Origin of the sequence: Hafnia alvei (genome assembly GCF_034424155.1) — a bacterium.
Taxonomy (GTDB): domain Bacteria; phylum Pseudomonadota; class Gammaproteobacteria; order Enterobacterales; family Enterobacteriaceae; genus Hafnia; species Hafnia alvei.
Map to the genome: position 1 here is coordinate 114,784 of NZ_CP139992.1, position 230,686 is coordinate 345,469.

Below are 230,686 nucleotides of genomic sequence, written 5' to 3' on the forward strand. Positions count from 1 at the left end.
CAGCAGATTGTCTGGGCGCGTCGCGCGTTCGCCTTTGATTTTCGCGGCCAGATAAACCTGAGTTTCAGTTAGCTGCGTGCGCAGTTTTTTCATCAGCTCACGGTATGGCTCTTGAACCTCATCCCCCCCAGCCAGAGCGCGCAGTTCTGGCGTGCATTCTGTCATCGACAGTTCAGAAACCAGCACGGCGATATCACGCAGGAACAGGTCTGTGGCTTTCCAACGGCTTAACAGTAAAGCGTGGCGCGTGATGTCTGCGGTCACGTTCGGATTACCGTCACGGTCGCCGCCCATCCATGCGGTGAAACGCACGGGCACAGCTTCAACCGGTAGTTGGTAACCCAATGAGTTTTCTAGCTGTTCGTTAAACTCGCGTAAGAATGCAGGAACCCCTTCCCACAGGCTGTTTTCCACCACGGCATATCCCCATTTAGCTTCATCAATTGGGGATGGGCGATTTTTACGAATTTCATCGGTATGCCATGATTGAGCAACCAGCTGGCGCAGACGACGCATGATTTGATTGCGTTCGTAGTCGGCTAAATCGCTGTGATCGAGCTGGCTAAGGCAGTTGTTAACCTCAACCAGTTTATGAATCAGGGTACGGCGGGTGATTTCAGTAGGATGAGCGGTGAGGACTAACTCAATGGAGAGATCGTCTACGGCTTTTTTGATCTGCTCATCGCTGAGATTGTTGTTTTTCAAACGGGTGAAAAGTTGAGCCATCACTTCAGGGTTACTTGCCGCTTCGCCATGAGGGGAAATGCTGTGATATTGCTCGGCGGTATTTGTCAGACTCAGGAATTGGCTAAAGGCGCGGGCAACCGGCAACAGCTCATCATTCGACAAGTTTTGTAGCGTCGTTAACAGTTCCTGACGGCTTGCATCGTTACCCGCACGTGAGGATTTTGATAATTTACGGATAGTCTCAACGCGGTCTAGGATATTCTCGCCCAGCGCTTCTTTGATGGTGTCGCCGAGCAGCTTCCCTAGCATACTGACGTTACTTCGCATTGCCGAATATTGTTCGTTCATAAGACCCCTGACCCCTCCAATATGTAAATTTCTTTCACCCGAAAGGCGTAGACCGCCTCTTTTATAAAGCCACGTTCCATTGTCTACGTCAATTGTCACAATTTATTGCTAAACGACATGAATTTGGTGATTTAACTGAAATTTAATTACACGGTGACGGGAATTAACGTTTCTAATAACAGTTACGTTGCAAACGGCGGCGATAGGGTGATATCACCGCCGTTTTCACTGCGAATAATTCATTAAAGCGCGGATCGATAATTCATCGATTATCTACAAAAATGTCTAACCACTTGGCCGATCAAATCACGCGTGGGCTGGATGAACGACGTTGCTAAGTACTCATCGGGCTGGTGGGCTTGATCGATTGAGCCGGGCCCTAAGACTAGTGTAGGACAAACTTCCTGAATAAATGGCGCTTCGGTGCAATAGTTCACCACTTCCGCACGCTCGCCTAATAATCCCTCGATAACCTGCACCAGCGGGGCATGGACAGGGCATTCGTATCCTGGGATCGGCACATGCAGGTGTTCAATGGTTAAACGGCCCGGCCATTTTTCACTGACTGGAGCAAGTGCCTGATTGAGTAACTCGTCAATATCGTTAAGCGTCATGCCTGGTAACGGACGAATATCCATATGCAATTCGCAGCAGGCGCAGATTCGGTTAGGGGCATCGCCGCCGTGAATATGACCAAGGTTCATGGTTGGATATGGAATGGTAAAAGCATCGTGGTGGAAGCGATCTTTTAGCGTGTTACGCAGCGTCAGCAGATGGCCGATGGAATCATGCATCAGTTCGATTGCGTTTACGCCGCGCGAGGGATCGCTGGAGTGGCCGGATTGTCCTGTGATGCGGATCGCTTCTGATAAGTGTCCTTTGTGCGCACGCACGGGTTTGAGTGAGGTTGGCTCACCGATGATGGCGCAATCGGGGCGAAGGTGCGTCGTTGCGGCGAAATAACGCGCGCCAGCCATGGTGGTTTCTTCATCGGCGGTAGCCAAAATATAAAGTGGCTTGCTGAGCTGGCTCAAATCCACATCGCGCAGCGTATCCAGAATAAAAGCGAAAAAGCCTTTCATGTCTGCGGTGCCGAGTCCGTAAAGCTTATTGTCGTGCTCGGTAAGCGTGAAAGGATCGCGCGTCCAGCGCCCATCATCAAACGGCACGGTATCCGTATGGCCCGCCAGCATCAGCCCGCCACTTCCCTCACCATAACTGGCGAGGAGATTAAATTTGTTACGCGTATGTGGCACGGCCTGCACTTCAACCCGAAAACCAAGATCGCTAAACCAGCCTGCGAGTAAGTTGATTAATGTTTCATTGCTTTGATCGAGCGCGCTGTCCGTTGCACTAATGGATGGAGTGGCGATCAGGGCACGGTACAGCTCAATAAATGGCGGTAATTTCATATTCACTGTTGACAGCCTTTCGTTAGGATAGTATCAATATTCATGCATTATTTATGAATAAAAATACAATAAGCGCTCGCCGAATGAAACCGTAAAAGTTATGATGAGCAGCGCCAAATGTAATTTTTCCGATCAACAATCTTTCATAAAAACTAAGAAGGTGGAATCGATACATGTCTACGTTAAATGGGTTAATTGTAGGAGCCAGCGGTTATACCGGCGCGGAACTCGCCGCTTATCTGCAGCGCCATCCTCATATGAACATAACCGGTTTAACGGTTTCAGCGCAAAGTGCAGATGCGGGAAAATTGCTTTCTGATTTGCATCCTCAGTTGAAAGGCATTGTTGATTTACCGTTATTGCCGATGAGCGATGTGGCGGCAATGGCAAAAGATGTTGATGTGGTTTTTCTTGCTACGGCGCATGAAGTTAGTCATGACCTAGCCCCTCAGTTTTTGCAGATGGGCTGCGTGGTGTTTGATCTTTCCGGTGCTTATCGGGTGAATCAGGCCAGTTTTTACCAAGATTATTATGGATTTACTCACCAGCATGCCGACTGGCTCGACAAAGCGGTTTACGGATTGGCGGAGTGGCGTGCTGAAGATATTAAACAGGCTCAACTGGTGGCCGTTCCCGGCTGCTATCCCACCGCATCACAGCTGGCATTAAAGCCGCTGATTGATGCGGGTCTGCTCGATTTAAACCAATGGCCGGTTATCAACGCCGTTAGCGGTGTCAGTGGTGCAGGGCGTAAAGCCAGTATGACGACCAGTTTTTGCGAAGTGAGTTTGCAGCCTTATGGCATTTTTACACATCGCCATCAGCCTGAAATTGCGACCCATGTAGGAACGCCGGTGATTTTCACTCCGCACTTAGGCAATTTCCCTCGCGGTATTTTGGCCACGATTACCTGCAAATTAACCGCGGGTGTAACGGCTGAGCAGGTCGGCGCTACTTATCAGCAGGCCTATGCAGAAAAACCGTTGGTTCGCGTCTATGACAAAGGTGTTCCGGCGATAAAAAACGTGGCGGGAACGCCGTTCTGCGACATCGGTTTTGCGCTGCAGGGTGAGCATCTGATTATTGTGTCTGCCGAAGATAACTTACTGAAAGGCGCGGCGGCGCAGGCGGTGCAATGCATGAATATTCGCTTTGGATTTAATGAAACCCAATCATTGCTGTAACGACCAAACGTTAACTTTAAAAAGAGACTGCTATGAATAATCCATTAATCATCAAGTTAGGTGGCGTACTACTCGATAGTGAAGAGGCGATGCAACGTTTGTTTCAGGCTTTAGTTGCTTACCGCCAAAGCCATCAGCGACCACTGGTGATTGTTCATGGCGGTGGCTGTTTAGTGGATGATTTGATGAAACAGCTCAATTTGCCGGTAGTGAAGAAGAACGGACTGCGCGTCACGCCAGCCGATCAGATCGGCATTATCGCCGGTGCGCTCGCCGGTACGGCAAACAAAACGCTGCTGGCCTGTGCCAAGAAACACAAAATTGCAGCGGTAGGTTTGTCATTGGGCGATGGCGATATGGTTGAAGTGAGCCAGTTGTCAGAAGAACTCGGTCATGTGGGCAAAGCGAAAGCGGGTTCACCTGCGCTGGTCACGACGCTGTTAGCAACGGGCTATCTGCCGATTATCAGTTCGGTTGGGATCACCGCGGAAGGCGAATTGATGAATGTGAATGCCGATCAGGCTGCTACCGCATTGGCGGCAACCTTAGGCGCGGATTTGATTTTGCTGTCAGACGTTAGCGGTATTCTGGATGGCAAAGGGCAGCGTATAGAAGAAATGACGGCTGCCAAAGCAGAGCAACTGATCGTTCAAGGCATTATTACCGATGGAATGATTGTAAAAGTAAACGCTGCGCTTGATGCCGCTCGGTCTCTGGGAAGGCCGGTTGATATTGCAAGCTGGCGCCATGCCGAGAAACTTCCGGCATTGTTTAATGGTGTGCCGGTAGGCACCAGAATTCTCGCAAATTAATTACCCGTCAATTTAGGGTAATAACGACCTAATCTAACTAAATAATTTTAAGTTATTGAGATAAAGGAAAAGACTATGGCAACGCAAGGCATCAGCAAAATCGTTCTGGCTTACTCTGGCGGCTTGGATACGTCGGCAATCATTCCTTGGCTGAAAGAAAACTACGGCGACTGTGAGGTTATTGCATTCGTGGCAGATATTGGCCAAGAGCGTGAAGACTTGGTTGGCGTGGAAGAAAAAGCGCTGCGCTCTGGTGCTTCAGCCTGTTATATCGCCGATCTGCGTGAAGAATTCATTAAAGATTATGTTTACCCTGTGCTGAAAACCGGTGCGCTGTACGAAGGAACCTATTTGCTGGGAACCTCAATGGCGCGTCCACTGATTGCCAAAGCGCAGGTTGAACTCGCCCTGAAACTCGGTGCGGATGCGCTATGCCACGGTGCAACCGGTAAAGGTAACGATCAGGTTCGTTTCGAAACCACCTATACCGCGTTGGCTCCACAACTGAAAGTTGTTGCTCCTTGGCGTGAGTGGGATTTACGTTCGCGTGAGGCGCTGCTGGACTATCTGAAAGTGCGCGATATCCCAACCACGGCATCGTTGGAAAAAATCTACAGCCGTGATGCCAATGCTTGGCATATTTCCACCGAGGGCGGCGTGCTTGAAAGCCCATGGAATGCCTCGAACCAAGATTGCTGGGTCTGGACCAATTCCCCGGAAGATGCACCAAATGAGTCTGAATTAGTGACCGTTGGTGTTGAAAACGGCGAAGTAGTGGCGGTTAACGGCAAAAAAATGAGCCCGTTTGCCTGCTTAGAAGCGCTGAACGTGTTGGGTGCAAAACACGGTGTGGGCCGTATTGATATCGTGGAAAACCGTCTGGTAGGGATCAAATCCCGTGGCTGCTACGAAACCCCAGGGGGCACCATTATGATGGCGGCTCTGCGCGGCGTAGAGCAGTTGGTTCTGGATCGTGATTGCTTTAAATGGCGTGAGCAGCTTGGTCAGGAAATGTCCTATGTTGTATACGATGGCCGCTGGTTTGCGCCGCTGCGTGAGTCCATTCAGGCAGCCGCTGATTCCATCGCCAAAGATGTTAATGGCGAAGTCGTGATTAAGTTGTATAAAGGACAGGCAACGGCGATCCAGAAAAAATCTGGCAACAGCCTGTATAACGAAGAGTTTGCTACCTTCGGCGAAGATGACGTTTACGATCACAGCCATGCGGGCGGCTTTATTCGCTTGTTCTCGTTGTCATCACGTATTCGTGCGCTGAACGAGAAGAAATAATAGCAGGCCTTCCCCCTCCCAACCTCCCCCTTCACAGGGGGAGGAGCCGATCGAGCAACGATTGCGGACAGCTTCCTCCCCTGTGAAGGGGAGGGTTGGGGTGGGGTAATAATGAGTAGAACACTAAAATTTAACGGAGCATCACATGGCACTATGGGGCGGGCGGTTCAGTCAGGCGGCAGACCAGCGGTTTAAGCAATTTAATGACTCACTGCGGTTTGATTACCGATTGGCTGAGCAGGATATTACCGGCTCGGTGGCATGGTCGAAGGCGCTGGTTACCGTGAATGTTTTAACGGTTGAAGAACAGCAGAAGCTGGAAAACGCGTTGGGTGTTTTGCTGGAAGAGGTTCAGGCAAACCCTGAGGCGATTTTGGCCAGCGATGCAGAAGATATTCACAGCTGGGTTGAGACGCAGCTGATTAATAAAGTCGGTGATTTAGGTAAAAAACTACACACGGGGCGTAGCCGTAACGATCAGGTTGCTACGGATCTGAAACTCTGGTGCAAGAATGAGATCGGTGAGTTGTTACTGGCTGTTCAGCAGTTGCAGCAGGCGCTGGTGGTAACGGCTGAAGCTAATCAGGACGCGGTGATGCCGGGTTATACCCATCTTCAACGCGCTCAACCGGTGACTTTTGCACACTGGTGCTTGGCGTATGCTGAAATGTTGGCGCGTGATGAAAGCCGTTTGCACGATACGTTGAAGCGTTTGGATGTCAGTCCGCTTGGGTGTGGGGCTTTGGCGGGCACGGCTTATCCAATCGATCGTGAACAGCTGGCGGAATGGCTAGGTTTTGCCAGCGCAACGCGCAACAGTTTGGATAGCGTTTCTGACCGCGACCACGTGCTGGAACTGCTTTCTAATGCGTCCATTGGTATGGTGCATTTGTCGCGCTTTGCGGAAGATCTGATCTTCTTCAACAGCGGTGAAGCGAACTTTGTAGAGTTATCCGATCGTGTGACTTCTGGCTCATCGTTGATGCCACAGAAGAAAAATCCCGATGCATTAGAACTGATTCGCGGTAAATGTGGTCGTGTGCAGGGCGCGTTGACCGGCATGATGATGACGTTGAAAGGCCTACCGTTGGCCTACAACAAAGATATGCAAGAAGATAAAGAAGGCCTATTCGACGCACTGGATACGTGGATGGACTGCCTGCATATGGCGGCGCTGGTGCTGGATGGTATTCAGGTGAAGCGCCCTCGTTGCCAAGAGGCGGCAGAACAGGGATATGCTAACGCAACAGAATTGGCCGATTACCTCGTCGCGAAAGGTGTTCCGTTCCGTGAAGCCCACCATATTGTGGGTGAAGCTGTGGTGGGAGCGATTAAGCAGGGTAAAGCGTTGGAAGCATTGAGCCTCAGCGAACTGCAAAAATTCAGCAGCGTGATTGGCGATGACGTTTATCCTATTTTGTCACTGCAATCTTGCCTAGATAAACGTAGCGCCAAAGGTGGCGTTTCTCCGCATCAGGTCGCTCAGGCGATTGCCGAGGCAAAACAGCGCCTGCTTTAGTTGAGTTGTTGTATCAATGAAAAACCGGGCAATGCCCGGTTTTTTAGCGAAATTTGCGACGTTATTCACCCGGACAGCGCATACAGCGCTCGGTCTCGCTGCCGCCGATGCGCAGCTTACTTTGTAAATCACGCAATGCGGTTCGCAGGCCTTCTTCTATTACAGGATGATAGAACGGCATATCCAGCATTTGATCGACGGTCATACCTTGTTGATGCGCCCATGCGAGCAGATGTGCAATGTGTTCAACTTCCGGCCCCATCATTTCAGCACCAAGGAATTTGCCCGTTCCTTGTTCGCCATAAACATGCAGTAAGCCTTTGTTACGCAGCATGACGCGAGAACGTCCTTGGTTTTCGAAAGAGACTTCGCCAACCTCAAAGCAGCCACAGGCACCATATTTTTGGCTGAGTTCACGATAGGTTGAACCGACCATGGCGATTTGTGGATCGGAGAACACCACCGAAATTGAACTGCGGCGTAAGCCCTGCTTCACTTCTGGGAAGCTACCCGCATTATCACCGGCAATTCGAGCCTGATCGCTGGCTTCGTGTAACAGCGGAAGCTGATTACTTGCATCACCGGCGATAAAGATATGCGGCACGCTAGTTTGCATGGTCAGTCGATCGGCGACCGGAACGCCGCGTGCATCAAGCTCAAGCGACGTATTTTCGATGGCGAGATTATCAACGTTTGGACGACGACCTGTGGCCGCCAGCACGTAGTCCACCATGATTTCCTGTGGCTTACCGTCTAAATCCTGATAGCGAATAAATACGCGATCGCCTTCGCGTTGCATGATCTCGACTTTCACATCGGGATCGAGATAAAACTCTTCGCCTAAAGCGCGGCGAGCATAATCGCGTACATCGCTGTCCGTGAGAGGGCCTACGGCACCACCGACGCCAAAGACTTTCACTTTCACGCCGAGACGATGAAGTGCTTGGCCGATCTCTAAACCGATAACGCCGGGGCCAAATACCGCCACAGATTCAGGCAGATCGTCCCAGTTAAATACATCATCATTGATAATCAAGCGATCGCCGAGATCGTTCCACGGTGCCGGCCATGTTGGGCGAGAACCGGTGGCGATAACGATGCGTTTTGCCACGATGCGGGTGTGATCGTCAACTTGTAGGGTATTGTCATCGATAAAACGGGCGTAACCGAGAATTTTGTCGTTGTCAGGAATACTGATGACGCCTTCCATCACAAAACCCACGAAGCGGTCGCGTTCGCGTTTAACGCGAGCCATGACTTCGCGGCCATCAATTTTTATTTCACCATGAGGGTGAATGCCAAAACCGGGAGCGCGCTCGATTTGATGCACGGCTTCTGCCGCGGCAATGAGTAATTTGGAAGGCATACAGCCAACGCGAGCACAGGTTGTGCCAAATGGGCCACCCTCGATCATGACAACGCTTGGCGTAGAGAGTTTTGCTGCGCGATAGGCACCTAGACCTGCTGTACCGCCGCCGATAACGGCCACGTCAACATTGAGTTCTTTCATGAAGCTATCTCCTGAAATCGGAAAAAAAAGGCGGGATGAACCCGCCAAAATGTTGGCTTACTTTTTTATAATAACGACTACTTGCAGGTGATTATGCCTGTTGCAGGTAAACTTCTAAGTCATCGCTGCCACCGATATGTTGTCCACCAATGTAAACTTGTGGAACAGTCGCTCGGCCAGTTACAGCGCGCAGGCTCACGGTGGTTGCGTCTTTACCCAGCACGATCTCTTCATACTGGATGCCGCGGTCTTGCAGCATTTGTTTGGCTTTAGCGCAGTATGGGCAACCTGGTTTGGTAAACAGGGAAACCGAAGCCTGCACTTTGAAATCGGGTGCTAAATATTTCAGCATGGTATCTGCATCAGATACTTCAAACGGGTCGCCTGGCTTGTTAGGTTCAACAAACATCTTTTCAACCACGCCGTTACGAACCAGCATGGAATAGCGCCATGAGCGTGGGCCAAAGCCGAGATCGGCTTTTTCGACCAGCATGTTCATGCCTTTGGTAAATTCACCGTTGCCGTCTGGAACGAAAGTGATGTGCTCTGCTTTCTGGTCAGCTTTCCATGCATTCATTACGAAGGTGTCGTTAACGGAAACGCACAGAATGCTGTCGACGCCTTTTTCATGGAACACTGGAGCCAGCTCGTTATAACGCGGCAGATGGCTTGATGAACAGGTTGGGGTGAATGCACCCGGCAGAGAAAACACGATAACGGTTTTGTCTTTGAACAGGTCATCGGTAGTCACGTCAATCCACTGGTCGCCCTGACGGGTGTGGAAAGTTACCTGTGGAATTTTCTTACCTTCTTGGCTAGTAAACATGGATTAACCCTTTAATTATTAGATTAAAAATTACTGGTGTTGGCGTGTCGCCGTTCGTTGATGGACATTATTCACACTTAGGCTTGATAGTTCTAATCGTTCATTGCTATCTTATTTATCGCCATGAGCTATCATGGCTCGGAGGATAAATATGAATATTCGAGATTTAGAATACCTAGTGGCGCTGTCTGAACATCGCCATTTTCGTCGCGCTGCCGACTCATGCCACGTCAGCCAACCAACGCTGAGTGGTCAAATCCGTAAGCTGGAAGATGAGTTGGGTGTGATGCTTCTGGAGCGTACCAGCCGTAAGGTACTGTTCACCCAAGCAGGATTATTACTTGTCGATCAGGCACGTACGGTTCTGCGTGAGGTTAAAGTACTTAAAGAGATGGCTAGCCAGCAGGGTGAGGCGATGTCCGGCCCACTGCACATCGGCTTAATCCCAACGGTTGCGCCTTATTTACTGCCACAGATTATTCCAACGCTGCACAAGACTTTCCCTAAGCTGGAAATGTATTTGCATGAAGCACAGACCCACCAACTGTTAGCGCAGCTTGATAGCGGCAAATTGGATTGTGCGATTCTGGCATTGGTCAAAGAAACCGAGGCATTTATTGAAGTGCCATTGTTTGATGAGCCTATGAAGCTGGCGGTGTATAACGGCCATCCTCTGGCAGACAAAGATAAAATTGCGATGTCTGAGCTGGCCGGCGAGCATTTGTTAATGCTGGAAGACGGGCATTGTCTGCGCGATCAGGCGATGGGATTCTGTTTCCAAGCAGGGGCAGATGAAGATACGCATTTCCGTGCAACCAGCTTAGAAACGCTGCGCAACATGGTTGCTGCGGGAAGCGGTATTACTTTGCTGCCAGCATTAGCGGTTCCACCTGAACGTGAACGCGATGGCATTTGCTATCTGCAATGCTATAAGCCTGAACCGAAGCGAACTATCGCATTAGTTTATCGCCCAGGTTCTCCGCTGCGCGCGCGCTATGAACAGCTCGCGGAAGCAATCCGCGAGCATATGCAGGGCGTCATGGCGCAACAGTGCAACGCTTTAAAACAGGCGGTTTAGCCCGTTTAACGCAGCCACACGATAGGCCTCAGCCATGGTTGGATAGTTGAAGGTGGTATTAACGAAATACTCGATGGTATTACCTTCTCCTTTCTGTTCCATGATTGCTTGGCCGATATGAATGATCTCCGCCGCACGTTCGCCAAAGCAGTGGATCCCTAGGATCTGTTTGGTTTCGCGATGGAATAAGATCTTCAAACTTCCCACGCTCATGCCTGCGATTTGTGCGCGCGCCAGATGTTTAAACTGTGCACGGCCCACCTCATACGGCACCTTCATTGCTGTCAGTTCCTGCTCGGTTTTACCTACGGAGCTGATTTCAGGAATGGTGTAAATACCGGTAGGAATGTCTTCGACCAGATGTACGTTAGCTTCGCCTTGCATAATGGCCTGAGCAGCAATACGTCCTTGATCGTAAGCCGCGGAGGCTAAACTTGGATAGCCAATGACGTCACCCACGGCGTAGATATGTGAAATGGCCGTTTGGTACATGCTATTGACCTTCAGAAGGCCACGTCCATCGGCTTCAAGCCCGACATTTTCCAGTTTCAGCGCATCGGTATTCCCTGTACGGCCATTGGCGTACAGCAGACAATCGGCTTTCACTTTTTTACCGGATTTGAGATGCATGATGACGCCATCTTCAACGCCTTCAATCTGCTCGAACTCTTCGTTGTGGCGGATAACAACGCCGTTATTCCAGAAGTGGTAAGAGAGCGCATCTGACATTTCTTGATCGAGAAATGCGAGCAAGCGATCGCGGGTATTCACTAAGTCCACTTTTACGCTCAATCCACGGAAAATCGACGCATATTCGCAGCCGATAACGCCAGCACCATAAATGATGATGTGCTGCGGTTCGTGGTTAAGTTGCAGAATGGAGTCGCTGTCGTAAATGCGCGGATGCTTGAAATCGACGCCAGACGGATGATACGGGCGTGAACCACAGGCGATAATGATGTTATCGGCGGTTAAGGTATCGCGTGTGCCGTCTGGGTAGCTAACGCTGAGGGTGTTAGCATCGATAAACTCGGCGTCACCGGAGAATAATTGGCAATGGTTACGCTCGTAGAATCCCTGACGCATGCGGGTTTGCTGATTAATAACGCTATCGGCATGGCGCAAAATATCAGGGAATGTCGATTTAAGAATTCGGGAGTTGTCGCTGTAGAGAGGATTTTGGTTAAATTCAATTATGCGGCTAACGGCGTGGCGAAGTGCTTTCGAAGGGATGGTGCCCCAATGGGTACATCCGCCACCAACGCTAAAATGCCGTTCTATAACGGCAACCCGCGCGCCCTGTTTTACCAGACCCATGGCGGCGCCTTCACCACCGGGACCTGAGCCAATCACTATGGCATCAAAAGAATAGTGCTGTTGCATGTAGGGTAGGCCTTTCTTATACAAAAATACAACGTTACCTTAACATAATAACCGTGCATCCCCAATCATCCCTACGCTTTTCGTGGCAATTCGCACCCTGTTTTTGTCATCCTAGCTATACATGTCACAGGTCATAGAAGCGTGGTTGGGGTAAAGTTTGATATAGTGGCGCTGAACTACCGCGCCAGAATCAAAAAAAGCCGACGGTGGAATAAAGAAACTTACATTTAACCGGATATTAATATGGGTGTCAGAGCGCAACAAAAAGAACGAACTCGTCGTTCACTGATCGAGGCGGCGTTCAATCAGCTAAGCGCTGAGCGGAGCTTTGCGAGTTTGAGCCTGCGTGAAGTATCCCGTGAAGCTGGTATTGCCCCAACCTCTTTCTATCGCCATTTTCGTGATGTAGATGAGCTAGGGTTAACGATGGTGGATGAAAGTGGGCTGATGCTGCGTCAGTTAATGCGTCAGGCTCGTCAACGTATTGCCAAAGGTGGCAGCGTTATCCGCACATCTGTAGCAACTTTTATGGAATTTATCGGCAATAATCCGAATGCTTTTCGCCTGCTTTTACGGGAACGTTCCGGTACTTCCGCCGCGTTCCGTGCGGCGGTGCAGCGTGAGGTTCAGCACTTTATTGCGGAACTTGCCGATTACCTTGAAATTGAAAATCACATGCCGCGCAGTTTTACTGAAGCACAGGCTGAGGCGATGGTGACTATCGTATTTAGCGCGGGTGCCGAAGCGTTAGATATTGATATGGAACACCGTCGTTTGTTGGAAGAACGTCTTGTTTTGCAGTTGCGGATGATTTCCAAGGGCGCTTATTATTGGTACCGTCGTGAGCAGGAGAAGGCACACATCGCGCATATGCATGAAAATGCAGAGCAGCAGGCTCAGGAATAAATTTAAAGCATAGGGTTGGTCATGATTAAAAGTCGTTTGGATGTGGGAACATTGGTTCTGTCATTGGTTGCGGGGCTTTCTATCAGCGGATCTTTTGCCGCACTGTTTAGCTCAGCCGTATCATTTTCGGTATTTCCCCTGCTGGCTCTGATTTTATCAGTGTATTGCCTGCATCAGCGCTATCTGAACTGTTCTATGCCTGAAGGTATGCCGGTGCTTTCCTCTTCGTGTTTTCTGCTTGGTTTGCTGATGTATAGCGCCATTGTTCGCGTTGAGTATCCAGAAATTGGTTCTAACTTTATGCCAACCCTCCTGTGTATTGTGTTGGTTTTCTGGATTGCCTACCGTATCAAGGCGTTTAAGAAGAACGCTGAGGTTGATAGCGGAAAAGACTTCCACGATCCTGAGTGATTGAGCCGAGCTGATAGACAATACAAATAGAAAAGGCAGCCATTGGCTGCCTTTTTGCGTTTTAATCTGAATCGTTTTTAATCGCGTTTTTCCAGCAACACGCCGCATTCCATATGATGGGTATACGGGAACTGGTCGAACAGCGCCAAACGTGTGACCCGATGTGTTTCGTTCAGCGTCTCCAAGTTTGCGCAGAGCGTTTCAGGGTTGCATGAGATATAGAGGATCCGCGGATACGCCTGAACCATGCGCAACGTGTCGTCATCTAAGCCGCTACGCGGCGGATCGACGAAAATGGTTTCGCACTGATAACCTTTGAGATCGATACCTTCCAAACGTTTGAACTCGCGTACGCCGTTCATCGCCTGAGTAAAATCTTCTGCCGCCATGCGAATGATTTGCACATTCTCGATGTGGTTGGCCGCAATATTAAACTGCGCCGCGGCAACGGAAGGTTTAGCAATTTCTGTCGCGAGCACGCGGTTAAAGTTACGCGCAAGTGCCAAGGAGAAGTTGCCGTTGCCGCAGTACAACTCTAGCAGATCGCCTGTGGAATCCTGTGTAACGTCAAGCGCCCACTCAAGCATCTTAATGTTTACGGCCGCGTTAGGCTGAGTAAAGCTGTTTTCAACCTGACGATAGATCATGTCACGGCCAGCAACAGGTAGGCATTCATCAACATAGTCGTGATCGAAACAGATTTTTGTTTTGGTTGCTCGGCCAATAAGCTGCAGGTCAAAACCTTGTGCACGCAGGCGATCGCGAAGTGCTTCAGCCTCCACTTTCCATTCATCATCCAGCTTGCGGTGATAAAGAAGAGAAACCACCACTTTATTGTTCATGGTCGACAGATAGTCAATTTGGAACAATTTAAAGCGCAGAGCGTGGTTTGGCTTGAGCTCATCCATCATGACGCTCATCAACCGGTTAATCAGCTCGCTCGCGGCAGGAAACTGATCGACGCGGATGCGTTGTTTGGTCTGCTGATCGAACATGATGTGGTAGAGATCGTCTTCATCATGCCAGACGCGGAATTCAGCGCGCATGCGGTAGTGGCTAGCTGGCGAGCGAAATGCCTCAATTTCCGGTGCTGCAAACGGGGTCATCATGTTGGCCAGTCGGGTAACTTTTTCCGTGAGTTGGGCATCATAGTGATCGGTTGGCAGCGTGTTCGGTGTCATGGCAATTCTCGTTAGCATAATAATAGAGGGGCGATTGTAGGCGATGGAATGATGATGTCCAGCTTTGTGACTTATTCTACATCCGAATCATAGAAGTCTAGACTTCTGAATACGTTTTCACTTAGCATGGCGGCCCGGTCTCCAGTGGAGAGTGAAAAGGGAATCCGGTGTGAATCCGGAGCTGACGCGCAGCGGTATGGGGAAGTCACGGCGATATATTGACACTGTCATTGTAGATGGGAAGTCATCGCCCGGTGTGCATACAACAATGAATGTTGGTGCACAAATCCTAAGCCCGAAGACCTGCCGGTACACGTCGCTTTACGTGGTTTTCGCGAATTAACGCCACGGCTCGCGGCATCCTGCCAATTCAGTTTGGATGCTCTTATTATGACTATAAAAAAAAATGCGCTGATGGCGGCTTTGTCTGTCACGGCTTTCTCTGGCTGGGCGCAAGACTCTAACGAAACACCTTCATCATCATCCGCAAATACTAACGACGATGTCATCGTCACCGCCTCGCGTTTTCCTCAACCGGTCTCCACCGTGCTCGCGCCTACGGATATTGTTACTCGAGATGATATCGATCGCTGGCAGGCCAAAACGCTCAATGACGTAATGCGGCGTTTACCCGGCGTCGATATCGCCCAAAATGGTGGCATGGGGCAGAGTGCATCGATGTATATCCGCGGGACCAGCGCAAGCCAAGTTCTCGTGCTGGTGGATGGCATTCCTGTTGCTCGTCCTGGGATCTCGAATACGGCCGATTTCAATCAAATTCCAATTTCACTGGTTCAACGCGTTGAATATATTCGAGGCCCACGTTCTGCCGTGTATGGCTCGGGGGCGATGGGGGGCGTTATCAACGTGATTACGCAAACCGATAAGGAAGGCGCGCAGATCACTGCAGGCGTCGGCTCCAAAGGATTCCAGCAGTACGATGGAAGCGTGCGTCAGAAAATTAGTGATAACACTAAAGTGACGTTGGCGGGGTCGTATGAGAGCACTAAAGGATTTAACGTGCAGCCGGGTTCAACGTACGAACCCGATCATGATGATGATGGCTATCGCAACAAGACTTTCTGGGGCGGGATAGATCACCAGTTTAACAACGAGTTTTCTGGCTTTGCTCGTGGCTATGGGTATACCAACAACAGTGACTATGATGCTAATGGCCCAGGCTATACCGATGAAGCTCAAACATATAATCATACTTATGATGCTGGGCTACGTTATTTGTCAGGTGCTTATTCCTCTCAGCTGATGGGCAGCTATCAGAAAGTCAAAAACTACAACTACAGTAGTGAATATGGTCGCTATGGTAATGCCACCACGCTAGATGATATGGAACAGCGCAATATCCAATGGGGAAATACCTACAGTTTGGATAATGGTCAAATTAGCGCAGGTGTTGATTGGCAGCAACAGCGTCTGACGTCCTCAGACATCAGAAAATCTGATAGCTATAAACGTGATAATTCAGGCCTGTACCTTACAGGACAGCAAAAACTGGGTGATGTCACGCTGGAAGCCTCTGGCCGTGAAGATAAAGACGAACAGTTCGGTTGGCACGGTACTTGGCAAACGGCAGCGGGTTGGGAGTTTACGCCGGGCTATCGAGCCACGTTATCTTATGGCACCGGATTCTTGGCTCCGTCATTGGGACAGCAATTTGGCTCAACACGTTTCAATATTGTTTCTAACCCAAATCTAAAACCTGAAGAATCTAAGCAGTGGGAAGCAGGTTTAGAGGGATTGACTGGACCACTTGATTGGCGTCTGTCTGCGTATCATTACAAAATTGAAAACCTGATTACGTACACTTCTGAGCCAACACCACCTTACAATGGCAGTTACGACAATATCGATTCTGCCACTATTAAAGGCGTCGAGTGGACGGGCAGCATTGATACAGGGATCTTCACGCATCAGGTCACCTTGCAGTATTTAGATCCGCGTAATGATAAAAATGATGAAGTACTAGCGCGTCGTGCCAAACGGCAGGCTAAATATCAGCTCGACTGGACCATGTTTAATGTCGATATGGATGTCTCGTATCAATATTATGGCCGTCGTTACGATAACAACACGTCTAAATACAACAATACGCAGCAGGTATTGCCAAGCTACAGCACCGTCGATATTTCAGCCTCTTATCCGGTTACATCTCATCTAACAGTTCGTGGTAGAATCGCCAACCTGTTAGATAAAGATTATGAAACAGCTTATGGCTACCAAACCGCAGGGAGAGAATATTATCTCTCCGGTAGCTACACCTTCTAATGATGTAGCGACTTCTAAACCCACTGCGCTGGTTTTTGACTCCGGCGTGGGTGGGTTATCTGTATATCAAGAGATCCGTGATTTGCTTCCGGATCTCCACTATATATATGCATTCGACAATCAGGGATTCCCCTATGGGGAAAAAGACGAAGCGTTTATTATCGACCGCGTTGTTAAAACCGTTGCCGAAGTGCAAAAGCGTCATCCTCTCTCTATTGTTATCATCGCCTGTAATACCGCAAGCACCATCACGCTCCCTGCATTACGCGAACGCTTCAATTGCCCTATCGTTGGGGTTGTGCCCGCGATAAAACCAGCGGCAAAGCTGACGCGCAACGGCATTGTTGGTTTGCTAGCGACTAGGGCAACTGTGCAGCGTTCATATACTCACGACCTGATTGCTCGTTTTGCGAAAGACTGCAGCATCAAAATGCTGGGCTCTGCTGAGCTGGTGGAATTGGCTGAAGCTAAACTGCATGGCGAAGAGATTGATCATACGGTGCTAAAGAAGATACTACGCCCGTGGCTGTCGATGGCAGAACCGCCAGATACGGTGGTTCTGGGATGTACGCATTTTCCTTTGCTGCGCGAAGAGCTGGCAGCGGTATTACCCGCTGGGACTCGTTTAGTTGATTCGGGTGCCGCAATAGCCCGTCGTGTCGCTTGGCTGATTGCTAATCAGGAAAACGTGCTGAGCGCTGAAAATGATTTGGCTTATGCAACAGAAACAAATAGCGATACCGACGCACTTTTACCTGTATTGCATCGTTTAGGCTTCTCAGAACTACGCGAATTGAGCATTTAATCCTCAAATATGTGGTTTTTGGTGAAAACTTGCGCGGTTGAAAAGTTTTTTTAAATTAGGGGTTGTCAGCCGTTCAGAAGTCCCTATAATGCGCCACCACTGACCGGGAACAACGACGCAAACGTCGCTCGGTGAGGAAGAGAAAAGCATCGCAGTAATGCGAATTTCTGAAAAGAAAAAAGCTTGACTCTTCAGGAGGAAAGCGTAATATGCACCTCCCGAGTTGCTGGAACGAATGTTCGCAATTCGCTGCTCTTTAACAATTTATCAGACAATCTGTGTGGGCACTCACAAGACAATATCTAACGTCCTCGGACGATAAAATATTAAAGTCTTGAAGAGTGACCAAGCAGTAATTCATTTAGTGAATTATTACGAAAGTTAATTTTCGAGCATCGCTTAACTTGTTTAAGCAAATCAAGCTTTTAATTGAAGAGTTTGATCATGGCTCAGATTGAACGCTGGCGGCAGGCCTAACACATGCAAGTCGAGCGGTAGCACAAGAGAGCTTGCTCTCTGGGTGACGAGCGGCGGACGGGTGAGTAATGTCTGGGAAACTGCCTGATGGAGGGGGATAACTACTGGAAACGGTAGCTAATACCGCATGACGTCTTCGGACCAAAGTGGGGGACCTTCGGGCCTCACGCCATCAGATGTGCCCAGATGGGATTAGCTAGTAGGTGGGGTAATGGCTCACCTAGGCGACGATCTCTAGCTGGTCTGAGAGGATGACCAGCCACACTGGAACTGAGACACGGTCCAGACTCCTACGGGAGGCAGCAGTGGGGAATATTGCACAATGGGCGCAAGCCTGATGCAGCCATGCCGCGTGTATGAAGAAGGCCTTCGGGTTGTAAAGTACTTTCAGCGAGGAGGAAGGCATTGTGGTTAATAACCACAGTGATTGACGTTACTCGCAGAAGAAGCACCGGCTAACTCCGTGCCAGCAGCCGCGGTAATACGGAGGGTGCAAGCGTTAATCGGAATTACTGGGCGTAAAGCGCACGCAGGCGGTTGATTAAGTCAGATGTGAAATCCCCGAGCTTAACTTGGGAACTGCATTTGAAACTGGTCAGCTAGAGTCTTGTAGAGGGGGGTAGAATTCCAGGTGTAGCGGTGAAATGCGTAGAGATCTGGAGGAATACCGGTGGCGAAGGCGGCCCCCTGGACAAAGACTGACGCTCAGGTGCGAAAGCGTGGGGAGCAAACAGGATTAGATACCCTGGTAGTCCACGCTGTAAACGATGTCGACTTGGAGGTTGTGCCCTTGAGGCGTGGCTTCCGGAGCTAACGCGTTAAGTCGACCGCCTGGGGAGTACGGCCGCAAGGTTAAAACTCAAATGAATTGACGGGGGCCCGCACAAGCGGTGGAGCATGTGGTTTAATTCGATGCAACGCGAAGAACCTTACCTACTCTTGACATCCAGAGAATTTAGCAGAGATGCTTTAGTGCCTTCGGGAACTCTGAGACAGGTGCTGCATGGCTGTCGTCAGCTCGTGTTGTGAAATGTTGGGTTAAGTCCCGCAACGAGCGCAACCCTTATCCTTTGTTGCCAGCACGTAATGGTGGGAACTCAAAGGAGACTGCCGGTGATAAACCGGAGGAAGGTGGGGATGACGTCAAGTCATCATGGCCCTTACGAGTAGGGCTACACACGTGCTACAATGGCATATACAAAGAGAAGCGAACTCGCGAGAGCAAGCGGACCTCATAAAGTATGTCGTAGTCCGGATTGGAGTCTGCAACTCGACTCCATGAAGTCGGAATCGCTAGTAATCGTAGATCAGAATGCTACGGTGAATACGTTCCCGGGCCTTGTACACACCGCCCGTCACACCATGGGAGTGGGTTGCAAAAGAAGTAGGTAGCTTAACCTTCGGGAGGGCGCTTACCACTTTGTGATTCATGACTGGGGTGAAGTCGTAACAAGGTAACCGTAGGGGAACCTGCGGTTGGATCACCTCCTTACCTAAAGATAGCGTTAAGTGCAGTGTCCACACAGATTGTCTGATGAAGAATAACGAGCAGAATACCTTTATATAGGCTTGTAGCTCAGGTGGTTAGAGCGCACCCCTGATAAGGGTGAGGTCGGTGGTTCAAGTCCACTCAGGCCTACCAAATTCTTACTCATACTGCGTTGTCGTCACGCATCGTTTGCAATAGCAAACTTCGCATGACTCCGCCTTGTCTGAGAAAGAATTAAACTCTTCTATGAGTGGTAATGTATAAAGGTAAACTGTTGACTGTATGGGGTTATAGCTCAGCTGGGAGAGCGCCTGCCTTGCACGCAGGAGGTCTGCGGTTCGATCCCGCATAGCTCCACCATTACTTTTGTTTGCGATAAATAATAGTATTCAGTCTCAAAAACATACTTCAGAGTGTATTGGAAACAGTATGCTGCGAAGTATTTTGCTCTTTAACAATCTGGAACAAGCTGAAATTTGAAAGCTTAAGCAACTGTGAGACACACTGACACAGTTTGCATTAAGCAGTCTCTCAATTTTTTGCAATCTTGAATGCTGTCTTGAACCGGTTCGTAACCGCGTTCACTAAAAAGACACCTTCGGGTTGTGAGGTTAAGTGACTAAGCGTACACGGTGGATGCCTAGGCAGTCAGAGGCGATGAAGGACGTGCTAATCTGCGATAAGCGTCGGTAAGCTGATATGAAGCGTTATAACCGACGATTTCCGAATGGGGAAACCCAGTGTGATTCGTCACACTATCGTTAAGTGAATACATAGCTTAACGAAGCGAACCAGGGGAACTGAAACATCTAAGTACCCTGAGGAAAAGAAATCAACCGAGATTCCCCTAGTAGCGGCGAGCGAACGGGGAGCAGCCCAGAACCTTAATCAGCGTATGTGTCAGAGGAACGGTCTGGAAAGTCCGGCGATACAGGGTGATAGCCCCGTACTTGAAAATGCATACGTTGTGAGTTCGATGAGTAGGGCGGGACACGTGACATCCTGTCTGAATATGGGGGGACCATCCTCCAAGGCTAAATACTCCTGACTGACCGATAGTGAACCAGTACCGTGAGGGAAAGGCGAAAAGAACCCCGGCGAGGGGAGTGAAATAGAACCTGAAACCGTGTACGTACAAGCAGTGGGAGCCTCTTTTATGGGGTGACTGCGTACCTTTTGTATAATGGGTCAGCGACTTATATTTTGTAGCAAGGTTAACCGAATAGGGGAGCCGTAGGGAAACCGAGTCTTAACTGGGCGTCAAGTTGCAAGGTATAGACCCGAAACCCGGTGATCTAGCCATGGGCAGGTTGAAGGTTGGGTAACACTAACTGGAGGACCGAACCGACTAATGTTGAAAAATTAGCGGATGACTTGTGGCTGGGGGTGAAAGGCCAATCAAACCGGGAGATAGCTGGTTCTCCCCGAAAGCTATTTAGGTAGCGCCTCGTGAACTCATCTTCGGGGGTAGAGCACTGTTTCGACTAGGGGGTCATCCCGACTTACCAACTCGATGCAAACTACGAATACCGAAGAATGTTATCACGGGAGACACACGGCGGGTGCTAACGTCCGTCGTGAAGAGGGAAACAACCCAGACCGCCAGCTAAGGTCCCAAAGTCATAGTTAAGTGGGAAACGATGTGGGAAGGCATAGACAGCCAGGATGTTGGCTTAGAAGCAGCCATCATTTAAAGAAAGCGTAATAGCTCACTGGTCGAGTCGGCCTGCGCGGAAGATGTAACGGGGCTAAACTATGCACCGAAGCTGCGGCAGCGACACTTAGGTGTTGTTGGGTAGGGGAGCGTTCTGTAAGCCGTTGAAGGTGGCTCGTGAGGGTTGCTGGAGGTATCAGAAGTGCGAATGCTGACATAAGTAACGATAAAGCGGGTGAAAAACCCGCTCGCCGGAAGACCAAGGGTTCCTGTCCAACGTTAATCGGGGCAGGGTGAGTCGACCCCTAAGGCGAGGCCGAAAGGCGTAGTCGATGGGAAACAGGTTAATATTCCTGTACTCGGTGTTACTGCGAAGGGGGGACGGAGAAGGCTAGGCTATCCGGGCGACGGTTGTCCCGGTTTAAGCGTGTAGGGGGAAAGCGTTGGTAAATCCGCGCTTTTATTAACCCTGAGGCGTGATGACGAGTCACTACGGTGATGAAGTAGTTGATGCCAAGCTTCCAGGAAAAGCCTCTAAGCTCTAGGTAACATTGAATCGTACCCCAAACCGACACAGGTGGTCAGGTAGAGAATACCAAGGCGCTTGAGAGAACTCGGGTGAAGGAACTAGGCAAAATGGTGCCGTAACTTCGGGAGAAGGCACGCTGGCGCGTAGGTGAAGTCCCTTGCGGATGGAGCTGAAGCCAGTCGAAGATACCAGCTGGCTGCAACTGTTTAATAAAAACACAGCACTGTGCAAACACGAAAGTGGACGTATACGGTGTGACGCCTGCCCGGTGCTGGAAGGTTAATTGATGGGGTCAGCCGCAAGGCGAAGCTCTTGATCGAAGCCCCAGTAAACGGCGGCCGTAACTATAACGGTCCTAAGGTAGCGAAATTCCTTGTCGGGTAAGTTCCGACCTGCACGAATGGCGTAATGATGGCCAGGCTGTCTCCACCCGAGACTCAGTGAAATTGAACTCGCTGTGAAGATGCAGTGTACCCGCGGCAAGACGGAAAGACCCCGTGAACCTTTACTATAGCTTGACACTGAACATTGAGCCTTGATGTGTAGGATAGGTGGGAGGCTTTGAAGCGTGGACGCCAGTCTGCGTGGAGCCAACCTTGAAATACCACCCTTTAATGTTTGATGTTCTAACTCCGGTCCCTAATCGGGATTGAGGACAGTGTCTGGTGGGTAGTTTGACTGGGGCGGTCTCCTCCTAAAGAGTAACGGAGGAGCACGAAGGTTAGCTAATCACGGTCGGACATCGTGAGGTTAGTGCAATGGCATAAGCTAGCTTGACTGCGAGAGTGACGGCTCGAGCAGGTACGAAAGTAGGTCATAGTGATCCGGTGGTTCTGAATGGAAGGGCCATCGCTCAACGGATAAAAGGTACTCCGGGGATAACAGGCTGATACCGCCCAAGAGTTCATATCGACGGCGGTGTTTGGCACCTCGATGTCGGCTCATCACATCCTGGGGCTGAAGTAGGTCCCAAGGGTATGGCTGTTCGCCATTTAAAGTGGTACGCGAGCTGGGTTTAGAACGTCGTGAGACAGTTCGGTCCCTATCTGCCGTGGGCGTTGGAAGATTGAGAGGGGCTGCTCCTAGTACGAGAGGACCGGAGTGGACGCATCACTGGTGTTCGGGTTGTCATGCCAATGGCATTGCCCGGTAGCTAAATGCGGAAAAGATAAGCGCTGAAAGCATCTAAGCGCGAAACTTGCCTCGAGATGAGTCTTCCCTGAGACCTTGAGTCTCCTAAAGGAACGTTTAAGACTAAGACGTTGATAGGCTGGGTGTGTAAGCGTAGCGATACGTTGAGCTAACCAGTACTAATGATCCGTGAGGCTTAACCTTACAACACCGAAGGTGTTTTAAGACGCAGAGACGCGAAAACACAAAGAGTAAGCTTGTTGAACAGATTGGATTGACTGGTGAGCTGTAGAGATACGGAGCACGGGTTAATTAACAGAATATGCCTGGCGGCGATAGCGCGGTGGTCCCACCTGACCCCATGCCGAACTCAGAAGTGAAACGCCGTAGCGCCGATGGTAGTGTGGGGTCTCCCCATGCGAGAGTAGGGAACTGCCAGGCTTTAAATTCGTTCCTTTTCCTTTGACACGGAAAATAGCAGGAACAAACTGACATCAGACGAATGCTGATGTGAGAGAAAGAATCGGTGGAGCGGTAGTTCAGTTGGTTAGAATACCTGCCTGTCACGCAGGGGGTCGCGGGTTCGAGCCCCGTCCGTTCCGCCACTTATTTATGTTATGCCTGCTTGAACGCAGGGGTAATAGTAAGCGTTCTTTAGGGGCGTAGCTCAGTTGGTAGAGCACCGGTCTCCAAAACCGGGTGTCGCGAGTTCGAGTCTCTCCGCCCCTGCCATACAAATAGCCTTCCGCTTGCGGAGGGCTTTTTTGCGTTTTAGCGCAGAAAAAACTTAAAATTAAGACTTACCCTTCAGCGGTTTTCCAAAATACCTACCTAAATGTTCTAAGTTGTTGGGGCAATTTCATACTATCACCCCCAACATTGACGCTCTACAATGCCAAAAATGACTTTGGCTGCTCTAGATGATAATTTATCAACGACTGCGTTAAATACTTAATCTCCTCTTTCCTGTCACTGTTGTGGAGCCATACGGCGTAAATTGGCCGCGTTAGGGCTTCCTGAGAGCTATCAACTTGGAAGTGATTCGGATGCCAATGTGCTGGGAAAAATGCTCTTCCTCCTGCTTGGATCATGACCTGTTCGGCAAGCGCGATTGAGCTGGTCGTTAACATTGGGGGATTATTGTTGCTAGTAAGCTGTTCATCAAAACGGGCAAAATCCGCCCCCCACTCTAAGCGAATATAGGGAAGGTCATCGGTTGCTCCTTCTCCTGCGGATGTAAGAAGTTGCAGTGTGAACTCGCCGACTTTTTCTGTTGATAGCTCCTCCATCTTTGGGACCTCTGTTGTTATCAGTAGGTCCAGATGGCGTTCATGCAGCTGTCTAACATGGGTATGTCTTTGTCCAATACGAGCTTCAAGCAAGAGTTCAGGTTTATGCTTATAGACGCCTGCTAGCCATGAGATAAGCAGCGATTCCCACATCATTGCTGGAGCACCAATCGATAATTCTTTGTGCTGTCGGCTCTTAAGAACTTCTTTTTTAGCCAATAGCCATGTTTCCATCAGTTTTTCTGCGTACGGAACCAGACGTTCTCCTGCCTCGGTTAGCTGGATATTATTGCGGTGGCGAGTGAAAAGATCGGCACCAACTTGTGTTTCAAGCTGACGAATACGGAAGCTAACCGCTGATTGTGTTAGATAAAGCGTTTCAGCGGCTTTGCCAAAGTGTCTTGTTCTGCTCACTTCTAAGAAGGTTTTTAGTAATTCGCTATCCACTGTCTCTCCAATAAAAATATTAATCATGATGATTTAAATGTTTTGTTTTACACGTTGTCAAGCCTAACTAATACTCCGCGCCATAAGTGGTACAGCAATAAGAAAATTTAGGAGTGTGTCAGATGGCGGAAAGCTTCAGTACCAATCATCGTTTTTTTGACAATAAACATTATCCTCGTGGTTTTTCACGTCACGGCGATTTCACAATTAAAGAAGCTCAGGTTCTTGAGCGTTTTGGTTATGCGTTTAACGAGCTCGATTTAGGGACTCGTGAGCCACAAACTGAAGAAGAACAACTCTTTGTTGCTGTATGCCGTGGCGAACGTCAGCCTGCGACAGAAGCAGAGAAGATTTGGTCGAAGTATATTGCACGCATTCGTCGTCCTAAGCGTTTCCACACCTTGTCCGGCGGTAAACCGCAGATGGATACGGTGGAAGAATACACTGACAGTGATGACTAAAAACTCGGGGCCTTTGGCCCCGTTTTTTATTGCAGTGCCTGATGGAGATGTTGGATTAAACGATCCATTGAGCGATAGCTGAGTGCCTCTGCAATATGAATTCGGCTGATGTTGTCACTTTGTGCAAGATCTGCAATAGAACGAGCAACTTTTAGTATTCGATGCCAAGCCCTAACCGATAATCCCATCTTCTCTAGCGCTTGTTCCAGAAATGCCGCATCTTCTTGAGATAGTGAGCATACCCTATCCATCTCTTTGCCTGCCAAGTGTGCGTTGAGCTTTCCCGATCGTTGATACTGTTTTTCTCGTGCTAAACAGACTCGTTGGCGAATAACCTCGCTGCTTTCTCCAACGCGTTTTTGAATGCTAAGAACGCCTGCGGGTAACAATGGCACTTCAATAGAGAGGTCAAAACGATCTAAAAATGGGCCTGATAAGCGGGATAGATATTTGAGTATCTGCTGTGGTGGTGTACGAGCATGAATGCCTTTGTAATGTCCTGTCGGACTTGGATTCATAGCAGCAACTAATTGTACCCTTGCAGGGAAAGTGACTTTTGCCAGTGCCCTAGAAATACATGCTTCGCCAGACTCAAGCGGTTCGCGCAGAGCATCCAACACTCGCCGTTCAAACTCGGGCAGTTCATCCAAAAATAATACCCCGTTATGTGCCAGAGAAATCTCTCCGGGTCTTGGCAAAGACCCACCTCCAATGAGTGCTGCCATTGAAGCACTGTGATGTGGGGTTCTAAATGGCCGCTGGTAACAAGATTGCCCCGTGGTTGATTGATGTACCAAACTAGCGACCGCCGCACTCTCTAAAGCCTCTTCGGTGGTTAACGGTGGCAATATGCTATTAAGGCGGCTGGCTAACATAGTTTTCCCTGTGCCGGGTGGCCCCAATAACAATAAGTTGTGGCCGCCTGTGGCGGCGATTTCTAAAGCTCTTCGTGCCTGTTCTTGGCCAATAATATCCCGCATATCCTTTGTGTTGGGAGATTGGGAGGATAGCTGAGAGACCTTCGGTGGTAGAAGCGGTGATTCACCGCTGAGATAATCACAAACCTGAAGAAGATGATTGGCAATGAGATGGGGCTGTTGTTCTCCAAGCAGGCCAAGCTCTTCCTCATTTTCCTCTGGTGCGATTAATTTACGCTGATGATGCTGTGCGGCCATAGCTGCTGGTATAGCGCCCTGAATGCGCCGTAGTGCGCCTGAAAGGCCCAATTCACCGAGTAACTCTAATCCTTCCACAGAAGTCGCGCTAAGCTGCTCAGAAGCAATCAAAATGGCGATTGCAATGGGAAGATCGTAGCGACCGCCCTCTTTGGGAAGATCTGCGGGAGCCAAATTCACCGTGATACGTTTTGCCGGGAAAGTAAAACCGCAATTTATGATGGCGCTTCTTACGCGGTCTTTAGCCTCTTTCACGGTCGCCTCAGGCAAACCTACTAATGTAAAACCGGGAAGTCCGGTACTGATGTGTGCTTCAACGCTCACGGCGGGTGCCTGCACGCCGATTGCTGCACGGGTATTAATCATCGCCACTGACATAGTCACCTCCATGTTGAAGAGCATCATGTGGCGAATAGCGGAGTGGCGTCAGAACGAGATACTGACTTTGTGTTATTGATTCCAGCATTTCAGTGTCTTGCATAATGTAGTCGACTTGAAACTGCGAGCCAGGTTTGGTGTTGGCAACAAAAATTAACATTTCACATACAATATTTAACAAAGATAGCATGCTAATTATTTTGGCCCTGCCGCCGAGAGGGTTATATTTAACATTAGTAATACAAAATGACATTCTGCATAACAAATAACAGGCTGTGCAGTCGTCACTAATAAAAATGCTAATAAAAACGCCTCATACTCTACGGTAGGGAATTCATTATGTTTGGTTGGTCAAGCCAGCAGCGTAACGTTGCTATTGCGAGCTTTCTTAGTTGGACGCTCGATGCTTTTGATTTTTTCATCCTCGTATTTTTACTCAGTGATATCGCCAAGGCGTTTAACGTTGGTATGGAAGAGGTCACGTTGGCGATCTTGCTCACGCTAGCCGTGCGGCCTATCGGTGCATTGCTGTTTGGGCGAGCGGCCGAGAAGTACGGCCGTCGGCCAATCTTGATGGTCAATATCCTCTTCTTTTCGATCTTCGAGTTGCTCTCCGCTGCAGCGCCATCTCTGACCATGTTCTTAGTGCTCAGAGTGCTGTATGGCGTGGCGATGGGGGGGATCTGGGGCGTTGCATCATCTTTGGCAATGGAGACCATACCAGACCGCTCACGTGGATTAATGTCAGGGATATTTCAGGCAGGTTACCCCTTCGGCTATCTCCTAGCTGCGGTGGTATACGGCTCGCTGTTTGAAATTGTCGGCTGGCGTGGCCTGTTTGTGATTGGCGCTATCCCGATTATTTTATTGCCATTTATTTACTTTAAAGTACCCGAATCACCGGTTTGGCTGGCTGCTCGTGAGCGCAAAGAAAGCACTGCGCTTCTCCCCGTTTTGAAGAGCCACTGGAAGCTTTGTATTTACCTCGTTTTGTTGATGGCTGCGTTCAATTTCTTCAGCCACGGTACTCAGGATATGTATCCGGCGTTTTTGAAAATTCAGCATGGTTTCGATCCTAAAACCGTCAGTATCATCGCTATTAGCTACAATATCGCATCAATTATCGGTGGTGTGTTCTTTGGCGTGTTGTCGGAAAAAATTGGCCGTAAAAAGGCGATTATTATTGCGGCGGCGCTGGCCTTACCTGTTATCCCGCTGTGGGCGTTCTCTGGGGGCTCGCTCATGCTAGGCATTGGCGCATTCCTAATGCAGTTCATGGTGCAAGGGGCTTGGGGCGTTATTCCTACTTACCTTAATGAGCTGGTTCCCGCTAATACACGCGCGGTGTTACCGGGGTTTGTATATCAACTGGGTAACCTGATTGCTTCGGTGAACGCGACGCTTCAGGCGACGATTGCTGAAAGCCATGGGCAGAACTATGGTTTGGCGATGGCGATTATTGCGGGCAGTGTTGCAGTGGCAATCATTGTGCTGATTTCTTTTGGTCGAGATACTCGAGGCGCCTCTTTAGGGAGAAAAATTTCGGCCGAAGAAACCTCAATAAAATGATGTTAAATCATGATATTGGACGCGATTTGAGCCGTTTTTGCTTATTGGTTACGCAAAAAAATTATTGTCAGACGGCAAAGAACTGTGATAACTCTTTAAGCATTAGCTCAGAAGGCAACAGAAAAAACTATTTATGAAAACTCTCGTCCAAGTACTCAGCCTCGTCGTGATTAGTGTGGTGGTGATTATTATCCCACCGTGCGGGGCAGCACTTGGACGAAGAAAGGCTTAAAAATCAGGCCTGAATCAAACGAGAACCCCCGCACCGAAAGGTCCGGGGGTTTTTTTTCGCAATGAAAAAGTGATGGGGAACAGCAAATGGCTAACAGAATAAAATCCTGTTGTCCCAGTAAAAGGGCGGGGAATTAAGCTATGAATGGAGCACAGTGGGTAGTACAAGCGTTGCGTGCACAGGGTGTTGATAAAGTTTTCGGCTACCCTGGCGGTGCAATCATGCCGGTATACGATGCGTTGTATGACGGTGGTGTGGAACACCTACTGTGTCGCCATGAGCAAGGCGCGGTGATCGCTGCCATTGGTTATGCCCGCGCTACGGGCAAACCAGGAGTGTGTATTGCAACTTCAGGCCCGGGTGCAACCAACCTGATTACGGGTTTAGCGGATGCCATGCTGGATTCTGTTCCCGTTGTCGCCATCACAGGCCAAGTCGGTTCTGCTCTGATTGGTACCGATGCTTTTCAAGAAATTGATGTTTTAGGGCTGTCATTGGCATGTACCAAGCACAGCTTTTTAGTTGAGTCGCTGGATGCTTTGCCCGGTATCATGGCTGAAGCTTTTGCCGTTGCGATGGGGGGGCGTCCGGGCCCGGTCTTAATTGATATCCCTAAAGATATTCAACTGGCCGAAGGTGAGTTGGCTGCGCATTTGTCTGCCGTTACCGAAGTCATGCCCGCCTGTGAAACCGGCTTAATGCAGGCGCGTGAATTGTTAGCTCAGGCTAAAAAACCGATGTTGTATGCCGGCGGTGGCGTGGGGATGGCGCAGGCTGTTCCTGCATTGCGCGAATTCGTTAATGCAACCGGCATCCCTACTGTAGCCACGTTAAAGGGCCTGGGAGCACCGGATGCCACTCATCCATGCTATTTAGGGATGTTAGGCATGCACGGCACCAAGGCTGCTAATCTGGCGGTGCAGCAATGCGATTTGCTGATTGCCGTGGGGGCACGTTTTGACGATCGGGTGACCGGCAAGCTGAACGCTTTTGCACCTCATGCCAAAGTTATTCATATGGATATCGACCCTGCTGAGATGAGCAAGCTGCGTCAGGCCCACATAGAGCTGTGCGGTGATTTAAATCATATGCTGCCAGCGCTGAGTCAGCCGTTGAGCATTGGAGAATGGCAGTATGACGTTATAGGTCTGAAGGCCGAGCATCCGTGGCGCTACGATCACCCCGGTCAGGCTATTTATGCCCCGTTGTTTCTGAAACAGTTATCTGATCGTAAACCCGCCAGCGCGGTTGTAACAACTGATGTAGGCCAGCACCAAATGTGGACTGCACAGCATATGCAGTTTACTCGCCCAGAAAATTTCATCACCTCGAGCGGTTTAGGCACCATGGGATTTGGCGTCCCGGCGGCCGTCGGTGCGCAAATGGCGCGCCCAGACGATATGGTCATCTGTGTCTCAGGCGATGGCTCTTTCATGATGAACGTGCAGGAATTAGGCACCATCAAACGTAAAAAACTGCCGGTAAAAATAGTCCTGCTGGATAACCAGCGCTTAGGCATGGTGCGTCAATGGCAGCAGCTGTTTTTTGACGGGCGCTATAGCGAAACCAACTTATCCGATAATCCTGATTTCTTAATGCTGGCCAGCGCTTTTGGTATCGCAGGCCAGCGTATTACCCGTAAAGATCAAGTCGACGCCGCACTGGATGCGCTGTTAAACAGCGAAGGTCCGTACCTGCTCCATGTCTCCATCGACGAATTAGAGAATGTCTGGCCTTTAGTTCCGCCGGGCGCAGGCAATGAATCTATGATGGAGAAAATATCATGATGCAGTTAACATCCTTGCAACATCAATTGGCGATTCAGGCACGTTTCCGCCCAGAGGTTTTAGAGCGGGTACTCCGCGTTATCCGTCACCGTGGCTTCCAAGTTTGTGCTATGAATATGGCTCAGATGTTGGATTCAGACAGTGTGAACATTGAACTAACGGTGTCTAGCCAGCGTCCAATCAACCTGCTTTCATCGCAGTTGAGTAAATTGATGGATGTTGCTTGCGTTGAAGTGCAGCCGCATGCGGCTCACCAACAAGCGGCCGGTTAGCGGCCTACGCTGGCACTAGAAACGAATAATATTAATTAAATATCGCGCATCAGACGCAACAAGGAAAAAAGAATGACCACGAAGAAAGCGGATTACATTTGGTTCAATGGCGAGATGGTTCCATGGGCAGAGGCTAAAGTGCACGTTATGTCTCATGCGCTGCATTACGGGACTTCCGTGTTCGAAGGCGTGCGCTGCTATGACACCAATAACGGCCCTGCAGTTTTCCGCCACCGCGAACATATGCAGCGTCTGCGCGACTCCGCCAAAATTTACCGTATGCCTGTCTCCTACAGCGTCGATGAGCTGATGGAGGCCTGCCGCGAAACTCTGCGCAAAAACAATCTGACCAGCGCCTATATTCGTCCATTGGTCTTCGTGGGTGATGTGGGTATGGGCGTAAATCCACCTGAAGGCTACAACACCGATGTGATTATCGCCGCATTCCCATGGGGCGCTTATCTGGGTGCTGATGCGCTGGATCAGGGCATCGATGCACAGGTTTCTTCATGGAATCGCGCCGCGCCGAATACGATCCCAACGGCGGCAAAAGCCGGTGGTAACTATCTTTCTTCTCTGCTGGTGGGTTCTGAAGCACGTCGCCATGGCTATCAGGAAGGTATTGCTCTGGATGTTCATGGTTATGTGTCTGAAGGTGCAGGTGAAAACTTATTTATGGTGAAAGACGGTGTGATTTTCACTCCGCCATTTACGTCGGCGGCACTGCCGGGTATTACGCGTGATGCGATCATCAAGCTGGCGAAAAACGCCGGTTTTGAAATTCGTGAGCAGGTGATGTCACGTGAATCTCTGTATCTGGCAGACGAAGTCTTTATGTCTGGTACCGCAGCGGAAATTACGCCGGTACGTAGCGTTGACGGCATTCAGGTGGGTATTGGCCGCTGTGGCCCAATCACCAAACAGATTCAAGAAGCGTTCTTCGGCCTGTTCACTGGCAAAACTGAAGATCAGTGGGGCTGGTTGGATTTAGTCAACGCGAAGTAATTGAAGCGACAGACAGGGTATTTACCAAAAAATAACCTCGGAATACGTCGAGTTGCAGACAATCATCACACATGCAGCTTGAAGTAGGACGAGGACAAGTCGGGCGGTTCGTTCCCGCCCGCATAAATAGATAAAAGCCTGAACACAGGCTTACGCTGGAGTGAATTAAGCATGCCAAAGTATCGTTCCTCAACAACCACACATGGCCGTAATATGGCGGGCGCTCGCGCATTATGGCGAGCAACGGGAATGACAGACGCGGATTTCGGTAAGCCGATTATTGCCGTGGTTAACTCGTTTACCCAGTTCGTGCCGGGCCATGTTCATCTGCGCGATCTGGGCAAACTGGTTGCAGAGCAGATCGAGGCTTCTGGCGGCGTAGCCAAAGAATTCAATACCATTGCGGTGGATGACGGTATTGCCATGGGGCACGGCGGGATGCTGTATTCCCTGCCTTCCCGTGAGCTCATTGCGGACTCCGTAGAATATATGGTCAATGCGCACTGTGCTGATGCCATGGTGTGTATTTCCAACTGCGACAAAATCACCCCCGGGATGCTGATGGCATCTCTGCGTTTGAATATTCCGGTGATCTTTGTTTCCGGTGGCCCGATGGAAGCGGGTAAAACCAAATTATCTGATCAGATCATTAAACTGGATCTGGTGGATGCCATGATTCAGGGTGCTAACCCGAACGTGTCGGATGCAGACAGCGAGCAAATTGAGCGCTCTGCGTGCCCAACCTGCGGCTCCTGCTCTGGGATGTTTACCGCTAACTCCATGAACTGTTTAACCGAAGCGTTAGGGCTATCCCAACCGGGCAATGGTTCTCTGCTGGCGACCCATGCAGACCGCAAAGATCTGTTCCTGAATGCAGGCAAACGCATTGTGGACCTGACCAAGCGCTACTATGAGCAAGATGACGACCGCGTGCTGCCGCGCAATATCGCTAACAAAGCGGCATTTGAGAATGCGATGACGTTAGACATTGCTATGGGCGGCTCCACCAATACCGTTCTGCACCTGTTGGCTTCGGCTCAGGAAGGTGAAGTTGATTTCACCATGACGGACATTGACCGCCTGTCGCGTAAAGTTCCTCATCTGTGCAAAGTGGCGCCAAGTACGCAGAAATACCATATGGAGGATGTGCATCGCGCAGGCGGTGTGATCGGTATTTTGGGTGAGTTGGATCGTGCGGGGCTGTTAAATCGCGAAGTGAACAACGTTCTGGGGATGACACTGCCTGAAACGCTGGCTGCCTATGACGTCATGGTCACAGAAGATGAAAGCGTCAAAAAGATGTATACCGCAGGGCCTGCGGGTGTCCGTACCACCAAAGCGTTCTCGCAGGAATGCCGCTGGGATTCTCTGGATACTGACCGCCAAGAGGGCTGTATCCGAACCCGTGAATTTGCCTATAGCCAAGACGGTGGATTAGCCGTGCTATATGGCAATATCGCGGAAGATGGCTGCATCGTAAAAACCGCCGGTGTGGAAAAAGAGAGCCTGATTTTCCGTGGCCCAGCAAAAGTATATGAAAGCCAAGATGCGGCGGTAGACGCTATTCTGGGCGGTAAAGTGGTGGCGGGTGACGTGGTAGTTATTCGCTACGAAGGCCCAAAAGGCGGCCCTGGGATGCAAGAAATGTTGTATCCAACCACCTATCTAAAATCGATGGGATTGGGTAAAAGCTGCGCGCTGATCACCGATGGTCGTTTCTCTGGCGGCACATCGGGTTTGTCGATTGGGCACGTTTCGCCAGAGGCGGCGAGCGGTGGCATCATCGCGTTGGTGCAAGACGGTGACATGATTGATATCAACATCCCACAGCGCGGCATTCAATTAGACGTTGCCGAAAGCGAACTGGCGAGTCGTCGTGAACAAGAGTTGGCGCGTGGTGATGCCGCATGGACACCGAAAGCGCGTGAGCGTCAGGTATCCTTTGCGCTACGAGCCTATGCGATGTTGGCCACCAGCGCAGACCGTGGCGCTGTGCGCGATAAATCTAAGCTGGGGGGCTAATCATGACTTCCTCAGCCAATATGCAAAAAGAAGTGCTTCCCAGCCAGCCCTGCGGGGCTGAATACCTACGCGCGGTACTTCGTGCGCCGGTTTATGAGGTTGCACAGGTCACACCGTTGCAGACTATGACGAAACTGTCTGAACGCGTCGGCAATACCATTTTAGTGAAACGCGAAGATCGCCAGCCCGTACACAGTTTTAAACTACGCGGTGCCTACGCGATGATCGCAGGCCTTGATGAAGAGCAAAAATCTCACGGCGTTGTGACGGCATCAGCGGGAAATCATGCACAAGGTGTGGCGCTTTCTGCTTCGCGTTTAGGTATCAAATCTACCATCGTCATGCCGGTTTCAACCGCTGATATTAAAGTAGACGCGGTGCGAGGTTTTGGTGGTGAAGCCGTGCTGTATGGTGCGAACTTTGACGAAGCCAAAGCCTATGCCATTGAATTAGCCAAAACCAGAAACCTCACTTTTGTTCCTCCTTTTGACCATCCTGCGGTTATTGCTGGCCAAGGCACTTTGGCCATGGAGTTATTGCAGCAGGATGCCCATCTGGATCGCGTATTTGTTCCCGTCGGCGGCGGTGGCTTAGCCGCTGGCGTGGCTGTGCTGATCAAGCAACTGATGCCACAGATCAAAGTGATCGGCGTTGAGGCGGAAGATTCTGCCTGTCTACGTGCCGCGCTGGATGCCGGTCATCCAGTGGATTTAGCTCGCGTCGGGCTATTTGCCGAAGGCGTGGCGGTTAAGCGCATCGGCGATGAGACTTTCCGCCTGTGCCGTGAATATCTAGATGATGTGATCACCGTGGATAGTGATGCGATCTGCGCTGCGGTAAAAGATCTTTTCGAAGATGTGCGTGCGGTTGCAGAACCCTCTGGTGCTTTGGCGCTGGCAGGGCTGAAAAAGTATGTTCAACAGCATCAGATTCAGGGCGAACGCTTGGCCCATGTGCTGTCTGGGGCGAATCTTAATTTCCACGGTTTACGTTATGTCTCTGAGCGCTGTGAATTAGGTGAACAGCGGGAAGCACTGTTGGCCGTTACCATTCCTGAGCAGCAGGGGAGTTTCCTCAAATTCTGTCAGCTGTTGGGTGGACGTGCGGTAACGGAGTTTAACTACCGCTACGCCGATGCGGATAACGCCTGCATTTTTGTTGGCGTACGCTTAACGCGTGGTTTGGCAGAGCGCCAGGAAATTTTGACGCTGCTGCAAGACGGTGGGTATCAGGTTGTAGACCTTTCCGACGATGAAATGGCGAAGCTGCACGTGCGCTATATGGTCGGAGGCCGTCCGTCTAAGCCGCTACAAGAGCGTCTTTATAGCTTTGAATTTCCTGAATCGCCGGGCGCACTGCTGAAGTTTTTAAGCACCTTAGGTACCCATTGGAATATTTCTCTTTTCCACTACCGTAGCCATGGTACGGATTTTGGGCGTGTTCTTGCTGCGTTTGAACGTGCAGACAGCGATCCGAATTTCGAATCGCGCCTACATGAACTGGGCTATGAATGCCACGATGAAACCGATAATTCGGCGTTTCGTTTCTTCTTAAAAGGCTAATTGGCGATTGCGTTCTGGTGGCTATAACAGCTGCCAGAACGCATGAATGAGCGGTTCCTCTAGGCGTTTTTTCTGCACACAAACGCCGAGTTCAAAAGGTGCCACCATCGCCACATGATCGAGTTCGGTAATACGTGCGCGAATAGATTCGGGACTGTTATCTAAAACTACGTCGGGTAACAGGGCGATACCACAGCCAAGAGCGACCATGGATACAATCGCTTCATGACCAGAAACGGTAGCGTAAATCTGCGGATTGCTGATTTTCTGTCTGCGAAACCAGAGATCTATTCGCTGACGCGACGGGCCATGTTCCGGCAAGATGAATGGAATTTGCGACCAGTCTGGCTGCTCGACTAGCGCTAGCGTGCGGACATGACAGGGAAGCGCGGGTGCAATCAAGCGCAGCGGTATTTCACCAATTTTGATGAACTCAATGCTGGTGGGCAGCGTTTCTGGTCGGCCAGCGATGCCGAGATCGGCTTCGTCTGACTGTATTTTGCTAACGGCGTCGGCGGCATCGCCGGTTGTGAGCTTGATTTCAACCAGCGGATGCAACGCTCGGAAGCGATCGAGTACAGAAGGTAAATGGCTATAGGCCGCGGTCACCGAGCAGAACAGACGCAGTTCACCGGTTAATGCAGGGCCCGTTTGACCGAGAGCGTTACGCAACTGCTGATATTGCAACAGCGTTTGCTGAGCAAAAGTTTTGAGCTGTTCGCCTGCGCTGGTAAGGCGTACATCGCGGTTATCGCGTAGAAAGAGCGGTTGCCCGAGTTCATCTTCCAGCCGTTGTATCTGGCGAGAAAGCGTTGAGGGACTCACATGCACCGCCTGTGCGGTGCGGCCAAAATGGCGCGAGTCAGCCAGATGAAGAAATAATTTTAAGTCTCGAAGATCCATGGGTGATTTCCGCTCATTACGTTGCAAAAAATGCAATGACATCTTCGTAATATATCAATTTAAGCAATACAAATCCTATCATATGATGGATTCATTCTCCTCGATGAGAACCTCCCCAATAGACAGGTGGGGAAGTAAAAAATAATGAACTTGCAGACGTCGCCTTTGAGCGAAAACACAACGTCAAACAACCAAACAATGGAGCAAACCATGGCTAATTATTTCAACACATTGAACCTGCGTCAGCAGTTGGCGCAACTGGGTAAGTGTCGCTTTATGGGACGCGAAGAATTTGCCGATGAAGCGGGATACCTGAAAGGTAAAAAAGTGGTGATCGTTGGCTGTGGTGCGCAGGGTTTGAACCAAGGTTTGAACATGCGTGACTCTGGTCTGGATGTGGCCTACGCATTGCGTGCTGAGGCGATTGCTGAGAAGCGCGCGTCATGGCGTAAGGCAACTGAAAATGGCTTTAAAGTAGGCACCTACGAAGAGTTGATCCCACAGGCCGATCTGGTGGTTAACCTGACGCCAGACAAACAGCATTCTGCGGTAGTGAAAGCGGTTCAGCCTTTGATGAAAGACGGTGCGGCGTTGGGCTATTCGCATGGTTTCAACATTGTTGAAGTTGGCGAGCAAATTCGTAAGGACATCACCGTTGTGATGGTGGCACCGAAGTGTCCGGGCACTGAAGTACGTGAAGAATATAAGCGTGGCTTTGGTGTGCCGACTCTGATTGCGGTTCACCCAGAAAACGATCCGAAAGGCGAAGGCATGGCGATAGCCAAAGCGTGGGCGGCGGCAACGGGTGGTCATCGTGCCGGTGTTCTGGAGTCTTCTTTCGTGGCAGAAGTAAAATCTGACCTGATGGGTGAGCAAACTATTCTGTGTGGCATGTTACAAGCGGGTTCACTGCTGTGCTTTGATAAGCTGGTGTCTGAGGGTACTGAACCTGCTTATGCCGAAAAACTGGTTCAGTTCGGCTGGGAAACCATTACCGAAGCGCTGAAACAGGGTGGTATCACGCTGATGATGGATCGTTTATCTAACCCTGCGAAGCTGCGCGCATACGCACTGTCAGAGCAACTGAAAGAAATTATGGCTCCGCTGTTCCAAAAACATATGGATGACATCATTTCTGGCGCGTTTTCGGGTGGCATGATGGCTGACTGGGCTGAAGACGATATCAAACTGCTGACCTGGCGCGAAGAAACCGGCAAAACTGCGTTTGAAACTGCGCCGCAGTTTGAAGGCAAAATTGCCGAGCAGGATTACTTCGACCAAGGTGTTCTGATGATTGCGATGGTAAAAGCAGGCGTTGAGCTGGCGTTTGAAACCATGGTGGCTTCCGGCATCATTGAAGAGTCTGCTTATTACGAATCGCTGCACGAGCTGCCGCTGATCGCGAATACCATTGCGCGTAAACGTCTGTATGAAATGAACGTGGTTATCTCTGATACTGCGGAATACGGTAACTATCTGTTTGCTAACGCGGCAGTGCCTTTGCTGAAAGAGAAATTCATGGCTTCTCTGCAAACCGGCGACTTAGGCAAAGCAGCTGGCACAACAACGGCGGTGGATAATGCCCAACTGCGCGATGTGAACGAAGCGATTCGCAATCATCCAATTGAAGCTGTGGGCCATAAACTGCGTGGCTACATGAAAGATATGAAGCGCATTGCCGTTGCGGGTTAATTTTGCGATATAGCAAAAAAATAGCAAAAAAGGCGCCTAGGCGCCTTTTTTATTGCTTACATCTAAACTAGCTACGATAAAGCACTTTGATGATGTGGTAGCCAAACTGGGTATGCAGCGGGCCATAAGGCTCTAGCAGCGGGCAGGAGAACACCACTTTATCGAACGCAGGAACCATCTGGCCCTGACGGAATTCACCCAAATGACCGCCTTTTTTGCCCGACGGGCAGATTGAATGCTTCTTGGCCAGCTTCTCGAAATCGCCGCCGTTTTTGAGCTGCTCAAGAAGATCCAGAGCCTGTTTTTCTTCCTTTACAAGGATATGCAATGCTGCCGCGTTTTTAGCCATCGGGGATACTCCAGATGAAGGCATTAGAGAAATTTTCCCTAGTGTACTCAGCCTAGGGCTATTTCCGCAATGGCGCTCATCTCCAGCAGTGCTCCATAATGCAGCGCAGAACATGGCACGACGGTACGAGCAGGGCGGTGATCACCTATCCACTGTGCATAAAGTCGATTAAATTCTGACCACAATGCGACATCACTGAGATAGACCTGCACATTCACCAGATGCTGTTTATTAATTCCGGTCGTCTCTAACAGGATGTCGATATTGTTAAAAACGGTCTGCGCCTGTTCAGCTAATTCACCCTGTGGCTGTGGGCTTGTGAGCGAGATGGGTAACTGCCCAGAGATGTACAGGCTGTTGCCTGAAATTATCGCGGGTGAATAATGTCCACCGGGTGTGGGTAACCGATCTGAATGGACAATTTTCATAGTATGTTTTTCCCGCGCTTAAGGAAGTCAGCATAGGACTCAGCATCCACGTTGCCTCCGCTGACAATAATCCCCACGCGTGCACCGCGAATATCAATGGCGCCACTCATTGCGGCGGCAGCGGCCAAGCATCCTGTTGGTTCTACGACAATTTTCATTCTTTCCATGAAGAAACGCATTTGATCGCATAGCTGTTGATCGCTCACGGTAAGAATATCCTCAACGAAATTACGGATGATTGGGAAGGTGAGTTCACCGACGCATTGGGTTTGCGCACCATCGGCGATGGTGTTAGGAACCGCAATACTCACGCGTTCGCCCGTACGCAGCGATTGCTGCACGTCATTGCCGGCTTCAGGCTCAACGCCAAAGATACGGCAGTTCGGTGCCATATGCTTCGCGGCGATTGCACATCCAGAAAGCAGCCCGCCGCCGCCGGTACAGACGAACAAGAAATCGAGTTCGCCAACCTCTTCGAATAATTCCAGCGCGGAGGTACCTTGGCCAGCAATAACATGAGGATGGTTGTAGGGAGGGATAATACTTAAACCACGCTTGGCTGCCAGATCGGCGGCGATCGCTTCACGATCTTCGGTTTGGCGATTGTAAATAATGACTTCGGCACCGTATCCGCGTGTGGCGGCGAGTTTAGCCGCGGGGGCATCGTGTGGCATTACGATAGTCACGGGAACGTTGAGCTCACGAGCTGCTAACGCCATCGCCTGAGCATGGTTCCCTGAAGAGAATGCGACAACGCCGTTTTTCTTCTGCTCCGGCGTCAAATGGCTTATTGCGTTATAAGCGCCGCGAAATTTAAATGCGCCAATACGCTGGTAGTTTTCACACTTAAAAAACAGGCTTGCGCCGGTTAAAGCGTTGGCTTGAGTAGAGGTCAGAACCGGCGTGCGGTGCGCTGCTGCTTTAATGATATTTGCAGCCTCACGCACATCATCTGCGCTGACTGTCATGGGTAACAGGGGCATTATTTTCTCCTCGGGGTGCAATTTGCTTTGTCATTTTGTATAATTTTATACGATCAGTAAAATAAAAAGGAAAGCGCTATATGAAAAATAATGAAGAGATCCCGATAGAAACCTTAAGCGAGAACCAGTTATTGCTGCGTGAAGGGGCCAAAATTGCTAAGGCATTAGGTGAAATGTTTGCCCCGACCTGCGAAGTCGTTTTGCACGATCTTTGTAATCCTCTACATTCCATTGTGGCGATAGAACAGCCCCTTTCAGGGCGTAAAATCGGCGATCCATCAACGGAAATGGGGCTGGCACGTATACGCGATCCTCAGTATCCAGACGTGGTGCAAAACTACGGTAATCGATTCCCAGATGGTCGGCCGGCAAAAAGTACGTCGATAGGTTTGCGTAACAGCCAGGGCGAATACGTGGCTGCGTTATGCCTGAATATGGATGTTTCGCTGCTTGATTCCGTTCAGCGCGTGTTGTCGCAATTGACGTCAGTAGATAGCGAACAGGCACCGACGCAGGAAAGTTTGCGCAGTAGTTTTGGTTCGAAAGATGTGAAGCGTGCCATCGAAGATTATGCGGCAGCGATGTCGAGCCAACCGCGGGCACTTTCAGCTCCACAGCGTAAGGTATTGATTCGTCATCTGGCGACATCTGGTCTTTTACAACTGCGAGGCGCGGCGAAAATCGTGGCCGATGAGCTGGGGATTTCTCGTGCTTCGGTGTATAACGCATTGAAGGTGGAACCAACGCGCGGAGTGTAATTTCACCGCTGGGTTTCTGCTACAATTCGCCCCGTACTCGTTGTTATCTTGTCGCCATCATATTCAGGTTAAGTCATCCATGCGTTTAAATCCCGGTCAGCAGCAGGCTGTCGAATTTGTTACAGGTCCTTGTTTAGTTCTGGCTGGTGCCGGTTCGGGTAAGACCCGTGTTATTACCAACAAAATTGCGCATCTGATCCGAGAATGTGGCTATCAAGCACGCCATATTGCCGCCGTGACGTTTACCAATAAAGCCGCTCGCGAAATGAAAGAGCGCGTGGCGCAAACGCTCGGGCGTAAAGAAGCGCGCGGTCTGATGATTTCTACTTTCCATACATTGGGATTGGAGATTATCAAACGTGAATACAAAGCCTTGGGAATGAAGGCTAATTTTTCATTGTTCGACGATCAGGATCAGCTGGCTTTGCTGACGGATTTGACTGAACAATGGATCGAGAAAGATAAAGATCTGCTCAAGCAGCTGATTTCGACGATCTCAAATTGGAAAAACGATCTGATCGATCCCAAACAGGCAGCGGCTCATGCATTTTCTGAGCGTGATAAGCTGTTTGTGCACTGCTATCAGCTGTATGACGCGCAGCTAAAAGCCTGTAACGTGCTGGATTTTGATGACCTAATCCTGTTGCCAACGCTGCTGCTGCGCAGCAACGAAGAGGTGCGCGAGCGCTGGCAGCAACGCATTCGTTATCTGCTGGTGGATGAGTATCAAGATACCAACACCAGCCAGTATGAGCTGGTCAAACTGCTAGTGGGAAACCGTGCGCGTTTTACCGTGGTGGGTGATGACGATCAGTCGATTTACTCGTGGCGTGGTGCTCGACCACAAAACTTGGTGCTGCTTAAAGAAGACTTTCCGGCTTTGCAGGTGATAAAGCTGGAGCAGAACTATCGTTCATCTCAGCGTATTTTGAAGTCTGCCAATATTTTGATCGCCAATAATCCGCATGTTTTTGAAAAGCGGCTTTTTTCTGAGCTAGGCTACGGCGAAGAGCTGAAAATTATTACGGCAAATAATGAAGATCACGAGGCTGAACGCGTGGTGGGTGAGTTAATCGCTCATCACTTTATTAATAAAACCTCCTACAGCGACTATGCGATCTTGTATCGCGGTAACCATCAGTCACGTGTGTTTGAAAAGATGCTGATGCAAAACCGTATTCCATATCGTATCTCTGGCGGCACGTCGTTCTTCTCGCGTCCAGAAATTAAAGATTTGCTGGCTTATCTCCGCGTGTTGACCAATCCAGACGACGACAGCGCATTTTTGCGCATTGTGAATACCCCACGGCGTGAGATTGGCCCTGCAACGCTGCAAAAGCTCGGTGAATGGGCTAACCATCGTGGTATCAGTTTGTTCCGCGCCAGCTTTGATTTTGGCCTAAGCCAAACGTTGACCGGGCGAGGCTTAGAGTCGCTACAGCGCTTTACCCACTGGATGCAGGAAATCTCCACACTGTCTGAACGTGAGCCTATCGCGGCGGTGCGCGATCTTATTCACGGCGTTGACTATGAAAGCTGGTTGTTTGAGACATCACCCAGCCCGAAAGCCGCTGAAATGCGGATGAAAAACGTTAATCAGCTGTTTAGCTGGATGACAGAAATGCTGGATGGTAGCGATATTGATGAACCCATGACGCTGACTCAGGTTGTCACTCGCTTTACTCTGCGCGATATGATGGAGCGTGGCGAAAGCGAAGATGAGGCCGATCAGGTACAGCTAATGACGCTGCATGCCTCTAAAGGGCTTGAGTTTCCATACGTTTATCTAGTGGGGATGGAAGAAGGATTATTGCCACACCAGAGCAGCATCGATGAGGACAACGTCGATGAGGAGCGCCGCTTAGCCTATGTGGGCATTACGCGTGCGCAAAAGGAGCTGGTGTTCACGCTGTGCCGCGAACGTCGCCAATATGGCGAATTAGTGCGTCCAGAACCGAGCCGCTTCTTGCTTGAACTGCCGCAAGACGATCTGAAGTGGGAGAGCGAGCGCAAAGTTGTTAGTCCACAAGAAAGAATGCAAAAAGGGCAGGCCAGCATCGCGAATATCCGGGCGATGATGGAGAAGGCTAAAAACGGCGGCTGAGCGTCGCTGCAAACCATTAGTAGGCCGCGCGACCTAGTGTGCGGTCTATAATCTCCATGCATAAAACCTTCTGTGTATCATCTCTTCCCTCTTGATGAGGGCCTCGTGTTTATAATAAAAAAGAAAAAATAAAATACAAAGCATTGCTTTCTATTTGTCGTGAGAGTAGGATTTTTTACGTGGTAAAAAACATGAAAATAAACTTAATCATTTTATGAATAAAATCCTACGAGATAAATATGAAAATTCTATTGAAGAATGCCAATATTTTTGACGGAAAAAACAATGAAATAAAATCAGGAGATATCATTATTGATGGAGGATTTATACAGAGCATAACCAAAGACGTAGAAGTGATAGATAAAAATACACAGGTTATTGACCTACAGGGAAAGTACGTCATGCCTGGGCTTATTGATGCTCACGTTCATATTACCGCTAGCCGAATTGACCTAAATCAGGATTATGAATACCCAGGTTATATGTATGCGCGTAGTTTTCATTTTCTTAAGGACATGATCAATCGCGGATTCACTTCAGTGCGCGATGCTGGCGGTGCTGATGTTGGTATTAAAACAGCCGTAGAAGAGGGCGTAGTATTATCTCCCCGCTTATTTATTAGCGGTAGAGCCCTGTCACAGACAGGAGGGCACGGCGACTATCGACATAATTCAAGCGAGATGGTGACTTGCGCATGCAGCCTTTGCACTGGTTCTTCTATTTCGGTGATATGTGATGGTGTTCCTGCCGTACGCCAAGCTGCTCGAGAACAATTCAGGATTGGTGCGTCACAGATTAAAATGATGGCCGGTGGTGGGATTTCATCACCCACGGATAAGATAGATAACTTGCAATACTCTGATGATGAAATTATCGCTATTGTTGACGAAGCGACGCGCTTCCATAGCTACGTTATGGCTCACGCCTACACGCCGCAGGCCATTATCCGTTGTGTTAATCTTGGTGTGAAAACGATTGAACATGGCAATTTGTTAGATGCTGAATCCGCGCAGGCGATGTTTAACAATAAAGCATATCTTGTACCTACCCTGTCTATTTACAATGCCTTTATGATGAATAAAGACGATAGTGATTCAGGAATACCTGCTTCTGTTATTGAAAAATTAGAAGAAGTGCAAAGCCAGGCAATTAACTCTATTAATTTAGCAAGAAAATATAATGTTAAAATTGGGTTGGGGACAGATTTATTAGGGGATTATCAAAACTTTCAATATGATGAGTTTAAACTGCGTAGCCAAGTTGAAAGCGCATTTGATACGCTGCATTCTGCAACCTATGTCAATGCGGAGATCCTTAACATGAAAGGAAAACTAGGCATTGTAGATACACATGCTTTTGCAGACCTTATTGTTCTAGAAAATAACCCACTAGAAGATATTTCTGTTTTCTCTGACAAGAGAGATCAGGTTCTAATGGTGATTAAAAATGGTGACATTGTTAAAAATTTAATTAATTAAATTTAGCATAAGATATTTTACTTTTTATTTTAAATAACCACAATTCATAAATAATGCTCAGTATGTTATGTGCTGACGTTGGATTTATTTTATTTCAATGTACATATAACATACTATCATATTTTATGAAAAGGTAAGTATAATGCTTTCTCCTTATTTTCATAGTTTATCTTCGCTACTTGTTATAATTAATCCATTAACCATGTTTGCTCTTTTTATTTCTTACACTGGGCACATGACGAACAGTGAAATTTTAGCTATTGGTAAAAAAACAACATTGGCTGTCGCGATTACCTTATTAGTATTCGTTTGGTTTGGAATCCATATTTTTAGTATTTTTGGCATTAACATGGCCGCACTACAGTTAGCGGGTGGTCTATCTCTCCTTATAGGCTCTTTGAATGGGCTAAATAGTCGTGCTGATTCTGATAATACATTAAAAAATATAGCGATTGTTCCACTCTGCTTTCCGATTATTGCCGGGCCTGCGGCTATTTCTATTGTTATCAGCATGACAACAGAAACAGGAAATAGAGCGGCGGTAAGTTTCGCATCGCTAACAATTGCATTCATTTTAGGTGTTATGTTTCATTTCGCTGAGCCTATCTGCCAATGGCTTGGGGAAACAACTATGAATATAATTAAGAAAGTTTCATACTTGGTTCTTGCCTGTATTGGTGCCAAGCTGATGATGACCGGCTTTGTTTTCTACTTTCTGAGAGCATAGGAGATAATGTGAGGAAAGACTATGGCATATTGACCGACCTACTGCGTGAGAACCATACGCAATGGCAACAGCTGCTTGAGCCAACGTTAAATGAGCTCGGAGTGACTTTTGTGGATCGCATTATTCTTGATCAGCTAGCAAAGAGTGGCAGTATTTCAAAAAATGAGCTGGCAAAGTTGTTAGGAACAATGCACCAAAATTTAACTCGTTCGATTGGGCGATTAGAGCTACAGGGATTGTTGGTGAGCCAAAAATCAGCGTCTGATATGCGACAAGTTTATCTTGATATTACGCCGAAGGGTGAAAACATAAACAACATCATTAATACAAAAATTAATGAATGCTGGAATAGAATTTTTAGTGATGTTTCCAACGAAAATATTGAGCAACTAACCTCAATGCTGACTCTCATTAAGAATAAGCTTGTTGAGATTGAATAGGCTTGTGTGTGAACGGGTTGATATCTCGTCTGAAATAGAGGCTCTCAAAGCTTGATAGCTTAAAGAGCCTCAGTATTTGTGCGTATAATTTTACTCAATCTCTTCCACGAGCAGAGTCCAATGCACATAGCTTTGCCACAAACTTTCCTGATGCAGGTTTTCGGCTCTCAGAGGATGGGCATGTAGCCAACCTGCGGGGAGGACGAGGTGCAATGTGTCGCTTTCGGCCTTAAGGTTCAAAAGTGGCATTGTGTCGTCGCGGCGACGGCTGGCAAAGATGATCGCCAAGCGTAGAATACGACATAGACGGTGTGCAATATCCTGTGGAACAGCATTTTGCTGGTTGAGTACCTGCATATCTAGCGTGCCGGTTTGGTTTTGTAGCAGGGCAGCCAGAAGCTTCTTTTGCGCAGGAGTGAAACCCGGTAAGTCGAGGTTGCGGATGAGATAAGCGGCGTGCTGCGTTGACTGTTTAAAATCAACGCTTAAGCCAACTTCATGCAGCAGACATGCCCAGTGTAGTAGTTCTGCACTGCGGCTATCAATAGGCCACGTTTTAGATAATTGCAGGACAAAACTTTCTGCTAATAGGCTAACGCGTTCTGCCTGTTCAATATCAAGCTGGTAACGCCGTTGAATATTACGGATAGTGCGAGCTCGAATATCTTGCTCTACCGGTAAATCCAGCATGCCATAGACTAATCCCTCTCGGAGTGCGCCGCCGGATAACGTCATACTTTCGATATCTAACGTTTCAAAAATCGCAATCAGAATAGATAAGCCACTCGGGAATACCAGCGCACGCTCTAGCGTAAGCCCATCAATTTCAAGTTCTTCGAGTTTGCCACATTGGATTGCGCGTTGACGCATTTGTATCAGCTTATTGAGCGTGATACGTTCATCCATCCCCTGCGCTACCATGATTTCTTGCAGTGCTTGAACGGTACCTGACGCCCCGACGCAAATCTGCCAGCCGTGCTGTTTTAGGCTATCGGCTATCGGTAAAATCATTTCACGCGCAGCAGAGCCCGCGCGGTCAAAATTTTCCTGCGATAGATTACGATCGCTGAAAAAGCGCTCAAGCCATGTCACACAGCCCATGGGTAAACTGTGAAGAACATCCGCCGTTGCGCCTTTGCCTGCAGCTAACTCGGTACTGCCACCGCCGATATCGACAACTAAGCGTTGTGCAGACCCTCCGGTGGTATGCGCCACGCCTTGGTAAATCAGGCGAGCTTCTTCTTCCCCGCTGATCACCTGTACTGGGCGACCAAGGATTTCTTCTGCTTGGGTGATGAACTGCTGCGCATTTTTTGCAATACGCAACGTCGCCGTGGCGACCACCCTGATTTGTTCACGCGGAATATCCTGCAAACGTTCAGAGAACAAACGTAGGCATTGCCAACCACGCTGCATCGCTTCGTCAGAGAGCATATTATCGCTGTCTAAACCCGCTGCTAAACGTACTTTGCGCTTAATTCGGGCGAGTACCTGAATACTTCCCGCCACCTCACGCACAACCAGCATATGAAAGCTGTTAGAACCAAGATCAATAGCGGCATACAATGAGGCGGAGCTACGCATAAATAATTAACTCGTACGTTTACGGCTTTGACGCATCGAACCGTTGTTACGGCGCGGGCCTGAGCTACGGCGTTGGCCGTTGTTACTCCGAGGGCGAGTTAATCGCTTCGGCGCAGGTAAATCAGTTAGCAATGCATCGCTGTTGTACTTACTTACTGGAATTGAATGCTCAATGTAGGTTTCAATTGCCGGTAAATTTAATACATATTCTTCACACGCTAGCGTGATGGAATAACCGCTTTCGCCAGCGCGGCCTGTACGGCCAATGCGGTGAACGTAGTCTTCGCAGTCATCAGGTAAATCGTAGTTAAAGACGTGTGTAACCAGTGGAATATGTAACCCACGTGCCGCAACGTCGGTCGCAACCAGAATATCCAGATTGCCTTTGGTGAAATCATCAAGAATACGCAGGCGTTTTTTCTGCGCTACATCACCGGTCAGCAAACCAACGCGATGTCCGTCTGCGGCTAAGTGGCCCCAGATGTCTTCACAGCGGTGTTTGGTATTAGCGAAAATAATGCAGCGATCTGGCCACTCTTCTTCTATTAGCGTTTGCAGCAAACGCATTTTTTCTTCATTAGAAGGATAAAACAGCTCTTCTTTAATACGGTGACCCGTTTTTTGTTCTGGCTCGACTTCAATATATTCGGCGTTGTTCATGTGCTCGAAAGCCAGCTCACGCACGCGGTATGACAGCGTGGCAGAGAACATCATATTGAGGCGCTGATTGGTCGCAGGCATGCGACGGAATAGCCAGCGGATATCTTTGATAAAGCCCAGATCGAACATGCGGTCAGCTTCATCAAGAACCACAACCTGAATACAGGCTAGGTCGATATGGCCCTGTTTCGCATAATCGATAAGACGACCGGTGGTGCCGATCAGGATATCAACGCCGCTTTCGAGCACTTTAAGCTGTTTGTCATAGCCGTCACCGCCGTAAGCTAAGCCTAATTTAAGGCCAGTTTCATGCGCTAAAGCTTCAGCATCGGAGTGGATTTGAACGGCTAACTCACGTGTCGGAGCCATAATCAGCGCTCTTGGCTGATTGGTTTTACGGTTCTCTGCGGCAGGGTGAGTAAGTAAATAATGGAAAGTTGACGCTAAAAAAGCCAGCGTCTTACCGGTGCCTGTTTGCGCCTGACCTGCAACATCACGCCCGTTCACTGTCAGGGGTAATGCGAGTGCCTGAATAGGCGTGCAGTTATGAAAGCCTTTAGATTCAAGGGCTTTGACCACCGTAGGGTGCAGGGCGAAGTCGGCGAACTTCTGTTCAGTTAAGTGTGTTTTGCTCATAGTGTCGTAGAATAACAGTTAACGCTATGTTCACGAAAGACGTTCACGAAAGTATTGCTTTACGAACGCGTATCCGTTGAAATAAAGTCAACCCTTTATTGGAAGGTGATCGGTCTAGTAGGTTAAGATTATACCAATAAAGGCAGACTTAATCCTGTGGAGTAGAACATGAGCGATAAAATTGTTCACCTGAGTGACAATAGCTTTGATACCGATGTATTGAAAGCTGAAGGCCCGATTCTGGTTGATTTCTGGGCAGAATGGTGCGGTCCATGCAAGATGATTGCTCCGATTTTGGATGAAATCGCGACTGAATACGAAGGTAAGTTGACCATTGCTAAGCTGAATATCGATGAAAACCCGGCTACGGCGCCGAAGTTTGGCATCCGCGGTATTCCAACCCTGTTACTGTTTAAAAACGGTGCAGTGGCTGCGACTAAGGTCGGCGCTTTGTCTAAGACTCAATTGAAAGAGTTCTTGGACGCGAATCTGTAATCATCATAATGCGTTCTTTATGATGTTGTTTAGCGGTTAGTCGTTTTCTTGCGACTGACCGCTAGACGTCCGCGAATAAGCGTGTTAAGTTTAATCACACTGCAATACAGTACATACCTGTAGTTTGAATCATAAAGTTAGAATCTAAGTTTTATTCTGTTTTGAGACCTCTGTGTTTTAACCCCATAGTGCGGCCTTTTCAAAGTATTGCGGCCATCACAGCTGGGGAGCAGCAAGCTAAAACATAGGTTTTAAACCGTACGGCACCTTCATATCATCAATGAGTACACGCGAATTGGATCTGCAATCTTTTCTCATGTGTGCGATTTATCCGCGCTGTAATCCACATCGGGTGTTATGAAAGTCCACAAACAGGCATGGATGACCCCTGTCATACCATTCACAATACGTTCGAGATATACCCCGAGTTTAAAGAACCCACCATTATGAATCTTACCGAATTAAAGAACACGCCGGTTTCAGAGCTAATTACTCTTGGCGAAAACATGGGCCTAGAGAATCTGGCCCGTATGCGTAAACAGGACATCATTTTTGCAATCCTGAAACAACATGCAAAAAGCGGCGAAGACATCTTCGGTGACGGGGTGCTAGAAATATTGCAGGACGGATTTGGTTTCCTCCGTTCTGGTGATAGTTCCTACCTTGCTGGCCCTGATGATATCTACGTTTCTCCAAGTCAAATCCGTCGCTTCAACCTTCGCACTGGCGATACTATTTCTGGTAAAATCCGCCCACCGAAAGAAGGTGAACGCTATTTTGCCCTGTTGAAAGTTAACGAAGTTAACTACGACAAACCTGAAAATGCCCGCAGTAAAATCCTGTTCGAAAACCTTACACCTCTACATGCAAACTCTCGTCTTCGTATGGAACGCGGCAACGGTTCTACCGAAGATTTGACTGCACGCGTGCTGGATCTGGCATCGCCTATTGGGCGTGGTCAGCGTGGCCTTATCGTGGCTCCGCCGAAAGCGGGTAAAACCATGCTGCTGCAAAACATCGCACAAAGCATTGCCTACAATCATCCAGATTGTACGTTGATGGTTCTGCTGATTGATGAGCGTCCTGAAGAAGTAACCGAAATGCAGCGTTTGGTTAAAGGTGAAGTTATTGCTTCTACCTTTGACGAACCAGCTTCCCGCCACGTTCAGGTTGCTGAAATGGTTATCGAGAAGGCGAAGCGTCTGGTTGAGCATAAGAAAGACGTTATCATCCTGCTTGACTCCATTACTCGTCTGGCTCGTGCTTATAACACCGTGGTTCCTGCGTCAGGTAAAGTACTGACCGGTGGTGTGGATGCAAATGCCTTGCACCGTCCAAAACGCTTCTTCGGTGCTGCGCGTAACGTGGAAGAGGGCGGTAGCCTGACCATTATCGCCACCGCGCTGGTCGATACCGGTTCTAAAATGGATGAAGTTATCTATGAAGAATTTAAAGGTACCGGCAACATGGAACTGCATCTTTCTCGCAAAATTGCAGAAAAACGTGTCTTCCCAGCGATCGACTACAACCGCTCTGGTACACGTAAAGAAGAGCTTTTGACTACATCAGAAGAGCTGCAGAAAATGTGGATCCTACGTAAGATTATTCACCCAATGGGCGAAATCGATGCGATGGAGTTCCTCATTAATAAACTTGCGATGACGAAAACGAACGACGATTTCTTCGATATGATGAAGCGTTCTTAATTTTCAGATAACTCGGGGAAACGCCATGTTAGAGATAACATGGCGTTTTTCTCATTTAACGGATACGCTTGTTCACTAAAATAGGTGTTAGTACACTAAGCGCCGCGATGATGGCGTCTGTTCTGCTTAATGCTTGATGCATCACGTCAACTTTGCAGTTCATGTGTTATCACATGGGAATTGTATGTGTGACGGTGTACTATCCATCGATACCAAATTTTATGGCATTGTTTAGCAAACTAATTCTTTTGTTAGCAATAAACACAGAGAGCAGTTAACCGTGAATTTACTCGATATGAGTATGAGCCTTTTCCTTATTTTCCTATTCTCATTTGCGTTCTTGTTTTTTGCTCGAAAAGTCGCAAAAAAAGTAGGATTAGTTGATAAGCCTAACTATCGCAAACGCCATCAGGGGTTAATTCCTTTGGTCGGTGGTATTTCTGTTTATGCGGGCATCTGTTTTACTTTCCTCTTTTTCCAGCCTTACATACCTCACGCTAAACTCTATCTAATTTGTGCCGGTATCTTAGTGTTTGTCGGGGCTTTGGATGATCGCTTCGATATTAGCGTGAAATTCCGAGCCACGGTTCAAGCGCTGATTGCTGTGGCGATGATGGTGTATGGCGGGTTGTATCTCATGACGCTTGGCCATGTGCTAGGGCCTTGGGAATTAAACCTTGGGCCATTTGGCTATGTCGTGACGCTGTTTGCCGTGTGGGCTGCGATCAACGCATTCAACATGGTTGATGGGATTGATGGTTTGCTGGGGGGCTTATCCTGCGTGACCTTTGGCGCGATGGGGATTTTGCTTTTCCAAGATCATCAAGGCGATCTGGCTCTGTGGTGCTTTGCCATTATTGCGGCGATTTTACCTTATATCGTGTTAAACCTCGGTCTCTTAGGCCGTCGGTATAAAGTATTTATGGGTGATGCTGGTAGCACCTTGATTGGCTTTACAGTGATTTGGATCTTGCTGCAAAGTACACAAGGTAAATCCCATCCGATGAACCCAGTGACTGCTTTGTGGATGATTGCGATCCCGCTGATGGATATGATTGCGATCATGTACCGCCGATTACGCAAAGGTATGAGCCCCTTCTCTCCAGACCGCCAGCATATTCATCATTTAATTATGCGTGCCGGTTTTACGTCTCGTCAGGCTTTCGTTCTCATTACCGTTGCCGCTGCACTTTTAGCTGGTATTGGTGTTTTGGGAGAAAAGCTGCCGTTTATGCCTGAATGGGGAATGTTGGCATTATTCTTGCTTGCATTTTTCATGTACGGGTACTGTATTAAACGCGCGTGGCGTGTTGCTCGTTATATAAAGCGTATGAAGCGACGACTCCGTAACGCAGCACAGCGCAAAAAAGCTTAACCTGATGTAGTGATGGGTATTGAGACAATGTCGAATCAGAACGAAATGCTCGTTGAAAACGAGTTAGATATTCGCGGGTTATGCCGCACCCTTTGGCAGGGCAAAACGTGGATTATTGGTATGGCTGCGGCCTTTGCTATCGTAGCAATACTGGTTTCGTTCCTGATGAAGCAAGAGTGGAGCGCAACTGCGATTACCGATAGGCCAACGGTTAACATGCTGGGTGGCTATTATTCACAGCAGCAGTTTTTGCGTAACCTTGATCAGCGAAGTGGTGCTAACGCAACACAAGAGCCAACTATTGCAGATGAAGCCTATAATGAATTCATTATGCAACTTGCCGCATACGATACTCGCCGTGATTTCTGGCTACAGACCAAGTATTACCAAGAGCGTAAAGAGGGTGATGCCAAAGCCGATGCCGCGTTATTGGATGAGCTGGTCAATAACATCATTTTCCTGCCGCGTGATGACGCGAAGAAAACTAATGACAGCGTTAAGTTGATTGCTGAAACGGCGGCTGATGCGAATCAGTTACTGCGTCAGTATGTTGCTTTTGCTAGCCAGCAAGCGGCGGGCCACTTGAATGAAGAGATTCAAGGCGCGTGGGCCGCTCGAACCATTTCGCTCAAAGCTCAGGTTAAACGTCAGGAAGAAGTGGCTTCGGCTATTTACCAACGCGAAGTGAAAGGGCTTGAGCAAGGTTTGAAAATTGCCCAACAGCAAGGGATCAGCAGTTCACGCACTGATACTCCTGCTGAGCAGCTTCCTGCGGCCGACTTATTCATGCTGGGGCGCCCAATGTTGCAGGCTCGGTTAGAGGCATTGCAGGCATCAGGGCCAAGCTACGATCTCGATTATGATCAAAATCGTGCCATGCTAAATACTCTGAATGTTGGGCCTACATTAGACGGCAAATTCCAAACCTATCGCTACCTACGAACTCCAGAAGAACCGGTAAAACGCGATAGTCCTCGCCGCGGATTTATGTTGGTGATGTGGGGAGCGATTGGCGCGTTGGTTGGCGCTGGTTTTGCCTTGGTAAGGCGAACCCGTCCGCAAGTTATCTGAATTCATCCTATTGGGCACCGAAAGGTGCCCAAACTACGGCTAATGGTCGTAATTTACTGATAAAAAGAGATCTACAGTGAAAGTATTGACTGTATTTGGAACCCGTCCTGAAGCCATTAAAATGGCACCGCTGGTTCACGCTTTGGCCAAGGATAGTGCCTTTGAAGCGAGAGTTTGCGTAACCGCTCAGCATCGCGAGATGTTAGATCAAGTATTGCATCTATTTAGTATCGTACCTGACTATGACCTTAATATTATGAAACCGGGTCAGGGGTTAAGCGAAATAACCTGTCGTATTCTTGAAGGTTTGAAGCCGGTATTAGAAGAGTTTAAACCTGACATCGTATTGGTTCACGGCGATACCACCACCACGATGGCCGCGAGCCTAGCCGCTTTTTACCAGCGTATTCCTGTTGGTCACGTTGAAGCTGGTTTACGCACCGGCAATTTGTATTCGCCGTGGCCAGAAGAGGCGAATCGTACGTTGACAGGCCATATGGCCATGTTCCACTTTGCGCCAACGGAAACGTCCAAACAGAACCTGATTAGAGAAGCGATCTCCGATAAAAATATCTTCGTAACGGGTAATACCGTTATTGATGCATTGATTTGGGTGCGCGACCGTGTGTTTAGCGATGATGAACTGAGAGAAAGTCTCGACCAACGTTATCCATTCTTAGATAAAAACAAGAAGATGATTCTCGTTACTGGGCATCGTCGTGAAAGCTTTGGCGGCGGTTTTGAACGTATTTGCAGCGCTTTGGCTGAGATTGCTCGCACCCATCCTGAGGTGCAAGTCGTTTACCCCGTGCACTTAAATCCGAATGTGAGCGAGCCTGTTAATCGGATTCTACGTGGGATCGATAACGTGATTCTTATCGATCCACAAGATTACCTGCCTTTCGTCTATCTCATGAACCATGCCTATATGATCCTGACAGACTCTGGTGGTATTCAGGAAGAGGCTCCATCGCTGGGTAAACCCGTGTTGGTGATGCGAGATACGACCGAACGCCCAGAAGCGGTAGATGCAGGAACGGTGCGCCTCGTAGGGACGGATACTCAGGATATATTAGAACAAGTCAGCCGGCTTCTCACGGATGAAGAGGAATATCATGCGATGAGCCGTGCACATAACCCGTATGGCGATGGACATGCCTGTCAGCGCATCCTTGAAGCCCTAAAAAATCATCAGGTGACGTTATGAGTTTTGAAACTATCTCTGTTATTGGCTTGGGATACATTGGTTTACCAACAGCCGCTGCATTTTCCTCACGCCAGAAGAAAGTGATTGGCGTAGATGTGAACCAGCACGCCGTTGATACCATTAATCGCGGCGCTATCCACATTGTGGAGCCAGATCTAGACAAAGTCGTTAAGCAGGCCGTTGAAGGTGGCTTCCTACGTGCTGTAACCAAACCGGAAGCGGCAGACGCTTTTTTGATCGCGGTTCCTACGCCATTTAAAGGCGATCATGAACCCGATATGGTTTTCGTTGAGTCTGCGGCAAAATCTATTGCGCCAGTGCTGAAAAAAGGCGACTTGGTTATTCTCGAGTCTACTTCACCTGTCGGTGCCACGGAGCAAATGGTTGCTTGGTTGGCTGAGTCTCGCCCTGATTTAACCTTCCCGCATCAAGTTGGGGAAGCGGCAGATGTGAATATTGCCTACTGCCCTGAGCGTGTATTGCCGGGTAAGGTGATGGTTGAGCTGATCCAGAATGACCGTGTTATTGGTGGAATGACGCCAAAATGTTCCGCACGAGCCAGCGAGCTTTATAAGATATTCCTCGAAGGTGAATGCGTAGTAACGAACTCGCGCACCGCTGAAATGTGCAAATTAACGGAAAACAGCTTCCGCGATGTGAATATTGCCTTCGCTAATGAACTGTCGTTAATTTGTGATACTCAGGGTATCAACGTTTGGGATTTAATTGCCCTTGCCAACCGCCATCCACGCGTCAATATTTTGCAGCCTGGCCCAGGTGTTGGCGGACACTGCATTGCGGTTGATCCTTGGTTCATTGTTTCTCAGAACCCTCAGCAGGCGCGCTTAATCCATACCGCACGTTTGGTGAACGACGGTAAACCGCTATGGGTGGTTGACCGCGTTAAGGCCACCGTTGCTGATTGCTTAGCTCAATCTGGCAAACGCGCCGCTGAAGTTAAAATTGCCTGCTTTGGATTGGCCTTTAAGCCTGATATTGACGATTTACGCGAAAGCCCGGCGATGGAAATTGCCCATATGATTTCCGAGTGGCACGTGGGTAAAACGATGGTCGTTGAACCAAATATTGAGCAGTTGCCGAAAAAACTGATTGGTCATGCCGAGCTGGCTACCATTGATGATGCGTTACGTGATGCGGATGTGATCGTAATGCTGGTTGATCATAAACAGTTTAAAGCAATCCCTGCTGAGCAAGTTGTTCAGACTTACATCGTTGATACTAAAGGTGTATGGAAGTGAAACGCATTCTTGTAACCGGCGGCGCTGGATTCATTGGTTCGGCCGTTGTACGACATATCATTGCAGATACGAATAACAGCGTGGTTGTGGTTGATAAGCTGACCTATGCTGGCAATTTAGAATCCCTCACGCCTGTAGCCGATAACGAGCGCTATTCGTTTGAACAGGTTGATATTTGTAACCGCAATGAGTTGGATCGCGTTTTTGCCCAGTATCAGCCCGACTATGTCATGCATCTGGCCGCTGAAAGCCACGTCGATCGTTCTATTGACGGCCCTGCTGATTTTATCGAAACCAACATCGTTGGCACTTATACGATGTTAGAGGCCGCTCGCCAGTACTGGAACGGGCTTGATGCATCGCGCAAAGAAGCATTCCGTTTCCATCATATTTCTACCGACGAAGTGTATGGCGATCTGCATGGCACCGACGATTTCTTCACAGAAACTACGCCATATGCACCTAGCAGCCCATATTCGGCGTCGAAAGCATCCAGCGATCACCTAGTCCGCGCTTGGTTACGGACCTATGGTTTCCCGACCATCGTGACCAACTGTTCGAACAACTATGGCCCATATCATTTCCCTGAGAAGCTAATTCCGTTGATTATTCTCAACGCATTAGCGGGCAAGCCGCTGCCGGTTTATGGCAATGGAGCCCAGATCCGTGATTGGCTGTATGTTGAAGATCACGCGCGTGCGCTGTATTTAGTGGTTACTGAAGGTGCGATTGGCGAAACCTATAACATCGGTGGTCACAACGAACGTAAAAATATCGACGTCGTGAAAACCGTTTGTGCTCTTCTGGAGGAACTTGTTCCTAGCAAACCAGAAGGCGTTGAGCACTATGCTGATTTAATTACCTATGTGACCGATCGCCCTGGGCACGATATGCGTTACGCCATTGATGCCGCCAAAATTGAGCGTGAGCTCGGCTGGCGACCTCAAGAAACCTTTGAAAGCGGCATTCGCAAAACGGTTCAATGGTATCTGTCTAATGAGTCATGGTGGAAGCGCGTGCAGGATGGCTCTTACGCCGGTGAGCGCTTGGGTCTGCAATAATTTCACCATTGAAATAAGGTTCACTGCTCTTTGGTTAATCTTATCGCTGTGGCTGTTTCATGAAAGGCATGATTTATGAAAGGAATAGTTCTAGCAGGCGGTTCTGGCACGCGTTTACATCCAATCACTCGTGGTGTGTCTAAACAGTTGCTGCCAATTTATGATAAACCGATGATTTATTACCCTATATCAGTCTTAATGCTGGCAGGGATTAGAGATATTCTGATTATTTCTACTCCTGAAGATTTGCCCTCATTTCAGCGCCTGCTTGGCAGTGGTGAAGAGTTCGGCATTAACCTGAGTTATGCAGAACAGCCTAGTCCTGATGGTTTAGCACAGGCTTTTTTGATAGGGGAGGAGTTTCTTAACGGAGAGCCTTCCTGTTTAGTTCTGGGTGATAATATCTATTTTGGGCAAGGTTTTAGCCCTAAGTTGCGTAACGTAGCAAAACGCCAGCATGGTGCTACGGTATTTGGTTATCAGGTTATGGATCCTGAGCGTTTCGGTGTTGTTGAATTCGATGACGAATTTCGTGCACTTTCTATTGAAGAGAAGCCAGAACACCCTAAATCAAACTGGGCAGTCACTGGGCTTTATTTCTATGATAATCAAGTAGTTGATATAGCGAAACAGATCAAGCCCTCTAAACGTGGCGAGTTGGAAATTACCAGCATCAACCAGGTTTACTTAGAGCGAGGTGAGTTGAGCGTTGAATTACTCGGCCGTGGCTTTGCTTGGTTAGATACTGGAACTCACGACAGTTTGATTGAAGCAAGTACGTTTGTGCAAACGGTTGAAAAGCGTCAGGGTTTTAAAATAGCGTGTCTTGAAGAGATTGCATGGCGTAATGGTTGGCTTGACGATGATGGTGTGAAACGTGCAGCTCAACAACTGGTTAAAACGGGTTATGGCAAGTACCTAATGGATCTATTACATGTGCGTCCACGCCAGTATTGAACCCTTGGCGTGGGAGAGTGAATATTTTCATCTCCGCACCGCCAAGTTAGCTTTTTCAACGGCGGCTCCAATATTAACAACGGCTGATTTTCAGCCGTTTGATATTGTGCAGGCCAAAATTCCCGCAGACCGAGTCGCGCTGGCGGATGACTTAGCAAATCTAGGTTTTCGTCTGGTTGAGGGAGAAATTGATCTTTCTCTTCCTATAGAAAAAGCCCAACTTGGCACGGAACCTGCTAATTCACCGCCGATGGACTCTTCTTGTCGCATTGCGTCTGCTGAGGATATTCCTTGGCTACGGACTCAGGCCGCTCAGGCTTTCGCGCTCAGTCGCTTTCGGGCGCCTTGGTATCAAGCAGACGATAGCGCACGTTTTTACGCCGAGTGGGTGGAAAAAGCCGTGCTGGGCACCTTTGACCATCAATGCCTGCTAGTTCTGAATGCACAGATGAAACCCGCGGGTTTTGTCACCCTGCGAGCTCTTGATAATGGCGAGGCCAGAATTGGTCTGCTGGCGGTTGCGCCAGAGTGTAGCGGTCTTGGCGTTGGCAGGCAGTTAATGCTATTGGCACAAAATTGGTGTCGGGATAAAAACTTGTCGCGTCTGCATGTTGCAACGCAAATTGGCAATATTCCGGCTTTACGGCTTTATATTCGCAGCGGTGCCGTGATTGAAAGCACGGCCTACTGGCTATACAGGTGAACACATGATTCCATTTAATGCTCCTCCAGTGGTAGGGACCGAACTTGAGTATATGCAGGCTGCGATGAGCAGCGGCAAGCTGTGCGGTGACGGTGGTTTTACCCGCCGTTGCCAGCAGTGGATGGAACAACGCTTTGGCAGCGCTAAGGTGTTGCTGACGCCTTCGTGCACCGCCTCTTTGGAAATGGCTGCGCTGCTGCTCGATATTCAGCCTGGCGACGAAGTCATCATGCCGAGTTTTACCTTTGTTTCCACGGCTAACGCGTTTGTGCTGCGTGGTGCGACGGTCGTGTTTGTCGATCTGCGTCCAGATACGATGAATATCGATGAAACCAAAATTGAAGCCGCTATTACGGATAAAACGCGCGCGATTGTGCCGGTTCACTACGCAGGCGTAGCCTGTGAAATGGACACCATTATGGCGCTGGCGAAAAAATATAATCTGTTTGTAGTGGAAGATGCTGCTCAGGGTGTGATGTCGACTTACAAAGGTAAAGCGCTGGGCTCCATTGGTCATATTGGTTGCTTTAGCTTCCATGAAACCAAAAACTACACTGCTGGTGGCGAAGGCGGCGCGACGCTGATTAACGATCCTGCACTGATTGAGCGTGCTGAAATTATCCGCGAGAAAGGCACCAATCGTAGCCAGTTCTTCCGTGGCCTCGTCGATAAATATACCTGGCGTGATATTGGCTCTAGCTATTTGATGTCTGACCTACAGGCTGCTTATTTATGGGCTCAGTTGGAAGCCGCTGAGAAGATCAATCAGCGCCGTTTGCAGCTTTGGCAGAATTATTATGATGCGTTTTTACCGTTAGCTAAAAAGGGCAAAGTTGAGCTGCCATCCGTACCAGATGATTGCCAGCAAAATGCGCACATGTTTTACCTTAAGCTGAATGATATTGAACAGCGTTCGGCGTTTATCAGCTATCTGAAAGAAGCCGAAATCATGTCGGTATTCCACTATATTCCGCTGCATGAATGCCCGGCCGGCGAGCGTTTTGGCCATTTTGCTGGAGAGAATAACTTCACCACCAAAGAGAGCGAGCGTTTAGCCCGTCTACCGCTGTTCTATAATATGTCTGACGTTAACCAACGTACGGTGATCAACACGATCCTGAGTTTCTTCGGCTGATGTCATTAGCAAAAGCATCTCTTTGGACGGCAGGCTCTACGCTGATAAAAATCGGGGTAGGGCTGTTGGTCGTAAAACTGCTGGCGGTCTCTTTTGGCCCCAGCGGTGTGGGTCAGGCGGGGAACTTCCGCCAGATGGTGACCGTTTTGGGCGTTCTGTCTGGTGCAGGTATTTTTAACGGTATCACCAAATACGTGGCGGAATACCATCAGCAGCCAGATCGTTTAAAAGCGGTCATGGGTACTTCTTCCAGCATGATTTTAGGGTTCTCGACCCTACTGGCGGTGGTGTTCCTGATAGCGGCTGAACCGATAAGCGTAGGTTTATTCGGGCACGCAGACTATCAACCAATAGTCCGCGCCGTGGCGTTTATCCAGATGGGGATTGCCTACGCCAACTTCTTCATGGCGGTGCTAAAAGGTTTCCGTGATGCACGTGGCAACGCGCTATCGATCATTGGCGGTAGTTTGCTGGGGGTGGTGGCGTACTATCTCTGCTATGCGTTTGGTGGCTATCCTGGCGCATTGGCTGGGCTGGCACTGGTTCCGGCCATCGTGGTGATCCCTGCGGCGTTCATGCTATTTAAACGCCAACATATACCGCTAAATTATTTTCGTCTCGGCTGGGATAAAGCCATTGCGAGTCATTTGGGCAAATTCACTATCATGGCGCTCATCACGTCGGTGACGCTGCCGGTGGCCTATGTGATGATGCGAAATCTGCTTGCTCGGTACTATGGCTGGGATGAAGTAGGGATTTGGCAAGGCGTTAGCAGTATTTCAGATGCCTACCTGCAATTTATTACGGCTTCCTTTAGCGTTTATCTGTTGCCGACGCTGTCGCGGTTGGTGAGCAAACATGAGATCAGCCGTGAAATTACGCGCTCTCTTATGTTTGTATTACCGGCGGTGGCCGCAGCGAGTTTTACCGTGTGGTTACTGCGCGATTTTGCCATTTGGTTGCTGTTTTCTAATAAATTTACGGCGATGCGCGATCTCTTTGCTTGGCAATTGGTCGGCGATGTATTGAAAGTCGGTTCTTATGTTTTTGGCTATTTAGTGATTGCCAAAGCATCGCTGCGTTTTTATGTCATGACCGAAGTTAGCCAGTTTATCTTGCTAACCGGGTTCTCGCATTGGCTGATCCCGCAGCATGGCGCTCTTGGGGCAGCTCAGGCATATATGGCGACTTACATCGTCTATTTCCTGCTCTGCACATCTGTATTCTTGATTTATCGTAGACGGGCATGACGACACTGATTCACGTTCTGGGATCGGATATCCCACACCATAATATTACCGTGCTGCGCTTCTTTAATGACGTGCTGAGTGAACGTGTGCCCGAGGGGCAGGCGCAACACTTTATGATTGCTGCACGCGATACATCGGCTTTTAGCGCGTTTGATAAACTCGATATTGCCGTTTGGCCCGATAAAAAAAGTTTAGCTGAAGCGGTCATTAAGCGAGCTCAAGCCGATCGTTCGGTGCGTTTCTTCCTGCATGGCCAATTTAATCCCACGCTATGGATTGCGATACTGATGGGGAAAATCAAATCGTCACAGGTGGCGTGGCATGTTTGGGGCGCAGACCTGTATGAGGATGCGACCAGCTGGAAATTCCGCCTTTTCTATTTGCTACGACGAGTGGCTCAAGGGCGAATTGGACACGTATTTGCTACGCGTGGTGATTTAATCCATTACCAGCAGCGCCATCCTCGTGTACCCGCCTCTTTGCTCTATTTCCCTACGCGTATGGATCCCGCGTTGACGCTGGAGAATCCAGCAAAATCACCGGATGGCCCGCTGACTATTTTAGTGGGGAACTCGGGCGATCGGACGAATCGTCATATTGAAGCGTTGGAATCCATCAAAGAGCAGTTCGGTGACCATAACCACATCATTATCCCACTGGGCTATCCGGCGAATAATGATGCTTATATTGCTCAAGTGAGAGACGCGGCTGAGCGTTTATTCCCTGCGGAGAATGTACAGCTCCTAACTGAGCAGGTGGCTTTTGATGATTATCTCAATATCTTGCGCCGCTGTGATTTGGGCTATTTCATTTTCAATCGCCAACAGGGGATTGGGACTTTGTGCCTGTTGATTCAGTTTGGGGTGCCGTTTGTTTTGAGTCGTCAGAATCCATTCTGGCAGGATCTGGCCGAGCAGCATTTACCCGTTTTGTTTTACGGTGATTCGCTAGACCCAAGCGTGGTGCGTGAAGCGCAGCGACAGATGAGCGGGGTCGATAAGGGCCAAATTGCGTTCTTTAATCCAAACTATATTGATGGCTGGCAGCAAGCATTAGCCATTGCTGCAGGAGAGCAGGTATGACTCTAGCGCAATTAGGCGGGCTTTCGCTGGTCTACTTTTTCTCGGTCGTTTTCGTTCTATTTTTGACCTACAAAGAGTTTCGCCGCGTACGTTTTAACTTCAATGTTTTCTTCTCATTGCTGTTTTTGCTGACGTTTTACTTTGGGTTCCCACTAACCTGCGTGCTGGTATTCCGGTTTGATGTGACGATTGTTCCCGTTGAATATCTGCTTTATGCCCAGCTTTCAGCAACGGCATTTTATGCCATCTATTATGTTACCTATAAAACCCGCCTAAGGCCGGTACAGAAGGTTAACGTTGAACGTTCAATGTTCAGTGTTAACCGTGTCGAAGCGCATTTGACATGGATTCTGCTGGCATTGATTGCGATTGGCACCGTTGGCGTGTTCTTTATGAACAACGGCTTCTTGCTATTCAAGCTGCATTCATACAGCCAGATTTTCTCTAGCGATGTATCGGGCGTGGCGCTTAAGCGCTTCTTCTATTTCTTCATTCCCGCCATGCTGGTGGTTTACTTTCTCAAGAAGGATCAGCGTGCGTGGCTGTTCTTTTTAGTGAGCACGGTAGCATTTGGTATTCTGACCTACGTGATTGTGGGGGGAACCCGCGCCAATATTATTATCGCTTTTGCGCTGTTCTTATTTATCGGCATTGTTCGCGGCTGGATCACGCTGTGGATGCTGGTGGCTGCGGGGGTTTTAGGCGTCGTCGGTATGTTCTGGCTTGCGCTTAAACGCTATGGCATGAACGTTAGCGGCGATGAGGCGTTTTATACGTTCTTATACCTCACGCGAGATACATTCTCGCCGTGGGAAAACTTAGGCTTACTGCTGCAGAATTACGACAAGATTGAATTCCAAGGGTTGGCGCCGATCATCCGTGACTTCTATGTTTTCATCCCAAGTTGGATGTGGCCGGGGCGTCCCGATCAGGTATTCAATACCGCCAACTACTTCACCTGGGAAGTGTTGAACAACCATTCCGGGCTGGCTATCTCGCCAACGCTGATTGGTTCTTTGGTCGTGATGGGCGGTGTCGCGTTTATTCCGTTGGGTGCCGTTGCAGTGGGCATGATTATTAAGTGGTTTGATTGGCTCTATGAAAAGGGCAAGCGCGAACCAAATCGCTACAAAGCCGCAGTGATGCAGGCATTTTGTTTTGGTGCGGTATTTAACATTATTGTGCTGGCGCGTGAGGGTGTGGACTCCTTTGTTTCGCGAGTGGTGTTCTTTTGCCTGATCTTTGGGCTGTGCCTACTGCTGGCAAAACTACTTTATTGGTTGTTTGATAGTGCTGGGTTGATTCGACAGCACGTACGCCGGAATCGTACACCACGGGCTACGGCTCCGGTTGAAAAGGTATTACAAGGATAATGAACATGCAGACGACAAACCCCATTCCTAAATATGACATCAGGGGTATTGAGCTTTGGGGCTTCCGTGATATGCCGCACTTTCTTGAGCACCTATTTGATGACGGTGAACTGAAGACTGGTACTTTGGTTGCCATCAATGCTGAAAAGGTCATGACCGCTGAAGTGGATAAGCCTTTGCGCGACCTGATTGGTGCGGCGGAGTATAAATATTGCGATGGCATCAGCATGGTTCGTGCGATACGCCGTAAATATCCAAACGCGAATTTAAGTCGCGTAGCGGGTGCTGACTTGTGGGAAGCCATAATGCAGCGTGCGGGAGAACGTGAAATACCGGTATTCTTGATCGGTGGTAAACCAGAGGTTCTAGCTGAAACAGAAGCTAAGCTACGTCAGCAATGGAACGTAAATATCGTGGGTAGCCAAGATGGCTACTTTAAACCAGAAGACCGTGCGGCGTTGTTTGAGCGCATCCGTTTGAGTGGCGCAAAGATTGTGACCGTCGCGATGGGCTCGCCTAAACAGGAAATCCTAATGCGCGACTGTCGTAACGTTTATCCCGATGCACTTTATATGGGAGTCGGTGGAACCTACGACGTATTTACTGGACACGTTAAACGAGCGCCTAAAGTCTGGCGAGAGTTTGGCTTGGAGTGGCTTTACCGCTTACTGTCGCAGCCTACACGTTGGCGCCGTCAGCTGAAGCTGCTTAAGTTTTTAGGGTATTACTACGGCGGTCGTCTATAGCCAGCAGATCAAAGGGGCTTTTAGCCCCTTATTGTTGCCACTTTTATCTGCCAGCGGTATGTTCATTCGTCAGTGACGTCATGGATGAAAATCCATCGATAGCGGATAAACACTGATGATTTGATAGAAGTCGTAGAGTAAAGCGTCGACTTTTGCGTCAGAATGCGCAAAGTCTAATCAAACGCAATATTTATGACAAAAAGCACTAGACAGCATGGCACCAAGTCCGTAATATCCGTTCCCGCAACGGCGCTAAGCGCCCGTAGCTCAGCTGGATAGAGCGCTGCCCTCCGGAGGCAGAGGTCTCAGGTTCGAATCCTGTCGGGCGCACCAGTTTTATAAAAAGCTTTTTATTGAGCTTTGTGTGCAAGAGCTGCGGTGGTATTGAGGTAGTATGTAGTACAATACGATACCGCGTTAGAAGAATTGATGGTGGCTATAGCTCAGTTGGTAGAGCCCTGGATTGTGATTCCAGTTGTCGTGGGTTCGAGTCCCATTAGCCACCCCAGATTTAAGTGGCATTGCGAAGGTGGCGGAATTGGTAGACGCGCTAGCTTCAGGTGTTAGTGTTCTTACGGACGTGAGGGTTCAAGTCCCTCTCTTCGCACCACAACCAATCTAGAATTGGTAAATCTGTGAGTAGTAAAATGACTGAGGTCATTTAGCAGTACGAACTCTTGGTAGTCTAAAGAGTTATCGGCGAGTAGCGCAGCTTGGTAGCGCAACTGGTTTGGGACCAGTGGGTCGGAGGTTCGAATCCTCTCTCGCCGACCAATTTATGAAAGTGATTCCTACAAAGAAATCTTTTTCAGACAGCTAGAAAACCATAATGTGAAGTTGGCATTATCGGTGAAAAGAATTGTATCGGCGAGTAGCGCAGCTTGGTAGCGCAACTGGTTTGGGACCAGTGGGTCGGAGGTTCGAATCCTCTCTCGCCGACCACTCTTGAGAAAGACCCCGCAATGCGGGGTTTTTTTTCGTCTAAAATATCTCCTTCTTTTGCACCATGTCCTATGAACCACTCAGTGATAGCTCTATCGTTTTATTTCTATTTAGCCTGTTGATTTAAAGAGACTATTTTTAACTCGTTGGCTATTCACGACAAAGGCCATATGTGATGTCTCTGAATTGAGACTTATAACTCATTAATTTAATTGAATAAATAATAATGAAGGTAATGGTGTCGTTTTTAGACGACATTTTATAGACTGAATATGAGTTCTACTATTTAGAACCACGATCTGAGCGTTCAATTCACTGAAATCCCAACGTGCTATAAAAATGTAGCCACGCCTAAAGCCTCAGGCTTATCGAATCATGGAAAAATACGGTTTAAATTCCGTATAGAAAAAACTTGGCACGCCATGTGCATTAATTATCACGTAGATGCTCATTCACCTCCTTATGCTTGCGAAAGCTTCATAAACCTCCGAATGATGCAGAGCCAATTTACGGTGTCTATTGTCCGATTCTGATGATAGTGGTCTTGACCCTTCATCAAGCTACGGGCGTAACGTTGAGTGAGACACCAATCAGTTGTCCTAAGATCTGATTGTCCTTTTAAGCACTTGCCTTTTGGCAGGTGTTTTTTTTGCCTAAAATAGAGCAATAAAAAAGCCCGCATAGCGGGCTTTTAATAAGTGAAGCAATTGTTAGGATGGATTCGCAGGCTGCTCTTGTTTAAGCGTCAATAGCAATCCGTCACGTCGCATCTGCGCCGCTTCTTCTGGGCGGTGCAGTTTATCAAGTACGTCAGCCAGCCACGCGTAGTCGTAGGCGTCAGGACGCTGCTTCAGCGCGGCACGAAACGCATCGCTTGCCTGCTGCCATTCACCATGACGCATCAAGAGCTGACCCAAAGTGCTGTTAAGCAGCGCGCTTGCGCCGTGCTGCTTAATTTGCTGATTCAACAGTTTTTCCAACTGCTCAGGATTACCCGATTTCAGTTTTGGCATCAACAACACTAAACGTTCGTCAAACTTACGCTTCAAACCATCAACTAGAATTTGTTGAGCTGTATCGTGATCGTTGCATTCAATAAGATGCTCAATCATGGCCACCTGCAGCGCTGTTTCATGGCGTGTTTTACGGCTCTGGTCATTCCACCAACTCTTCAGCTCGAGGCTACCGCCGTTGGCCATACGTTCGTTCATTAGGCCAATGTAAGCTTGAAGTTGCAGCTTTTGGATCTCTTCATCGTTATACACGTTGGCTTTTGCCAAGCTCGGCAAGATCTCAAGCAATGACTGATATGCCTGCGTTTTAACATACGCCTGCTCGGCTAAACGAAGAACCTCGGGGTGGCGCGGAGCTACGTTAAGCAGTGCATCTACGCCGTGGCGGGCAGCATGATTTTCACCACGCGCCAACTGAATACGTACTCGGGTAATATCGACAGGCAGCTGGTTGCTATCAGCAACTTCTGACGCGCGTTCCAAATACTGGTTTACGCGTAGGTCATCACCGCGCTGCTGAGCGGCTTCTGCGGCCAGTAAATAGTTAACGACAGGCTGTTCTGCGTGATCCGCATTGCGTGAAAGCAGTTTTTCAACCTGAGTGTAATCACCCTCGGCTAACTTCATTAAGCCTTCACGTGTTTGTTTGCGAGCGCGAGTACGCTTGCGGCCAACAAACCAACCACGAGTGCGGGCACCGGTGCGGAATACGCGGCGCAGCACCCATTCAATCGCGAAAAGCACAACGATCAGCAGGATCAACATGATCACTAGCGATGTGACGCTGGTTTCAATGTTGTAGGTATCCGTTTGGATAAGAACATAGCCTTGATGACCAGCAAACATCGGCCCCAGAACGATCCCTGCGATCAGGATAATAAACAGCAATAAAACTTTAAGCATGTCTATTCCCCCTGCGTTGCGGGTGCTGCGGCTGGCACAGAAGGTGTTGCCATCAAATTACGCACGCGGGTTTGCATCAGCTTTTCCAACAACGGCTGGCTTTTCAGCTCTGTAGGAACATCCATATTGATGGACTGTTGGCTGAGTTCATCCAACTGGCTTAAGAAGGCTTTGGTTGTCGGGTCGTTCATGTCGAAGTAGGCACGTACCCACGTTGAGACAGTTTCAAGCGACTGTTGATAAACCTCGTTTTGATGGCGAGGAACAGCCTGTGCGGCAACCAGAAGGCGAGAACGAATATTTTCGCGTAGATAGACGTCCTGATTTGGGGCTAACAAAGGTTCGGCACTGCTATCACGACGGCGCACGGTAATAAATTCCGACATAAAGTTATGCCAGCTTTTCACCAGATTCTGTCGCCATTCGGTCAGTGAACTCGATACTTCACCATTGTCTTCATCCATCGGCGCTTCGTCGGTGTTGTTATCTGCCAAACGCAGATCGTCAACTTGGTTTGAGAGCTGATTCAGCTTGAGAATAATGCCATCGAAGTCAATTTGGCTAACGCTGGCCAGCGAGGCAATGTCTTCGGTAATGGCGCGGCGAACGTCAATCAGGCTTGGGTCATTCATTTCAGCCAAGCTTTCATCTGCGCTTTTCAACAATGCGCCCGCGGTCGTCACATCCTGATCGCTCCACAGCTTGCGGCCCGCAAGCTTGACGAGGAAGTCAGCCTGAGCCAGCAGCCAGTTTTTCGCATCACTACCGGAAATTGCGGCCACTTTCGCTTCCAGCTCTTTTAGCTGCTGCGACTGCGAGGTTTGCAACTGATCGGTCACGCTGAGCGCTTTGTTTTGCTGGTTGATCAACGCATTAATGCGCAGCTTTTCTTGAGCCTGTTCGGTATGCAATGCGGTCAGTTGGTCGCTGAGCTCATTGTTTTCAGCTTGTTGAGCCAGAGCTTGCTGATGGCCGTGATAATACAAGCCTGCGCCGAGAGCGATTGCTATAACGATAGCGATAGCACCGAGCACCGGCCCTTTTGCGGATTCTTTTTTCACAGTTTTAGCGACCTGCTCACCAGAAGTATTGTTATTGAGATTAGATGCTGGCTGGATCTCGTGTTCAGTCGCGGTGTTCGTTTCCTCAACCTTTTCAGGCGGGGTTGTCGGTTCCGTCATCTTGGCACTTCCCATAGTCAGTTATTGTAGCGCGCGGATCAGCGCGTCATTATCAGCACTTTCAGCTACCTGAATGTCTTTCCAGCCCAATTCCTGGGCGAGGGTAGCCAACCGTTCGCTAACCACAATCAAGCGGCAATGTAGTAACCACATTTGCCGATCGTAATCAGGAACTAAATCATACAGTTGTTGCAGCATTTCGCCACTTGTCACGACCAGCGTTGAAATGCCCTGTCGTCGCCAATGTGCGCTTTGCTCTGCACCATTATAGTGGATAGCACAACGTTGGTAGCATTCTGACAGTGTTACGCTCACGCCGCGTTGGGTCAATGTTTCTGCCAACAGCTCTCGTCCACCGTTGCCGCGCAGAATTAATGCCTGCTTACCCGCGATATTTCTCAGTTCTGGTAGCAATAGCAAAGATTCAGACGTTTCGGGAGGTTGAGGGTAGGCAACCGGCAAACCTGTCGCCGTATGTAAACGCAGCGCGGTTGGGCGGCCAATGGCAAAATAGTTGAGTTCGCGTGGCCATGCTATCGCGGATCGTTGTAGATACGAATGCGCATAGCGTACTGCGTGCTTCGATAGAACAAAAACTAAATCGCCTTGCTGAAGCTGTGCCAGAAGGTCTGGTAGCGCAGCGAGGCCAGTTCCCGGAGTAAAATCGATTAATGGAGCATGATAGGCCGCTCGCCCTAGGGTTCGTAGTCTACTGACTAATTCCTCACCCGCAGGTGATGGGCGAGTTACCAGGATACTCATCGTGGCGTTTGTCCTTGATACACGTCGTCTAAAATTTCACGCGCGCCGCGCTCTAGCAGTTCTTCTGCTAGCGAAACACCTAATTCAGCCGCCTGAGCGCGTGGCCCACGGCGTTCGCCACGAATAATCAGAGTGCCATCAGGCTTGCCCACCAACGCTCGTAGCCATATTTCGTCGCCATTAAGCTCTGAATAGCTGCCGATAGGAACCTGACAGCCGCCTTCTAAACGCGTGTTCATGGCGCGTTCAGCGATAACTCGAGTCGCGGTATCGCTATCGTTTAACGGTGCGAGCAAGGCTTGGGTTTTTGCATCGTCCAATCGACATTCGATGCCGACGGCGCCTTGGCCTACGGCTGGCAAGGATTGTTCTGGTGGTAATGCATAGCGGATACGCTCTTCAAGCTCTAAGCGTTTTAAACCGGCAGCGGCCAGAATAATGGCATCGTAGTCGCCGTTATCCAGTTTGGCTAATCGCGTACCCACGTTGCCACGAAGATCGCGAACGATCAGGTCGGGACGAATTTCTCTAAGCTGGCACTGGCGGCGCAGGCTTGATGTGCCGACGATACTGCCTTCAGGAAGATCTTCAAGTCGAGCATACTTCGGTGACACAAAAGCATCGCGTGGATCTTCGCGCTCGCAGATAGTCACAAGCCCCAAACCTTCAGGAAAAGCGACCGGCACATCTTTCATTGAGTGAACGGCAATATCCGCGCGTCCGTCCAGCAAAGCAAGCTCCAACTCCTTGACGAACAGGCCTTTGCCACCAACTTTTGCCAGTGGTGTATCTAATAAAACGTCACCACGCGTCACCATAGGCACCAGTTCCACGGTCAAATCCGGCCAATGGGCCTGTAGATGATCGCGCACATAATAGGCTTGCCATAACGCCAGCGGGCTTTGTCGGGTGGCGATACGGAGGATCTGATGTGGCTGAGGGGTTATTTCTAGCATGTGAATATCCATTTTTATCCTATGCTTCATCCTATCATTTTGTTCGCAAACGTGCAGCGCTGGAACCTAATGGCTGTTTGGCGGGAAAATAATCAGGAAGGAGAATGGATGAAATAGTCGGTAAGATCAAAGACAAGAAAGACGCAACAATAAGTGTGTGGCTTTACATACTTTACGGTCAACCAGCAAGGTGTTAGATTGATCACGTTTCCAGCAATTTCTTATTAAAACATTTCTTACCAGAAAAACGGTAAGGTACGGAAACAGGCTTCTCTCAGACACTGGAATAATCAGGCGAAACGTCTTGTACCTCTACATCGAGACACTGAAACAGAGACTGGATGCGATAAATCAACTTCGAGTTGATCGCGCTTTAGCGGCCATGGGGCCGGCCTTTCAACAGGTTTACAGTCTGCTGCCAACCCTATTGCATTACCACCACCCGCTGATGCCGGGTTACCTTGATGGTAACGTTCCCCACGGCATTTGTTTCTACACGCCTGATGAAAATCAGCAAACCTACTTACATGAAATCGATCTTCGTTCTCCGGGTTCCATCGCGGCAGATCACCCAGGCCAATTGCCGATCACTGGCGTTTACTCAATGGGAAGCACCTCTTCTATTGGGCAAAGCTGTAGTTCGGATCTGGATATTTGGGTTTGCCACCAATCTTGGTTAGATGGCGAAGAGCGCAATCGATTACAGCAAAAATGTACACAGCTGGAGAAATGGGCTGCATCGCTGGGCGTTGAAGTGAGCTTCTTCCTCATCGATGAAAACCGTTTTCGTCATAACGAAAGCGGCAGTCTGGGTGGGGAAGACTGTGGGTCTACCCAGCATATCTTATTGCTTGATGAGTTCTATCGCACCGCGGTGCGTCTGGCGGGCAAACGTATTCTGTGGAATATGGTGCCAAGCGAAGAGGAAGCGCATTACGACGAATATGTCATGTCGCTGTACTCGCAGGGCGCGCTTACGCCAAACGAATGGCTCGATCTTGGTGGTCTAAGCTCGCTGTCTGCCGAAGAATACTTTGGCGCTAGCCTGTGGCAGCTCTATAAAAGCATCGATTCGCCGTACAAAGCTGTCTTGAAAACGTTGTTGCTGGAAGCTTACTCATGGGAATACCCCAACGCTGAACTGTTGGCGATCACCATCAAACAACGTTTACATAAAGGCGAAATTGTCTCGTTCGGACTCGATCCTTACTGCATGATGCTGGAACGTGTGACGCACTATCTTGAGCAAATCAATGATACCGCGCGTCTCGATCTGGCTCGCCGTTGTTTCTATCTCAAAGTGTGTGAAAAATTATCGCGTAGCCGCGCCTGCGTTGGCTGGCGGCGTGAAATTTTAAGCCAACTGGTTGAGTCTTGGGGCTGGAGTCAAGAGCGTATCGAAGTGCTTGATGACCGCGCCAATTGGAAAATTGAACGCGTGCGTGAAGCGCATAATGAACTGTTAGATGCGATGATGCAGAGTTATCGCAACCTCATTCGCTTCGCGCGCCGTAATAACCTAAGCGTCAGCGCTAGCCCGCAAGATATTGGGGTATTGACCCGTAAGCTTTACGCTGCGTTTGAAGCTTTGCCGGGTAAAGTGACGCTGGTAAACCCGCAAATTTCACCGGATTTATCAGAAAAGAACTTAACGTTTATTCATGTGCCGATTGGCCGCGCTAACCGCACCGGCTGGTACTTGTATAACCAAGCGCCGACTATCGATACCATCATTAGCCATCAGCCGTTGGAATATAACCGCTACTTAAACAAATTAGTGGCGTGGGCCTATTTCAACGGATTGCTGACGGCGGACACTAAGCTGCACATCAAGAGCAACAACAACCTGTGCGATATCAATAAGCTTCAGGGGTTGGTGCATGATGTGTCGCAGCATTTCCCGATTCGCTTGCCTGCGCCATCACCGAAGGCGTTATACAGCCCGTGTGAAATCCGCCATTTGGCGATTATCGTCAACTTGGAAAATGATCCAACGGCGGCCTTCCGCAATCAGGTGGTGCATTTTGATTTCCGTAAGCTGGATGTCTTTAGCTTTGGTCAGCAGCAGCAATGCTTAGTTGGCAGTATCGACCTGCTGTATCGCAACTCGTGGAATGAGGTGCGTACCTTGCATTTCAGCGGTGAACAGGCGGTATTAGAAGCGCTGAAAACGATCTTAGGCAAAATGCATCAGGATGCCGCTCCGCCGGAGTCCGTTGAGGTCTTGTGCTACAGCCAGCATTTACGCGGGTTAATCCGCACGCGTCTACAGCAACTGGTTTCTGAATGTATTGACCTTCGCTTGTCTAGTACTCGTTTAGAGCCGGGTCGCTTTAAAGCCGTACGCGTCGCTGGGCAAACGTGGGGACTGTTCTTTGAACGTCTGAGCGTATCGGTGCAGAAATTGGAAAATGCGGTTGAGTTTTATGGCGCCATTTCTAATAACAAGCTGCATGGGCTTTCTATTCAGGTAGAAACCGAGCAGGTACATTTGCCCGCCGTGGTTGATGGTTACGCCAGCGAAGGGATAATCCAATTCTTCTTTGAAGATGGGGATAACGATGGGTTTAACATCTACATTCTGGATGAAACCAACCGTGTGGAAGTTTATCACCACTGTGAAGGCAGCAAAGAGGAGCTAGTGCGCGACGTTAGCCGTTTCTATTCGTCATCGCATGACCGCTTTACCTACGGTTCAAGCTTTATCAACTTTAACCTGCCGCAGTTCTACCAGATCGTAAATGCCGATGGACGTTCTCAGGTGATGCCGTTCCGTACCAATGTGTTGCCACAGTGCAACGTCAATGACGACAACGACGGCACGCCGCTTAAGCAGCAGTTCCAGCTGCATTAATCGTAAATACAGCACCACTCCAATTCTTCCCTATTCAGCGGAGAGTTGGAGTGGGCGCTGATGCCGCTCGCGTTTCGGCTTATGCCGAAATTACCACATCTTCTTCGCCAGACTGCGCTCTGCATGCGGTTGACAGCAAAGCATAAAACTCTTCTCCGCTGCGATCGCAAATCCAGCTATTATCACGCAGGCTGAAGTGGTAACCGCCTGCTTTAGTGGCGAGCCATACCTGATGCAAGGGCTCCTGACGGTTGATCACGATTTTGCTGCCATTTTCGAAGGTCAGCGTCATCACTCCGCCATTGGTTTCATAGTCGATGTCGGCATCACCTTCATAAGCGTCAATGGCCTCTTCGATGTTTAACATCAGCTTATCTGCTAACTGGTGAAACTCGGTATCGTTCATAATCATTTCCTATTGCTTTTCAGGGTCCAACTGCGATTATAGAGAGCTTATAGGTAGGATTCACACGCATTAATACAATAAATGGTAATGACCATGAAAAAACAATTTCGTTGGGCCTTGGTGGCTGTTTCCCTATTCGGCCTTGCTGGTTGCGGTTTGAAAGGGCCTTTATACTTTCCTCCGGCTGATGCCCCAGCGGCGTCGAAGAGCCAACCAGATACACAAACTAACGCGCCTGCTGCAAATCAGGGCGCGAATACACCGTCTAATATTGCCGGTGTAGAACAAGGCCAATAATCCACGATAGCGAGAACTGTCAGGATGTTAGTTCGGTGACCACGGAAGTTAAGGCGTAGGGTGAGAGGTAGTTATGCAGTTCTCTAAAATGCACGGTTTAGGCAACGATTTCATGGTCGTTGATGCTGTTACACAAAACGTATACTTCTCGCCGGAGCTTATCCGCCGTCTATCCGATCGACATAACGGCGTTGGTTTTGATCAGATGCTGATCGTTGAACCGCCTTACGATCCTGATTTAGATTTCCATTATCGTATTTTCAACGCCGATGGGAGCGAAGTTGCGCAGTGTGGTAACGGCGCGCGCTGTTTTGCTCGTTTCGTGCGTTTGAAAGGGTTAACCAATAAACGTGAAATTCGCGTAAGCACGCAGAATGGTCGGATGGTGCTCAAGGTCAGCGATGACGAGCTGGTCACGGTAAATATGGGCGAGCCGATTTTCGAGCCGTCCAAGATCCCGTTCAAAGCCGTGAAAGCGGAAAAGACCTATATCATGCGTGCGTCTGAACATACTATTCTGTGCGGCGCGGTCTCGATGGGGAATCCCCACTGCGTGCTTCAGGTTGATGATGTTGAAACGGCGCTGGTGGAAACCATCGGTCCGGTACTTGAAAGCCACGAACGCTTCCCTGAACGCGTTAACGTAGGATTCATGCAGGTCATTAACCGTAATCAGATCAAACTACGGGTGTATGAACGCGGCGCAGGTGAAACTCAGGCCTGCGGCAGCGGTGCCTGTGCGGCGGTTGCCGTGGGGATCCAGCAAGGTTTGCTGGATGAAAACGTTCAGGTTGATCTTCCCGGTGGGCGTTTGCACATTCGCTGGAAAGGGCCTGATAACCCCCTATTTATGACAGGCCCTGCGACCCACGTTTATGATGGATTTATACACCTGTAATTCATACGTTTATGAGTGAGCGATAGACAACTATGAGCGACATCGAAGATCGGGTATTGGATAATCTGGCGCTAAGTGACGCGCAGGTGATGGAGTATCTGCAACAGAATCCTGACTTCTTCATTCGTAATGCACGCAATGTTGAGCAGATGCAGATCCCTCATCCGGTGCGTGGTGCCGTTTCATTAGTTGAATGGCAACTGAACCGACAACGTCAGCACATCTTCAATTTAGAAGAGGAGATCACGTTGCTGATGGAACAGGCCAGCGCCAATGAAGTTCTGTTTAATCGCCTGCTAGAGCTCCAAGGGCATCTTGCGGGCGCAGAAAGCCTTGCTGATTTTCTCCAACGATTTAACCGCTGGGCGCGTTCTCTTGGGCTCGCCGGTGCCAATATTCGTTTGTTTAGCGACAAATGGTATCTGAATGCGCCTTCTGACTTTGCGCATTTGGCTTTGTCGCGCAATGAATTTGAAATGATGCGAATTCAACGATTGGGGAACCAAAACCACTATCTCGGTACTCTGAATGGCCCTGAGCTATTGCTGGTTTTGCCTCAGGCGAAAATGGTGGGCTCGGTCGCGCTTTCTTTGATGGGTGAGTTTGGTGACTTAGGTCTGATTATCTTCAGCAGTCGCGATAGCCATCATTATCAGCAAGGTCAAGGCACCGTGTTGCTTGATCAGCTCGCATTGCTGATGCCGGGGCTAATCAGCCGTTGGATTGAACGCCAATGAGCAGTGATACTCAGGCGCTGGAACTGCCGGTTGAGGCATTCCTGCGCTTTTTGCGCGTTGAGCGTCAGCTCAGCCCGCATACCATCGAAAGCTATCATCATCAGCTGACTGCCATTATTGAGATTGTTGCCCCCGCTGGTTTACGCGATTGGCGGCAACTCGATGCAACCCAAGTGCGTATGATTACCGCGCGTAGCAAGCGAAAAGGCCTTGAGGCTGCAAGCCTTGCCCTACGTTTGTCGGCGCTACGCAGCTTTATCGATTGGCAGGTGAGCCAAGGCGTGATGTCGGTTAATCCGGCGAAAGGCATTAGCGCACCGAAACAGGCTCGCCACTTACCCAAAAATCTCGACGTTGATGACGTAAACCGTCTGCTCGACATAGATGCGAGCGATCCCCTTGCCGTGCGCGATCGCACCATGCTGGAAGTGATGTATGGCGCGGGTCTGCGTCTTTCCGAACTGGTGGGATTAGACTGCCGCCACATGAATATGGCCTCAGGCGAGGTGTGGGTGATGGGGAAGGGGAGCAAAGAGCGAAAGCTGCCGATTGGACGTACGGCCATTCATTGGCTGGAACAGTGGCTGCCACTGCGTGAGATTTACGATCCGGTAGATGACGCTGTTTTTGTGTCTAAGCTGGGTAAGCGAATTTCGGTGCGAAGCGTGCAAAAGCGCTTTGCTGAATGGGGCGTTAAACAAGGCGTCACCAGTCATATTAACCCGCATAAGCTCCGTCACTCTTTTGCAACGCATATGCTTGAATCCAGTGGCGATCTGCGTGCAGTGCAAGAACTGCTGGGTCATGCGAATCTGACCACCACCCAAATCTATACCCACCTCGATTTCCAACATTTGGCGAAGGTGTATGATGCAGCGCATCCACGCGCGAAACGAGGAAAATCCTGATGTGCTCGACGCTTCATTTCTATCGCCCGCTCAACGCTATCGGGGCTTTTACCTTCGATCTGGACGATACGCTTTATGATAATCACCCCGTGATTATGCGTACCGAGCGAGAGTCTCTGGCATTTTTGCAGCAAAACTTTGAACCGCTGCGCGATTGGCAAAGCATTGACTGGCAACGCCTGCGCGCTGAACTGCGGGCTGATAATCCTGAAATTTATCACGACGTCACCGCCTGGCGCTGGCAGGCTGTGCATCTGGCGTTAACGCGAAACGGTTTTAACCACGCCCAAGCTAGCGCTGGCGCAGATTCTGCGATGGAAAACTTTGCCTACTGGCGTAGCCAAATCACGGTGCCGGAGTCGACGCATAAGACGCTGCAAGCGTTAGCGGAGAAAGCGCCGTTAGCGGCAATTACCAACGGTAATGCGGATCCGAACCTATTTGGTTTAGCGGACTATTTTGCGTTTATATTGCGCTCAGGTCCTGACGGACGCGCTAAGCCTTACAACGACATGTATTGTGCCGCTCAGCAGCGCTTAAACGTTCCCATCGGAAATATTCTGCATGTGGGCGATGACCTCACCACCGACGTGGCGGGAGCCGTGCGCTGCGGCATGCAGGCCTGTTGGATCAACGACCGTGAGCGCAGCCTAACAACCGCTTCAGATAGCCGTTTGTTACCTCACGTTGAGATTTCACGGTTGGATTCGCTCACCGCGCTGATATAATCTCCAATAATCTGTATAAATTCCCAGTGAAAAAGACGTATTGCGTTTAGCGACGCGTCTGTTTCCCCATTTTAAAACGGTGCCTATGGACGTTTCCGATCTGCTCAACAGCCTTAACGATAAACAACGCGAAGCCGTTGCTGCGCCACGCAGTAATCTTCTGGTGCTGGCTGGAGCCGGAAGCGGCAAGACGCGCGTATTGGTGCATCGCATCGCGTGGCTGCTGTCGGTAGAAAACTGTTCGCCGTTTTCGATTATGGCCGTCACCTTTACCAACAAAGCCGCGGCGGAAATGCGCCACCGTATCGAACATCTGATTGGCACTAGCCAAGGCGGCATGTGGATCGGTACTTTCCACGGTTTAGCGCACCGCCTGCTGCGTGCGCACCATCTGGATGCCAATCTGCCGCAGGATTTCCAAATCCTTGATAGCGATGACCAGCTACGTTTGCTTAAACGTATCGTTAAGGCATTGAATCTGGATGAGAAGCAGTGGCCGCCGCGTCAAGGCATGTGGTATATCAACAACAAAAAAGATGATGGTCTGCGCCCTCAGCACATTGAAAGCTACGGAAATCCGGTAGAACAGACATGGCTGCGCGTCTATCAGGCCTATCAAGAAGCCTGTGACCGTGCGGGGTTGGTGGATTTTGCCGAGCTGCTATTACGCGCTCACGAGCTTTGGCTCAACAAGCCTCAAATCCTCAACCACTATCGCGAACGTTTCACCAATATTCTGGTGGACGAATTCCAAGATACCAACCGGATTCAGTACGCATGGATCCAGATGTTGGCGGGCAATAGCGGCAAAGTGATGATTGTTGGCGATGACGATCAGTCGATCTATGGCTGGCGTGGCGCTCAGGTTGAGAACATCCAACGTTTTCTGGATGATTTCCCCGGTGCTGAGACTATCCGCTTAGAACAAAACTACCGTTCAACCAGCAATATACTGAAAGCCGCCAACGCCTTAATTGAAAATAACGATGGGCGCTTGGGTAAAAAGCTGTGGACCGAAGACGGCGACGGCGAAAAAATTTCGCTCTACTGCGCGTTTAATGAATTGGATGAATCACGTTTTGTGGTGAATCGGATTAAAGCGTGGCAGGACAACGGCGGCTCTCTTAACGACTGCGCCATTCTTTATCGTAGCAACGCCCAATCGCGTGTATTGGAAGAGGCACTGTTACAGGTGGCGATGCCATACCGTATTTACGGTGGACAACGATTCTTCGAACGTCAGGAAATCAAAGATGCGTTGGCGTATTTACGCCTGATTTCCAACCGTAATGACGATGCGGCGTATGAGCGTGTGGTTAACACGCCAACGCGCGGTATTGGTGATCGTACGCTGGACGTTATCCGCCAAGCCGCCCGCGATCGTCAACTGACGTTATGGCAGGCCACGCACGAGCTGATCCAAGAAAAAGTATTTGCTGGGCGAGCCTCAGGCGCACTACAGCGCTTTATCGAGCTGATTGATGCCTTAGCCAGTGATACGGCTGATATGCCGCTGCATGTACAGACAGACCGCGTGGTACGCGATTCGGGTCTGCGTCAGATGTATGAGCAAGAAAAGGGTGAAAAAGGCCAAACACGTATTGAGAACTTAGAAGAACTGGTGACCGCTACGCGTCAGTACAGCTATGAGGATGAAGACGAAGACTTGCTGCCGCTGCAGGCATTCCTGTCACATGCGGCGCTTGAAGCCGGTGAAGGGCAAGCAGACGCTTATCAAGACGCGGTTCAGCTCATGACGTTGCACTCGGCGAAAGGTCTGGAATTCCCACAGGTGTTTATCGTGGGGATGGAAGAGGGGATGTTCCCAAGCCAAATGTCGCTGGATGAAGGTGGTCGTTTGGAAGAAGAACGCCGCTTGGCCTACGTTGGGGTGACGCGAGCGATGCGAAAACTGACGATCACCTATGCGGAAACTCGCCGTCTGTATGGCAAAGAGGTTTATCACCGCCCATCTCGCTTTATTGGGGAATTACCAGAAGAGTGCGTAGAAGAGGTGCGCCTGCGGGCAAGCGTTACCCGCCCCGTTAAACACGCCAGTATGGGAACCCCAATCAGCGCCAATGACAGCGGTTTCAAACTCGGTCAGCGGGTGAAGCACGCCACGTTTGGTGAGGGTACGGTGATCAATCTGGAAGGTAGCGGTGAGCATAGTCGCTTGCAGATTGCGTTTCAGGGCGAAGGCATTAAGTGGCTGGTTGCGGCTTATGCCAAGTTAGAGGCGATGTAATCCCTGTTTAATGCCTCTTCCCAATCTCCCCCTGAAAAGGGGGAGAGTTTAGGGCTTATTCGGCAATCGAATATTTATCCCCAACTTGTGCCTGCGAATACCACACCATCAGTTCCTGAGTGCCAGCCTCGCCCTCTGCGGGGGCCCAAGGCGCGGAATCCTGCTCGGTGACGGGCTGATAGCCACCATGTTTAACTTCAAAAATCACGCCGCCGTGATCCAGTGACAGTACCGAATGCCAGGTTCCGGCATCCATCTCTAGAGCCACACACTCTTCGCCGAGTACCACGCGACGAGTTACCACGCCTTGCTCGTCAAAATTCAGTATCACAAAGCGGCCGCTCAGCGGCAGCAAAAGCTCGAAAGTATGCGGATGGCGATGTGGACGGATGTAAGTTCCGGGCTCCATCGCGATGGCAAGACGCTGCACCGGATCGCTCAATTCTGGGTGAAAATTGCGGTGAGCGCGTAAACGAGGTGCGCTGGCCGCAGCGGCGCTCTGTTGTTTCAGATCATCAAACGTGATTTGTTTCATAGGGTGTGCCTGATTTTAGGAATAGTGGAGTCTAATGGGTGAATGCATTGCTATAAGGTAATAGATGGGTCAAGCTAGAGATATAATTTTTACCTTACATTTCCGATTGCAGCATGGTTGTCGAAAGCAAAATCCATAAATGTTTTGGTATAAAACATCCTGAGTGAATAATGTTCTGGAATTAGTCACAACGCCAGTTGACAGGCTTTTTCGTATCGGCGTAACATGCGCGCACTATTATCTGTGAGGACATACGCCTTGGACACACCCAGTAGATACTGGCTCAATGAACCCGTTAGCGGGTACAACTTCTAAGGCTATCCACTTATGCTGATAGCCTTCGTGGTTGTCAGCGACCTCTATACGTCGCTATGAGTCAGATCTGATATGGTCTGAAACAGCTGGGTGACGCTACCCCTCGTTTGTTTCCTGTGCTCCATGCGTGATCCTTAATGTCACCGCAACGGAGTTTAAAAGCATGCTAAGTGCATTTAGATTAGACAACAGCCGCTTATCCCGTCTGGAGCTGGATGACACGGAAGATCTGACTTCATCTCTGTGGGTCGACTTAGTCGAACCTGAAGAAGATGAGCGTCAACGAGTTCAAGATGAGCTAGGTCAAAGTCTGGCAACTCGCCCAGAACTGGACGATATCGAAGCATCAGCACGTTTCTTCGAAGATGAAGACGGCCTGCATATTCACTCCTTCTTCTATTATGAAGATGCGGAAGATCATGCCGGTAACTCCACCGTGGCATTTACCATCCGCGATGGTCGCCTATATACGCTACGCGAGCGCGAACTGCCGGCGTTTCGGCTGTATCGCATGCGCGCCCGTAACCAGATGCTGGCCGATGGAAACGCCTATGAGCTGTTACTCGATCTGTTCGAAACCAAAATCGAACAGCTGGCAGATGAAATCGAAAACATTTACAGCGATCTGGAAAAGCTTAGCCGCGTGATTATGGAAGGTCATCAGGGCGACGAATATGATGAAGCCCTTTCGACACTGGCTGAACTGGAAGATATCGGTTGGAAGGTTCGCTTATGTTTGATGGATACCCAGCGAGCACTGAATTTCTTGGTGCGTAAGGCGCGTTTACCGGCCAGCCAGTTGGAGCAGGCGCGTGAAGTCTTGCGAGATATCGAATCCCTGCTGCCGCATAACGAATCGCTATTCCAGAAAGTAAACTTCCTGATGCAGGCGGCAATGGGCTTTATCAACATTGAACAGAACCGCATCATCAAGATCTTCTCGGTGGTATCGGTGGTGTTCCTGCCGCCAACGCTGGTGGCATCAAGCTACGGGATGAACTTTGAGTTCATGCCTGAGCTGAAATGGTCTTTCGGTTATCCGGGGGCGATTGGTTTGATGATTCTGGCGGGGCTTGCGCCGTATTTATACTTCAAGCGCAAAAACTGGCTTTAATCTGTCTCTTCTTTTCCTCCCCATCGCAGGGGAGGAAAGTCTGCTTTAGCTGCGCAATTTTCTCTGCGTATACAGCGCATCCATAATAAACAACAGCAGTGCCGCCCAAATAAAACCGAACGCCACCAGTTTGTCCTGCGTCATTTGCTCGTTGTAGAAGGTAATCGCCAGAATAAACATCAACGTTGGGCCAAGGTATTGGAAGAATCCCAGCGTAGAAAGGCGTAAGCGTGTTGCAGCGGCTGTAAAGAACAGCAATGGAATGGTGGTGACAATGCCGGCGGCCACCAACAGCAGGTTGAGCGACATGGGATTTGCACTCAAATGGCTGGTTGCGCTGTCGGCAACGCCAAACAGGTAAATAGCCGCAATTGGCAGTAACCATAGGGTTTCAATCAGCATGCCGGTTTGAGCATCAACCGCGATTTTCTTACGAATCAGTCCGTAAAATGCAAAACTAAACGCCAGCCCAAGTGAGATCACCGGCACCGAGCCAAACTTCCAGAGCTGAATCAGTACCCCGCAGACCGCCAGCGCCAGCGCAATCCACTGCATCCGTCGGAAGCGTTCACCGAGGAAAACCACGCCCAGTAATACGTTAACCAATGGGTTGATGAAGTATCCGAGGCTGGCTTCCAGCATATGGTGATTATTCACTGCCCAGATAAACAACAGCCAGTTTCCGCCAATCAAACAAGCGCTTAGCGCGAGAAGGCCAATCTTGCCGGGGGTTTTGCCCAGAGCTCTTACTTTGGACCAATTTTTAGTCAGCGAAAGCAAAATCAGCATAAAGAAGAATGACCAGATCACGCGATGTGTCAGGATCTCGGTGGGCGGAACCTGCTGGATCAGCTTAAAGTAGGCAGGGGCGATACCCCAAATAAAATAGGCTGCCAGAGCAAACAAGATGCCTTGGCGAGTTTGTTGCGAATCCATGAAACACTTCCGAAAAAATGAATAGGCGCTGAGTCTACTGTATTTTTCTGGAATGTTTCATAGTAGTAACAGAGATGATTCAATTAAGCCTAACTTATCCCAAGATTTCACAGAAATCTGGTAAAAAATGCTAGCTAGCCGACCATATACGTGGCAGTGGCTGAAGCAATATGTAGGTTTGATTCGTTATGAAGTTCAACGCGTGCAACCGCGACTTTATTACCCGCTCTGAGCAGGCTACCACTGGCCACGAAGCGCTCACCGCGGCCGGGGCGTAGATAGTCCACTCGCATATCGATTGTGCCCATTTTAGACAGTCGTGCCAGCAACTCTTCCTGTGTGATTTCGTCATGGCGCAATAGGGCTGAACCCACACACACCAAGCCTGCGCAAACATCCAATACCGATGCGATAACACCGCCGTGCAAAATTTTCTGATGAGCATTGCCGACCAGCATTTCTTTGGAATCGAAAACTAGCTCGGCATAGTCTGCCTCGAAACGCTGAAGCTCTAGCCCTAACGCTCGATTAAATGGCATGTGATAAACGAAAATTTCGCTAATGAGGGCGCTAGCAGATTCGCGCGTGAGGAGCGTGGCTGACATGGTTCTGTCCTTCTTCTTACAGGTGGATAATGAATATTATTGTTAATTTTATGTTGATATTATGCTTAATTATTGTTTGGTTCCAGCACCAATAAGAATGATGAACGTTCCTGCAGAGTCCCTAACGTGTAGAATGTCGCCTTTGAATCATTGATGGCGTAACTATTAGGGGTAATAACGATGCGTAAGGGATGGATGATGTTAGCGGGACTGCTGGCGGTTCCTGCTGCGGTTCAGGCTGAAGAGGCAACGATAAAGCAGGTTCATGATAAGCCGCAGGTGAAAGGCAGCATCATCGCGAACATGTTGGTTGAACACGATAACCCATTTACGCTCTATCCTTACGATACGAACTACCTGCTTTATACTGAAACCAGCGATGTAAACAAAGAAGCCATTCAGTCTTATTCTTGGGCTGATGACGCACGCAAAGACGAAGTTAAATTCCAGCTCAGCCTCGCGTTTCCTATCATCCGTGGAATTGCCGGTGATAACTCGGTGTTAGGAATGTCTTATACGCAGCGCTCGTGGTGGCAGGCTTTCAACCGTAGCGCATCTTCTCCGTTCCGTGAAACTAACTATGAGCCACAGCTTTTTGTCGGCTGGGCAACGGATTATCAGTTAGGTGATTGGACGCTTCGCGACATAGAAACCGGCTTTAATCATCAGTCTAACGGACGCTCTGATCCAACGTCGCGCAGTTGGAACCGCGTCTATGCGCGTTTAATGGCGCAAAACGGCAACTTCCAAGCGCAGATTAAACCGTGGTATCGCATTCCCGAAAGCAGCAGCAAAGATGACAACCCCGATATCACCAAATATATGGGTTACTACGAAGCCCAGATAGGCTATGAGTGGGGTGAAAGCGTCTTTACGGCGAAGGGCCACTATAACTGGAACACCGGTTACGGCGGCGGTGAGCTGGGATGGAGCTATCCGATGACGAAAACGTTGCGTTTCTACACGCAGTTGTATAGCGGCTACGGTGAATCAATGATTGATTACAATTTCAATCAAACCCGTTTTGGCGTGGGCATTATGCTCAACGATTTCATGTAATTTGCGCGCAACGCATATCCGCTAACGACAAAACCGGTGCATACGCCTAAAATAGCGCCGGTCTTAATTTATCACCCCTTTGGTTGAGGAGCAGCGTGGCAACGGCAGCCGTAATCAATGCAGAAATGCTGGCAGAGCAGGTTTTGCGCGATACTTTTGGGTATCAGCAGTTCCGTCCTGGACAGCAAACTATCATCAATGCTGCGATCGCGGGACGGGATTGTCTGGTTGTGATGCCAACCGGAGGCGGAAAGTCTCTGTGTTATCAAATCCCTGCGTTGGTGATGGATGGCTTAACGCTGGTGGTTTCTCCGTTGATTTCCCTGATGAAAGATCAGGTCGATCAGCTACAGGCGAACGGCGTTAGCGCAGCCTGTCTTAACTCCACGCAGAACCGTGAACAGCAGCAAGAGGTATACGCTGGCTGTCGCAGTGGGGCGATAAAGCTTCTCTATATCGCCCCAGAACGACTGATGATGGATAACTTTCTCGATCAGCTTCCGCACTGGCGACCTGCATTATTGGCGGTAGATGAAGCCCACTGTATTTCACAGTGGGGCCATGATTTCCGTCCTGAATACAGCGCGCTAGGTCTGATTAAGCAGCGTTTCCCAGAGATTCCGGTTATTGCGCTCACGGCCACCGCCGATGATGCCACGCGTAATGACATCGAGCGTTTGCTGTCGTTAAACGATCCGCTGGTTCAGGTTAGCAGTTTTGACCGCCCAAACATTCGTTACACGCTCATCGAAAAATTTAAACCGCTGGATCAACTGATTCGTTTCGTACAGGAACAGCGTGGCAAATCGGGCATTATTTACTGTAACAGCCGAGCCAAAGTCGAAGACACCACGGCGCGTTTGCAAAGTCGGGGCTTTAGCGTTGGGGCTTATCACGCAGGGCTCGATCACGAACATCGCTCTTCGGTACAGGAAGCATTTCAACGCGACGATCTGCAGATTGTGGTGGCAACGGTTGCGTTCGGCATGGGCATTAACAAGCCCAACGTGCGTTTTGTGGTGCACTTTGATATTCCACGTAATATCGAAGCTTACTATCAGGAAACCGGTCGCGCTGGGCGCGATGGTTTACCCGCTGAAGCCGTTCTGCTCTATGACCCAGCCGATATGGCTTGGCTGCGCCGTTGTTTAGAAGAAAAACCTGAAGGGCAGCAGAAAGAGATTGAACGCCATAAGCTAAACGCGATGAACGCTTTCGCTGAGGCGCAAACCTGCCGTCGTTTAGTGCTGCTGAATTACTTTGGCGAAGGACGGCAAGAATCCTGCGGCAACTGCGATATTTGTCTCGATCCGCCAAAACGTTACGATGGGCTAGAGGACGCGCAAAAGGCGCTGTCAGCGATTGCTCGGGTTGGTCAGCGGTTTGGTATCGGTTATGTTGTTGAGATCCTGCGTGGGGCGAATAACACCCGTATTCGCGAGTTTGGTCACGACAAGCTGAAAGTCTATGGCCTAGGGCGTGACCATACGACCGAACACTGGGTCAGCGTATTACGCCAGCTTATTCATTTGGGCTTAGTGACGCAAAATATTGCAATGCATTCCGCGTTGCAGCTGACTGAATCGGCGCGTCCGGTTTTGCGCGGCGAAGTTCCACTTCAGTTGGCCGTGCCACGCGTCATCAATCTTAAATCACGCAGCAGCAGTAGCCATGCCAGCAAGAACTACGGTGGAAACTATGACCGTAAGCTGTTTGCCAAGCTGCGTAAGCTACGCAAAGCGATTGCTGACGAAGAGAATATCCCGCCATACGTGGTATTTAACGATGCTACGTTGCTAGAAATGTCAGAGCAGATGCCGATTCGCGCCAGCGAATTGCTGAGCATTAACGGTGTGGGGCAGCGTAAACTGGATCGCTTTGGTGCACCGTTTATGACGCTGATCCGAGAACACGTTGATGGCGATGATGAGTAGTTTTACGCGCTAACTCTGTCTCCCTCAATGTTGCTCAGGGAGACAGACAGCAGTGACTTCAATTATTCAGGCACAATCCATTCAACTTTGGCATGACCAGTACCTTCGGGTACCAGTACTTTATGCAGCCAAGGCAGAACGTCGCGCATCTGTTGTTCTAGCTTCCACGGCGGGTTGATCACAATCATGCCGGAAGCGGTCATACCGCGCTGATCGCTATCTGGGCGAACCGCCAATTCGATTTGCAAAATGCGACGAATACCGGTGTCTTGCAGATCGCGAGTCATGCGTTTGATTTGCTGACGCAGCACCACGGGATACCACAGCGCATAGACGCCGGTGGCAAAACGCTTATAGCCTTCCTGAATACCTTTCACCACGTCTTGATAATCGGTTTTCATCTCATACGGCGGATCGATCAACACGAAGCCACGGCGTGACAATGGAGGAAGCTGTGATTTGAGCTGCTGATAGCCATCGGCTTTCATTACTTTTGCGCGCTCGTCTTTAGCAAACTCATTGCGCAGCAGCGGGAAATCCGTTGGGTGCAGTTCGGTTAGATGGATTTTGTCGAAATCGCGCAGCAGCTGGCGCGCAATCAATGGTGAACCTGGGTAGTAACGCAGTTGTTCGCCACGGTTAAAGTGTTTTACCGCGCTCAGGTAGGCTTCAAGCTCGGCAGGAACATCGTCGCGTTGCCAAATACGTGCGATACCTTCGAGGTATTCGCCGGTTTTTTCTGCATGCTCACCACTGAGCTGATAACGCCCCGCGCCGGAATGCGTATCCAGATAAAGGAAAGGCTTATCCTTTTCTTTCAGCGATTCAATAATCAAACTCTGAACGGTGTGTTTGAGGACATCGGCGTGATTGCCGGCGTGAAAACTGTGGCGATAACTTAACATGTGAGGCTTCTCCTGCTCTGGGATGGCATTATCTATCAAAGCGATTGAACCCGCCAGCCATTGATTTTCGCTACACTTAACCTCATCTTAGATCTAAACAATCTTTTCAAACCGGTTGCCCGACGAATTGGGGGGCTGGTTAAGTCGATTTATACGCCGCACTGATGCGGCCAAGACCGTTAGCCTTCGTTGTTAATGGCAAAACTATATAGGACGCTTTCTTATGACCAATCCGTTACTGACGCCGTTCGACCTGCCACCATTCTCTAAAATCAAACCTGAGGGCATCGTTCCTGCGGTGAAAAGCGCATTGGCAGATTGTCGTGCCGAAGTGGAGCGCGTGGTCGCGCAAGATGCGCCATTTACTTGGGATAATCTGTGCCAGCCGCTGGCTGAGGTTGACGATCGTCTGAGCCGTATTTTTTCCCCTGTCAGCCATTTGAATTCCGTGCAAAACAGCCCTGAGCTGCGTGAAGCTTACGAACAGTGCCTGCCATTGTTGTCTGAATACGGCACTTGGGTAGGTCAGCATGAAGGACTGTATCAGGCCTACCGTAGCCTGAAAGACGGCGCGGGTTTTGCTGCGTTAACCAAACCGCAGAAGAAAGCGGTGGAAAACTCACTGCGTGATTTCGAGCTGTCTGGCATTGGTTTGCCGAAAGAAAAACAGCAGCGCTATGGCGAAATTATGGCGCGCCTGTCCGAACTGGGTTCTGCATTCAGCAACAACGTATTGGATGCGACCATGGGCTGGAGCAAGCTGATTACTGATGAAAAAGAGCTTTCAGGTTTGCCTGAAAGTGCGCTCGCGGCCGCGAAGGCGCTGGCTGAATCCAAAGAGAAAGAAGGCTGGCTGTTAACGCTGGATATCCCAAGCTATCTGCCGGTGATGACCTATGCAGACAACCGCGAGCTGCGCCATGAGATGTATCAGGCGTTTACCACGCGTGCATCCGATCAGGGGCCAAACGCAGGTCAGTGGGATAACAGCGAAATCATGGCTGAAACTCTGCAACTGCGTCACGAATTAGCTCAGCTGCTTGGCTTTAAATCCTATGCCGATAAATCATTGGCAACCAAAATGGCAGAAAACCCACAGCAGGTTCTGGCATTCCTGAATGACCTAGCCGAACGCGCTCGTCCTCAAGGTGCGCAAGAGCTGGCTGAACTGCGTGAGTTTACGCGCCAGCACTTTGATGTTACCGAGCTGGAAGCGTGGGATATCACCTACTACAGCGAAAAACAGAAACAACATCTGTACTCTATCAGCGATGAACAGCTGCGCCCTTACTTCCCTGAACAGCGCGTATTGAGCGGTTTGTTTGAGGTGGTGAAACGTATTTACGGTATCACGGCGAAAGAGCGTCATGATATTGACGTGTGGAATCCAGAGGTTCGTTTCTTCGAGCTTTATGATGCGACCGGCGAGCTGCGCGGTAGTTTCTATCTCGATCTTTATGCCCGTGAGCATAAGCGTGGCGGTGCGTGGATGGATGACTGTGTAGGCCGTCTGCGTCGTGCCGATGGTAGCCTGCAGAAGCCAGTTGCCTATCTGACCTGTAATTTTAACCGTCCAATCGGCGACAAGCCTGCGTTGTTTACGCATAACGAAGTGACCACGCTGTTCCATGAGTTCGGTCATGGCCTACATCATATGCTGACCACGATTGAAACCGCAGGCGTTTCAGGGATCAACGGTGTGCCATGGGATGCCGTCGAGTTGCCAAGCCAGTTTATGGAAAACTGGTGCTGGGAGCCGGAAGCGCTGGCCTTTATCTCGGGTCATTACCAGACCAATGAGCCACTTCCGCAGGAGATGCTGGATAAAATGTTGGCGGCGAAAAACTATCAGGCCGCGCTGTTTATCCTGCGTCAGCTCGAGTTTGGGATGTTTGATTTCCGTCTGCATACTGAGTTCGATCCTGCGCAAGGCGCTCGTATTCTCGATACTCTGAAAGAAGTTAAAGCGTTAGTGGCGGTGATGCCGTCGCCAAGCTGGGGCCGTTTCCCACATGCGTTCAGCCATATCTTTGCTGGCGGCTATGCGGCGGGTTACTACAGTTATCTGTGGGCAGAGCTGCTGTCTGCTGATGCGTTCTCTCGCTTCGAGGAAGAGGGGATTTTCAACGTAGATACCGGCCGTGCGTTCTTGGATAACATCCTGTCGCAGGGTGGTTCCGATGAGCCAATGAACCTGTTCAAAAACTTCCGTGGCCGTGAGCCGAAAATTGATGCCATGCTGCGTCACTACGGTATCAAGGGCTAATGCGTTGAGTATTCAGTTAGTGTTAGAAGAGGGCGCCGACAGCGGCGCCTTATCTCATTTAGCCGAGCGCTGGGGATTGGTTCACGATCCTGACGCGATAATGGCGTTGGTATTAACGCCTGAGCATTTAGAACTCCGCAAGTTGGATGAACCCAAGCTGGGCGCGATTTTTGTCGATTTTGTCGCCGGGGCCATGGCGCATCGCCGCAAGTTTGGCGGCGGCCGTGGTGAAGCAGTGGCAAAAGCCGTGGGTATCAAAGGCAGCTATGTGCCGAGCGTTGTGGATGCGACCGCAGGATTAGGGCGCGATGCCTATGTGTTGGCATCGGTCGGGTGCCATGTGCGCATGTTGGAGCGTCATCCCGTGGTGGCGGCACTGCTAGATGATGGTTTGCAACGTGGCTATGCAGATCCTGAAATCGGCGGCTGGCTGCAAGAACGCCTGACTTTGCTGCATGCCTCCAGTATTGATGCGTTGAAAGATCTTAGCCCTGCGCCAGAAGTGGTGTATCTCGATCCGATGTATCCGCATAAACAGAAAAGTGCGCTAGTGAAGAAAGAGATGCGTGTGTTCCAGTCACTGGTGGGTGCTGACTTGGATGCCGATGCATTATTAGCTCCTGCGCGTGCGCTGGCGACGAAACGTATCGTAGTAAAACGCCCTGATTATGCTCCGCCATTGGCGGATGTGCCTGCACATGCAGCCACTACCACTAAAAATCACCGCTTTGATATTTACACGCCGCTGAAATAGTTCTTCATGTAAATAACCCTCCCCTTCGCAGGGGAGGGAACTGTGCAGTGAGTACCGAAGAAGCTCGAATGGCCCTTCCTCTGCTAAGGGGGGAGCTGGCTAGGGAGCCAATATTAGAGAATCGTAAATTAATAGCCTGAACTCGTTTTCTTCAGCGTATCGCCTTGCTTGATCGGTTTTTTATCCATCTGATCTTTGCTCATTTCATCTTGTTTAGGCGCTTCGCCTTTTTGCATTGCGTCCAAGTGCTGCTTTTTCATTTCCTGCGGCTTTTTACTCATGTGATCCATTTTATGCGGCTCTTGCTGCATACCATCGCCGGATGCACTTGTTGTATCAGCGGCGAAAGCGAATCCGCTACCCATCAGTAAAGCGCTACACGTCACAACCGTAATAATTTTTCTCATGGTCAGATCCTTATTGATAGTGGGGTCAGGGCCAGTATTGCGTTCACTTGTTCAGCAAAGCCTCACAGAGTTATAAATTATTTGTGATAACTCAGGGCACAAACCCTGTGTAGACTAATTATAAAAATGCACTTGGAGCCAGAACGCGATGGAAGGAATGAAGCGAATTCTAATTGTAGAAGATGACTCGCATATTGCCGATTTACTGGCGTTGCATCTGCGTGATGAGGGCTACCACATCGAGCACGCGGCGGATGGCATTGCCGGTATGGCGATGTTGGAGCAGGGCGGTTGGGATGCGCTCATTCTCGATCTGATGCTGCCGGGCATTGATGGGCTTGATATCTGCCGTCGCGCTCGCAGCATGACGCGTTATACGCCGATTATTATGATAAGCGCCCGCTCCAGCGAAGTGCATCGGGTTCTGGGATTAGAGCTAGGTGCCGATGACTATTTAGCCAAACCGTTTTCGATGATTGAGCTGGCCGCACGCGTTAAAGCGCTGTTTCGTCGTCAGGAAGCTATGAGCCGTAATTTACAGATGGATGCAGGGCGTTTGGACATTGCGGATCTGGTCATCGATCCTATTGCGCGAGCGGTTTGGAAGGATCAACAGCCTGTCGATCTCACGCCGCGTGAATTTGATTTGCTGTATTTTTTCGCTAAAAATCCAGACAAAGTTTTTTCTCGTTTGCAGCTTCTCGATCAGGTCTGGGGCTACCAGCACGATGGTTATGAGCACACGGTTAACACCCATATCAATCGGCTACGTATAAAAATTGAAGCCGATCCTTCCGAGCCGCAGCATATTCTGACCGTTTGGGGCTCTGGCTATAAATTTTCGGCGTTAGGTATGGGGAATTAAATGAACCGATTAAGTCTATCCCAGCGCTTAACGCTGGTGTTTGCGTTGTTGCTGGTCGCGTGCTGTGCGGTATCGGGTTGGCTTCAGGTGCGCAGTAATACGCAATATAGTCAGCAGGTTATCCAGCGCTTGTCCGTTAATCTTGCTCAGCATATTACGGATAATAACCGGCTACTCGGTGAGCAGGGGCTAAATCCTGCCTCGGTAAAAAAGCTGTTCGATCAGTTGATGTCGGTAAATCCGAGTGTGGAAGTGTATCTGCTTGATAAGCAAGGACACATCATTGGTGATGCGGCGCCAGAAGGGCGAATCAAGCGTCGTGATGTGAGCCTTCAGCCCATCAATGCGCTCATGCAGGGGCAAAGTATGCCGGTTTACGGCGACGATCCGCGCAGTGTCGATGGGCAAAAGGTATTTAGCGTCGCACCGCTACAGGTTGAGGGAAAAACCGAAGGCTATTTATACGTTGTTTTGCTGGGCGAGGATTACGCTCGGTTAACCGATGATGCGCGTATTGGCTCGACGGTTTGGACCGTTGTAGGGTCGATGGGATTGATTGTGCTGTTTGGTTCACTGGCCGGTTGGTTGGCTTTCCGCTGGGTGACGAAACCGGTGCGTCAGCTTACGCGTCAGGTGAGTAAGCTTGAACAGGAAGGGCTGGATTACGCTCGGGTTATGGCGCTAAGCGTGCCTGAAGCTGATGTGAAAAGTGATGAAGTGACTCAGCTTAGACGCGCATTTGTTTTGATGGCTAGACGCATTGCCGAGCAGTGGAAAACTTTGGCGGAACAGGATCAGCAACGGCGTGAATTTATTGCCAATATTTCACACGACTTGCGCACGCCGTTGACCTCTTTGCATGGCTATCTCGAAACGCTATCCGTGAAGTCGGCGAGTTTAAGCGAGGTGGATCGTAAGCGTTATCTGGATATCGCCTTGGCGCAAAGCCTTAAAGTTGGGCGACTAGCGCAGGAGTTATTTGAGTTAGCTCGCTTGGAATATGGCGCGGTTAAACCGCAGAAAGAACGCATGTCGTTTAGCGAGCTTTTGCAGGATGTTTTTCAGAAGTTTGAGCTGGCGGCAGAAACTCGCCAAATTAAGCTTACTGCGGATATCGCCAAAGGTTTACCGTTGGTCAACGCCGATATTTATATGATGGAGCGCGTGTTAACCAATCTGTTGGATAACGCGATCCGCCATACGCCGCAGGGGGGAAATATTGCGGTGAAACTTTGGCATCAGGAAGGGCAAATTTGGGTTCAACTGACCGACAGCGGCGTAGGTATTCCAGAGGAGCTAAAACCGGGGCTGTTTGAGCGCCCATCATTGCTCTCAGGCGCACGGCGCCAGTCCGCGGGGGGATTGGGATTGATGATTGTGAAACGAATGCTACAGCTGCACGGTGGCGATATCATGCTGGTTAATGAGAATGAGCAAGGCGCTTGTTTTCGTTTAATGCTACCCGTGTGATCGCTCCCTTAATTATTCACAGACTTAGTGGTAGCATGAATTTCCCCCCTAATTATAAGAGTTAACTCCGATGATGTTGTTTTTGACGGTGGCATTGGTTCATCTGGTGGCTTTAATGGCTCCCGGACCTGATTTCTTTTTTGTTTCCCAAACGGCGGTCAGCCGCTCTCGTTCTGAAGCAATGCAGGGCGTAGTGGGGATTACACTGGGTATCGTCATTTGGGCAGCAGTTGCGCTGATGGGGCTCCATCTGCTGCTGATGAAAATGGCATGGCTGCATAGCATTATCACCGTGGGCGGTGGTTTATATCTGACGTGGATGGGCTATCAACTCCTTAAATCTGCGCGTGCGAAAGGCCAGTTAGACAGCGGCGAAGAAGTTAGCATCACGCTGCCTGCGCGTGGAAAAACGTTCCTGCGTGGTTTTCTCACTAACTTGTCGAACCCAAAAGCGGTCATTTATTTCGGTTCTGTGTTCTCACTGTTTGTCGGCGACAATGTGAGTACGCCAGAACGTGTTGGCCTGTTCGTGATGATAGTGGCGGAAACCTTTGTTTGGTTCAGTATTGTGGCATCGGTATTTGCGCTGCCGGTGATGCGTCGTGGTTATCAGCGTTTAGCCAAGTGGATTGATGGCGTTGCAGGCGTCTTGTTTATCGGCTTTGGTTTGCACCTGATTTTCTCTCGTTCGTAATCATCTTCAGTGAACATAAAAAAAGGCGGGCTAATTAATCATTAGCCCGCCTTTTTTGTATTCGCAAATATTACATCACAGCGAAGAAGATCATACCAACCACTGCGCCCGTGGTGCCTAGGATGGTTTCCATCACGGACCAGGTTTTCAGGGTTTGTGCTTCGGTTGCGCCGGTAAATTTACCGAACAGCCAGAAGCCGGAGTCGTTAACGTGGCTCAGTACGATAGAACCCCCCGCGATACAGATGGAAAGTGCTGCCATCTGTGCGCCGTTGTAGCCCAGCTCGCCAATAACCGGCAGAACCAAACCTACGGTGGTTAAACAGGCAACGGTAGCAGAACCTTGAATCACGCGCACCGCAGCGGCCAGTACAAAACAGGCGACCGCAATTGGCAGACCTGCACCAATCAGAGAGTTACCTAACGCTGGACCAACGCCGGAATCCACCAGAATCTGTTTGAACACGCCACCGGCACCGGTAACCAGAAGAATGATACCTGCTGGCTGAATTGCCGCAGAACACACTTCCATCACTTTCTCTTTGCTCATGCCACGACGGATTGCCAGACCATAAATCGCCACCAGACAGGCGATCAGGATTGCCGTGAATGGGTGACCGATAAATTCCAGCCATTTGTGCAGTTCAGTGCCGGTTTCAACAAAGCGTGCACCGATGGTTTTCATACCAACTAGAACCAGCGGGAATAGAACCAGCGCCAGACTAAAACCGAATGAAGGCAGTTTGCTCTTATCCAAGCTTGGCTCTTGGATATCTTCAGGCAGATCCAGCGTCACGTGTTTGCTGATGAAGTTACCAAACAGAGGACCGGCTAAAATCATGCCTGGAATTGCTGCGCACAGACCAATCAGGATCATCCAGCCATAGTCAGCGCCCATCTGGGAAGCCAGCAGCATCGGTGTTGGCCCTGGCAGCAAGAATGCCGCCGCGCCAGCAACACCGGCAAACAGTGGGATAGCCAGTTTCACAACGTTGCCATTGGTACGACGGGCAACGGCGAACACCACGCCAATCAACAATACGATAGCTACGTCGAAGAACAGCGGCAGCGCACACACCAGACCGGCGATACCCAGCGCATAGTGCGCTCGTTTTTCACCAAAGCTATCTAGCAACTTAGCGGCTATCTGATCTAACGCGCCGGTTTCATGCAAGATTTTGCCGAACATGGCACCCAACGCAACCACTATGGCGAGGAAACCTAATGTGCCTCCCATGCCTTTTTCCATGGTTTTGGCGATATCATCCAGCGGCATGCCGGAAAAAATGCCCGCGCCGATAGAGACCAGCATCAGAGCAACGAAGGCATGCATACGGGCTTTCATTACCAAAAACAGCAGCAGTAAGACCGAGCCTACTGCGGTAAATACGAGAGTAAAAGTACTCATTATGACCCCTGAGAAATCACAGATTTAATGGTTTTAATTGTGTTTTCAACAACGCCGTCCAGAGGGAGGCTGATGTCGACAGCGTGAACGTCCTGCTCAACGCTGGTAGGTTCTTCTAACGCTTCAAATTGAGAAACAAGCATCTGAGGTTTAAAGAAGTGGCCTTTACGTGCCAGCAGACGGCTTTCAATAAGATCGAAATCGCCTTTCAGGTAGATAAAGGAAACGTTTTTGTTACCGTCGCGCAGCATGTCGCGGTAGCGCTTTTTAAGCGCGGAGCAAACGATCAGAGAGACATCATTGGTCCGTTGCATAGCGAAAATGGCGTCATTAACCGCTTTCAGCCATGGCGTGCGGTCTTCGTCATTCAGCGCGTGGCCTTCAGACATTTTTTGTATATTGGCACGTGGGTGCAAGAAGTCGCCATCCAGAAAACCTGCGTTGAGCTGTTGGGCTACGGAGGTTGCTACAGCAGATTTACCGCTGCCAGATACGCCCATCAGAATAAAAACGTGGTGTTGTGGTTTTTTATCGCTCATTTCTACTCCAGAGAGGGGACGGTTTTCCATCCACTAAATGCAATGTTACTGGTAACTTGTTATGGGTAACATTGTCTGAGCAGCGATAATAATTAGCAAGATTTGTGACAAAGTAGCTTCAATAACTGTGAGGTTACTCTCAGTTACTAACGGGGATTAACTAATATGAGGGGGGATAGCTGGGTAATTAGATGCTGCCACCATAAAGTAGCGTGAAACCGACATCGACCATCTGGGATGAAATGGCTTCACCGCGCAGACGAGACAACATCCGTTCTGCTGCGATTTGTCCCATACGCTGACGTGGCGTCAGTACGCTGGCTAATTTAGGCGTCATTACCTGACCGATGTCGTGGCCGTGGAACCCAGCAATCGCCATATCTTGAGGAATACGTAGGCCTAAACGTTGGCACTCGAAAGCCGCCCCGGCCGCTAAGTCATCGTTGGTGCAGAAAATACTGTCCATATCAGGATAACGATCTAGCGCTTCACGCAACAGTTCACTGCCCACCGAATAAGAAGAGCCGCGCGGTATCATGACGCTACGTGGCTGCAAACCGGCATGATTCATCGCCGCTTCATAGCCCTGCTGTTTGATGACGGTACGTTCATCCTGACGAGCGCCAAAGTAAACAACTTTGCGATGCCCGCGGTCGATAATGGCCTGTGTCATTTGTCGAGCGGCTTCAAAGTTGTCGAACCCAACGGCGATATCAATGCACGGCGTAATGCAGTCCATCATTTCGACGACCGGAACACCGGATACTTCGATCATTTTACGCGTGCGCGCGGTGTGGTTTCTTTCAGATAGGATCAGCCCATCAACGTTATACGAGAGCAGAGAAAGCAAACGCTCCTCTTCTTTTTCTGGCCGATAACCATAGTGCGCCAGCATGGTTTGATAACCATGTGCGTCGGTGACGCTTTCGATTCCGCGAATCACATCGGCGAAAACTTGGTTGGTCAGAGAAGGAAGCAGTACGCCAATGGCGCGGCTGGTAGAGTTGGAAAGAATATCCGGTGCGCGGTTAGGGATGTAGCCCAGTTCGTCCAGCGCCACTGCAATTTTCGTTTGAAGTGCAGCAGAGACCTGTGATGGGTTGCGCAAATAACGGCTTACCGTCATTTTTGTCACACCAACTTTATCTGCCACATCTTGAAGTACAGGGCGTTTTTTCTTCATTTTCAATGAAATAACTAATGTTCGGACGGATGCACACAGTTTAGCAAAAAAACAATGTGACGTATAAAACAAATGTGGACTGAAATCGCAGCCGTTTAGCTGCGATTTCAATAAACAATCTCAGTGACTTAGCGAGGAATCACATTAAAAACCATTCGCGCGCGAAACCTGTGCAAACCATTCACCGCTCTTTTTCACGCTGCGGGTTTGGGTTGCGAGATCGAGCTGAACAAAGCCGTAGCGGTTTTTGTAGGCATTACACCAAGACCAGTTATCAATAAATGTCCACATGTGATAACCCAAACATTGGCTGCCTTCCTGAATCGCTTTATGCACCCATTGCAGATGTTCACGCACAAATTCGATGCGATAGTCGTCTTGGACTTGCTCGTTTTCGATAAAACGCTGCTCATTTTCCACGCCCATGCCATTTTCAGAAATAAAGCAGCGCGGATTACCGTATTCAATACGTAGATTGGTCAGAATGTCGTAAATGCCTTTCTCATAAATTTCCCATCCGCGATGAGGGTTCATTTTACGACCTGGCATTTCATAGTTTTCAAAGAACCATTCAGGCATAAATGGACTATCGGGATTAACTAGGCTATCGCGGCATTTAATGCGCCGTGGCTGATAGTAATTGATGCCCAAAAGTGAGACGACGCCTTGAGCCAATAGCTCACGGTCACCGCTGCGGCACTCCGGTAGCTGATGATGAGATTTCAGCAAGTCCACTAACTCTTCGGGGTATTTCCCTAAAAGCGCTGGGTCTAGGAAGCTGCGATTAAACATCAGATCGGCAATGTTAGCCGCTTTCACGTCAGCAGGGTTTTCAGAGCGAGGGTATGACGGCGTGAGATTGAGAATGATGCCGATGTCACCGCCCTGATCCAGTTGGCGATAACGTTGCACCGCCTGAGCATGCGCTATCATGGTGTGATAGGCCACGGTGGCCGCGCGTTTGAAATCCACCACGTTAGGGTAATGGAAGTCATATAGATAACCGCCTTCCACCGGAACAACCGGCTCATTGAAAGTAAACCAGTGCTTAACGCGGTCACCAAACAGGCGGAAACAGGTTTCGGCATACTCCGCGTAGGCGTCTGCTACTTCGCGATTTTCCCAGCCGCCGATCTGCTGCATCGCCATAGGCATATCAAAATGGAAAAGGTTAATGAACGGCGTAATGCCCTGAGCGAGCATTTCATTAATCACCTGATTATAAAACGCGACGGCTTCAGGATTGACTGCCCCACGACCTTCAGGAATAAGCCGAGCCCATGAAATCGAGGTGCGAAAGCTATTGTGCCCAACGCGTTTTAACAGCGCGATATCTTCGCGCCAGTGCTGGTAAAACGTTGACGTGTCCTGTGGACCAACGTTCTGATGAAAACGGTTTGGCTGCTCGGCAAACCAGTGATCCCATACGGTAGCACTTTTGCCGCCACCAAGCGTATTACCTTCCGTCTGCGGTGCCGAACTGGCGCTACCCCACCAAAATCCTGTTGGAAATGAATGTGTCATAAATGCTCCTGTTATGAATTTCTCGCCAGTTCATTGGCCCATTTGTTCGCCCTTGCATCAGGGCTGCTTTCGCCGTTTTGCGGCTCCCAAAGGCCAAAAAGACGACTTGCAGAGCCTCATTGGATAGGTTTTTGAAACCGGTTTCTATAAAGAAAGAAGTAAAGCGAGAGCGGGGTTCAGGAATGAGCATTCATGGCGATAAAACTGTGGGGTAGATCACGGATTGACGCGTTGTAGGTGTTTATTTGAGGTGAAAAAAATGCCAGCCGAATTCGGCCGGCATATTAATATGACTTTACTAATCACACCGGTGGCAAATCAAACAGCAGAATTTCTGCTTTGTCGTCTGCATGGATCGAAATAGCTGCTTCGTCCCAAATTGCCACACCGTCTGCGGTACTGACGTGCTGGCCGTTGATAGAAACATTACCTTTAACCACCTGAATCCAAACGCGGCGATCGGCCTGCATCTGATAGACGCTCTGTTCATCTTTCAACAGCGCCCAGCGGGTCAGCGTCATGTCTTGGAATACTTTCAGCGAGCCATCACGTGCATCAGGAGAAAGCACCAACTGGCGGCCTTGCGGAACATCAAACGCTTTTTGCTCGTAGCGAGGCGTCAGGTTTTTTTGATCTGGAATAATCCAAATTTGATACAGATGTAAATCGCGATCCTGATGAGCATTAAATTCAGAGTGGCGAATACCGGTACCGGCGCTCATGATCTGAAACTCACCGGCGTTAACCTGTTCTTTATTGCCCATGCTGTCTTGGTGAGCAACCGCCCCTTCCATTACATAAGTCAGGATTTCCATATCTTTATGTGGATGGGTTGGAAAACCTTCACCCGCCGCGATTTTGTCGTCGTTAATGACGCGTAATGCGGAAAAACCCATGAAGTCTGGATCGTAATAATCGGCAAAAGAAAATGAGTGCCAGCTGTCCAGCCAACCATGATTTGCGTGACCACGGTCATTTGCTTTACGGATATAAATCATAATCAAAATCTCCTATGAGCCAGCCAATCAGGCTCTTGTTGTTGAAATCTAGTTTAGACCTAAGCCGATAATATGAAAGCGTAAAAAACTCATCCCTCTGTTCAAAAAATCAGAACAAGATCTCCATTTAAGGCCAGAAATTGGTTTTTAGCATGTATGAAAAACAAGAATTTTTCTCATTTAAACCCTTGACTCTGGAGTGGACTCCAAGGTGTAGACTGCTATTAAATCTCGATTATTTCTCTTTTCCGTTTAGCGGATAACCTCACGGAGGTCAGCATGTCTGAGCATATTCACCATTCACATGGAACGAATCCTACACACGAGCATAGTCATAACCATGCGAGTTCTTCATGCGGCTGTGGTCACAGCCATAGCAAAACTCAACATGGTTGCTGTTCTGATAAGCCCGCATCGCAAGATAACCATGCTAGCTCGGCTTCTGAGGGGGATAGCTGCTGTAGCGGCGGCCATTGTCACGACGATGGCGATGATGAGGACGAACACCCCTCGGCATCACCTCTTACTCCTCCTCCGATAGGCAGTCAGCGTTTTAGCTGGAAAATCCGCGGTATGGACTGCCCTAGCTGTGCCAAAAAAATAGAAACCGCGGTAGGTGGCATTCCCGGCGTGGAACGCGCCGCCGTGCTGTTTGCCACTGAAAAACTGGTTGTTGATGCAGGGCATGACGTTAGCCAAAAAGTACAGACTGCGGTGGAAAAAGCCGGTTTTGTGTTACTCGGTGCGGGTGGTACGAAAGCTCAGCCTGAAAACGGTTTTTGGAAAGAATACGGTCTGTTGATCTCGTTAGTAGTCATGATGATCGTCAGCTATGGCATAGAACAGCTTAGTCCAGCATTAGGCCGTATCGCATTTATTGCCACTACGTTAGTCGGTTTGGCTCCGGTGGTTCGACAAGCGTGGAACCTGACGCGCAGCGGTACGCCGTTCGCAATCGAAACCTTAATGAGTATTGCCGCAATTGGCGCACTCTTTATTGGTGCGACCGAAGAAGCCGCGATGGTGCTGTTGCTGTTCATGATCGGCGAACTCTTAGAGTCTTACGCCGCGAGCCGCGCACGTAAAGGCGTGACGGCGCTTATGGCGCTGGTGCCGGAAGATGCCGTCGTGGTCGAAAACGGGCAACGTAGAACGGTTGCTGTGTCATCGTTGATGCCGGGACAAATTATCGAAGTTGCGCCGGGCGCACGTATGCCTGCGGATGCTGAATTGTTGGCAGATGGCATTAGCTTTGATGAAAGTGCGCTGACCGGTGAGTCGGTGCCGGTTGAACGCCAAAGCGGAGAGAAAGTTGCTGCGGGTTCGCTGGTGGTGGATCGGGTATGTCAGCTTCGCGTGGTATCGGAACCGGGCAACAATGCGATTGACCGTATCCTTCAACTGATTGAAGAGGCCGATGAACGTCGAGCACCTATTGAGCGTTTCCTCGATCGCTTCAGCCGTTATTATACGCCAGCAATTATGTTGTTCTCGCTGTTGGTGATTTTGGTGCCGCCGCTGTTATTTGCTCAGCCTTGGGATACTTGGGTTTATCGCGGCCTAACCATGCTGCTCATTGGCTGCCCATGCGCGTTGGTTATTTCGACTCCAGCAGCCATCACCTCGGGTTTGGCTGCCGCAACTCGCCGTGGTGCATTAATTAAAGGCGGCGCTGCGCTGGAACAGCTGGGAAGAGTGACCACCATCGCTTTCGACAAAACCGGTACGCTGACTCAGGGGACACCACAGGTAACAGACGTGGTTGCGCTGTCGGATACCCAGACCGATCAGATTTTAACCTTAGCCGCCGCGGTTGAAGTAGGCTCTCATCATCCTTTGGCGCAGGCGATTATTCGTAATGTTGCTGATAAAAAATTAGTCATGCTCACCGCCGACGATCGTCAGGCGAAGGCCGGTGTTGGGGTTGAAGGCGTGGTTAACGGCGCACTAGTTCAGGTGATGGCACCGACTAAGCTGCCGCAGGATGCCTTGAGCGAAGACGCACTTGCGCAGATCCACGCGTTAGAGAGCGCGGGGAAGACGGTGGTTGTGGTGATTCAGGCACAGCAACCAATTGGTGTTATTGCATTAAGTGACACCTTACGTGCAGACGCCGTAGAAGCCTTAGCACAGCTGAAAAAAATGGGGATCAGCGGTGTGATGCTAACCGGCGATAACCCGCGTGCAGCGGCTGCGATCGCCAGTAAGTTGGGCATTGAATTCCGCGCAGGCCTGCTGCCAGCCGATAAAGTCGATTCTTTGACGGCGCTCAGCCAAAAAGCGGATACGGCGATGGTCGGGGACGGTATTAACGATGCGCCTGCTATGAAGGCGGCGAGTATTGGGATTGCGATGGGCAGCGGATCTGATGTGGCGCTTGAAACCGCTGATGCTGCATTAACGCATAACCGTCTCACCGGATTGCCGGAAATCATTGCGCTGTCGCGCGCGACACATGCCAATATTCGACAAAATATCACCATTGCGCTGGGGCTAAAGGCCGTCTTTATGGTGACAAGCTTATTAGGATTGACGGGGTTATGGTTGGCCGTTTTGGCGGATTCTGGTGCAACAGCCTTGGTTACCGCTAACGCTTTAAGATTATTAAGAAAGTCGAAGTAACGTAATAACGCCCTGTTATTACTAGAAAATAGATCGCGGCTAAAGCCTACTTTAGCCGCGATGCGCATTTTATGACTTACGATACACACATAGTTTATTGGTATACTCGCGCTCGTAATTATTTTCTTGGTGAATCTCTATTGAGTTTCCACGCATATTCTCATCCTTAAAATCTGATAAAAAATGAAAAACTCTGCGCTGTTTGTGCTGCTTCCTGCTGCAATTATTTCCTCCTCAGCCTTTGCTGATACACCAGCTACGCCGGCTTCGACTCAGACCATGATTGATCAGGCTGCAACGCCGGTTCTTATGGGAAGTGATGCCCACACGACGACATCATCAGCGCCGGTTGCTGCGACGCCTGAAAAAGAATCTTCTATCCTGCCTATTTGGGGAGATGAAGCGCGCGCACGCGGCTATGATTTACCGCTGCCGTTTGGTGTCAGCGTTAGCCATATGAATATTCGCCAGAACATTAATGTGGATAGCATTAATTTCAATGGGCTGGGATGGGATAGTTACCAGCTTCCATCGAGTTTATTCGATATAAAAGTAGATAAGACTCGCCAGAAAAGTAAAACCGATACGTTGAAATTGGATATGTGGCTGTTGCCATTCATGAACGTGTATGGGATTGTGGGTCATACCAAAGGCAGTTCTTTATCCAAAGTGTCGGTTAATTCCGATCCTTCGAAATACCCTATGGGCAGCATGGACTGGATTATCGCCCAAGTCGTAAAAGGCATGCATGATAGCGGCCAACTTCAAGATCTCGATTTCAAATTGAAATTTAAAGGCACAACCTACGGTGCTGGTACGACTTTTGTCGGAGGTTATGAGGACTGGTTCGCGATGGTTGATATGAACTATACGCAAACTCGTTTTGATATTTTAGACGGCAGCATTGACGCTTTCACGCTGTCTCCACGCGTTGGCTATCGTTTTACTATCCCTGCGATTGATGCCTTGCACATGGCACCAAGCAAACTGAATGTCTGGGTCGGAAGCATGTATCAGGACGTTCAGCAGGAGTTCAAAGGCAGCCTATCTGATCTCAATATGCCGGGCGATTTGGCTGGTCTGATGAACATCGCCGATCCTGACGGTAAAGGCCGCTTTGATGTCAAACAGCATCTGCAATCGCCTTGGAACGTATTGGTTGGCGCACAGTATGAAATTACCCGCAACTTCAATGTATTAACTGAAATTGGTTTTGCCGAACGTAATAGCTTCTTTGTCTCCGGTGAGTACCGCTTCTAATGCGGGGTATTGGCGGGCTTTGGCTCGTGGTTTGCCTTAGCATTTCCTCTTTCGCGCAGGCAGGAGATCTCCTGCCATCGCGTCAGCAGGTGGATGGCTGGTTAAAAGGACTCGGTTCGGATAACCAGTTTAACCCTGATAAAGGTATTGATTGGGGCGTGATGCCGGGCCCTTTTTATACGCCAGAGTTAGGGTTGGGCGTCGGTATGGCCATAGTTGGCATGTATCGTCCGGACAAAAACGATCACGTTAGCCAGAACTCAACGCTCTCATTGAGCGGATTTGCCAGTTCTACCGGCGCTTTCGGTTTAGGTTTAGAGAACTACAGCTTTTTTGCTGACGACGCATGGCGCTTTTATCTCAGCGGCGCACTCAACGATATGCCGACCTATTACTGGGGGACGGGATTTAGCGCTGGCCGCAACGATGATGATAAACAGAAATACACCTCGCAGGAATTCAGCGCTAAGCCCGATCTGCTCTACCGAATTGCACCGAACACCTATTTAGGCCTTGGTTGGTCATTTTCCTCCGTCCATGCTGCATCAATTCAAGATAAAGATCGCGGAACGCTAGAGCGCGAAAAAGCGGGTACCTCGGTGCTGAGCTCGGGCGCTAGCGCAACGTTTACCTACGACACCCGTGATTTTGTTTCCAATCCCCAGCATGGTCAGTTGGTGAATTTAACCTATACCTATTATGCTCCTGGGCTTGGCAGTGATACCCGCTTTGACTCTTTGGACAGCCGCTATGCGCTTTACCACGCATTGGATGAAAAAAATGTGCTGGCATGGGAGGTTGATGGCCGCTTCACGCAGGGCGATGTTCCATGGAATATGCTGCCGTTGTTGGGCAGCAACAATCGGATGCGTGGTTATTATGAAGGACGTTATCGCGATCGAAACGTGGTGAGCACGCAAATCGAATATCGACGCAAGTTAGATTGGCGTCATGGCGTCGTTGGCTGGCTGGGAACGGGCACCATGGGGCCAAATACGCGAGATTTAGGCCAAAGCGCATGGCTGCCCTCGGTGGGCGTGGGCTATCGTTTTGAATTTAAGCCGCGTATGAACGTTCGTCTCGATCTTGGCGTCGGTAAAGGCAGCACGGGATTCTATTTTCAGGTAGGGGAAGCATTTTGAACATTGTGCTCAAATATGGACTATCGAGTCTGATCTTGCTGACATCTGCCTGTTCAGCGAACGTAAAATTGCCGATTACGCCTGATCTATCAACTGCGCCTCAGCAGAGCGCTACGCGTGTGTGGCCAACGGTTGAACGACTTTCTGCCCCCGATGGATTACGCCCGTGCTGTGCTTTTGGCTATAACTTAAAAGCACAGGCGCTGGGGATCCCGGTTCCCTTTTATCAGCTTAATAACGTGGTAGAGGCTGATTCATTGGGGGAACATCACTATAACGACAGTCTGTTTGGTGCGGTTGCCAATCTCATGGGGATCAGCAGCGAACAAGATGGTTTGCTGTATACCACGCGGGGTGGATTCATCGATATTGCGCATGTGCGTGATACGGCGGATATGACGCTCTATCTGTTCAGCCATATTTGGCCGCAGTTGGGTCAGGCGCAAACTATTGAACTTAGCCAAGAACTCGCGAAACGCCAAATCACGCTGTTTGCATTCACGCCTCCGCAGGATGAAGCCGAGCGCTTTACGTTGGCCGCTTATCTCTCGAGTTATTTAGCATTCCAAGTAGCCGCGTGGCATGAAATTGCTCAGTGGTATGGTTTTGAGTCGGTTCCCGGATTTTCAGAAGGAATTTCTGCTTTTTCACCGGAAGATCTCTATTCGAACTTAGTCGGTGCTCGTTTAGCAACGTCGCTGATTTTGCAAGGACACACGACTTCGGTAGCGCAGTTTAATGTGGCTATGCAGACAGTTTTGCCGGATGCGTTGCATCGCCTAGGTGCGGTAGACGCCAGCGATACGCGTTTCCAATTCGATATGCTGGATGGTAATTGGTGGAATAGCCATCGCGCCGTGCCGGAGAAGTTTCTGGTGTTGAAGCGTAATTACCTAACGGAAGACGACCGCGTTCCTACGCCGGTACCGGGTGAGCAGGCGAAGCCGCTGCGCCTACAGCTTCCTCATGAATGGGCTGGTTTGCAGATGCAAGCGTTGGGAGAGCTTCAGCTCTGGCCCGGTCGTTCCATGAAGCAACTGCCTGCGCCTGCCAAATACTATACTTTCCGTGATTTTCCCGCCTTGGCGCTTCATGCCAGAGTGGAGGATGCCGTGGATTTGAGCGCGCAAAAATAGTAGTGAGATGTAGCGAAAGGGACGTAAGTGTGCGTCCCTTTTTTGGCAATGTTTAGCCGATTAATTTGCTGTTTCGTCAATCACTTCGCGAGCGATAGCGAACAGCGATTGGTAATGACTTTCGCGATCGGCAATGTCTTCTTCAACGCCTATGGTGTTGTAGAGGAAGGTAATTTTAGTGTCCTCAACGCCTAAGTAGCTGCCACAGCTGGTGAGGAAATCGGTGATGTTTTTTTCCCAACCGTATTTCACAAAACCTGATTGTGAGCCGCCAACCAACGCCACCCAACGAATTTTTTTCGCCGGAAACCCTTTCCCACCGTAGGCGAGCCCATGGTTCCAAACGCGATCCATATACCCTTTAATCATGGCTGGATAGCTGTACCACCACAGTGGGAAGACGACTACCAGCGTGTCGTGGCCTTCCAGTTCGCTATACAGCTGATGCACGTCGGGTGAGTATTGCTTGTTTGGATTCTCCCAGTCAGGCTCATCCTCAACGTCTAGCACGGGATTAAACCCTCGGCGGTAAAGGTCGAGTGTAGTCACGTCGATAGCATGGCGTGCGGCTTGGCTCTGCATGGCCTCAACAATATGTGCGGTCAATGAATCAGCGCGTGGATGCGCCCATACAATATACATTTTCTCTGATTTCATGGAGTTATCTCAATCTCTTAAGGTGTGGCTGACACTTTACGAGGGAAAGATAATTCTGTAAAAGTGAGTATTTGGGATAGGTTGATGAAGGATTTTCACTAATGCGGCTGAACTTTTCCGATTTTGCGCCGTTCATCGTTGTTGCGCGGCATAAAAGCTTTCGTGCGGCGGGAGATGAGCTTGGCTTATCACCTTCGGCGATAAGTCATGCGATTAAGCAGCTTGAGCAGCGGCTTAAAATCCGGCTATTCAACCGTACCACACGCAGCGTTGCGCTGACCGAAGCCGGTAAGAGTTTGTACGATCGAATGCGTCCCGCGTTTGATGAAATCAATACCATGATCGATGAAGTGAACTGCTTTCGTGATTTGCCGATGGGAACATTAAAAATTAATGCGGCGCGTGTGGCAGCCAAGCTGTTTTTGATTCCGCTGGTGGTGGGTTTTTCACGTCAGTATCCTGATATCAAAGTAGAAATCACCACCGATGATAAACTGGCTGATATCGTGGGTGAGGCTTTTGACGCAGGGGTTCGCCCAAGTGCGATTGTGGAAAAAGATATGATCGCCATTCCTATCGGCCCACCGGTTAAGTTTGCCGTGGTCGCCACGCCGGATTATTTCATCCAGCATGGAAAGCCTACTCATCCGCGTGAGCTGGTGGATCATCAGAGCGTTATCTTCCGTTTCCCCAGCGGGCGGCCTTATCACTGGGAATTTTATGGGCCTGAAGGAAAGCTAGAGGTCGCCCCTAACGGCAATATTATTTTAGATGACGTAGATGCGATGTTGGATGCCACTTTGCTCGGGGCGGGTATTGGCTTTTTGTATTATGACCAAGTGAAGTCTCATCTTGAAAGTGGCCGGTTGGTTTCCGTGCTCGACGAGTGGTTACCGGAGCGGCCAGGATTCCAGCTGTACTATCCGAGTCGGCAGTATATGACCTGCGGTTTGCGTGCCTTTGTCGACTATATTAAATCCGCTTGAACGGATGGCTGAAAATCATTCAGATGTAAACCTACTTCGCCCAACATTCATACGCATCCTTGAGTAGAATTACTGCCTAAATCTGCAATGGGCATAAGACTTCGTGATTTTATTACTTCTCACCACCGTGTTGTGGGCATTTTCATTCAGCTTGATTGGCGTTTATCTGGCCGGTCAGGTTGATGGTTGGTTTGCGGTATTAGTGCGAGTCGCGCTTGCTGCGCTGGTCTTTTTACCCTTCTTGCGCTGGCGCGGGGTACAAGCCAAACAGGCGTTGCTGTATATGGCGCTCGGTGCCTGCCAGCTCGGGGTGATGTATCTGTTTTACTACCAGTCCTTCTTGTACCTTTCGGTGCCAGAAGTTCTGCTGTTCACCATCATGACGCCGATTTACGTCACGCTGATCTACGATCTGATGCAGGGAAATCGGCTGCGCTGGGGGTATTTATTTAGCGCGCTGCTGGCGGTTTTAGGCGCACTGATTATTCGCTATAACCCGTTAAGCCCCCAGTTTTTACTCGGTTTTGCTCTCATTCAGGGCGCTAATATCTGTTTTGCAATTGGGCAGGTGGGGTATAAGCGCGTGATGGAAATCAGCCCGATGCCGCAGCGCAACGCGTTTTCATGGTTCTATTTAGGCGCACTTTGTATCGCTTTACCGGCGTGGCTGCTGTTTGGTCATCATCAGATGATGCCCTCCACGGGATTACAATGGGGGATTTTGATCTGGCTGGGCGTGGGGGCTTCCGGTATGGGCTACTTCATGTGGAACTATGGGGCAACGCAGGTGGATGCCGGTACGTTAGCCATCATGAATAACGTGCTGATCCCTGCGGGGCTGCTGGTTAATCTGGCGATCTGGCAGCAGCACCCGGACTGGATTAGACTGATTGCCGGTGGCGCGGTGATTGCGCTTTCTCTATGGGTGCATCGTCGATGGATTGTTCGTCGTGAGATAAAGCATCACGGGTAATCTTGCCGTGATAAACCTGCGCATCACGCACGAATGGCAGATGCTCACAGGCATGACGGCGGGCGGACTGAATAAATGCTTCGGTAACGGGCTGATTTTGTTCACCGTCACGAACCGCAGAATACAGACGACTCCACAAACCGTCACCGAGAGGCTTGGTGACGACTAAGCCTTGGCGTTCCACATTCTCTACCACCCAATGCGGCAGCGCAGCGATGCCCATTCGTGCCGCAACCATTTGAATCAGCAACAGCGTGTTATCCACACTTTTTAGTGCGGGCGTGACGCCAGCTGGCTGTAGGAAGTGGCGCCATACGTCTAGGCGTTGGCGTTGCACTGGATAAATCAGCAGCGTTTCATCAGCTAAATCCTGCGGCGTTATTTCAGCTTTGCTTGCCAAAGGATGTTCGGGCGAAAGCACCAACCGAACCTCATAGTCAAACATCGGCGTGTAATGCAAATGACTGCGCGGCAAGATGTCTGACGTCATGACCAGATCCAGTTCACCCTGTTGCAGCGCTGGCTGGGGATCGAAGGTGACGCCGGAGTGAAAATCGACGGAAACATCCGGCCAATGCTCACGGAATTTATCTAGCGCTGGGGTAAGCCATTGGATACAGCTATGACATTCAATGGCGATGCGCAGCGCACTTTGGTGTGGCTCGTTACAGGCTTTTAACGCCTGTTGGATCTGCGGTAAAACCTGCTCCGCCAACCTCAACATAATCTCACCCTGCACGGTAAAACGCAGCGGCTGACTTTTACGCACAAATAAGCGATAGCCCAAGCGTTCCTCTAAATCACTGAACTGATGTGAAAGGGCGGACTGCGTTTGATGCAGCTGCGCTGCCGCAGCGGCTAGAGAGCCCGTATTTCTCAGAGCCTGTAGCGTCCTTAAGTGTTTCAGTTCGATCATGAGAGTCTTTCACCTTGAGTGTGAATAATTTGCGCTTGTTCGATATACAGTACCTGTGGATTATGGATGTGTAAACATCTAGATGGCTATACACATCATAATTCAAGTTGCAGATGCGTTGGTTAAGCTTGTTCACCCCTAGTGACATCGCGATCTACCTCCTAGGGACTGACAAGTTTTTCGCCGGTCTTCAACCCGAATTATTCAGCGTATAGCCACAATAATTCCGACGCCGAACGCGGCTATATCGGTGATATCTCTCTACATAATGGGGTAAGAATAATGAGCGTAATCAATCACACTTTAGGTTTTCCGCGTGTCGGCCTGCGTCGCGAACTGAAAAAAGCACAGGAAAGTTACTGGGCGGGCACTATCTCTCAAGATGAACTACTGGCCGTGGGTAAAGAACTGCGTGCTCGTCATTGGCAACAGCAGCAGCAAGCGGGCGTTGATTTACTGCCGGTCGGCGATTTTGCATGGTATGACCATGTGTTAACCACCAGTCTGTTGCTGGGCAACGTACCTGCTCGTCATCAAAATGCAGACGGCTCAATCGATCTGGATACGCTTTTCCGCATCGGTCGTGGACGTGCACCAAGCGGCGAACCTGCGGCGGCAGCTGAAATGACCAAATGGTTCAACACCAACTATCACTACATGGTTCCGGAATTCACGCAGGGGCAGAAATTTTCTCTGGGGTGGACGCAACTGTTAGAAGAAGTGGATGAAGCGTTGGCGTTGGGTCATAACGTCAAGCCAGTGCTGCTCGGGCCAATCACCTATCTGTGGCTCGGTAAGGTCAAAGGCGCACAGTTTGATCGCTTAGACCTTCTGCAAGATATTTTGCCGGTTTACCAGCAGGTTCTGAAAGCGCTGGCAGATCGCGGTATTGAATGGGTGCAAATTGATGAGCCTGCGCTGGTGCTCGAATTACCGCAGGAATGGCTCGATGCTTATCAGCCAGCCTATCAAGCGTTGGCGGGGCAGGTGAAACTGCTGCTGACCACCTATTTCGAAGGGATCAGCCATAACCTTGAAACCATCCGTTCGTTATCGGTTCAAGGCCTGCATGTTGATGCAGTGCACGGCAAAGATGACCTGAACGCCTTGCATAATGCGCTGCCGCAGGAGTGGGTATTATCGGTCGGTGCGATTAATGGCCGTAATGTATGGCGCGCTGATGTCAGCCAGTGGTTCGAGCGTATTCAGCCGCTGGTGGCTCAGCGCCAAATTTGGGTGGGTTCTTCATGTTCCCTGCTGCATAGCCCGATTGATTTGAGCGTGGAAACACGTTTGGACGAAGAGGTGAAAAGCTGGTTTGCGTTTGCTCTGCAAAAATGTGCTGAGCTGGCGCTGTTAACTCAGGCAATTAACGAACCGGTTGCAGAGAATCTGCAAGCGTTAGCGGATTACAGCGCACCGATCCGTGCGCGTCGCAGCTCTCGCCGAGTGCATAACGCGCAGGTAGAGCAGCGTCTGGCAGCGATTACAGCGCGTGATAGCGCCCGTAACCAGCCTTATGAACAGCGCGCCGAAGCCCAGCGCAAGCGTTTCAATTTACCGTCATGGCCGACAACAACTATCGGCTCATTCCCGCAAACTACGGAGATCCGTGGCCTGCGTTTAGACTTCAAACAAGGCCGCGTTGATGGCAGCAACTATCGCACGGGCATCAGCGAACATATCAAGCAGGCCATTGCCGAGCAGGAACGTCTAGGTCTGGACGTGCTGGTGCATGGTGAAGCCGAACGTAATGACATGGTGGAATATTTTGGTGAGCATCTTGATGGCTTTGTGTTTACTCAAAATGGTTGGGTGCAGAGCTACGGTTCCCGCTGTGTTAAACCTCCGGTCATCATTGGTGATATTAGCCGCCCTGAAGCGATTACCGTTGAGTGGGCGAAATATGCTCAGTCGCTAACGGACAAACCGGTGAAAGGCATGCTGACAGGACCGGTGACGATCCTCTGCTGGTCATTCCCGCGTGAAGATGTGACGCGTGAAACCATTGCGAAGCAAATCGCGTTGGCATTGCGTGACGAAGTCGAAGATTTGGAAAAAGCAGGCATTGGTATTATTCAGATTGATGAACCCGCACTGCGTGAAGGTTTGCCGCTGCGTCGCTCTGATTGGCAGGCATATCTGGAGTGGGCGGTTGACGCCTTCCGACTGAATGCGGCCGTTGCACAAGACGACACCCAGATCCACACGCATATGTGTTACTGCGAGTTCAATGACATCATGGATTCTATCGCGGCGCTGGATGCCGATGTGATTACCATTGAGACCTCTCGCTCTGATATGGATCTACTGGAGGCGTTTAAAGAGTTCGAATATCCAAACGAGATCGGCCCAGGCGTGTATGACATCCATTCGCCAAATGTGCCGAGCGTTGAGTGGATTGAAGATCTACTACGTAAAGCCGCGCAAAACATTCCGGCCGAGCGTCTGTGGGTAAACCCAGACTGTGGCTTGAAAACGCGTGCATGGCCAGAAACGCGCCAGTCATTGGCGAACATGGTTAAAGCGGCGCAGCGTCTGCGTGAGCTTGAGGCTTAATAGGACGCTAGTTGCTTGAGTTTAATTATGTTTACTCAAGTTTGATTTTAGGGGAATCGTAGGGATGGGGTCGTAGCAGCTTTAGCTGCCGGAGCGCCCCGCCCTGCGATAGCCCCGTGTATCTCGGTTTAATAAACGATCGATAAAATATCTTTGGTTTCGGATGCTGCGCAATGCGGCATCCGACTCATCAGCTACAGGCATTGAGGAATCGCGACAAAGGAACTGCCGTCGTTGGTGGTGAGATAGTAAGTTGCGTTTGCTGGCTGATAAATTAAATGCTTACCGCTGCGATATCCGCGCAGACTATCGACATCAGCACTGTACCAGCGCTCGTTGGCATTGTTTGGGCTTTTATCATAGGCGTCCCCACCGATACTTTTGTTTTCTAACAGTAAATTACTCGCCCAAATAGATTCTTGTGTATTTCCACTCCAGCCAAATCGCTTTGCTTTATCGGTGGTGACATAGCTGGCGGGTAGCTCTTGGTGCTGATTGATTTGGCGGATTAAAGAGCTCAAACCCTGAGTATCGTTTATGGTTGCTGAGGATTGATGCATGAGCTGTTCGTTGGCCTGACGTACCACGCTTTCGCAGTTAGGTAGCTGCCCCGACAAACTGGACGCAGAAAACACCAGCAACGCTGAAGCCAATAAGGTGTGATGGTATCTGATTTTTCTCATAATTTGCCTCCGTACGTAGCTAAACCTATGAATCAAACCGTCATGGAGCTGTTGCGTATAACGAGGCCACCACACGATGTGATGGCCTGCCGAATAGGGTGTTTTAGTTATGAGCAAAGAAAGAGGGTTTGTACGGAATGAATTCGTGTCTATCCATTCCTTAACAATATAAAACCAAACAAAATGCAACAAAGCATTAACATAACGTGCCATGTGATGAAAAGGTCAAACCAAAGAACCTCTTGGCGCTAAAAGCTCTGTGTTATTCTCAAAAAAACTAAATCAAGCCTATTGATATCAAGGATGCAATGCTGATGAGAGAACTTACCCATGCGCTGACGTTGTGGTTAAAGCAGCCTGAGCGGCAAGGACAGGTGTATTTTACGGGTAATCAGCAACCTGCACCGGAACTGGCATATCAGGTTAATTTCCCGCGCTTAGAACTGGTGTTAGAAGGCCAGCAAAAAATGAGGTGGGAGGACGTGCAAGGCGGTTCGGCTGAACATATTCTGCAAGCGGGTGACGCCCTGTTTGTTCCGGCCGGAGGGTGGAATAGCCCTGAATGGAGTACACCGGTGACAACGTTGAGCATTTTGTTCGGCAAGCAGCAGCTTGGGTTTAGTTTACTAAGCTGGAACGGTGAGCAGTATCAGGATTTGGGTAAGCAAAATGTGGCGCGTCGTGGCCCGCGTGTGGGCTCATTTCTATTGCAGGCGCTAAATGAACTGACGTGGAACCAGCGCGATCAAAACACGGCGCGTTTCATCGTGAAGGGATTGATTAGTCATTGTTTAGATTTACTCGGCAGCCAGGTTCAGACCGCATCACGTAGTCAGGCGTTGTTTGACGCGGTGCGTCAGCATGTTGATGAATTTTATCGCGATCCGTTAACCCGCGAGTCTGTTGCGCAGGCATTTTATATTTCGCCTAATTACCTTTCACATCTATTCCAAAAAGCGGGAGGCGTAGGTTTTAATGAATATCTCAACTACACGCGCCTTGAACAGGCCAAGCATTTGCTGAAACGCTACGATATGAAAGTAAAGGAAGTCGCTCATTCGTGTGGCTTTGTTGATAGTAACTACTTTTGTCGACTGTTTCGGAAAACTACCGAACGTTCTCCTTCGGAGTATCGCCGCCAGTATCGGAGTCAGTTATTGGATAAGGCGTAGCAAAACAGGTTAGCGAATATTCTGTCTAGGCGATGTTGATGTGTGTTTCCTGCGGTGATGTGACGATCTTTTTCACCGCTGTTAATGTGCGCTCCGGGAAGCGCAGAAATGTGCTGATACTGCTGTGAACGCAGCGGCAATGGGTAAAGCGCTCGGCACCTTCCAGTTCTATATCGGCAATTAATAACACGACATCCGCAGAGGCCACGTCGTGCTCTGATAGCAGATTTTCGATACCAAGTGCCCCTTGAGTTTCAATTTTTACCTGCCATTTTTCTTGTTGGCAGATTTTCTCCAATCGCTCTGCGGCCATATAGGTATGAGCTACGCCGCTAATGCAGCCGGTGACTGCAACCAGTTTGATGGTCATTTTCGTATCCTCGCAAGCACACTCATTACCCGCCCGTTATAACACGATATCCAGCCTTGATGGCCAGTTGCCGTATTGGTTCGATCTCTGCCTCGCTAGGTGCTACTACGTCGCTCATTTTATAAGGGCGATTGAGCAGACGATATTTGGCCTCACCAAACTGATGAAACGGCAGTAAATGGATTTCGGGGAGTTTAAAAGGTGCCAAGAATTTTAATATGGCCTGAAAATTGTCTACGTCCAGCGTGTAGCCGGGAATAAGCGGCACACGTGGTATAAGTGGTATTCCTTCTTCTATCAGCCGAGTGAAATTACGTAAAACACGTGGTTGGTGCATATTGAGCAGATTTTTCGCTCGTTCCTCATCCATAATTTTTAGATCAAACAGGATGGAATCACACTGCTTGGCCAGTTCGAGAAACGTTGTGAGGCTGGTATCGCCTGCCGTTTCTATGGCGGTATTAATACCTAAATGTTTAAGCTGGGTGAGGAATTGGCGGGCAAAAGGCGCTTGCATCAGTACCTCACCGCCAGAGAGGGTGACGCCCCCTCCAGACGAACGGAAAAATACGTCGTCTTTCAGCACTTCTTTCAAAAGATCGTCGAGCGAAATATCGCGCCCAATACGCTCCATCGCAGCGGCCGGACACTCATCGGCATTATTCAGACACGGCTGGCAATGCAGGCACTTGGCTTCGCGGCGTACGATGTGTATTTGGTTAGAAATAGATTCAGGGTTTGCGCACCACGGGCAGGTGTGCGGGCAGCCTTTGAAAAATACGACGGTGCGGATCCCGCCGCCGTCGTTAAGCGAATAACGTTGGATATTAAAGATCCGCGCCATATTGCTGGGCAAGCGCCCAGCGGATGTTGGCGGGTTAGAGCTGATGTGCCGTACGGCGAATGATGTCATCTTGGATCTCCTTCGACAGCTCAACAAAGAAGGCGCTATAACCAGCCACACGCACTACGAGCCCCGCGTAATCTTGTGGTTTCTCCTGTGCGGCACGTAATGTCTCAGCATTCACCACGTTAAATTGAATATGTTGTAGCTTGAGCTTAGTAAATGCACCCAGAAAATCGGCGAGTTTATTCAGCCCAGCTTGCCCTTCGAGTGTGGACGGAGTGAATTTCACGTTCAGCAATGTACCGTTTGAAAGCAGATAGTTATCCAATTTACTCACCGATTTGAGCACGGCGGTGGGCCCCTGTGCATCTTGACCGAGCATCGGCGATAGCCCACCGTCGGCCAGCTGTTCACCTGCGTAACGCCCATCTGGCGTTGCGCCAACTACCGCACCGAGCGGAACATGGGCTGAAACAGTATAGGAACCCGGTGTGAACTGCCCACCTCTAGGGTTGCGGTAGGTTTCAACTTCTTTGCAGTAAAAACGCAGTAGATCGGCGCTGATGTTATCCACCACGTCGATATCGTTGCCGTACTTCTCAAAGCGATTGATAAGGCGGGCACGAATTTTCTCACCTTCTGGCGTTGCAAAGTTAGCCTTCAGTGTTGCAATCAGCTCATCAAAACTAAGTCGCTGTTGATCGAAGACCATGCCTTTCAACGCATGCAGAGAGTCGCTGAGATTCGCGATACCGATGCCTTGCACTCCCGAGAAATTGTAGCGCGCTCCCCCTTCGGTGATGTCTTTGCCGTTGCTGAGACAATCACTAATGAAGGATGAAAGCAGCGGTACCGGCGCCCAATCACGGTGGCCGATATCACAGATATTACTGCCTTGCGCCATCAATTTTACGTAGTGGCAAATTTTGTTGCGGATCTGTTCCAAGAGATCTTCGTAATGCAGATTAGCGTTGCCTTCATTTTCAAGCAGAACGATCTCCATGACTTTGAGTAGATTAAACATGGCAATGTCATGCAAGCCGTAGGTTTTGCCCGGAATAGAGAGTTCTACGCAGCCGACCACCGAATAATCTCGTGCGTCTTCTAGCGAAACGCCCCGATTCAAAAATGCAGGGACAACGACTTCATCGTTGAAGATCTGGGGAATACCCGTGCCGATGCGAATAGTTTCGGCAGTTTTCAACAGGAAAGGGCGGTCGATTAATTCATTCACACGCACGCCGAGGTTGGGCTGTGGAAGCTGAGTGCTTTGGTATGCGTCTAGGCATAAAAACGACAAGATGTTGACCGCACTGCGACCTGTTGCCGTTAGGCCACCCAGCAAGATGGTATAACCCGTTGGAAAACCAGCAAAATAGCGTGCGCTTGAGGTGGAGCGTAGCAGCACGATATCGTTGCATTTGATCCACAGTGATTCCAATAGTTCGCGCAGGAAAAGTGGGTCTTCGCCTTGATTCAATGACGATTGATAGAAGGGCAGCATATATTGGTCAAAACGCCCTAGCGAAAGGGAGCTGGCGTTCGACTCATATTGCAAGATGATGTTCATATACCAAAACAGCTGACAGGCCTGATAGAAATCCTGCGGAGGCTCAGTGGAAATGATGCCGGATACTTCTGCTATTGTGACCAGTTCTTGGCGACGACGCTCATCAGGGCAAGCCAACGCCATTTCTTGCGCTAGCGCGCTATAACGCAGTATGTGGCGCTGCGAGGCTTCTAGCAGTAGAAAAGCAGCTTGATAAAAAGCGTTATCAGGTTGCTCGGCGATCAGTAAGCGCATTTCGCTGACCAGCGCGCCTAGGCCATTTTTCAGCAGACGAGGGTAGTCAATGATGATGTGCCCTTGCCCTTTATCGGTTTGGTTAATACTGAAAATTTGCGTTTTTACTGCGGCCTTAACTTCATCGTCCATCTGCCCATTGATAAAGTCTTTCATTGAACGCTTTTCCCAATAAGGGAATAGCTGGTCACGGTAAATGGCTTTATCTGCCTCTGAGATCTCGAAGCGATCCTGTGGGCGAGTCGAAAATTGGTCTAGCTCTTTGAGAAGCCAATAGGGATCCATCTCCGGAGACATGATCCCTGCGCGTGGTTTAACGGTGCGGTTACCCGCAATTAACTCATCGGCTCGGATAGAGATCTCAACATGATCGAGTATGTATGCGGTGGCTTTCGCTCGGCGCAAAATCGTTGGCTCGCCCTCAGTTTGCTGGTGGCTTGCGGTATAGAGCAAGGCTCGCTCCAGTGAAATTTCTCTAGGGTTAGCAAACATCGCTGCTTTTAAGCGTTCGATACGAGCGGTCATAGTGGACTCCGATCCGAGAATTCAGCGGGGAAAATGATTATGGATTTAACAATCCACATCGGTTCCTGCAATTAGGCCATTTGTGAAATATGGGACTCTATTTTGCCCATGATGGCATCTGCACGTTTAACCGCGTCGCTGATGTTGACGCGTACGATGGTTTTACCTTGGAATCTTTCCTCGAACTTGATGCCAATGTCTTTGGTTAAGATCACCATATCTGCAGATGCAACGTCTTCGGCCGTTAATTCGTTTTCTAATCCGATGGAGCCTTGGGTTTCAACTTTGCATTCCCAGCCTTTGGTTTTCGCCGCGCGTTCTAAGGCTTCAGCCGCCATATAAGTATGGGCAACACCTGATGGGCAAGCGGTTACAGCGATAATCTTTGTCATAATGATGTCCTCAAAACAGAATTAATTGATTTCAAAATCCAGATCTAAATCGTCTTCTTGATTCTCAGGTTGTACGGCCTGTTTTTTGGCTGCCAAACTTTTCAATAAGTTGACGCACAGCGCGGTAACCACCATGCCAACGGCCAACGCGGCGATATAACCAAGCTTTCCTTCAACGACAGGCAGAACGATAAGCCCTCCCCATCCTGCATAACACTGAGCGCCAAACAATGCAGCGGTTACCGCACCGCAGGCGGAGCCGATCATGATGGATGGGATTACCCGTAATGGGTCGGCGGCGGCAAAAGGTATTGCGCCTTCGGTGACGCCAACGCAGCCCATAAGTAACGCGGCTTTGCCTGCTTCTCTTTCTTCGGTGTTGTAGTATTTGCGGCCAATCAGGGTGGCAAAACCCAACCCAAGAGGCGGAATGGCAATCGCGACGGCGGCAATGGCCACAACGCTATAAACGCCTTGAGCAACGCAGATAAGCATGAAGGCGTAGGCGACTTTGTTGACAGGGCCACCCATATCAAAAGCCAGCATGAGCCCCATGATGACCGCAAGGACGACGATGCTTCCCTGCTGCATACCTTGTAACCAATGTGTCAGGCCTGAGGTGAGCGCACCAACGGGCTCGCCTAATCCCCACATCATGATCCCCGCAGTCAGGAGAGTGCCGATAATTGGAATAACGAAGATAGGCATGACCGAACGTAGGATCTTGGGAACGGGGATCTTCTTGAGATAGAACACGATGATACCGCCGATAATCCCAGCAATGATGGCCCCGAAAAAGCCCGCGCCAAATGAATTTCCTACCCATGCACCGATGGCGCAGGGAGCCAGCGCAGAGCGGTCGGCGATGGAATAGCCAATATAGGCAGCCAGAAAGGGCACCATCAATGTCAGACCAGCAACGCCGATATCAAATAGCTTTTTTAAATTGGGATCGGTCGCTGCGTCGGGCACGGCACCTTTGCCGTACAACATGACGGACACGGCAAGTAGGATGCCGCCGGCGACGACAAAAGGGATCATGTGTGAGACGCCAGTCATTAAGTGCTGGCGGGTATTTTTAAGTATCTGAACCAACTCTTTCATCGCGTTCTCCAGTACAGAGAGTAAATGCATAGGATGAGCCATTAAGGCCGATCTGACTCGAAACTGGACTCCACAATAGGCAATCTAAAGTTCGGCAGACAGTGGAGAAAAATGCCATTTACTGGATATTTGTACGGTGTGGATGAAAATGAGATCGGGCGCAAACTTATGGTGAATGAATCGAAGAATCTAGCGTTAATTTGCGATGTGAGCGGCATCTCACTTTTTACGGGTGATTACATTTGTCCAGTGTTTGGCATTTTTGTCCCATATCCGCATAGGTCGCACTGCTTCTATCCTGTCTAGCATTATCAAGCGTTAGCTCAGGAGAGTGTGCCATGTCGCAAGTGCTGAAATTTACCTGTGAATTACCGAACGGTGTTCATGCCCGCCCGGCGAGCCATATCGAAACGCTGTGCAATCAGTTCACCGCGCATATTGAGTGGCTTAATTTACGCACTGGACGAAAAGGGAATGCCAAAAGTGCTTTGGCGCTGATTGGTACCGATACTTTGCACGGCGATGAATGCCATCTCATGATGGAGGGCGCTGATGCCGAGCAGGCGCTCGAGCGCCTGTCTTCCTTCATTAAGAACGAATTCCCCCACTGCGATGCGCCTTTGCCACAGGTAGCACAAACGCAGGAGGAAGAATTACCGCAGTCCTTAACCAATCTGCACCCTAAAATTGTGCGTGCGCGTTCAGTTTGCGGCGGGATTGCGAATGGCATTTTGGTGCATTTGTCTGGCATCGATTTTAATCGTCTGGGTGAGCTGCCAGCGTCACGCGGCGTGGAAGTAGAGCAAAGAGAGCTGGACGCTGGGCTAAGTCGCCTATTGAAGTCTTTGGAACTTCAATTGATGGATGATAGCGGAACGGCCAGTGCGGTTCTCGAGGCGCATCGTTCGTTATTAAGTGATAACTCTCTGCGTAATAAGCTCTTAGAACAGGTTGTTGAAGGTGCTAGCTGTGCCCAAGCTATCGTGGCTGCCGGTGAGTATTTCTGTCAGCAGTTTGCCGCATCGGCCAGTGAATATCTGCAAGAGCGTGCGTTAGACGTACGTGATGTGTGCTTCCAGCTGTTGCAGCAAATTTATGGGACTCAACGGTTCCCTTCCCAAATAGCCCTACAGCAAAACAGCATTTGCATGGCGGATGAACTGACGCCAAGTCAGTTTTTAGAGCTGGATAAATCGCTATTGAAGGGCCTGCTGTTGAACAGCGGCGGTAGTACGTCGCATACGGTTATTTTGGCGCGTTCATTCAATATTCCAACGTTAGTTGGCGTTGACGCCAATGCCCTTGCAGATTATGTGCAGCAAAACGTGCAGATTGACGGTGATTTAGGGCTGATCGCGCTGGAGATATCGCCTGAAGTACAACGCTATTATCAGCAGGAAGCGCAGGTACAGGCATGCATTCGTGAACAGCAGCAAGCCTATCTTTCGGCACAAGGACGCAGTGCAGACGACGTACGTTTGGAAGTGGCCGCGAATATTGCCCATTCCATTGAGGCCGCACCGGCGTTTGGTAACGGTGCCGAATCGGTAGGGTTGTTCCGAACCGAAATGCTGTATATGGATCGTGCCAATGCGCCTTCAGAAAAGGAGCTTTACAATATTTATTGTCAGGCGTTAGAGGGAGCGAATGGGCGTAGCATTATTGTGCGAACGATGGATATCGGGGGCGATAAGCCGGTAGAGTATCTTAAGATCCCGGCAGAAAATAACCCGTTCCTTGGCTATCGCGCCGTGCGTATCTATCAGGAATTTATTTCTCTATTCCATACTCAACTGCGCTCGATCCTGCGCGCCTCCGCGCATGGTTCACTCAAGATAATGATCCCGATGATTTCTTCCATGGAAGAGATTTTATGGGTGAAAGATCAACTGGCTGAAGTGAAGCAAAACTTACGTGCAGAACAGATCCCTTTCGATGAAAAGATCCAGCTTGGCATCATGCTAGAAGTGCCGTCGGTGATGTTTATCATCGATCAATGCTGCGAAGAAATTGATTTCTTTAGTATCGGCAGCAACGACCTGACCCAGTATCTTCTCGCCGTCGATCGCGATAATGCCAAAGTGACGAAACACTATAACAGCCTAAATCCTGCCTTTTTACGTGCGCTGGATCATGCCGTTCGTGAAGTACATCGGCAGGGTAAATGGATTGGGCTATGCGGTGAACTTGGTGCGAAAGGTTCTGTTCTACCGCTTCTGCTGGGGCTAGGGCTTGATGAAATTAGCATGAGCGCCCCTTCAATTCCTGCCACCAAAGCGCGTCTGGCACAGCTAGATAGCCGAGAGTGCCGTTTGTTACTTAATCAAGCGATGGCCTGCCGCACGTCTTTAGAGGTAGAGCATTTATTGGCGCAATTCAGGATGACGCAGCAAGACGCGCCGTTGATTAGCGCAGACTGTATTTCGCTAAGTGATGATTGGCGCAGCAAAGAAGAAGTCATCAAAGGTATGACCGATAACCTTTTGTTGGCAGGGCGCTGCCGCTATCCACGCAAGCTGGAAGCAGATCTGTGGGCGAGAGAGGCGGTGTTTTCTACCGGCTTGGGTTTTGGTTTCGCTATTCCACACACCAAATCCGAGCATATTGAGCAGTCCACCATCAGCGTTGCGCGGCTTCCACAGCCTGTAGTTTGGGGAGACGAGGAAGCCCAATACATCATCATGTTAACGCTGAACAAACATGCCGCTGGCGATCAGCATATGCGCATTTTTTCTCGATTAGCGCGTCGCATTATGCATGAAGAGTTTCGCTCGGCGCTGGTTGAAGCCAAAGAGGCAACCGATGTGGCTAATTTACTGGCTCGTGAGCTAGATATTTAATCTAAGGAAATAGGCTATGGAATTCTATCTAGATACCGCGGATATCGCAGAAGTAAAACGTTTGGCTCGTATTTTCCCCTTGCAAGGGGTGACAACTAACCCAAGCATTGTCGCCAAAGGAGGCCAGCCGGTTTGGGAGGTTTTGCCGCAGCTTAGGGAGGCTCTCGGTGGCAATGGCATTTTATTTGCGCAGGTGATGGGGCGAAATGCTGAGCAGATGGTTTTAGAGGCCAAACAGCTTGCGGAGCGCAATTCTGGGTTGGTGGTGAAGATCTCTGTAACGCAGGAAGGTCTGGCGGCCATTAAGCAGCTGAAGACATTAGGCATCCCAACGCTGGGGACTGCGGTTTATAGTGCCGCGCAAGGATTATTGGCTGCGCTGGCGGGCGCTGATTATGTCGCACCTTATGTGAATCGCATTGATGCACAGGGTGGTGATGGAATTAAAACGGTGCAGGAACTTCAGTCGCTGTTAGAGATGCATGCTCCGCACGCCAAAGTGCTAGCAGCCAGTTTTAAAACACCGCGTCAGGCCTTGGATTGCTTATTAGCGGGTTGTGAAGCGATAACGCTGCCGCTAGATGTGGCACAGCAATTTTTGGCTTCCCCAGCCGTGGATGCGGCGGTGGATAAATTTGAACAGGACTGGCAAGGGGCGTTTGGTTGTTTGTCTTTGTAAGGTCTTAGGATAAATAACGTAAAAAAGGGAGGCCTACGCCTCCCTTTCAAATTAGAGAACTACTGACTACAGCAGGCGACGAGCGGCCTCAACGACGATTTTCACCGCGTGAGATTCTGTTTTCTTCATCGTTTCTGCATTTGGAATTTCTTGCTGAGTGCGGTTAACGATAACACCCGCAACCATACCTGCACGCAGGCCTTGGCTTGCACACATGGTCAGCAAAGTCGCTGACTCCATCTCAAAGTTCATCACGCCCATTTCCTGCCACTCTTTCATTGAGCCTTTGAAACGGCTCACTACGCGGCCAGAGAAGGTGTCGTAGCGCTCTTGACCAGGATAGAAGGTGTCAGAGGAGGCGGTTACGCCGATGTGAGTGGTTGCGCCAACGGCCTTAGCGGCGTCTACCAGAGCGGTTGTACAGGTAAAGTCAGCAACGGCTGGGAATTCCATTGGGGCAAAGTGCAGGCTCGCACCATCTAAACGTACGGAACCGGTGGTGACCAGTACATCGCCCACGTTGATGTGCGGCTGAATTGCGCCAGTGGTGCCTACGCGCAGGAAGGTACGAATACCCAACTGTGCCAGTTCTTCAACGGCGATAGACGTTGATGGGCCGCCAATGCCGGTTGAGCAAACGATGACAGATTTGCCGTCTAGCTCTGCACGCCAAGACGTGAATTCACGATGTGAGGCCAGCTTAACTGGGTTATCCATCAAATTGGCAATTTTTTCTACGCGCTCAGGATCACCAGGAACGATAGCCAAGGTTGCGCCTTTCAGATCGCTTTTTACGAGGCCAAGGTGGAAAACATCAGACTTAGACATACGGACTCCTCTGTCATTGCTATAAGTTGTAAGGAGGAACAAAAACGCACTCTACTGAAATTCATCGGCTAAATGCGTGACTCAAATCACTACGTATGAAGAAACAATAACAAGAACGACAAATAATTGTGATTAAAATCACATAAAGTGGCGAGTTAGCCGTTTTTTTCACCGCCAACAGTGTGGCATGCCTATTTTGTGTTCGCCAGCGAAGCGGGCATTTGGTGGATGATAATGTGTTGTCTTGGCTTTCCAGAAGATTGTTTATACCCGTCATATATGAAGTTGCATCGGCGTTGGCTACGTTGGCTTATCGTCGCGATGTAACGCCAATTATTGAGGGTTTGCTTCTCAAGCAAACAAATTATTGCTATTTATACTTAACATTCTTGCAATATATTCAGACAGGGAGCTTTACATGAAGACTGAAGATCTCATCACATTGGTAAACTCGCCATCCACGTTCTCCCCCGCTGCGGGCACGATTGCTCAGAGTACCGTTCATACCGATAGCGAAGGTTTGCATGCAGGCTTTACTACGATCCCTTCTCAGGGAGACGATCTTCCTGCTTATTTAGCTAAACCCTTGCATGCCGATGGCCCGCTACCGATTGTGTTGGTCGTGCAGGAAATATTCGGTGTGCATGAGCATATTCAAGATGTTTGCCGCCGTTTAGCCAAGCAGGGCTATTTGGCTATCGCGCCCGAGCTGTATTTTCGTCAGGGCGAAGCCAGTGATTACACCGATATTCCAACGCTATTTCAAAACCTCGTCAGCAAAGTGCCAGACAAACAGGTGCTGGGTGATTTAGACCACGCGGCACATTGGGCGGCTCGTCACGGTGGTGATGCTAGTCGTCTGTATATCACTGGATTCTGCTGGGGCGGGCGTATTACGTGGCTATATGGCGCGCATAATCCGCAGCTTAAAGCGGGGGTTGCGTGGTATGGACGCTTTGTTGGGGACAAAACGCTCACCTCTCCTAAGCATCCTGTAGACATTGCCGCAGAGCTCAGCGCGCCGATGTTAGGGCTTTATGGTGGTTTGGATGACAGTATTCCGCAAGAAACGGTGGACACCATGCGCCAATCGCTGCGTGCAGCCAACGCAACGGCGGAGATTATTGTTTATCCACAGGCAGGCCACGCCTTTTATGCCGACTATCGCCCAAGTTACAACGCTGAGGCGGCGAAAGACGGTTGGGAGCGTATGTTGGCATGGTTTGCTACCTATGGCGGTGTGAATAAGCTTGATTAATCAGCTGGTTTTTGGGATTCAGTGCGGCGGGGTTTTACCGTTTTTCACTGAATCTGATAAGGTGGGAGTGATAATCTAAAATAATAAGAGGTCATGATGACAGCCACTATTTTTTTGCATCCCTCCTTGGCCCCATTGGAAGGCGGCGTTAATTTCCGTGACATGGGCGGCTATCTGGCTGCCGATGGGCGTCGGATTAAGCGTAGTAAGTTGTTCCGTTCGGGCGCGTTAGACCGCCTAACGGACAAAGATTTGAGCTACCTGCAAGACGTACCGATTAAAAATATCCTCGACTATCGTGATGCCGATGAAGTTTCTAACAAGCCTGATGTGCTGTGGGATGCGGTGCGCTATATCAACTTGCCAGCCAATCCGCTGAGCACTGAGGTGAACGCCAATCTGGAGAAACTCACCAGTGAAGCGTTGGAATCTTTTGATGCGAACGCATTTATGCTGGAGCTCTATCGCCGTTTACCCTTCAGTAATCATGCTTATCAGCTGTTAAGCACATTGCTGCAAAGCGGTGAGGAAGGTGCGATTGTGCAGCACTGTGCGGTAGGTAAAGATAGAACGGGCGTAGGCTCCGCGTTGGTGCTGTTTGCTTTAGGCGCCGATGAAGCAACGGTGATGGAAGATTATCTGCTAACCGAAACCACGCTAGCGCCATTCCGCAGCCAAATGCTGGATTACCTCTCTATTAAATTGAACGAAAAAGCGCTGGGGCAGTTTTCTCACGTACTGTCTGCCCGTGAGGAATTTTTGGTGACGGCGTTGGATGCGATCAAAGAGAAATACAGCACGGTTGATCGCTGGCTGGAACAAGAATATGGGCTAAATATGCAGGTGAGATCACAACTTCAGCAACAGTTCCTTGAGCCGTAAATCTCCGATATTTAAAGCAAGTGGAGCCTTTCGGCTCCACTCAATCCATTTTTCATACCGCTTACGTAACCAAAGCGCCGCTTAACCAAATTCAACCCCCTCCACATATAGCCCTCCAGTATGTTAGCGCCTGAGAAATCCTCAGGAGATAATAACTATGCAACACGCAATTACATTCGTTATTGCTACGCTGTGTATCCTTACGATCTGCTACCGTTTATACGGTATCTTTTTCGTAAAAAAGGTACTGCGTGCAGATGATAACGAAGTGACTCCATCACATACCTTTGAAGACGGGAAAGATTACGTACCTACCAAAAAATGGGTTAACTTTGGTAGTCACTTTGCGGCTATCGCCGCGGCGGGACCTTTGGTTGGTCCGGTTCTGGCGGCACAGTTCGGCTATCTGCCGGGCTTCCTCTGGCTGCTGATCGGTTGTGTCGTCGGCGGTGCCGTACATGACACCGTGGTGCTGTTCGCTTCCATGAAACACCAGGGTAAATCCCTATCTGAAGTGGCTAAATCTGAACTGGGGCCGATTGCGGGCTGGTGTACCGGTTTAGCCATGCTGTTTATCATCACGATTACCATGGCAGGCTTGTCGATGGTGGTGGTGCATGCGCTGGAACGTAACCCTTGGGGGACTTTCGCCGTATTCATGACCATTCCTATCGCGATCGGCGTGGGGCTATGGGAACGTGTGACCGGCAGTATGAAGGGGGCAACTTATGTAGGTATCGCGGCTATTATGGCCTGCGTATTCTTCGGCCCACATATTCAAAATACGACTTTTGGCGAGTGGCTGACGTTTAAAGCGACGACCGTAAGCCTGTTGCTGCCAGCCTATGCCTTCTTTGCAACGGCGTTACCGGTGTGGATGCTGTTGACGCCACGCGGTTATCTTTCAAGCTTTATGAAAATCGGCGTGTTTGGCGCGTTGGTTATCGGCGTTATCTTCATTAACCCAGAAATCCAGTTCCCTGCGGTGACTCAGTTCATCCACGGCGGTGGCCCGGTTCTGGCTGGTCCAGTGTGGCCGTTCATTTCTATCACTATCGCCTGTGGCGCAATCTCTGGTTTCCATGCGTTTATCGGTTCTGGCACTACGCCAAAACAGATCGACAAATGGAGCGATATCCTGCCGGTTGGTTTTGGTGCGATGCTGGCAGAGTGTGTGGTCGGCGTGATGGCGCTGATTGCTGCAACCTCTCTGCATCCTGCAGACTACTTTGCGATTAACTCCAGCGCGGAATCGTGGGCTGGGTTAGGCATGGAAGTGGTTCACTTGCCGAAACTGAGCGAAGAGATTGGTTTGGATCTCTATGGCCGTACCGGTGGTGCCGTTACGTTGGCGGTGGGTATGACGGATATCTTTATCCGTGTGCCATGGTTTAGCAATTTGGCGTCTTACTTCTTCCAGTTCGTCATCATGTTTGAAGCGGTATTTATTCTGACCGCGGTTGACTCTGGTACTCGTGTAGCACGCTACCTGCTGCAAGATTTCTTGGGTGACCTGTGGGCTCCGCTGAAACGTACTGACTGGCTGCCAGGTTCAATCTTCTGCTCTATCATCGCCTGTGCGCTGTGGGGCTATCTGTTGAACTCCGGTGATATTAACTCGGTGTGGGCGTTGTTTGGTGTGTCCAACCAGCTGATGGCTTCCGTTGGTTTGATTATCGGCGCAACGATCATCCTGCGTTTGGCGACCAAGCGCGTGTATATGCTGACCTGCGTTATCCCGTTAGCGTATCTGTTCGTGACCGTAAACTATGCCGGTTACTGGATGATTAAAAACGTCTATTTCAACTCTGCGGCGAAAGGCTACAACATCTTCAACGGCACCATCTCAATCATCATGATGGTATTGGGTGTGATTATCCTGATCTCTGCTCTGCGTAAATGGCGTGAACTGTGGGATGTACGTGGAAAAGAACTGCGTGCTGAACAGACGACCGCAACAGCATAAATAATTAAGTTTTACTACTCTCTTAAACGGCCGATTTATCGGCCGTTTATTTTTGGTTAATCCACAATGCTGCTTTGATGCCGTATTCTGCCAAGATATCCCTTATCAAGAGAGCGATGCCGTGACGTTAGATAGCATTATTCAGGTCGTGGTTGAATTTGTTCGCAACCATGAACATTGGGCCATTCCGATCGTTTTCTTTTTAGCTTTCGGCGAGTCGCTGGCATTTTTATCACTGTTATTACCCGCAACGGTGATTTTGCTTGGCTTAGGTGCGCTGGTTGGCGAAAGCGGGATCGCATTCTGGCCGCTGTGGATTGCCGCTAGCGTCGGCGCCTTTATGGGGGATTGGGTCTCATACTGGTTTGGCGATCGCTATCAGCATCAGGTTGAGCATATGTGGCCGCTTTCTCGTCATCCGCATTTGATGGTGCGCGGGCATGCATTCTTTGAACGCTGGGGAACGTGGGGCGTATTTATTGGCCGATTTTTTGGCCCACTACGTGCTGTTGTTCCGCTGGTAGCGGGGATTTGCGGGATGCCGAAGCGGTATTTTCAACTGGCCAATTTACTCTCGGCCATCCTGTGGGGATTTGCCATGTTGGCTCCCGGCGCTTTTGGCATCCAATGGCTAAACGGCTGGCTTGACTGAGTTCCGCTGCGTTTCATTGCACTTTGCGCGCAGCCTCGCAGACTTTGCTTACTCGCTCTGGACATCCATACAGTATATTATTACCGTGACGTTCAGAAAAAGTCATCAAGGCGGAGGCAGGGTGGATTCCAGCATATTTTATGGTTTAGCAGGCGGCGTTGTTGGCCTGCTGCTGGGTTGGTTACTGGCAAGTTTGCGTATGCAACAGCATCGATTGACGCTGGAGGGCGATTTGCGCCTGCATCAGCAGGAAATTGCGCAGTATCAGCAAGAGCAACAGACGCTGATTCAGCAACGCCAGCAACAAGAACAACAGGTGCGAGAGAAAGAACAAGAACTACGCACGTTATATAGCCAATATGCCGCGACGCAGGAGAAGTTAAACCAACAGTCGATTTGGCGTGATGAATATGAACAACTTAATCAAGAACTTCGCGCTCTACGTGAAGTCAATAGCGCGCAGGAAGCCGAACTGCGCGAAGTGACGATTCGCTTGGAAGAAACTCGGCTAGGGGCTGAAGAAAAGCAGCGCTTGCTGATTAACAGCGAGCAGCGCCTGAGTGCCCAATTCGAAAATCTCGCTAACCGTATTTTTGAGCAGAGTGGAAAGCGTGTCGAAGAACAGAACCGGCAAAGCCTAAATGGCTTACTGAGCCCGTTGCGCGAACAACTCGATGGCTTTCGCCGTCAGGTTCAAGAGAGTTTTGGACAAGAATCGCGAGAGCGGCACACGTTGGCGCATGAAATTCGTAATCTCCAGCAGTTGAATGCGCAAATGGCGCGTGAGGCCGTCAACCTGACTAAGGCCTTGAAAGGGGATAACAAAACGCAGGGTAACTGGGGTGAGGTGGTACTTAGCCGCGTTTTAGAGGCCTCGGGTCTGCGTGAAGGCTATGAATATCAAACGCAGGTGAGTGTGCAGGTTGGGGTGAATAACCGCATGCAGCCGGATGTGATTGTGCGTCTTCCGCAGGGTAAAGACGTGGTGGTTGATGCCAAGATGTCGCTGGTGGCTTATGAGCGCTACTTTAATGCCGAGGATGATGCAGTGCGAGAGCTCGCGCTGCAAGAACATGTCGCCTCGGTTAAAGGCCATATTCGCCAGCTAGGGCGTAAAGATTATCAGCAGCTCCCCGGATTGCGCTCGCTTGATTATGTTTTGATGTTTATCCCCGTTGAGCCTGCATTTTTGGCAGCGATTGATCGTGAGCCAGAACTGATTAGCGAAGCATTGCGGCATAACATCATGCTGGTAAGTCCGACGACCTTATTGGTTGCGTTGCGTACTATCAGCAATTTGTGGCGCTATGAACATCAAAGCCAAAATGCACAGAAGATCGCCGATCGTGCATCGAAGCTATACGATAAAATGCGCTTGTTCGTCGATGATATGGAATCTCTTGGGCAGAGTCTGGATAAATCACAGGCAAGTTATCGTCAGGCAATGAACAAACTGGCGCAAGGCCGTGGTAATCTGATAGGGCAAGTCGAGAGTTTCCGTACTCTGGGAGTGGAAGTGAAACGGCCAATTAGCCCTTCACTTGCCGAAGAAGCCCGACTGGAAAATGAACCCGAAGATGAGGAGTTTGCTGAACCTGCGGATTACGCTACCCAGCAACCTGCCATAAGAGTCGCTAATGGACTCGATGATTAACACTGCTCCTTGCTTCGACTAGGCCGAGCACTGTTCGCACCACCGAACAGCGCTTAATCGCGTAGATTCACAATCAATCAGATTAAAAGCAGGCTAAGAAAAAATGGTAGATCAAACGCCGGAAACCACTCATTTCGGTTTCAAAACCGTCGCCACCACTGAAAAAGCAGGCAAAGTTGCCCAGGTATTCCACTCCGTTGCGGCAAAGTACGACTTGATGAATGATCTCATGTCATTTGGCATCCATCGGGTTTGGAAGCGTTTTACCATTGATTGCAGCGGCGTACGTCGTGGGCAAAAGGTGCTTGATCTTGCCGGTGGTACGGGCGATCTAGCGGCCAAATTTTCACGCATTGTAGGCGAGCAGGGCGAAGTTGTTCTGGCTGATATCAACGACTCCATGTTGAAGATTGGTCGCGAAAAACTGCGTAATCTGGGCGTGATCGGCAATATCAACTACGTTCAAGCCAACGCTGAAGCGCTGCCGTTCCCTGATAACCATTTTGACTGCATTACCATTGCCTTTGGCCTGCGTAACGTGACCGATAAAGATAAAGCGCTGCGCTCGATGTATCGCGTGTTGAAGCCGGGTGGACGCTTGCTGGTGCTGGAGTTCTCTAAGCCGCTACTTGAGCCGCTGAATAAAGCCTATGATGCTTATTCATTCCACATCCTGCCAAAAATCGGCGAGCTGGTTGCGCATGATTCTGAAAGCTATCGCTATTTGGCAGAATCTATCCGTATGCACCCCGATCAAGAAACGCTGAAATCCATGATGGATGACGCTGGTTTTGAAAACACCACGTATTTCAACTTAACCGGTGGGATTGTTGCTCTACATCGTGGTTACAAGTTTTAACTGAAGGATCGCTATGCTGACCCCATTGCTAAACCCATTATTGACTGGTGCGATTGAAACGGCGCTCAACCGAATTTTGTACCGCGATCGGGCGCTAAACAGCGCTCGTCAGCGCCTGACAGGTAAAGTGCTGGGTGTTTTCGTTAATGAAATAAACTCGCCGATCTATTTGGTCTTTAGTGAGAGCCGTGTGGATGTTTTAGGCGCATGGGAAGACAACACGGATTGCAGCGTCACGACGAGGCTATCCGTATTGCCCGAACTGCGCGATCGTCAGCAACTGACTGCACTTATTCGTTCCGGTGATTTAAACGTAGAAGGCGATATTCAGGTGGTGCAGCAGTTCATCGGTCTGTTGGATTTAGCCGAATGGGATCCTGCTGAGCTGTTAGCGCCGTACACGGGCGATATTGTTGCCCAAGGGATGAGCCAGTTTTTACGTAAAGGTGCCAGCTTTATTGCCACGGGCTGTAAACGTCAGCAGCAGTACATTGGTCAAGCGATGACCGAAGAGTGGCGTGTGGCTCCGGGTGCATTGGAAGCGGCGTGGTTTAACGAAGAGGTTGATGCCGTCAATCGTCAAACGGAAAGTCTGGATAAGCGACTTTCTCAGCTTGAGGACAAGGTATGACGCCAACGGAACTGTGCCGCTTTTATTTGATTGTGCGTGTGTTCCTGACATACGGCCTCGATGAACTGATCCCGAAAATGCGCATGACTTTGCCGCTGCGCATGGGCAGGCATTTGCTGTTTTGGATGCGTAACAAGCACAAGGACAAACCTCTTGGTGAACGCCTGCGTTTGGCATTACAGGAGTTAGGGCCGGTTTGGATTAAGTTTGGTCAGATGATGTCGACTCGTCGCGATCTGTTCCCGCCGATGATCGCCGATCAGCTGGCGCTGCTTCAGGATCGCGTAGCACCTTTTGATGGTGCTCTGGCCCGTAAGCAAATTGAAGATTCAATGGGCGGCCCGCTTGAGCAATGGTTTGATGATTTCGACCAAAATGCGCTGGCTTCGGCTTCTATTGCTCAGGTTCATACGGCTAAATTAAAAGAGAACGGCCGTGAAATCGTGCTGAAAGTGATTCGCCCCGATATTCTGCCCATTATCAAAGCTGACGTGCGCCTGATGTACCGTTTTGCGGGCTGGGTTCCGAAGCTGATGCCGGATGGCCGTCGTTTGCGCCCACGCGAAGTGGTGCGTGAATACGAAAAAACGTTATTGGATGAGCTCAACTTGCTGCGAGAAGCGGCGAACGCCATTCAGCTTCGTCGTAATTTCGAAGACAGCCCAATGCTATATGTTCCCGAGATTTACTCTGATTACTGCCGTGAAAATGTGTTGGTGATGGAGAGAATCTACGGTATTCCGGTGTCTGACTTGCCTGCTTTACATGCGCAAAATACCAATATGAAACTGTTGGCAGAGCGCGGCGTTCAGGTCTTCTTTACTCAGGTCTTCCGCGATAGTTTCTTCCATGCGGATATGCACCCCGGCAACATTTTTGTGAGCTATGAACACCCAGAAAATCCGCAGTATATCGGCATCGACTGTGGCATCGTGGGCAGCTTAAACAAAGACGATAAACGCTATCTGGCGGAAAACTTTATTGCGTTCTTCAATCGTGATTATCGTAAGGTCGCTGAGTTACACGTTGATTCTGGCTGGGTTCCGCGCGATACCAACATTGAAGATTTTGAGTTTGCCATTCGTACGGTGTGTGAGCCTATTTTCGAAAAGCCATTGGCTGAAATCTCGTTTGGTCATGTGCTGTTAAATCTGTTCAACACTGCGCGGCGCTTCAACATGGAAGTGCAGCCACAGTTGGTTCTCTTGCAAAAAACGCTGCTGTATGTGGAAGGACTGGGGCGTCAGCTTTATCCGCAGCTAGATCTGTGGACGACGGCTAAGCCTTTCTTGGAAACATGGCTGCGCGATCAGGTAGGCATACCAGCGATTATTCGTTCTTTGAAAGAGAAAGCGCCGTTCTGGGCTGAAAAGCTGCCGGAGCTACCAGAGTTATTCTATGACAGCTTGCAACAGCATAAAGCCTTGCAGCAGAGCGTCGACCGTTTATTCACGCAGCTTGATAAACAACGTAATCGCCATGGACGCTCACGATATTTGTTTGGGATTGGCGCTACACTATTACTGAGTGGTACGATTTTGGTTGCCGCGAAAATTGCAGTCTGGCCAGCTTGGGTTATTGCTGGCGGATGTGTGGCTTGGATCGCTGGATGGCGTTATACCCGCCAGTAGATACCCAAAACGAGTAATTCATCGTTCCTAGCGCATACTTTTGGTTAATTGTTATTGGTTAGTAGTTCAATATTTCTGCGTGACTACCGTATAATGCGGCGCACGAATAACCCCTATCAATAGAGGTGATTAAAATGGGTGGTATCAGTATTTGGCAGTTGTTGATTATTGCAGTGATCGTAGTACTGCTGTTTGGTACTAATAAGCTGCGTACTCTGGGTTCCGATCTTGGTGCGTCAATTAAAGGTTTTAAAAAGGCGATTGGTGATGAAGACAAAACCCCACCGTCGGCTAACACAAACAACACTGCGGCCCCGCAGGATGCAGACTTTAAGTCTCTGTCCGAGCAGCAGCCTGAAGTGAAGAAAGAAGAATCTAAGAGCCAGAACAAAGAGCAGGTGTAAGCTGTGTTTGACATCGGGTTTGGTGAGCTGCTGCTGGTAATGGTCATAGGTCTAGTTGTACTAGGCCCTGAACGTTTGCCTGTTGCAGTGCGTACGGTTGCCGGATGGATCAGGGCGCTGCGATCTCTTGCGGCCTCTGTTCAGAACGAACTGTCGCAGGAGTTAAAGCTTCAGGAGTTGCAGGATAGTTTGAAGAAAGCCGAAAGCGCTGGTCTTCAGAATCTGACCCCTGAACTAAAAGCCTCAATGGATGAGCTAAAAGAAGCCGCAGAGTCAATGAAGCGCAGTTATCAGACTCAGGTTGCTGAGCCTGTTGCAAAGGCTGCTGAAACCATCCATAAACCGGATGCGACAGACCCTGAAGCGTTTCACGACGAAGTCGATGCAGGCTTAAGAGAAGATGAACGCAAGCGTGCCGAAGCCGTTAAGGTGGAAGCAACCAATGCAACATCGGCTGAGCCGGTAGCCACAGAGGACGCTTTGGTTGATGCTGAAAAACCAGCAGTGAAAATTCCAGAGCAGCCTGTTCCCTCTCACTCTACAACAAGCGATCGTTAAAGCATGGCCGTTGATGATACCCAGCCTCTGATTAGCCATTTAATCGAGCTACGTAAGCGACTCTTAAATTCGATTATTTGTATTCTGGTGGTATTTCTGGCGCTGGTCTATTTTTCCAACGACATTTACCACCTGATTGCATCGCCGCTGATTAAGCAGCTGCCACAGGGCGCTAGCATGATCGCCACCGATGTCGCATCGCCGTTCTTTACGCCGATTAAGCTGACAATGATGGTGTCGGTGTTTGTTTCTGCGCCGATGATTTTGTACCAGATTTGGGCTTTTGTGGCTCCAGCCCTTTATAAGCATGAACGCCGCCTGCTGATGCCATTGCTGGTTTCAAGCTCGTTCCTGTTCTATTTAGGTATGGCGTTTGCCTACTTTATCGTGTTCCCATTGGCGTTTGGTTTCTTTGCGAAAACCGCACCGATTGGTGTGACAATCGCAACGGATATCAATAACTATCTCGATTTCGTTATGGCGCTCTTTATGGCGTTTGGCGTGTCGTTTGAGGTTCCGGTAGCCATTATTTTACTGTGCTGGAGCGGAGTAACTACGCCAGCGGAGTTAAAACAGAAACGCCCATATGTCATCGTGGGTGCCTTCGTTGTGGGTATGTTGCTCACGCCGCCTGACGTGTTCTCGCAAACACTGCTGGCGATCCCAATGTGTATCCTGTTTGAAATCGGCGTATTCTTCGCTCGGTTCTACGTGGGTAAACGCCGTTCTCGTGATGAAGAGGATGAGGGAAGCGAAGAAGATACCGACGAGCAGCCAAAACAGGGCTGACACAATAAGTGCCAGAGGCCGCCGAAAGGGCGGCCTCTTTACATGGTTTTTGGAGTGCTTTCATGCTGGATATTGGCGTTAACTTAACAAGCAGTCAGTTTGCCAAAGATGTTCCTCTGGTTGTTGAGCGTGCGCGTACGGCTGGGGTGAACGCGATGTTGATCACCGGTACTGATCTGCATGAGAGCAAACGCGCTATCGCCATGGCGCAGGAGTATCCAGATTACTGCTGGGCAACCGCCGGTGTTCATCCACACAATGCCAGTTCATGGAATCAGCAATGCGCCGAGGAGATCGCCGCGTTGGCTGTTTTGCCAGAAGTCGTTGCCGTTGGCGAATGTGGTCTTGATTTTGATCGCAACTTTTCGACTCCCGATGAACAAGAGCGAGCTTTTACCGCCCAGCTGGCGTTGGCATCAGAGCTCAACAAACCGCTGTTTTTGCATTGCCGGTCGGCACATGAAAAATTTATCTCTCTATTGCGTCCATGGTTAGCCAAAATACCCGGCGCGGTAGTACATTGTTTTACCGGTAGCCGTGAAGAGCTACATGAATGTTTGGATCTGGGGCTTTATATCGGCATCACCGGATGGGTTTGTGATGAGCGACGTGGCCTTGAGCTGCGTGCCATGCTGCCCGAGATCCCAACTGAGCGTCTATTGCTTGAAACTGACGCCCCCTATTTACTGCCGCGTGACTTAGAAAACAAACCTAAATCGCGACGTAATGAACCCTGTTTCTTACCGCACATCGTTTCACAGGTCGCTGGCTGGCGTCAGCAGGATGTGGAGTGGTTAAAGCAGGTTACTGAAAATAATGCCCGCCAACTTTTTCGGCTGGTATGAGTAAGGAGAATAACGTGAGCTATGCATTTCCAGGGGCCTTCCCAGGCCGTCGTCTGCGTCGTGTTCGTCGCCATGATTTCAGCCGTCGCTTAGTGGCTGAAAACGTTCTGACCGTAGACGATTTGATTTACCCCGTGTTTGTTATGGAAGGCAAGAATCATCAGGAAGAAGTTTCCTCAATGCCGGGCGTACACCGTATGACGATCGATCTGCTGGTTAAAGAAGCAGAAGCGATTGCCAAACTGGGCGTACCGGTATTGTCGTTGTTCCCGGTTATTGGCACAGACAAAAAATCACTGCACGCTGAAGAAGCTTATAACCCTGATGGGTTGGTGCAGCGCGCCGTACGTGCGCTGAAAGATGCGGTTCCTGAACTGGGGTTGCTGACTGATGTGGCGTTAGATCCTTATACTACGCATGGTCAGGATGGGATTATCGACGCTGATGGCTACGTCATTAACGATATCACCAAAGAGATTTTAGTGCGTCAGGCGCTTTCTCATGCCGAAGCCGGTGCTGAAATTATCGCTCCGAGCGATATGATGGATGGGCGTATTGGCGCCATTCGCGACCAGCTTGAAGCGCAGCAGATGGTCAATACTCAGATTATGGCGTATTCCGCTAAGTATGCTTCTTGCTACTACGGCCCATTCCGTGATGCATTGGGCTCTTCTGGCAATCTGAAGGGGGGCAATAAGAAAACCTATCAGATGGATCCTGCCAATAGCGATGAAGCCTTGCAGGAAGTGGCTCAAGATCTGCAAGAAGGCGCTGATATGGTGATGGTAAAACCGGGTATGCCGTATCTGGATATGGTGCGTCGTGTGAAAGACACCTTCGGTGTGCCGACCTTTGCCTATCAGGTTTCCGGTGAGTATGCGATGCATATGGCCGCCATCCAAAATGGCTGGCTGCAAGAAAAACCGGCGATTATGGAATCTCTGATTTGCTTCAAACGTGCGGGCGCTGACGGCGTGCTGACTTATTTCGCCAAGCGTGTTGCCCAGTGGCTGCACGATGCAGAAATGAATCGCTAATCATTGCTTGAAGTAGACAAGAACCGCCGTTGATATTTCACGGCGGTTTTTTTATTTAACGCTTTTCGAAATCAGTGTTTTCAACGCTTTGCTGAACCGGTTTATTAAGCAGGTTAAGCAATAGAATGGCGCGTTTTTCGCCATCGGCTTCGCTGTAAATGGCTTCAAAACCTTCAAATGCGCCGCTGGTGATGACAACGGTGTCGCCGGGCGCTGGCGTATCAGGATCAATGAGCTCAGTGGGGGGGGCCGTCATTAACTGCTTGATAACCTTAAAAGGAATAGTAGCCGGTAGAGATCCAAATCGAACGAAATGGCTAACCCCGCGCGTAGATTGCACCGTGGTGGTGTGAATTCTTTCGGGATCAAGCTCGATAAACATGTAGTTAGGGAACATAGGTTCCTTCACCTGTGTACGTTTACCGCGTACGATCTTTTCCAACGTAATCATTGGAGTAAAGCAAGGGATTTCCTGACGCGTCAGATGTTCTTTCGCACGCTCTAATTGACCTCTTTTGCAATACAGCAGATACCACGATTCCATAACAACCTACAATTTAATGACTTACCTAGAGCATAGCAAAAGGTCGGATTGATAGACAGTTTCAGGTATTGATAGCGAGTATTTCCTATTGCTTATGCCGAAGTTTTACATTTTTTGCCACTTCAGGCAGAAGATCACAGCGTTGACCATAATTATTAGTTATAAATGTCGCCCTATATAACCACCCAGATGACGAGTGGTTTCGGCGTGATAAAGCGCAATAAAATTATTCTCAATGTCAGGAGAAATTTCCATGGAGTTGTTTTTACTGAGTAACGGTAAGGTTTCCGGTGAATCTGAATTGCTGGGTTATGCAAAAGGGCCCATCCAGTCCATGCTGCTAAGTAAGAAGATACGTTCTGCTGTACTGGTTCCTTATGCAGTGATCCGCGGTAATTACGACGCCCGTGCCGCAGAATTAGAAAACTCATTAGGTATTCAAGTTACCAGTCTGCATCATTTTGGCGATCCGGTAAAAGCCATTGAAGAGGCTGAATGTATTCTGGTGAGCGGCGGTAATACGTGGCTGCTGAACCAAATGCTGCATGAGAATGGCCTGATTGTGCCGATTCAGCGCGCGGTACGTGAACGTGAGATCCCCTACATCGGCTGGAGTGCCGGTTGTAACGTGGCAACGCCAAGCATTCGGACCACCAACGATATGCCGGTACGCAATAGCGTGGTACTGCCTGCGCTAGGTTTATTCCCTGTTCAGATAAACCCGCACTATATCGATGCCCACCTGAGTGGTCATATGGGCGAAACGCGCGACGAGCGTATCGCTGAGTTCTGTGCGGTGAACCCAAGTGAATATGTGATTGCGTTACGTGAAGGCAGCTTGCTGCATGTTTCCGGTGATGAACTGGAATACTACAGCGTGAAAGCGCAGGGCTATAAAGTGTTCCGCCACAATCAAGAAACTCATGAGTATTTTGATACGCAAGCACTGGCTGAGATGGTGCCTTTTCGCTGCCGTTAATTGCCCATAAGTAAAGACATACCGTTTGTTGCTGGCAGCCAATCGAATGATAATGCTTATTAAAGCAATTAGTTACCTGCTTGTAACAAAAGTGCAGCAACCAGAGTGAAGAACGCTTATAATGGGTTCTTCACCAGCCCAATAAGAAAGCTATGAAATACCGTGACTTGCGCGAATTCCTCTCTTTGCTGGAACAGAGAGGTGAGCTAAAACGCATCAGCCAGCCAATCGATCCTTATCTGGAAATGACAGAAATTGCTGACCGCACTTTGCGTGCCGGTGGCCCAGCGTTGCTGTTTGAAAACCCGAAGGGGTATGACATTCCCGTTTTGTGTAACCTGTTTGGTACCGCGAAGCGTGTTGCCTTAGGAATGGGGCAGGAGGATGTTAGCGCGTTGCGTGAAGTCGGTAAGCTGTTGGCATTTTTGAAAGAACCGGAGCCGCCAAAAGGGTTCCGCGATCTGTTTGATAAACTGCCTCAGTTTAAGCAGGTTCTGAACATGCCGACGAAACGGCTGAGCACCGCACCGTGCCAAGAGCTTATTTGGCAGGGTGATGATGTTGATTTGGGGCGTATTCCAGTAATGCATTGCTGGCCTGAAGACGCTGCCCCGCTGATTTCGTGGGGGCTGACGGTGACCCGAGGTCCGCATAAAGAGCGGCAGAACCTTGGCATCTATCGCCAGCAGGTTTTGGGCAAGAATAAAGTGATTATGCGCTGGCTATCTCATCGTGGCGGTGCGCTTGATTTCCAAGAGTGGTGCCAAGCACATCCCGGTGAACGCTTCCCGGTGTCAGTGGCTTTAGGTGCCGATCCAGCGACGATACTCGGCGCGGTGACGCCGGTGCCGGATACGCTTTCTGAATATGCGTTTGCTGGGCTATTGCGCGGCAACAAGAGCGAAGTCGTTAAATGTATTTCTAACGATCTGGAAGTGCCAGCCAGTGCTGAAATCGTGCTGGAAGGCTATATCGAGCCGGGTGAAATGGCGCCAGAAGGACCTTATGGTGACCACACGGGTTATTACAATGAAATTGATAATTTCCCTGTCTTTACCGTGACTCATATTACCCAACGTCGTGATCCTATTTATCATTCGACCTATACGGGACGTCCACCGGATGAACCTGCGGTGATGGGGCTGGCATTAAACGAAGTTTTCGTGCCGATTCTGCAAAAGCAGTTCCCAGAAATCGTGGATTTCTATCTGCCGCCAGAAGGGTGTTCGTATCGCATGGCGGTCGTTACCATGAAGAAACAGTACGCCGGTCATGCCAAGCGCGTAATGATGGGCGTCTGGTCGTTTTTACGCCAATTCATGTACACCAAATTCGTCATTGTTTGTGATGACGATATCAATGCTCGAGATTGGAACGACGTTATTTGGGCAATCACTACTCGAATGGATCCCGCGCGTGATACGGTGATGATTGAAAATACACCGATAGATTATCTTGATTTCGCTTCACCGGTGTCGGGGCTGGGTTCTAAAATGGGACTGGATGCCACCAACAAATGGCCGGGCGAAACACAACGCGAATGGGGACGCCCCATTGTTATGGATGAAAAAGTCCGTACGCGGATTGATGCCATCTGGGATGAACTGGCAATTCTGGAAGATAACCATACTGACGCTAAGAATAGCCGCAAGCCTAATTAACGGCGGCTGTCTGGTTATGCAAAACCCATTATCCGATAGAGTAACTACATGACAACGTTGAGCTGTAAAGTCACTTCCGTTGAGGCTATCACCGATACGGTTTATCGCGTTCGCTTAGTGCCGGAAGCACCGGTTTCGTTTCGCGCGGGCCAGTATTTGATGGTCGAAATGGATGAGCGTGACAAGCGTCCGTTCTCTATGGCTTCAACGCCATTGGAAAAGGATTTTATCGAACTGCATATCGGCGCTTCAGAGATTAATCTCTATGCGATGGCGGTGATGGATCGCATTCTGAAAGATCGTGTGGTGAATGTTGATATTCCTCACGGCGACGCTTGGCTGCGTGAAGAGGGTGATCGTCCATTAGTGTTGATCGCCGGTGGTACAGGATTCTCCTACACTCGCTCTATTTTAATGATGGCGCTGGCACAGCAGCCTAATCGTGAGATTGCGATTTATTGGGGTGGCCGTGAATCTAAGTACCTTTACGATTTGGCCGAGCTAGAAGCGCTGCGAGAAAAGCATCCACAGCTGAAAGTTATTCCTGTGGTTGAACAACCAGAAGAGGGCTGGAACGGTCGAACTGGCACCGTTTTGAGCGCGGTTTTGCAAGACTACGGTTCGTTGGTAGAATACGACATCTATATCGCTGGGCGTTTTGAAATGGCGAAGATTGCGCGTGAGCGTTTCTGCGCCGAGCGCGAAGCTAAAGCAGAGCATATGTTTGGCGATGCGTTTGCGTTCATCTGATATAACGCCTCTGCTAGTAGTGTATCGGCTGCTAGCAGAGGGTGTTCTGCCAGAAATAAAAAACCCGCCCCTGACAGGCGGGAAGTACGGCAACTAAACTTTGTACCCGTTATGCTTCAAGCGGCAAGAGAGCTGGTTAAACCCGCTCGAATACGGTCGCAATACCCTGACCTAATCCAATACACATGGTTGCCAGACCAAACTGCACGTCACGGCGCTCCATTAGATTCAGCAGCGTAGTTGAAATACGTGAGCCGGAACAGCCGAGCGGGTGGCCTAAGGCAATTGCGCCGCCGTTAAGATTCACCTTTTCATCCAACACATCCAGCAGCCCAAGATCTTTTAGACACGGTAAGGTCTGAGCCGCAAACGCCTCGTTCAATTCAAACTGTCCGATATCTGAAATACTCAGTCCTGCACGCTTTAAGGCGAGCTGGGTAGCAGGCACAGGGCCGTATCCCATAATGGAAGGATCGCAGCCCACTACGGCCATCGAACGAATGCGTGCACGTGGTTTTAAGCCCAATGATTTGGCGCGTGACTCGCTCATCAACAACATGGCCGATGCTCCATCGGAAAGTGCCGAGGAGGTGCCTGCCGTGACGGTACCATTTACCGGATCGAAGGCAGGCCTTAACGCTGCCAAGCTAGCGACGGTGGTTTCAGGGCGGATGACTTCATCATTAAACAGCATTTTCAACACGCCATCGGCGTCGTGACCTGCGGTAGGGACGATCTCGTTTTTAAATGCGCCAGAAGTTGTGGCGGCATAGGCGCGCTGATGTGAGCGAGCGGCAAATTCATCCTGCATTTCGCGGCTGATTTTGTGCATTTTCGCCAGCATTTCGGCGGTCAGCCCCATCATGCCAGCCGCTTTAGCAACGGTGCGGCTTAGGCCTGGATGGAAATCAACGCCGTGGCTCATCGGTACGTGGCCCATATGTTCAACGCCGCCAATTAGGCTAATCTGTGCATCACCGATCATAATGGCGCGAGCGGCATCGTGAATCGCCTGCATCGACGAACCGCACAGGCGGTTAACCGTCGTTGCCGGTACGCTATGTGGCAGTTCAGCCAGCAGCGCGGCGTTGCGTGCAATATTAAAGCCTTGTTCCAGCGTTTGTTGTACACAGCCCCAGTAAATGTCATCGATTTCTTTTGCATCGACGTTTGGGTTGCGGCTGAGCAGTGATCGCATCAGATGTGCCGAGAGATCTTCAGCTCGAACCTGACGATATGCGCCGCCTTTTGAGCGACCCATTGGCGTGCGGACGGCATCGATAACCACCACGTTTTCAATTGAACGGTTTTCCATGATTCCTTCCTTAAGCCTGTTGAGTGGCGCTGGAGGCCATCGTTGCGTCGGTCTCAATCGGTGCCGCCGCCGGATAATAGGCCGCGTTGGTTTCTGCTTTGGCGCGTAGGCCTGCTGGCACCTGATATAGCTCACCTAAATGCTGGTAGCGTTGGGCCATTTCGACATATTGCGTAGTGCCGATGGTGTCTAGGTAGCGGAATGCGCCGCCGTGGAACGGAGGGAAACCAATGCCATAGACCAGAGCCATATCTGCTTCAGCAGGGCTTGACACGATTTTTTCTTCGAAACAGCGCACGACTTCGTTGATCATCGGGATCATCATTCGAGCGATGATCTCTTCATCACTGAACTGTGCATTAGATGGCGCAACCTCTGCTAGCAGAGCCGCAGTTTGCTCGTCCTGTACTTTGCGTGGTTTGCCTTTGCTGTCTTGCTCGTAGCGATAGAAGCCCACGCCGTTTTTTTGACCAAAGCGCTGTGCATCAAACATCACATCCACCGCATCGCGATAGTTTTTGCCCATACGCTGCGGGAAACCTTGAGCCATAACCGCTTGAGCATGATGTGCCGTGTCGATGCCGACGACGTCGAGCAGATAAGCCGGGCCCATAGGCCAGCCAAACTGTTTCTCCATCACTTTATCAACTTGGCGGAAATCAGCTCCGTCGCGTAACAGCAGGCTAAAACCGGCGAAGTAAGGGAACAGCACGCGGTTGACGAAGAAGCCAGGGCAATCATTTACCACAATCGGCGTTTTGCCCATTTTGGTGGCATAAGCGACAACGGTGCCAATTGTTTGATCGGAGGTTTTAGCCCCGCGAATGATCTCGACCAATGGCATGCGATGTACTGGGTTAAAGAAGTGCATACCGCAGAAGTTTTCAGGACGTTGCAGCGAGGCGGCTAACTGATCGATAGGGATGGTGGAAGTATTCGAAGCCAGCACCGCGTCTGGTTTAATCAATGATTCTGCTTCCGCTAAGACGGCAGCTTTAATTTTTGGATTTTCAACTACGGCCTCAACCACGATTTGCGCCTGTTCAATACCCGCGTAGTTCAGCGTTGGCTGGATTGTGGAGAGGATCTGCGCCATTTTCAGGCCATTGATTTTCCCACGTTCGAGCTGTTTGTTGAGGAGTTTGCCGGCTTCATTCATACCGAGCAGCAGCGATTTTTCACTGATGTCTTTCATTAACACCGGCGTGCCTTTCAGCGCAGATTGATAGGCGATACCGCCGCCCATAATACCCGCACCGAGCACCACGGCTTGTGAAGGGACTTGTCCAGACTGGGCAAGTTTCTTGGCTTTGCCTTTCACGAACTGATCGTTGAGGAAGATCCCAACCAGAGCGCGAGCTTGGGTGGTGCGGGTTAATGGCACAAAGCTGGCGGTTTCAAGCTTGAGTGCTTCGGCACGTTTTAAACCGGCGGCGGCTTCAATGGTTTTCACCGCGGTGATTGGCGCAGGGTAGTGTTTCCCTGCGGTTTGCATCACCATGCCTTTGGCCGTGGTGAAGCTCATCAGCGATTCAATCGGGCTGAGCTTTAGCGGTTCCAGCTTTGGCTGGCGCTGTGCTTTCCAATCCAGTTGACCATCGATGGCTTGGTGCAACATTTTGAGTGCGCCACTAACCAGCTTATCTTGCGATACCACCGCGTCGACTAAACCGACTTTGAGGGCTTGTTCAGCGCCAATATCTTTACCGGCGGCAATGATCTCCAGTGCGCTATCCGCACCGAGCAGGCGCGGCAAACGAACCGACCCGCCGAAGCCAGGCATAATTCCCAGCTTAGTTTCTGGCAGGCCAATGCGAACGTCCGGCGTAGCGATGCGGAAATCGGTGGCTAATACACATTCGCAACCTCCGCCCAGCGCATAGCCATTTATGGCGGTAATGGTGGGGACGGGTAAATCCTCTAAGCGGTTAAATACGCTATTGGCGAAGTTGAGCCATTGCGTGAGTTTTTCTGCTGGAGCCGCAAATAGAGATAAAAACTCGGTGATATCTGCGCCAACGATAAAAGCGGCTTTGGTTGAACGCACTAATAGGCCCCGCAGCTGCGGCTGTTTTTCAAGCACGTCTAGGGCTGCGCCTAAGCTGGCAACAGTTTTGGTATCCAGCTTGTTAATGGCGGCTGGAGCGTCAAATACCAGCTCGGCAATACCGTCTTCGAGCCAGTTTACATGTAGGTTTTCGCCTTGGTAGAGCATCGTGATCTCCTGAATCAGCGCAGTTGATCTGGTATGACCAGATGTTTTGAAGTGTGGTTTTAATGTTAAAAAAATGCAAACAAAACATTGCGCATTTGCAAACTCGATCACAGAGAGTTGAATGGGATTTTTGCCAACTTCCTGTTTTTAAGGAGGGCTGTGATAAGATGGAAAAATTCGTTGTGGGCAAAGGGTCATTTACATGGAAACACTAGCTTCGTTGTATTCTGAACACATGGAAACGCTGCAGCAGCGCACCCGTGAGGTTTTAGCGCGTAGTCAATTGGATGGATTACTGATTCATTCTGGTGAGTTGCTATCGTTGTTCTTAGACGATCGCGATTATCCGTTTAAGGTGAATCCTCAGTTCAAAGCCTGGGTGCCGGTGACTCAAGTACCTAATTGCTGGCTGTGGGTAGACGGTGTGAATAAGCCGAAGCTTTGGTTCTATTCTCCCGTTGATTACTGGTATAGCGTTGAACCATTGCCAGAAGCGTTTTGGACTTCTCATGTAGAAATGACCGCTTTGCGTAAAGCGGATGACATCGCACAGCTGTTGCCAAGTGCACGTGAGCGTGTTGCCTATATCGGCTATGTGCCGCAGCGTGCGCAGTCTCTGGGCATTAAAGCCGAAAATATTAATCCGCAGGCGGTGCTGGATTATCTGCACTACCATCGCGCATACAAAACCGGCTATGAACAAGCGTGTATGCGCGAAGCGCAAAAGACGGCAGTAGTTGGGCATCAAGCGGCGTTGGAAGCATTCCAGTCAGGTATGAGTGAGTTTGATATCAATCAGGCTTATCTGACGGCAACAGGACATCGTGATACCGATGTTCCTTACGACAATATCGTGGCGCTGAATGAGCACGCTGCGGTTCTCCACTACACCACGCTTCAGCATAAGTTGCCTTCTGAAGTCCGTAGCTTCTTACTTGATGCGGGCGCGGAGTATAACGGCTATGCGGCTGATTTAACGCGTACCTATGCGGCTAAAAGCGATAGCGATTTTGCAGCCTTGGTCAGCGATATGAACAAAGAGCAGCAGGCGCTGATCGCGACACTGAAATGTGGTGTTCGCTACACGGATTACCATCTGCAAATGCATCAGCGTTTGGCAAAATTACTCAAAAAACACCATATTCTAAAAGATATCAGTGAAGAAGCCGCCGTGGAACAAGGGCTGACATGCCCATTCCTGCCGCATGGCTTGGGGCATCCGCTTGGGCTACAGGTTCATGATGTTGCAGGTTTTATGCAGGATGAAAATGGTACCCATCTGGCCGCGCCAGAAATGTATCCGTTCTTGCGCTGCACGCGCATCATGGAGCCGGGAATGGTGATGACCATCGAACCTGGCCTGTACTTCATTGATTCACTGCTCGCGCCGTGGAAAGAAGGGAAGTTTAGTCAGCACTTTGATTGGGCCCGCATTGACGCTTTCCGTCCTTACGGCGGGATCCGTATTGAAGATAACGTTATTTTCCATGAGAAATCCGTGGAAAATATGACGCGCGATCTGCATTTGGATTAATGAGTCAGCCTTATCTTATTCCCGCTGAGGCGCTGAGCTTCAGCGAGGAAATCAAAAAAAGCCGCTTCATTACCTTGTTGGCACATACGACGGGTAGTGAAGCGGCAAAAGCTTTTGTCACTCAGGTGAAATCCGAGCATCCTGATGCGCGTCATCATTGCTGGGCGTTTGTTGCTGGTGCACCGGATGATTCTCAACAGTTAGGTTTTTCCGATGATGGAGAACCGTCGGGAACGGCGGGAAAGCCCATGCTTGCTCAACTGATGGGCAGTCATATTGGTGAGATTACGGCGGTCGTCGTACGTTATTATGGCGGCATCCGATTGGGAACCGGTGGTTTGGTTAAGGCCTACGGGGGTGGTGTTCAGCAAGCATTAAAACTTTTGCCGGTAGCGCGTAAAGTGCCACAGGCTGAGTATACTTTGCAGTGTGACTATGGATTATTGACCCAAGTTGAAGCCGTTATAGCGCAGGCTGGGGGCGAGATCTTGCAGAGTGATTATGCTGTTGATGTGCTGCTGACGGTGAGTTTGCCAGTGCTGGTTGTAGAAGACGTCGCTGAAAAGTTACGCAACATGAGCCGTGGCTCATTGCAATTACATCAGACTTCGTAATAATCCCCCGCATTATCTTTTTTGTTGTACTTATTACTCTTTAATTGAGCAAGGAACGTGCCCGAATGCATTTTCGTGCCATTATCCGCATCGTCGGTTTACTCGTCATATTGTTCTCTGGAACTATGATCATCCCGGGGCTTGTTGCCCTGATTTATCGTGACGGTGCAGGCCGGGCGTTTACTCAAACTTTCTTTGTTGCGCTAACGATCGGTACTTTGCTGTGGTGGCCACAGCGTAAGCAAAAACATGAGTTAAAGCCGCGCGAAGGTTTTTTGATTGTTGTGCTGTTCTGGACGGTGTTGGGCAGCGTTGGGGCATTGCCTTTCCTGTTTTCAGAACGTCCGAACCTCAGCGTGACAGATGCCTTCTTTGAATCGTTCTCCGGTTTAACAACCACAGGGGCAACGACTCTTGTTGGTTTAGATAACCTCCCTAAAGCTATTTTATTCTATCGACAGATGCTGCAGTGGCTTGGCGGTATGGGGATTATCGTCTTGGCCGTGGCCATTTTGCCTATTTTGGGCGTAGGTGGATTACAGCTCTATCGCGCCGAAATGCCGGGGCCGCTAAAAGATAATAAGATGCGCCCACGTATTGCTGAAACGGCCAAAACATTATGGTTTATCTATGTTTTGCTGACCGTTGCGTGTGCCGTGGCGCTGTGGGGCGCGGGGATGGATGTTTTCGACGCCATTTCTCATAGCTTCTCAACTATCGCGATTGGCGGATTCTCAACGCACGATGCCAGCATAGGCTATTTCAACAGTCCTACTATCAATACCATCATTGCGGTATTCCTACTGATTTCCGGCTGTAACTTCAGTTTGCACTTTGCGCTCCTAAGCGGGCGAAGCTTGAAAGTGTATTGGCGCGATCCTGAATTCCGTATGTTCATTTTTGTTCAGCTGACGCTGGTGGCGGTATGTACCCTTGTTCTATGGTGGCATAACGTTTATCAAACGGGACTACAAACGGTGAATCAGGCGTTTTTCCAAGTGGTGTCGATGGCGACAACTGCTGGGTTTACTACTGACAGCATTGCGCACTGGCCGTTATTTCTGCCTGTGCTTCTATTATGTTCCGCATTCATCGGCGGCTGTGCGGGTTCAACGGGCGGGGGGCTGAAAGTCATCCGTATTCTGCTGCTGTTCTTGCAGGGGTCGCGTGAACTTAAGCGACTGGTGCATCCTAATGCGGTCTATACCATCAAGCTAGGTAGCCGAGCCTTGCCGGAACGTATCCTTGAAGCGGTATGGGGTTTCTTCTCTGCCTACGCATTAGTCTTCATCATTAGTATGCTTGCGATTATCGCGACAGGGGTTGATGATTTCTCTGCGTTTGCTGCAGTGGTCGCAACCTTGAACAACCTCGGTCCAGGGTTAGGAGTGGTTGCAGACAACTTCACCTCGATGAATGATGCGGCTAAATGGGTGCTGGTCGTCACCATGCTGTTTGGTCGATTAGAAGTCTTCACCTTGTTAGTGCTGTTTACGCCAACGTTTTGGCGTAATTAAAGTATTCACGATTAATTATGGATAATGCCAGAGGCCGTAAGCCATGAAGAAAACATTAGTGCTTTATTCAAGCCGAGATGGACAGACAAAAGCTATCGCCTCTTATATAGCCTCAACCTTATCTGAAACGACGATGTGTGATGTGCAAGATTTGGCAATCTCGATGGATATCGATCTTGCGAACTATCAGGCGGTCGTGATTGGTGCATCGGTTCGCTACGGACACTTTCAACGTGCGCTATATCAGTTCACTAAAACGAACGCCGCACAGCTAAATGCAATGCCGAGCGCTTTCTTTGCCGTAAACCTCACTGCTCGTAAGCCTGAGAAGAGAACACCACAGACCAATGCGTATACGCGCAAGTTTTTGCTTGCGACACCTTGGCAGCCAAAACAATGCTCGGTGTTTGCAGGAGCGCTGCGTTACCCACGATATGGTTGGTTAGATAAGGTCATGATCAAACTTATTATGAAAATGACCGGTGGGGAAACGGATACGACTAAAGAAGTTGAATATACGGATTGGCAGGATGTAGGGCGCTTTGCACAGGAATTTGTCCGTTTAACCAGCGGTATGGTGAGATAATCATCACAAAGCATAACTTTTGTTGATAAATTACGCGTTCAGTAATTATTTTCAAATAAACACTTGTCAGCCGTTCAGAAGTCCCTATAATGCGCCACCACTGACCGGGAACAACGACGCAAACGTCGCTCGGTGAGGAAGAGAAAAGCATCGCAGTAATGCGAATTTCTGAAAAGAAAAAAGCTTGACTCTTCAGGAGGAAAGCGTAATATGCACCTCCCGAGTTGCTGGAACGAATGTTCGCAATTCGCTGCTCTTTAACAATTTATCAGACAATCTGTGTGGGCACTCACAAGACAATATCTAACGTCCTCGGACGATAAAATATTAAAGTCTTGAAGAGTGACCAAGCAGTAATTCATTTAGTGAATTATTACGAAAGTTAATTTTCGAGCATCGCTTCACTTGTTGAAGCAAATCAAGCTTTTAATTGAAGAGTTTGATCATGGCTCAGATTGAACGCTGGCGGCAGGCCTAACACATGCAAGTCGAGCGGTAGCACAAGAGAGCTTGCTCTCTGGGTGACGAGCGGCGGACGGGTGAGTAATGTCTGGGAAACTGCCTGATGGAGGGGGATAACTACTGGAAACGGTAGCTAATACCGCATGACGTCTTCGGACCAAAGTGGGGGACCTTCGGGCCTCACGCCATCAGATGTGCCCAGATGGGATTAGCTAGTAGGTGGGGTAATGGCTCACCTAGGCGACGATCTCTAGCTGGTCTGAGAGGATGACCAGCCACACTGGAACTGAGACACGGTCCAGACTCCTACGGGAGGCAGCAGTGGGGAATATTGCACAATGGGCGCAAGCCTGATGCAGCCATGCCGCGTGTATGAAGAAGGCCTTCGGGTTGTAAAGTACTTTCAGCGAGGAGGAAGGCATTGTGGTTAATAACCACAGTGATTGACGTTACTCGCAGAAGAAGCACCGGCTAACTCCGTGCCAGCAGCCGCGGTAATACGGAGGGTGCAAGCGTTAATCGGAATTACTGGGCGTAAAGCGCACGCAGGCGGTTGATTAAGTCAGATGTGAAATCCCCGAGCTTAACTTGGGAACTGCATTTGAAACTGGTCAGCTAGAGTCTTGTAGAGGGGGGTAGAATTCCAGGTGTAGCGGTGAAATGCGTAGAGATCTGGAGGAATACCGGTGGCGAAGGCGGCCCCCTGGACAAAGACTGACGCTCAGGTGCGAAAGCGTGGGGAGCAAACAGGATTAGATACCCTGGTAGTCCACGCTGTAAACGATGTCGACTTGGAGGTTGTGCCCTTGAGGCGTGGCTTCCGGAGCTAACGCGTTAAGTCGACCGCCTGGGGAGTACGGCCGCAAGGTTAAAACTCAAATGAATTGACGGGGGCCCGCACAAGCGGTGGAGCATGTGGTTTAATTCGATGCAACGCGAAGAACCTTACCTACTCTTGACATCCAGAGAATTTAGCAGAGATGCTTTAGTGCCTTCGGGAACTCTGAGACAGGTGCTGCATGGCTGTCGTCAGCTCGTGTTGTGAAATGTTGGGTTAAGTCCCGCAACGAGCGCAACCCTTATCCTTTGTTGCCAGCACGTAATGGTGGGAACTCAAAGGAGACTGCCGGTGATAAACCGGAGGAAGGTGGGGATGACGTCAAGTCATCATGGCCCTTACGAGTAGGGCTACACACGTGCTACAATGGCATATACAAAGAGAAGCGAACTCGCGAGAGCAAGCGGACCTCATAAAGTATGTCGTAGTCCGGATTGGAGTCTGCAACTCGACTCCATGAAGTCGGAATCGCTAGTAATCGTAGATCAGAATGCTACGGTGAATACGTTCCCGGGCCTTGTACACACCGCCCGTCACACCATGGGAGTGGGTTGCAAAAGAAGTAGGTAGCTTAACCTTCGGGAGGGCGCTTACCACTTTGTGATTCATGACTGGGGTGAAGTCGTAACAAGGTAACCGTAGGGGAACCTGCGGTTGGATCACCTCCTTACCTAAAGATAGCGTTAAGTGCAGTGTCCACACAGATTGTCTGATGAAATTAATGAGCAAGAGCACCTGTTGATGTTGTGAGTTTTAAGACTCATGCTGATACGAAACGAGAAAGCGTGAGCTTTGTCGGTATTTTCGTGTCCCCATCGTCTAGAGGCCTAGGACACTGCCCTTTCACGGCTGTAACAGGGGTTCGAATCCCCTTGGGGACGCCATTCCGATAATGAGTGAAAGACATTATCACCTGAATATCTTAAAGATGACTTTATTAAGTCGTGTTTAAGATATTGCTCTTTAACAATCTGGAACAAGCTGAAATTTGAAAGCTTAAGCAACTGTGAGAATGACTTCGGTCAAACACTGACACAGTTTGCATTAAGCAGTCTCTCAATTTTTTGCAATCTTGAATGCTGTCTTGAACCGGTTCGTAACCGCGTTCACTAAAGAGACACCTTCGGGTTGTGAGGTTAAGTGACTAAGCGTACACGGTGGATGCCTAGGCAGTCAGAGGCGATGAAGGACGTGCTAATCTGCGATAAGCGTCGGTAAGCTGATATGAAGCGTTATAACCGACGATTTCCGAATGGGGAAACCCAGTGCAATTCGTTGCACTATCGTTAAGTGAATACATAGCTTAACGAAGCGAACCAGGGGAACTGAAACATCTAAGTACCCTGAGGAAAAGAAATCAACCGAGATTCCCCTAGTAGCGGCGAGCGAACGGGGAGCAGCCCAGAACCTTAATCAGCGTATGTGTCAGAGGAACGGTCTGGAAAGTCCGGCGATACAGGGTGATAGCCCCGTACTTGAAAATGCATACGTTGTGAGTTCGATGAGTAGGGCGGGACACGTGACATCCTGTCTGAATATGGGGGGACCATCCTCCAAGGCTAAATACTCCTGACTGACCGATAGTGAACCAGTACCGTGAGGGAAAGGCGAAAAGAACCCCGGCGAGGGGAGTGAAATAGAACCTGAAACCGTGTACGTACAAGCAGTGGGAGCCTCTTTTATGGGGTGACTGCGTACCTTTTGTATAATGGGTCAGCGACTTATATTTTGTAGCAAGGTTAACCGAATAGGGGAGCCGTAGGGAAACCGAGTCTTAACTGGGCGTCAAGTTGCAAGGTATAGACCCGAAACCCGGTGATCTAGCCATGGGCAGGTTGAAGGTTGGGTAACACTAACTGGAGGACCGAACCGACTAATGTTGAAAAATTAGCGGATGACTTGTGGCTGGGGGTGAAAGGCCAATCAAACCGGGAGATAGCTGGTTCTCCCCGAAAGCTATTTAGGTAGCGCCTCGTGAACTCATCTTCGGGGGTAGAGCACTGTTTCGACTAGGGGGTCATCCCGACTTACCAACTCGATGCAAACTACGAATACCGAAGAATGTTATCACGGGAGACACACGGCGGGTGCTAACGTCCGTCGTGAAGAGGGAAACAACCCAGACCGCCAGCTAAGGTCCCAAAGTCATAGTTAAGTGGGAAACGATGTGGGAAGGCATAGACAGCCAGGATGTTGGCTTAGAAGCAGCCATCATTTAAAGAAAGCGTAATAGCTCACTGGTCGAGTCGGCCTGCGCGGAAGATGTAACGGGGCTAAACTATGCACCGAAGCTGCGGCAGCGACACTTAGGTGTTGTTGGGTAGGGGAGCGTTCTGTAAGCCGTTGAAGGTGGCTCGTGAGGGTTGCTGGAGGTATCAGAAGTGCGAATGCTGACATAAGTAACGATAAAGCGGGTGAAAAACCCGCTCGCCGGAAGACCAAGGGTTCCTGTCCAACGTTAATCGGGGCAGGGTGAGTCGACCCCTAAGGCGAGGCCGAAAGGCGTAGTCGATGGGAAACAGGTTAATATTCCTGTACTCGGTGTTACTGCGAAGGGGGGACGGAGAAGGCTAGGCTATCCGGGCGACGGTTGTCCCGGTTTAAGCGTGTAGGGGGAAAGCGTTGGTAAATCCGCGCTTTTATTAACCCTGAGGCGTGATGACGAGTCACTACGGTGATGAAGTAGTTGATGCCAAGCTTCCAGGAAAAGCCTCTAAGCTCTAGGTAACATTGAATCGTACCCCAAACCGACACAGGTGGTCAGGTAGAGAATACCAAGGCGCTTGAGAGAACTCGGGTGAAGGAACTAGGCAAAATGGTGCCGTAACTTCGGGAGAAGGCACGCTGGCGCGTAGGTGAAGTCCCTTGCGGATGGAGCTGAAGCCAGTCGAAGATACCAGCTGGCTGCAACTGTTTAATAAAAACACAGCACTGTGCAAACACGAAAGTGGACGTATACGGTGTGACGCCTGCCCGGTGCTGGAAGGTTAATTGATGGGGTCAGCCGCAAGGCGAAGCTCTTGATCGAAGCCCCAGTAAACGGCGGCCGTAACTATAACGGTCCTAAGGTAGCGAAATTCCTTGTCGGGTAAGTTCCGACCTGCACGAATGGCGTAATGATGGCCAGGCTGTCTCCACCCGAGACTCAGTGAAATTGAACTCGCTGTGAAGATGCAGTGTACCCGCGGCAAGACGGAAAGACCCCGTGAACCTTTACTATAGCTTGACACTGAACATTGAGCCTTGATGTGTAGGATAGGTGGGAGGCTTTGAAGCGTGGACGCCAGTCTGCGTGGAGCCAACCTTGAAATACCACCCTTTAATGTTTGATGTTCTAACTCCGGTCCCTAATCGGGATTGAGGACAGTGTCTGGTGGGTAGTTTGACTGGGGCGGTCTCCTCCTAAAGAGTAACGGAGGAGCACGAAGGTTAGCTAATCACGGTCGGACATCGTGAGGTTAGTGCAATGGCATAAGCTAGCTTGACTGCGAGAGTGACGGCTCGAGCAGGTACGAAAGTAGGTCATAGTGATCCGGTGGTTCTGAATGGAAGGGCCATCGCTCAACGGATAAAAGGTACTCCGGGGATAACAGGCTGATACCGCCCAAGAGTTCATATCGACGGCGGTGTTTGGCACCTCGATGTCGGCTCATCACATCCTGGGGCTGAAGTAGGTCCCAAGGGTATGGCTGTTCGCCATTTAAAGTGGTACGCGAGCTGGGTTTAGAACGTCGTGAGACAGTTCGGTCCCTATCTGCCGTGGGCGTTGGAAGATTGAGAGGGGCTGCTCCTAGTACGAGAGGACCGGAGTGGACGCATCACTGGTGTTCGGGTTGTCATGCCAATGGCATTGCCCGGTAGCTAAATGCGGAAAAGATAAGCGCTGAAAGCATCTAAGCGCGAAACTTGCCTCGAGATGAGTCTTCCCTGAGACCTTGAGTCTCCTAAAGGAACGTTTAAGACTAAGACGTTGATAGGCTGGGTGTGTAAGCGTAGCGATACGTTGAGCTAACCAGTACTAATGATCCGTGAGGCTTAACCTTACAACACCGAAGGTGTTTTAAGACGCAGAGACGCGAAAACACAAAGAGTAAGCTTGTTGAACAGATTGGTTTGTATGGCTAGCTGTAGAAATACAGAAAGCGGTACAAATAACAGAATATGCCTGGCGGCGATAGCGCGGTGGTCCCACCTGACCCCATGCCGAACTCAGAAGTGAAACGCCGTAGCGCCGATGGTAGTGTGGGGTCTCCCCATGCGAGAGTAGGGAACTGCCAGGCTTTAAATAAAACAAAAAGGCCATCCTTTCGGATGGCCTTTTTGTTTTGTTTAAATTTTGTCGGTAAGCGTCTCGATAGAGTAGGACAACATCGTCGGGAACGATGTTGAACAACGCGACGCGTTGGCCCGAAGGGCGCTGGGCAGGAAGCCCAGCGTAAACTGCCAGGCTTTAATTAAAGTAAAGAACCTCAGTCGAAAGACTGGGGTTTTTTGCTATGGGAAATTTGAAAAGAATAAATCATCGTCACTATTGATATTAATTATCAATTGCATTGACATATTTTCTGCTCTATCTAGAATGCGAATCTCTTATTTCCGCTTGGATGCGCATTATGAAAAACATTTCTCTGGTTATTATTTCTTCTATTTTGTCATTTACCAGCTATTGTTCAGTAGCAAAAGAGCCAACAAAGGCTGTGATCGCTCATGTAACTGCATCGACAGCAGATACATTGAGCATTACACACGCGGCTGGCGTTACTCAAATCCATAAAAACCCACAACGAGTCATTCTGTTTGATTTTGGTACCTATGATTCACTGGAAAAACTAGGGCTGACAAGCCACGTCGTTGGTTTGCCAAAATCAATACCTAGCTATATAAAAGGCAAAGTATCATCTTCAATGACTGAAGTTGGGGGAATGAAAGACCCTGATTTAAATGCGATTGCACTGTTACAACCTGATTTGATTATTATTACGGGCCGTCAAGGCAATTCATATGATGCGCTTTCCGCTATCGCACCAACGATTAGTTTAGCTACTGATCAGAATACATATTTTGCATCCGTGAAGACAAATGCGGAATTATTAGGCCAGATATTTGATAAAAAAGATGATGTTGCTCGTTATATCGAGGCTTTATCTCATCAAATAGCGTCTATAAAGTCTGATAAAGCGCCGGAGAATCTTACTGCTTTAACGTTGATACATAACAATGATAATTTTGGCGTGACTCACCAGCCTATTGTTTTTGATGTATTAGGGATGAAACAGGCAAAGGTTATCTTGCCCACATCAGATAATAGTCATAAGAAGCGCGTACCGCTAACAACGCACGACATCGCTCAGGCAAATCCGAATATTATCTTCGTTGTGGACCGCAGCGCGGCTATTGGCACAACGCCGTTGGATAAAGCAAAATTTGAAGATGATAATCTGCGTTCTACATCGGCTTTTAAAAATGGAAAGATCGTTTATCTGACGCCTGATCTTTGGTATTTATCGGGGGCAGGTTTAGAGAGCACAGCCGCACAATTAACTGAGGTAGCAAACGCACTTTAGCAGTGAGCTGCAATTAACGGCGGTATAAGATAATGCCGCCATTTTTATTCTCTTTTGGCTACACATCTATTTATCCAAAAATTCAAAGAAGGATCGGTTAGACTAAGCGTAGTTTAGTCAGGATGAGATCCTTGTTTCATGTCTAATAGCCGTACATCGCTTACCAAATTCACTACATTTGGAATCAACGCCAAAGCCAAAGATATTATTGTTGCCACATCACCGGATTCTTTAGCGGAATTCTGGCGCATAGCAGTCGATCGGCATGATCCTGTGTTGATCTTAGGCGAGGGTAGTAACGTATTATTTTTAGAAGACTTTTCTGGAACCATACTACTTAATCGCATCAAAGGTATCACTATTACGGAAGACGGTGATAGCTGGCGACTTCATGTGGGGGCTGGAGAGAATTGGCATGAGCTGGTGAAGTATTCACTTGAACAGGGCATGTCTGGGCTTGAAAACCTCGCGTTGATCCCAGGATGTGCGGGCTCTGCACCTATTCAAAATATTGGTGCTTATGGGATTGAATTCCAAAGAGTTTGTGACTACGTCGATGTATTGAATTTACGTACGAATGAAGTCTTTCGCTTAACCGCTGATGAATGCCAGTTTGGCTATCGGGAAAGCATTTTCAAGCACAGCTATCGTGATGGCTACGCCATCATCGCTGTTGGTTTACGTTTAGATAAGTTATGGCAGCCCGTACTGAACTATGGTGACTTAGCCCAGCTGCCTCGTGAAACGGTAACGCCGAAGCAGGTCTTTGATTCAGTTTGTCATATGCGTAAGACCAAACTGCCAGACCCGCACGAAACGGGTAATGCCGGTAGTTTCTTTAAAAACCCGGTTGTGACGGCAGCCGTTGCGGCGCAAATTAAAGCGATATTCCCTGATGCCCCTATGTACCCACAAGCATCGGGTGATATGAAGCTTGCTGCGGGTTGGCTTATAGACCGCTGTGACCTCAAAGGATTTCAGGTTGGCGGAGCCGCAGTGCATCAGAAACAGGCATTGGTTTTAATTAATAAAGATCATGCTACGAGTGCTGACGTTGCTATGTTGGCGCAAGCTGTCCGCAACAGGGTTGCAGAGAAATTTGATGTGTGGCTAGAACCTGAGGTTCGTTTTATATCGGCTACTGGTGAAGTTAACGCGGTTGAGGTTTTGTCATGAAAGATATCAGCGTGCCCCTACGTTTAATCAACATTCTCTCCGATGGTGAGTTTCATTCAGGTGAATACTTGGGTGAGCTGATGGGAATGAGCCGAGCGGGCGTCAATAAGCATATCCAGACAATCCGTGACTGGGGAATCGATGTTTTTACGGTTCCTGGAAAAGGTTATAGTCTGCCATCACCGATGCAGTTACTTGATGAGCAAGAAATTACGAAACAACTACCCGAAGGTGGAGTGACGGTACTCCCGGTGGTTGATTCCACTAATCAGTATCTACTCGATCGTATACACGAGCTGCGCTCTGGTGATGCATGCGTCGCTGAGTATCAGCAAGCGGGCCGTGGACGTCGTGGTCGGCACTGGTTTTCACCTTTTGGTGCCAATCTGTATCTCTCTATGTTTTGGCGTTTAGAGCAAGGACCTGCAGCGGCGATGGGCTTAAGTTTGGTGATTGGGATCGTGATGGCTGAAGTGCTGCGCGAGCTTGGTGCTCCGGATGTGAAGGTGAAGTGGCCAAACGATCTTTATCTCAACGATAAGAAATTAGCGGGCATTCTCGTCGAGTTGACGGGAAAAACCGGTGATGCAGCGAATATTGTTATTGGCGCTGGCATCAATTTATCTATGCGCTCTCCAGATACTTCGATAGTCAATCAACAGTGGATTAATCTTCAGGAAGCTGGCGTTAAAATCAATCGTAATGAGCTAGTTGCCCAGTTATTGAAGCGGCTGCGAGATACTTTGATTGATTTTGAAACACGTGGTTTGGCACCGTTTGTCGAACGCTGGCGTGAGCTTGATAATTTTATTGACCGTCCGGTTAATTTGCTGATTGGTGAGCAAAAAATTTATGGGATCGCTCGCGGTATCGACGCTCAGGGAGCATTGCTTCTAGACCGCGAAGGTGAAGTGACGCCGTTCATCGGCGGTGAAATTTCACTGCGCGGCGCATAACAAAAAGGGCATCAAAAATGATGCCCTATTCCAGTAAATCTCAGCGGGTTATTTACGCAGACGCACGCTTTCAACGGCGTGGTTTCCACCCTTAGTCATGATCAGACTTGCGCGTTCACGCGTGGGAAGGATGTTTTGTGTTAAGTTTAGCCCGTTGATCTCTTTCCATAAATTTGTTGCTATTTCAACAGCTTCAGATTCCGGTAACTGAGAGTAGTGGTGGAAATATGAGTCCGGGTTGGAAAATGCACCTTGGCGGAATTTCAAGAATCGATTGATATACCAGCCTTGTAGTAAATCCTCCGGTGCATCAACATAAATTGAGAAATCTACGAAGTCAGACACGAAAACACGATGTGGATCGTGTGGATAATCCATGCCGCTTTGTAGAACATTCAATCCTTCCAATATAAGAATATCTGGCTGCTCAATGACTTTGCAGCTGTCAGGGATAATGTCGTATATCAGGTGAGAATATTGCGGAGCCGTCACTCGCGGTGCACCGGATTTTATCTCAGAAACAAAGCGCACAAGATTTTGAATATCGTACGACTGCGGGAATCCTTTTTTCTTCATCAAACCGCGTTCTTGCAGCACTTTATTCGGATGCAGGAAACCATCAGTTGTCAGTAGTTCAACTTTACGGTGCTCTGGCCAGCGGCTCAATAGAGCCTGTAATACGCGAGCCGTCGTGCTTTTCCCAACAGCTACGCTACCCGCAATCCCAATAATATACGGGATGCGCGGACCGTTAGTGCCTAAAAACTGTTCGAGAACGGCTTGGCGGCGAACGTTTGAGCTGAAATAGAAATTAAGTAGGCGAGAAAGTGGCAGATAGATTTGAGCAACTTCTTCTAACGAAAGATCTTCGTTAATACCCTTTAGATTAGCAATTTGTTCTTCCGTCAGTGTTAATGGAACGGAGTTACGCAGTGCAGCCCATTGTTGGCGACTAAACTGTAGATACGGTGTCGCCAAAGATTGATCTTTCTTCATATGCCCAATTCTGCCTGTTAGCGCGGGTCGGGAACGGCGACAGACGCCAACTCCAGATGGATAACGAGCTGCACATTATAATCAGCTTCGCTACGGCCGTAGTGTTTTTTTTTAAAACTTTGACTCAATCTACGTAATGGTTGTAATGCGATCAAGAGATAAGGGGAATGTAAGAAAGGAAAAAAGCGGAGGCTAAAAATAAATGTGCCCCCGCTAGGAGAACTCAGCTAGCTTTTGCAGGTTGGACAACGGCGAAGAGGCGTTTGTAGTAGATCGCGGTAGGGTGGTATTGACCGTCGGGTGTACAGGCATAGTCAGGGATTTCCCCCATGCATCGATAACCTTCCGTTCGATAGAAAGCTTCAGCAGCCGATCCCGCTTGAGTATCTAAATAGAGTAAGCCTCGATGTGCCTGCATCGCTGACTTTTCAAGCGTGATAATCAGCTGGTGCGCAACCCCTAAGCGGCGTGCGCTGCTGTGAACCATGAGTTTTTGAATTTCAGCCCGATTGCGGCCATTAGGCTTCTGGCAAAGAGAAAGCTGCACTGTACCAATCACACGATGCTCATCACGGGCTATCCATAATAACAGCTCTCCTTTGGCAATCAGGGGCCGCAGGCTATGGAAGTAGCATTCAGCATCATAATGATCAATCTGTGTGTCATATCCCAAAGAGGCGCCGTTAGCGACCGCGTCGGTCAAAAGCAGAGCAAGTTCACTGCGGTATACTGGTAATGTGGCATCGTTAAGCAGCACAATTTTCATTGGCGATTCCTCCAGAACGGGTCATGACTTGGTATAAGCAAAGAGCAGGCCAAGTTGCAGAACTGCTAATTACGTGGGGGAGTCAGCCTAATAAGTGTAGCTTTTGCTTTGCGTTGGTGCAGAAAGCATAAAATTAATGCACCAGAAAAGTGTGATTGTGATCAATACCAATGTTTTTGAACACGCCGCCGTGGCTGTGAAACATGAGATGTTGAATGATGTGAGGCGGCTTGTAGGGACTAAAATCATGCTATTTTGTGAGCAATTAAACGGTCTAAAAGACGTTTTTGACTGTTTTCTGACCGAAGGTGCGCAAAATTGAATTTTTTTGTTGCATAGAGCACGATCACTACCTAGAATGCGACCCACTTGATGCCGGCTTAGCTCAGTTGGTAGAGCAACTGACTTGTAATCAGTAGGTCACCAGTTCGATTCCGGTAGCCGGCACCATCAAGTAAAAGCAACACCAAGTGGTGGGGTTCCCGAGCGGCCAAAGGGAGCAGACTGTAAATCTGCCGTCTCAGACTTCGAAGGTTCGAATCCTTCCCCCACCACCATTTATTCGCCTTAGAGATAGGGCCTGAGGTGTGGTTTAATCCTACATCTCAAAATGTATCAGTGAAGATCTCACTTCATCGATACAAAACTCTACAGAACAATCAGGTAGCCGAGTTCTAGGATGCGGGCATCGTATAATGGCTATTACCTCAGCCTTCCAAGCTGATGATGCGGGTTCGATTCCCGCTGCCCGCTCCAAGTATTGCTGATATGGCTCAGTTGGTAGAGCGCACCCTTGGTAAGGGTGAGGTCCCCAGTTCGACTCTGGGTATCAGCACCACTTCTTTTCTCCTCCTCTGATTTCATTCTGTAAAATATTCAGCTAGTGCATACAAATCATTTGCTTGGTTGATGTGGTGATATCACCGATTTATCCGTGTCTTAGAGGGACAATCGATGTCTAAAGAAAAGTTTGAACGTACAAAACCGCACGTTAACGTCGGTACTATCGGCCACGTTGACCATGGTAAAACAACGCTGACCGCTGCAATCACTACCGTTCTGGCTAAAACCTACGGTGGTTCTGCTCGTGCATTCGATCAGATCGATAACGCACCAGAAGAAAAAGCTCGTGGTATCACCATCAACACTTCTCACGTTGAATACGACACCCCGACTCGCCACTACGCGCACGTAGACTGCCCAGGCCACGCCGACTATGTTAAAAACATGATCACCGGTGCTGCGCAGATGGACGGCGCGATCCTGGTTGTTGCTGCGACTGACGGCCCTATGCCTCAGACTCGTGAGCACATCCTGCTGGGTCGTCAGGTTGGCGTTCCTTACATCATCGTGTTCCTGAACAAATGCGACATGGTTGATGATGAAGAGCTGCTGGAACTGGTAGAAATGGAAGTTCGTGAACTTCTGTCTCAGTACGACTTCCCTGGCGATGATACTCCAATCATCCGTGGTTCTGCTCTGAAAGCGCTGGAAGGTGCACCAGAGTGGGAAGCTAAGATCGTAGAACTGGCTGAAACTCTGGATTCTTATATTCCACAGCCAGAACGTGCTATCGATAAGCCATTCCTGCTGCCAATCGAAGACGTATTCTCTATCTCCGGCCGTGGTACAGTTGTTACCGGTCGTGTAGAGCGCGGTATCGTTAAAGTTGGTGAAGAAGTTGAAATCGTTGGTATCAAAGATACCGTTAAATCAACTTGTACCGGCGTTGAAATGTTCCGTAAACTGCTGGACGAAGGTCGTGCAGGCGAGAACGTTGGTGTTCTGCTGCGTGGTATCAAGCGTGAAGACATCGAACGTGGTCAGGTTCTGGCTAAGCCAGGCACCATCAAGCCACACACCAAGTTCGAATCAGAAGTTTATATTCTGAGCAAAGATGAAGGCGGTCGTCATACTCCGTTCTTCAAAGGCTACCGTCCACAGTTCTACTTCCGTACAACTGACGTGACCGGTACCATCGAACTGCCAGAAGGCGTGGAAATGGTAATGCCAGGTGATAACATTCAAATGACTGTTAACCTGATTCACCCAATCGCAATGGATGATGGTCTGCGTTTCGCAATCCGCGAAGGCGGCCGTACCGTTGGTGCTGGTGTTGTTGCTAAAGTCATCGAATAAGATTTGACGCGACACGCGATAAAAGGGCATCATTTGATGCCCTTTTTCTACGCTAGTGATACTAGAACCTATCTCATCAGTAGTTTTAGCGTCATAATTACAGGTGAGATGGGCTCTGATAGTACGGCGTATCGTGCCGAATAGCGGATCATTTATCTGATCTTGCTCTTTCTTTGAAGAGGTAACCGCGCTTATCGCGTTTGTTTCTTGTAAGATACCCATTCGGTTTGGTTTGCCTCGCGTTGCGGGGCGAAGTTGTTTTTCACAATCTAGTGACAGGTTGGTTTATGAGTGCGAATACCGATGCTCAAGGGAGCGGGCGCGGCCTACAAGCGCTAAAATGGCTGGTTGTCGCCGTGCTGCTGATCGTGGCCATCGTAGGTAACTTCCTTTACCGTGATGTGAGTCTGCCACTGCGCGCGATGGCTGTAGTCGTGATTATCGCAATTGCTGGTGCCGTAGCATTATTGACAACTCAAGGTAAGGCTACCGTGGCATTTGCCCGTGAAGCGCGTACCGAAATGCGCAAGGTCATCTGGCCAACGCGTCAGGAAACGTTGCACACAACATTGATCGTGGCTGCGGTCACCGCCGTCATGTCACTGATTCTGTGGGGGCTGGATGGTATTCTGGTCCGTTTAGTTTCGTTTATTACTGGCCTGAGGTTCTAAGATGTCTGAAGCCCCTAAAAAGCGTTGGTACGTCGTTCAGGCGTTTTCCGGTTTTGAAGGCCGTGTAGCTCAATCGCTGCGCGAGCACATTAAACTGCACAACATGGAAGAGTTGTTCGGTGAAGTCATGGTTCCGACAGAAGAAGTTGTCGAAATCCGTGGCGGGCAACGTCGCAAAAGCGAGCGTAAATTTTTCCCTGGTTACGTGTTAGTTCAGATGGTAATGGAAGATGCCAGCTGGCACTTAGTGCGTAGCGTGCCGCGTGTGATGGGCTTCATCGGCGGAACTTCTGATCGTCCAGCTCCAATCAGTGACAAAGAAGTTGATGCTATCATGAACCGTCTGCAGCAGGTTGGTGATAAGCCTCGTCCGAAAACTCTGTTCGAGCCAGGCGAAATGGTCCGCGTCAGCGATGGTCCATTTGCCGACTTTAACGGCGTGGTTGAAGAAGTTGACTACGAAAAAAGCCGCCTGAAAGTCTCTGTTTCTATCTTTGGTCGTGCGACCCCAGTAGAACTGGACTTTAGCCAGGTCGAAAAAGGCTGATAAATAATTAAGCGATCGCTATGATTGCTGATTGCCAGAGGCGCGAAATTGAACTACAATTTCGCGCCTTTTGTTTTTATGCGCACCACATTTTCGAATGTATCGCGTGTAAACGTTTTGCAAATAACGGGGAGCCTTTTTGAGGCGTTATCACCCAATCGAGGATATTTACCATGGCCAAGAAAGTACAAGCCTACGTTAAGCTGCAAGTTGCAGCTGGTATGGCAAACCCAAGTCCGCCAGTTGGTCCAGCTCTGGGTCAGCAAGGCGTTAACATCATGGAATTCTGTAAGGCGTTCAATGCTAAGACTGACAGCGTTGAAAAAGGTCTGCCGATCCCTGTTGTTATTACCGTTTATTCTGACCGTTCTTTCACCTTCGTTACCAAAACTCCTCCAGCAGCAGTACTGCTGAAGAAAGCAGCTGGTATCAAGTCTGGTTCTGGCAAGCCGAACAAAGACAAAGTAGGTAAAGTAACGAGTGCTCAGGTTCGTGAAATCGCAGAAACCAAAGCTGCGGACATGACTGGTTCTGACGTTGAAGCGATGATTCGCTCCATCGAAGGTACTGCTCGTTCCATGGGCCTGGTAGTGGAGGACTAAGAAATGGCTAAGCTGACCAAGCGCATGCGCGTGATCCGTGACAAAGTTGATGTTACTAAACAATATGACATCACCGAAGCCGTTGCTCTGTTAAAAGAGCTGGCCACTGCTAAATTCGTTGAAAGCGTTGACGTTGCTGTCAACCTTGGCATCGATGCTCGTAAATCTGACCAAAACGTACGTGGTGCTACCGTTCTGCCACACGGCACCGGTCGTTCAGTACGCGTTGCTGTATTTGCTCAGGGTGCGAACGCTGAAGCTGCTAAAGCTGCAGGCGCAGAACTGGTAGGTATGGAAGATCTGGCTGACCAGATCAAAAAAGGCGAAATGAACTTCGACGTTGTTATCGCATCTCCAGATGCAATGCGCGTTGTTGGCCAGTTGGGTCAGGTTCTGGGCCCACGCGGCCTGATGCCAAACCCTAAAGTTGGTACTGTAACTCCTAACGTTGCTGAAGCAGTTAAGAATGCTAAAGCAGGTCAGGTTCGTTATCGTAACGACAAAAACGGCATCATTCACAGCACCATCGGCAAAGTTGATTTCGACTCTAACCAGTTGAAAGAAAACTTGGAAGCTCTGCTGGTTGCTCTGAAGAAAGCTAAACCTGCGACTGCTAAAGGCGTTTTCATCAAGAAAATCAGCCTGTCCACCACCATGGGTGCTGGCGTAGCAATCGAACAGGGTAGCCTGACCGCAGTAGCTAACTAATTCTCTCAGAGAATAGCTAATTGCGTTTTCGCTTTACGCGGGCGCGAGATTTGTATAAAATCTGACGCCCGCGCATTCTTTAATGAATATAAAGCGAACGAATTTTCGGTTGGAGTCTGGCCTTATCCAGACCTCCGTCCAAGACCGCAGGTGCATCGAAAGATGCTTAATCGTCCTGCGTAGACGGTGACAGAACCTAAAAAATCTTTTGATTACTGGATTCTGCTCACCGTATTTAACGCCTAGACCGTTTTCGGTTTTAGGTGATGTGAGTTCCGGGGAATCCTCCCCGGCCAAAATCCAGGAGCTAAAGCTAATGGCATTAAATCTTCAAGACAAACAAGCGATTGTTGCTGAAGTCATCGAAGTAGCCAAAGGCGCGCACTCTGCTGTTATTGCTGACTCTCGTGGCGTAACAGTAGATAAGATGACTGAACTGCGTAAAGCAGGTCGTGAAGCTGGCGTTTACATGCGTGTTGTTCGCAACACCTTGATGCGTCGCATCGTTGAAGGCACTCCTTTCGAATGCCTGAAAGACACGTTTGTTGGTCCAACCTTAGTTGCATTTTCTATGGAACACCCGGGCGCTGCTGCTCGTCTGTTCAAAGATTTCGCGAAAGCGAATGCAAAATTTGAGGTTAAAGCTGCAGCCTTTGAAGGTGAGTTGATTCCAGCGGCCCAGATCGACCGCCTGGCAACTCTGCCAACTTACGAAGAAGCAATCGCACGCCTGATGGCAGCCATGAAAGAAGCCTCTGCAGGCAAATTGGTTCGCACTCTCGCTGCTCTGCGCGATCAGAAAGAAGCTGCTTAATCAGCCTTTCTTTTCTAACGCGTTTGCTTACGTATAATCTATTTCTGAATTTTAGGAACAATTTTTATGTCTATCTCTAAAGACGATATCTTGAATGCAGTTTCCGAAATGTCTGTAATGGACGTTGTTGAACTGATCTCCATGATGGAAGAGAAGTTCGGTGTTTCTGCTGCTGCAGCTGTAGCTGTTGCTGCGGGTCCAGCTGAAGCTGCTGAAGAAAAAACTGAATTTGACGTTATTCTGAAAGCTGTTGGCGCTAACAAAGTTGCAGTGATCAAAGCTGTACGTGGCGCAACTGGTCTGGGCTTGAAAGAAGCTAAAGATCTGGTTGAATCTGCACCAGCTACACTGAAAGAAGGCGTTAGCAAAGATGACGCTGAAGGCCTGAAAAAATCTCTGGAAGAAGCTGGCGCTGAAGTTGAAGTTAAATAAGCCAACTCTTTTGGTAGCAGCCTAAGCAATTAGGCTGATGGCTGGTGACTTTTTGGTCACCAGCCTTTTTGCGCTGTAAAGGATGCTCGTGGTATTTCACACTGTTTGGCCACTAGTATTCCCTCAATACTTGTTTCTATCTTCGACTTAATATATTGCGGCTTTCCACTTTGGGAGTTCCGGAGTAAAGCGTAACGAAATGGTTTAAGAGTGATAGAAACAAGTATTGCGAAAGGTGTTTCTGCCTTTCGGTCACAAAATGGTGTTGCATGAACTGTCCTACTAGGACGGACAGAGTGGGTCACTGATCAGCGAGCTGAGGAACCCTATGGTTTACTCCTATACCGAGAAAAAACGTATTCGTAAGGATTTTGGTAAGCGTCCACAAGTTTTGGACATACCTTATCTCCTTTCTATCCAGCTTGACTCGTTCCAGAAATTTATCGAGCAAGATCCGGAAGGGCAACACGGCCTGGAAGCAGCATTCCGTTCCGTATTCCCAATCCAGAGTTACAGTGGTAATTCCGAGCTGCAGTATGTCAGCTATCGTCTCGGTGAGCCGGTATTCGATGTTAAAGAATGCCAGATCCGTGGCGTAACTTACTCCGCTCCGCTGCGCGTTAAACTGCGTCTGGTGATTTACGAGCGTGAGGCGCCGGAAGGCACCGTTAAAGACATCAAAGAACAAGAAGTCTACATGGGTGAAATTCCACTCATGACTGATAACGGTACTTTCGTTATCAACGGTACTGAGCGCGTAATCGTATCTCAGTTACACCGTAGCCCAGGCGTGTTCTTTGACAGCGATAAGGGTAAAACCCATTCATCGGGTAAAGTGCTGTATAACGCACGTATCATCCCTTACCGTGGTTCATGGTTAGATTTCGAATTCGATCCGAAAGACAACCTGTTTGTGCGTATTGACCGTCGCCGTAAATTACCTGCGACCATTATTCTGCGCGCATTGAACTTTACGACTGAGCAGATCCTTGACCTGTTCTTCGACAAAGTTGTCTTCGAGATTCGTGACAATAAACTGCAGATGGAGCTGGTTCCAGAACGTCTGCGTGGCGAAACTGCGTCCTTCGATATCGAAGCTGACGGCAAGGTCTATGTTGAAAAAGGCCGCCGTATTACCGCACGCCACATTCGCCAATTGGAAAAAGACGGCATTACGCTGATCGAAGTTCCAGTTGAGTACATTGCTGGTAAAGTCGTCGCTAAAGATTTCATCGACGAGAATACCGGTGAGCTGATCTGTGCAGCCAACATGGAGCTGTCACTGGATCTGCTGGCTAAGCTGAGCCAAGCGGGTTACAAGCGTATCGAAACGCTGTTCACCAACGACTTGGATCACGGTGCTTATATTTCTGAGACCATTCGCGTCGATCCAACAAGCGACCGCTTAAGCGCGCTGGTTGAAATCTATCGCATGATGCGTCCTGGTGAGCCACCAACACGCGAAGCAGCTGAAAACCTGTTCGAGAACCTGTTCTTCTCCGAAGACCGCTATGATCTGTCTGCGGTTGGTCGTATGAAGTTCAACCGTTCTCTGCTGCGTGAAGAGATTGAAGGCTCCGGTATCCTGAGCAAAGACGACATCATTGAAGTGATGCGTAAACTCATCGATATCCGTAACGGTAAAGGCGAAGTGGACGATATCGACCACTTGGGTAACCGTCGTATCCGTTCCGTGGGCGAAATGGCTGAGAACCAGTTCCGTGTAGGTCTGGTACGTGTTGAGCGTGCAGTTAAAGAGCGTCTGTCTTTGGGCGACCTCGATATGCTGATGCCTCAGGACATGATCAACGCCAAGCCAATTTCTGCAGCCGTTAAAGAGTTCTTTGGTTCCAGCCAGCTGTCTCAGTTCATGGACCAAAACAACCCGCTGTCAGAAATTACGCATAAGCGTCGTATCTCCGCGTTGGGCCCAGGTGGTTTGACTCGTGAGCGCGCAGGCTTTGAAGTTCGAGACGTTCATCCGACTCACTACGGTCGTGTATGTCCAATCGAAACGCCTGAAGGTCCAAACATCGGTCTGATCAACTCCCTGTCTGTTTATGCGCAGACTAACGAATACGGCTTCTTGGAAACTCCATACCGCCGCGTTCGTGATGGAATTGTAACTGATGAGATTCATTACCTGTCTGCTATCGAAGAAGGCAACTACGTCATCGCTCAGGCGAACTCCAACTTGGACGACGAAGGCCGCTTTGTAGAAGATCTGGTTACTTGCCGTAGCAAAGGCGAATCAAGTTTGTTCAGCCGCGATCAGGTTGACTACATGGACGTTTCCACCCAGCAGGTGGTTTCTGTCGGTGCTTCCCTGATCCCGTTCTTGGAACACGATGACGCCAACCGTGCATTGATGGGTGCGAACATGCAACGTCAGGCCGTTCCAACTCTGCGTGCTGATAAGCCGCTGGTTGGTACCGGTATGGAACGTGCTGTAGCCGTTGACTCCGGTGTTACCGCTGTTGCTAAACGTGGTGGTGTGATCCAGTACGTGGATGCTTCTCGTATCGTTATCAAAGTTAACGAAGATGAGATGTACCCAGGCGAAGCAGGCATTGATATTTATAACCTGACCAAATACACCCGTTCTAACCAGAACACCTGCATCAGCCAGATGCCGTGTGTCAATCTGGGCGAACCAATTGAACGTGGCGACGTGCTGGCTGACGGCCCGTCTACCGATCTGGGTGAATTGGCTCTGGGTCAGAACATGCGCGTGGCATTCATGCCATGGAACGGTTACAACTTCGAAGACTCCATCTTGGTGTCTGAGCGTGTTGTACAGGAAGACCGCTTCACGTCTATCCACATCCAGGAACTGGCCTGTGTGTCTCGTGACACCAAACTGGGGCCTGAAGAGATCACCGCTGACATCCCTAACGTGGGTGAAGCAGCGCTCTCTAAACTGGATGAATCCGGTATCGTTTATATCGGTGCAGAAGTGAAAGGTGGTGACATTCTGGTTGGTAAAGTAACGCCTAAAGGCGAAACTCAGCTGACTCCAGAAGAGAAACTACTGCGCGCGATCTTCGGTGAGAAAGCATCTGATGTTAAAGATTCTTCTCTGCGCGTTCCAAACAGTGTTTCTGGTACCGTTATCGACGTACAGGTCTTTACTCGCGACGGCGTAGAAAAAGACAAACGTGCGCTTGAAATCGAAGAGATGCAGCTGAAGCAGGCTAAGAAAGACCTGACTGAAGAACTGCAGATCTTGGAAGCTGGCTTGTTTGCCCGTATCCATGACGTGCTGGTATCTGGTGGTGTTGAAGCTGAGAAATTGGCTAAGCTGCCACGCGACCGCTGGTTAGAACTGGGTCTGGCTGATGAAGCTAAACAGAACCAGCTCGAGCAGTTGGCTGAGCAGTACGACGAACTGAAATCTGATTTCGAGAAGAAACTGGATGCTAAGCGTCGTAAGATCACTCAGGGCGACGATCTGGCTCCAGGCGTACTGAAAATTGTTAAGGTTTATCTGGCTGTTAAACGTCAGATCCAACCTGGTGACAAGATGGCAGGCCGCCACGGTAACAAAGGTGTTATCTCTAAGATCAACCCGATCGAAGATATGCCTTACGATGAAAACGGTACTCCGGTAGACATCGTACTGAACCCGCTGGGCGTACCATCACGTATGAACATCGGTCAGATCCTGGAAACCCACTTGGGTATGGCTGCAAAAGGTATTGGTGAGAAAATTAACGCCATGCTGAAGCAGCAGCAGGAAGTGGCCAAGCTGCGTGAGTTCATTCAGAAAGCCTACGATCTGGGCGATAACACGCGTCAGACCGTTGATCTGAACACCTTTACCGATGACGAAGTTATGCGTCTGGCTGAGAACCTGAAAAAAGGTCTGCCAATCGCAACACCAGTCTTCGATGGTGCGAAAGAGAAAGAAATCAAAGAGCTTCTGACATTAGGTGGCATCCCTACCTCTGGTCAGATCACGCTGTTTGATGGCCGTACCGGCGAGCAGTTTGAGCGTCAGGTTACTGTCGGCTACATGTATATGCTGAAACTGAACCACTTGGTTGATGACAAAATGCATGCGCGTTCTACCGGTTCTTACAGCTTGGTTACTCAGCAGCCGCTGGGTGGTAAAGCTCAGTTCGGTGGTCAGCGCTTCGGTGAGATGGAAGTATGGGCACTGGAAGCGTATGGCGCTGCCTACACGCTGCAGGAAATGCTGACCGTCAAGTCCGACGATGTAAACGGCCGTACCAAGATGTACAAAAACATCGTGGATGGCGACCACCGTATGGAACCAGGCATGCCGGAATCCTTCAACGTATTGTTGAAAGAAATCCGCTCGCTCGGTATTAACATTGAGCTGGAAGACGAGTAATTCGTTCATTCGAATTGCAAGTAACACCAGCCGCTAAGCGCCCTGTGAAAGCGGGGCGCTTAGTCAGTGGTTGCACTGGTCACAGGGGCATTTGGGTGGTATCCGAATGCCCAACAGGTCTAACTCCGACAGGAGCCAATCCGTGAAAGACTTACTGAAGTTTCTGAAAGCTCAAACTAAGACCGAAGAGTTTGACGCGATCAAAATTGCTCTGGCCTCGCCAGACATGATCCGTTCTTGGTCTTTCGGCGAAGTTAAGAAGCCGGAAACCATTAACTACCGTACGTTCAAACCAGAACGTGACGGCCTTTTCTGCGCCCGTATCTTTGGGCCGGTAAAAGATTACGAATGCCTGTGCGGTAAGTACAAGCGTTTGAAACACCGCGGTGTTATCTGCGAAAAATGTGGTGTTGAAGTTACTCAGACTAAAGTACGTCGTGAGCGTATGGGCCATATCGAACTGGCTTCTCCGACTGCACATATCTGGTTCCTGAAATCACTGCCATCCCGTATCGGCTTGCTGTTAGACATGCCGCTGCGTGATATTGAACGCGTTCTGTATTTTGAGTCTTATGTCGTTGTTGAAGGCGGCATGACCAATCTGGAACGTCGTCAGATCCTGACTGAAGAGCAGTATCTGGACGCTCTGGAAGAGTTCGGTGACGAATTCGACGCGAAGATGGGTGCTGAAGCTATCCAAGGCCTGTTGAAAAACATGGATCTGGAAGCGGAATGCGAACAGCTGCGCGAAGAGTTGAACGAAACCAACTCCGAAACCAAACGTAAAAAGCTGACCAAGCGTATCAAGCTGCTGGAAGCGTTCGTTCAATCTGGTAACAAACCAGAGTGGATGATCCTGACCGTTCTGCCGGTTCTGCCGCCAGATCTGCGCCCATTGGTACCGCTGGACGGCGGTCGTTTTGCGACTTCTGACCTGAACGATCTGTATCGTCGCGTCATTAACCGTAACAACCGTCTGAAACGTCTGCTGGATCTGGCTGCGCCGGACATCATCGTACGCAACGAAAAACGTATGCTTCAGGAAGCGGTTGACGCCCTGTTGGATAACGGTCGTCGCGGCCGTGCGATCACCGGTTCAAACAAACGTCCTCTGAAATCTTTGGCCGATATGATCAAAGGTAAGCAGGGTCGTTTCCGTCAGAACCTGTTGGGTAAACGTGTTGACTACTCCGGTCGTTCTGTAATCACCGTAGGTCCATACCTGCGTCTGCATCAGTGCGGTCTGCCTAAAAAAATGGCGCTGGAGCTATTCAAGCCGTTCATCTACGGCAAGCTGGAACTGCGTGGTCTTGCTACCACCATTAAAGCTGCGAAGAAAATGGTTGAGCGCGAAGAAGCTGTCGTTTGGGATATCCTGGACGAAGTTATCCGCGAACACCCAGTGATGCTGAACCGTGCACCAACACTGCACCGTTTGGGTATCCAGGCATTTGAACCGTTACTGATCGAAGGTAAAGCTATTCAGCTTCACCCGCTGGTTTGTGCGGCATATAACGCCGACTTCGATGGTGACCAGATGGCTGTTCACGTACCGTTGACGCTGGAAGCCCAGCTGGAAGCGCGTGCGTTGATGATGTCTACCAACAACATCCTGTCACCTGCGAACGGCGAGCCAATCATCGTTCCTTCTCAGGACGTTGTATTGGGTCTGTATTACATGACTCGTGACTGTGTTAACGCTAAAGGCGAAGGCATGGTTCTGAGTGGCCCTAAAGAAGCAGAGCGTATTTATCGCGCTGGTCTGGCTTCTCTGCACGCTCGCGTTAAAGTGCGTATTACGCAAACCGAGAAAAATGCAGAAGGCGAATGGGTAACAAGTACCGGTTTGATCGACACCACCGTTGGTCGTGCGATTCTGTGGATGATTGTGCCTCAGGGCCTGCCATACAGCATCGTTAACCAGCCGTTGGGTAAAAAAGCGATCTCCAAGATGCTGAACACTTGTTACCGCATCCTGGGCTTGAAGCCGACCGTTATCTTTGCTGACCAGATCATGTACACCGGTTTTGCCTACGCTGCGCGTTCAGGTGCTTCCGTTGGTATCGATGATATGGTTATTCCAGAGAAGAAAGTGGAAATCATTTCTGAAGCCGAAGCAGAAGTTGCTGAGATTCAGGAACAGTTCCAGTCTGGTCTGGTTACAGCGGGCGAACGTTACAACAAAGTCATCGATATTTGGGCTGCGGCCAACGAACGTGTTGCTAAAGCGATGATGGAAAACCTGTCTACCGAGCTGGTTATTAACAGCAAGGGTGAAGAAGAGCGTCAGGTTTCCTTCAACAGTATCTTTATGATGGCCGACTCCGGTGCTCGTGGTTCTGCTGCGCAGATTCGTCAGCTGGCCGGTATGCGTGGTCTGATGGCTAAGCCAGATGGCTCCATCATCGAAACGCCAATCACCGCGAACTTCCGTGAAGGTCTGAACGTACTCCAGTACTTCATCTCTACTCACGGTGCTCGTAAAGGCTTGGCGGATACCGCACTGAAAACTGCGAACTCCGGTTACCTGACTCGTCGTCTGGTAGACGTAGCGCAAGACTTGGTCGTTATCGAAGATGACTGTGGTACCCACAACGGCATCGTGATGACTCCGGTTATCGAAGGTGGTGACGTTAAAGAGCCACTGCGCGATCGCGTATTGGGTCGTGTGACGGCTGAAGAAGTTCTGAAGCCAGGCACCGCAGATATTCTGGTTCCACGTAACACCCTGCTGAATGAAAAATGGTGTGATCTGTTAGAAGAACACTCCGTTGACATCATCAAGGTTCGTTCCGTTGTTAGCTGTGAAACCGACTTCGGTGTGTGTGCACACTGCTACGGTCGTGACTTGGCTCGTGGCCACATCATCAACAAGGGTGAGGCAATCGGGGTTATCGCGGCACAGTCCATCGGTGAACCGGGTACACAGCTGACGATGCGTACGTTCCACATCGGTGGTGCGGCATCTCGTGCGGCGGCAGAGTCCAGCATTCAGGTGAAAAACAAAGGTCATCTGAAACTGAACAACGCTAAGTTCGTTCTGAATAGCGATAAGAAGCTGGTTATTACCTCGCGTAATACCGAGCTGAAACTGATCGACGAATTCGGCCGTACTAAAGAAAGCTATAAAGTGCCTTACGGCTCTGTTATGGCTAAAGGCGATGGCGCTGAAGTCAACGGCGGCGAAACTGTAGCTAACTGGGACCCGCATACCATGCCGGTTGTTTCAGAAGTTAGCGGTTTCATCCGTTTCACTGACATCATCGATACTCAGACCATTACCCGCCAGACCGACGAACTGACCGGTTTGTCTTCTCTGGTTGTTCTGGATTCTGCAGAGCGTACCGGTAGCGGTAAAGATCTGCGTCCAGCACTGAAAATCGTTGACGCTAAAGGCGACGATGTATTGATCCCAGGCACCGATATGGCTGCTCAATACTTCCTGCCAGGTAAAGCGATCGTTCAGTTGGAAGATGGTACTCAGATCCATGCGGGTGACACCTTGGCGCGTATTCCTCAGGAATCCGGCGGTACCAAGGATATTACCGGTGGTCTGCCACGCGTTGCTGACCTGTTCGAAGCACGTCGTCCGAAAGAACCTGCGATCTTGGCAGAAATTACGGGTGTCATTTCCTTCGGTAAAGAAACCAAAGGTAAACGTCGTCTGGTAATTACTCCGCTGGATGGTAGCGAACCGTACGAAGAGATGATTCCGAAATGGCGTCAGCTGAACGTGTTCGAAGGCGAACGTGTAGAACGTGGTGACGTGGTTTCCGATGGTCCAGAATCTCCGCATGACATCCTGCGTCTGCGTGGCGTTCATGCTGTGACTCGTTATATCACCAACGAAGTGCAGGACGTTTACCGTCTGCAAGGCGTTAAGATTAACGATAAACACATCGAAGTCATCGTGCGTCAGATGCTGCGTAAAGCAACCATCGATAGCGCTGGTAGCTCTGAGTTCCTGGAAGGCGAACAGGTTGAGTTCTCTCGCGTTAAAATCGCGAACCGTGAGTTGGAAGCGAACGGCAAGATTGCGGCAACATACAGCCGTGACCTGCTGGGTATCACCAAAGCTTCTCTGGCGACTGAGTCCTTCATCTCTGCTGCTTCGTTCCAGGAAACAACTCGCGTTCTGACCGAAGCTGCCGTTGCTGGTAAGCGTGATGAACTGCGCGGCCTGAAAGAAAACGTAATCGTGGGTCGTCTGATCCCAGCCGGTACAGGTTACGCTTATCATCAGGATCGTGCTCGCCGTAAAGCTCAGGGCGAAGCTCCTGTTGCTCCACAGGTGAGTGCGGAAGAAGCTACTGCTAACTTGGCAGAGCTGCTGAACGCAAGCATGCGTGGCGACGACGAGTAATCGTTGATTCGTGCCTAATAAAAACCGCTCTTCGGAGCGGTTTTTTTATGTCTGAAATTTAGAAAATATCTTTAAACGAGGCAGGCTAACCGAGCTTCGGAGACTCGGTTAGCCTGTTTTGGTCAGCAGAGCTTAGAGGGATGAATGAGCTCTGACTAATGCCTTAGACTGCATCAGCGGATGTACTTTATGTTGCCTAATTTCTATTGCTACCCGATGTTTTTTAAACTGGAATATACGCTATTCAGAAACGTCTTTAGTTGCAGTGTTGCCTTTAAAACTGCGGCGTTCTTCCCAAATATCCATCCCAGTCTTTCCATACCGGCTGTAGCCCTGATGAAACTAGCGATGTTGCCACCTGAGCGGGAGTTCGTCCGTCGTGAGGCGTGAACTGTTCGAGCTCTGGATGATTATCGGCATAGCCTCCGGGCTGAGTTTTTGAAAATGCGCTGACGTTGTTGATAGCCAATGGTACGACGTTATCTCTGAATTCAGGAGATTCGCGCGTGGAGAGGGAGAGCTCGATCTCGGGGGCAAAAATACGAAATGCACAGATGGTTTGCACCAGCTGTGCTTCATCCATAATTGATGCCGGTTCGATACCACCGGTACAAGGGCGTAAGCGCGGGAACGAAATGGAGTATCGGCTCTGCCAATAAGTTTGCTGAAGCCACGTTAAATGCTCTGCAACCATAAAACAGTCGGTTCGCCAATTATCCGATAACCCAATCAGTGCGCCTATCCCGATCTTGTCGATCCCTGCTTTGCCTAAACGATCGGGAGTTTCAAGTCGCCAAAAGAAATCCTGCTTATTTCCTTTTAAGTGATGTTGAGCATACACCGAGGGATGATAGGTTTCTTGATAGACCATCACGCCATCTAACCCTAGCGTTTTGAGCTCTGCGTATTCTTCCTGTGCTAATGGCTGAACTTCCATCATTAGCGAACTGAAATGACGCCGGATTTTAGGTAAATGTTGGCGAAAATAATCCATCCCGACTTTTGCCTGATGCTCGCCGGTGACTAACAAAAGGCTGTCAAACCCCATAGCGCGAATAGCTTCACATTCACGTTCAATCTCAGCCCCATCCAGCGTTTTGCGCTTAAGGCGGTTACTCATGGAGAAGCCGCAATAGGTACAATCGTTAGCGCACAGATTTGAGAGATAAAGGGGAACGTAAAACCCTACCGTGTTGCCGAAGCGTTGGCGTGTAAGCTGCTGTGCTTTGTGTGCCATAGGCTCGAGATAGCCAGCCGCAGCCGGTGATAGCAGAGCCAACATATCTTCACGATTGGGCCGCGCGGCCATTAATGCACGTTCAACATCGGCATTAGTTTTGGCATTGATTCTTAGTCCAATATCATCCCAGTTCAGCTGTTGCCAGCATTGTGTGAAGGTTTCCACAATCTAAACCTCCTGTTTCGATGAATGCAAAAACCCGGTCAGTGGGCTGGTGGCGCTGGCATGATGGCTTGGAGACCCCAAACCGCTTTGGTAGGCAATCCGTCCAGCCTCAACGGCGAGTCTAAAAGCTTTTGCCATCGCCACGGGATCACGAGCAACAGCGATAGCGGTGTTAACCAAAACGGCGTCTGCGCCCAGTTCCATCGCTGCACTGGCATGGCTGGGAGCCCCGATCCCAGCATCGACCACTACTGGCACCTTCGCTTGCTCAATAATGATTTGTAGAAACTCTCGGGTAATAATTCCCTGATTAGAGCCAATCGGTGCGCCAAGCGGCATGACGGCGGCACAGCCTACTTCTTCTAAACGTTTACACAGCACAGGATCGGCACCGCAATACGGTAGAACAACAAAACCCGCTTTCACTAATATTTCTGCCGCTTTGAGGGTTTCTATCGGATCTGGCAGCAGGTAGCGAACGTCGGGATGAATTTCAAGTTTCACCCAGTGAGTTCCTAGTGCCTCGCGAGCCAGTTTGGCCGCAAATACGGCCTCTTCGGCAGTTTTTGCCCCTGAAGTATTGGGCAGCAGGCTGGCATTAAGCTGACGCAGTGGAGCAAGAATGGCGTCGTTGCCACTTTTAAGATCAACGCGTTTCATTGCCATCGTAATGAGCTGAGAGCCAGACTCATTGAGCGCTGCGAGCATTTTCTCCGCCGAAGAAAACTTTCCAGTTCCGGTGAAAAGGCGTGAAGAAAACGTTTTATCTGCAATCTGTAACATCTCAACCTCCAGCAATAGCTTGGAACACCACAATGTCATCTCCTTCGGCAAGCTGCTGTGTTGCCCAGTGCTCGCGGGGGAGAATTGTTTGATTAAGCGCAAGCGCAGTGCCTTGCTGGTGTCGGCCTAGTTGTGTCAGTAAGTTCTCGACGCTGGTGGGAGTATCGAGCGTTATTTTTTCATCGTTGACGGTGATCTTCATACGCTATGTGCTCCGCATACTGGGCAGGCAGGAGCGCGTTTCAGGCCAAACGTACGCCAGCTTTGCTGACGCCCATCGAATAGCCGCAGTTTTCCGGCTAAAGCAGAAGGCATACCGGCGAGCATCTTGATGGCTTCTAGGGCTTGTAACGTTCCGATCACGCCAACAACTGGGCCAAGTACGCCAGCATTACGGCAATTGCGCTGAGGCTCCACGTCATCTGGCCATAGGCATCGATAACAGCCCTGTGCAAACGGTGGTTCAATGACCATCAGTTGCCCGCCAAACCCCACGGCACTGCCGCTGATCAACGGTTTATTTTGGGAAACGCAGGCAGAATTTACCGCCTGACGCGTAGGCATGTTGTCGCTACAGTCGAGGATTAAATCGACCTGTGCCACAGCTTCCCGAAGAGCGTCACCGGCTAAGCGTTCAGATAGGGTGATGAACTCCACCTGAGGATTTAGCGCCTGTAGGCGTTGCTTCGCCGTCTCTGCTTTGTATTGCTCCAGATCGCGGGTGGTATATAGGATCTGGCGCTGGAGATTGCTGATATGCAGACGATCGTCGTCGGCGAGCAGGATCTTACCAACGCCCGCAGCCGCCAAATACAAGGCTGCCGGAGCGCCTAATCCACCCAATCCAACAATTAAAACGCTAGCGGCGCTGAGATTTTCCTGGCCCTGAGAGCCAATTTCTTCGAGCAACAGTTGGCGGCTATAGCGCATAAAATCGTGATCGCTAAGCATCGTTGGCTCTCCGATTCTCTATGAGCTGTAGCAAAGTGTCGGTAGCGGCCAGCCAGTCCGGCGCCTGCGTAATGGCGCTGACTACGGCAATGCTGCCGACACCACATTCCAGCACAGCGGGAACGCGATCGATACTGATCCCGCCGATGGCGACGGTGGAGTAATCAGGAATACGAGCAACCTGCCGTTTGAGATCGATAAGCCCCTGTGGCGCAGACGGCATCACTTTGGTTTGGGTGGGGAATATATGGCCTAATGCGATATATGAGGGGCGATAAGACAGAGCACGATCCATTTCGGCATCGTCATGTGTGGAAAGTCCTAGACGAAGCTGCGCGTTGCTGATCGCTTGAAGATCGGCGATATCCAGATCTTCTTGGCCTAGGTGGACGCCGTAAGCACAATGTTTAATGGCGAGCTGCCAATAATCATTAATAAATAAACGTGCCTGGTAGTGTCGGCCTAAGGCAATGGCGTGAGCAATATCAGACTCTACCGCCTGTTCTGGTAGATCTTTGATTCGCAACTGGATCGTGCGCACGCCTGCCTTAAGCAGGTGCTCAATCCATTCAACGCTATCGACAACGGGATAAAGACCAAGGCGTTGTTCGGTTGCTGGGAAGGTTAGTAAAGCCATTAGCTTTTCTCCGTTTGTAGGTTGCTGGCGGTGTGATAGATCTCGCTACCTTTCGCACGAAAGGCTTCAGACATCTGTGCCATACCCACTTCAACCGGTTGGGCTAACTCTTCCTGTTTTGCGGCATAGTCACGCACTTCCTGAGAGATCTTCATTGAGCAGAATTTTGGCCCACACATGGAGCAAAAATGTGCCACTTTGCCTGATTCTTGCGGCAGCGTTTCGTCGTGATAGGCTCTTGCCGTATGCGGATCGAGTGCCAGATTGAACTGATCTTCCCAACGGAATTCAAAGCGGGCTTTTGACATGGCGTTATCGCGGATCTGAGCGCCCGGATGCCCTTTGGCAAGATCGGCGGCATGCGCTGCGATCTTGTAAGTGATGAGGCCTTGTTTGACGTCTTCTTTGTTGGGTAATCCTAAGTGCTCTTTCGGGGTGACGTAGCAGAGCATGGCACAACCGAACCAGCCAATCATGGCGGCGCCGATGCCTGAGGTGAAATGGTCATAACCTGGAGCAATATCCGTTGTCAGTGGCCCCAGCGTATAAAACGGTGCTTCGTGGCAGTGCTCTAGCTCTTCGGTCATGTTGCGGCGGATCATCTGCATTGGCACATGCCCAGGGCCTTCGATCATGACCTGAACATCATATTCCCATGCAATCTTGGTGAGCTCGCCGAGCGTATGGAGTTCTGCAAACTGAGCTTCATCGTTAGCATCTTGAATCGAGCCCGGACGCAATCCATCGCCCAATGAGAGCGACACATCATAGGCTGCACAGATTTGGCAAATTTCACGGAAGCGCTCGAAGAGGAAGTTTTCTTTATGATGTGAAAGGCACCATTTGGCCATAATCGAACCGCCACGGGAGACGATCCCGGTTAGGCGCTTAGCCGTCATTGGAACGTAGCGTAACAGTACACCGGCGTGAATAGTAAAATAGTCAACGCCTTGTTCTGCCTGTTCTAGTAGCGTATCGCGGAAGATTTCCCAGTTGAGGTTTTCGGCAATACCGTTCACTTTTTCCAATGCTTGATAGATTGGAACGGTGCCGATGGGCACTGGGCTGTTGCGTAAAATCCACTCTCGCGTTTCATGAATATAGCGGCCGGTGGACAAATCCATCACGGTATCCGCTCCCCAACGGGTAGACCACACCAGTTTTTCCACTTCTTCTTCAATCGAAGAGGTCACGGCGGAGTTACCGATATTTGCGTTCACCTTCACCAAGAAATTACGCCCAATAATCATAGGTTCTGATTCTGGGTGATTGATATTGGAAGGGATAATGGCGCGTCCGGCGGCCACTTCACTGCGGACAAATTCGGCCGTGATATCTTTTGGCAGCAGCGCACCAAAATTTTGCCCGGGATGTTGCTGACGCAGTACATCGCCACGAATACGTTCGCGGCCCATGTTTTCACGGATAGCGATGAACTCCATTTCTGGCGTGACGATCCCCTGACGTGCGTAATGAAGCTGTGTTACACATTTGCCAGTTTTAGCGCGACGTGGCTGTGGCAGGTTGTCGAAGCGTAAATGATCGAGCCCGTCATCGGCTAAGCGCTGTTGGGTATAGGCTGAGCTCAGTTGATCCAGCGACTCGGTATCACCTCGTTCGGCAATCCATGGATGGCGCAGCGGCTTCAAGCCATTACGCACGTCTAAATCGGCATTGGGATCGCCATAGGGGCCTGCAGTATCGTAAACGGGGATCGGCTCGTTGGGCTCATACTGTGGGTTATCTTTGCTGCCGCCAAGCAGCGTTGGACTAAGCTGGATCTCGCGCATCGGCACGCGAATATCCTCACGCGAGCCGGTTAGGTAGATGCGTTGGGAGTTAGGGTAGGCTTCACCGCGTAGATGATCGATAAAGGCTTGGGCCTGCGCGCGTTGTTCACGGCGAGAAAGTGGGGCTTGGTTCGTTTCTTTTTTATTCATAGACATAGCAAATTCCTACCAGTGTTCTGGTTTAACAATGATTAAAAATCAAGTTGGAGAATTGCTTGTCTGGAGCTCGGAGGGAGTAATAGATAGCAGGCAACCCATCAGCGATAGATAAATGCTGGTGGGTGCAAAGGATTACTCTTGTTCCCTTCGCGGGTATTAACCCGATCAGGTTCCGCGGATCCCGAATTAACGGTCTCAGCCTGAAGTGGGAAAGGATCCCGCTCACTAGGCACTCCGACAAGAGAGCCCAGTGTAGGAGCGGGAGAGCAAAACTGCAAGCTGTTAACTAAGCTGTAATGTCTATGCTACTTTCAGGCGTTATGCTGGGCGCGCCAATGAATCATCATTATCCGCAGCAGGCGTATTGGCTTGCCAGATGTCATAGGCAATTTGGATCAGGTTGTCTTCTAAGGCAAAACGGGCGGCTAGCGTTTCCCCAATGTGTGAAAGGGCGTCATGAAGAGCTAAACACTCTTCTTCGCTCAGTTCATCATCGGTAAAGCGATCGTGAAACGCCATAATCAGCTTGGTATTATCGTGTAGCGCAGGATAGATTTTTTTTGTTACCGCCATGTGTGGGCTGTCATCGCCGCCAACCAGTTCTACGATACGATCGTAAACATGGAAATGACCGGCTGAGAGGTAATCAACCAGATTGTGGCAGAAGTTCTCCAGCGCTTTTTCATTGAGCGGGGTATGCTTTTCTTTATTTGGTTTAATACCAACCAGTGCACAATAGGCCACGAGCAGTTGCTTGCGGGCTTGCAACCATTGGTCGATTAATTCATTACTACCACCTACGCGTTGAGTCAGATGTTCGAGACGGTTGAGCATATATTCAACTCCATGAGGTAAATGTTACAAATTAGCAACAATCGAATGCCAGATTAGCAGAGGTTTAATGTCAAAGATATGGAACAACAGTTAAAAGATGATGACATCGGCTGGTGGGTAATTAGTCATGAAGGTAAGGTCTGGCTACCCCGTGGCGATCTGCCTTTTGGTTCTGCCCTGCAATGGCAACTCAGCACCAAATCGGCGCACCAAATTGGCGAGTGGGAAGGACATCCCATGTGGTTGATAGAAGAGGCGCGTCGGCAAGATATGGTGTCAGTTCGCCAACTGATTGACGTTGATCGCGGCCTTTTCCAGCTCGTTGGCCGTGGTGTTCAACTGGCCGAGTTTTTCCGTTCGCATACGTTTTGTGGTTATTGTGGACATGAGATGTACTCCAGTCGCTCAGAGTGGGCAAGTATGTGCCCTAACTGCCGCCAGCGTTATTATCCGCAAATTGCGCCGTGCATTATCGTGGCTATTCGTCGCGGCGATGAGATCCTGTTGGCGCAACATAAGCGTCACCGGAACGGTATACACACCGTATTGGCGGGTTTTGTTGAGGTGGGCGAAACGCTTGAGCAAGCTGCCGCACGTGAAATTATGGAAGAGAGTCGCGTTCAAATTAAAAACCTGCGCTACGTTGCTTCTCAGCCGTGGCCGTTCCCGCACTCATTGATGGTGGCTTTTATGGCGGATTATGCAGGCGGAGAACTTCAGCACGATCCAAAAGAGTTATTGAATGCGGGTTGGTATCGCTATGACAATCTACCTCAGCTGCCGCCAGCAGGCACGGTAGCGCGGCGTTTAATTGAAGATACCGTAGCACTTTGTCGAGAAGACACAGAAGGCGAATAACGCATGCTACAATGCGATGAGATTATTTAGGGAGCCAAAGGATGACTGAACTGAAGAACGACCGCTACCTGCGCGCACTATTGCGCCAGCCTGTAGACATAACACCGGTATGGATGATGCGTCAGGCCGGACGTTATTTGCCAGAATATAAAGCCACCCGTGCTCAGGCCGGTGATTTTATGTCTTTGTGCAAAAATGCTGAGTTAGCCTGTGAAGTCACACTTCAACCGCTGCGCCGTTATGCGCTAGATGCGGCAATTCTGTTTTCAGACATTTTGACTATTCCTGATGCGATGGGGCTTGGACTCTATTTTGAAACGGGTGAAGGCCCTCGTTTCTCATCACCGATTACCTGTAAAGCCGATGTAGAAAAACTGCCCATTCCCGATCCTGAAGATGAATTGGGGTATGTGATGAATGCGGTACGCACCATCCGTAAAAATCTGGAAGGACAGGTTCCACTGATTGGTTTCTCTGGAAGCCCGTGGACGCTCGCGACCTATATGGTGGAAGGCGGCAGCAGCAAAGCTTTCACCAAAATTAAAAAGATGATGTATGCCGAGCCAGCAACGCTGCATCTGCTGCTGGATAAACTGGCCGATAGCGTGATTTTGTACCTCAATGCGCAGATCCGCGCTGGCGCTCAGTCAGTCATGATTTTTGATACATGGGGCGGCGTGCTGACAGGCCGTGACTATCGCCTGTTCTCGCTACACTACATGCATAAAATCGTTGATGGGCTGATCCGTGAACATGACGGTCGTCGTGTTCCCGTGACGTTATTCACCAAAGGTGGTGGTCAGTGGCTGGAAGCTATGGCTGAAACCGGCTGTGACGCGTTAGGTTTAGACTGGAGCACGGATATCGCCGATGCTCGTCGCCGTGTCGGTGACAAAGTCGCGCTGCAAGGCAATATGGATCCTTCCATGCTGTATGCGCCTGCGGCTCGAATTGAGCAGGAAGTCTCGACTATCCTAGACGGTTTCGGAGAGGGCACTGGGCACGTATTCAATCTTGGTCACGGTATCCATCAGGATGTGCCGCCAGAAAATGCAGGAACCTTTGTTGAGGCTGTCCATCGGCTTTCAGCTAAGTATCATCGATAGGACTTAAAGCATGGATATGCAAGCACTGCGCGAAGAGCAGATGGAAAAAGCGAGCCAGATTGTTCGTATCGACGATCTAGGGTTTGAACAACCGACGCTTATCGCCGGTGCTGATGTGGGTTTTGAGCAAGGGGGCGAAGTTACGCGAGCGGCTATCGCAGTGTTACGTTATCCCTCCCTTGAGCTGGTGGAATACCAGATAGCACGTATCGAAACTCAAATGCCGTATATTCCTGGTTTTCTTTCGTTTCGTGAATATCCTGCGCTGCTCAAGGCGTGGGGTATGCTACAACACCGGCCACAGTTGGTGGTGGTCGATGGACAGGGAATTGCACATCCGCGTCGTTTAGGCGTTGCTAGCCATTTTGGCTTGCTTGCGGATGTTCCCACTATCGGCGTTGCTAAAAGCCGCCTGTGCGGCCAGTTTGCCCCTTTAGATAATGCCGTGGGTGCCTTGCAGCCGCTCAATGACAAACAAGAGCAAATTGGTTGGGTTTGGCGCAGTAAAGCACGCTGTAACCCGTTGTTTATATCAACGGGGCATCGTATCAGTTTGCCTACGGCTTTATCTTTTATTCAAAGCTGTATGCGAGGCTATCGCTTACCTGAACCCACGCGTTGGGCAGATGCCATCGCCTCTAATCGACCAGCTTTTCAACGCTGGTTACTCCAAGATTCTGATAATCGCGTGTAGATATAGGGATCTCTTGATTTTTCAGTTACACTGCGCCGGAATTATTTTTCAGAGACTTACTTTTCTCTAAGAGACTTAGCATGCTGCGTAACCCGATTCACAAACGGCTAGAAAAGCTGGAAAGCTGGCAACATCTTACGTTCATCGCCAGTTTGTGTGAACGTATGTACCCAAATTATCAGGCATTTTGCCTGCAAACCGGATTTGGCGATCCTATGGTTTACCGCCGAATTCTGGATCTGATTTGGGAAACATTGACGGTAAAAGACGCTAAAGTGAATTTCGACAACCAGTTAGAGAAACTGGAAGAGGCAATTCCGTCAGCTGACGACTATGATATTTACGGTGTTTACCCTGCGATTGACGCTTGTATTGCGTTGGGTGAAGCTGTGCACTCCCGTTTAAGCGGTGAGATGCTAGAACATGCGATTACAGTCAGTGAAACATCACTGCGTACCGTCGGCATGCTGGAAATGACTCAGGCCGGTCGTGAAATGACCGATGAAGAGTTGAAAGAATTACCGGCAATGCAAGATGAGTTAGACATCCAATGGGAGATTTTCCGCCTGCTCGTTGAATGCGAGGAGCGCGATTTAGAGCTCATCAAAGGATTAAGATCTGACCTGCGTGAAGCAGGTGTCAGTAATATCGGTGTAAATTTAGCGCAATAAGACGGCAAAACGTGATTTAACACCTGATTTGTCGTCCCTTAAGGCTTCACATTCGTACCCCGGTTGTTCTACATTTGGGGGGCGTAAAAAAAGTGGCTATCGGTGCGTGTATGCAGGAGAGTGCTGTCAATCGGCATATCCGTCGCACTCGATGCTTTGCAAACGATAAACACACTGTAAGGATAACTTATGAACAAGACTCAACTGATTGATGTAATCGCAGAAAAAGCTGACCTGTCTAAAACTCAGGCTAAGGCAGCTCTGGAATCTACTCTGGCAGCGATTACCGAGTCTCTGAAAGACGGTGATGCAGTACAATTGGTTGGTTTCGGTACTTTTAAAGTGAATCATCGTAACGAGCGCACTGGCCGCAACCCGCAGACTGGTATGGAAATCAAAATTGCAGCAGCAAACGTACCAGCGTTCGTTTCTGGTAAAGCTCTGAAAGACGCAGTTAAATAAGACCGCGTGATTCACAGCCTGTTTGTGAAAGAAGTAAACAGGGGGGCGTTGACGCCCCTTTTGTTCATCTGTAAACCTGTAGCGGCATTACTGATCGCGGCAGGGCTTGCTGTGACGCTCTCTGGTTGCAGTTCGCAAAACCCCTCCCCTCGTTTTACGGCAACTGGCTATATCGCCGATCAAGGCATGATGCGCATTTGGCGTAAAGACGATCCTCAGCATCAGCCGCAGGCAATTATGAGTGTCTATAGCCCCTTAGAAGGGAAAGGCACGGTAATCAGCTACTACGCCTATCAAGATGGCAAATTGAACCTAGTACGGCAAACTGTGCAGGGCAATGAGCAAAACGTTATTGAGCTTCGGTTAGATGAGAAGGGCGAAATCAGCTTTATGCAGCGCCAAATTGGCAATCAGCGACAGCTACTCACGTCTGACGATATCGCCCGAAGCCAATACCAGTCCCGCCATATGGTTGAAGTCTCAGAAGCACTGCGAGTCGGTAAAGTTCACCTCATCCAAGGCCGTTGGCAGAATGGTCAGTTCACGAGCTGCGCGGGGGAAACTCAATCTCTGAAGCTAGAAGCGTGGCAGTTGAATTGGATCGAAAGCCGAGCCGCACGTTCGTCTCAGCCTCTCGGGATAGCATGGCTTGATGCGCCAGAAGGCCGCCAGCTATTGCTGGCAGCCAATGAAGATTTTTGCAGTTGGGAACCGACGGTAGATACGCTGTAAAGAAAACCGAGAACCACCGTGATGATCCTCGGTCTGGGGGTTATTAACGACCGCGCCCGATAGCCCGATAGCCAATATCCTGACGATAGAAACTCTCTTTCCAGCCGACCTGTTTTGCGAGCTGATACGCATTTTTCTGTGCTTGCTCGATTCCATGTCCTAGGGCAGTGACGCACAATACGCGCCCGCCATGAGTCACCACATCGTTGCCCTGCATTTGGGTGCCTGCGTGGAAAACTTTCTCGCCCTCTGCGGAAACCGACGGCAGGCCATGAATGACATCACCGGTTCGATAATCTCCAGGATATCCGCCCGCAGCGATCACGACGCCTAGCGCGTCACGTTCATCCCACAGTGACTCTTTCTCGTTTAATTTACCCTCAGCACCGGCTAGGCAAAGCTCTACCAAGTCTGATTTCATGCGTAGCATGATAGGCTGAGTTTCAGGGTCGCCAAATCGACAGTTAAACTCGATAACTTTTGGCTCGCCTTGGGCTGAAATCATCAGGCCTGCGTAAAGAAAACCAGAGTACGGGTTACCCTCTTTCGCCATGCCGTGCACCGTTGGCCAGATCACCTCATCCATAACGCGCTGGTGAATTTCATCGGTGACCACCGGTGCCGGTGAATATGCACCCATGCCGCCGGTATTTGGCCCAGTGTCGCCATCGCCGACCCGTTTATGATCTTGGCTGGTGGCCATTGGTAGCACGTTCTTTCCGTCAACCATGACGATAAAGCTCGCTTCTTCGCCGTCGAGGAACTCTTCAACGACGATGCGATGGCCTGCGTCACCAAATGCGTTGCCTGCCAACATATCGTGAACCGCGGCTTCGGCTTCTTCGAGCGTCATCGCAACAATTACGCCTTTGCCTGCGGCCAGACCGTCGGCCTTGATAACGATAGGTGCGCCTTGGCTACGGATATAGCTAATGGCGGGTTCGACATCGGTAAAGTTACGATACTGGGCTGTGGGAATACGATGACGAGCCAAGAAATCTTTGGTGAATGCTTTTGAGCCTTCTAACTGAGCGGCTGCCTGTGATGGGCCGAAAATTTTCAGCCCCGCCGCTTGGAACGCATCCACGACGCCAATCACCAGCGGCGCTTCAGGGCCAACAATTGTCAGGCCAATATCATGGCTTTGGGCAAATGCCAAAAGCGCGTTGATATCGGTTGCTGAGATATCGACGTTTTCTAGGGCTGGCTCCAGCGCAGTCCCCGCATTACCTGGGGCTACGTAGACTTTATCTGCTAACGGCGATTGAGCCGCTTTCCATGCTAGTGCGTGCTCACGGCCGCCGTTACCGATAATCAGGATATTCATGCGCTCACCTCAAAAGGTGCGCCCGCAGGCGCACGAAAAACAGAAGAGATTAATAAAGATAAAAATGATTAATGACGGAAATGACGCATATCCGTGAAGATCATGGCGATCCCGTGCTCATTCGCAGCGGCGATGACTTCATCATCACGAATAGAACCCCCTGGCTGAATAACGCAGGTGATGCCGACGGATGCAGCAGCATCAATACCGTCGCGGAATGGGAAGAAAGCATCTGATGCCATCACGGAGCCCGCGACTTCTAATCCTTCATCGGCGGCTTTGATGCCGGCGATTTTGGCAGAGTACACGCGGCTCATCTGGCCAGCACCAATGCCGATGGTCATTTTGTCTCGGGCATAAACGATAGCGTTGGATTTCACAAATTTGGCTACTTTCCAGCAAAACAGCGCATCACGCATTTCCTGTTCGGTTGGTTGGCGAGTGGTGACGACGCGCAGGTCGGATTCTTTGACCATGCCTAAATCGCGGTCCTGAACCAGTAAGCCGCCGTTAACGCGTTTGAAATCTAATCCATTTTGGCGAGCATCCCATTCACCACAGGCTAAGACACGCACGTTTTGTTTGGCTGCCAGCAGCTCAAGCGCAGGTTCGCTGATGTGTGGGGCAATAATGACTTCGACAAACTGACGGCTAATAATCGCCTGAGCGGTTTCGGCGTCGAGCTCACGGTTAAAGGCAATGATGCCGCCAAAGGCAGAGGTTGGGTCAGTTTTATAAGCGCGCTCGTAGGCATCTAAAATAGAACCACCAACGGCAACACCGCACGGGTTAGCATGCTTCACAATCACACAAGCTGGCTCACTAAACTCTTTCACACACTCCAACGCTGCATCGGTATCAGCAATGTTGTTGTAAGAAAGCGCTTTGCCCTGAAGCTGATTGGCGGTTGCAACAGATGCTTCAGTCACATTCTCTTCTATATAGAAGGCAGCATCCTGATGGCTGTTTTCTCCGTAGCGCATATCTTGTTTCTTTATATAGCTCAGATTCAGCGTGCGAGGGAAGCGGCCAGAAGGTTCTTCGGTATTACCATAATAAGGAGGAACCATCGTTCCAAAGTAATTCGCGATCATGCCATCGTAGGCAGCGGTGTGCTCGAATGCCTTAATGGCTAAATCGAAACGCGTCGCGTGGGTTAAAGAACCCTCATTGCTATCCATCTCATTAATGATGGCATCGAAGTCACTATTGTTCACCACAATCGCAACGTCTTTATGATTCTTGGCTGCCGAGCGCACCATGGTTGGTCCACCGATATCGATATTCTCAACGGCGTCGGCTAAAGAGCAATCTGGGCGAGCTACGGTCTGAGCGAAGGGATAAAGATTCACAACAACCATATCGATAGGCTTAATATCGTGGTGAGACATAATGTCATCGTCTTGGCCGCGACGACCAAGAATTCCGCCATGCACTTTAGGATGCAAAGTCTTCACTCGGCCATCCATCATTTCGGGGAATCCGGTGTAATCAGAAACCTCGGTCACGGGTAAACCTGCTTCCGCTAACAGGCGGGCAGTGCCGCCGGTTGAAAGCAGCTCAACGCCACGCGAACTGAGCGCCTGAGCAAACTCAACAATACCGGCTTTATCAGATACGCTGAGCAGCGCACGGCGAATCGGACGGTAAGCGGAAGCTGAGCTCGTGTTTTGTGAACTGGAATGCATGGTAGTTATATCCCTCGGCTATGGAATCGCAATATAAAGAGCGTTATGTGAATACGGTATGCCCGTTTTATTCAAATAACGCCCCTTCGTTGGAAGAGGTCGAAAGATTTTAGCGCATCCAGATTGTAACGAAAACGTTTGCGTGATGCTCGTCAAATTTGTCACCAATATCGTTCTGTGGATAAGTTTGTGCACAAATAGGTATAAAGCGGGGTTTTGCTGTGGAATGCAGCAAACGATCAATTTAATGGAAATTAAGGGTTGTCAGCCCGTGAGAACTCCCTATAATGCGCCTCCATCGACACGGAACATGTGAATCACTTCACACCGTATCGGCGGTTTCGATAAGAAATCGCAAGAGAAAAAATCCTGAAATTTAGGGTTGACTCTGAAAGAGGAAAGCGTATTATACGCCACCTCGAGTTAGCAAGCTTAGTCTCCTAACTCACTGCTCTTTAACAATTTATCAGACAATCTGTGTGGGCACTCACAAGACAATATCTAACGTCCTCGGACGATAAAATATTAAAGTCTTGAAGAGTGACCAAGCAGTAATTCATTTAGTTGAATTATTACGAAAGTTAATTTTCGAGCATCGCTTCACTTGTTGAAGCAAATCAAGCTTTTAATTGAAGAGTTTGATCATGGCTCAGATTGAACGCTGGCGGCAGGCCTAACACATGCAAGTCGAGCGGTAGCACAAGAGAGCTTGCTCTCTGGGTGACGAGCGGCGGACGGGTGAGTAATGTCTGGGAAACTGCCTGATGGAGGGGGATAACTACTGGAAACGGTAGCTAATACCGCATGATGTCTTCGGACCAAAGTGGGGGACCTTCGGGCCTCACGCCATCAGATGTGCCCAGATGGGATTAGCTAGTAGGTGGGGTAATGGCTCACCTAGGCGACGATCTCTAGCTGGTCTGAGAGGATGACCAGCCACACTGGAACTGAGACACGGTCCAGACTCCTACGGGAGGCAGCAGTGGGGAATATTGCACAATGGGCGCAAGCCTGATGCAGCCATGCCGCGTGTATGAAGAAGGCCTTCGGGTTGTAAAGTACTTTCAGCGAGGAGGAAGGCATTGTGGTTAATAACCACAGTGATTGACGTTACTCGCAGAAGAAGCACCGGCTAACTCCGTGCCAGCAGCCGCGGTAATACGGAGGGTGCAAGCGTTAATCGGAATTACTGGGCGTAAAGCGCACGCAGGCGGTTTGTTAAGTCAGATGTGAAATCCCCGAGCTTAACTTGGGAACTGCATTTGAAACTGGCAAGCTAGAGTCTTGTAGAGGGGGGTAGAATTCCAGGTGTAGCGGTGAAATGCGTAGAGATCTGGAGGAATACCGGTGGCGAAGGCGGCCCCCTGGACAAAGACTGACGCTCAGGTGCGAAAGCGTGGGGAGCAAACAGGATTAGATACCCTGGTAGTCCACGCTGTAAACGATGTCGACTTGGAGGTTGTGCCCTTGAGGCGTGGCTTCCGGAGCTAACGCGTTAAGTCGACCGCCTGGGGAGTACGGCCGCAAGGTTAAAACTCAAATGAATTGACGGGGGCCCGCACAAGCGGTGGAGCATGTGGTTTAATTCGATGCAACGCGAAGAACCTTACCTACTCTTGACATCCAGAGAATTTAGCAGAGATGCTTTAGTGCCTTCGGGAACTCTGAGACAGGTGCTGCATGGCTGTCGTCAGCTCGTGTTGTGAAATGTTGGGTTAAGTCCCGCAACGAGCGCAACCCTTATCCTTTGTTGCCAGCGCGTAATGGCGGGAACTCAAAGGAGACTGCCGGTGATAAACCGGAGGAAGGTGGGGATGACGTCAAGTCATCATGGCCCTTACGAGTAGGGCTACACACGTGCTACAATGGCATATACAAAGAGAAGCAAACTCGCGAGAGCAAGCGGACCTCATAAAGTATGTCGTAGTCCGGATTGGAGTCTGCAACTCGACTCCATGAAGTCGGAATCGCTAGTAATCGTAGATCAGAATGCTACGGTGAATACGTTCCCGGGCCTTGTACACACCGCCCGTCACACCATGGGAGTGGGTTGCAAAAGAAGTAGGTAGCTTAACCTTCGGGAGGGCGCTTACCACTTTGTGATTCATGACTGGGGTGAAGTCGTAACAAGGTAACCGTAGGGGAACCTGCGGTTGGATCACCTCCTTACCTAAAGATAGCGTTAAGTGCAGTGTCCACACAGATTGTCTGATGAAATTAATGAGCAAGAGCACCTGTTGATGTCGTGAGTTTTAAGACTCATGCTGATACGAAACGAGAAAGCGAAAGCTTTGTCGGTATTTTCGTGTCCCCATCGTCTAGAGGCCTAGGACACTGCCCTTTCACGGCTGTAACAGGGGTTCGAATCCCCTTGGGGACGCCATTCCGATAATGAGTGAAAGACATTATCACCTGAATATCTTAAAGATGACTTTATTAAGTCGTGTTTAAGATATTGCTCTTTAACAATCTGGAACAAGCTGAAATTTGAAAGCTTAAGCAACTGTGAGACACACTGACACAGTTTGCATTAAGCAGTCTCTCAATTTTTTGCAATCTTGAATGCTGTCTTGAACCGGTTCGTAACCGCGTTCACTAAAAAGACACCTTCGGGTTGTGAGGTTAAGTGACTAAGCGTACACGGTGGATGCCTAGGCAGTCAGAGGCGATGAAGGACGTGCTAATCTGCGATAAGCGTCGGTAAGCTGATATGAAGCGTTATAACCGACGATTTCCGAATGGGGAAACCCAGTGTGATTCGTCACACTATCGTTAAGTGAATACATAGCTTAACGAAGCGAACCAGGGGAACTGAAACATCTAAGTACCCTGAGGAAAAGAAATCAACCGAGATTCCCCTAGTAGCGGCGAGCGAACGGGGAGCAGCCCAGAACCTTAATCAGCGTATGTGTCAGAGGAACGGTCTGGAAAGTCCGGCGATACAGGGTGATAGCCCCGTACTTGAAAATGCATACGTTGTGAGTTCGATGAGTAGGGCGGGACACGTGACATCCTGTCTGAATATGGGGGGACCATCCTCCAAGGCTAAATACTCCTGACTGACCGATAGTGAACCAGTACCGTGAGGGAAAGGCGAAAAGAACCCCGGCGAGGGGAGTGAAATAGAACCTGAAACCGTGTACGTACAAGCAGTGGGAGCCTCTTTTATGGGGTGACTGCGTACCTTTTGTATAATGGGTCAGCGACTTATATTTTGTAGCAAGGTTAACCGAATAGGGGAGCCGTAGGGAAACCGAGTCTTAACTGGGCGTCAAGTTGCAAGGTATAGACCCGAAACCCGGTGATCTAGCCATGGGCAGGTTGAAGGTTGGGTAACACTAACTGGAGGACCGAACCGACTAATGTTGAAAAATTAGCGGATGACTTGTGGCTGGGGGTGAAAGGCCAATCAAACCGGGAGATAGCTGGTTCTCCCCGAAAGCTATTTAGGTAGCGCCTCGTGAACTCATCTTCGGGGGTAGAGCACTGTTTCGACTAGGGGGTCATCCCGACTTACCAACTCGATGCAAACTACGAATACCGAAGAATGTTATCACGGGAGACACACGGCGGGTGCTAACGTCCGTCGTGAAGAGGGAAACAACCCAGACCGCCAGCTAAGGTCCCAAAGTCATAGTTAAGTGGGAAACGATGTGGGAAGGCATAGACAGCCAGGATGTTGGCTTAGAAGCAGCCATCATTTAAAGAAAGCGTAATAGCTCACTGGTCGAGTCGGCCTGCGCGGAAGATGTAACGGGGCTAAACTATGCACCGAAGCTGCGGCAGCGACACTTAGGTGTTGTTGGGTAGGGGAGCGTTCTGTAAGCCGTTGAAGGTGGCTCGTGAGGGTTGCTGGAGGTATCAGAAGTGCGAATGCTGACATAAGTAACGATAAAGCGGGTGAAAAACCCGCTCGCCGGAAGACCAAGGGTTCCTGTCCAACGTTAATCGGGGCAGGGTGAGTCGACCCCTAAGGCGAGGCCGAAAGGCGTAGTCGATGGGAAACAGGTTAATATTCCTGTACTCGGTGTTACTGCGAAGGGGGGACGGAGAAGGCTAGGCTATCCGGGCGACGGTTGTCCCGGTTTAAGCGTGTAGGGGGAAAGCATTGGTAAATCCGTGCTTTTATTAACCCTGAGGCGTGATGACGAGTCACTACGGTGATGAAGTAGTTGATGCCAAGCTTCCAGGAAAAGCCTCTAAGCTCTAGGTAACATTGAATCGTACCCCAAACCGACACAGGTGGTCAGGTAGAGAATACCAAGGCGCTTGAGAGAACTCGGGTGAAGGAACTAGGCAAAATGGTGCCGTAACTTCGGGAGAAGGCACGCTGGCGCGTAGGTGAAGTCCCTTGCGGATGGAGCTGAAGCCAGTCGAAGATACCAGCTGGCTGCAACTGTTTAATAAAAACACAGCACTGTGCAAACACGAAAGTGGACGTATACGGTGTGACGCCTGCCCGGTGCTGGAAGGTTAATTGATGGGGTCAGCCGCAAGGCGAAGCTCTTGATCGAAGCCCCAGTAAACGGCGGCCGTAACTATAACGGTCCTAAGGTAGCGAAATTCCTTGTCGGGTAAGTTCCGACCTGCACGAATGGCGTAATGATGGCCAGGCTGTCTCCACCCGAGACTCAGTGAAATTGAACTCGCTGTGAAGATGCAGTGTACCCGCGGCAAGACGGAAAGACCCCGTGAACCTTTACTATAGCTTGACACTGAACATTGAGCCTTGATGTGTAGGATAGGTGGGAGGCTTTGAAGCGTGGACGCCAGTCTGCGTGGAGCCAACCTTGAAATACCACCCTTTAATGTTTGATGTTCTAACTCCGGTCCCTAATCGGGATTGAGGACAGTGTCTGGTGGGTAGTTTGACTGGGGCGGTCTCCTCCTAAAGAGTAACGGAGGAGCACGAAGGTTAGCTAATCACGGTCGGACATCGTGAGGTTAGTGCAATGGCATAAGCTAGCTTGACTGCGAGAGTGACGGCTCGAGCAGGTACGAAAGTAGGTCATAGTGATCCGGTGGTTCTGAATGGAAGGGCCATCGCTCAACGGATAAAAGGTACTCCGGGGATAACAGGCTGATACCGCCCAAGAGTTCATATCGACGGCGGTGTTTGGCACCTCGATGTCGGCTCATCACATCCTGGGGCTGAAGTAGGTCCCAAGGGTATGGCTGTTCGCCATTTAAAGTGGTACGCGAGCTGGGTTTAGAACGTCGTGAGACAGTTCGGTCCCTATCTGCCGTGGGCGTTGGAAGATTGAGAGGGGCTGCTCCTAGTACGAGAGGACCGGAGTGGACGCATCACTGGTGTTCGGGTTGTCATGCCAATGGCATTGCCCGGTAGCTAAATGCGGAAAAGATAAGCGCTGAAAGCATCTAAGCGCGAAACTTGCCTCGAGATGAGTCTTCCCTGAGACCTTGAGTCTCCTAAAGGAACGTTTAAGACTAAGACGTTGATAGGCTGGGTGTGTAAGCGTAGCGATACGTTGAGCTAACCAGTACTAATGATCCGTGAGGCTTAACCTTACAACACCGAAGGTGTTTTAAGACGCAGAGACGCGAAAACACAAAGAGTAAGCTTGTTGAACAGATTGGTTTGTATGGCTAGCTGTAGAAATACAGAAAGCGGTACAAATAACAGAATATGCCTGGCGGCGATAGCGCGGTGGTCCCACCTGACCCCATGCCGAACTCAGAAGTGAAACGCCGTAGCGCCGATGGTAGTGTGGGGTCTCCCCATGCGAGAGTAGGGAACTGCCAGGCTCCAAATTAGTTGTGCTGATATGGCTCAGTTGGTAGAGCGCACCCTTGGTAAGGGTGAGGTCCCCAGTTCGACTCTGGGTATCAGCACCACTCTAATTAGTGGTTAATGTTCGGCTTAAAAAGAATTTGTCTGGCGGCAACAGCGCGGTGGTCCCACCTGACCCCATGCCGAACTCAGAAGTGAAACGCCGTAGCGCCGATGGTAGTGTGGGGTCTCCCCATGCGAGAGTAGGGAACTGCCAGACTTTAAATAAAGTAAAGAACCTCAGTCGAAAGACTGGGGTTTTTTGCTTTATATAATTTGATAATTGCCGACTTGAGCATGGAACGGCCCGCAGGGGCGTATCATGCGACAACATCGTCGGGAACGATTTTGAACAACGCGCAGCGTTGGCCCGAAGGGTAAGTCTCAGGATGAGACGAGTATTGTAGGGAACGGTCAAACGTCATCGAAAGAACCTCAGTCGAAAGACTGGGGTTTTTTGCTATGGGAAATTTGAGAATTTTCTATTCAAAGCTTGTATGAAAACATTATAAAAAAGCCATCCGATAGGATGGCTTTTTGTGTTTCTAGGCTTAGAAATTAGTGAGACGTTCCCTGTGAGATCCCAACTCCTGTTTGCGAGCGCACAAACTGTGAGTAGAAACGTCCGCGTTCTTGCACTGCGGCTTCTGAATTATCCGTGATAGAAAATAGCCATGTGCCAATAAAAGCAGCGGCCATTGAGAATAGCGCCGGATATTCATAGGGGTAGATTGGCGCAGCATGGCCGAGGACTTTGACCCAAATTGTTGGGCCTAAAATCATCAGTATCACCGCGGTCAACAGACCTAACCAACCACCGACCATCGCTCCTCTTGTTGTTAACTTTGACCAGTACATAGAGAGAATAAGTATTGGGAAGTTACAGCTGGCGGCAATAGAGAATGCTAAGCCGACCATGAAAGCGATGTTTTGATTCTCGAACAAAATACCTAAGCCAATAGCGACAAGCCCAAGAACCAATACGGTGATTTTCGATACCTTTAGCTCATCACGCTCTGTTGCTTTGCCTTGTTTAAATACGTTGGCATACAGATCGTGGGATACCGCAGATGCCCCAGCTAACGTTAGTCCTGCGACCACCGCAAGAATAGTGGCGAAGGCGACGGCAGAGATGAAGCCAAGGAAGAAACTTCCTCCAACTGCATCGGCTAAGTGAACCGCTGCCATGTTGGTACCGCCGATCAGTGCGCCAGCGGCATCTTTAAAGGCAGGGTTTGAACCAACGAGTACGATAGCGCCAAAACCGATGATGAAGGTTAGGAAATAGAAGTACCCCATAAAACCGGTAGCATAGAACACGCTCTTACGTGCTTCTTTCGCATCACTAACGGTAAAGAAGCGCATCAGAATATGAGGCAAACCTGCGGTACCAAACATCAAAGCTAAGCCGAGAGACAATGCGCTGATGGGATCTGAAACTAATCCACCGGGGCGCATAATCGCAGGGCCTTTGGGATTAACTTCCATCGCTTGATTGAACAAGGTGTTGAAGCTGAAACCGACAGATTTCATCACCATGATGGCCATGAACGATGCGCCAGCCAGCAGCAGCACGGCCTTAATGATTTGTACCCATGTGGTTGCCAGCATGCCGCCAAAGAGTACATACATCACCATAAGTACACCGACTAAAACGACGGCAACATGGTAATTCAAGCCAAACAGTAGCTCGATAAGCTTTCCTGCGCCCACCATCTGCGCAATCAAATACAAGGCAACGACCACTAACGATCCGCAGGCTGAGAGCGTTCGAATCGGTTTTTGTTTAAGACGATACGAAGCCACATCGGCAAAGGTATAACGGCCTAAATTACGCAGGCGCTCTGCAACCAGAAACAGCATGATTGGCCAGCCAACCAAAAAGCCCAAAGAGTAAATCAGTCCGTCATAGCCAGAGGTATAAACCAGTGCGGAAATCCCTAAGAACGATGCGGCTGACATGAAGTCCCCCGCCATGGCGAGACCATTTTGTAGACCGGTAATATTGCCACCCGCGGTGTAATAATCCTTACGCGAACGAGTGCGTTTGGAGGCCCAATAGGTGATGTAAAGCGTCGCGCCAACGAATATGACAAACATGACGATGGCTTGAATGTTTAACGGTTGTCTTTCAACTGCGCCAGTAATGGCATCGGCGGCATAGCTGGAGAAAGGCAGCACCGCCAGAGATAACAAGGTTAAAAGGCGAGATTTCATTGCTCAACCTCCTGCAGTATTTGGTGGTTGAGACGATCAAACTCGCCGTTTGCCCGAATAACATAGACGCCCGTTAATAGGAAAGAAACCACAATCAAGCCAATGCCGATGGGGATCCCGCGCGTTACGCTAGAACCTTCGGATATCGGTGTCCCTAGCCAACCGGGCGCAAAAGCGATGAGGAGAATAAAGCCGAAATACAGGATCATCATTATCCATGAAAGCGTCCAAGCGAATCTTTCACGTTTTTGCACCAGTTCCTTGAAGCGCGGGTTATTTTCAATCCTTTGATAAATGGCATCATTCATCAGAGCGACTCCTAGTAAGGCATTGATTGAATAAAAGCTGCCCCGTGGGCATAACCTTTTGAGGGGGTATGCCCATGAAGTCAACTCATTGCCGCGCTCAGGCGGCGACAGGTCATACGACTAATTAAGATGAAACTTCCATTGATTGTTTTTCTTCTAACAACTTCTCGACAACGCCCGGATCGGCCAGCGTTGAGGTATCCCCCAAGTTGCTGGTATCACCGGCTGCAATCTTACGCAGAATGCGGCGCATAATTTTCCCTGAACGGGTTTTAGGTAGTGCATCGGTCCAGTGCAAAATATCCGGTGTGGCTATCGGGCCAATCTCTTTACGCACCCAGTTGCGTACTTCGGTATAGAGCTCTGGCGTTGGCTCTTCCCCGTGATTGAGCGTGATGTAAGCGTAGATCGCCTGTCCTTTAATGTTATGCGGAACGCCGACCACTGCGGCCTCTGCGATCTTTGGATGAGAGACAAGCGCAGACTCTATTTCAGCCGTTCCCAAACGGTGTCCTGAAACGTTAAGAACGTCATCGACACGTCCGGTGATCCAGTAGTACCCGTCTTCATCGCGACGTGCGCCGTCACCGCTAAAATACATGCCCTTAAAGGTAGAGAAGTAGGTTTGCTCATAGCGATCGTGATCGCCGAATAATGTGCGAGCCTGACCCGGCCATGAATCAACCATCACCAGATTACCTTCGCAGGCACCTTCCTGTGGTACGCCGCTGTTATCCACCAACGCAGGTTGTACACCAAAGAAAGGCAGCGTTGCAGAACCTGCTTTAAGCTCGGTGGCTCCCGGCAACGGTGTGATCATGAAGCCACCGGTTTCGGTCTGCCACCAAGTGTCCATAATTGGGCACTTACCGTTACCGATTTTGTTGAAGTACCATTCCCATGCTTCTGGGTTGATAGGTTCGCCCACCGAACCCATGATGCGTAAAGAGGTACGCTGCGTACCTTCGGTCGCTTTGTCACCTTCTGCCATCAATGCACGAATAGCCGTCGGTGCGGTGTATAGAATGTTTACCTGATGCTTATCCACGACTTGCGATAAGCGGTTTACGCCAGGATAGTTAGGCACACCTTCAAACATCAGCGTAATTGCACCGTTGGCGAGTGGGCCGTACAGCAGATAGCTATGGCCTGTAACCCAACCCACGTCGGCGGTGCACCAATAGATATCGCCAGGATGATAATCAAAGACATATTTGAACGTGGTTGCGGCATAAACCAAATAGCCACCGGTGGTATGCAGCACGCCCTTAGGCTTACCGGTTGAACCTGAGGTATATAGAATGAATAGCGGATCTTCAGCATTCATTTCTTCGGCTGGACAATTAGCATCGACCTGCTCAATTAGGTCATGCCACCAGAGATCGCGCCCTGCATTCCATTCGCCCTGTTTGCCCGTGCGTTTGAAGACCACCACGTGCTCAACGCTTTTAACATTTGGGTTTCTCAGTGCGTCATCGACGTTTTTCTTTAGCGGAATAGGGCGCCCAGCGCGCAGTCCTTCATCAGCGGTAATCACCACTTTTGAATTGGAATCGATAATACGTCCCGCGACGGCTTCGGGAGAGAAACCACCAAAAATGACAGAATGAATGGCACCGATACGTGCGCAGGCCAGCATCGCCACCGCCGCTTCAACCACCATTGGCATATAGATAGCGACTACATCGCCTTTTTTCACGCCAAGCTTTTTCAGCACGTTGCCGAAACGACAGACATCGTGATGCAGTTCGCGATAGGTAACGGTTTTGCTTTCCTGTGGGTTATCACCTTCCCAGATGATCGCCGTTTGGTTTCCACGCTCTTCTAAGTGGCGATCGAGGCAGTTCGCTGCCAAGTTCAAGGTGCCGTCTTCAAACCAGCGAATGCTGACATGACCGGGATCGAATGAAGTATTTTTTACTTTGCTATAGGGCTTCATCCAATCAACAATTTTTCCGTATTCGGCCCAAAAGCCTTCGGGGTCGCTAACCGAGCGTTGATAGAGTTCACGGTACATCTGTGGATTAATCAGGGTATGTTCTGCAATGTTTGCAGGAATCGAATGTTTATGGATCTGGCTCATCGTTATCCTCCTTGCGGATGTTAATATTATGTCAATATAAGGTTAAATCTGTTTTGCGCGCTCTATTTGTGTCTTTTTTGCGCGATTGATCACGCAATAAAAATATTGATATCTAGCAAGGCAATAACGAGAAGAGTGGGCTTAGTATTTGCTCATCCAAGATGGATAAATTGAGTGAGATTAAATTATAAGAAAATGAATGAAATTACGTGGAGTAACAATATATCTGCTAATAATCGGCTCATAAGAAAATAAAGAGAAAAACCTATTATTAGAATAATCAGAGAATAGAAAATAGAACACAACGAGATTATTTTTTCACCATCATAAAGATAATGAAGTAGGAATATATCTACGCATGCACCATCATGGTGCATAATATCTCACTATCTAACGACTAATTATTCGTTTCAGCTCAAAATTATACCAAAACGTATGCATAATTAATCGCACAAATATACACGCGTGTTTTGTGTTTTATCACCTTAATATTTTCTTTTATAACAAATGGTTATTTGTAGTTCTATTTTGAAAGAAGCCTATCTGGACACGGTTTCAGCGTACATTCCGATTCAATATTGGCTTGCGGAAAGCCCGTGCAAAATGGTACAGAATATAGGTCACGGTTGGACAGGTCGTGATAGGAACGAGGTAAATCCTTTAGACTATAAAACTACATCTGCAGATAAATATAAGAAGCTGAGTAGGCTCTATTATAATTGAGGAACATTTTCGGGAATGAAAAAATTTAAGTTTACGCTCGCTTGGCAAATCGTCGCTGCATTAATTTTGGGTATTATTGTTGGCGCTGTTTTGCACAATCAGGAAGAGTCTCGCGTTTGGCTGGTGAATAATATTCTGAGCCCTGCTGGTGATATCTTTATTCGTTTGATCAAGATGATTGTTATCCCGATAGTGATTTCAACGCTTATCGTGGGTATCGCCGGCGTTGGTGACGCCAAAAAGCTGGGCCGTATCGGTCTTAAAACCATTATTTACTTTGAAGTGATCACCACGGTAGCGATTATCGTGGGGATTACGCTGGCAAACGTCTTCCAACCGGGGCACGGCATTGATATGTCAACGCTAGCCACCGTCGACATTTCGCAATACGAAAAGACTACTGAACAGGTGCAAAGCGGTTCGCATAGTTTGGTTTCGACCATTCTGGCGCTGATCCCTTCTAACCTGTTTGCATCGATGGCCAAAGGCGATATTTTGCCGATCATCTTCTTTTCAGTGTTGTTTGGTCTGGGCTTATCTTCGTTGCCAAAAGAGACCAAAGAGCCACTGCTGAAGGTGTTTAAAGCCGTTTCGGAAAGCATGTTTAAAGTAACCCATATGATTATGCGTTACGCGCCTATCGGGGTATTTGGCCTGATTTCCGTGACCGTAGCCAACTTTGGTTTTGCGTCTTTAGTACCGCTCGCCAAGCTGGTTGTGCTGGTTTACTTTGCGATTATCTTCTTCGCATTAGTCGTTTTGGGATCGGTCGCCAAGCTGTGTAAGCTCAGCATCTGGACGTTAATTAAGATCCTCAAAGATGAGCTGATTTTGGCTTATTCCACCGCCAGTTCTGAAACGGTATTGCCGCGAATTATTGAGAAGATGGAAGCCTACGGCGCACCAAAATCTATCACTAGTTTTGTGGTACCAACCGGTTACTCGTTTAATTTGGATGGCTCTACGCTTTATCAAAGTATTGCGGCTATTTTCATTGCTCAGCTGTACGGTATTGATTTGTCTATTGGCCAAGAGATCGTATTAGTCCTGACGCTGATGGTCACCTCTAAAGGTATTGCTGGTGTGCCTGGTGTTTCATTTGTGGTGCTATTGGCTACGCTGGGCAGCGTGGGTATCCCGCTAGAAGGCTTGGCGTTTATTGCCGGTGTTGACCGTATTTTAGATATGGCACGTACAGCGTTAAACGTGGTGGGTAATGCCTTAGCGGTTCTGGTCATTGCCAAATGGGAACATCAGTTCGATCGTAAGAAAGCCAAGGCTTATGAAGCAAATATGCTGGTGAAAGCTGAGCAAGTTTAAACGCTATAGTTGACCTACCCCTCCCCCTGCAAAGGGGGAGGTTGGGTGTGGTTCTTAACCTGAACCACATCACTCATTCTTAAACTGTTCCATCTCCAACTGATATTGTTTCAGCTTGCGCCATAACGTAGTGCGCCCAATCCCCAGCATTCTCGCCATATCATGTGGCTTCCCCTGTGCGGCATGAGCGGCCCGGATAATTGCCTGACGCTCGGCGTCTTGCAATGACATCACCGGCATGAGTAATGGGCTTTCTGGCTCAACCGCCAACTTTTCCGTCATCAAATGCTCAGGTAAATCGGCCATGCGGATGTGGTTATGCTGGCAAATCATCGCGGCGCGCTCAACCACGCCCTTTAATTCCTGATCGTTCCCCGGCCAAGGGTAATCACGTAGCTGTAATAGCACGGCTTCATCGACGTGATAACGACAATGAAAGTGCTGGCCTAACGTATTCAGATGATGAGTCACCAGCAGAGGAATATCGGATTGTCGCTGGCGAAGCGGTGGGATCTGAAGTTCGAAAGATTGCAGCGTATAAAACAGCTGACGACGAAAACGCCCCTGTTTCACCAGCAGTGGTAAATTAGCGCCGGTTGCCGCAATGATCCGAACGTCGACCGGAATCACGCGGCTGGAGTTCTGTCGCATGAGCACGCCGGTTTTGATGATTTGTAGCAGCGCTGACTGCATTTCAGGTGGCAAATATTCAATTTGCTCGAGATAGAGAGTACCGCCGTTTGCCAGCTCAAATTTGCTGGGTAAACCCGAATCGGTTTCGGTGGCATCGCTGCCGAGTAGCTCTTTGGCAAATTGACCTTCAACCAGCGTTTGGCAGTTTATAGCGATGTATGAGCCGTTTGCCCGTTCGCTGGCATTATGAATCGCCTGCGCTAACAGCTCTTTACCGACGCCTTCTTCCCCCTGCAGCAAAATAGGGTGCTGGCCTCGTGCGGCCTGACGGCCATATCGCAGTAAACGCCGCATATCTAACGATGCCGCAGGCATTTGATCAAAGGTTTGACTGACTTTGCCGAGCTGATGATTCACCAAGCGTCGTAGCTGATCCAGCGGATGCAGCAATGCAATGAATCCACAGTGCTCGCCATCGGGTACGGGCTTCAAGGTTATCAGCGTTGCGATGAACTGCTTACGGCTTTCAAACGTCATCTCGACATGATTGAGCGGAAGGCGTTGCTCAATGGCGTGTTGAAGTAGAGAAGGCAGCGTGATCAATGAAGGAAGTGGGCGGCCGAGGCTGTTTTGCTCATCTAAGAGTAAAATGCCAGCGGCACGATGGTTAAGATATTGTAGGCCGCCGTTGTGATCCCACGCTAAAACGCCGTCTTCCACGCCGTCTAACAAAGCATACAGTTCGTTAAGGTGGCGATTGGTTTCGGAGAGCAGCGCATCGGTGTGCAGTGAGTTGCCGATCTCACGGGCAATCGCCAGTGTTAAAGGCAAATCGCTGGCGGCATAGTCATGATTCAGGCATGCGATGACAATCACCGCTCTTTGCCGCCCGCTGTTGTCGTAGACCGGCGTTGCGCAGCAGTGCCACGCACGTAAGGCTTGCTTAAAATGTTCGTCACCGTGAACCTGCACTGGGTTTCCGTCACGCATTGCTAAGGCGGGCGCATTGGTGCCGATGTGCCCTTCAGCCCAATAGCTGCCGATATCAAATCCAAGCTCAGCGAGAGCCGTGCGTGTTTTTATATGCCCACATTGCCAAAGCAAACAGCCGCTTTCGTCTAGGATCTGCAAAACGCAGGGACGAGATTCCATATATTCGTAGGCGTCTTCTAACGCCGCTTGTCCCAAAACCAGCAGGTCGTTTTTACGTTGGCAAATCGAGCGTAACGTTGCGCCTGCGGCACGATGTGGCATTTTCCAAGGCATCGGCTGCATCAGCTTTTGGCAGCGGATCCACGATTGATAAATGGGCTGTGCAGGACGCATTGTCTCTGGCAGATTGCCGTGAGAGAAGAAATAGATCCAACGGTCGAGAGAAGTATCTGGCTGCACTAATAAAATCCATCAATTAAAGATATGCAGCTATTAAAGCGAGAAAGGGGAATAAATTCCGTGAGCTAGATGCTCGCAGGGGCTTATGGTACAAAAAAACAGAAGGGCGGAAATCCGCCCTTCTGATTAACAACATCAAACGTCTAACATTAGTGGCGGAAAGGGTTCTTACCTTTGCTGCTGCTAGATGTTGTGGTTGATGCTGAAGCCGGTTGAGCCACTGGGGCTGAAGCGGTTGTGTTGTAATCGCTGTTAACCTGCTCTGCTTGAGTTTTACCCTGCGGAGCAATGATGTCCGGCGTGGTAGAAACAGGCTTGGTCAGACCGCCGTTTAAGGCCATCAGATCGTTCTGGTTCAGCGTACCCAATGCATATTTAATATTGAGCTGGCTGATCAGATAATCATAACGTGCGTTAGACAGGCTTTCTTTGGCGCTGTACAGCGTAGTGGTCGCGTTCAGCACGTCAACGATGGTACGAGTCCCCACCTGATAACCTGCTTCGGTTGCTTCCAAAGAGCTTTGCGCAGAAATTACAGCCTGACGATAAGCTTCAACGCCGCTGATAGACGCGGAGATGTTGTTAAAGGAAGAACGAACGTTTTGTACTACGCTACGGTGTGCGCTTTCCAGAGATTCACTGGCGCCAACAAAGTTGTATTGCGCTTGTTGAACCTGAGAGTTAGTCGCTCCGCCAGAGTACAACGGCAGATTAAACTGCAAACCAATGGTGTTCTGGCCCTGATAACTGCTTCCGCCACCGCTTTGTTGCTTCTGTGCATTGGTCATACTGTTATAGTCAGTATTGCTAACGCCAGAAGATGCGGTCAGATCCAGTGTTGGCATATAACCTGTCTGTGCGTATTTAATCTGTTCACGCGCCAAGTCTTGGCTCAAACGAGCACTCAATAATGACAGGTTACGTTTTTCAGCTTCTTGCAGCAGGCTGTTGACGTTATCTGGCTTGGTGGTGGTGAAGCGATCAACGTTCAGAGAATCCAGTTGGCCGTAGTACTGACCGGTAATCTGACGCAGTGCTTCCAGAGAGTTATCCAGATCGTTGCGCGCGGTGACTTCGTTAGCTAAAACGAGATCGTATTGAGCACGGGCGTTCTGCACGTCGGTGATAGCAACCAGACCTACGTTAAAACGCTGGGTGGTTTGGTCTAACTGACGATAAATCGCTTCTTTGTTTGCTTCAATGTAAGACAACGCGTCAATCGCACGTAATACGTTGAAGTAAGCAGTCGCAGAGTTCAGCATCAAAGTCTGTTCTGAAGACTGATAAGAGACGTCTTGAATACCCGCCTGTTTTTCAGTCAAAGAGAGCTGACGCCATTTAGACATATCAAAAATGGTTTGGGTCAGTTGTAGTGACGCGCCGTAATTATTGGAGTTCAAGCCGTCGTTATCACGCATCCCATTGGTATAGGTGTAATCTGCGCCCAAGCCGAGCTGAGGTAACAGCGGGCTGCGGGATTCATTAATCTTCTCAAAAGCCACATCACGATCTGCCGCAGCTTTACGCAGATCTGGGTTGCTTTCCTTGGCTTGCTGATATACCTGCAGCAGGTTTTCTGCATGGCTTAACGTGGTAAAGCCACCAAGGCTCAGGCCAATAAGAAGGGGGAGCAGTTTCTTCATTTGCATTCCTTGTTGTGCAGCAAAGTTGCTATTGTAACGCTGACTAAAGTCATATAGCCGCCGATTCTAACAGAGACCGTATCTTAAGGAGCGTGGCTTTACGTGCCATCCCCCTTAATTTACCTAAATAAAAGGTAAAGTGATTGAGTATTTTCAGTTTGACCTTAAATCAATAATATCCATGCTAATAATCACACTACATTTAGGAATTTAGCCGTATGAGCGAAAATAAACCATCACCCGTCACATTTGGTCAAAATGATGTTGAAATTATTGCACGGGAATCACTCTACCGCGGCTTTTTTTCGCTAGAGCGCTATCGTTTTCGGCATCGTCTGTTTGATGGCAGCATGAGCGGTGAAGTTGTGCGTGAAGTTTTTGAACGCGGCCATGCGGCGGTGCTGCTGCCTTACGATCCAAAACGCGATGAAGTGGTGCTGGTGGAGCAAATCCGTATTCCGGCATATGACTCCAGTGAAACGCCGTGGTTGCTTGAAATGGTGGCCGGAATGATTGAACCCGGTGAGTCGGTGGAAGATGTCGCACGCCGCGAGGCGCAGGAAGAAGCGGGGATCCACGTCCAACGCTGTAAGCCTGTGCTGAGCTATTTGGCCAGCCCCGGCGGCACCAGCGAGCGCTTGTCAATTATGGTCGGTGAGATTGACGCAGCAAAGGCATCGGGTATTCACGGTCTGCCTGAAGAGCATGAAGATATTCGCGTGCATGTGGTCAGCCGTGAGCAAGCGTATCGCTGGGTAGAAGAGGGTGTGATCGACAATGCCGCATCGGTTATTGCATTACAGTGGCTGGCGTTGCACCATGAGTCGCTTCGCCGCGAGTGGAATTCTTAAATATGATGAAGCGTTATTCCCCAGACTTTCCTCTAATGATGAGACTGTGCGAGACTAATTATGCGCAATTGCGTCGTTTACTGCCGCGCAAGGATGAAGTGGGTGAATCGCAGGGATATCAGGTCAACGGCGCGTGTTACCTGATAAAAATTATCGAATCGACGCGCTATACATCAATGGCTGAAATTACTCAGACGGAGCCAGCACCGGGCGCTTGGGGCTTACCTTCGATGAGCGTGCGTCTGTATCATGACGCCATGGTTGCGGAAGTGTGTGCAAGCCAGCAGATCTCTCGGTTCAAAGCACGTTATGATTATCCGAATAAAAAGTTGCATCAGCGCGACGAAAAGCATCAAATTAACCAGTTTCTTGCGGATTGGTTGCACCATTGCCTGACGCACGGTGTTATGGCAATTCCCGTATATTAGAGCCTGTTTTGCTGCACTGAGCCCTAACAACCAGCGCAATGATTATTTTTACAGATTCTTGGCAGACTAAAGTCACAAAGGACACCATTTGGAAAGCCTGTTTCAACTAACCGTAGCACGTGGGGCTCCGGTTAGGATTTTACAAATCACAGACACGCATTTGTTTGCGGGTGAGCATGAGACGTTATTGGGCGTCAATACTTACCGCAGCTACCACGCAGTGCTAGAGGCGATCCATGCCCAATCCCGTCCGTATGACATCGTTGTCGCAACGGGAGATTTGGCGCAGGATCACTCTGTGGCGGCATACCAGCATTTTGCAAAAGGTATCGCTACGCTGAATAAAACCTGTCTGTGGCTGCCGGGCAATCATTATTTCCAACCCGCGATGGTCGATACGTTAGCAGATGCGGGCGTGAGTCCAGCTAAGCATATGCTGTTGGGCGATCACTGGCAGATTATCCTGCTTGATAGCCAAGTTTTTGGTGTTCCCCACGGTGAGCTTAGCGAGTATCAACTTGAATGGTTAGATCGTACTCTTTCGCTGTATCCCGCGCGCCATTCGTTGATTTTACTCCATCACCATCCGCTGCCTTCGGGCTGCACATGGCTCGATCAGCACAGCTTGCGTAATGCGCATATGCTAGGGGAGATTCTGCAACATCACCCACTGGCGAAAACCTTGCTGTGCGGACATATTCATCAGGATTTGGATCTCGAATGGCAGGGGCGTCGTTTGTTAGCTACGCCGTCGACCTGTATTCAGTTCAAACCTTTATGCACCAACTTCACGATTGATACTCTATCGCCCGGCTGGCGTTATCTGGATTTGCATCCAGATGGGACGCTCACGACTGAACTGCACCGCTTAGAAGGTACAGAATTCAGACCGGATCTCGACTCTGACGGCTATTAATGATGCCCACGCTTTTATATCTCCACGGTTTTAACAGTTCTCCTCGCTCCGCCAAGGCCACCGCATTTAAGCAGTGGCTTGCCGTTCACCACCCTGAAATCACTATGTTAATCCCTCAACTTCCGCCTTATCCTTCTGATGCGGCGGAGATGCTGGAGGAGATTGTGATGTCGCGTGCGGGGCGTCCGTTGGGCATAGTGGGCTCTTCTTTAGGCGGCTATTACGCGACGTGGCTGTCACAATGCTTTACCTTGCCAGCGGTCGTTGTAAACCCTGCGGTGAAGCCGTATGAACTGCTCATCGATTTTTTAGGGCAAAACGAGAATCCCTACACCGGCCAACAATATGTGTTAGAGTCTCGCCACGTTTACGATCTGAAAGTCATGCAGGTTGACCCATTGGAATCGCCTGATCTCCTCTGGTTATTACAGCAAACCGGTGACGAAGTTCTGGACTATCGACAAGCTGTGGCTTACTACGCCTTATGCCGTCAGACCATTGAGCCTGAAGGCTCACACAGCTTTGTTGGTTTCGAGCGATTCTTCCCGCAGATCGTCGATTTTTTAGGGCTGACCACCGAGTAATTCTGCGTGGTACGTCTATCACCACTGAACGACACACCAACGTGTGCCGTTTGGTCGACGCTAACTAACGACTTATACGATTCATACCATGACTCAATCCAGCTATAACGCTGACTCTATTGAAGTTCTCAGCGGCCTAGAACCCGTGCGCCGTCGTCCGGGTATGTACACCGATACCACACGCCCAAACCATTTGGGTCAGGAAGTCATAGATAACAGTGTCGATGAGGCGCTGGCTGGCCACGCATCTCGCGTTGAGGTCATTTTATATCCCGATCAATCTCTTGAAGTGATTGACGACGGGCGCGGTATGCCGGTGGATATTCACCCAGAAGAGGGTGTTCCTGCCATTGAACTGATCCTGTGTCGTTTGCATGCGGGCGGTAAATTCTCGAATAAAAACTACCAGTTTTCCGGCGGCCTGCACGGCGTAGGTATCTCAGTAGTTAACGCACTCTCTAAGCGCGTTGAGGTCACCGTTCGTCGCGACGGACAGGTGTACCAAATGGCGTTCGAGAACGGCGACAAAGTCGAAGACCTGCATGTTACCGGCACCTGCGGTAAACGTAATACGGGTACCAGTGTGCATTTCTGGCCTGATGAAAAGTTCTTCGACAGCCCAAGATTCTCTGTTTCTCGCCTTAACCATCTGCTGAAAGCGAAAGCGGTATTGTGTCCAGGCGTAGAAATCGTCTTTAAAGACAAATTGAATAACACCGAGCAGCGCTGGTGCTATCAGGATGGTCTAACCGACTACCTGATGGAAGCCGTTAACGGTCTGATTACGCTGCCAGAACAGGCGTTCACCGGTTCTTTCTCGGGCGATACTGAAGCCGTTGATTGGGCGCTGTTATGGCTGCCTGAAGGCGGCGAGCTGTTAACCGAAAGCTACGTTAACCTGATCCCAACCATGCAAGGCGGTACGCATGTGAACGGACTGCGTCAGGGATTGCTGGATGCGATGCGTGAATTCTGCGAATTCCGCAATCTGCTGCCACGTGGCGTAAAGCTATCTGCCGATGATATCTGGGAGCGCTGTGCGTATGTGCTTTCGGTGAAAATGCAGGATCCGCAGTTTGCAGGACAAACCAAAGAACGCCTGTCTTCGCGTCAGTGTGCGGCTTTTGTTTCTGCCATTGTTAAGGATGCTTTCAGCGTTTGGCTTAACCAAAACGTACAGGTGGCAGAACAGCTGGCTGAGCTGGCAATTTCTAGCGCTCAACGCCGTATGCGTGCGGCGAAGAAGGTTGTGCGTAAAAAGCTGACCAGCGGACCTGCGCTGCCGGGTAAATTAGCCGACTGTACCGCACAGGATCTTTCCCGCACCGAGCTCTTCTTGGTGGAAGGGGATTCCGCAGGTGGTTCAGCCAAGCAGGCGCGTGACCGTGAATATCAGGCAATCATGCCGCTGAAAGGTAAAATCCTAAACACGTGGGAAGTCTCTTCTGACGAAGTGCTGGCCTCTCAGGAAGTACATGATATTTCCGTTGCCATTGGCATCGATCCTGATAGTGACGATCTCAGCCAACTGCGCTACGGCAAAATCTGTATTTTAGCGGATGCTGACTCCGACGGCTTACATATCGCCACGCTGCTGTGTGCGCTGTTTGTTCGCCACTTCCAAGCCTTGGTGCGCGGCGGGCATGTGTATGTTGCGATGCCACCGTTGTTCCGTATCGACCTGGGTAAAGAAGTTTACTACGCGCTGGACGAAGAAGAGAAAGCGGGCGTACTGGAACAGCTTAAGCGCAAGAAAGGTAAGCCGAACGTACAGCGATTCAAAGGATTGGGTGAAATGAACCCACTCCAACTGCGTGAGACTACGCTGGATCCGAATACGCGCCGTTTGGTGCAGCTCACCATCGATGATACCGACATCGCGCAGACGATGGCGGTGATGGATATGCTGCTGGCGAAAAAACGTTCCGAAGACCGTCGTAACTGGTTGCAGGAAAAAGGTGATATGGCCGATTTGGACGTTTAGTCCTTACGTCTATCATCCTGATAACGGGTCGCCTTGGCGGCCCGTTTTTTTATGCTTGGCGAATGTGACAGCCATCCCATTTATTCGTGGATTGAATAAGATGTATTCGGTCTACGCATATTATGAGTGGTGCTATTTAAGAGCCGTTTGGAGCCTTGCTGATGATGTCGCCGTATTCGCTGCTGTTGATTGATGATGATGCTGAAATCCGTTCTTTACTGACGGAGTATTTCACCCGCGCGGGGTTTAGCGTGATTGCGTTACCGGAAGGTGAAAAACTCATGCAAACGCTTCAGCAACAGGCGGTCGATCTCATCATTCTCGACGTTATGATGCCGGGAATGGACGGATTCACGTTGTGTCGCATGGTCAGAAACACCTCTTCGGTACCAATTATTATGCTGACCGCCGCCTCTGATGAAACGGATAAAGTGATTGGGCTGGAGTTAGGCGCTGATGATTATCTCGCTAAACCGTTTAGCGCGCGCGAATTATTAGCACGTGTTAAGGCCCTATTACGGCGTAATCAGATCGTGCAAAGCCCAACGGCAGAAGCGCGTTATCTCTGTTTTAACGGTTGGAAGCTCGATCTTTTGCGCCGTGAATTGATCAATGCGCAGGGCGTCGAAGAGATCCTTTCGGGAATTGAATTTGCGTTACTGGCACTTTTCTTGCGCTATCCCAACCAGATCCTCGATCGCGATCAGATCTCTGAGATCACCCGCCGTCGCGAGAATAATCCGTTAGAACGTGGCATTGACGTACAGATAAGTCGGCTACGCCAGCGTCTGCATGATACTGACCGACGTTTGCTGCGAACGGTAAGAAATCAGGGCTATATGCTGTGCTGCGATGTCAGCCGTGAATACTGAGTTCAGGCGGTTTGATCCCACGCCAAAAGCGTTGCGTTGGTATCAACGTTTATGGCCGCATTCTTTGATGAGCCGCATGTTATGCATGCTGGTGTGCGCGTTGTTATTAGCGGAAATTATCTCAGGGATTTTTTGGTATCGGCAATATAGCGTGCGTAATAACGCCGGTCTGGAAAGTACTGTTCGCAGCCTGACGCAGAGCATGCTGTCTACCTACAATTTCATGTCATCACTACCACGCAACTATCGTCATCTGGTGCTTCAGCAACAGCTTGAGCTAGGCGGCTCACAATTTTTTATCTCGATAAATAACCATCCGCTACCACAGCAGCCGATTGCTAATAGCAACAACGCGCAGCGGGTGCTGGAACTGGCTCAAAGCGAAGTCCGTAGTCAGCAGGGCGATCGGCTGCAAGCTGTTATCTCGCTCACGGCCGCGAATCGACTACGTGTTTTCAACGCTGGCGTGCTGATGGTGGATTTACCGCCCGGCTGGGCACGGTTTGGTTTGGTGACGTCGCGCGGCGATGAGCCGGTACTCGCACTTCAACTCGCCCTCAATAAAGATGAATGGCTGTTTATTGCTGCGCCGCTTCCTCCTCCGTATGACCAGTTGGATGTGCCACTGTTGGGCTCTCGACAGGTAGGTTTCACGCTGTGCAGTATGCTGCTGGTGGCACTGTTTGGTGGCTGGCTGATTCGTCGTGAATTACGCCCACTGGCGCGTTTAGCTCAGGGCGCGCACCAGTTGAATACTCAACTTGATAGCCAGCCTTTGCCGGAGGAAGGTAGCGCCGAATTAGTGAGTGCGACTCGAGCCTTTAACCAAATGCAGGATCGACTGCGCGCCTATTTACACAACCGCGAAATCTTATTTACGGCAATCAGCCACGATTTAAAAACGCCGCTCACTCGCCTGCGGCTGCGTATCGAAATGCTCGACGATCCTCCGTTGGAACACAAGCTTGAACAGGATCTTCTCGATCTGGAAATGATGGTCAAAGGCGCGCTGCAAAGCATGAAAGATACCGATATTCACGAGAATATGGAGCGCATTGACCTACGCCATCTGCTCGCTCAACTGATGGACGCGCACACCAACGTTAGCCTACGGGGAACGCCACAATATCTGTTTGGTCGCCCACTGGCGCTCAAGCGCTGCATTAACAATCTGGTGGATAACGGTTTGAAGTACGGCGGTAGGCTTGAGATTAGCGTGGAAAACTATGCTGAACATATGACGCTGAGTTTCCGTGATTATGGGCCAGGCATCCCGCAGGCGCAGCTTGAGAATGTGTTTAAGCCTTACTACCGCTTACATAGCGACAGTCAGGGAAGCGGGTTGGGATTAGCCATTGCTCGGGGGATCGCCCGTGCACATGGCGGTGATATTACGCTGTATAACCACCCATGCGGTGGTTTGATCGCGGTATTGCGCCTCAGACGTTATTTATAACGGCGTAAAAATTCAGCCAGTAAAGGGAGAGCCTGCCGTGAAAAGAACACTACTCGCCAGCAGTTTGCTGGCGTTAAGCATGAACTGTTTCGCGGCAACGGTTGAAGTGCTGCATTACTGGACGTCAGAAAGCGAAAGCGCCGCGCTAAACTTGCTCAAGCAGGCGTTAGCCGCAAAAGGGGACACGTGGCAGGATTTCACGGTGAAAGGCGGCGGTGGTGAGAGCGCTTATAGCGTGCTGCAAACGCGTATGATTGCGGGTAATCCCCCCACGGCGGCGCTGATGGAGGGCAAATTTATTCAGGAATGGTCTGCGCTTGGTTTTCTGTCTAGTCCCTATACCAAAGAGCAAACGGAAACGTGGGATCGCGTACTGCCGCCGTTGATTCGACAGATCACCCAATACCATGGCGAATACGTCGCGGTGCCGGTAAATAACCATCGAATCAATTGGCTGTGGATTAACCCTAAGCCGTTTAAGGCGCTCAATCTGCCAATTCCTACCACGTGGGATGAGTTCTTTGCGGTAGCCGACAAACTCAAGGCCGCGGGATATATCCCGTTAGCGCACGGTGGTCAGGCATGGCAAGACGCCACGCTATTTGAAAATATCTTGCTGGGTCTGGAAGGCGGGCAGTTTTATCGCGATGTGTTTGAAAAGCTTGATAGTAAAGCGATCACCAGCGATCGCATGATCCGCGTGCTACAGCGTTTTCGTCAGTTACATGATGATATCGACCCGAAATCTGCCGGTCGTCCTTGGCACGAATCGGCAGAGCTGTTGTATAACGGCAAAGCCGCGATGATGATTATGGGGGATTGGGCCAAAGGCGAACTGATGCAAATGGGCGCGGTGCCGGGCAAAGACTTTCTGTGTGTGGCAACGCCGGGAACCGAAGGATATTTTATCTATGGCACCGACAGCTTTGCGATCCTACAGCAGAACGGAAACTCCACGGCGGTAGAGGCTCAGCGCCATTTGGCTGATGTGTTGATGGATCCCGACTTTCAGCGGCGTTTTAACCAGCTCAAAGGTTCGATTCCGGTACGTAACGATATTGATATGAGCACTTTTGACGTTTGTGCGCAAAAAGCGGCAAGAGTCTTTAAAGCGGCGGAAAAGTCAGATCGTTTGTTGCCTAGCATGGCGCATTCGATGGCGGCGGATGTGCAAACTAAAGAGGTGTTTTTCCGCGTGCTGAATGATTTTTTTACCCATCCGAATCAAACGCCTGAGCAGGCAGTGATGCAGCTTAATACCGCGTTGATGGCGGTGAAGGGTTAAACGCTGACAGTGCTCGCCGCCGTTCGTGCGGCGAGCGCATTGTGAGAAGTTAGATACCGTCTTCGTCGCTGGAAAGGCTTGGTGTTGTTTCCCGCTGTTTTTGTTTGAAACTCAACATGCCTTGTTGACCACAGGCCAGAGCCTGAGTGACAAACGTTTCTATACTCGAAATATCGTCGCGTTCCATCAACATTTCAGCCAACATTTGCATGTTGGTACCTGCCACAACGTCGCTATGCTCTAGGGTTTGGCTTAACAGGACCGAGCTGCGAAACGGCGATCCGCCGAGCAAATCCGTGAAAAATAATACCCCATCTTGTTGAGGCAGTGAGGCCAACGCCTGAGTCAACTTTTCGTCCAACTGCTGGGTGCTCATTTCAGGTGGGAAATCGACGGCAATACACTGTTCCTGTGGGCCGATAACCTGTTCAACGGCGCTAAACAGGCCGCTGGCGAAATGCCCATGTCCGGTGATAATAAGGCTAATCATCTCTTATCTCTTGTTGAAAAAGCGCGGTGTCCCGCGCTATTAAGATTACAGAACACCCAACCATGAAAGGGCAATGGAGAGGACAAAGGTGACCAGAATAAGCGTTACCGGACTCACCTTTTTGGCGCGCAGCAGGTAGTACATCAACAGCGTGTATCCGAGCGGTAACAGGTTAGGGAACACTTTGTCGAAGAACGCTTCTTGAATTGAAACCTCATGCCCGGCGGTGACCGCAACTTTGGCCGTGACGGTAAGATGCACATACGAGGCGATCAATCCGCCGACCACGGTTACCCCTAAAATGGTCGCCGCACGAGAGATAGCACCTGAACTCGAGCGCAGCTTATCGATGGCTTTCACACCTAGCGAATAGCCCAGATGTGTCCACACCACGCGTAGCAGGAACAGCGCCAGATACACCACGAAGAAAATCAGTGGCCCCAAAATACTTCCTTGGCTGGCGAAAGACGCGCACACCCCAGCGACGATCGGCAGTAACGTGAACCAGAAGATGGCATCGCCGATCCCTGCCAGAGGCCCGAACAACGCGACCTTCAGACCTTTAATCAGGTCGCGGCTTTCGTGTCGTTCCTCGAGAGAAATCAGGAGTCCCATTAGGAATCCGGCTGCGTTGGTGTTGGTGTTAATAAATTCTAAATTGTCTTTCATCGACGCACTGAGTGCGCCTTTATCATTGGCGTATATCTTTTTCAGCAGCGGAGACTGCGCACTGGCAAACCCCGTTGCTTGCATACGCTCATAGTTAAAACCCGACTGCAGCAGCGCGGAGCGAAAACCTAACCGAGTAATATCGCCACGGGTGATAACGGCTTTCGGGGGATTCTGTTCACCGGTGGAAGTTTGCACCGACGTATTTCCTGTTTTGACGATTTCAGATGCCATCTTCCATATCCTCCGCTTTCACCGCCGCTACGGCCGCTTTTTTCTGCTCATTAAAGTATTCATACACCGCAAAGGCTGCGCCAAGTACCGCTACCGGCAACAGGTTTTGCACCGGAATAAAGGTGACAAACAGGAAGCCAACGATGAAGAAAGGAATGAACGGCGTCTTCATCATCACTTTGAGCAGTAAGCCAAAACCTACCGCTGGCAATACGCCGCCCGCGACTTCAAAGCCGTGTGTGAGCCATGCTGGCATGGATTGCACTAAGGTTTGCATCGCCCCTTGAGAGACGTAGGCACATAGGAATGTTACCGCCGCGTAGGTGACTGCCACGATGCTGGTCATGAGCAGATTTAAGCGGCCCAGCGAACGGGTGTTTCCTTCTTCGGCATAGCGATCGGCTTTTTGCATGAAAAATGAAAACGCCGAATAGTAGAACAGAATGATGTACTGCATCAGGAAGCTAAACGGCAGCCCTAGCCCGATAGCGGTTTTGGCATCCACGCCGGTGCTGTGAGCGATAACCGTGGTCATGATCCCCGCCAGTACCGGATTGGGAGGCTGTGTGCCGCCAATCGGTGTCAGCCCGGTAAAGGCCAGTTCGGTTAATGCGCCGGTGATCAGGCCGGTTTGAATATCGCCTAAGATGGCGCCGGTGAGGGTACAGACGATCAGTGGACGGAAGATGTATAACGCTTCAAGCCAGAAATCGATGCCGACAATCAGGGCCATAACCGCGAGCCCCATGCCTTGCATTAAAGTTATTTCATGCATGATGTGTCCTATCTCGATGGATTACACGAAGTTGCCAACGCTTATGCAGTATCAGTCGATGCTATGTTTGCTGTCGCTGGGGGTGTCTTGAATGAAAACGTCAACGCCTGCGGCTTGAATCGCACGGAGGTTATCCAGGTCTTGATCGTCAACGTAAACTTTTTTAGTGATCGCGCGTTTCCCTTCAACAAAATGCATATTGCCGACGTTAACGCTCTTGATAGGTACGCCACCTTCGACTAAAAAGCGCGCTTCCTGTGGTGTACGACAAACGATGAAAATTTTCTGCGCGGCAGACGCTTTGCCAATAATATCGATGGTTTTTTGCAGGGAGAAAAAGCGAATGCCGATGCCCATGGATTCTGCGGTCATAGACATAATTTGTTGCTGTAACGGATCCTGTGCAACGCCATCATCGGCCACTAACAGTAGGTTAGCGCCAAGTGAAGAAGACCAAGCAACGCCAACCTGTCCGTGAACTAGACGATTGTCGATGCGTAACAGAAGGATGTTTGGATTAGCCATGATGTATCTCCTTGCCAAAGAATGATCGCTTCCCTTTCTCTGCGCGCCTGTTGAGGCATTGGGGGTGGGCAGAAAAAGGGACATAATCAGTCTACGGCGTGGAAAACACCTGAAGGCTACATGATGCTATTGAATTGTTTCACGGCTGCAAGAAAAGTACGTGAATCTTGCAGCCGTGCAATATTTGCTGGTCTAGCCACGTAAATACCTGAAGCTCAAAGGATAGTGCTCGGTGTTGGTATAGCTAAGAGTCAGTTCGAAGGGGATACCGTGGCTGGTGGCGAATCGAGAGATTTCGATGCAGGGCTGCTGCGGATTAAGCTTCAATAGTGTCGCTACCTGCTGTGGTGCGATGCACGGGCGATAGTCGTCCTGCGCTTGCATACTCAGCAGGTTAAAATCGCGGGCTAAGGTGTGGTAAAGGCCATTCTGCTCGACGTGCTGGCGATCCAGTTGAGTAAAGCGTTCAGCGGGCAACAACGTGATTTCATATAACGCAGGCTGTTGTTCGACAAAGCGTAACCGCTCAAGGCATATCACGGCGTCGGTAGCGCCCAGCCCCAGTTTTTCTGCCTGTTCTGCGGTCGGGCTTATCGATTCACAGCGCAGTACCTGAGTGTGATGTGTTAAACCTGCCTGAGCCATCTTCTCGCTAAAGCCAATTGGGAGCGTATTGTCCGCCAGCCAAGCTGGTGTAGTGACGAGAGTGCCTCGACCTTGTTTTTTGGTCAGGTAGCCACGCTGAGCCAGCATTTCGACCGCCGTACGTAGCGTCACTCGCCCGCATTGATACTGCTGACACAGTACAGGCTCTGGCGGTAGCAGAGTATCTAGCGGGAATTCTCCCGCTTCGATACGTTCCCGTAGATCTTTAGCAATGTGTAAATAAAGCGGGGCTGCTTGTTCGAGTTCGTTATGCATTAATCCTGCCTGTAAAGAGTCACTTTGCACACCTTGGCAACTTTGCCATCGTTCGACGGCCGGTCGGGTGTGACGCCCAGCTGACGCGCGCGCATCAGACCTAATAATTGAGCAAACATAACATACAACAGACCACTAAAGACTTCAGGCAGTTGGGTTAACTCTGCGGCATCAAAGTGCAGATACTCATCGCAGGCTTGAGCAACGCGGGGATCGGCTTCAGCATAAATTCCGATGATCTTGCCAGCCTGATGGCGCTGGGCTTTGAGCTCGGCGGCCATATCCAGATCGTAACGTAGAATCTGTTGATCCGGCGATAGATAACACACCACCGTTACGGGTTGGTTCACAATAAGTTTAGGACCATGACGAAACGCCAGCGTTGAGAAATCGTCGGTTGCCTGTTTGCCGTTACACATCTCCAATAATTTTAGGCTGGCATCGGCGGCGATAAATTGTAGAGAGGACGAGCCGAGGCTTACCACGACGGGTGCATCACGCTGGGCAATTTCAGCAATTTTTTCTGCCTGCTGGGTAAGAAAATAATCCGCGCCGTGTTGATAAACCTTTAACGCGCGTTGGGCAATATCCCAGTGCTGCGGCAGAAAAATCAGTAGCAGATACCAGATGGGCAGTGTGAATTCGGATGCTGCCGCGAAAGAACCATTTTTGGTTCCGTTAGGCGCTGGAATATAAAGCGTTTTGGCATGCTGTTGACTACGCTTAGGCAGTTCACCCTGCGGGTCGTTCGCGATGATCAAATGATAGCAGTCATCAATGAGTCGCTCGGCGTGTTCAAAAACTGCCACGCTTTCAGGCGTGCTGCCTGAACTGGTGACAGAAACCAGCAGCGTTGGCCGATTGGTTAAATAGAGTTCGGGCTTGACCACAATATCGGTGCTGGCGAGCACCTGAATGTCGCGCCCAGTCTGCTGCCGCAGCCATTGCGCCGCGACTCGTGCTGCGCTCAGAGATGAACCTGCGCCGCATAAAATGATATTGCGTGGCTCATCGCCCACCTGCTGCCAGAAGTGCTCAATGGCGGCGCAGTGCTGTTCAACCGTATGAAAACCTTCGTGCCATAGGCGTGGTTGGCTGCAAATGGACTGTAGCGTTAATAGGCCGCCGTCCTGCGACCATTGTGTTTCATCCAAGAGCAAAGAGGGCTGCATGATTTACCTCCAAACATTCGAACGTTCTAATGTTTGTTAGAATGCAGAAAAAAAATGTGACCGTCTGTGATGAAGATCGGTTTTGTGAGGTATCGCATTGCATGGTGGATAGCGGAGCGATCCTATATCCCTGTGACAGTTCTATAAAAGATGAGTTACTATCGCGGGCAATTATGCCCGTCATACTTCAAGTTGCATGTGCGTTGGCTACGTGAATTATTTAGAGTATGTACAGACCAAGACAGTCGTGAAGTCCCGCTGCGGACTGTTTTATATATTCAGTTAGGGCGGCGGCCAGAGGATTATTAATGAGCGATCTGATCCATGACGGCAGCGAGCGCCAAGCGCTGCACACATTTACAGAGAACGCCTATCTCAACTACTCCATGTACGTCATCATGGACAGGGCGTTACCTTTTATCGGTGATGGATTAAAACCGGTACAGCGTCGTATCGTATATGCGATGTCAGAGCTGGGCTTAAACAACAGCGCCAAATTTAAAAAATCAGCGCGTACCGTCGGTGACGTGCTGGGTAAATACCATCCGCACGGCGACAGCGCCTGTTATGAAGCCATGGTTTTGATGGCTCAGCCGTTCTCCTATCGTTATCCGCTGGTTGACGGTCAGGGAAACTGGGGGGCACCGGACGATCCGAAGTCGTTTGCCGCCATGCGTTACACCGAATCTCGCCTGTCTAAATACGCCGAAGTGCTGCTGGGTGAGCTGGGTCAAGGAACGGTTGATTACACGCCAAACTTTGATGGTACGCTGCAGGAGCCTAAAACGCTGCCTGCGCGTTTGCCAAACATTCTGCTGAATGGCACCACGGGTATTGCCGTGGGTATGGCAACGGATATTCCTCCGCACAACGTGCGTGAGCTGGCCGCTGCGCTGGTTGATTTGATCGACAAACCAAACCTGACGTTGGACGATATTCTTGAACATGTTCAAGGCCCTGACTATCCAACGGAAGCTGAAATCATTACGCCGCGCGAGGAGATCCGTAAGATCTATCGCACCGGACGTGGTTCAGTACGCATGCGTGCGATCTGGAAAAAAGAAGACGGTGAAGTGGTGATCAGTGCACTGCCGCACCAGACTTCAGGCGCTAAGGTGCTGGAGCAAATCGCCAGCCAGATGCGTGCGAAGAAATTGCCGATGGTTGAGGACTTACGTGATGAATCCGATCACGAAAACCCAACTCGCTTGGTGATTGTGCCGCGTTCCAACCGCGTGGATATGGATCAGGTGATGACACACCTGTTCGCTACCACCGATCTGGAAAAAAGCTACCGTATCAATATGAACATGATCGGTTTGGACAATCGTCCAGCGGTCAAAAACCTGCTCGAAATTCTGACCGAATGGCTAGCGTATCGCCGTGATACCGTGCGCCGTCGCTTAAACTACCGTTTGGAAAAAGTACTGAAACGCCTGCACATTCTGGAAGGTTTGCTGGTGGCGTTCCTCAATATCGATGAAGTGATCCACATCATTCGTACTGAGGATGAACCTAAGCCGAAGCTGATTGAACGCTTCGCGATTTCAGAAACGCAGGCCGAAGCGATTCTGGAATTAAAACTGCGTCACCTTGCCAAGTTGGAAGAGGTGAAAATTCGCGGTGAGCAGGACGAATTAGCCAAAGAGCGCGATCACCTGCAGGCATTGCTGGCTTCTGAACGTAAGCTGAATACGCTGATTAAAAAAGAAATTCAGGCTGATGCACAGGCGTATGGCGACGATCGTCGTTCTCCGCTGCAAGAGCGTGAAGAAGCGAAAGCCATGAGTGAGCACGACTTTATTCCATCTGAGCCGGTGACGATTGTTCTGTCAGAAGGTGGTTGGGTGCGTAGTGCCAAAGGCCATGATATCGATCCTACGGGATTAAGTTACAAAGCGGGTGATAGCTTCCGCGCCGCTGCACGTGGGAAGAGCAATCAGCCGGTGGTGTTTATCGATTCCACGGGGCGCAGTTATGCGCTTGATCCAACCACGTTGCCATCCGCGCGTGGGCAGGGTGAACCGTTAACCGGTAAATTAACGCCGCCGCCGGGCGCCACCATTGAGCAAGTGCTGATGGCCGCTGATGACCAAAAACTGTTGATGGCGTCGGATGCCGGTTACGGCTTCGTATGTACCTTCAATGATTTGGTTGCGCGTAATCGTGCAGGTAAGGCTATGATTACGTTGCCTGAAAATGCTAAAGCGCTGCCTCCGTTGGAAATTAACGGGCCAGATGACATGCTGCTGGCGATCACTCAGGCCGGTCGTATGTTGATGTTCCCTGTCAACGATCTGCCACAGCTATCGAAAGGTAAGGGCAACAAGATTGTGTCCATTCCTTCCGCGCAGGCCGCATCGGGTGAGGATAAACTGGCATGGCTGTTTGTATTGCCACCACAAACGTCAATCACGGTGCATGTTGGCAAGCGTAAACTGGTCATGAAACCACAGGAATTGCAGAAATTCCGCGCTGAACGTGGACGTAAAGGCACGCTGTTACCGCGTGGCCTGCAACGGATCGAACGCGTGGATGTGGAAATGCCAGAGCAGCTCAAAGTAGGGCCGGGCGATAGCGAAGAGTAAGTATTCGGCTTTTAAGCGTTATATTTTGGCTGGTCGAGCCGACGTGACAGGACGTCACGTCGGAGTTTGGGTGGTACAGGATGTACCATCCCAAACCGGAGCGAAGATGCCATCTCGGAAAAAGCGCGAGAGTGAAGAGGTTGCGCGCTAGCAACCTTTTCTCGGGCGCCTACATGATAGTTGCATAGATTGGTCATACTGGCAGGCGCTCGAAATCATGCTCGTTCTTGTATAGTGCTTTCTTTGTTTGTGTTCCTATGGGTTTTTGACGCTGCCGCCCAGTAATCTCCGGTGTGTTTTGCAGCTAAGTCGGTATACTAACTCCGGCTAAATGTTTACGAGGTTGTTATGTTATCCATCATTCGCATTGTGCTGGTCACGCTGTACTGTATTTTGGCCTGCATCTTTGGTTGTATTTATTGCTTATTTAGCCCACGCAATCCACGCCACGTGGCGACGTTTGGCCACATGTTTGGCCGTTTGTCACCGCTGTTTGGTTTGAAAGTGGAAACGCGTATTCCTGCAGAAGCAAAGAACTACGGCAACTCCATTTATATTGCTAACCATCAAAACAACTACGATATGGTCACCATATCGAATGCCGTGCAGACCAATACGGTTACCGTTGGCAAGAAAAGCCTGATTTGGGTTCCGTTCTTTGGACTACTCTATTGGTTGACGGGCAACCTGCTGATTGACCGTGCTAACCGCACCAAAGCACATAATACAATTGCACAGGTGGTGAATCAGTTCCGTACTAAAACCATCTCTTTCTGGATGTTCCCAGAAGGTACTCGTAGCCGTGGTCGTGGTTTGATGCCGTTCAAAACCGGTGCTTTCCATGCCGCTATTGCTGCTGGAGTGCCTATTATTCCGGTCTGCGCGTCGAATACTCACGATAAAGTAAAACTAAACCGTTGGAATAATGGTTTGGTAATTGTTGAAATGCTGCCGCCAATTGATGTGACTCAGTACGGCAAAGATCAGGTGCGTGAACTTTCGGCTCACTGCCATGCATTGATGGAAGCTAAAATCAATGAGCTAAACGCAGAAGTGGCTGCGCGTGAAGCTCAAATGCGTGAAGCGAAGTCCTGATCCTAAAATACGATAAATTAGGCCTGCCAGCGTTTGGCAGGTTTCTTATTTGAACGGTTGAATTCAATCGTTGATGCTGAATTCCCCCTTTGGAATTTCAGTTTGCATAGCAAATTCATGGAGAAGTTATGTCACTCAGTCGACGTCGGTTTATTCAGACTTCGGGTCTGGCACTGTGTGCAGGTGCATTGCCTCTGAGGGCGCATGCGAGTGGATCGCAAGTTTCGCTGCCCATTCCTCCTCTACTGGAATCCAAACGCGGTCAGCCGCTCTTCCTGACGCTTCAGCGCTCACATTGGGCTTTTATGAGCGGCCGTAAGGCTAGCGCGTGGGGTATTAATGGACTTTATCTTGGCCCGACCGTGCGCGTTTATAGTGGTGATGACGTTAAGCTGATTTACAGCAACCGCCTACCCGATCCTGTTTCGATGGAAATCAGCGGATTACAGGTTCCTGGTGCGTTAAGCGGTGGCGCGGCGCGTTTAATGTCACCTAGCGTTGATTGGTCGCCGGTACTGCCTATTCGCCAGTCTGCCGCCACGCTGTGGTATCACGCTAATACGCCAGGGCACATGGCTGAGCATGTTTATAACGGCTTAGCGGGAATGTGGCTGGTCGAAGATGAAAACAGCAAAAATCTTCCGTTGCCGAATCATTATGGCGTCGATGATTTCCCTATCATTATCCAAGATAAACGCTTAGATAATTTTGGTACGCCAGAGTATGAAGCGCCGTCATCGGGTGGTTTTTATGGTGACACGCTGCTAGTAAACGGCGTGCAAGAGCCGTTTGTTGAAGTTTCTCGTGGTTGGGTACGTTTGCGCTTGTTGAACGCGTCTAATGCTCGTCGTTATACGTTAACGATGAGTGATAACCGTCCGTTCAGCGTCATTGCCAGCGATCAGGGCTATATGCCTGCGCCAGTTATTGCCAGCAGCCTGACGCTTGCTCCGGGCGAACGCCGAGAAGTGCTGGTGGACATGTCGAAAGGCGAGGAGGTTTCCATCACCGCAGGCGTTGCCGCAGGGATTATGGATCGTCTGCGCGGCCTGTTCGAACCTTCGTCTATCTTAGTGTCGACCACGGTATTGACGCTGCGTCCTACGGGGCTGTTGCCGTTGGTCACTGACAACTTGCCAACGCGCTTGTTGGCTGATGACATGATGGAAGGCAGCGTCGTTAATACACGCAGCATTAACTTAGGCAGCGCCTCGCAGCCGGGCATCAACGGCGCAACGTGGGATCTGCATCGCACCGATATTCAGGCGCAGCAGGGAACGTGGGAACGCTGGACGGTTCGCGCCGATACGCCACAGGCCTTCTATATTCAAGGTGCCAAATTCTTGGTGAAAAGCGTCAATAATGCGCCGCCGATGGTAGAAGATCGCGGCTGGAAAGACACCGTTTGGGTTGATGGTGAAGTTTCTCTGATGGTCTATTTCCCTCAGGCTTCATCGGAGCATTTCCCATTCATTTACTACAGTCAAACGCTAGAGCTTGCGACCCGCGGCAGCGTGGGACAGCTGGTGGTTAACGCCGCTCAATAATGTAATGCCCCTCTCTTACGTGGGAGGGGCCAATTTCTGCAAATCAATCTCGCTTCACACTTCTGCTTTTCTCGCTGCAAAAAACATCAACTCTTTGATAAATCCCAAGCTGCCCGTGCATTTAATTTGATAGCTATAACCGATTGAGCAATCGAACGGAAAAGGATTATCAAAATGAATAATAAAGAAAAAACGCATCACGAAGGGATATCAATTACGCGCCGAGCCTTGGTTAAAGGAAGTGCCTTAGGCGGGTTTGCACTGGCGACGGGGGCATTAAACCTGCCCTTTAGCCGAGCGGTTCATGCACAAGAATTGCAGAACACTGCTGCTGATAAAGTGACGTGGGGGATGTGCTCGGTAAACTGCGGCAGCCGCTGCGCGCTTCGCCTACATACGCGTGACGATGAAGTCTATTGGGTTGAAACAGATAACACCGGCTTAGATAAATATGGCGATCATCAGGTTCGTGCCTGTCTGCGCGGGCGCTCTATCCGTCGCCGTATGAATCACCCTGAGCGTTTGAAATACCCGATGAAACGCGTTGGTAAACGTGGGGAAGGGAAATTCAAGCGTATCACTTGGGATGAGGCCTATGATGAAATCGCCCGAAGCCTGAAATACACCGTTGAAAAATATGGTAATGAGGCGGTTTATCAGAACTATGCCACCGGTGTTATCGGCGGTAACGTGACGCGCTCGTCGCCCTATGCTTCGATTATCGGGCGTTTGATGAACTGTTATGGCGGATATCTCAGCCACTATGGCAGCTACAGCACCGCACAAATTTCAGCCGCAATGCCCTACACCTACGGCAGCAACGACGGCAACAGCACCTCGGATATCGTGAATTCCAAGCTGGTGGTGATGTTTGGCAATAATCCGGCGGAGACGCGGATGAGCGGGGGTGGGATCACCTACCATCTCGAACAGGCGCGAGAGATATCTAATGCCAAAATGATCGTCATCGATCCGCGCTATACCGATACCGCCGCGGGTCGCGAAGACCAATGGGTCCCGATCCGTCCGGGCACCGACGCCGCATTGGTAGGCGGCATTGCGCATGTCTTGATCAGCGAAAACTTAGTCGATCAGCCCTTTTTAGATCGCTACTGTGTCGGCTATGACGAGCATACCTTGCCCGAGAGCGCTCCGAGAAACGGGCATTATAAAGCCTATATTCTTGGTCAAGGGCCTGATGGTATTGAGAAAACGCCTGAGTGGGCATCGCGTATTACCGGTATTCCAGCCGATCGTATTATCAAACTGGCACGGGAGATTGGCACCGCTAAGCCTGCTTATATCTGTCAGGGATGGGGGCCACAGCGTCAGGCCAACGGCGAAGAAACCGCGCGTGCCATTGCGATGCTGCCGATCTTAACCGGTAACGTAGGAATTAACGGCGGTAACAGCGGAGCACGTGAATCGACCTATCTCATCACCATTGAGCTGATGCCGGTGCTAACAAATCCGGTGAAAACTTCGATTTCTGTATTTACGTGGACTGATGCTATTCGCCGTGGGCCTGAGATGACGGCGCTGCGCGACGGCGTGCGGGGCAAAGATAAGCTGGATGTTCCGATCAAGTTCATCTGGAATTATGCCGGAAATACGCTCGTTAATCAGCATTCTGATATCAATCAGACCCATGAGATCTTGCAGGACGATTCGCTGTGCGAAAAGATCGTGGTGATTGAAAACTTCATGACGTCGTCGGCTAAGTACGCCGATATTTTATTGCCTGATCTTATGACCACCGAGCAAGAAGATATTGTGCCAAACGATTATGCGGGCAACATGGGGTATCTGATTTTTAGTCAGCCAGCAACTCGCGCTAAATTCGAGCGCAAAGGCATTTATGAAATGATGTCTGAGATTGCCAAACGGCTTGGGCCAGATGTAGAACAGGCGTTTACCGAAGGGCGTACACAGTCTGATTGGCTGCACTATCTGTATGCCAAAATGCAGGCACGCGATCCGTTATTACCTGATTATGAAACGCTGCGCCAGCAGGGGATCTATAAACGAAAAGATCCAAATGGCCACTTCGTTGCATATAAAAAATTCCGTGAAGATCCCGATGCTAACCCGCTAAAAACGCCGTCGGGAAAAATTGAAATCTATTCTGAACGATTGGCTGAGATCGCCGCCACATGGCATTTGGATAAAGACGAAACCATCAGCGCTTTACCCGTTTATGCCTCAACGTTTGAAGGCTGGGACGATGCTTTGCGCCAAACCTATCCGCTGCAAATGTTTGGTTTCCATTACAAGGCACGTACTCACTCAACTTACGGCAACATTGACGTGTTGCAGGCCGCTTGCAGACAAGAGGTATGGATTAACCCGATTGATGCCGAGAAACGAGGTATTCAAAACGGTGATAAAGTTCGTGTGTTCAACAAGCGTGGCACGGTGGTGATTAACGCGAAAGTGACGCCGCGAATTATGCCGGGCGTTAGCGCTATGGGGCAGGGCGCTTGGCATCAGGCAGATATGACGGGTGATAAAGTCGATCACGGTGGCTGTATCAATACCCTCACCACGATGCGCCCGTCGCCGTTGGCGAAAGGCAATCCTCAGCACACCAATTTAGTGGAAATTGAAAAAGTATAGTCTGTCGATTGGGCTCCCAGAGGGGAGCCCACGGACATTACGAATGTCTGCCGCCATAAGCTAGCGTGACTTCTTTCGCTGCTTTAATCACTAAGGCACCAATTTCGATCACGCGATCGTCGGTGATACGAGAAACGGGGCCAGAAATAGAAATAGCGGCAAAGGCTTCCTGATGCTCATCATAGATACAGGCGGCAATACAGCGCAGGCCGAGAGCATGTTCCTCATCGTCAAAAGAAAATCCCTGTTTACGAATATGGGCCAGCTCTTCTTTCAGGCTATTGGGATTGCTGCGGGTGTGCGGCGTGTAGCTGTGCAAACCCTTTTTATGCAGTAATTCAACCAAATGAGTATCACTGACCGTCGACAAAAACGCCTTCCCTGCACCAGAGGCATGCATCGGCAGTTTGCCGCCAATTGGCGCAGACATGCGCATCAGCTGGGTACACTGTACCTGATCGATAATCACCGCCTGAAAATCGCTTACATCGAGCACGGCCAGATTCACGGTTTCGCCAGAGTCTTCCATTAAGCGGCGCAGAATCGGATGGACAATGGCCAGCAGGTTGCGGCTCTGCAAAAAACTACTTCCCACGAAGAAAGCGTGTGAGGCAATGGTCCACAGGCCAAGATCGCCGACTTGCTGGACGAATCCTTGCTGCTGCATGGTGCTCAAAAGGCGGTGTGTCGTAGAGTTGGGCAAACCCGCCTGCTGGGCTAAATCGGTGAGCGCCACGCTGCCGTGTGCTTCGGCAATTAATTCCAACAATCTCAATCCACGCTGTAAGGATTGAACCTGTCCGGTGGCTGCGGGAGTGGTGGCTGGCGTTGCGGTACGTGGTTTCTTACCACGTTTTACGGGCACGGTAGTCGCCATTTTAGTGCTCTCCTGAGACAGTCATAAATAATTATTTTTATTGAACAAATTCGTATTAAAAAAATGTTATAAAAATGGAATCTATTTTCGTTTTCGACATTATGGATGCGATCGTGGTTTTTAACTGCTCCGATGTGTTCAAAGTCAGAGGCTGCACGCAAAAGTCACCTGAAAAAGTCTCAAGATCGCCTCCGCCAACAGAACTGAAACCTATGTTAGGATGAGGAAACGTCACTTTTTTGAATAAAAAACCTGCACGAAAAGACGGGTGATATCAGGGTAAATGAAAGACTAGGAGCAACAGTGAGCACAATCGTTGAAAGATTACGCCATCAGCTTTCCCAAAGGATTTTGGTGCTGGATGGCGGTATGGGAACCATGATTCAGGGCTATCGGTTAAACGAAGAGGATTTCCGAGGCGAACGCTTTGCCGATTGGCAAAGCGATCTAAAAGGCAATAACGACTTATTGGTTCTCACTCAGCCGGACATTATTAGCGCGATACATTATGAGTATCTCGAAGCTGGCGCTGATATTTTGGAAACCAACACTTTCAACTCAACGCGCATTGCGATGGCGGATTACCACATGGAATCCCTGTCGGCGGAAATAAACTATGAAGCCGCGCGTTTGGCACGGGCATGTGCCGATGAGTGGACAGTGCGTACACCAGACAAACCGCGCTACGTTGCTGGGGTGCTTGGCCCGACCAACCGTACCGCCTCCATTTCTCCTGATGTTAACGATCCCGCATTTCGTAATATTTCGTTTGATCAGTTAGTTGAAGCCTATCGGGAATCAACGCATGCGTTAGTGGAAGGCGGGGTCGATCTGATCATGATCGAAACCATCTTTGATACGTTGAATGCTAAAGCCGCGATCTATGCGGTAGAAACCGAATTTGAAGCCATGGGAATCGAGCTGCCGGTGATGATCTCCGGCACCATTACTGATGCTTCAGGACGTACTCTGTCAGGCCAAACCACCGAAGCATTTTATAACTCGCTACGCCACGTTAAGCCGCTGACTTTTGGCCTCAACTGCGCCTTAGGTCCAGATGAACTTCGCCAATATGTGGCCGAACTTTCGCGTATCGCAGAATGCTACGTCACCGCGCATCCGAATGCGGGTTTACCTAACGCCTTTGGTGAATACGATCTTGGCCCGCAAGAGATGGCTGAGCACATTTCAGAGTGGGCACAGGCTGGGTTTCTAAACATCGTGGGCGGCTGCTGTGGTACCACACCGGCGCACATTGCGGCGATCAGTCAGGCCGTTGAAGGCGTGAAACCACGCGTGTTGCCCGATATTCCCGTCGCCTGCCGTTTAGCGGGGTTAGAACCGCTGACCATTGATGCCAATACGCTGTTTGTTAACGTGGGCGAGCGTACTAACGTTACGGGCTCGGCAAAATTTAAGCGCCTGATCAAAGAAGATAAATACGCAGAGGCGCTGGAAGTTGCGCTTCAACAGGTTGAAAGCGGCGCGCAGATCATCGACATCAATATGGATGAGGGGATGCTCGATGCTGAAGCGGCGATGGTGCGTTTCCTTAGCCTGATCGCCGGTGAGCCGGATATCGCCCGTGTACCGATTATGATCGATTCCTCTAAGTGGGAGGTGATCGAGAAAGGCCTGAAATGTATTCAGGGCAAAGGTATCGTTAACTCGATCTCAATGAAAGAGGGCGAGGAAAAATTCATCGAGCATGCACGCAAAGTTCGCCGCTACGGCGCGGCGATGGTGGTGATGGCGTTTGATGAAGTTGGGCAGGCGGATACGCGCGAGCGTAAGGTTGAAATTTGCCGTCGTGCTTATAAATTGCTGACTGAAACCGTCGGTTTCCCACCAGAAGATATCATTTTTGATCCTAATATTTTCGCGGTTGCGACTGGGATTGAAGAGCATAACAACTATGCCGTCGACTTTATTGAAGCCTGCGCGGATATCAAAGCTGAACTGCCGCACGCGCTGATTTCTGGCGGTGTCTCCAACGTTTCATTCTCTTTCCGCGGTAACGATCCGGTTCGTGAAGCTATTCACGCCGTGTTCTTGTATTACGCGATCCGCAACGGCATGGACATGGGGATCGTGAACGCTGGGCAGTTGGCGATCTACGACGATCTTCCGGCGGATCTGCGCGATGCGGTAGAAGATGTGATCCTCAATCGTCGTGAAGATGGCACCGAACGTTTGCTGGATCTGGCTGAAAAATATCGGGGCAGTAAAAGCGACGACGATAGCACCAAACCGCAGGCCGAATGGCGCGGCTGGCCGGTGAAAAAACGGCTGGAATACTCGCTGGTTAAAGGCATTACCGAATTTATTGAATTAGATACCGAAGAGGCTCGTCTTGAGGCCGATCGCCCTATTGAGGTGATCGAAGGTCCGCTGATGGACGGGATGAACGTGGTCGGCGATCTGTTTGGTGACGGCAAAATGTTCTTGCCGCAGGTGGTTAAATCCGCACGCGTCATGAAGCAGGCCGTGGCCTACCTCGAACCGTTCATTGAGGCAAGTAAAGAGAAAGGCACATCGGCCGGAAAAGTGCTGTTGGCGACCGTTAAAGGCGACGTGCATGACATTGGTAAGAATATCGTTGGCGTCGTTTTGCAGTGTAATAACTACGAGATTATCGATCTTGGCGTGATGGTGCCTTGCGATAAAATTCTAAAAACGGCTCGTGAGCAAAACGTTGATATCATCGGGCTGTCGGGCCTTATCACCCCTTCGCTGGATGAAATGGTGTACGTTGCCAAAGAGATGGAGCGCCAAGGTTTCGATCTACCGCTGCTGATTGGTGGAGCAACCACGTCGAAGGCGCATACGGCGGTCAAAATAGAGCAGAACTATAGCGGCCCAACGACCTACGTTTCGAACGCGTCACGCACCGTTGGCGTGGTAGCGGCGCTGCTGTCGCCAACGCAAAAGCCAGATTTTATTGCTCGTACCCGTAAAGAGTATGAAACCGTGCGTATTCAGCATGCACGAAAGAAACCACGCACGCCTCCGGTGACGCTGGAAGCCGCGCGCGAAAACGCGATGTCACTGGACTGGACGGATTATACGCCGCCTGTCCCGCATCGTTTGGGTGTGCATCAGGTGACGGCCAGCATCGACGTGCTGCGCAATTATATTGATTGGACACCGTTCTTTATGACGTGGTCGCTGGCAGGAAAATACCCGCGCATCTTGGAAGATGAGGTGGTGGGTGAAGAAGCCAAACGCGTATTTGCCGATGCCAATGCCATGCTGGATGATTTGGCTAGTAGCGGTAAGTTAAATCCGCGTGGGGTTTATGGCCTATTCCCTGCTAATCGCGTGGGGGATGACGTTGAAATTTATAGCAATGAGTTCCGCGACGAGCTGTTGGTGACGGGACATCATCTGCGTCAACAAACGGAAAAAACAGATTTTGCCAACTACTGTTTGGCTGATTTCGTGGCGCCTAAATCCAGCGGCAAAGCCGATTACATTGGTGCTTTCGCGGTAACTGGTGGGCTCGAAGAAGATACGTTAGCCGATATGTATGAAGCGCAGCACGATGATTACAACAAAATCATGGTGAAAGCACTTTCGGATCGTTTGGCTGAGGCCTTTGCTGAATATCTGCATGAAAAAGTGCGTAAGGTGCATTGGGGCTATGCGGCTAATGAAAATCTCAGTAACGAAGAGCTGATCCGTGAAAACTATCAAGGAATACGCCCTGCGCCGGGCTATCCTGCCTGCCCTGAACATACTGAAAAAGCAGCAATTTGGACGCTACTCGACGCAGAAAATAGCGTTGGCATGAAGCTAACGGAATCCTATGCGATGTGGCCGGGAGCGTCGGTATCAGGCTGGTATTTCAGTCATCCGGAGAGCAAATATTTTGCCGTTGCGCAGATCCAACGCGATCAGGTTGAAGACTATGCTCAGCGTAAGGGAATGCCGGTTAGCGAGGTTGAGCGCTGGTTGGCGCCTAATCTTGGGTATGATGCGGATTAATGGTTAATTTAGGTTTTATCAGTCAAGAGCGGTGTAATATTACGAACGCTGTTTGGCTCTGAGACCTATTTGGGTATCGCATCAGCGTTCGTGTTAGGGGGCCAATCACCGCCCCCTAACAACCCGGCTTGGCACTACCTTCCAGCCTGCTACGCAGGTCCCCTCATTCGCCATTTCGGTCTTAACGGAACGAACGGCAATCGCCATCCTGGCTCCTCCGTTCTTTCGCCGACATCCCTGTCGGCGAATCCTAACCTACATGACTCATTCGGCTGTACGGCAATGTGCCGGACAGGGCACTCAACTTTCTGATGGTGCCTCTTTTCTGCTCTCCTTTTCATCCCCCGTCGGACGTCCCTGCCAGTATCCAGCCAATAGGGAACCAGACAGGTTGTGCCAAACAGAGAACAAAGCGCCGGGTAACGCAGCCAGCGGAGAGAAGTAGATTTTCCCTAACGTGGCGGCTAAACCAGAGTTTTGCATACCGACTTCAATCGCCAACGTGCGACAGGTAGATTCATCGAAGCCGAACAGGCGTCCACCCCAATAGCCACTGAGTAAGCCGATCCCGTTATGCAAAATAACCGCAACAATAACCATTAACCCGACAGATGCGATGTGGCTTTGACTACCCGCAACCACGGCGCTGATGATGGCTAAAATGCAAAGCATCGAAAGAGCCGGTAGATAAGGCTCGACGCGTGCGACCAACTTGCTAAACATATGGTGAATGGCTAAGCCTGCGGCAATCGGAATAACCACGATTTGTAAGATGCTGATGAGCATTCCCATGATATCCACGCTGATGGTGGCATCGACATATAAGCGTGTAAGCAACGGGGTAGCGAAAACGCCGACGAGCGTTGAGAACGATGAAATGGTCACGGAAAGCGCAACATCTCCACGAGCCAGATAGATCATGACATTGGACGCGGTGCCGCTGGCCACGCTGCCGACGAGTACCATGCCTGCTGAGAGATCTGGTGACATATGGAAAGCTTTGGCAAGCAAGAATGCGGCGAGTGGCATCACCAGATAATGCAGGAAAATCCCTGCAGCAACAGGCGCAGGGCGAGAGAGAACGCGTTTGAAATCATCAATTTTTAGCGTCACACCCATCGTAAACATGATGAGCATTAACAAGGGGCTTACGTAGGGACCAATACCGGTAAAGGTAGTTGGCGTGAAATAAGCCGTGATGGACAGCAGAACTGCCCACAGAGGAAATAGACGAGTGAACGTTGCCAGCATAATTAGGCCTTTTTTATGGTGTTGTGATGTGTGTTATTCGTTATTTTTTTAGCATGTGGAACGGGTATCTAATGTCCCCGCCGCAGAGCGCGGCGGGAAGGCCGGAGCGGCGGAGAGAGGTTACTCGAAGAGGTTGCTGTGGAGTGCGCGCACGACATTCTCGGCATTTTCGCCGGGAACGAGGAAGCAAAGGTTATGGCTGCTGGCACCGTAGCAAATCATGCGAATATTGAACGGCTCCATGACGCCAAATACCTCTTTGCCAACCCCACAGGCTGAGGAGAGTTTGTTACCAATCAATGCTACCAGCGCCAGATTCTCTTCCACTTCTACGCGGCATAGAGAAGACAGTTCGGTTAATAGCGATGTGGTTAATAAGCTTGCTCCGCTGGTGCAAGAACCGGTGGTATCCAGCGTTAGCGCAATGCTGACTTCAGATGTGGTGATTAAGTCCACGGAAATATTGTGACGCGCCAGAATGCCGAATACTTCAGCCAAGAAGCCTCGGGCGTGAAGCATGTTTAGGCTGTGCAGCGTCATCAAGGTTTGCTTGCGGCGCAGTGCAAGAGCGCGAAACAGCGGTGGCTGTTCTGTTTTGTTGCACACTAAAGTTCCGCCAGCAGAAGGATCTTTGCTGGAGCCGACGAAGACAGGGATATCGCTACGCACCGCAGGCAATAAGGTTGCCGGATGCAAAACTTTAGCGCCGAAAGTCGCCATCTCCGCAGCTTCAGAAAAACCGATTTCGCTGATACGGCGAGCGGCGGGCACGATGCGTGGGTCGGTAGTGTAGATACCCGGAACATCCGTCCAGATATCAACGCGTGCGGCATTCAGCGCTTCACCAAGCAGTGCTGCGGTATAGTCGCTGCCACCGCGGCCAAGGGTGGTTGTACGGCCTTTGGCTTCGCTACCGATAAAACCTTGAGTAATGATGATCGCTTCTTGTGTCCGTGGCACCAACTGCTGTTGTGCTAATTCGTACAGCGCATGGGTGTCTGGTTCTGCGCGGCCAAAGCGATCGTTAGTACGCATGATTTTACGTACATCAAACCATTCGGCATTGACGTCACGCTGGCGAAGGAGCTCGACGAACAGCAGGGTGGACATCAGTTCACCATGGCTAACTAATTCGTCGGTCAAGGCTGGCGAGGTAGCCAGCGCAGCGGCTTCTGACAGCATGGTGATATTTTCCAGCATGCGGTCAATTTCATCGCGCAGCACGTTTGGCTGATGCAACGTATCGAGGATGTTGTACTGAATGCGACGTATTTCGTCGATGACGTAATGACGCTTCTCCTGATCGCAGCCGTCAGCCAGTTCTACCAGTAAATTGGTGACGCCCGCAGAGGCAGATAACACCACCACGCGCACGTTCGGATTGGAAAGAACAATATTGGCACTGTTTTGCATCGCGTCAGCGTTAGACACGCTGGTGCCGCCAAATTTTGCGACGATGGTATTTTTCATGTAAGCCTCGTGTCAGGGAAGCCCGCGTTAATTCACTTAATCGGGCTAAAAATTCCATTACCTTGGCACAAGGAGAGAGCGGTATACGGGAGCAGACGTAGGGATTAAAGCTACGATACACCCAGAAGCGCCTCACCTTGCCGATCCCCCGGAATACAGAGAATCGAGGTGACAGCCCAAGGGATTCAGCCCTTGTAGCCGACGTAGCAGTTTCTCCGGTGGGCTGCTGCGCCTCGGCGTCACACCCCCTCGCGTATCGTCAATGGAAACCGGCTCCTCTGATACGCTACCTGAGCAACGCGCCTCTTCTGGCTTGTACACGTGATGTACAAGTAGGTTTTTAGAAATAGCGACTTATTGAAGTTATGTCAATGTCATTAACATGAGCGATTTTCAATTTGAACGGGAATAAGTTACAACGGCGAATGTTAAGTTATATCTTCTTGAATAATATAATTTAATAGCGAATGACTCTGTTATTAGCCGTGCGCATGGCCTA

181 protein-coding genes, 16 tRNA genes, 10 rRNA genes and 3 riboswitches (1 of these 210 cut by a window edge) are annotated in these 230,686 nt (G+C 49.8%); of the genes, 141 read left to right on the forward strand and 66 right to left on the reverse strand.

The genetic code is table 11. The annotated features are described in order from the left end of the window. Together ppc and argE are read right to left on the reverse strand one after the other, a co-directional pair. Nucleotides 1–1,035 carry the 5' end (the start) of a phosphoenolpyruvate carboxylase gene (gene ppc / locus U0008_RS00550; protein WP_043490132.1) on the reverse strand. Its footprint begins 1,602 nt before the window's first position, so only the first 1,035 of its 2,637 coding nucleotides appear in the window; the start codon lies at nt 1,033–1,035; its stop codon lies beyond the left edge, outside the window. A gap of 269 nt (nt 1,036–1,304) precedes the next feature. Beyond that, a complete protein-coding gene (gene argE, locus U0008_RS00555; RefSeq protein WP_130934660.1) occupies nt 1,305–2,453 on the reverse strand; it encodes an acetylornithine deacetylase in 1,149 nt (382 codons plus the stop codon). Between the two features lie 167 nt (nt 2,454–2,620). Here argE and argC point away from each other — a divergent pair, with 167 nt between their 5' ends. From argC to argH, 4 genes are all read left to right on the forward strand, one after another. Then, nucleotides 2,621–3,631 carry an N-acetyl-gamma-glutamyl-phosphate reductase gene (gene argC, locus U0008_RS00560; protein WP_043490136.1) on the forward strand — a complete coding sequence of 337 codons (1,011 nt, stop codon included), beginning with the start codon at nt 2,621–2,623 and terminating at the stop codon, nt 3,629–3,631. Nucleotides 3,632–3,663: 32 nt separating this feature from the next. Further along, on the forward strand, nt 3,664–4,443 hold the full coding sequence (gene argB, locus U0008_RS00565; protein WP_043490138.1) for an acetylglutamate kinase: 780 nt from the start codon (nt 3,664–3,666) through the stop codon (nt 4,441–4,443). 75 nt (nt 4,444–4,518) lie between these two features. Next, entirely contained in the window at nt 4,519–5,733 is a 1,215-nt protein-coding gene (locus U0008_RS00570; RefSeq protein WP_043490141.1) for an argininosuccinate synthase, read from the forward strand. A 145-nt stretch (nt 5,734–5,878) separates the two neighbouring features. Beyond that, nucleotides 5,879–7,252, forward strand: coding sequence for an argininosuccinate lyase (gene argH, locus U0008_RS00575; RefSeq protein WP_043490142.1), 1,374 nt, complete (start codon nt 5,879–5,881; stop codon nt 7,250–7,252). 61 nt (nt 7,253–7,313) lie between these two features. Here argH and U0008_RS00580 read toward each other — a convergent pair whose 3' ends face one another. Together U0008_RS00580 and U0008_RS00585 are read right to left on the reverse strand one after the other, a co-directional pair. After that, complete coding sequence (locus tag U0008_RS00580; protein ID WP_043490145.1) at nt 7,314–8,762, reverse strand: dihydrolipoyl dehydrogenase; 1,449 nt, start codon at nt 8,760–8,762, stop codon at nt 7,314–7,316. A 91-nt stretch (nt 8,763–8,853) separates the two neighbouring features. Further along, nucleotides 8,854–9,588, reverse strand: coding sequence for a glutathione peroxidase (locus U0008_RS00585; protein WP_025801454.1), 735 nt, complete (start codon nt 9,586–9,588; stop codon nt 8,854–8,856). Between the two features lie 151 nt (nt 9,589–9,739). Between U0008_RS00585 and oxyR the strand changes: the two genes are divergently transcribed. Then, nucleotides 9,740–10,666, forward strand: a complete 927-nt coding sequence (gene oxyR / locus U0008_RS00590; protein ID WP_025801453.1) for a DNA-binding transcriptional regulator OxyR — start codon at nt 9,740–9,742, stop codon at nt 10,664–10,666. On the opposite strand, the gene sthA is transcribed toward oxyR, so the two are convergent. Next, nucleotides 10,649–12,049, reverse strand: coding sequence for a Si-specific NAD(P)(+) transhydrogenase (gene sthA, locus U0008_RS00595; RefSeq protein ID WP_025801452.1), 1,401 nt, complete (start codon nt 12,047–12,049; stop codon nt 10,649–10,651). The two genes, oxyR and sthA, sit on opposite strands and share 18 nt — an antisense overlap. Nucleotides 12,050–12,292: 243 nt before the next feature. On the opposite strand from sthA, the gene fabR reads away from it, so the two are divergent. Beyond that, complete coding sequence (gene fabR, locus U0008_RS00600; protein WP_025801451.1) at nt 12,293–12,955, forward strand: HTH-type transcriptional repressor FabR; 663 nt, start codon at nt 12,293–12,295, stop codon at nt 12,953–12,955. Nucleotides 12,956–12,976: 21 nt separating this feature from the next. Further along, complete coding sequence (locus U0008_RS00605; RefSeq protein ID WP_025801450.1) at nt 12,977–13,366, forward strand: YijD family membrane protein; 390 nt, start codon at nt 12,977–12,979, stop codon at nt 13,364–13,366. A 77-nt stretch (nt 13,367–13,443) separates the two neighbouring features. Here U0008_RS00605 and trmA read toward each other — a convergent pair whose 3' ends face one another. Beyond that, entirely contained in the window at nt 13,444–14,547 is a 1,104-nt protein-coding gene (gene trmA, locus U0008_RS00610; RefSeq protein ID WP_043490148.1) for a tRNA (uridine(54)-C5)-methyltransferase TrmA, read from the reverse strand. Nucleotides 14,548–14,665: 118 nt separating this feature from the next. Beyond that, nucleotides 14,666–14,872, forward strand: a riboswitch (cobalamin riboswitch). Between the two features lie 65 nt (nt 14,873–14,937). On the opposite strand from trmA, the gene btuB reads away from it, so the two are divergent. The 9 genes from btuB (at nt 14,938) to U0008_RS00655 (ending at nt 23,647) form a co-directional block, all read left to right on the forward strand. Further along, nucleotides 14,938–16,830, forward strand: a complete 1,893-nt coding sequence (btuB, locus tag U0008_RS00615) for a TonB-dependent vitamin B12 receptor BtuB (protein ID WP_043490151.1) — start codon at nt 14,938–14,940, stop codon at nt 16,828–16,830. Beyond that, nucleotides 16,775–17,635: a glutamate racemase gene (gene murI / locus U0008_RS00620; RefSeq protein WP_043490155.1), complete on the forward strand. Its 861-nt coding sequence runs from the start codon at nt 16,775–16,777 to the stop codon at nt 17,633–17,635. The genes btuB and murI overlap by 56 nt, the downstream gene beginning before the upstream one ends. A gap of 426 nt (nt 17,636–18,061) precedes the next feature. Continuing rightward, a 16S ribosomal RNA gene (locus U0008_RS00625) occupies nt 18,062–19,604 on the forward strand. A 73-nt stretch (nt 19,605–19,677) separates the two neighbouring features. After that, nucleotides 19,678–19,754: transfer RNA gene (locus tag U0008_RS00630), tRNA-Ile, on the forward strand. Nucleotides 19,755–19,885: 131 nt separating this feature from the next. Beyond that, nucleotides 19,886–19,961, forward strand: a tRNA-Ala gene (locus U0008_RS00635). Nucleotides 19,962–20,210: 249 nt separating this feature from the next. Next, a 23S ribosomal RNA gene (locus U0008_RS00640) occupies nt 20,211–23,119 on the forward strand. A 121-nt stretch (nt 23,120–23,240) separates the two neighbouring features. Then, nucleotides 23,241–23,356: ribosomal RNA gene (gene rrf / locus U0008_RS00645) — 5S ribosomal RNA — on the forward strand. The 16S, 23S and 5S rRNA genes sit together here with 4 tRNA genes alongside, the layout of an rRNA operon. Before the next feature lie 87 nt (nt 23,357–23,443). After that, nucleotides 23,444–23,520, forward strand: a tRNA-Asp gene (locus tag U0008_RS00650). A 51-nt stretch (nt 23,521–23,571) separates the two neighbouring features. After that, nucleotides 23,572–23,647 (forward strand) — tRNA-Trp (locus tag U0008_RS00655). Nucleotides 23,648–23,802: 155 nt separating this feature from the next. On the opposite strand, the gene hdfR is transcribed toward U0008_RS00655, so the two are convergent. Further along, the gene (gene hdfR / locus U0008_RS00660; protein ID WP_051874053.1) at nt 23,803–24,651 is read right to left on the reverse strand and encodes an HTH-type transcriptional regulator HdfR; all 849 of its coding nucleotides are present in this window, start codon (nt 24,649–24,651) and stop codon (nt 23,803–23,805) included. 122 nt (nt 24,652–24,773) lie between these two features. Here hdfR and U0008_RS00665 point away from each other — a divergent pair, with 122 nt between their 5' ends. After that, a complete protein-coding gene (locus tag U0008_RS00665) occupies nt 24,774–25,112 on the forward strand; it encodes a MaoP family protein (protein WP_025802063.1) in 339 nt (112 codons plus the stop codon). A gap of 26 nt (nt 25,113–25,138) precedes the next feature. Here U0008_RS00665 and U0008_RS00670 read toward each other — a convergent pair whose 3' ends face one another. Beyond that, nucleotides 25,139–26,665: a YifB family Mg chelatase-like AAA ATPase gene (locus U0008_RS00670; protein ID WP_043490171.1), complete on the reverse strand. Its 1,527-nt coding sequence runs from the start codon at nt 26,663–26,665 to the stop codon at nt 25,139–25,141. Between the two features lie 339 nt (nt 26,666–27,004). Between U0008_RS00670 and U0008_RS00675 the strand changes: the two genes are divergently transcribed. The 7 genes from U0008_RS00675 (at nt 27,005) to ilvA (ending at nt 35,114) form a co-directional block, all read left to right on the forward strand. Beyond that, complete coding sequence (locus U0008_RS00675; RefSeq protein ID WP_043490176.1) at nt 27,005–28,234, forward strand: MFS transporter; 1,230 nt, start codon at nt 27,005–27,007, stop codon at nt 28,232–28,234. 133 nt (nt 28,235–28,367) lie between these two features. After that, nucleotides 28,368–28,466: an ilv operon leader peptide gene (ilvL, locus tag U0008_RS00680; protein WP_071778685.1), complete on the forward strand. Its 99-nt coding sequence runs from the start codon at nt 28,368–28,370 to the stop codon at nt 28,464–28,466. Nucleotides 28,467–28,606: 140 nt separating this feature from the next. Continuing rightward, entirely contained in the window at nt 28,607–30,253 is a 1,647-nt protein-coding gene (gene ilvG, locus U0008_RS00685) for an acetolactate synthase 2 catalytic subunit (protein WP_043490178.1), read from the forward strand. Further along, nucleotides 30,250–30,525: an acetolactate synthase 2 small subunit gene (gene ilvM / locus U0008_RS00690; RefSeq protein WP_080723891.1), complete on the forward strand. Its 276-nt coding sequence runs from the start codon at nt 30,250–30,252 to the stop codon at nt 30,523–30,525. The genes ilvG and ilvM overlap by 4 nt, the downstream gene beginning before the upstream one ends. Nucleotides 30,526–30,597: 72 nt before the next feature. Next, nucleotides 30,598–31,530, forward strand: coding sequence for a branched-chain amino acid transaminase (locus tag U0008_RS00695; protein ID WP_025802071.1), 933 nt, complete (start codon nt 30,598–30,600; stop codon nt 31,528–31,530). Nucleotides 31,531–31,701: 171 nt separating this feature from the next. After that, the gene (gene ilvD, locus U0008_RS00700) at nt 31,702–33,552 is read left to right on the forward strand and encodes a dihydroxy-acid dehydratase (RefSeq protein WP_043490181.1); all 1,851 of its coding nucleotides are present in this window, start codon (nt 31,702–31,704) and stop codon (nt 33,550–33,552) included. Between the two features lie 20 nt (nt 33,553–33,572). Further along, on the forward strand, nt 33,573–35,114 hold the full coding sequence (gene ilvA / locus U0008_RS00705; protein ID WP_043490258.1) for a threonine ammonia-lyase, biosynthetic: 1,542 nt from the start codon (nt 33,573–33,575) through the stop codon (nt 35,112–35,114). Between the two features lie 21 nt (nt 35,115–35,135). Here ilvA and ilvY read toward each other — a convergent pair whose 3' ends face one another. Beyond that, on the reverse strand, nt 35,136–36,017 hold the full coding sequence (gene ilvY, locus U0008_RS00710; protein WP_043490184.1) for an HTH-type transcriptional activator IlvY: 882 nt from the start codon (nt 36,015–36,017) through the stop codon (nt 35,136–35,138). Between the two features lie 210 nt (nt 36,018–36,227). Here ilvY and ilvC point away from each other — a divergent pair, with 210 nt between their 5' ends. Further along, a complete protein-coding gene (gene ilvC / locus U0008_RS00715; RefSeq protein ID WP_025802079.1) occupies nt 36,228–37,709 on the forward strand; it encodes a ketol-acid reductoisomerase in 1,482 nt (493 codons plus the stop codon). Between the two features lie 67 nt (nt 37,710–37,776). Here ilvC and ppiC read toward each other — a convergent pair whose 3' ends face one another. Genes ppiC through U0008_RS00730 form a run of 3 tightly spaced genes read right to left on the reverse strand, consistent with a single transcriptional unit; the run spans nt 37,777 to nt 39,469 of the window. Beyond that, nucleotides 37,777–38,058 (reverse strand): peptidylprolyl isomerase PpiC, encoded by a 282-nt coding sequence (gene ppiC / locus U0008_RS00720; protein ID WP_043490186.1) that lies wholly within the window; start codon nt 38,056–38,058, stop codon nt 37,777–37,779. Between the two features lie 47 nt (nt 38,059–38,105). After that, entirely contained in the window at nt 38,106–38,486 is a 381-nt protein-coding gene (locus U0008_RS00725; protein ID WP_043490189.1) for a RidA family protein, read from the reverse strand. After that, nucleotides 38,483–39,469, reverse strand: coding sequence for a threo-3-hydroxy-L-aspartate ammonia-lyase (locus U0008_RS00730; RefSeq protein ID WP_043490191.1), 987 nt, complete (start codon nt 39,467–39,469; stop codon nt 38,483–38,485). The genes U0008_RS00725 and U0008_RS00730 overlap by 4 nt, the downstream gene beginning before the upstream one ends. A gap of 80 nt (nt 39,470–39,549) precedes the next feature. Between U0008_RS00730 and U0008_RS00735 the strand changes: the two genes are divergently transcribed. From U0008_RS00735 to U0008_RS00755, 5 genes are all read left to right on the forward strand, one after another. After that, on the forward strand, nt 39,550–40,227 hold the full coding sequence (locus tag U0008_RS00735; RefSeq protein WP_046360330.1) for a helix-turn-helix transcriptional regulator: 678 nt from the start codon (nt 39,550–39,552) through the stop codon (nt 40,225–40,227). A 79-nt stretch (nt 40,228–40,306) separates the two neighbouring features. After that, nucleotides 40,307–42,331 (forward strand): DNA helicase Rep, encoded by a 2,025-nt coding sequence (rep, locus tag U0008_RS00740; RefSeq protein ID WP_043490193.1) that lies wholly within the window; start codon nt 40,307–40,309, stop codon nt 42,329–42,331. 239 nt (nt 42,332–42,570) lie between these two features. After that, nucleotides 42,571–43,809, forward strand: coding sequence for a metal-dependent hydrolase family protein (locus U0008_RS00745; protein ID WP_043490195.1), 1,239 nt, complete (start codon nt 42,571–42,573; stop codon nt 43,807–43,809). A gap of 142 nt (nt 43,810–43,951) precedes the next feature. Then, complete coding sequence (locus U0008_RS00750; protein WP_025802093.1) at nt 43,952–44,536, forward strand: MarC family protein; 585 nt, start codon at nt 43,952–43,954, stop codon at nt 44,534–44,536. Between the two features lie 8 nt (nt 44,537–44,544). Beyond that, entirely contained in the window at nt 44,545–44,976 is a 432-nt protein-coding gene (locus tag U0008_RS00755; RefSeq protein ID WP_025802095.1) for a MarR family winged helix-turn-helix transcriptional regulator, read from the forward strand. Nucleotides 44,977–45,066: 90 nt separating this feature from the next. Here the strand turns inward: U0008_RS00755 and ppx are convergent, their stop codons facing one another. Both ppx and rhlB read right to left on the reverse strand, forming a co-directional pair. Then, on the reverse strand, nt 45,067–46,560 hold the full coding sequence (ppx, locus tag U0008_RS00760) for an exopolyphosphatase (RefSeq protein ID WP_043490197.1): 1,494 nt from the start codon (nt 46,558–46,560) through the stop codon (nt 45,067–45,069). A 6-nt stretch (nt 46,561–46,566) separates the two neighbouring features. Then, nucleotides 46,567–47,856 (reverse strand): ATP-dependent RNA helicase RhlB, encoded by a 1,290-nt coding sequence (gene rhlB, locus U0008_RS00765; RefSeq protein ID WP_025802099.1) that lies wholly within the window; start codon nt 47,854–47,856, stop codon nt 46,567–46,569. Nucleotides 47,857–48,024: 168 nt separating this feature from the next. On the opposite strand from rhlB, the gene trxA reads away from it, so the two are divergent. The 19 genes from trxA (at nt 48,025) to U0008_RS00860 (ending at nt 64,218) form a co-directional block, all read left to right on the forward strand. Further along, nucleotides 48,025–48,351: a thioredoxin TrxA gene (trxA, locus tag U0008_RS00770; RefSeq protein WP_004089255.1), complete on the forward strand. Its 327-nt coding sequence runs from the start codon at nt 48,025–48,027 to the stop codon at nt 48,349–48,351. A 446-nt stretch (nt 48,352–48,797) separates the two neighbouring features. Continuing rightward, nucleotides 48,798–50,057: a transcription termination factor Rho gene (rho, locus tag U0008_RS00775; protein WP_008815829.1), complete on the forward strand. Its 1,260-nt coding sequence runs from the start codon at nt 48,798–48,800 to the stop codon at nt 50,055–50,057. 280 nt (nt 50,058–50,337) lie between these two features. Then, nucleotides 50,338–51,432, forward strand: a complete 1,095-nt coding sequence (gene wecA, locus U0008_RS00780) for a UDP-N-acetylglucosamine--undecaprenyl-phosphate N-acetylglucosaminephosphotransferase (RefSeq protein WP_043490200.1) — start codon at nt 50,338–50,340, stop codon at nt 51,430–51,432. A gap of 12 nt (nt 51,433–51,444) precedes the next feature. After that, entirely contained in the window at nt 51,445–52,503 is a 1,059-nt protein-coding gene (gene wzzE, locus U0008_RS00785) for an ECA polysaccharide chain length modulation protein (protein WP_043490203.1), read from the forward strand. A 76-nt stretch (nt 52,504–52,579) separates the two neighbouring features. Next, nucleotides 52,580–53,710, forward strand: a complete 1,131-nt coding sequence (wecB, locus tag U0008_RS00790) for a non-hydrolyzing UDP-N-acetylglucosamine 2-epimerase (RefSeq protein ID WP_025802107.1) — start codon at nt 52,580–52,582, stop codon at nt 53,708–53,710. Continuing rightward, complete coding sequence (gene wecC / locus U0008_RS00795; RefSeq protein WP_025802109.1) at nt 53,707–54,969, forward strand: UDP-N-acetyl-D-mannosamine dehydrogenase; 1,263 nt, start codon at nt 53,707–53,709, stop codon at nt 54,967–54,969. Before wecB ends, wecC begins: the two co-directional genes overlap by 4 nt. After that, complete coding sequence (gene rffG, locus U0008_RS00800) at nt 54,960–56,030, forward strand: dTDP-glucose 4,6-dehydratase (protein ID WP_172625137.1); 1,071 nt, start codon at nt 54,960–54,962, stop codon at nt 56,028–56,030. The genes wecC and rffG overlap by 10 nt, the downstream gene beginning before the upstream one ends. 75 nt (nt 56,031–56,105) lie before the next feature. Then, nucleotides 56,106–56,987 (forward strand): glucose-1-phosphate thymidylyltransferase RfbA, encoded by an 882-nt coding sequence (rfbA, locus tag U0008_RS00805; RefSeq protein WP_043490205.1) that lies wholly within the window; start codon nt 56,106–56,108, stop codon nt 56,985–56,987. Then, nucleotides 56,965–57,690: a dTDP-4-amino-4,6-dideoxy-D-galactose acyltransferase gene (rffC, locus tag U0008_RS00810; RefSeq protein WP_043490207.1), complete on the forward strand. Its 726-nt coding sequence runs from the start codon at nt 56,965–56,967 to the stop codon at nt 57,688–57,690. Before rfbA ends, rffC begins: the two co-directional genes overlap by 23 nt. Before the next feature lie 4 nt (nt 57,691–57,694). Next, nucleotides 57,695–58,825: a dTDP-4-amino-4,6-dideoxygalactose transaminase gene (gene rffA / locus U0008_RS00815; RefSeq protein WP_043490209.1), complete on the forward strand. Its 1,131-nt coding sequence runs from the start codon at nt 57,695–57,697 to the stop codon at nt 58,823–58,825. After that, nucleotides 58,825–60,075 (forward strand): lipid III flippase WzxE, encoded by a 1,251-nt coding sequence (wzxE, locus tag U0008_RS00820; RefSeq protein ID WP_043490211.1) that lies wholly within the window; start codon nt 58,825–58,827, stop codon nt 60,073–60,075. Before rffA ends, wzxE begins: the two co-directional genes overlap by 1 nt. Then, entirely contained in the window at nt 60,072–61,157 is a 1,086-nt protein-coding gene (locus U0008_RS00825) for a TDP-N-acetylfucosamine:lipid II N-acetylfucosaminyltransferase (protein WP_043490214.1), read from the forward strand. The genes wzxE and U0008_RS00825 overlap by 4 nt, the downstream gene beginning before the upstream one ends. Continuing rightward, on the forward strand, nt 61,154–62,530 hold the full coding sequence (gene wzyE / locus U0008_RS00830) for an ECA oligosaccharide polymerase (RefSeq protein ID WP_043490215.1): 1,377 nt from the start codon (nt 61,154–61,156) through the stop codon (nt 62,528–62,530). The genes U0008_RS00825 and wzyE overlap by 4 nt, the downstream gene beginning before the upstream one ends. Further along, nucleotides 62,530–63,276 (forward strand): lipopolysaccharide N-acetylmannosaminouronosyltransferase, encoded by a 747-nt coding sequence (gene wecG, locus U0008_RS00835; protein ID WP_043490217.1) that lies wholly within the window; start codon nt 62,530–62,532, stop codon nt 63,274–63,276. Before wzyE ends, wecG begins: the two co-directional genes overlap by 1 nt. Before the next feature lie 256 nt (nt 63,277–63,532). Beyond that, a tRNA-Arg gene (locus U0008_RS00840) sits at nt 63,533–63,609 on the forward strand. A 99-nt stretch (nt 63,610–63,708) separates the two neighbouring features. After that, nucleotides 63,709–63,784: transfer RNA gene (locus U0008_RS00845), tRNA-His, on the forward strand. Nucleotides 63,785–63,799: 15 nt separating this feature from the next. After that, a tRNA-Leu gene (locus tag U0008_RS00850) sits at nt 63,800–63,886 on the forward strand. 87 nt (nt 63,887–63,973) lie between these two features. Continuing rightward, nucleotides 63,974–64,050, forward strand: a tRNA-Pro gene (locus U0008_RS00855). Nucleotides 64,051–64,141: 91 nt separating this feature from the next. After that, a tRNA-Pro gene (locus tag U0008_RS00860) sits at nt 64,142–64,218 on the forward strand. A 710-nt stretch (nt 64,219–64,928) separates the two neighbouring features. Here the strand turns inward: U0008_RS00860 and hemY are convergent. Genes hemY through hemC form a run of 4 tightly spaced genes read right to left on the reverse strand, consistent with a single transcriptional unit; the run spans nt 64,929 to nt 69,033 of the window. Further along, nucleotides 64,929–66,134 carry a protoheme IX biogenesis protein HemY gene (hemY, locus tag U0008_RS00865; protein WP_025802125.1) on the reverse strand — a complete coding sequence of 402 codons (1,206 nt, stop codon included), beginning with the start codon at nt 66,132–66,134 and terminating at the stop codon, nt 64,929–64,931. Between the two features lie 2 nt (nt 66,135–66,136). Continuing rightward, nucleotides 66,137–67,315, reverse strand: a complete 1,179-nt coding sequence (hemX, locus tag U0008_RS00870) for a uroporphyrinogen-III C-methyltransferase (RefSeq protein WP_043490220.1) — start codon at nt 67,313–67,315, stop codon at nt 66,137–66,139. Nucleotides 67,316–67,336: 21 nt separating this feature from the next. Next, nucleotides 67,337–68,077, reverse strand: a complete 741-nt coding sequence (hemD, locus tag U0008_RS00875) for a uroporphyrinogen-III synthase (RefSeq protein WP_025802128.1) — start codon at nt 68,075–68,077, stop codon at nt 67,337–67,339. Further along, a complete protein-coding gene (gene hemC / locus U0008_RS00880) occupies nt 68,074–69,033 on the reverse strand; it encodes a hydroxymethylbilane synthase (protein WP_043490264.1) in 960 nt (319 codons plus the stop codon). The genes hemD and hemC overlap by 4 nt, the downstream gene beginning before the upstream one ends. Before the next feature lie 304 nt (nt 69,034–69,337). On the opposite strand from hemC, the gene U0008_RS00885 reads away from it, so the two are divergent. Further along, the gene (locus U0008_RS00885; RefSeq protein WP_025802132.1) at nt 69,338–71,887 is read left to right on the forward strand and encodes a class I adenylate cyclase; all 2,550 of its coding nucleotides are present in this window, start codon (nt 69,338–69,340) and stop codon (nt 71,885–71,887) included. Between the two features lie 79 nt (nt 71,888–71,966). On the opposite strand, the gene cyaY is transcribed toward U0008_RS00885, so the two are convergent. Beyond that, a complete protein-coding gene (gene cyaY / locus U0008_RS00890) occupies nt 71,967–72,293 on the reverse strand; it encodes an iron donor protein CyaY (RefSeq protein WP_043490222.1) in 327 nt (108 codons plus the stop codon). Nucleotides 72,294–72,386: 93 nt separating this feature from the next. Here cyaY and lptM point away from each other — a divergent pair, with 93 nt between their 5' ends. From lptM to uvrD, 6 genes are all read left to right on the forward strand, one after another. After that, nucleotides 72,387–72,590 carry an LPS translocon maturation chaperone LptM gene (gene lptM / locus U0008_RS00895; protein ID WP_038502611.1) on the forward strand — a complete coding sequence of 68 codons (204 nt, stop codon included), beginning with the start codon at nt 72,387–72,389 and terminating at the stop codon, nt 72,588–72,590. Nucleotides 72,591–72,663: 73 nt separating this feature from the next. Beyond that, nucleotides 72,664–73,488 carry a diaminopimelate epimerase gene (gene dapF, locus U0008_RS00900; protein WP_025802138.1) on the forward strand — a complete coding sequence of 275 codons (825 nt, stop codon included), beginning with the start codon at nt 72,664–72,666 and terminating at the stop codon, nt 73,486–73,488. 32 nt (nt 73,489–73,520) lie between these two features. Next, nucleotides 73,521–74,225: a DUF484 domain-containing protein gene (locus U0008_RS00905; protein WP_040046686.1), complete on the forward strand. Its 705-nt coding sequence runs from the start codon at nt 73,521–73,523 to the stop codon at nt 74,223–74,225. Further along, entirely contained in the window at nt 74,222–75,133 is a 912-nt protein-coding gene (gene xerC, locus U0008_RS00910; protein WP_043490227.1) for a tyrosine recombinase XerC, read from the forward strand. Before U0008_RS00905 ends, xerC begins: the two co-directional genes overlap by 4 nt. Further along, complete coding sequence (gene yigB / locus U0008_RS00915; protein ID WP_043490230.1) at nt 75,133–75,861, forward strand: 5-amino-6-(5-phospho-D-ribitylamino)uracil phosphatase YigB; 729 nt, start codon at nt 75,133–75,135, stop codon at nt 75,859–75,861. Before xerC ends, yigB begins: the two co-directional genes overlap by 1 nt. A gap of 85 nt (nt 75,862–75,946) precedes the next feature. Next, nucleotides 75,947–78,109: a DNA helicase II gene (uvrD, locus tag U0008_RS00920; protein ID WP_025802146.1), complete on the forward strand. Its 2,163-nt coding sequence runs from the start codon at nt 75,947–75,949 to the stop codon at nt 78,107–78,109. Between the two features lie 55 nt (nt 78,110–78,164). Here uvrD and U0008_RS00925 read toward each other — a convergent pair whose 3' ends face one another. Beyond that, nucleotides 78,165–78,644, reverse strand: a complete 480-nt coding sequence (locus tag U0008_RS00925) for a WbuC family cupin fold metalloprotein (protein ID WP_043490232.1) — start codon at nt 78,642–78,644, stop codon at nt 78,165–78,167. A gap of 478 nt (nt 78,645–79,122) precedes the next feature. Here U0008_RS00925 and corA point away from each other — a divergent pair, with 478 nt between their 5' ends. After that, on the forward strand, nt 79,123–80,073 hold the full coding sequence (corA, locus tag U0008_RS00930; protein ID WP_025802150.1) for a magnesium/cobalt transporter CorA: 951 nt from the start codon (nt 79,123–79,125) through the stop codon (nt 80,071–80,073). 45 nt (nt 80,074–80,118) lie between these two features. Here the strand turns inward: corA and rarD are convergent, their stop codons facing one another. Both rarD and U0008_RS00940 read right to left on the reverse strand, forming a co-directional pair. Continuing rightward, entirely contained in the window at nt 80,119–81,009 is an 891-nt protein-coding gene (gene rarD, locus U0008_RS00935) for an EamA family transporter RarD (RefSeq protein WP_025802152.1), read from the reverse strand. A gap of 134 nt (nt 81,010–81,143) precedes the next feature. Then, nucleotides 81,144–81,614, reverse strand: coding sequence for a thioesterase family protein (locus U0008_RS00940; RefSeq protein ID WP_025802154.1), 471 nt, complete (start codon nt 81,612–81,614; stop codon nt 81,144–81,146). A gap of 180 nt (nt 81,615–81,794) precedes the next feature. On the opposite strand from U0008_RS00940, the gene pldA reads away from it, so the two are divergent. After that, nucleotides 81,795–82,673 carry a phospholipase A gene (gene pldA / locus U0008_RS00945; protein WP_043490234.1) on the forward strand — a complete coding sequence of 293 codons (879 nt, stop codon included), beginning with the start codon at nt 81,795–81,797 and terminating at the stop codon, nt 82,671–82,673. Between the two features lie 95 nt (nt 82,674–82,768). Beyond that, nucleotides 82,769–84,607 carry an ATP-dependent DNA helicase RecQ gene (gene recQ / locus U0008_RS00950; RefSeq protein WP_025802157.1) on the forward strand — a complete coding sequence of 613 codons (1,839 nt, stop codon included), beginning with the start codon at nt 82,769–82,771 and terminating at the stop codon, nt 84,605–84,607. A 62-nt stretch (nt 84,608–84,669) separates the two neighbouring features. On the opposite strand, the gene U0008_RS00955 is transcribed toward recQ, so the two are convergent. Beyond that, nucleotides 84,670–85,512 (reverse strand): 23S rRNA (adenine(2030)-N(6))-methyltransferase RlmJ, encoded by an 843-nt coding sequence (locus U0008_RS00955; RefSeq protein ID WP_025802159.1) that lies wholly within the window; start codon nt 85,510–85,512, stop codon nt 84,670–84,672. Between the two features lie 223 nt (nt 85,513–85,735). Between U0008_RS00955 and prlC the strand changes: the two genes are divergently transcribed. Together prlC and rsmJ are read left to right on the forward strand one after the other, a co-directional pair. Further along, nucleotides 85,736–87,778, forward strand: a complete 2,043-nt coding sequence (prlC, locus tag U0008_RS00960) for an oligopeptidase A (protein WP_043490236.1) — start codon at nt 85,736–85,738, stop codon at nt 87,776–87,778. Next, on the forward strand, nt 87,744–88,532 hold the full coding sequence (gene rsmJ / locus U0008_RS00965) for a 16S rRNA (guanine(1516)-N(2))-methyltransferase RsmJ (RefSeq protein WP_172625138.1): 789 nt from the start codon (nt 87,744–87,746) through the stop codon (nt 88,530–88,532). The genes prlC and rsmJ overlap by 35 nt, the downstream gene beginning before the upstream one ends. Before the next feature lie 128 nt (nt 88,533–88,660). On the opposite strand, the gene U0008_RS00970 is transcribed toward rsmJ, so the two are convergent. Continuing rightward, entirely contained in the window at nt 88,661–88,939 is a 279-nt protein-coding gene (locus U0008_RS00970; RefSeq protein ID WP_043490239.1) for a hypothetical protein, read from the reverse strand. A 148-nt stretch (nt 88,940–89,087) separates the two neighbouring features. Here U0008_RS00970 and U0008_RS00975 point away from each other — a divergent pair, with 148 nt between their 5' ends. From U0008_RS00975 to rhtC, 3 genes are all read left to right on the forward strand, one after another. Then, nucleotides 89,088–89,804, forward strand: coding sequence for a response regulator transcription factor (locus U0008_RS00975; RefSeq protein ID WP_025802166.1), 717 nt, complete (start codon nt 89,088–89,090; stop codon nt 89,802–89,804). Continuing rightward, entirely contained in the window at nt 89,805–91,274 is a 1,470-nt protein-coding gene (locus tag U0008_RS00980; protein WP_043490241.1) for a sensor histidine kinase, read from the forward strand. Nucleotides 91,275–91,344: 70 nt separating this feature from the next. Continuing rightward, nucleotides 91,345–91,968, forward strand: a complete 624-nt coding sequence (rhtC, locus tag U0008_RS00985) for a threonine export protein RhtC (RefSeq protein WP_040046673.1) — start codon at nt 91,345–91,347, stop codon at nt 91,966–91,968. A 70-nt stretch (nt 91,969–92,038) separates the two neighbouring features. On the opposite strand, the gene gntU is transcribed toward rhtC, so the two are convergent. The 5 genes from gntU to U0008_RS01010 all read right to left on the reverse strand — a co-directional run bounded on the left by gntU (nt 92,039) and on the right by U0008_RS01010 (nt 97,620). After that, nucleotides 92,039–93,376, reverse strand: coding sequence for a gluconate transporter (gene gntU / locus U0008_RS00990; protein WP_043490246.1), 1,338 nt, complete (start codon nt 93,374–93,376; stop codon nt 92,039–92,041). Then, complete coding sequence (gntK, locus tag U0008_RS00995) at nt 93,376–93,915, reverse strand: gluconokinase (protein ID WP_043490247.1); 540 nt, start codon at nt 93,913–93,915, stop codon at nt 93,376–93,378. The genes gntU and gntK overlap by 1 nt, the downstream gene beginning before the upstream one ends. A gap of 187 nt (nt 93,916–94,102) precedes the next feature. Beyond that, entirely contained in the window at nt 94,103–95,098 is a 996-nt protein-coding gene (gene gntR / locus U0008_RS01000; RefSeq protein WP_025802176.1) for a gluconate operon transcriptional repressor GntR, read from the reverse strand. A gap of 144 nt (nt 95,099–95,242) precedes the next feature. Continuing rightward, nucleotides 95,243–96,622, reverse strand: coding sequence for a 6-phospho-beta-glucosidase GmuD (locus tag U0008_RS01005; RefSeq protein WP_043490249.1), 1,380 nt, complete (start codon nt 96,620–96,622; stop codon nt 95,243–95,245). A gap of 302 nt (nt 96,623–96,924) precedes the next feature. Then, the gene (locus U0008_RS01010) at nt 96,925–97,620 is read right to left on the reverse strand and encodes a pirin family protein (RefSeq protein WP_025802180.1); all 696 of its coding nucleotides are present in this window, start codon (nt 97,618–97,620) and stop codon (nt 96,925–96,927) included. A 279-nt stretch (nt 97,621–97,899) separates the two neighbouring features. Here U0008_RS01010 and U0008_RS01015 point away from each other — a divergent pair, with 279 nt between their 5' ends. From U0008_RS01015 to U0008_RS01030, 4 genes are all read left to right on the forward strand, one after another. Further along, nucleotides 97,900–100,242, forward strand: a complete 2,343-nt coding sequence (locus U0008_RS01015) for a zinc/cadmium/mercury/lead-transporting ATPase (protein ID WP_043490278.1) — start codon at nt 97,900–97,902, stop codon at nt 100,240–100,242. A gap of 183 nt (nt 100,243–100,425) precedes the next feature. Then, complete coding sequence (locus U0008_RS01020) at nt 100,426–101,502, forward strand: hypothetical protein (protein ID WP_025802184.1); 1,077 nt, start codon at nt 100,426–100,428, stop codon at nt 101,500–101,502. Further along, a complete protein-coding gene (locus tag U0008_RS01025) occupies nt 101,502–102,644 on the forward strand; it encodes a BamA/TamA family outer membrane protein (protein ID WP_096386025.1) in 1,143 nt (380 codons plus the stop codon). Before U0008_RS01020 ends, U0008_RS01025 begins: the two co-directional genes overlap by 1 nt. Beyond that, entirely contained in the window at nt 102,641–103,780 is a 1,140-nt protein-coding gene (locus tag U0008_RS01030; RefSeq protein WP_147440553.1) for a DUF4056 domain-containing protein, read from the forward strand. Before U0008_RS01025 ends, U0008_RS01030 begins: the two co-directional genes overlap by 4 nt. Before the next feature lie 60 nt (nt 103,781–103,840). Here U0008_RS01030 and U0008_RS01035 read toward each other — a convergent pair whose 3' ends face one another. Further along, on the reverse strand, nt 103,841–104,437 hold the full coding sequence (locus U0008_RS01035; protein WP_043490279.1) for an NAD(P)H oxidoreductase: 597 nt from the start codon (nt 104,435–104,437) through the stop codon (nt 103,841–103,843). A 101-nt stretch (nt 104,438–104,538) separates the two neighbouring features. Here U0008_RS01035 and U0008_RS01040 point away from each other — a divergent pair, with 101 nt between their 5' ends. Continuing rightward, nucleotides 104,539–105,423 carry a LysR family transcriptional regulator gene (locus U0008_RS01040; protein WP_043490281.1) on the forward strand — a complete coding sequence of 295 codons (885 nt, stop codon included), beginning with the start codon at nt 104,539–104,541 and terminating at the stop codon, nt 105,421–105,423. Between the two features lie 103 nt (nt 105,424–105,526). After that, nucleotides 105,527–106,396 carry a carboxylate/amino acid/amine transporter gene (locus tag U0008_RS01045; RefSeq protein ID WP_043490283.1) on the forward strand — a complete coding sequence of 290 codons (870 nt, stop codon included), beginning with the start codon at nt 105,527–105,529 and terminating at the stop codon, nt 106,394–106,396. Here the strand turns inward: U0008_RS01045 and metR are convergent. Beyond that, nucleotides 106,305–107,312, reverse strand: a complete 1,008-nt coding sequence (metR, locus tag U0008_RS01050; RefSeq protein ID WP_043490288.1) for an HTH-type transcriptional regulator MetR — start codon at nt 107,310–107,312, stop codon at nt 106,305–106,307. The genes U0008_RS01045 and metR overlap by 92 nt on opposite strands. A gap of 282 nt (nt 107,313–107,594) precedes the next feature. Between metR and metE the strand changes: the two genes are divergently transcribed. Further along, nucleotides 107,595–109,871, forward strand: a complete 2,277-nt coding sequence (metE, locus tag U0008_RS01055; protein WP_043490290.1) for a 5-methyltetrahydropteroyltriglutamate--homocysteine S-methyltransferase — start codon at nt 107,595–107,597, stop codon at nt 109,869–109,871. A gap of 194 nt (nt 109,872–110,065) precedes the next feature. Here the strand turns inward: metE and U0008_RS01060 are convergent, their stop codons facing one another. Then, entirely contained in the window at nt 110,066–110,554 is a 489-nt protein-coding gene (locus U0008_RS01060) for a hypothetical protein (RefSeq protein WP_051874055.1), read from the reverse strand. 311 nt (nt 110,555–110,865) lie between these two features. Here U0008_RS01060 and U0008_RS01065 point away from each other — a divergent pair, with 311 nt between their 5' ends. Then, on the forward strand, nt 110,866–111,726 hold the full coding sequence (locus U0008_RS01065; RefSeq protein WP_395038450.1) for a helix-turn-helix transcriptional regulator: 861 nt from the start codon (nt 110,866–110,868) through the stop codon (nt 111,724–111,726). A 25-nt stretch (nt 111,727–111,751) separates the two neighbouring features. Here U0008_RS01065 and U0008_RS01070 read toward each other — a convergent pair whose 3' ends face one another. The 5 genes from U0008_RS01070 to U0008_RS01090 all read right to left on the reverse strand — a co-directional run bounded on the left by U0008_RS01070 (nt 111,752) and on the right by U0008_RS01090 (nt 116,768). Further along, nucleotides 111,752–112,096 (reverse strand): PTS fructose-like transporter subunit IIB, encoded by a 345-nt coding sequence (locus U0008_RS01070; protein ID WP_025802200.1) that lies wholly within the window; start codon nt 112,094–112,096, stop codon nt 111,752–111,754. A gap of 25 nt (nt 112,097–112,121) precedes the next feature. After that, the gene (locus U0008_RS01075; protein WP_043490292.1) at nt 112,122–113,009 is read right to left on the reverse strand and encodes a [formate-C-acetyltransferase]-activating enzyme; all 888 of its coding nucleotides are present in this window, start codon (nt 113,007–113,009) and stop codon (nt 112,122–112,124) included. Beyond that, complete coding sequence (locus tag U0008_RS01080) at nt 112,975–115,272, reverse strand: formate C-acetyltransferase (protein WP_043490295.1); 2,298 nt, start codon at nt 115,270–115,272, stop codon at nt 112,975–112,977. Before U0008_RS01080 ends, U0008_RS01075 begins: the two co-directional genes overlap by 35 nt. Before the next feature lie 71 nt (nt 115,273–115,343). Next, nucleotides 115,344–115,664 carry a PTS fructose-like transporter subunit IIB gene (locus U0008_RS01085; protein ID WP_043490296.1) on the reverse strand — a complete coding sequence of 107 codons (321 nt, stop codon included), beginning with the start codon at nt 115,662–115,664 and terminating at the stop codon, nt 115,344–115,346. 21 nt (nt 115,665–115,685) lie between these two features. Next, complete coding sequence (locus tag U0008_RS01090) at nt 115,686–116,768, reverse strand: PTS fructose transporter subunit EIIC (protein ID WP_043490299.1); 1,083 nt, start codon at nt 116,766–116,768, stop codon at nt 115,686–115,688. 338 nt (nt 116,769–117,106) lie between these two features. Here U0008_RS01090 and ptsP point away from each other — a divergent pair, with 338 nt between their 5' ends. Together ptsP and fsa are read left to right on the forward strand one after the other, a co-directional pair. Continuing rightward, entirely contained in the window at nt 117,107–119,608 is a 2,502-nt protein-coding gene (gene ptsP / locus U0008_RS01095) for a phosphoenolpyruvate--protein phosphotransferase (protein WP_043490301.1), read from the forward strand. Nucleotides 119,609–119,624: 16 nt separating this feature from the next. Then, a complete protein-coding gene (gene fsa / locus U0008_RS01100) occupies nt 119,625–120,287 on the forward strand; it encodes a fructose-6-phosphate aldolase (protein WP_043490304.1) in 663 nt (220 codons plus the stop codon). Nucleotides 120,288–120,353: 66 nt separating this feature from the next. Here fsa and udp read toward each other — a convergent pair whose 3' ends face one another. Next, the gene (gene udp, locus U0008_RS01105) at nt 120,354–121,115 is read right to left on the reverse strand and encodes a uridine phosphorylase (RefSeq protein WP_025802213.1); all 762 of its coding nucleotides are present in this window, start codon (nt 121,113–121,115) and stop codon (nt 120,354–120,356) included. Nucleotides 121,116–121,533: 418 nt separating this feature from the next. On the opposite strand from udp, the gene U0008_RS01110 reads away from it, so the two are divergent. From U0008_RS01110 to hemB, 13 genes are all read left to right on the forward strand, one after another. Beyond that, nucleotides 121,534–122,373 carry a dienelactone hydrolase family protein gene (locus U0008_RS01110; RefSeq protein WP_043490306.1) on the forward strand — a complete coding sequence of 280 codons (840 nt, stop codon included), beginning with the start codon at nt 121,534–121,536 and terminating at the stop codon, nt 122,371–122,373. 96 nt (nt 122,374–122,469) lie between these two features. Further along, nucleotides 122,470–123,255 (forward strand): tyrosine-protein phosphatase, encoded by a 786-nt coding sequence (locus U0008_RS01115; RefSeq protein WP_043490309.1) that lies wholly within the window; start codon nt 122,470–122,472, stop codon nt 123,253–123,255. 157 nt (nt 123,256–123,412) lie between these two features. Next, on the forward strand, nt 123,413–125,221 hold the full coding sequence (locus U0008_RS01120; RefSeq protein WP_043490311.1) for a carbon starvation CstA family protein: 1,809 nt from the start codon (nt 123,413–123,415) through the stop codon (nt 125,219–125,221). Nucleotides 125,222–125,342: 121 nt separating this feature from the next. Continuing rightward, nucleotides 125,343–125,873, forward strand: a complete 531-nt coding sequence (locus U0008_RS01125) for a DedA family protein (RefSeq protein ID WP_043490314.1) — start codon at nt 125,343–125,345, stop codon at nt 125,871–125,873. 121 nt (nt 125,874–125,994) lie between these two features. After that, a complete protein-coding gene (rmuC, locus tag U0008_RS01130) occupies nt 125,995–127,527 on the forward strand; it encodes a DNA recombination protein RmuC (protein WP_043490316.1) in 1,533 nt (510 codons plus the stop codon). A gap of 103 nt (nt 127,528–127,630) precedes the next feature. Beyond that, the gene (gene ubiE, locus U0008_RS01135) at nt 127,631–128,386 is read left to right on the forward strand and encodes a bifunctional demethylmenaquinone methyltransferase/2-methoxy-6-polyprenyl-1,4-benzoquinol methylase UbiE (protein ID WP_025802224.1); all 756 of its coding nucleotides are present in this window, start codon (nt 127,631–127,633) and stop codon (nt 128,384–128,386) included. Nucleotides 128,387–128,399: 13 nt separating this feature from the next. Beyond that, nucleotides 128,400–129,017: a ubiquinone biosynthesis protein UbiJ gene (gene ubiJ, locus U0008_RS01140; RefSeq protein WP_038501897.1), complete on the forward strand. Its 618-nt coding sequence runs from the start codon at nt 128,400–128,402 to the stop codon at nt 129,015–129,017. Further along, nucleotides 129,014–130,648, forward strand: a complete 1,635-nt coding sequence (gene ubiB / locus U0008_RS01145; protein ID WP_043490318.1) for a ubiquinone biosynthesis regulatory protein kinase UbiB — start codon at nt 129,014–129,016, stop codon at nt 130,646–130,648. Before ubiJ ends, ubiB begins: the two co-directional genes overlap by 4 nt. Before the next feature lie 134 nt (nt 130,649–130,782). Continuing rightward, complete coding sequence (tatA, locus tag U0008_RS01150) at nt 130,783–131,052, forward strand: Sec-independent protein translocase subunit TatA (protein ID WP_025802230.1); 270 nt, start codon at nt 130,783–130,785, stop codon at nt 131,050–131,052. Nucleotides 131,053–131,055: 3 nt separating this feature from the next. Next, nucleotides 131,056–131,610 (forward strand): Sec-independent protein translocase protein TatB, encoded by a 555-nt coding sequence (gene tatB / locus U0008_RS01155; RefSeq protein ID WP_025802233.1) that lies wholly within the window; start codon nt 131,056–131,058, stop codon nt 131,608–131,610. 3 nt (nt 131,611–131,613) lie between these two features. Continuing rightward, nucleotides 131,614–132,399 (forward strand): Sec-independent protein translocase subunit TatC, encoded by a 786-nt coding sequence (gene tatC / locus U0008_RS01160; RefSeq protein WP_025802235.1) that lies wholly within the window; start codon nt 131,614–131,616, stop codon nt 132,397–132,399. Between the two features lie 62 nt (nt 132,400–132,461). Then, entirely contained in the window at nt 132,462–133,244 is a 783-nt protein-coding gene (tatD, locus tag U0008_RS01165) for a 3'-5' ssDNA/RNA exonuclease TatD (RefSeq protein ID WP_043490321.1), read from the forward strand. 14 nt (nt 133,245–133,258) lie between these two features. Beyond that, entirely contained in the window at nt 133,259–134,281 is a 1,023-nt protein-coding gene (gene hemB / locus U0008_RS01170) for a porphobilinogen synthase (RefSeq protein WP_025802238.1), read from the forward strand. A gap of 55 nt (nt 134,282–134,336) precedes the next feature. Here hemB and rfaH read toward each other — a convergent pair whose 3' ends face one another. Next, nucleotides 134,337–134,825: a transcription/translation regulatory transformer protein RfaH gene (rfaH, locus tag U0008_RS01175; RefSeq protein ID WP_025802240.1), complete on the reverse strand. Its 489-nt coding sequence runs from the start codon at nt 134,823–134,825 to the stop codon at nt 134,337–134,339. Between the two features lie 253 nt (nt 134,826–135,078). Here rfaH and pepE point away from each other — a divergent pair, with 253 nt between their 5' ends. The 3 genes from pepE to fre all read left to right on the forward strand — a co-directional run bounded on the left by pepE (nt 135,079) and on the right by fre (nt 138,215). After that, a complete protein-coding gene (gene pepE / locus U0008_RS01180; RefSeq protein ID WP_043490325.1) occupies nt 135,079–135,804 on the forward strand; it encodes a dipeptidase PepE in 726 nt (241 codons plus the stop codon). 152 nt (nt 135,805–135,956) lie between these two features. Further along, a complete protein-coding gene (gene ubiD, locus U0008_RS01185; RefSeq protein ID WP_043490327.1) occupies nt 135,957–137,465 on the forward strand; it encodes a 4-hydroxy-3-polyprenylbenzoate decarboxylase in 1,509 nt (502 codons plus the stop codon). Nucleotides 137,466–137,513: 48 nt separating this feature from the next. After that, nucleotides 137,514–138,215, forward strand: a complete 702-nt coding sequence (gene fre, locus U0008_RS01190; RefSeq protein ID WP_043490329.1) for an NAD(P)H-flavin reductase — start codon at nt 137,514–137,516, stop codon at nt 138,213–138,215. Between the two features lie 136 nt (nt 138,216–138,351). Here the strand turns inward: fre and fadA are convergent, their stop codons facing one another. Further along, complete coding sequence (gene fadA, locus U0008_RS01195; RefSeq protein WP_043490348.1) at nt 138,352–139,515, reverse strand: acetyl-CoA C-acyltransferase FadA; 1,164 nt, start codon at nt 139,513–139,515, stop codon at nt 138,352–138,354. A gap of 25 nt (nt 139,516–139,540) precedes the next feature. Further along, the gene (gene fadB, locus U0008_RS01200) at nt 139,541–141,745 is read right to left on the reverse strand and encodes a fatty acid oxidation complex subunit alpha FadB (RefSeq protein ID WP_043490332.1); all 2,205 of its coding nucleotides are present in this window, start codon (nt 141,743–141,745) and stop codon (nt 139,541–139,543) included. 202 nt (nt 141,746–141,947) lie between these two features. Here fadB and pepQ point away from each other — a divergent pair, with 202 nt between their 5' ends. From pepQ to birA, 11 genes are all read left to right on the forward strand, one after another. Continuing rightward, nucleotides 141,948–143,279 (forward strand): Xaa-Pro dipeptidase, encoded by a 1,332-nt coding sequence (pepQ, locus tag U0008_RS01205; RefSeq protein ID WP_025802251.1) that lies wholly within the window; start codon nt 141,948–141,950, stop codon nt 143,277–143,279. Next, nucleotides 143,279–143,893 carry an IMPACT family protein gene (locus U0008_RS01210; RefSeq protein WP_025802253.1) on the forward strand — a complete coding sequence of 205 codons (615 nt, stop codon included), beginning with the start codon at nt 143,279–143,281 and terminating at the stop codon, nt 143,891–143,893. The genes pepQ and U0008_RS01210 overlap by 1 nt, the downstream gene beginning before the upstream one ends. A 65-nt stretch (nt 143,894–143,958) precedes the next feature. After that, entirely contained in the window at nt 143,959–145,410 is a 1,452-nt protein-coding gene (gene trkH / locus U0008_RS01215) for a Trk system potassium transporter TrkH (protein WP_025802255.1), read from the forward strand. Between the two features lie 43 nt (nt 145,411–145,453). Then, nucleotides 145,454–145,996 carry a menaquinone-dependent protoporphyrinogen IX dehydrogenase gene (hemG, locus tag U0008_RS01220; protein ID WP_043490335.1) on the forward strand — a complete coding sequence of 181 codons (543 nt, stop codon included), beginning with the start codon at nt 145,454–145,456 and terminating at the stop codon, nt 145,994–145,996. Between the two features lie 427 nt (nt 145,997–146,423). Next, a 16S ribosomal RNA gene (locus U0008_RS01225) occupies nt 146,424–147,966 on the forward strand. A 138-nt stretch (nt 147,967–148,104) separates the two neighbouring features. Further along, a tRNA-Glu gene (locus U0008_RS01230) sits at nt 148,105–148,180 on the forward strand. A 250-nt stretch (nt 148,181–148,430) separates the two neighbouring features. After that, nucleotides 148,431–151,339: ribosomal RNA gene (locus U0008_RS01235) — 23S ribosomal RNA — on the forward strand. A gap of 121 nt (nt 151,340–151,460) precedes the next feature. Then, nucleotides 151,461–151,576 (forward strand): 5S ribosomal RNA (gene rrf / locus U0008_RS01240). A gap of 333 nt (nt 151,577–151,909) precedes the next feature. Then, nucleotides 151,910–152,860: a siderophore ABC transporter substrate-binding protein gene (locus U0008_RS01245; protein WP_043490352.1), complete on the forward strand. Its 951-nt coding sequence runs from the start codon at nt 151,910–151,912 to the stop codon at nt 152,858–152,860. Nucleotides 152,861–152,998: 138 nt separating this feature from the next. Beyond that, nucleotides 152,999–154,036 carry a UDP-N-acetylmuramate dehydrogenase gene (murB, locus tag U0008_RS01250; RefSeq protein WP_043490354.1) on the forward strand — a complete coding sequence of 346 codons (1,038 nt, stop codon included), beginning with the start codon at nt 152,999–153,001 and terminating at the stop codon, nt 154,034–154,036. Continuing rightward, nucleotides 154,033–154,992, forward strand: coding sequence for a bifunctional biotin--[acetyl-CoA-carboxylase] ligase/biotin operon repressor BirA (gene birA, locus U0008_RS01255; protein ID WP_025802682.1), 960 nt, complete (start codon nt 154,033–154,035; stop codon nt 154,990–154,992). The genes murB and birA overlap by 4 nt, the downstream gene beginning before the upstream one ends. A 48-nt stretch (nt 154,993–155,040) precedes the next feature. Here the strand turns inward: birA and coaA are convergent, their stop codons facing one another. Both coaA and U0008_RS01265 read right to left on the reverse strand, forming a co-directional pair. Then, nucleotides 155,041–155,988, reverse strand: a complete 948-nt coding sequence (coaA, locus tag U0008_RS01260) for a type I pantothenate kinase (protein ID WP_025802684.1) — start codon at nt 155,986–155,988, stop codon at nt 155,041–155,043. A gap of 223 nt (nt 155,989–156,211) precedes the next feature. Then, a complete protein-coding gene (locus U0008_RS01265; RefSeq protein WP_043490357.1) occupies nt 156,212–156,754 on the reverse strand; it encodes a GNAT family N-acetyltransferase in 543 nt (180 codons plus the stop codon). Nucleotides 156,755–156,890: 136 nt separating this feature from the next. Between U0008_RS01265 and U0008_RS01270 the strand changes: the two genes are divergently transcribed. The 14 genes from U0008_RS01270 to rpoC all read left to right on the forward strand — a co-directional run bounded on the left by U0008_RS01270 (nt 156,891) and on the right by rpoC (nt 171,387). Then, complete coding sequence (locus U0008_RS01270) at nt 156,891–157,076, forward strand: hypothetical protein (RefSeq protein WP_043490359.1); 186 nt, start codon at nt 156,891–156,893, stop codon at nt 157,074–157,076. 52 nt (nt 157,077–157,128) lie between these two features. Then, a tRNA-Thr gene (locus U0008_RS01275) sits at nt 157,129–157,204 on the forward strand. A gap of 22 nt (nt 157,205–157,226) precedes the next feature. Then, a tRNA-Tyr gene (locus U0008_RS01280) sits at nt 157,227–157,311 on the forward strand. A gap of 124 nt (nt 157,312–157,435) precedes the next feature. Beyond that, nucleotides 157,436–157,510: transfer RNA gene (locus U0008_RS01285), tRNA-Gly, on the forward strand. 6 nt (nt 157,511–157,516) lie between these two features. Continuing rightward, nucleotides 157,517–157,592: transfer RNA gene (locus U0008_RS01290), tRNA-Thr, on the forward strand. A 116-nt stretch (nt 157,593–157,708) separates the two neighbouring features. After that, nucleotides 157,709–158,893, forward strand: coding sequence for an elongation factor Tu (tuf, locus tag U0008_RS01295; RefSeq protein ID WP_038501901.1), 1,185 nt, complete (start codon nt 157,709–157,711; stop codon nt 158,891–158,893). 287 nt (nt 158,894–159,180) lie between these two features. Continuing rightward, a complete protein-coding gene (secE, locus tag U0008_RS01300; protein ID WP_025802775.1) occupies nt 159,181–159,564 on the forward strand; it encodes a preprotein translocase subunit SecE in 384 nt (127 codons plus the stop codon). Between the two features lies 1 nt (nt 159,565). Then, nucleotides 159,566–160,111: a transcription termination/antitermination protein NusG gene (gene nusG, locus U0008_RS01305; RefSeq protein ID WP_025802777.1), complete on the forward strand. Its 546-nt coding sequence runs from the start codon at nt 159,566–159,568 to the stop codon at nt 160,109–160,111. Nucleotides 160,112–160,284: 173 nt separating this feature from the next. Continuing rightward, complete coding sequence (gene rplK, locus U0008_RS01310) at nt 160,285–160,713, forward strand: 50S ribosomal protein L11 (RefSeq protein WP_025802779.1); 429 nt, start codon at nt 160,285–160,287, stop codon at nt 160,711–160,713. A 3-nt stretch (nt 160,714–160,716) separates the two neighbouring features. Beyond that, nucleotides 160,717–161,421 (forward strand): 50S ribosomal protein L1, encoded by a 705-nt coding sequence (gene rplA / locus U0008_RS01315; RefSeq protein ID WP_025802781.1) that lies wholly within the window; start codon nt 160,717–160,719, stop codon nt 161,419–161,421. A gap of 316 nt (nt 161,422–161,737) precedes the next feature. Beyond that, nucleotides 161,738–162,235 (forward strand): 50S ribosomal protein L10, encoded by a 498-nt coding sequence (gene rplJ, locus U0008_RS01320; RefSeq protein ID WP_025802783.1) that lies wholly within the window; start codon nt 161,738–161,740, stop codon nt 162,233–162,235. A 66-nt stretch (nt 162,236–162,301) separates the two neighbouring features. After that, entirely contained in the window at nt 162,302–162,667 is a 366-nt protein-coding gene (gene rplL, locus U0008_RS01325; protein WP_025802785.1) for a 50S ribosomal protein L7/L12, read from the forward strand. Nucleotides 162,668–162,995: 328 nt separating this feature from the next. After that, nucleotides 162,996–167,024, forward strand: a complete 4,029-nt coding sequence (rpoB, locus tag U0008_RS01330; RefSeq protein ID WP_025802787.1) for a DNA-directed RNA polymerase subunit beta — start codon at nt 162,996–162,998, stop codon at nt 167,022–167,024. A 142-nt stretch (nt 167,025–167,166) separates the two neighbouring features. Further along, nucleotides 167,167–171,387 carry a DNA-directed RNA polymerase subunit beta' gene (rpoC, locus tag U0008_RS01335; RefSeq protein WP_025802789.1) on the forward strand — a complete coding sequence of 1,407 codons (4,221 nt, stop codon included), beginning with the start codon at nt 167,167–167,169 and terminating at the stop codon, nt 171,385–171,387. Between the two features lie 274 nt (nt 171,388–171,661). Here rpoC and thiH read toward each other — a convergent pair whose 3' ends face one another. From thiH to U0008_RS01370, 7 genes are all read right to left on the reverse strand, one after another. Then, nucleotides 171,662–172,792: a 2-iminoacetate synthase ThiH gene (gene thiH, locus U0008_RS01340; protein ID WP_043490365.1), complete on the reverse strand. Its 1,131-nt coding sequence runs from the start codon at nt 172,790–172,792 to the stop codon at nt 171,662–171,664. A gap of 3 nt (nt 172,793–172,795) precedes the next feature. Next, nucleotides 172,796–173,575 (reverse strand): thiazole synthase, encoded by a 780-nt coding sequence (locus U0008_RS01345; RefSeq protein WP_043490368.1) that lies wholly within the window; start codon nt 173,573–173,575, stop codon nt 172,796–172,798. Between the two features lies 1 nt (nt 173,576). Continuing rightward, the gene (gene thiS, locus U0008_RS01350) at nt 173,577–173,777 is read right to left on the reverse strand and encodes a sulfur carrier protein ThiS (protein ID WP_043490371.1); all 201 of its coding nucleotides are present in this window, start codon (nt 173,775–173,777) and stop codon (nt 173,577–173,579) included. After that, nucleotides 173,774–174,526 carry a HesA/MoeB/ThiF family protein gene (locus U0008_RS01355; protein ID WP_043490372.1) on the reverse strand — a complete coding sequence of 251 codons (753 nt, stop codon included), beginning with the start codon at nt 174,524–174,526 and terminating at the stop codon, nt 173,774–173,776. The genes thiS and U0008_RS01355 overlap by 4 nt, the downstream gene beginning before the upstream one ends. Beyond that, nucleotides 174,519–175,163 carry a thiamine phosphate synthase gene (thiE, locus tag U0008_RS01360; protein ID WP_043490375.1) on the reverse strand — a complete coding sequence of 215 codons (645 nt, stop codon included), beginning with the start codon at nt 175,161–175,163 and terminating at the stop codon, nt 174,519–174,521. The genes U0008_RS01355 and thiE overlap by 8 nt, the downstream gene beginning before the upstream one ends. Continuing rightward, entirely contained in the window at nt 175,163–177,109 is a 1,947-nt protein-coding gene (thiC, locus tag U0008_RS01365; RefSeq protein WP_043490377.1) for a phosphomethylpyrimidine synthase ThiC, read from the reverse strand. Before thiC ends, thiE begins: the two co-directional genes overlap by 1 nt. Before the next feature lie 128 nt (nt 177,110–177,237). Beyond that, nucleotides 177,238–177,359: riboswitch (TPP riboswitch) on the reverse strand. A 71-nt stretch (nt 177,360–177,430) separates the two neighbouring features. Then, nucleotides 177,431–177,946, reverse strand: a complete 516-nt coding sequence (locus U0008_RS01370; protein ID WP_025802803.1) for an Rsd/AlgQ family anti-sigma factor — start codon at nt 177,944–177,946, stop codon at nt 177,431–177,433. Between the two features lie 78 nt (nt 177,947–178,024). Between U0008_RS01370 and nudC the strand changes: the two genes are divergently transcribed. The 6 genes from nudC to U0008_RS01400 all read left to right on the forward strand — a co-directional run bounded on the left by nudC (nt 178,025) and on the right by U0008_RS01400 (nt 182,469). Beyond that, nucleotides 178,025–178,804, forward strand: coding sequence for an NAD(+) diphosphatase (nudC, locus tag U0008_RS01375; RefSeq protein ID WP_043490379.1), 780 nt, complete (start codon nt 178,025–178,027; stop codon nt 178,802–178,804). A 41-nt stretch (nt 178,805–178,845) separates the two neighbouring features. Continuing rightward, entirely contained in the window at nt 178,846–179,910 is a 1,065-nt protein-coding gene (gene hemE / locus U0008_RS01380) for a uroporphyrinogen decarboxylase (RefSeq protein WP_043490382.1), read from the forward strand. Nucleotides 179,911–179,920: 10 nt separating this feature from the next. Next, nucleotides 179,921–180,604, forward strand: a complete 684-nt coding sequence (nfi, locus tag U0008_RS01385; protein ID WP_043490384.1) for a deoxyribonuclease V — start codon at nt 179,921–179,923, stop codon at nt 180,602–180,604. 80 nt (nt 180,605–180,684) lie between these two features. Next, nucleotides 180,685–181,275 (forward strand): YjaG family protein, encoded by a 591-nt coding sequence (locus U0008_RS01390; protein WP_004089424.1) that lies wholly within the window; start codon nt 180,685–180,687, stop codon nt 181,273–181,275. Nucleotides 181,276–181,464: 189 nt separating this feature from the next. Continuing rightward, nucleotides 181,465–181,737 (forward strand): nucleoid-associated protein HU-alpha, encoded by a 273-nt coding sequence (gene hupA, locus U0008_RS01395; protein WP_025802812.1) that lies wholly within the window; start codon nt 181,465–181,467, stop codon nt 181,735–181,737. A gap of 48 nt (nt 181,738–181,785) precedes the next feature. After that, the gene (locus U0008_RS01400; protein WP_051874057.1) at nt 181,786–182,469 is read left to right on the forward strand and encodes a DUF1481 domain-containing protein; all 684 of its coding nucleotides are present in this window, start codon (nt 181,786–181,788) and stop codon (nt 182,467–182,469) included. 43 nt (nt 182,470–182,512) lie between these two features. Here U0008_RS01400 and purD read toward each other — a convergent pair whose 3' ends face one another. Both purD and purH read right to left on the reverse strand, forming a co-directional pair. Further along, the gene (purD, locus tag U0008_RS01405) at nt 182,513–183,796 is read right to left on the reverse strand and encodes a phosphoribosylamine--glycine ligase (RefSeq protein ID WP_043490386.1); all 1,284 of its coding nucleotides are present in this window, start codon (nt 183,794–183,796) and stop codon (nt 182,513–182,515) included. A 68-nt stretch (nt 183,797–183,864) separates the two neighbouring features. Beyond that, nucleotides 183,865–185,484 carry a bifunctional phosphoribosylaminoimidazolecarboxamide formyltransferase/IMP cyclohydrolase gene (gene purH / locus U0008_RS01410; RefSeq protein ID WP_051874058.1) on the reverse strand — a complete coding sequence of 540 codons (1,620 nt, stop codon included), beginning with the start codon at nt 185,482–185,484 and terminating at the stop codon, nt 183,865–183,867. 626 nt (nt 185,485–186,110) lie between these two features. Between purH and U0008_RS01415 the strand changes: the two genes are divergently transcribed. From U0008_RS01415 to rrf (U0008_RS01440), 6 genes are all read left to right on the forward strand, one after another. Further along, nucleotides 186,111–187,653 (forward strand): 16S ribosomal RNA (locus tag U0008_RS01415). A 138-nt stretch (nt 187,654–187,791) separates the two neighbouring features. After that, nucleotides 187,792–187,867 (forward strand) — tRNA-Glu (locus tag U0008_RS01420). A gap of 237 nt (nt 187,868–188,104) precedes the next feature. Then, nucleotides 188,105–191,013: ribosomal RNA gene (locus tag U0008_RS01425) — 23S ribosomal RNA — on the forward strand. 121 nt (nt 191,014–191,134) lie between these two features. Next, a 5S ribosomal RNA gene (gene rrf / locus U0008_RS01430) occupies nt 191,135–191,250 on the forward strand. 14 nt (nt 191,251–191,264) lie between these two features. After that, nucleotides 191,265–191,340 (forward strand) — tRNA-Thr (locus U0008_RS01435). A gap of 39 nt (nt 191,341–191,379) precedes the next feature. Then, a 5S ribosomal RNA gene (gene rrf, locus U0008_RS01440) occupies nt 191,380–191,495 on the forward strand. A 338-nt stretch (nt 191,496–191,833) separates the two neighbouring features. Here the strand turns inward: rrf (U0008_RS01440) and actP are convergent. The 3 genes from actP to acs form a co-directional block, all read right to left on the reverse strand. Continuing rightward, entirely contained in the window at nt 191,834–193,492 is a 1,659-nt protein-coding gene (gene actP, locus U0008_RS01445) for a cation/acetate symporter ActP (RefSeq protein WP_043490398.1), read from the reverse strand. Next, a complete protein-coding gene (locus U0008_RS01450; protein WP_025802519.1) occupies nt 193,489–193,800 on the reverse strand; it encodes a DUF485 domain-containing protein in 312 nt (103 codons plus the stop codon). The genes actP and U0008_RS01450 overlap by 4 nt, the downstream gene beginning before the upstream one ends. 124 nt (nt 193,801–193,924) lie before the next feature. Beyond that, nucleotides 193,925–195,883 (reverse strand): acetate--CoA ligase, encoded by a 1,959-nt coding sequence (gene acs, locus U0008_RS01455; RefSeq protein WP_043490400.1) that lies wholly within the window; start codon nt 195,881–195,883, stop codon nt 193,925–193,927. 738 nt (nt 195,884–196,621) lie between these two features. On the opposite strand from acs, the gene gltP reads away from it, so the two are divergent. Next, nucleotides 196,622–197,926: a glutamate/aspartate:proton symporter GltP gene (gene gltP / locus U0008_RS01460; protein ID WP_025802515.1), complete on the forward strand. Its 1,305-nt coding sequence runs from the start codon at nt 196,622–196,624 to the stop codon at nt 197,924–197,926. Between the two features lie 69 nt (nt 197,927–197,995). Here gltP and dhaR read toward each other — a convergent pair whose 3' ends face one another. Together dhaR and tolC are read right to left on the reverse strand one after the other, a co-directional pair. Next, the gene (gene dhaR / locus U0008_RS01465; protein WP_043490497.1) at nt 197,996–199,885 is read right to left on the reverse strand and encodes a dihydroxyacetone kinase operon transcriptional regulator DhaR; all 1,890 of its coding nucleotides are present in this window, start codon (nt 199,883–199,885) and stop codon (nt 197,996–197,998) included. Between the two features lie 215 nt (nt 199,886–200,100). Continuing rightward, complete coding sequence (gene tolC / locus U0008_RS01470; protein WP_040044740.1) at nt 200,101–201,594, reverse strand: outer membrane channel protein TolC; 1,494 nt, start codon at nt 201,592–201,594, stop codon at nt 200,101–200,103. Between the two features lie 218 nt (nt 201,595–201,812). On the opposite strand from tolC, the gene nudF reads away from it, so the two are divergent. The 8 genes from nudF (at nt 201,813) to U0008_RS01510 (ending at nt 209,970) form a co-directional block, all read left to right on the forward strand. Beyond that, entirely contained in the window at nt 201,813–202,445 is a 633-nt protein-coding gene (gene nudF, locus U0008_RS01475) for an ADP-ribose diphosphatase (RefSeq protein ID WP_043490403.1), read from the forward strand. Nucleotides 202,446–202,447: 2 nt separating this feature from the next. Then, on the forward strand, nt 202,448–202,873 hold the full coding sequence (locus U0008_RS01480) for a DUF1249 family protein (RefSeq protein WP_025802507.1): 426 nt from the start codon (nt 202,448–202,450) through the stop codon (nt 202,871–202,873). 88 nt (nt 202,874–202,961) lie between these two features. Next, the gene (gene cpdA, locus U0008_RS01485) at nt 202,962–203,789 is read left to right on the forward strand and encodes a 3',5'-cyclic-AMP phosphodiesterase (protein WP_043490405.1); all 828 of its coding nucleotides are present in this window, start codon (nt 202,962–202,964) and stop codon (nt 203,787–203,789) included. Nucleotides 203,790–203,791: 2 nt separating this feature from the next. After that, the gene (yqiA, locus tag U0008_RS01490; RefSeq protein WP_025802503.1) at nt 203,792–204,373 is read left to right on the forward strand and encodes an esterase YqiA; all 582 of its coding nucleotides are present in this window, start codon (nt 203,792–203,794) and stop codon (nt 204,371–204,373) included. Nucleotides 204,374–204,461: 88 nt separating this feature from the next. Next, the gene (parE, locus tag U0008_RS01495) at nt 204,462–206,357 is read left to right on the forward strand and encodes a DNA topoisomerase IV subunit B (protein ID WP_025802501.1); all 1,896 of its coding nucleotides are present in this window, start codon (nt 204,462–204,464) and stop codon (nt 206,355–206,357) included. Between the two features lie 161 nt (nt 206,358–206,518). Continuing rightward, complete coding sequence (locus tag U0008_RS01500) at nt 206,519–207,229, forward strand: response regulator (RefSeq protein ID WP_043490408.1); 711 nt, start codon at nt 206,519–206,521, stop codon at nt 207,227–207,229. Continuing rightward, a complete protein-coding gene (locus U0008_RS01505; RefSeq protein WP_072008141.1) occupies nt 207,210–208,685 on the forward strand; it encodes an ATP-binding protein in 1,476 nt (491 codons plus the stop codon). Before U0008_RS01500 ends, U0008_RS01505 begins: the two co-directional genes overlap by 20 nt. 37 nt (nt 208,686–208,722) lie before the next feature. Further along, nucleotides 208,723–209,970: an ABC transporter substrate-binding protein gene (locus U0008_RS01510; protein WP_043490410.1), complete on the forward strand. Its 1,248-nt coding sequence runs from the start codon at nt 208,723–208,725 to the stop codon at nt 209,968–209,970. A gap of 49 nt (nt 209,971–210,019) precedes the next feature. On the opposite strand, the gene agaF is transcribed toward U0008_RS01510, so the two are convergent. The 6 genes from agaF to U0008_RS01540 all read right to left on the reverse strand — a co-directional run bounded on the left by agaF (nt 210,020) and on the right by U0008_RS01540 (nt 214,756). Continuing rightward, the gene (agaF, locus tag U0008_RS01515; RefSeq protein WP_043490412.1) at nt 210,020–210,460 is read right to left on the reverse strand and encodes a PTS galactosamine/N-acetylgalactosamine transporter subunit IIA; all 441 of its coding nucleotides are present in this window, start codon (nt 210,458–210,460) and stop codon (nt 210,020–210,022) included. A 45-nt stretch (nt 210,461–210,505) separates the two neighbouring features. Next, nucleotides 210,506–211,363 carry a PTS galactosamine transporter subunit IID gene (gene agaD, locus U0008_RS01520; protein WP_043490415.1) on the reverse strand — a complete coding sequence of 286 codons (858 nt, stop codon included), beginning with the start codon at nt 211,361–211,363 and terminating at the stop codon, nt 210,506–210,508. Continuing rightward, complete coding sequence (agaC, locus tag U0008_RS01525; protein WP_043490419.1) at nt 211,353–212,138, reverse strand: PTS galactosamine transporter subunit IIC; 786 nt, start codon at nt 212,136–212,138, stop codon at nt 211,353–211,355. The genes agaD and agaC overlap by 11 nt, the downstream gene beginning before the upstream one ends. 51 nt (nt 212,139–212,189) lie before the next feature. Then, nucleotides 212,190–212,663 (reverse strand): PTS galactosamine transporter subunit IIB, encoded by a 474-nt coding sequence (gene agaB / locus U0008_RS01530; RefSeq protein WP_025802487.1) that lies wholly within the window; start codon nt 212,661–212,663, stop codon nt 212,190–212,192. 192 nt (nt 212,664–212,855) lie between these two features. Further along, nucleotides 212,856–213,584: a GntR family transcriptional regulator gene (locus U0008_RS01535; protein WP_043490421.1), complete on the reverse strand. Its 729-nt coding sequence runs from the start codon at nt 213,582–213,584 to the stop codon at nt 212,856–212,858. Then, nucleotides 213,584–214,756 carry an SIS domain-containing protein gene (locus tag U0008_RS01540; protein WP_043490423.1) on the reverse strand — a complete coding sequence of 391 codons (1,173 nt, stop codon included), beginning with the start codon at nt 214,754–214,756 and terminating at the stop codon, nt 213,584–213,586. Before U0008_RS01540 ends, U0008_RS01535 begins: the two co-directional genes overlap by 1 nt. 308 nt (nt 214,757–215,064) lie before the next feature. Here U0008_RS01540 and parC point away from each other — a divergent pair, with 308 nt between their 5' ends. The 4 genes from parC (at nt 215,065) to ynfE (ending at nt 222,602) form a co-directional block, all read left to right on the forward strand. Continuing rightward, nucleotides 215,065–217,344: a DNA topoisomerase IV subunit A gene (gene parC, locus U0008_RS01545; protein WP_043490426.1), complete on the forward strand. Its 2,280-nt coding sequence runs from the start codon at nt 215,065–215,067 to the stop codon at nt 217,342–217,344. A 348-nt stretch (nt 217,345–217,692) separates the two neighbouring features. Next, on the forward strand, nt 217,693–218,439 hold the full coding sequence (locus tag U0008_RS01550) for a 1-acylglycerol-3-phosphate O-acyltransferase (RefSeq protein WP_025802479.1): 747 nt from the start codon (nt 217,693–217,695) through the stop codon (nt 218,437–218,439). 128 nt (nt 218,440–218,567) lie between these two features. Beyond that, nucleotides 218,568–219,986 (forward strand): cell division protein FtsP, encoded by a 1,419-nt coding sequence (gene ftsP, locus U0008_RS01555; protein WP_025802477.1) that lies wholly within the window; start codon nt 218,568–218,570, stop codon nt 219,984–219,986. 174 nt (nt 219,987–220,160) lie between these two features. After that, nucleotides 220,161–222,602 (forward strand): selenate/tellurate reductase subunit YnfE, encoded by a 2,442-nt coding sequence (gene ynfE / locus U0008_RS01560; RefSeq protein WP_043490428.1) that lies wholly within the window; start codon nt 220,161–220,163, stop codon nt 222,600–222,602. A 37-nt stretch (nt 222,603–222,639) separates the two neighbouring features. On the opposite strand, the gene iclR is transcribed toward ynfE, so the two are convergent. After that, on the reverse strand, nt 222,640–223,479 hold the full coding sequence (gene iclR / locus U0008_RS01565; RefSeq protein ID WP_025802473.1) for a glyoxylate bypass operon transcriptional repressor IclR: 840 nt from the start codon (nt 223,477–223,479) through the stop codon (nt 222,640–222,642). Nucleotides 223,480–223,782: 303 nt separating this feature from the next. Here iclR and metH point away from each other — a divergent pair, with 303 nt between their 5' ends. Further along, nucleotides 223,783–227,466 carry a methionine synthase gene (metH, locus tag U0008_RS01570; protein WP_043490430.1) on the forward strand — a complete coding sequence of 1,228 codons (3,684 nt, stop codon included), beginning with the start codon at nt 223,783–223,785 and terminating at the stop codon, nt 227,464–227,466. Nucleotides 227,467–227,766: 300 nt separating this feature from the next. Here the strand turns inward: metH and panS are convergent, their stop codons facing one another. After that, nucleotides 227,767–228,717 (reverse strand): ketopantoate/pantoate/pantothenate transporter PanS, encoded by a 951-nt coding sequence (panS, locus tag U0008_RS01575; protein ID WP_043490433.1) that lies wholly within the window; start codon nt 228,715–228,717, stop codon nt 227,767–227,769. A 120-nt stretch (nt 228,718–228,837) separates the two neighbouring features. Next, nucleotides 228,838–230,187 carry a lysine-sensitive aspartokinase 3 gene (gene lysC / locus U0008_RS01580; RefSeq protein WP_043490436.1) on the reverse strand — a complete coding sequence of 450 codons (1,350 nt, stop codon included), beginning with the start codon at nt 230,185–230,187 and terminating at the stop codon, nt 228,838–228,840. Nucleotides 230,188–230,304: 117 nt separating this feature from the next. Further along, nucleotides 230,305–230,503, reverse strand: a riboswitch (Lysine riboswitch). Nucleotides 230,504–230,686 lie beyond the last annotated feature (183 nt).

Bases quoted from the DNA above. Each gene is read 5' to 3' on its own strand.
- U0008_RS01390 (WP_004089424.1), top strand. From the start codon at position 180,685: ATGCTGCGTAACCCGATTCACAAACGGCTAGAAAAGCTGGAAAGCTGG.
- U0008_RS00585 (WP_025801454.1), bottom strand. From the start codon at position 9,588: ATGTTTACTAGCCAAGAAGGTAAGAAAATTCCACAGGTAACTTTCCAC.
- rplK (WP_025802779.1), top strand. From the start codon at position 160,285: ATGGCCAAGAAAGTACAAGCCTACGTTAAGCTGCAAGTTGCAGCTGGT.
- rpoB (WP_025802787.1), top strand. From the start codon at position 162,996: ATGGTTTACTCCTATACCGAGAAAAAACGTATTCGTAAGGATTTTGGT.
- tatD (WP_043490321.1), top strand. From the start codon at position 132,462: ATGCTGGATATTGGCGTTAACTTAACAAGCAGTCAGTTTGCCAAAGAT.
- rfaH (WP_025802240.1), bottom strand. From the start codon at position 134,825: ATGGAATCGTGGTATCTGCTGTATTGCAAAAGAGGTCAATTAGAGCGT.
- thiE (WP_043490375.1), bottom strand. From the start codon at position 175,163: ATGGCTTTACTAACCTTCCCAGCAACCGAACAACGCCTTGGTCTTTAT.
- U0008_RS01085 (WP_043490296.1), bottom strand. From the start codon at position 115,664: ATGACAAAGATTATCGCTGTAACCGCTTGCCCATCAGGTGTTGCCCAT.
- U0008_RS01370 (WP_025802803.1), bottom strand. From the start codon at position 177,946: ATGCTCAACCGTCTCGAACATCTGACTCAACGCGTAGGTGGTAGTAAT.
- ilvM (WP_080723891.1), top strand. From the start codon at position 30,250: ATGATGCAGTTAACATCCTTGCAACATCAATTGGCGATTCAGGCACGT.
- rplL (WP_025802785.1), top strand. From the start codon at position 162,302: ATGTCTATCTCTAAAGACGATATCTTGAATGCAGTTTCCGAAATGTCT.
- rffA (WP_043490209.1), top strand. From the start codon at position 57,695: ATGATTCCATTTAATGCTCCTCCAGTGGTAGGGACCGAACTTGAGTAT.
- ilvA (WP_043490258.1), top strand. From the start codon at position 33,573: ATGCAAAAAGAAGTGCTTCCCAGCCAGCCCTGCGGGGCTGAATACCTA.
- U0008_RS01245 (WP_043490352.1), top strand. From the start codon at position 151,910: ATGAAAAACATTTCTCTGGTTATTATTTCTTCTATTTTGTCATTTACC.
- fadB (WP_043490332.1), bottom strand. From the start codon at position 141,745: ATGCTCTACCAAGGCGAAAACCTACATGTAAACTGGCTCGAAGACGGT.
- gltP (WP_025802515.1), top strand. From the start codon at position 196,622: ATGAAAAAATTTAAGTTTACGCTCGCTTGGCAAATCGTCGCTGCATTA.
- tolC (WP_040044740.1), bottom strand. From the start codon at position 201,594: ATGAAGAAACTGCTCCCCCTTCTTATTGGCCTGAGCCTTGGTGGCTTT.
- metE (WP_043490290.1), top strand. From the start codon at position 107,595: ATGAGCGTAATCAATCACACTTTAGGTTTTCCGCGTGTCGGCCTGCGT.
- trmA (WP_043490148.1), bottom strand. From the start codon at position 14,547: ATGACACCGAACACGCTGCCAACCGATCACTATGATGCCCAACTCACG.
- U0008_RS00570 (WP_043490141.1), top strand. From the start codon at position 4,519: ATGGCAACGCAAGGCATCAGCAAAATCGTTCTGGCTTACTCTGGCGGC.
- U0008_RS00940 (WP_025802154.1), bottom strand. From the start codon at position 81,614: ATGTCAGCCACGCTCCTCACGCGCGAATCTGCTAGCGCCCTCATTAGC.
- cyaY (WP_043490222.1), bottom strand. From the start codon at position 72,293: ATGAACGATACCGAGTTTCACCAGTTAGCAGATAAGCTGATGTTAAAC.
- rffG (WP_172625137.1), top strand. From the start codon at position 54,960: ATGGAAGTGAAACGCATTCTTGTAACCGGCGGCGCTGGATTCATTGGT.
- U0008_RS00695 (WP_025802071.1), top strand. From the start codon at position 30,598: ATGACCACGAAGAAAGCGGATTACATTTGGTTCAATGGCGAGATGGTT.
- secE (WP_025802775.1), top strand. From the start codon at position 159,181: ATGAGTGCGAATACCGATGCTCAAGGGAGCGGGCGCGGCCTACAAGCG.
- rplJ (WP_025802783.1), top strand. From the start codon at position 161,738: ATGGCATTAAATCTTCAAGACAAACAAGCGATTGTTGCTGAAGTCATC.
- ilvY (WP_043490184.1), bottom strand. From the start codon at position 36,017: ATGGATCTTCGAGACTTAAAATTATTTCTTCATCTGGCTGACTCGCGC.
- ftsP (WP_025802477.1), top strand. From the start codon at position 218,568: ATGTCACTCAGTCGACGTCGGTTTATTCAGACTTCGGGTCTGGCACTG.
- trkH (WP_025802255.1), top strand. From the start codon at position 143,959: ATGCATTTTCGTGCCATTATCCGCATCGTCGGTTTACTCGTCATATTG.
- fsa (WP_043490304.1), top strand. From the start codon at position 119,625: ATGGAATTCTATCTAGATACCGCGGATATCGCAGAAGTAAAACGTTTG.
- oxyR (WP_025801453.1), top strand. From the start codon at position 9,740: ATGAATATTCGAGATTTAGAATACCTAGTGGCGCTGTCTGAACATCGC.
- fre (WP_043490329.1), top strand. From the start codon at position 137,514: ATGACAACGTTGAGCTGTAAAGTCACTTCCGTTGAGGCTATCACCGAT.
- nudF (WP_043490403.1), top strand. From the start codon at position 201,813: ATGAGCGAAAATAAACCATCACCCGTCACATTTGGTCAAAATGATGTT.
- pldA (WP_043490234.1), top strand. From the start codon at position 81,795: ATGCGTAAGGGATGGATGATGTTAGCGGGACTGCTGGCGGTTCCTGCT.
- gntK (WP_043490247.1), bottom strand. From the start codon at position 93,915: ATGAGCGATAAAAAACCACAACACCACGTTTTTATTCTGATGGGCGTA.
- U0008_RS01060 (WP_051874055.1), bottom strand. From the start codon at position 110,554: ATGAGAAAAATCAGATACCATCACACCTTATTGGCTTCAGCGTTGCTG.
- U0008_RS01535 (WP_043490421.1), bottom strand. From the start codon at position 213,584: ATGCATAACGAACTCGAACAAGCAGCCCCGCTTTATTTACACATTGCT.
- U0008_RS01345 (WP_043490368.1), bottom strand. From the start codon at position 173,575: ATGTTACAGATTGCAGATAAAACGTTTTCTTCACGCCTTTTCACCGGA.
- ppiC (WP_043490186.1), bottom strand. From the start codon at position 38,058: ATGGCTAAAAACGCGGCAGCATTGCATATCCTTGTAAAGGAAGAAAAA.
- U0008_RS01500 (WP_043490408.1), top strand. From the start codon at position 206,519: ATGATGTCGCCGTATTCGCTGCTGTTGATTGATGATGATGCTGAAATC.
- U0008_RS00970 (WP_043490239.1), bottom strand. From the start codon at position 88,939: ATGAGAAAAATTATTACGGTTGTGACGTGTAGCGCTTTACTGATGGGT.
- U0008_RS00750 (WP_025802093.1), top strand. From the start codon at position 43,952: ATGCTTTCTCCTTATTTTCATAGTTTATCTTCGCTACTTGTTATAATT.
- argH (WP_043490142.1), top strand. From the start codon at position 5,879: ATGGCACTATGGGGCGGGCGGTTCAGTCAGGCGGCAGACCAGCGGTTT.
- U0008_RS01080 (WP_043490295.1), bottom strand. From the start codon at position 115,272: ATGACCGCTCGTATCGAACGCTTAAAAGCAGCGATGTTTGCTAACCCT.
- rhlB (WP_025802099.1), bottom strand. From the start codon at position 47,856: ATGAGCAAAACACACTTAACTGAACAGAAGTTCGCCGACTTCGCCCTG.
- U0008_RS00670 (WP_043490171.1), bottom strand. From the start codon at position 26,665: ATGTCAGTGGCGATGATTAATACCCGTGCAGCAATCGGCGTGCAGGCA.
- U0008_RS01110 (WP_043490306.1), top strand. From the start codon at position 121,534: ATGAAGACTGAAGATCTCATCACATTGGTAAACTCGCCATCCACGTTC.
- fabR (WP_025801451.1), top strand. From the start codon at position 12,293: ATGGGTGTCAGAGCGCAACAAAAAGAACGAACTCGTCGTTCACTGATC.
- ubiB (WP_043490318.1), top strand. From the start codon at position 129,014: ATGACGCCAACGGAACTGTGCCGCTTTTATTTGATTGTGCGTGTGTTC.
- hemG (WP_043490335.1), top strand. From the start codon at position 145,454: ATGAAGAAAACATTAGTGCTTTATTCAAGCCGAGATGGACAGACAAAA.
- agaB (WP_025802487.1), bottom strand. From the start codon at position 212,663: ATGGCTAATCCAAACATCCTTCTGTTACGCATCGACAATCGTCTAGTT.
- tatC (WP_025802235.1), top strand. From the start codon at position 131,614: ATGGCCGTTGATGATACCCAGCCTCTGATTAGCCATTTAATCGAGCTA.
- U0008_RS01075 (WP_043490292.1), bottom strand. From the start codon at position 113,009: ATGACATCATTCGCCGTACGGCACATCAGCTCTAACCCGCCAACATCC.
- ilvC (WP_025802079.1), top strand. From the start codon at position 36,228: ATGGCTAATTATTTCAACACATTGAACCTGCGTCAGCAGTTGGCGCAA.
- ilvD (WP_043490181.1), top strand. From the start codon at position 31,702: ATGCCAAAGTATCGTTCCTCAACAACCACACATGGCCGTAATATGGCG.
- parC (WP_043490426.1), top strand. From the start codon at position 215,065: ATGAGCGATCTGATCCATGACGGCAGCGAGCGCCAAGCGCTGCACACA.
- udp (WP_025802213.1), bottom strand. From the start codon at position 121,115: ATGTCTAAGTCTGATGTTTTCCACCTTGGCCTCGTAAAAAGCGATCTG.
- lysC (WP_043490436.1), bottom strand. From the start codon at position 230,187: ATGAAAAATACCATCGTCGCAAAATTTGGCGGCACCAGCGTGTCTAAC.
- rffC (WP_043490207.1), top strand. From the start codon at position 56,965: ATGTGCGTCCACGCCAGTATTGAACCCTTGGCGTGGGAGAGTGAATAT.
- U0008_RS01480 (WP_025802507.1), top strand. From the start codon at position 202,448: ATGATGAAGCGTTATTCCCCAGACTTTCCTCTAATGATGAGACTGTGC.
- nusG (WP_025802777.1), top strand. From the start codon at position 159,566: ATGTCTGAAGCCCCTAAAAAGCGTTGGTACGTCGTTCAGGCGTTTTCC.
- hemD (WP_025802128.1), bottom strand. From the start codon at position 68,077: ATGAGTATCCTGGTAACTCGCCCATCACCTGCGGGTGAGGAATTAGTC.
- ubiE (WP_025802224.1), top strand. From the start codon at position 127,631: ATGGTAGATCAAACGCCGGAAACCACTCATTTCGGTTTCAAAACCGTC.
- U0008_RS01020 (WP_025802184.1), top strand. From the start codon at position 100,426: ATGAAAAACTCTGCGCTGTTTGTGCTGCTTCCTGCTGCAATTATTTCC.
- yqiA (WP_025802503.1), top strand. From the start codon at position 203,792: ATGCCCACGCTTTTATATCTCCACGGTTTTAACAGTTCTCCTCGCTCC.
- hemE (WP_043490382.1), top strand. From the start codon at position 178,846: ATGACTGAACTGAAGAACGACCGCTACCTGCGCGCACTATTGCGCCAG.
- argB (WP_043490138.1), top strand. From the start codon at position 3,664: ATGAATAATCCATTAATCATCAAGTTAGGTGGCGTACTACTCGATAGT.
- U0008_RS01070 (WP_025802200.1), bottom strand. From the start codon at position 112,096: ATGACCATCAAACTGGTTGCAGTCACCGGCTGCATTAGCGGCGTAGCT.
- rhtC (WP_040046673.1), top strand. From the start codon at position 91,345: ATGATGTTGTTTTTGACGGTGGCATTGGTTCATCTGGTGGCTTTAATG.
- pepE (WP_043490325.1), top strand. From the start codon at position 135,079: ATGGAGTTGTTTTTACTGAGTAACGGTAAGGTTTCCGGTGAATCTGAA.
- hupA (WP_025802812.1), top strand. From the start codon at position 181,465: ATGAACAAGACTCAACTGATTGATGTAATCGCAGAAAAAGCTGACCTG.
- hemX (WP_043490220.1), bottom strand. From the start codon at position 67,315: ATGACGGAACCGACAACCCCGCCTGAAAAGGTTGAGGAAACGAACACC.
- U0008_RS01040 (WP_043490281.1), top strand. From the start codon at position 104,539: ATGCGGCTGAACTTTTCCGATTTTGCGCCGTTCATCGTTGTTGCGCGG.
- U0008_RS00925 (WP_043490232.1), bottom strand. From the start codon at position 78,644: ATGAAACAAATCACGTTTGATGATCTGAAACAACAGAGCGCCGCTGCG.
- purD (WP_043490386.1), bottom strand. From the start codon at position 183,796: ATGAATATCCTGATTATCGGTAACGGCGGCCGTGAGCACGCACTAGCA.
- U0008_RS00730 (WP_043490191.1), bottom strand. From the start codon at position 39,469: ATGCCCCTGTTACCCATGACAGTCAGCGCAGATGATGTGCGTGAGGCT.
- U0008_RS01120 (WP_043490311.1), top strand. From the start codon at position 123,413: ATGCAACACGCAATTACATTCGTTATTGCTACGCTGTGTATCCTTACG.
- parE (WP_025802501.1), top strand. From the start codon at position 204,462: ATGACTCAATCCAGCTATAACGCTGACTCTATTGAAGTTCTCAGCGGC.
- lptM (WP_038502611.1), top strand. From the start codon at position 72,387: ATGAAAAAACAATTTCGTTGGGCCTTGGTGGCTGTTTCCCTATTCGGC.
- thiS (WP_043490371.1), bottom strand. From the start codon at position 173,777: ATGAAGATCACCGTCAACGATGAAAAAATAACGCTCGATACTCCCACC.
- wecG (WP_043490217.1), top strand. From the start codon at position 62,530: ATGAACATGCAGACGACAAACCCCATTCCTAAATATGACATCAGGGGT.
- wecC (WP_025802109.1), top strand. From the start codon at position 53,707: ATGAGTTTTGAAACTATCTCTGTTATTGGCTTGGGATACATTGGTTTA.
- U0008_RS01540 (WP_043490423.1), bottom strand. From the start codon at position 214,756: ATGCAGCCCTCTTTGCTCTTGGATGAAACACAATGGTCGCAGGACGGC.
- yigB (WP_043490230.1), top strand. From the start codon at position 75,133: ATGTGCTCGACGCTTCATTTCTATCGCCCGCTCAACGCTATCGGGGCT.
- trxA (WP_004089255.1), top strand. From the start codon at position 48,025: ATGAGCGATAAAATTGTTCACCTGAGTGACAATAGCTTTGATACCGAT.
- wzxE (WP_043490211.1), top strand. From the start codon at position 58,825: ATGTCATTAGCAAAAGCATCTCTTTGGACGGCAGGCTCTACGCTGATA.
- U0008_RS00975 (WP_025802166.1), top strand. From the start codon at position 89,088: ATGGAAGGAATGAAGCGAATTCTAATTGTAGAAGATGACTCGCATATT.
- U0008_RS01010 (WP_025802180.1), bottom strand. From the start codon at position 97,620: ATGATTTATATCCGTAAAGCAAATGACCGTGGTCACGCAAATCATGGT.
- U0008_RS01210 (WP_025802253.1), top strand. From the start codon at position 143,279: ATGAGTCAGCCTTATCTTATTCCCGCTGAGGCGCTGAGCTTCAGCGAG.
- corA (WP_025802150.1), top strand. From the start codon at position 79,123: ATGCTAAGTGCATTTAGATTAGACAACAGCCGCTTATCCCGTCTGGAG.
- murI (WP_043490155.1), top strand. From the start codon at position 16,775: ATGGCTACCAAACCGCAGGGAGAGAATATTATCTCTCCGGTAGCTACA.
- murB (WP_043490354.1), top strand. From the start codon at position 152,999: ATGTCTAATAGCCGTACATCGCTTACCAAATTCACTACATTTGGAATC.
- U0008_RS01265 (WP_043490357.1), bottom strand. From the start codon at position 156,754: ATGAAAATTGTGCTGCTTAACGATGCCACATTACCAGTATACCGCAGT.
- rfbA (WP_043490205.1), top strand. From the start codon at position 56,106: ATGAAAGGAATAGTTCTAGCAGGCGGTTCTGGCACGCGTTTACATCCA.
- rho (WP_008815829.1), top strand. From the start codon at position 48,798: ATGAATCTTACCGAATTAAAGAACACGCCGGTTTCAGAGCTAATTACT.
- agaF (WP_043490412.1), bottom strand. From the start codon at position 210,460: ATGATTAGCCTTATTATCACCGGACATGGGCATTTCGCCAGCGGCCTG.
- U0008_RS00725 (WP_043490189.1), bottom strand. From the start codon at position 38,486: ATGAAAATTGTCCATTCAGATCGGTTACCCACACCCGGTGGACATTAT.
- ilvL (WP_071778685.1), top strand. From the start codon at position 28,368: ATGAAAACTCTCGTCCAAGTACTCAGCCTCGTCGTGATTAGTGTGGTG.
- U0008_RS00580 (WP_043490145.1), bottom strand. From the start codon at position 8,762: ATGAAAGAACTCAATGTTGACGTGGCCGTTATCGGCGGCGGTACAGCA.
- coaA (WP_025802684.1), bottom strand. From the start codon at position 155,988: ATGAAGAAAGATCAATCTTTGGCGACACCGTATCTACAGTTTAGTCGC.
- pepQ (WP_025802251.1), top strand. From the start codon at position 141,948: ATGGAAACACTAGCTTCGTTGTATTCTGAACACATGGAAACGCTGCAG.
- prlC (WP_043490236.1), top strand. From the start codon at position 85,736: ATGACCAATCCGTTACTGACGCCGTTCGACCTGCCACCATTCTCTAAA.
- U0008_RS00905 (WP_040046686.1), top strand. From the start codon at position 73,521: ATGAGCGACATCGAAGATCGGGTATTGGATAATCTGGCGCTAAGTGAC.
- purH (WP_051874058.1), bottom strand. From the start codon at position 185,484: ATGCATTCCAGTTCACAAAACACGAGCTCAGCTTCCGCTTACCGTCCG.
- ppx (WP_043490197.1), bottom strand. From the start codon at position 46,560: ATGCGTAGCTCCGCCTCATTGTATGCCGCTATTGATCTTGGTTCTAAC.
- U0008_RS01005 (WP_043490249.1), bottom strand. From the start codon at position 96,622: ATGACACATTCATTTCCAACAGGATTTTGGTGGGGTAGCGCCAGTTCG.
- dapF (WP_025802138.1), top strand. From the start codon at position 72,664: ATGCAGTTCTCTAAAATGCACGGTTTAGGCAACGATTTCATGGTCGTT.
- actP (WP_043490398.1), bottom strand. From the start codon at position 193,492: ATGAAATCTCGCCTTTTAACCTTGTTATCTCTGGCGGTGCTGCCTTTC.
- U0008_RS01270 (WP_043490359.1), top strand. From the start codon at position 156,891: ATGCACCAGAAAAGTGTGATTGTGATCAATACCAATGTTTTTGAACAC.
- U0008_RS00745 (WP_043490195.1), top strand. From the start codon at position 42,571: ATGAAAATTCTATTGAAGAATGCCAATATTTTTGACGGAAAAAACAAT.
- U0008_RS01025 (WP_096386025.1), top strand. From the start codon at position 101,502: ATGCGGGGTATTGGCGGGCTTTGGCTCGTGGTTTGCCTTAGCATTTCC.
- ilvG (WP_043490178.1), top strand. From the start codon at position 28,607: ATGAATGGAGCACAGTGGGTAGTACAAGCGTTGCGTGCACAGGGTGTT.
- metR (WP_043490288.1), bottom strand. From the start codon at position 107,312: ATGATCGAACTGAAACACTTAAGGACGCTACAGGCTCTGAGAAATACG.
- rplA (WP_025802781.1), top strand. From the start codon at position 160,717: ATGGCTAAGCTGACCAAGCGCATGCGCGTGATCCGTGACAAAGTTGAT.
- argC (WP_043490136.1), top strand. From the start codon at position 2,621: ATGTCTACGTTAAATGGGTTAATTGTAGGAGCCAGCGGTTATACCGGC.
- dhaR (WP_043490497.1), bottom strand. From the start codon at position 199,885: ATGCGTCCTGCACAGCCCATTTATCAATCGTGGATCCGCTGCCAAAAG.
- wzzE (WP_043490203.1), top strand. From the start codon at position 51,445: ATGGGTATTGAGACAATGTCGAATCAGAACGAAATGCTCGTTGAAAAC.
- ptsP (WP_043490301.1), top strand. From the start codon at position 117,107: ATGTCGCAAGTGCTGAAATTTACCTGTGAATTACCGAACGGTGTTCAT.
- rep (WP_043490193.1), top strand. From the start codon at position 40,307: ATGCGTTTAAATCCCGGTCAGCAGCAGGCTGTCGAATTTGTTACAGGT.
- U0008_RS00825 (WP_043490214.1), top strand. From the start codon at position 60,072: ATGACGACACTGATTCACGTTCTGGGATCGGATATCCCACACCATAAT.
- ynfE (WP_043490428.1), top strand. From the start codon at position 220,161: ATGAATAATAAAGAAAAAACGCATCACGAAGGGATATCAATTACGCGC.
- U0008_RS00605 (WP_025801450.1), top strand. From the start codon at position 12,977: ATGATTAAAAGTCGTTTGGATGTGGGAACATTGGTTCTGTCATTGGTT.
- nfi (WP_043490384.1), top strand. From the start codon at position 179,921: ATGGATATGCAAGCACTGCGCGAAGAGCAGATGGAAAAAGCGAGCCAG.
- uvrD (WP_025802146.1), top strand. From the start codon at position 75,947: ATGGACGTTTCCGATCTGCTCAACAGCCTTAACGATAAACAACGCGAA.
- agaD (WP_043490415.1), bottom strand. From the start codon at position 211,363: ATGGCATCTGAAATCGTCAAAACAGGAAATACGTCGGTGCAAACTTCC.
- birA (WP_025802682.1), top strand. From the start codon at position 154,033: ATGAAAGATATCAGCGTGCCCCTACGTTTAATCAACATTCTCTCCGAT.
- ubiJ (WP_038501897.1), top strand. From the start codon at position 128,400: ATGCTGACCCCATTGCTAAACCCATTATTGACTGGTGCGATTGAAACG.
- gntR (WP_025802176.1), bottom strand. From the start codon at position 95,098: ATGAAGAAAAAACGCCCTGTACTTCAAGATGTGGCAGATAAAGTTGGT.
- U0008_RS01115 (WP_043490309.1), top strand. From the start codon at position 122,470: ATGACAGCCACTATTTTTTTGCATCCCTCCTTGGCCCCATTGGAAGGC.
- rsmJ (WP_172625138.1), top strand. From the start codon at position 87,744: ATGCCATGCTGCGTCACTACGGTATCAAGGGCTAATGCGTTGAGTATT.
- hemY (WP_025802125.1), bottom strand. From the start codon at position 66,134: ATGCTTAAAGTTTTATTGCTGTTTATTATCCTGATCGCAGGGATCGTT.
- nudC (WP_043490379.1), top strand. From the start codon at position 178,025: ATGGAACAACAGTTAAAAGATGATGACATCGGCTGGTGGGTAATTAGT.
- U0008_RS01505 (WP_072008141.1), top strand. From the start codon at position 207,210: ATGTCAGCCGTGAATACTGAGTTCAGGCGGTTTGATCCCACGCCAAAA.
- gntU (WP_043490246.1), bottom strand. From the start codon at position 93,376: ATGAGTACTTTTACTCTCGTATTTACCGCAGTAGGCTCGGTCTTACTG.
- iclR (WP_025802473.1), bottom strand. From the start codon at position 223,479: ATGGCGACTACCGTGCCCGTAAAACGTGGTAAGAAACCACGTACCGCA.
- U0008_RS00980 (WP_043490241.1), top strand. From the start codon at position 89,805: ATGAACCGATTAAGTCTATCCCAGCGCTTAACGCTGGTGTTTGCGTTG.
- U0008_RS00675 (WP_043490176.1), top strand. From the start codon at position 27,005: ATGTTTGGTTGGTCAAGCCAGCAGCGTAACGTTGCTATTGCGAGCTTT.
- rarD (WP_025802152.1), bottom strand. From the start codon at position 81,009: ATGGATTCGCAACAAACTCGCCAAGGCATCTTGTTTGCTCTGGCAGCC.
- U0008_RS01355 (WP_043490372.1), bottom strand. From the start codon at position 174,526: ATGCTTAGCGATCACGATTTTATGCGCTATAGCCGCCAACTGTTGCTC.
- U0008_RS00665 (WP_025802063.1), top strand. From the start codon at position 24,774: ATGGCGGAAAGCTTCAGTACCAATCATCGTTTTTTTGACAATAAACAT.
- hemC (WP_043490264.1), bottom strand. From the start codon at position 69,033: ATGCTAGAAATAACCCCTCAGCCACATCAGATCCTCCGTATCGCCACC.
- U0008_RS00735 (WP_046360330.1), top strand. From the start codon at position 39,550: ATGAAAAATAATGAAGAGATCCCGATAGAAACCTTAAGCGAGAACCAG.
- xerC (WP_043490227.1), top strand. From the start codon at position 74,222: ATGAGCAGTGATACTCAGGCGCTGGAACTGCCGGTTGAGGCATTCCTG.
- tuf (WP_038501901.1), top strand. From the start codon at position 157,709: ATGTCTAAAGAAAAGTTTGAACGTACAAAACCGCACGTTAACGTCGGT.
- U0008_RS01035 (WP_043490279.1), bottom strand. From the start codon at position 104,437: ATGAAATCAGAGAAAATGTATATTGTATGGGCGCATCCACGCGCTGAT.
- U0008_RS01090 (WP_043490299.1), bottom strand. From the start codon at position 116,768: ATGAAAGAGTTGGTTCAGATACTTAAAAATACCCGCCAGCACTTAATG.
- U0008_RS00955 (WP_025802159.1), bottom strand. From the start codon at position 85,512: ATGTTAAGTTATCGCCACAGTTTTCACGCCGGCAATCACGCCGATGTC.
- U0008_RS01015 (WP_043490278.1), top strand. From the start codon at position 97,900: ATGTCTGAGCATATTCACCATTCACATGGAACGAATCCTACACACGAG.
- sthA (WP_025801452.1), bottom strand. From the start codon at position 12,049: ATGCAACAGCACTATTCTTTTGATGCCATAGTGATTGGCTCAGGTCCC.
- btuB (WP_043490151.1), top strand. From the start codon at position 14,938: ATGACTATAAAAAAAAATGCGCTGATGGCGGCTTTGTCTGTCACGGCT.
- ubiD (WP_043490327.1), top strand. From the start codon at position 135,957: ATGAAATACCGTGACTTGCGCGAATTCCTCTCTTTGCTGGAACAGAGA.
- wzyE (WP_043490215.1), top strand. From the start codon at position 61,154: ATGACTCTAGCGCAATTAGGCGGGCTTTCGCTGGTCTACTTTTTCTCG.
- thiC (WP_043490377.1), bottom strand. From the start codon at position 177,109: ATGTCTATGAATAAAAAAGAAACGAACCAAGCCCCACTTTCTCGCCGT.
- acs (WP_043490400.1), bottom strand. From the start codon at position 195,883: ATGAGCCAGATCCATAAACATTCGATTCCTGCAAACATTGCAGAACAT.
- U0008_RS01550 (WP_025802479.1), top strand. From the start codon at position 217,693: ATGTTATCCATCATTCGCATTGTGCTGGTCACGCTGTACTGTATTTTG.
- panS (WP_043490433.1), bottom strand. From the start codon at position 228,717: ATGCTGGCAACGTTCACTCGTCTATTTCCTCTGTGGGCAGTTCTGCTG.
- U0008_RS01450 (WP_025802519.1), bottom strand. From the start codon at position 193,800: ATGAATGATGCCATTTATCAAAGGATTGAAAATAACCCGCGCTTCAAG.
- tatA (WP_025802230.1), top strand. From the start codon at position 130,783: ATGGGTGGTATCAGTATTTGGCAGTTGTTGATTATTGCAGTGATCGTA.
- agaC (WP_043490419.1), bottom strand. From the start codon at position 212,138: ATGCATGAAATAACTTTAATGCAAGGCATGGGGCTCGCGGTTATGGCC.